General features: G+C 38.9%; 197 protein-coding genes and 1 pseudogene (1 of these 198 cut by a window edge). 110 read left to right on the top strand and 88 right to left on the bottom strand.

Features of this window, described 5'->3' with window-relative positions; genetic code table 11:
- On the top strand, positions 1 to 650 hold the 3' portion of the coding sequence (gene gntR / locus H5118_RS07250; protein WP_182748335.1) for a gluconate operon transcriptional repressor GntR. It extends 361 nt beyond the left edge of the window; 650 of the gene's 1,011 nt are visible here — the last part of the coding sequence; its start codon lies off the left edge, out of view; its stop codon occupies positions 648 to 650.
- Between the two features lie 109 nt (positions 651 to 759).
- On the opposite strand, the gene gntU is transcribed toward gntR, so the two are convergent.
- On the bottom strand, positions 760 to 2,103 hold the full coding sequence (gene gntU, locus H5118_RS07245; protein ID WP_004586388.1) for a gluconate transporter: 1,344 nt from the start codon (positions 2,101 to 2,103) through the stop codon (positions 760 to 762).
- A 150-nt stretch (positions 2,104 to 2,253) separates the two neighbouring features.
- Here gntU and H5118_RS07240 point away from each other — a divergent pair, with 150 nt between their 5' ends.
- A complete protein-coding gene (locus H5118_RS07240) occupies positions 2,254 to 2,802 on the top strand; it encodes a gluconokinase (RefSeq protein ID WP_182748333.1) in 549 nt (182 codons plus the stop codon).
- A gap of 40 nt (positions 2,803 to 2,842) precedes the next feature.
- Here H5118_RS07240 and H5118_RS07235 read toward each other — a convergent pair whose 3' ends face one another.
- From H5118_RS07235 to hisG, 10 genes are all read right to left on the bottom strand, one after another.
- The gene (locus tag H5118_RS07235; RefSeq protein ID WP_182748331.1) at positions 2,843 to 3,031 is read right to left on the bottom strand and encodes a DUF1289 domain-containing protein; all 189 of its coding nucleotides are present in this window, start codon (positions 3,029 to 3,031) and stop codon (positions 2,843 to 2,845) included.
- A 2-nt stretch (positions 3,032 to 3,033) separates the two neighbouring features.
- Positions 3,034 to 3,588 (bottom strand): hypothetical protein, encoded by a 555-nt coding sequence (locus H5118_RS07230; protein ID WP_182748329.1) that lies wholly within the window; start codon positions 3,586 to 3,588, stop codon positions 3,034 to 3,036.
- 108 nt (positions 3,589 to 3,696) lie between these two features.
- Complete coding sequence (gene hisIE, locus H5118_RS07225; RefSeq protein WP_007376299.1) at positions 3,697 to 4,311, bottom strand: bifunctional phosphoribosyl-AMP cyclohydrolase/phosphoribosyl-ATP diphosphatase HisIE; 615 nt, start codon at positions 4,309 to 4,311, stop codon at positions 3,697 to 3,699.
- Positions 4,302 to 5,081 carry an imidazole glycerol phosphate synthase subunit HisF gene (hisF, locus tag H5118_RS07220; protein WP_182748327.1) on the bottom strand — a complete coding sequence of 260 codons (780 nt, stop codon included), beginning with the start codon at positions 5,079 to 5,081 and terminating at the stop codon, positions 4,302 to 4,304. The genes hisIE and hisF overlap by 10 nt, the downstream gene beginning before the upstream one ends.
- Entirely contained in the window at positions 5,063 to 5,797 is a 735-nt protein-coding gene (locus tag H5118_RS07215; RefSeq protein ID WP_002960267.1) for a 1-(5-phosphoribosyl)-5-[(5-phosphoribosylamino)methylideneamino] imidazole-4-carboxamide isomerase, read from the bottom strand. The genes hisF and H5118_RS07215 overlap by 19 nt, the downstream gene beginning before the upstream one ends.
- 33 nt (positions 5,798 to 5,830) lie before the next feature.
- Positions 5,831 to 6,421, bottom strand: coding sequence for an imidazole glycerol phosphate synthase subunit HisH (gene hisH, locus H5118_RS07210; protein ID WP_002960265.1), 591 nt, complete (start codon positions 6,419 to 6,421; stop codon positions 5,831 to 5,833).
- Positions 6,418 to 7,479, bottom strand: coding sequence for a bifunctional histidinol-phosphatase/imidazoleglycerol-phosphate dehydratase HisB (hisB, locus tag H5118_RS07205; RefSeq protein WP_008138596.1), 1,062 nt, complete (start codon positions 7,477 to 7,479; stop codon positions 6,418 to 6,420). Before hisB ends, hisH begins: the two co-directional genes overlap by 4 nt.
- A complete protein-coding gene (hisC, locus tag H5118_RS07200; RefSeq protein ID WP_182720315.1) occupies positions 7,476 to 8,585 on the bottom strand; it encodes a histidinol-phosphate transaminase in 1,110 nt (369 codons plus the stop codon). The genes hisB and hisC overlap by 4 nt, the downstream gene beginning before the upstream one ends.
- Positions 8,575 to 9,876, bottom strand: a complete 1,302-nt coding sequence (hisD, locus tag H5118_RS07195; RefSeq protein WP_024597350.1) for a histidinol dehydrogenase — start codon at positions 9,874 to 9,876, stop codon at positions 8,575 to 8,577. Before hisD ends, hisC begins: the two co-directional genes overlap by 11 nt.
- Positions 9,877 to 9,881: 5 nt before the next feature.
- The gene (hisG, locus tag H5118_RS07190) at positions 9,882 to 10,781 is read right to left on the bottom strand and encodes an ATP phosphoribosyltransferase (RefSeq protein WP_002960257.1); all 900 of its coding nucleotides are present in this window, start codon (positions 10,779 to 10,781) and stop codon (positions 9,882 to 9,884) included.
- Positions 10,782 to 11,200: 419 nt separating this feature from the next.
- On the opposite strand from hisG, the gene H5118_RS07185 reads away from it, so the two are divergent.
- Positions 11,201 to 11,437, top strand: coding sequence for a hypothetical protein (locus H5118_RS07185; protein WP_002960256.1), 237 nt, complete (start codon positions 11,201 to 11,203; stop codon positions 11,435 to 11,437).
- Between the two features lie 114 nt (positions 11,438 to 11,551).
- On the opposite strand, the gene H5118_RS07180 is transcribed toward H5118_RS07185, so the two are convergent.
- Positions 11,552 to 13,405: a cytochrome c/FTR1 family iron permease gene (locus H5118_RS07180; RefSeq protein ID WP_182748352.1), complete on the bottom strand. Its 1,854-nt coding sequence runs from the start codon at positions 13,403 to 13,405 to the stop codon at positions 11,552 to 11,554.
- 283 nt (positions 13,406 to 13,688) lie between these two features.
- Complete coding sequence (locus tag H5118_RS07175) at positions 13,689 to 14,972, bottom strand: sodium:proton antiporter (RefSeq protein WP_024597348.1); 1,284 nt, start codon at positions 14,970 to 14,972, stop codon at positions 13,689 to 13,691.
- Positions 14,973 to 15,619: 647 nt separating this feature from the next.
- Between H5118_RS07175 and H5118_RS07170 the strand changes: the two genes are divergently transcribed.
- The 5 genes from H5118_RS07170 to H5118_RS07150 all read left to right on the top strand — a co-directional run bounded on the left by H5118_RS07170 (position 15,620) and on the right by H5118_RS07150 (position 22,890).
- Positions 15,620 to 17,806, top strand: a complete 2,187-nt coding sequence (locus H5118_RS07170; protein ID WP_182748325.1) for a M4 family metallopeptidase — start codon at positions 15,620 to 15,622, stop codon at positions 17,804 to 17,806.
- Between the two features lie 89 nt (positions 17,807 to 17,895).
- Complete coding sequence (locus H5118_RS07165) at positions 17,896 to 19,758, top strand: M28 family metallopeptidase (protein ID WP_182748323.1); 1,863 nt, start codon at positions 17,896 to 17,898, stop codon at positions 19,756 to 19,758.
- A 106-nt stretch (positions 19,759 to 19,864) separates the two neighbouring features.
- A complete protein-coding gene (locus tag H5118_RS07160) occupies positions 19,865 to 21,781 on the top strand; it encodes an ATP-dependent DNA helicase (RefSeq protein ID WP_182748322.1) in 1,917 nt (638 codons plus the stop codon).
- Between the two features lie 9 nt (positions 21,782 to 21,790).
- A complete protein-coding gene (gene tsaB, locus H5118_RS07155; RefSeq protein WP_182681955.1) occupies positions 21,791 to 22,492 on the top strand; it encodes a tRNA (adenosine(37)-N6)-threonylcarbamoyltransferase complex dimerization subunit type 1 TsaB in 702 nt (233 codons plus the stop codon).
- A gap of 68 nt (positions 22,493 to 22,560) precedes the next feature.
- Positions 22,561 to 22,890, top strand: a complete 330-nt coding sequence (locus H5118_RS07150; RefSeq protein WP_182748320.1) for a hypothetical protein — start codon at positions 22,561 to 22,563, stop codon at positions 22,888 to 22,890.
- 95 nt (positions 22,891 to 22,985) lie between these two features.
- On the opposite strand, the gene H5118_RS07145 is transcribed toward H5118_RS07150, so the two are convergent.
- Positions 22,986 to 24,275 (bottom strand): alkaline phosphatase, encoded by a 1,290-nt coding sequence (locus H5118_RS07145; RefSeq protein ID WP_182748318.1) that lies wholly within the window; start codon positions 24,273 to 24,275, stop codon positions 22,986 to 22,988.
- 414 nt (positions 24,276 to 24,689) lie between these two features.
- Here H5118_RS07145 and H5118_RS07140 point away from each other — a divergent pair, with 414 nt between their 5' ends.
- The 3 genes from H5118_RS07140 (at position 24,690) to rnd (ending at position 28,491) form a co-directional block, all read left to right on the top strand.
- On the top strand, positions 24,690 to 25,541 hold the full coding sequence (locus H5118_RS07140; RefSeq protein ID WP_024598149.1) for an alpha/beta hydrolase: 852 nt from the start codon (positions 24,690 to 24,692) through the stop codon (positions 25,539 to 25,541).
- A gap of 115 nt (positions 25,542 to 25,656) precedes the next feature.
- Positions 25,657 to 27,309, top strand: coding sequence for a long-chain-fatty-acid--CoA ligase FadD (fadD, locus tag H5118_RS07135; RefSeq protein WP_182748316.1), 1,653 nt, complete (start codon positions 25,657 to 25,659; stop codon positions 27,307 to 27,309).
- Positions 27,310 to 27,360: 51 nt separating this feature from the next.
- Entirely contained in the window at positions 27,361 to 28,491 is a 1,131-nt protein-coding gene (gene rnd, locus H5118_RS07130) for a ribonuclease D (protein ID WP_182748315.1), read from the top strand.
- A gap of 324 nt (positions 28,492 to 28,815) precedes the next feature.
- Here rnd and minE read toward each other — a convergent pair whose 3' ends face one another.
- Genes minE through minC form a run of 3 tightly spaced genes read right to left on the bottom strand, consistent with a single transcriptional unit; the run spans position 28,816 to position 30,600 of the window.
- A complete protein-coding gene (minE, locus tag H5118_RS07125) occupies positions 28,816 to 29,079 on the bottom strand; it encodes a cell division topological specificity factor MinE (protein WP_004334706.1) in 264 nt (87 codons plus the stop codon).
- Position 29,080: 1 nt separating this feature from the next.
- Positions 29,081 to 29,890: a septum site-determining protein MinD gene (gene minD / locus H5118_RS07120; RefSeq protein ID WP_004334708.1), complete on the bottom strand. Its 810-nt coding sequence runs from the start codon at positions 29,888 to 29,890 to the stop codon at positions 29,081 to 29,083.
- A gap of 5 nt (positions 29,891 to 29,895) precedes the next feature.
- On the bottom strand, positions 29,896 to 30,600 hold the full coding sequence (minC, locus tag H5118_RS07115) for a septum site-determining protein MinC (RefSeq protein WP_182748313.1): 705 nt from the start codon (positions 30,598 to 30,600) through the stop codon (positions 29,896 to 29,898).
- Between the two features lie 155 nt (positions 30,601 to 30,755).
- On the opposite strand from minC, the gene H5118_RS07110 reads away from it, so the two are divergent.
- Positions 30,756 to 31,043, top strand: coding sequence for a YcgL domain-containing protein (locus tag H5118_RS07110; protein ID WP_008134235.1), 288 nt, complete (start codon positions 30,756 to 30,758; stop codon positions 31,041 to 31,043).
- Positions 31,036 to 32,052 carry a lytic transglycosylase domain-containing protein gene (locus tag H5118_RS07105; RefSeq protein ID WP_004334714.1) on the top strand — a complete coding sequence of 339 codons (1,017 nt, stop codon included), beginning with the start codon at positions 31,036 to 31,038 and terminating at the stop codon, positions 32,050 to 32,052. The genes H5118_RS07110 and H5118_RS07105 overlap by 8 nt, the downstream gene beginning before the upstream one ends.
- Positions 32,053 to 32,092: 40 nt before the next feature.
- On the opposite strand, the gene H5118_RS07100 is transcribed toward H5118_RS07105, so the two are convergent.
- Entirely contained in the window at positions 32,093 to 32,638 is a 546-nt protein-coding gene (locus H5118_RS07100) for a GbsR/MarR family transcriptional regulator (protein ID WP_024596846.1), read from the bottom strand.
- 205 nt (positions 32,639 to 32,843) lie between these two features.
- Between H5118_RS07100 and adhP the strand changes: the two genes are divergently transcribed.
- Entirely contained in the window at positions 32,844 to 33,854 is a 1,011-nt protein-coding gene (adhP, locus tag H5118_RS07095; RefSeq protein ID WP_024596845.1) for an alcohol dehydrogenase AdhP, read from the top strand.
- Positions 33,855 to 33,992: 138 nt separating this feature from the next.
- Here adhP and H5118_RS07090 read toward each other — a convergent pair whose 3' ends face one another.
- On the bottom strand, positions 33,993 to 36,413 hold the full coding sequence (locus H5118_RS07090) for a TonB-dependent siderophore receptor (RefSeq protein WP_182748311.1): 2,421 nt from the start codon (positions 36,411 to 36,413) through the stop codon (positions 33,993 to 33,995).
- A gap of 219 nt (positions 36,414 to 36,632) precedes the next feature.
- Positions 36,633 to 37,910 (bottom strand): amidohydrolase family protein, encoded by a 1,278-nt coding sequence (locus tag H5118_RS07085; protein ID WP_182748310.1) that lies wholly within the window; start codon positions 37,908 to 37,910, stop codon positions 36,633 to 36,635.
- 154 nt (positions 37,911 to 38,064) lie between these two features.
- On the opposite strand from H5118_RS07085, the gene H5118_RS07080 reads away from it, so the two are divergent.
- The 19 genes from H5118_RS07080 (at position 38,065) to H5118_RS06990 (ending at position 64,650) form a co-directional block, all read left to right on the top strand.
- Complete coding sequence (locus H5118_RS07080) at positions 38,065 to 39,906, top strand: DUF885 family protein (protein WP_182748308.1); 1,842 nt, start codon at positions 38,065 to 38,067, stop codon at positions 39,904 to 39,906.
- 97 nt (positions 39,907 to 40,003) lie between these two features.
- The gene (locus tag H5118_RS07075) at positions 40,004 to 40,516 is read left to right on the top strand and encodes a YcgN family cysteine cluster protein (RefSeq protein WP_004334734.1); all 513 of its coding nucleotides are present in this window, start codon (positions 40,004 to 40,006) and stop codon (positions 40,514 to 40,516) included.
- Positions 40,516 to 41,028: an RNA methyltransferase gene (locus tag H5118_RS07070; RefSeq protein ID WP_182733030.1), complete on the top strand. Its 513-nt coding sequence runs from the start codon at positions 40,516 to 40,518 to the stop codon at positions 41,026 to 41,028. Before H5118_RS07075 ends, H5118_RS07070 begins: the two co-directional genes overlap by 1 nt.
- Positions 41,029 to 41,106: 78 nt before the next feature.
- Positions 41,107 to 41,997, top strand: coding sequence for an ABC transporter substrate-binding protein (locus tag H5118_RS07065; RefSeq protein ID WP_182748307.1), 891 nt, complete (start codon positions 41,107 to 41,109; stop codon positions 41,995 to 41,997).
- A gap of 88 nt (positions 41,998 to 42,085) precedes the next feature.
- Positions 42,086 to 43,342, top strand: coding sequence for a sugar MFS transporter (locus tag H5118_RS07060; RefSeq protein WP_024595015.1), 1,257 nt, complete (start codon positions 42,086 to 42,088; stop codon positions 43,340 to 43,342).
- A 255-nt stretch (positions 43,343 to 43,597) separates the two neighbouring features.
- Positions 43,598 to 45,487, top strand: coding sequence for a methyl-accepting chemotaxis protein (locus H5118_RS07055; RefSeq protein WP_182748306.1), 1,890 nt, complete (start codon positions 43,598 to 43,600; stop codon positions 45,485 to 45,487).
- Between the two features lie 5 nt (positions 45,488 to 45,492).
- Positions 45,493 to 46,575: a GGDEF domain-containing protein gene (locus H5118_RS07050; RefSeq protein ID WP_182748305.1), complete on the top strand. Its 1,083-nt coding sequence runs from the start codon at positions 45,493 to 45,495 to the stop codon at positions 46,573 to 46,575.
- A gap of 13 nt (positions 46,576 to 46,588) precedes the next feature.
- A complete protein-coding gene (locus H5118_RS07045) occupies positions 46,589 to 47,203 on the top strand; it encodes a DsbA family protein (protein WP_182748304.1) in 615 nt (204 codons plus the stop codon).
- A 251-nt stretch (positions 47,204 to 47,454) separates the two neighbouring features.
- Positions 47,455 to 48,207 (top strand): DUF3450 domain-containing protein, encoded by a 753-nt coding sequence (locus tag H5118_RS07040; protein ID WP_004334751.1) that lies wholly within the window; start codon positions 47,455 to 47,457, stop codon positions 48,205 to 48,207.
- A gap of 10 nt (positions 48,208 to 48,217) precedes the next feature.
- Entirely contained in the window at positions 48,218 to 49,585 is a 1,368-nt protein-coding gene (locus H5118_RS07035; protein WP_004334754.1) for a MotA/TolQ/ExbB proton channel family protein, read from the top strand.
- Positions 49,586 to 49,588: 3 nt separating this feature from the next.
- Positions 49,589 to 50,116, top strand: a complete 528-nt coding sequence (locus H5118_RS07030; RefSeq protein WP_010552929.1) for a MotA/TolQ/ExbB proton channel family protein — start codon at positions 49,589 to 49,591, stop codon at positions 50,114 to 50,116.
- A gap of 53 nt (positions 50,117 to 50,169) precedes the next feature.
- Positions 50,170 to 50,583, top strand: a complete 414-nt coding sequence (locus H5118_RS07025) for a biopolymer transporter ExbD (RefSeq protein WP_004334764.1) — start codon at positions 50,170 to 50,172, stop codon at positions 50,581 to 50,583.
- 12 nt (positions 50,584 to 50,595) lie between these two features.
- Positions 50,596 to 51,201: an energy transducer TonB gene (locus H5118_RS07020; RefSeq protein WP_024597386.1), complete on the top strand. Its 606-nt coding sequence runs from the start codon at positions 50,596 to 50,598 to the stop codon at positions 51,199 to 51,201.
- Positions 51,202 to 51,245: 44 nt separating this feature from the next.
- On the top strand, positions 51,246 to 52,574 hold the full coding sequence (locus H5118_RS07015; RefSeq protein WP_165723864.1) for a lipopolysaccharide assembly protein LapB: 1,329 nt from the start codon (positions 51,246 to 51,248) through the stop codon (positions 52,572 to 52,574).
- Positions 52,575 to 52,870: 296 nt separating this feature from the next.
- Complete coding sequence (locus tag H5118_RS07010; RefSeq protein ID WP_182748303.1) at positions 52,871 to 56,959, top strand: hypothetical protein; 4,089 nt, start codon at positions 52,871 to 52,873, stop codon at positions 56,957 to 56,959.
- Between the two features lie 64 nt (positions 56,960 to 57,023).
- Positions 57,024 to 59,720, top strand: coding sequence for a TonB-dependent receptor domain-containing protein (locus H5118_RS07005; protein WP_138490090.1), 2,697 nt, complete (start codon positions 57,024 to 57,026; stop codon positions 59,718 to 59,720).
- Positions 59,721 to 59,923: 203 nt separating this feature from the next.
- On the top strand, positions 59,924 to 61,063 hold the full coding sequence (gene asd, locus H5118_RS07000; RefSeq protein WP_004334779.1) for an aspartate-semialdehyde dehydrogenase: 1,140 nt from the start codon (positions 59,924 to 59,926) through the stop codon (positions 61,061 to 61,063).
- 337 nt (positions 61,064 to 61,400) lie between these two features.
- On the top strand, positions 61,401 to 63,290 hold the full coding sequence (locus H5118_RS06995; protein ID WP_220497232.1) for a bifunctional diguanylate cyclase/phosphodiesterase: 1,890 nt from the start codon (positions 61,401 to 61,403) through the stop codon (positions 63,288 to 63,290).
- Positions 63,291 to 63,519: 229 nt separating this feature from the next.
- Positions 63,520 to 64,650, top strand: coding sequence for a DUF748 domain-containing protein (locus H5118_RS06990; RefSeq protein WP_182748301.1), 1,131 nt, complete (start codon positions 63,520 to 63,522; stop codon positions 64,648 to 64,650).
- An 83-nt stretch (positions 64,651 to 64,733) separates the two neighbouring features.
- Here the strand turns inward: H5118_RS06990 and H5118_RS06985 are convergent, their stop codons facing one another.
- Positions 64,734 to 65,540, bottom strand: coding sequence for an ion transporter (locus H5118_RS06985; protein WP_182748300.1), 807 nt, complete (start codon positions 65,538 to 65,540; stop codon positions 64,734 to 64,736).
- A gap of 100 nt (positions 65,541 to 65,640) precedes the next feature.
- Between H5118_RS06985 and H5118_RS06980 the strand changes: the two genes are divergently transcribed.
- The 5 genes from H5118_RS06980 to H5118_RS06960 all read left to right on the top strand — a co-directional run bounded on the left by H5118_RS06980 (position 65,641) and on the right by H5118_RS06960 (position 67,829).
- On the top strand, positions 65,641 to 65,853 hold the full coding sequence (locus H5118_RS06980; protein WP_004334789.1) for a hypothetical protein: 213 nt from the start codon (positions 65,641 to 65,643) through the stop codon (positions 65,851 to 65,853).
- 15 nt (positions 65,854 to 65,868) lie between these two features.
- The gene (locus H5118_RS06975) at positions 65,869 to 66,150 is read left to right on the top strand and encodes a hypothetical protein (RefSeq protein WP_182748298.1); all 282 of its coding nucleotides are present in this window, start codon (positions 65,869 to 65,871) and stop codon (positions 66,148 to 66,150) included.
- A 68-nt stretch (positions 66,151 to 66,218) separates the two neighbouring features.
- Positions 66,219 to 66,410 (top strand): YwbE family protein, encoded by a 192-nt coding sequence (locus H5118_RS06970; protein WP_004334795.1) that lies wholly within the window; start codon positions 66,219 to 66,221, stop codon positions 66,408 to 66,410.
- On the top strand, positions 66,410 to 66,928 hold the full coding sequence (locus H5118_RS06965; RefSeq protein WP_024608120.1) for a DUF4240 domain-containing protein: 519 nt from the start codon (positions 66,410 to 66,412) through the stop codon (positions 66,926 to 66,928). The genes H5118_RS06970 and H5118_RS06965 overlap by 1 nt, the downstream gene beginning before the upstream one ends.
- Positions 66,929 to 67,367: 439 nt before the next feature.
- Positions 67,368 to 67,829 carry a hypothetical protein gene (locus H5118_RS06960; RefSeq protein ID WP_004334802.1) on the top strand — a complete coding sequence of 154 codons (462 nt, stop codon included), beginning with the start codon at positions 67,368 to 67,370 and terminating at the stop codon, positions 67,827 to 67,829.
- Between the two features lie 20 nt (positions 67,830 to 67,849).
- Here the strand turns inward: H5118_RS06960 and H5118_RS06955 are convergent, their stop codons facing one another.
- The 3 genes from H5118_RS06955 to H5118_RS06945 form a co-directional block, all read right to left on the bottom strand.
- Positions 67,850 to 69,109: a Y-family DNA polymerase gene (locus H5118_RS06955; RefSeq protein ID WP_024597582.1), complete on the bottom strand. Its 1,260-nt coding sequence runs from the start codon at positions 69,107 to 69,109 to the stop codon at positions 67,850 to 67,852.
- On the bottom strand, positions 69,097 to 69,510 hold the full coding sequence (locus tag H5118_RS06950; RefSeq protein WP_004334808.1) for a S24 family peptidase: 414 nt from the start codon (positions 69,508 to 69,510) through the stop codon (positions 69,097 to 69,099). The genes H5118_RS06955 and H5118_RS06950 overlap by 13 nt, the downstream gene beginning before the upstream one ends.
- An 81-nt stretch (positions 69,511 to 69,591) precedes the next feature.
- A complete protein-coding gene (locus tag H5118_RS06945; protein ID WP_004334811.1) occupies positions 69,592 to 70,011 on the bottom strand; it encodes a MarR family winged helix-turn-helix transcriptional regulator in 420 nt (139 codons plus the stop codon).
- A gap of 294 nt (positions 70,012 to 70,305) precedes the next feature.
- Between H5118_RS06945 and H5118_RS06940 the strand changes: the two genes are divergently transcribed.
- From H5118_RS06940 to H5118_RS06930, 3 genes are all read left to right on the top strand, one after another.
- Entirely contained in the window at positions 70,306 to 71,049 is a 744-nt protein-coding gene (locus H5118_RS06940) for a siderophore-interacting protein (protein WP_024597584.1), read from the top strand.
- Positions 71,050 to 71,190: 141 nt separating this feature from the next.
- Complete coding sequence (locus H5118_RS06935; RefSeq protein ID WP_024597585.1) at positions 71,191 to 72,180, top strand: LLM class flavin-dependent oxidoreductase; 990 nt, start codon at positions 71,191 to 71,193, stop codon at positions 72,178 to 72,180.
- 283 nt (positions 72,181 to 72,463) lie between these two features.
- Positions 72,464 to 73,477 carry a patatin family protein gene (locus H5118_RS06930; RefSeq protein WP_182692592.1) on the top strand — a complete coding sequence of 338 codons (1,014 nt, stop codon included), beginning with the start codon at positions 72,464 to 72,466 and terminating at the stop codon, positions 73,475 to 73,477.
- A gap of 200 nt (positions 73,478 to 73,677) precedes the next feature.
- Here H5118_RS06930 and H5118_RS06925 read toward each other — a convergent pair whose 3' ends face one another.
- On the bottom strand, positions 73,678 to 74,109 hold the full coding sequence (locus tag H5118_RS06925; RefSeq protein ID WP_182694871.1) for an Lrp/AsnC family transcriptional regulator: 432 nt from the start codon (positions 74,107 to 74,109) through the stop codon (positions 73,678 to 73,680).
- A 172-nt stretch (positions 74,110 to 74,281) separates the two neighbouring features.
- Here H5118_RS06925 and H5118_RS06920 point away from each other — a divergent pair, with 172 nt between their 5' ends.
- The 4 genes from H5118_RS06920 to H5118_RS06905 all read left to right on the top strand — a co-directional run bounded on the left by H5118_RS06920 (position 74,282) and on the right by H5118_RS06905 (position 78,961).
- Positions 74,282 to 75,355, top strand: a complete 1,074-nt coding sequence (locus tag H5118_RS06920) for an ornithine cyclodeaminase (RefSeq protein WP_182748296.1) — start codon at positions 74,282 to 74,284, stop codon at positions 75,353 to 75,355.
- Complete coding sequence (gene ctlX / locus H5118_RS06915; RefSeq protein WP_182748294.1) at positions 75,352 to 76,263, top strand: citrulline utilization hydrolase CtlX; 912 nt, start codon at positions 75,352 to 75,354, stop codon at positions 76,261 to 76,263. Before H5118_RS06920 ends, ctlX begins: the two co-directional genes overlap by 4 nt.
- 121 nt (positions 76,264 to 76,384) lie before the next feature.
- A complete protein-coding gene (locus H5118_RS06910) occupies positions 76,385 to 77,791 on the top strand; it encodes a sodium:alanine symporter family protein (RefSeq protein ID WP_076924661.1) in 1,407 nt (468 codons plus the stop codon).
- Between the two features lie 126 nt (positions 77,792 to 77,917).
- Positions 77,918 to 78,961 (top strand): patatin-like phospholipase family protein, encoded by a 1,044-nt coding sequence (locus tag H5118_RS06905; protein ID WP_182748292.1) that lies wholly within the window; start codon positions 77,918 to 77,920, stop codon positions 78,959 to 78,961.
- 147 nt (positions 78,962 to 79,108) lie between these two features.
- Here H5118_RS06905 and H5118_RS06900 read toward each other — a convergent pair whose 3' ends face one another.
- Together H5118_RS06900 and H5118_RS06895 are read right to left on the bottom strand one after the other, a co-directional pair.
- Complete coding sequence (locus H5118_RS06900; RefSeq protein WP_182694867.1) at positions 79,109 to 79,570, bottom strand: hypothetical protein; 462 nt, start codon at positions 79,568 to 79,570, stop codon at positions 79,109 to 79,111.
- Positions 79,571 to 79,980: 410 nt separating this feature from the next.
- Positions 79,981 to 80,544: a YSC84-related protein gene (locus H5118_RS06895; RefSeq protein ID WP_149614959.1), complete on the bottom strand. Its 564-nt coding sequence runs from the start codon at positions 80,542 to 80,544 to the stop codon at positions 79,981 to 79,983.
- 149 nt (positions 80,545 to 80,693) lie between these two features.
- On the opposite strand from H5118_RS06895, the gene H5118_RS06890 reads away from it, so the two are divergent.
- Positions 80,694 to 81,905: a tyrosine-type recombinase/integrase gene (locus H5118_RS06890; RefSeq protein WP_182748290.1), complete on the top strand. Its 1,212-nt coding sequence runs from the start codon at positions 80,694 to 80,696 to the stop codon at positions 81,903 to 81,905.
- A complete protein-coding gene (locus H5118_RS06885) occupies positions 81,905 to 83,104 on the top strand; it encodes a sodium:proton antiporter (RefSeq protein ID WP_182748288.1) in 1,200 nt (399 codons plus the stop codon). Before H5118_RS06890 ends, H5118_RS06885 begins: the two co-directional genes overlap by 1 nt.
- Positions 83,105 to 83,245: 141 nt before the next feature.
- On the opposite strand, the gene H5118_RS06880 is transcribed toward H5118_RS06885, so the two are convergent.
- Positions 83,246 to 86,293, bottom strand: coding sequence for an FAD-binding and (Fe-S)-binding domain-containing protein (locus tag H5118_RS06880; protein WP_182748286.1), 3,048 nt, complete (start codon positions 86,291 to 86,293; stop codon positions 83,246 to 83,248).
- A 145-nt stretch (positions 86,294 to 86,438) separates the two neighbouring features.
- Here H5118_RS06880 and H5118_RS06875 point away from each other — a divergent pair, with 145 nt between their 5' ends.
- Positions 86,439 to 86,648, top strand: coding sequence for a PGPGW domain-containing protein (locus H5118_RS06875; protein WP_182692823.1), 210 nt, complete (start codon positions 86,439 to 86,441; stop codon positions 86,646 to 86,648).
- 71 nt (positions 86,649 to 86,719) lie between these two features.
- Here the strand turns inward: H5118_RS06875 and ppsA are convergent, their stop codons facing one another.
- On the bottom strand, positions 86,720 to 89,095 hold the full coding sequence (gene ppsA, locus H5118_RS06870; RefSeq protein ID WP_182748284.1) for a phosphoenolpyruvate synthase: 2,376 nt from the start codon (positions 89,093 to 89,095) through the stop codon (positions 86,720 to 86,722).
- A 157-nt stretch (positions 89,096 to 89,252) separates the two neighbouring features.
- On the opposite strand from ppsA, the gene H5118_RS06865 reads away from it, so the two are divergent.
- Positions 89,253 to 90,062 carry a pyruvate, water dikinase regulatory protein gene (locus tag H5118_RS06865; protein WP_007583184.1) on the top strand — a complete coding sequence of 270 codons (810 nt, stop codon included), beginning with the start codon at positions 89,253 to 89,255 and terminating at the stop codon, positions 90,060 to 90,062.
- A gap of 63 nt (positions 90,063 to 90,125) precedes the next feature.
- Here H5118_RS06865 and H5118_RS06860 read toward each other — a convergent pair whose 3' ends face one another.
- Positions 90,126 to 91,475 (bottom strand): class II 3-deoxy-7-phosphoheptulonate synthase, encoded by a 1,350-nt coding sequence (locus H5118_RS06860; RefSeq protein ID WP_024596521.1) that lies wholly within the window; start codon positions 91,473 to 91,475, stop codon positions 90,126 to 90,128.
- Positions 91,476 to 92,429: 954 nt separating this feature from the next.
- On the opposite strand from H5118_RS06860, the gene H5118_RS06855 reads away from it, so the two are divergent.
- Positions 92,430 to 93,305, top strand: a complete 876-nt coding sequence (locus tag H5118_RS06855) for a DNA replication terminus site-binding protein (RefSeq protein WP_182748283.1) — start codon at positions 92,430 to 92,432, stop codon at positions 93,303 to 93,305.
- Between the two features lie 70 nt (positions 93,306 to 93,375).
- Here H5118_RS06855 and H5118_RS06850 read toward each other — a convergent pair whose 3' ends face one another.
- Positions 93,376 to 94,590, bottom strand: a complete 1,215-nt coding sequence (locus H5118_RS06850; protein WP_024596523.1) for a hypothetical protein — start codon at positions 94,588 to 94,590, stop codon at positions 93,376 to 93,378.
- Between the two features lie 773 nt (positions 94,591 to 95,363).
- Here H5118_RS06850 and H5118_RS06845 point away from each other — a divergent pair.
- The 6 genes from H5118_RS06845 to H5118_RS06820 all read left to right on the top strand — a co-directional run bounded on the left by H5118_RS06845 (position 95,364) and on the right by H5118_RS06820 (position 105,502).
- Entirely contained in the window at positions 95,364 to 96,602 is a 1,239-nt protein-coding gene (locus H5118_RS06845) for an AAA family ATPase (RefSeq protein WP_182692735.1), read from the top strand.
- Between the two features lie 15 nt (positions 96,603 to 96,617).
- Positions 96,618 to 97,580, top strand: a complete 963-nt coding sequence (locus H5118_RS06840; protein WP_182748281.1) for a transcriptional regulator — start codon at positions 96,618 to 96,620, stop codon at positions 97,578 to 97,580.
- Between the two features lie 406 nt (positions 97,581 to 97,986).
- Positions 97,987 to 101,133, top strand: a complete 3,147-nt coding sequence (locus H5118_RS06835; protein ID WP_182748279.1) for a DEAD/DEAH box helicase — start codon at positions 97,987 to 97,989, stop codon at positions 101,131 to 101,133.
- A gap of 876 nt (positions 101,134 to 102,009) precedes the next feature.
- Positions 102,010 to 103,476, top strand: a complete 1,467-nt coding sequence (rmuC, locus tag H5118_RS06830) for a DNA recombination protein RmuC (RefSeq protein ID WP_024596527.1) — start codon at positions 102,010 to 102,012, stop codon at positions 103,474 to 103,476.
- A 51-nt stretch (positions 103,477 to 103,527) separates the two neighbouring features.
- Positions 103,528 to 103,719, top strand: coding sequence for a DUF3185 family protein (locus H5118_RS06825; RefSeq protein ID WP_024596528.1), 192 nt, complete (start codon positions 103,528 to 103,530; stop codon positions 103,717 to 103,719).
- Between the two features lie 616 nt (positions 103,720 to 104,335).
- A complete protein-coding gene (locus H5118_RS06820; RefSeq protein ID WP_002959264.1) occupies positions 104,336 to 105,502 on the top strand; it encodes an aldo/keto reductase in 1,167 nt (388 codons plus the stop codon).
- 254 nt (positions 105,503 to 105,756) lie between these two features.
- On the opposite strand, the gene H5118_RS06815 is transcribed toward H5118_RS06820, so the two are convergent.
- Positions 105,757 to 106,488, bottom strand: a complete 732-nt coding sequence (locus H5118_RS06815; RefSeq protein ID WP_182748277.1) for an aspartate/glutamate racemase family protein — start codon at positions 106,486 to 106,488, stop codon at positions 105,757 to 105,759.
- A gap of 115 nt (positions 106,489 to 106,603) precedes the next feature.
- Here H5118_RS06815 and H5118_RS06810 point away from each other — a divergent pair, with 115 nt between their 5' ends.
- Positions 106,604 to 107,485 carry a LysR family transcriptional regulator gene (locus H5118_RS06810; protein WP_182748275.1) on the top strand — a complete coding sequence of 294 codons (882 nt, stop codon included), beginning with the start codon at positions 106,604 to 106,606 and terminating at the stop codon, positions 107,483 to 107,485.
- Between the two features lie 86 nt (positions 107,486 to 107,571).
- Here H5118_RS06810 and H5118_RS20595 read toward each other — a convergent pair whose 3' ends face one another.
- Positions 107,572 to 107,739, bottom strand: a complete 168-nt coding sequence (locus H5118_RS20595) for a LysR family transcriptional regulator (RefSeq protein WP_310736093.1) — start codon at positions 107,737 to 107,739, stop codon at positions 107,572 to 107,574.
- Positions 107,740 to 107,746: 7 nt separating this feature from the next.
- On the bottom strand, positions 107,747 to 108,652 hold the full coding sequence (locus H5118_RS06800; protein ID WP_182748274.1) for a LysR family transcriptional regulator: 906 nt from the start codon (positions 108,650 to 108,652) through the stop codon (positions 107,747 to 107,749).
- Positions 108,653 to 108,757: 105 nt separating this feature from the next.
- Here H5118_RS06800 and H5118_RS06795 point away from each other — a divergent pair, with 105 nt between their 5' ends.
- Entirely contained in the window at positions 108,758 to 109,534 is a 777-nt protein-coding gene (locus H5118_RS06795) for a class III extradiol ring-cleavage dioxygenase (RefSeq protein WP_182748272.1), read from the top strand.
- Positions 109,535 to 109,651: 117 nt separating this feature from the next.
- Here H5118_RS06795 and H5118_RS06790 read toward each other — a convergent pair whose 3' ends face one another.
- The 3 genes from H5118_RS06790 to H5118_RS06780 form a co-directional block, all read right to left on the bottom strand.
- Positions 109,652 to 110,278, bottom strand: a complete 627-nt coding sequence (locus H5118_RS06790; RefSeq protein WP_182721308.1) for a DJ-1/PfpI family protein — start codon at positions 110,276 to 110,278, stop codon at positions 109,652 to 109,654.
- A 51-nt stretch (positions 110,279 to 110,329) separates the two neighbouring features.
- Positions 110,330 to 110,806, bottom strand: a complete 477-nt coding sequence (locus tag H5118_RS06785) for a hypothetical protein (RefSeq protein ID WP_182721307.1) — start codon at positions 110,804 to 110,806, stop codon at positions 110,330 to 110,332.
- Between the two features lie 194 nt (positions 110,807 to 111,000).
- Positions 111,001 to 111,426 carry a hypothetical protein gene (locus H5118_RS06780; RefSeq protein WP_182748270.1) on the bottom strand — a complete coding sequence of 142 codons (426 nt, stop codon included), beginning with the start codon at positions 111,424 to 111,426 and terminating at the stop codon, positions 111,001 to 111,003.
- 490 nt (positions 111,427 to 111,916) lie between these two features.
- On the opposite strand from H5118_RS06780, the gene H5118_RS06775 reads away from it, so the two are divergent.
- A complete protein-coding gene (locus H5118_RS06775) occupies positions 111,917 to 112,594 on the top strand; it encodes a haloacid dehalogenase type II (RefSeq protein WP_024591580.1) in 678 nt (225 codons plus the stop codon).
- A gap of 61 nt (positions 112,595 to 112,655) precedes the next feature.
- Here H5118_RS06775 and H5118_RS06770 read toward each other — a convergent pair whose 3' ends face one another.
- Entirely contained in the window at positions 112,656 to 113,531 is an 876-nt protein-coding gene (locus H5118_RS06770; protein WP_182748268.1) for a LysR family transcriptional regulator, read from the bottom strand.
- A gap of 102 nt (positions 113,532 to 113,633) precedes the next feature.
- On the opposite strand from H5118_RS06770, the gene H5118_RS06765 reads away from it, so the two are divergent.
- Both H5118_RS06765 and H5118_RS06760 read left to right on the top strand, forming a co-directional pair.
- Positions 113,634 to 114,134 (top strand): lactoylglutathione lyase family protein, encoded by a 501-nt coding sequence (locus H5118_RS06765; protein WP_002959229.1) that lies wholly within the window; start codon positions 113,634 to 113,636, stop codon positions 114,132 to 114,134.
- Between the two features lie 198 nt (positions 114,135 to 114,332).
- Positions 114,333 to 114,776, top strand: a complete 444-nt coding sequence (locus tag H5118_RS06760) for a GNAT family N-acetyltransferase (protein ID WP_182748266.1) — start codon at positions 114,333 to 114,335, stop codon at positions 114,774 to 114,776.
- A 114-nt stretch (positions 114,777 to 114,890) separates the two neighbouring features.
- Here the strand turns inward: H5118_RS06760 and H5118_RS20905 are convergent.
- Positions 114,891 to 115,253: pseudogene (locus tag H5118_RS20905) on the bottom strand (DUF4265 domain-containing protein); the annotation flags it as partial.
- A 36-nt stretch (positions 115,254 to 115,289) separates the two neighbouring features.
- On the bottom strand, positions 115,290 to 115,706 hold the full coding sequence (locus H5118_RS06750; protein ID WP_182748264.1) for an SMI1/KNR4 family protein: 417 nt from the start codon (positions 115,704 to 115,706) through the stop codon (positions 115,290 to 115,292).
- Positions 115,707 to 116,016: 310 nt separating this feature from the next.
- Between H5118_RS06750 and H5118_RS06745 the strand changes: the two genes are divergently transcribed.
- Positions 116,017 to 116,640: a tyrosine-type recombinase/integrase gene (locus H5118_RS06745; RefSeq protein WP_010388419.1), complete on the top strand. Its 624-nt coding sequence runs from the start codon at positions 116,017 to 116,019 to the stop codon at positions 116,638 to 116,640.
- Positions 116,641 to 116,725: 85 nt separating this feature from the next.
- Here H5118_RS06745 and H5118_RS06740 read toward each other — a convergent pair whose 3' ends face one another.
- A complete protein-coding gene (locus H5118_RS06740; protein ID WP_182748262.1) occupies positions 116,726 to 117,208 on the bottom strand; it encodes a hypothetical protein in 483 nt (160 codons plus the stop codon).
- Positions 117,208 to 117,930 (bottom strand): hypothetical protein, encoded by a 723-nt coding sequence (locus H5118_RS06735; RefSeq protein ID WP_182748260.1) that lies wholly within the window; start codon positions 117,928 to 117,930, stop codon positions 117,208 to 117,210. Before H5118_RS06735 ends, H5118_RS06740 begins: the two co-directional genes overlap by 1 nt.
- A gap of 334 nt (positions 117,931 to 118,264) precedes the next feature.
- On the opposite strand from H5118_RS06735, the gene H5118_RS06730 reads away from it, so the two are divergent.
- Positions 118,265 to 119,197, top strand: a complete 933-nt coding sequence (locus tag H5118_RS06730; protein ID WP_182748259.1) for a ChaN family lipoprotein — start codon at positions 118,265 to 118,267, stop codon at positions 119,195 to 119,197.
- Between the two features lie 48 nt (positions 119,198 to 119,245).
- On the opposite strand, the gene azu is transcribed toward H5118_RS06730, so the two are convergent.
- From azu to H5118_RS06705, 5 genes are read right to left on the bottom strand one after another with little or no spacing between them, the layout of a single operon-like run.
- Positions 119,246 to 119,695, bottom strand: coding sequence for an azurin (gene azu / locus H5118_RS06725; RefSeq protein WP_182748258.1), 450 nt, complete (start codon positions 119,693 to 119,695; stop codon positions 119,246 to 119,248).
- Entirely contained in the window at positions 119,692 to 120,435 is a 744-nt protein-coding gene (locus H5118_RS06720; protein ID WP_182736542.1) for a HugZ family protein, read from the bottom strand. Before H5118_RS06720 ends, azu begins: the two co-directional genes overlap by 4 nt.
- Positions 120,432 to 121,220: a heme ABC transporter ATP-binding protein gene (locus tag H5118_RS06715; RefSeq protein WP_182711980.1), complete on the bottom strand. Its 789-nt coding sequence runs from the start codon at positions 121,218 to 121,220 to the stop codon at positions 120,432 to 120,434. Before H5118_RS06715 ends, H5118_RS06720 begins: the two co-directional genes overlap by 4 nt.
- A complete protein-coding gene (locus tag H5118_RS06710; RefSeq protein ID WP_182748257.1) occupies positions 121,217 to 122,269 on the bottom strand; it encodes an iron ABC transporter permease in 1,053 nt (350 codons plus the stop codon). Before H5118_RS06710 ends, H5118_RS06715 begins: the two co-directional genes overlap by 4 nt.
- On the bottom strand, positions 122,266 to 123,075 hold the full coding sequence (locus tag H5118_RS06705; protein ID WP_182748256.1) for a hemin ABC transporter substrate-binding protein: 810 nt from the start codon (positions 123,073 to 123,075) through the stop codon (positions 122,266 to 122,268). Before H5118_RS06705 ends, H5118_RS06710 begins: the two co-directional genes overlap by 4 nt.
- Positions 123,076 to 123,214: 139 nt before the next feature.
- Between H5118_RS06705 and H5118_RS06700 the strand changes: the two genes are divergently transcribed.
- Positions 123,215 to 125,296, top strand: coding sequence for a TonB-dependent hemoglobin/transferrin/lactoferrin family receptor (locus tag H5118_RS06700; protein ID WP_182748255.1), 2,082 nt, complete (start codon positions 123,215 to 123,217; stop codon positions 125,294 to 125,296).
- 261 nt (positions 125,297 to 125,557) lie between these two features.
- Here H5118_RS06700 and H5118_RS06695 read toward each other — a convergent pair whose 3' ends face one another.
- Entirely contained in the window at positions 125,558 to 126,229 is a 672-nt protein-coding gene (locus H5118_RS06695) for a hypothetical protein (RefSeq protein ID WP_182720234.1), read from the bottom strand.
- Positions 126,230 to 126,337: 108 nt separating this feature from the next.
- On the opposite strand from H5118_RS06695, the gene H5118_RS06690 reads away from it, so the two are divergent.
- Positions 126,338 to 127,213 carry a LysR family transcriptional regulator gene (locus H5118_RS06690; RefSeq protein WP_182715957.1) on the top strand — a complete coding sequence of 292 codons (876 nt, stop codon included), beginning with the start codon at positions 126,338 to 126,340 and terminating at the stop codon, positions 127,211 to 127,213.
- Between the two features lie 263 nt (positions 127,214 to 127,476).
- Here the strand turns inward: H5118_RS06690 and H5118_RS06680 are convergent, their stop codons facing one another.
- Entirely contained in the window at positions 127,477 to 131,499 is a 4,023-nt protein-coding gene (locus H5118_RS06680; protein WP_182748254.1) for a rhombosortase-dependent M36 family metallopeptidase, read from the bottom strand.
- 149 nt (positions 131,500 to 131,648) lie between these two features.
- On the opposite strand from H5118_RS06680, the gene H5118_RS06675 reads away from it, so the two are divergent.
- The gene (locus H5118_RS06675) at positions 131,649 to 132,173 is read left to right on the top strand and encodes a hypothetical protein (protein WP_154902851.1); all 525 of its coding nucleotides are present in this window, start codon (positions 131,649 to 131,651) and stop codon (positions 132,171 to 132,173) included.
- On the opposite strand, the gene H5118_RS06670 is transcribed toward H5118_RS06675, so the two are convergent.
- A complete protein-coding gene (locus H5118_RS06670; protein WP_182748348.1) occupies positions 132,170 to 133,687 on the bottom strand; it encodes a sensor domain-containing diguanylate cyclase in 1,518 nt (505 codons plus the stop codon). The genes H5118_RS06675 and H5118_RS06670 overlap by 4 nt on opposite strands.
- A 370-nt stretch (positions 133,688 to 134,057) precedes the next feature.
- On the opposite strand from H5118_RS06670, the gene H5118_RS06665 reads away from it, so the two are divergent.
- The 3 genes from H5118_RS06665 (at position 134,058) to H5118_RS06655 (ending at position 138,778) form a co-directional block, all read left to right on the top strand.
- Entirely contained in the window at positions 134,058 to 135,869 is a 1,812-nt protein-coding gene (locus H5118_RS06665; protein WP_182748253.1) for a glycoside hydrolase family 3 protein, read from the top strand.
- Between the two features lies 1 nt (position 135,870).
- The gene (locus H5118_RS06660) at positions 135,871 to 136,605 is read left to right on the top strand and encodes a 5-oxoprolinase subunit PxpA (protein ID WP_182748252.1); all 735 of its coding nucleotides are present in this window, start codon (positions 135,871 to 135,873) and stop codon (positions 136,603 to 136,605) included.
- Between the two features lie 154 nt (positions 136,606 to 136,759).
- Entirely contained in the window at positions 136,760 to 138,778 is a 2,019-nt protein-coding gene (locus H5118_RS06655; protein ID WP_182748251.1) for a S9 family peptidase, read from the top strand.
- A gap of 819 nt (positions 138,779 to 139,597) precedes the next feature.
- Here H5118_RS06655 and H5118_RS06650 read toward each other — a convergent pair.
- On the bottom strand, positions 139,598 to 141,199 hold the full coding sequence (locus tag H5118_RS06650) for an isocitrate lyase (protein WP_002959200.1): 1,602 nt from the start codon (positions 141,197 to 141,199) through the stop codon (positions 139,598 to 139,600).
- A 239-nt stretch (positions 141,200 to 141,438) separates the two neighbouring features.
- Here H5118_RS06650 and H5118_RS06645 point away from each other — a divergent pair, with 239 nt between their 5' ends.
- Positions 141,439 to 143,628, top strand: a complete 2,190-nt coding sequence (locus tag H5118_RS06645) for a malate synthase G (protein WP_182748249.1) — start codon at positions 141,439 to 141,441, stop codon at positions 143,626 to 143,628.
- Positions 143,629 to 143,827: 199 nt separating this feature from the next.
- Here the strand turns inward: H5118_RS06645 and H5118_RS06640 are convergent, their stop codons facing one another.
- The 4 genes from H5118_RS06640 to H5118_RS06625 form a co-directional block, all read right to left on the bottom strand.
- The gene (locus H5118_RS06640) at positions 143,828 to 144,553 is read right to left on the bottom strand and encodes a YebC/PmpR family DNA-binding transcriptional regulator (protein WP_002959197.1); all 726 of its coding nucleotides are present in this window, start codon (positions 144,551 to 144,553) and stop codon (positions 143,828 to 143,830) included.
- A gap of 145 nt (positions 144,554 to 144,698) precedes the next feature.
- Positions 144,699 to 145,316 carry an HAD family hydrolase gene (locus H5118_RS06635; protein ID WP_182720240.1) on the bottom strand — a complete coding sequence of 206 codons (618 nt, stop codon included), beginning with the start codon at positions 145,314 to 145,316 and terminating at the stop codon, positions 144,699 to 144,701.
- Positions 145,317 to 145,637: 321 nt separating this feature from the next.
- Positions 145,638 to 146,132: a DUF6702 family protein gene (locus tag H5118_RS06630; RefSeq protein ID WP_154902845.1), complete on the bottom strand. Its 495-nt coding sequence runs from the start codon at positions 146,130 to 146,132 to the stop codon at positions 145,638 to 145,640.
- Positions 146,132 to 148,579 (bottom strand): M1 family metallopeptidase, encoded by a 2,448-nt coding sequence (locus H5118_RS06625; RefSeq protein WP_182748247.1) that lies wholly within the window; start codon positions 148,577 to 148,579, stop codon positions 146,132 to 146,134. Before H5118_RS06625 ends, H5118_RS06630 begins: the two co-directional genes overlap by 1 nt.
- A 579-nt stretch (positions 148,580 to 149,158) precedes the next feature.
- Here H5118_RS06625 and H5118_RS06620 point away from each other — a divergent pair.
- The 5 genes from H5118_RS06620 (at position 149,159) to H5118_RS06600 (ending at position 155,688) form a co-directional block, all read left to right on the top strand.
- Entirely contained in the window at positions 149,159 to 149,395 is a 237-nt protein-coding gene (locus H5118_RS06620; protein ID WP_002959190.1) for a hypothetical protein, read from the top strand.
- Positions 149,396 to 149,473: 78 nt separating this feature from the next.
- The gene (locus H5118_RS06615) at positions 149,474 to 150,721 is read left to right on the top strand and encodes an exonuclease SbcCD subunit D C-terminal domain-containing protein (RefSeq protein WP_182748245.1); all 1,248 of its coding nucleotides are present in this window, start codon (positions 149,474 to 149,476) and stop codon (positions 150,719 to 150,721) included.
- Positions 150,718 to 154,368 (top strand): AAA family ATPase, encoded by a 3,651-nt coding sequence (locus H5118_RS06610; RefSeq protein WP_182748243.1) that lies wholly within the window; start codon positions 150,718 to 150,720, stop codon positions 154,366 to 154,368. Before H5118_RS06615 ends, H5118_RS06610 begins: the two co-directional genes overlap by 4 nt.
- A gap of 28 nt (positions 154,369 to 154,396) precedes the next feature.
- Positions 154,397 to 155,056, top strand: a complete 660-nt coding sequence (locus H5118_RS06605; RefSeq protein ID WP_033028640.1) for a class I SAM-dependent methyltransferase — start codon at positions 154,397 to 154,399, stop codon at positions 155,054 to 155,056.
- Positions 155,057 to 155,223: 167 nt separating this feature from the next.
- Complete coding sequence (locus H5118_RS06600) at positions 155,224 to 155,688, top strand: hypothetical protein (protein ID WP_182692390.1); 465 nt, start codon at positions 155,224 to 155,226, stop codon at positions 155,686 to 155,688.
- A gap of 96 nt (positions 155,689 to 155,784) precedes the next feature.
- On the opposite strand, the gene H5118_RS06595 is transcribed toward H5118_RS06600, so the two are convergent.
- Genes H5118_RS06595 through H5118_RS06585 form a run of 3 tightly spaced genes read right to left on the bottom strand, consistent with a single transcriptional unit; the run spans position 155,785 to position 157,211 of the window.
- On the bottom strand, positions 155,785 to 156,177 hold the full coding sequence (locus tag H5118_RS06595) for an ACT domain-containing protein (RefSeq protein WP_182748241.1): 393 nt from the start codon (positions 156,175 to 156,177) through the stop codon (positions 155,785 to 155,787).
- Positions 156,178 to 156,196: 19 nt separating this feature from the next.
- Complete coding sequence (locus H5118_RS06590) at positions 156,197 to 156,754, bottom strand: DUF6942 family protein (RefSeq protein WP_182748239.1); 558 nt, start codon at positions 156,752 to 156,754, stop codon at positions 156,197 to 156,199.
- A gap of 1 nt (position 156,755) precedes the next feature.
- Positions 156,756 to 157,211 carry a YaiI/YqxD family protein gene (locus tag H5118_RS06585; RefSeq protein ID WP_002959175.1) on the bottom strand — a complete coding sequence of 152 codons (456 nt, stop codon included), beginning with the start codon at positions 157,209 to 157,211 and terminating at the stop codon, positions 156,756 to 156,758.
- Positions 157,212 to 157,341: 130 nt separating this feature from the next.
- Here H5118_RS06585 and H5118_RS06580 point away from each other — a divergent pair, with 130 nt between their 5' ends.
- Positions 157,342 to 157,872, top strand: a complete 531-nt coding sequence (locus tag H5118_RS06580; protein ID WP_182696560.1) for a lipocalin family protein — start codon at positions 157,342 to 157,344, stop codon at positions 157,870 to 157,872.
- A 488-nt stretch (positions 157,873 to 158,360) separates the two neighbouring features.
- Here H5118_RS06580 and H5118_RS06575 read toward each other — a convergent pair whose 3' ends face one another.
- The 3 genes from H5118_RS06575 to H5118_RS06565 are packed head-to-tail and all read right to left on the bottom strand — an operon-like array spanning position 158,361 to position 160,632.
- Entirely contained in the window at positions 158,361 to 158,696 is a 336-nt protein-coding gene (locus H5118_RS06575; protein WP_182695294.1) for a DUF3325 domain-containing protein, read from the bottom strand.
- A complete protein-coding gene (locus tag H5118_RS06570) occupies positions 158,693 to 160,294 on the bottom strand; it encodes a PepSY domain-containing protein (protein WP_182748237.1) in 1,602 nt (533 codons plus the stop codon). The genes H5118_RS06575 and H5118_RS06570 overlap by 4 nt, the downstream gene beginning before the upstream one ends.
- Positions 160,291 to 160,632 (bottom strand): hypothetical protein, encoded by a 342-nt coding sequence (locus H5118_RS06565; protein WP_002959167.1) that lies wholly within the window; start codon positions 160,630 to 160,632, stop codon positions 160,291 to 160,293. Before H5118_RS06565 ends, H5118_RS06570 begins: the two co-directional genes overlap by 4 nt.
- Before the next feature lie 227 nt (positions 160,633 to 160,859).
- Here H5118_RS06565 and H5118_RS06560 point away from each other — a divergent pair, with 227 nt between their 5' ends.
- From H5118_RS06560 to H5118_RS06550, 3 genes are all read left to right on the top strand, one after another.
- On the top strand, positions 160,860 to 161,216 hold the full coding sequence (locus H5118_RS06560) for a VOC family protein (RefSeq protein WP_024595859.1): 357 nt from the start codon (positions 160,860 to 160,862) through the stop codon (positions 161,214 to 161,216).
- A gap of 150 nt (positions 161,217 to 161,366) precedes the next feature.
- Positions 161,367 to 161,948, top strand: a complete 582-nt coding sequence (locus H5118_RS06555; protein WP_138490136.1) for a uracil-DNA glycosylase family protein — start codon at positions 161,367 to 161,369, stop codon at positions 161,946 to 161,948.
- Positions 161,949 to 162,034: 86 nt separating this feature from the next.
- On the top strand, positions 162,035 to 162,913 hold the full coding sequence (locus H5118_RS06550) for a bile acid:sodium symporter family protein (RefSeq protein ID WP_182748235.1): 879 nt from the start codon (positions 162,035 to 162,037) through the stop codon (positions 162,911 to 162,913).
- Between the two features lie 318 nt (positions 162,914 to 163,231).
- On the opposite strand, the gene H5118_RS06545 is transcribed toward H5118_RS06550, so the two are convergent.
- Together H5118_RS06545 and dgt are read right to left on the bottom strand one after the other, a co-directional pair.
- Complete coding sequence (locus tag H5118_RS06545) at positions 163,232 to 164,899, bottom strand: cell surface protein (protein WP_182748233.1); 1,668 nt, start codon at positions 164,897 to 164,899, stop codon at positions 163,232 to 163,234.
- Between the two features lie 72 nt (positions 164,900 to 164,971).
- Positions 164,972 to 166,438 carry a dGTPase gene (gene dgt / locus H5118_RS06540; protein WP_182748231.1) on the bottom strand — a complete coding sequence of 489 codons (1,467 nt, stop codon included), beginning with the start codon at positions 166,436 to 166,438 and terminating at the stop codon, positions 164,972 to 164,974.
- A 162-nt stretch (positions 166,439 to 166,600) separates the two neighbouring features.
- On the opposite strand from dgt, the gene H5118_RS06535 reads away from it, so the two are divergent.
- Positions 166,601 to 167,821, top strand: coding sequence for an alkaline phosphatase family protein (locus H5118_RS06535; RefSeq protein ID WP_039488828.1), 1,221 nt, complete (start codon positions 166,601 to 166,603; stop codon positions 167,819 to 167,821).
- Between the two features lie 90 nt (positions 167,822 to 167,911).
- Here the strand turns inward: H5118_RS06535 and H5118_RS06530 are convergent, their stop codons facing one another.
- Positions 167,912 to 168,655, bottom strand: coding sequence for a zinc-dependent metalloprotease family protein (locus H5118_RS06530; protein ID WP_002959157.1), 744 nt, complete (start codon positions 168,653 to 168,655; stop codon positions 167,912 to 167,914).
- Positions 168,656 to 168,775: 120 nt separating this feature from the next.
- A complete protein-coding gene (locus H5118_RS06525; protein ID WP_182748229.1) occupies positions 168,776 to 169,480 on the bottom strand; it encodes a hypothetical protein in 705 nt (234 codons plus the stop codon).
- A gap of 378 nt (positions 169,481 to 169,858) precedes the next feature.
- Between H5118_RS06525 and H5118_RS06520 the strand changes: the two genes are divergently transcribed.
- Complete coding sequence (locus H5118_RS06520) at positions 169,859 to 171,016, top strand: benzoate/H(+) symporter BenE family transporter (RefSeq protein ID WP_024605207.1); 1,158 nt, start codon at positions 169,859 to 169,861, stop codon at positions 171,014 to 171,016.
- A gap of 113 nt (positions 171,017 to 171,129) precedes the next feature.
- Here H5118_RS06520 and H5118_RS06515 read toward each other — a convergent pair whose 3' ends face one another.
- The 5 genes from H5118_RS06515 to H5118_RS06495 all read right to left on the bottom strand — a co-directional run bounded on the left by H5118_RS06515 (position 171,130) and on the right by H5118_RS06495 (position 175,364).
- Positions 171,130 to 172,179, bottom strand: coding sequence for a DUF2955 domain-containing protein (locus H5118_RS06515; protein ID WP_024595851.1), 1,050 nt, complete (start codon positions 172,177 to 172,179; stop codon positions 171,130 to 171,132).
- Positions 172,180 to 172,189: 10 nt separating this feature from the next.
- The gene (locus H5118_RS06510) at positions 172,190 to 173,254 is read right to left on the bottom strand and encodes an HlyD family secretion protein (RefSeq protein WP_165723799.1); all 1,065 of its coding nucleotides are present in this window, start codon (positions 173,252 to 173,254) and stop codon (positions 172,190 to 172,192) included.
- Between the two features lie 8 nt (positions 173,255 to 173,262).
- Entirely contained in the window at positions 173,263 to 173,730 is a 468-nt protein-coding gene (locus tag H5118_RS06505) for a MarR family transcriptional regulator (RefSeq protein WP_002959150.1), read from the bottom strand.
- 133 nt (positions 173,731 to 173,863) lie between these two features.
- Positions 173,864 to 174,748: a spermidine synthase gene (locus H5118_RS06500; RefSeq protein ID WP_182725010.1), complete on the bottom strand. Its 885-nt coding sequence runs from the start codon at positions 174,746 to 174,748 to the stop codon at positions 173,864 to 173,866.
- The gene (locus H5118_RS06495; protein WP_182748227.1) at positions 174,741 to 175,364 is read right to left on the bottom strand and encodes a fused MFS/spermidine synthase; all 624 of its coding nucleotides are present in this window, start codon (positions 175,362 to 175,364) and stop codon (positions 174,741 to 174,743) included. The genes H5118_RS06500 and H5118_RS06495 overlap by 8 nt, the downstream gene beginning before the upstream one ends.
- Before the next feature lie 168 nt (positions 175,365 to 175,532).
- Between H5118_RS06495 and H5118_RS06490 the strand changes: the two genes are divergently transcribed.
- The 13 genes from H5118_RS06490 (at position 175,533) to H5118_RS06430 (ending at position 187,112) form a co-directional block, all read left to right on the top strand.
- Positions 175,533 to 177,614, top strand: coding sequence for a TonB-dependent siderophore receptor (locus tag H5118_RS06490; RefSeq protein ID WP_182748225.1), 2,082 nt, complete (start codon positions 175,533 to 175,535; stop codon positions 177,612 to 177,614).
- Between the two features lie 152 nt (positions 177,615 to 177,766).
- Positions 177,767 to 178,420 carry a thermostable hemolysin gene (locus H5118_RS06485; protein WP_182748223.1) on the top strand — a complete coding sequence of 218 codons (654 nt, stop codon included), beginning with the start codon at positions 177,767 to 177,769 and terminating at the stop codon, positions 178,418 to 178,420.
- A complete protein-coding gene (locus tag H5118_RS06480; protein WP_182748222.1) occupies positions 178,417 to 179,886 on the top strand; it encodes an AMP-binding protein in 1,470 nt (489 codons plus the stop codon). The genes H5118_RS06485 and H5118_RS06480 overlap by 4 nt, the downstream gene beginning before the upstream one ends.
- Positions 179,879 to 180,568: a TenA family transcriptional regulator gene (locus H5118_RS06475; protein ID WP_182720258.1), complete on the top strand. Its 690-nt coding sequence runs from the start codon at positions 179,879 to 179,881 to the stop codon at positions 180,566 to 180,568. The genes H5118_RS06480 and H5118_RS06475 overlap by 8 nt, the downstream gene beginning before the upstream one ends.
- Positions 180,565 to 181,335 carry an SDR family oxidoreductase gene (locus tag H5118_RS06470; RefSeq protein WP_182748220.1) on the top strand — a complete coding sequence of 257 codons (771 nt, stop codon included), beginning with the start codon at positions 180,565 to 180,567 and terminating at the stop codon, positions 181,333 to 181,335. Before H5118_RS06475 ends, H5118_RS06470 begins: the two co-directional genes overlap by 4 nt.
- A gap of 21 nt (positions 181,336 to 181,356) precedes the next feature.
- On the top strand, positions 181,357 to 182,004 hold the full coding sequence (locus H5118_RS06465) for a hypothetical protein (RefSeq protein ID WP_182720260.1): 648 nt from the start codon (positions 181,357 to 181,359) through the stop codon (positions 182,002 to 182,004).
- Positions 182,005 to 182,011: 7 nt separating this feature from the next.
- Positions 182,012 to 182,671 carry a response regulator transcription factor gene (locus tag H5118_RS06460; protein ID WP_024595841.1) on the top strand — a complete coding sequence of 220 codons (660 nt, stop codon included), beginning with the start codon at positions 182,012 to 182,014 and terminating at the stop codon, positions 182,669 to 182,671.
- Positions 182,672 to 182,697: 26 nt separating this feature from the next.
- On the top strand, positions 182,698 to 184,011 hold the full coding sequence (locus H5118_RS06455; protein WP_182748218.1) for an ATP-binding protein: 1,314 nt from the start codon (positions 182,698 to 182,700) through the stop codon (positions 184,009 to 184,011).
- Positions 184,004 to 184,357 carry a cupredoxin domain-containing protein gene (locus H5118_RS06450; RefSeq protein WP_138490154.1) on the top strand — a complete coding sequence of 118 codons (354 nt, stop codon included), beginning with the start codon at positions 184,004 to 184,006 and terminating at the stop codon, positions 184,355 to 184,357. Before H5118_RS06455 ends, H5118_RS06450 begins: the two co-directional genes overlap by 8 nt.
- The gene (locus H5118_RS06445) at positions 184,344 to 185,084 is read left to right on the top strand and encodes an iron transporter (protein ID WP_138490155.1); all 741 of its coding nucleotides are present in this window, start codon (positions 184,344 to 184,346) and stop codon (positions 185,082 to 185,084) included. The genes H5118_RS06450 and H5118_RS06445 overlap by 14 nt, the downstream gene beginning before the upstream one ends.
- Positions 185,081 to 185,797 carry a hypothetical protein gene (locus H5118_RS06440; RefSeq protein WP_002959122.1) on the top strand — a complete coding sequence of 239 codons (717 nt, stop codon included), beginning with the start codon at positions 185,081 to 185,083 and terminating at the stop codon, positions 185,795 to 185,797. The genes H5118_RS06445 and H5118_RS06440 overlap by 4 nt, the downstream gene beginning before the upstream one ends.
- Positions 185,798 to 186,037: 240 nt before the next feature.
- Complete coding sequence (locus tag H5118_RS06435) at positions 186,038 to 186,247, top strand: cold-shock protein (RefSeq protein WP_002959120.1); 210 nt, start codon at positions 186,038 to 186,040, stop codon at positions 186,245 to 186,247.
- A gap of 82 nt (positions 186,248 to 186,329) precedes the next feature.
- Positions 186,330 to 187,112, top strand: coding sequence for a transporter substrate-binding domain-containing protein (locus H5118_RS06430; protein ID WP_310735803.1), 783 nt, complete (start codon positions 186,330 to 186,332; stop codon positions 187,110 to 187,112).
- A 2-nt stretch (positions 187,113 to 187,114) separates the two neighbouring features.
- Here the strand turns inward: H5118_RS06430 and H5118_RS06425 are convergent, their stop codons facing one another.
- The 3 genes from H5118_RS06425 to udk form a co-directional block, all read right to left on the bottom strand.
- A complete protein-coding gene (locus H5118_RS06425; RefSeq protein WP_080945063.1) occupies positions 187,115 to 187,825 on the bottom strand; it encodes an ABC transporter substrate-binding protein in 711 nt (236 codons plus the stop codon).
- 294 nt (positions 187,826 to 188,119) lie between these two features.
- A complete protein-coding gene (locus H5118_RS06420; protein WP_039488805.1) occupies positions 188,120 to 189,346 on the bottom strand; it encodes a NupC/NupG family nucleoside CNT transporter in 1,227 nt (408 codons plus the stop codon).
- A 17-nt stretch (positions 189,347 to 189,363) separates the two neighbouring features.
- A complete protein-coding gene (gene udk / locus H5118_RS06415; protein ID WP_024596281.1) occupies positions 189,364 to 189,996 on the bottom strand; it encodes a uridine kinase in 633 nt (210 codons plus the stop codon).
- Between the two features lie 192 nt (positions 189,997 to 190,188).
- On the opposite strand from udk, the gene H5118_RS06410 reads away from it, so the two are divergent.
- Positions 190,189 to 191,421, top strand: coding sequence for a phosphopentomutase (locus tag H5118_RS06410; RefSeq protein ID WP_182748216.1), 1,233 nt, complete (start codon positions 190,189 to 190,191; stop codon positions 191,419 to 191,421).
- On the top strand, positions 191,421 to 192,125 hold the full coding sequence (deoD, locus tag H5118_RS06405; RefSeq protein WP_024596283.1) for a purine-nucleoside phosphorylase: 705 nt from the start codon (positions 191,421 to 191,423) through the stop codon (positions 192,123 to 192,125). Before H5118_RS06410 ends, deoD begins: the two co-directional genes overlap by 1 nt.
- Before the next feature lie 884 nt (positions 192,126 to 193,009).
- Here the strand turns inward: deoD and H5118_RS06400 are convergent.
- Positions 193,010 to 193,900: a TPR end-of-group domain-containing protein gene (locus H5118_RS06400; protein ID WP_002959108.1), complete on the bottom strand. Its 891-nt coding sequence runs from the start codon at positions 193,898 to 193,900 to the stop codon at positions 193,010 to 193,012.
- Positions 193,901 to 194,805: 905 nt separating this feature from the next.
- Between H5118_RS06400 and katG the strand changes: the two genes are divergently transcribed.
- Positions 194,806 to 196,986 (top strand): catalase/peroxidase HPI, encoded by a 2,181-nt coding sequence (gene katG, locus H5118_RS06395; RefSeq protein ID WP_182695280.1) that lies wholly within the window; start codon positions 194,806 to 194,808, stop codon positions 196,984 to 196,986.
- A 103-nt stretch (positions 196,987 to 197,089) separates the two neighbouring features.
- On the opposite strand, the gene H5118_RS06390 is transcribed toward katG, so the two are convergent.
- A complete protein-coding gene (locus H5118_RS06390) occupies positions 197,090 to 197,662 on the bottom strand; it encodes a short-chain dehydrogenase (RefSeq protein WP_182720266.1) in 573 nt (190 codons plus the stop codon).
- A 191-nt stretch (positions 197,663 to 197,853) separates the two neighbouring features.
- Between H5118_RS06390 and arfB the strand changes: the two genes are divergently transcribed.
- A complete protein-coding gene (arfB, locus tag H5118_RS06385) occupies positions 197,854 to 198,267 on the top strand; it encodes an alternative ribosome rescue aminoacyl-tRNA hydrolase ArfB (protein ID WP_002959105.1) in 414 nt (137 codons plus the stop codon).
- A gap of 129 nt (positions 198,268 to 198,396) precedes the next feature.
- Here arfB and eat read toward each other — a convergent pair whose 3' ends face one another.
- Genes eat through H5118_RS06370 form a run of 3 tightly spaced genes read right to left on the bottom strand, consistent with a single transcriptional unit; the run spans position 198,397 to position 202,150 of the window.
- Positions 198,397 to 199,800 carry an ethanolamine permease gene (gene eat, locus H5118_RS06380; protein ID WP_182695278.1) on the bottom strand — a complete coding sequence of 468 codons (1,404 nt, stop codon included), beginning with the start codon at positions 199,798 to 199,800 and terminating at the stop codon, positions 198,397 to 198,399.
- A 59-nt stretch (positions 199,801 to 199,859) separates the two neighbouring features.
- Positions 199,860 to 200,747, bottom strand: coding sequence for an ethanolamine ammonia-lyase subunit EutC (gene eutC, locus H5118_RS06375; protein ID WP_182748214.1), 888 nt, complete (start codon positions 200,745 to 200,747; stop codon positions 199,860 to 199,862).
- Positions 200,744 to 202,150: an ethanolamine ammonia-lyase subunit EutB gene (locus H5118_RS06370; protein WP_182695276.1), complete on the bottom strand. Its 1,407-nt coding sequence runs from the start codon at positions 202,148 to 202,150 to the stop codon at positions 200,744 to 200,746. The genes eutC and H5118_RS06370 overlap by 4 nt, the downstream gene beginning before the upstream one ends.
- A gap of 220 nt (positions 202,151 to 202,370) precedes the next feature.
- Between H5118_RS06370 and H5118_RS06365 the strand changes: the two genes are divergently transcribed.
- The gene (locus H5118_RS06365; protein ID WP_182748212.1) at positions 202,371 to 203,327 is read left to right on the top strand and encodes a helix-turn-helix domain-containing protein; all 957 of its coding nucleotides are present in this window, start codon (positions 202,371 to 202,373) and stop codon (positions 203,325 to 203,327) included.
- Positions 203,328 to 203,780: 453 nt separating this feature from the next.
- Here H5118_RS06365 and arfA read toward each other — a convergent pair whose 3' ends face one another.
- From arfA to H5118_RS06350, 3 genes are all read right to left on the bottom strand, one after another.
- A complete protein-coding gene (gene arfA, locus H5118_RS06360) occupies positions 203,781 to 203,981 on the bottom strand; it encodes a ribosome alternative rescue factor ArfA (RefSeq protein WP_182695274.1) in 201 nt (66 codons plus the stop codon).
- A 204-nt stretch (positions 203,982 to 204,185) separates the two neighbouring features.
- A complete protein-coding gene (locus H5118_RS06355; RefSeq protein ID WP_182748210.1) occupies positions 204,186 to 206,726 on the bottom strand; it encodes a TonB-dependent siderophore receptor in 2,541 nt (846 codons plus the stop codon).
- Positions 206,727 to 206,980: 254 nt separating this feature from the next.
- Complete coding sequence (locus tag H5118_RS06350) at positions 206,981 to 207,934, bottom strand: sensor histidine kinase (protein WP_182693303.1); 954 nt, start codon at positions 207,932 to 207,934, stop codon at positions 206,981 to 206,983.
- A gap of 223 nt (positions 207,935 to 208,157) precedes the next feature.
- Between H5118_RS06350 and H5118_RS06345 the strand changes: the two genes are divergently transcribed.
- Complete coding sequence (locus tag H5118_RS06345; RefSeq protein ID WP_182748208.1) at positions 208,158 to 209,486, top strand: HD domain-containing phosphohydrolase; 1,329 nt, start codon at positions 208,158 to 208,160, stop codon at positions 209,484 to 209,486.
- A 74-nt stretch (positions 209,487 to 209,560) separates the two neighbouring features.
- Positions 209,561 to 210,580 carry a ferrochelatase gene (gene hemH, locus H5118_RS06340; protein ID WP_024597461.1) on the top strand — a complete coding sequence of 340 codons (1,020 nt, stop codon included), beginning with the start codon at positions 209,561 to 209,563 and terminating at the stop codon, positions 210,578 to 210,580.
- Between the two features lie 556 nt (positions 210,581 to 211,136).
- Here the strand turns inward: hemH and H5118_RS06335 are convergent.
- The 6 genes from H5118_RS06335 to H5118_RS06310 all read right to left on the bottom strand — a co-directional run bounded on the left by H5118_RS06335 (position 211,137) and on the right by H5118_RS06310 (position 217,230).
- A complete protein-coding gene (locus H5118_RS06335; RefSeq protein WP_182720975.1) occupies positions 211,137 to 211,457 on the bottom strand; it encodes a hypothetical protein in 321 nt (106 codons plus the stop codon).
- Between the two features lie 9 nt (positions 211,458 to 211,466).
- The gene (locus tag H5118_RS06330) at positions 211,467 to 212,210 is read right to left on the bottom strand and encodes a nuclear transport factor 2 family protein (RefSeq protein WP_002962106.1); all 744 of its coding nucleotides are present in this window, start codon (positions 212,208 to 212,210) and stop codon (positions 211,467 to 211,469) included.
- A 250-nt stretch (positions 212,211 to 212,460) separates the two neighbouring features.
- A complete protein-coding gene (locus H5118_RS06325) occupies positions 212,461 to 213,204 on the bottom strand; it encodes a ferredoxin--NADP reductase (RefSeq protein WP_002962105.1) in 744 nt (247 codons plus the stop codon).
- A gap of 641 nt (positions 213,205 to 213,845) precedes the next feature.
- The gene (locus H5118_RS06320) at positions 213,846 to 215,444 is read right to left on the bottom strand and encodes an ABC-F family ATPase (protein WP_076914907.1); all 1,599 of its coding nucleotides are present in this window, start codon (positions 215,442 to 215,444) and stop codon (positions 213,846 to 213,848) included.
- 291 nt (positions 215,445 to 215,735) lie between these two features.
- On the bottom strand, positions 215,736 to 216,476 hold the full coding sequence (locus H5118_RS06315; RefSeq protein WP_182748206.1) for an ABC transporter substrate-binding protein: 741 nt from the start codon (positions 216,474 to 216,476) through the stop codon (positions 215,736 to 215,738).
- Between the two features lie 13 nt (positions 216,477 to 216,489).
- Positions 216,490 to 217,230, bottom strand: coding sequence for an ABC transporter substrate-binding protein (locus H5118_RS06310; RefSeq protein ID WP_154904178.1), 741 nt, complete (start codon positions 217,228 to 217,230; stop codon positions 216,490 to 216,492).
- 334 nt (positions 217,231 to 217,564) lie between these two features.
- Here H5118_RS06310 and H5118_RS06305 point away from each other — a divergent pair, with 334 nt between their 5' ends.
- From H5118_RS06305 to H5118_RS06290, 4 genes are all read left to right on the top strand, one after another.
- Positions 217,565 to 218,167 (top strand): bifunctional 2-polyprenyl-6-hydroxyphenol methylase/3-demethylubiquinol 3-O-methyltransferase UbiG, encoded by a 603-nt coding sequence (locus H5118_RS06305; RefSeq protein ID WP_182748204.1) that lies wholly within the window; start codon positions 217,565 to 217,567, stop codon positions 218,165 to 218,167.
- Entirely contained in the window at positions 218,168 to 221,122 is a 2,955-nt protein-coding gene (locus tag H5118_RS06300) for a DEAD/DEAH box helicase family protein (RefSeq protein ID WP_182748202.1), read from the top strand.
- Between the two features lie 423 nt (positions 221,123 to 221,545).
- Positions 221,546 to 222,025: a hypothetical protein gene (locus H5118_RS06295; protein WP_182736615.1), complete on the top strand. Its 480-nt coding sequence runs from the start codon at positions 221,546 to 221,548 to the stop codon at positions 222,023 to 222,025.
- Positions 222,026 to 222,290: 265 nt separating this feature from the next.
- Complete coding sequence (locus H5118_RS06290) at positions 222,291 to 222,593, top strand: hypothetical protein (RefSeq protein WP_182736617.1); 303 nt, start codon at positions 222,291 to 222,293, stop codon at positions 222,591 to 222,593.
- A 117-nt stretch (positions 222,594 to 222,710) separates the two neighbouring features.
- Here the strand turns inward: H5118_RS06290 and H5118_RS06285 are convergent, their stop codons facing one another.
- Positions 222,711 to 225,863, bottom strand: a complete 3,153-nt coding sequence (locus tag H5118_RS06285; RefSeq protein WP_182748200.1) for a DUF3427 domain-containing protein — start codon at positions 225,861 to 225,863, stop codon at positions 222,711 to 222,713.
- A 381-nt stretch (positions 225,864 to 226,244) separates the two neighbouring features.
- Here H5118_RS06285 and H5118_RS06280 point away from each other — a divergent pair, with 381 nt between their 5' ends.
- From H5118_RS06280 to H5118_RS06260, 5 genes are all read left to right on the top strand, one after another.
- Positions 226,245 to 227,033 (top strand): hypothetical protein, encoded by a 789-nt coding sequence (locus tag H5118_RS06280; protein WP_182748198.1) that lies wholly within the window; start codon positions 226,245 to 226,247, stop codon positions 227,031 to 227,033.
- A gap of 827 nt (positions 227,034 to 227,860) precedes the next feature.
- Positions 227,861 to 228,346 (top strand): hypothetical protein, encoded by a 486-nt coding sequence (locus tag H5118_RS06275; RefSeq protein ID WP_182748196.1) that lies wholly within the window; start codon positions 227,861 to 227,863, stop codon positions 228,344 to 228,346.
- A 2-nt stretch (positions 228,347 to 228,348) separates the two neighbouring features.
- A complete protein-coding gene (locus H5118_RS06270; protein WP_182748195.1) occupies positions 228,349 to 229,482 on the top strand; it encodes a DUF1570 domain-containing protein in 1,134 nt (377 codons plus the stop codon).
- Between the two features lie 273 nt (positions 229,483 to 229,755).
- Entirely contained in the window at positions 229,756 to 230,082 is a 327-nt protein-coding gene (locus H5118_RS06265) for a helix-turn-helix domain-containing protein (protein WP_029753647.1), read from the top strand.
- Complete coding sequence (locus tag H5118_RS06260) at positions 230,066 to 230,449, top strand: HipA N-terminal domain-containing protein (protein ID WP_259396065.1); 384 nt, start codon at positions 230,066 to 230,068, stop codon at positions 230,447 to 230,449. The genes H5118_RS06265 and H5118_RS06260 overlap by 17 nt, the downstream gene beginning before the upstream one ends.
- Positions 230,450 to 230,686 lie beyond the last annotated feature (237 nt).

The following is a 230,686-nucleotide window of genomic DNA, read 5'->3' as shown; positions in this document are numbered from 1 at the left end:
TTGATGGTTTAATTTTATCAGAAACCACACACACAGACAGAACGCTAAAAATGATTGAAACGTCAGGCGTACCTGTGATTGAAATAATGGATACTCATCACTCTCCAATGCAGCAAGCGATTGGTTTTGATAACGTTAAAGCCGCTTTTGATATGACGACGGCACTTTTAAATAAATGCTATCGCAATATTGTTTATATAGGTGCAAGGCTCGATGTACGAACACGCCTAAAATTTCAAGGTTATTCAGATGCTATGTTAGCTAAAGGTTTTACGCCTAAAAGTGTGATGACTGATCAAGCTTCATCTTATAGTTTAGGTGCTGAACTTTTACAAAAAGCGCGTACTGACTACCCAAATACTGACTGTTTGTTTTGTACTAATGATGATTTAGCAATTGGGGCTATTTTTGAATGCCAGCGAAACAACATTTTAGTGCCTAGCCAAATGGGGGTTGTGGGTTTTCATGGCCATGATATTGGCCAAGCAATGGTGCCTCAATTAGCAAGTGTGATCACCCCTCGTTATCAGATAGGTAATCTTGCGGGAAGAGAGTTGTTGAGCCGGATTAATTCAGATTTGGATGCTAGGATTAATTATAAGCAAGTAATTGATACTGGTTATATAGTTCATCTAGGTGAAAGTGTTTAAATACTCTAATTATATGAGCCTAATTACCTGTGCCTAATTACCTGAGCCTAAATAACAAAAGGCTCAGGTAATTTTTATATGTGTGATGATAACTCTACATACTGTAATTTTACAAAAACAGAGAAATAATCATAGCGACAAGTGCGCCAACAGTACCAATAATAGTTTCCATTACCGTCCACGTTTTAAGAGTTTGCATTTCGCTCAAACCGAGATAGCGACTTGCTAACCAAAATCCTGAGTCGTTTACATGGGAGAGCACAATAGAGCCCCCACCAATAGCGATAGTGACAGCGGCAAGCTGCGCTCCATCAAGGCCTAAAGGCTGAAGCATTGGAATAATTAAGCCACACGCTGTAAGCATAGCTACTGTCGCAGAGCCTTGAATAACCCGCACAGCGGCTGATAATACAAAAGCGAGTATTACAATCGGTAATCCTGAGCCAGCTAAGTAATTACCTAGTGCAGTACCTACTCCTGAATCAACTAATACTTGTTTAAATACCCCACCGGCACCAGTGACAAGAATAATAATTCCTGCAGGTTGTAAGGCACTACCACAAATTTCCATGATTCTAGCATTAGGGACACCGCGCCTTGCACCGAGCAAATAAAATGCCATTAAGCAGGCAACTAAAATTGCTGTAAATGGATGACCTATAAAGGCTAACCAATTATATAAATCAGAGTCTTTTTCAACAAAGCGGCTACCAATAGTATTTAAACTAATCATAATTAACGGCAGAGCAATTAAACCTAATGCTAATCCAAAACTAGGCGTCCCTTTACCAACTCTTTGGTTATCGTCGATTTGTTCGTGCTGTGGGAGTTCTACATGAATAGATTTAGAAATAATAGAGCCCCAAATTGGACCTCCTATAATCATTGCCGGTATGGCAGCAATAAGGCCAAATAAAATCATATAACCATAGTCAGCGCCTAATTGAGAGGCAACCAAAATCGGCCCTGGCGCAGGAATAAGAAACGCCTGACAAGACGCTATCCCAGCAAGTAGCCCAATACCAATTTTAACAACGCTGCCACCGCCTTTTCGTACCACAGCAAAAACAATACCGATTAAAAGTACAACGGCTACATCAAAAAAGAGGGGGAGGGCACAAATAAAGCCCGTAAAGGTAAGCGCCCAATTAGCGTTTTTTTCTCCAAAACGGTGTAAAAGTGTGTGGGCAATGCGATCCAGCGCGCCGGTTTCTTCCATTACTTTGCCAAACATGGCGCCTAAAGCGACCACCACCGCTACAAAGCCTAGTGTTCCGGCCATTCCTTTTTGAATTGTAGCGGCAATTATTTCTGGGCTCATTCCTGAGAATAATCCTGCAATCATAGAAACAAGGATCAAAGAGACGACAGCATGTAGTCGTACTTTCATTACTAAAAAAAGCAATAAAAATATGGAGCCTACCGCTGTTAGTATTAATGATAAATCTGACATTTTTCCCTACTTATATTCAGTGTGAATTATGATGTTTAGTGTGTGTTTAACTTCACTTTCGTATTTGTTACGCGTAACATGTTACCCGTAACTCAATATAATATATACATTGAAAATAATTAATTATTAAATTAAGGCGAGGGTAAATACATGAGTAACACAAATGTAGGTCGTATTTATATTGTAATGGGGGTTTCAAGCACAGGAAAGTCAAGTGTGGGTGATGCATTAGCAAAGCGCATTGGCGCTAAATTTATCGACGGAGACGACTTACATCCCAAGGCTAATATATTAAAGATGTCATCTGGGCAGCCTTTAAATGATGCTGATCGTGTGCCTTGGCTCGAAAGAATACGTGATGCTGCATTTAGCATTGAAAAGAAAAATGAAGTCGCGGTAATAGTCTGCTCAGCATTAAAAAAGATATACCGAGAACAAATATGTGATGGAAATACAGGCATTACCTTTTTACATCTTTTTGGTGATTTTGAGCTGGTTAAAAGCCGTATGCAGGACAGAAAAGGGCATTTTATGCCTGTTGATTTACTCAAAAGCCAATTTGAAGCGCTAGAAGTTCCAAAAGAAGATGAGCCCAATGTTATAAATATAGATATTAATAACTCATTTGAGCAAGTAGTCGAAAGCTGTATTAGCGCAACTAAAATGAATAGCCACAACAAGTTAAAAGTTTTTAGTTAATCAATTAACTGTTACTTTTAACATTTAGGGGCTTTATTTGTTATGAGTTAGCGTCTGCTCGTGGTGTTTCTAAAATCGCTTTTTTTTCATCTTCAGATAATATTATCCAATCAAAAATTTCTTCGTTGGTACGCCCACACCCGGTGCAGTAACCGCTGCGCCTTTCGCATATTCCTAGGCAATCAGTTTTAAATTTAGATGGTTTTTTGTTTTGATTGAATTGGCGCATTATTAAAGTCCTAACGGTGGAGCAATTTCAAAGCGAGTAGAAAACCCATTACCTTCTTGATTGGTAGCAAGTGTAATGACAGGGGTTTTAGTATCAAGTACAAAGGTGCTGTAAATTGAACTTGCTGTTTCTTTTTGGCTTTCCAACCAACCTGTTTTGGTTAAGCATTGGCGCAATTGCTTAGCCAGTTTTTGATGAGACTTTATTGTTTGCGTTTGTGTTTTAACAGGTGTTTGGCATTGGTAGCTTGCTTGCTCTGACTTATTTAAAGTAACTGTACAGTTTGCTCCAATTATATGAGTATTAGTACGCCATTGATTAGTAAACTGGTTATTTACTTTATCTGTTTTGATTGAATTAAAACCAGATTCATAACCATTTATTAGGTTATTTATGGTGCTGCATTCATCGGGTGTTACTGTGGTTTTTACAGACTGATTCGTTGTAGTAGTGGTTGTTGTAGTTGTAGTCTGATTAGTTTTGCTGGTACAGCCCGCTAAAATAAACGCGACGACTAAAATAAATGCGACAATAGAAGGAGTAATATAGTTTTTCATAGTTCACAGTAACCGATTAATTTAGCCATGCACTATATCACACGTGATTTACTGTAAAAATAAAAAGGCCCATATAAATATGAGCCTCTTTGTTAGTTACAACTAATGCTATTTATGGCGACCTTGCAAGCATTTAACTACATCTTCAAGGGCTAAGCCTTGGCGTTGTAGCAATACTGTAAGGTGATAAATTAAATCAGCAGATTCGTTTGTTAGCTCATCGTTATCGTGTTTCATAGCGGCAAGGGCAACTTCTACGCCTTCTTCACCTACTTTTTGACAACTACGGCTTAAGTCTTTTGCAAATAATGACGCTGTGTAGCTTTTTTCAGGGTCATCATTTTTACGCGCAACAATCACATCTTCTAACTGTGCTAAAAAGCTTAAACTTGGTTTTGCTTCATCACCAAAACAGCTTTGTGTGCCTAAGTGACACGTTGGGCCTTCTGGGTTGGCAAGTACTAAAATTGAATCGTAGTCACAATCGGTATGCACAGATACTACGTTTAAGTAGTTTTCTGATGACTCGCCTTTAGTCCATAAACGCGATTTTGAACGCGAGTAAAACGTTACCTTATTGGTATCAAGCGTAACAGCGAGTGCTTCGCTGTTCATAAAGCCTTGCATTAAAATAACACCAGAGCGGGCATCTTGAATAATCGCAGGGATCATGTCACTTTTAGCGAAATCGACCTGAGCTTGGTTTTGTTGTGTTACTTGCATAATCTTGCTGCCACTTGGTTATCTGTTAAAAATTGTTTTAGTTCGCCAATGTTAATCACATTTTTATGAAAAACGCTGGCAGCTAATGCACCATCTACTTTGCTTTGTTTAAATACATCAACAAAATCTTGCATACTACCCGCACCGCCAGAGGCGATTAAAGGAATGTCACATAGCTCGCGAATTTTACTTAGTTGCTCGTTGTCGTAACCGTTACGAACGCCATCTTGGTTCATACAGTTTAATACAATTTCGCCTGCGCCTAAGTCTTGTACGCGTTTAACCCATTCTTGTGTTTTATAACGTGTACGGCTTGATGCATTAGGATCGCCGGTTAATTGATACACTAAATACTCGCCGGTAATTTCATCAAAAAAGCTGTCAATGCCGACTACAACACATTGCTTACCAAACTCATCGTGTAATTCTTTAATAAGTTCAGGACGCGCAATAGCAGGGCTGTTAATGCTTATTTTGTCTGCGCCGCGCTCAAGTACCCGCGCTGCATCAGTCACTGATTTAATACCGCCCGCTACACAAAATGGAATATCGATATTACGTGCAATGCTCTCTACCCAGTTTACATCAAGTAGGCGTTTTTCAACGCTTGCACTGATTTCGTAAAAAACCAGTTCATCGGCGCCAGCTTCGCTGTAGGCTTTAGCCATTGTTAAAATATCGCCAACTATTTCATGGCCTTTAAACTTTACGCCTTTAACTACTTGGCCGTCTTTAACGTCTAAACACGGGATTATGCGTTTTGATAACATGCCAGTGCCTCCTCAACGCTAAATGCGCCATCAAGCAATGATTTACCTAAAATAACGCCGCCCACACCCAGCTCTTTAAGCTTTTTAATGTCATCTAGTGAGCTTACGCCACCTGAGGCTTGCACTTTAATTGTGCTGTTATGGCGAGTTAAATCTTCGTAAAGCTCAAACGATGGACCCGTCATGGTGCCATCTTTACTGATGTCCGTGCATAAAAAATCAATAACACCTAAGCTTACATAAAAATCTACCAGCTCAAGTAAACCAAATTCAGATTCACTTAACCAACCGTGCGTTGCTGGTGCCCAGCCCGTGGCTGTTTTATTTACATCAAGAGCAATTACAAAATGCTCTGCGCCAAATTGCTCAATCCAGGCTTTTACTTGTTCGCGTTTTTCTACTGCCATTGAACCAATAACAACTTGGTTTGCACCGGCTTTTAGCCAATCACTTACATCTTGCTCTGAGCGAATACCGCCGCCCACTTGGTACGGTACGTTAAGTGCTTTGGTTGCAGCTTGAATATGTTTCCACTGTTTTTTACTTGGATCGCGTGCACCTTCTAAATCCACAAGATGTAGTTTACCTGCGCCACTGTCGGCGTATTCTTTTAAACGCGCGCCAAGTTCGAAAGGGTAAAACTGTGCTGTGTCGTATTTACCTTGGTACAAGCGCACAATTTGATTTTGTAATACGTCTAATGCTGGAATAATCACAAATAATCTCTTTTTTGTTAGTCAATGGGCAGCTTACAACTGCCAATCAACAAAATTTTGTAATAAACGTGCGCCAACTTTTGCGCTGCGCTCTGGGTGAAATTGCATGCCTGCGTAGTTGTCTTTAGCAACAATGGCTGAAAAGGTTTGACCATATTCGCCGCTCACTAGTGTGGCGTCGTTTACGGTGTGCGCAAAGCTGTGAACAAAATACACTTGCTCATCAAGCGTTAGCCCTTTAGTTAATGCATGCTCTTTGTTAACGCTTAAGTTGTTCCAACCCATATGCGGCGACGTTAAATTGCCTACATCAAGCGCTTTTACTTGTCCTGGTATTTTACCTAGGCACTGTACGTTACCTTCTTCGGTACTTTCGCACAGTAACTGCATACCTAAACAAATACCCATAAGCGGGCGCTGGTATTCATTTATAGCTTGTTGCCAGCCGTTATCTACTAGGCGTTTCATAGCAACCGACGCGTGACCTACACCTGGTAGTATAGCGCGCTCAAAACCCGCTAATTGCTCTGGTGAAGTAATTACTGTTGGCGTTTGGCCTAAGCGTTCAAACGCAAAGCGTACTGAATTTATATTGGCACAACCGGTATTAATTATGGCAATCATAAACATCCCTTAGAGCTGGCTGTTTGTTGGGTCGTGTCTTGTGCTACGGCCATACGAAGAGCACGTGAAAACGCTTTAAATAAACCTTCTACTTGGTGATGACAGTTACCGTCGCTTACCGATAAAATAAGGCTAATAGCGGCGTTATCACTCAAGCTTTTGAAAAAGTGCTCAACCATTTGTACGTCTAAGTCGCCTGCTTTTTCGCGGCTAAAGTTAGCGTTTAATACAAATGATGCACGGCCCGATAAATCAATTTGTGCTTCAGCTTTACACTCGTCCATAGGAAGGGCAAAACCATAGCGTGCAATTTGCGATTTAGTGCCAAGCGCTTGTTTAAGTGCGACACCAAGAGCAATACCAATGTCTTCAACAAGGTGGTGCTCGTCTATGTGTAAATCGCCTTTAGCTTTAATGTTTAAACCAATGTTTGCGTGGGTGCGAATTTGATCAAGCATGTGATCAAAAAAGCCAAGTCCGGTGTCTATGCTGCCATTTTTAGTTTGATCTAAGTTTATGGCTACATCAATTTGGGTTTCTTTAGTGTTGCGTGTAACACGACCTTCGCGGTTTGCGGTAGTCAATTTTGTCACTATCGCACTCCAATCGCCGTCGTATAAAATACCTTCACAACATAAGTTTTGAGCAAGGCCAATATCGGTCTGGCGATCGCCAATAACAAAAGAGCGCGCTAAGTCTACTTTGCCAGAGCGCATAAGCTCGGTAAGTAAGCCCGTTTTAGGTTTACGGCAATCACAGTTTTGCTCATCAAAGTGTGGGCAAATTAATACTTCGTCAAAGCTAATGCCTTGGCTTTGCATTATGTCCATCATTTTGTCTTGTGCTATGTCAAAATCAGCAGTAGGAAAGCTATCTGTGCCTAAACCATCTTGGTTAGACACCATTACTAAACGGTAACCTGCGGCTTGTAATTGTAATAACGCAGGAATAACACCAGGTAAAAATGCTAGCTTTTCAAGGCTATCTACCTGTTTGTCGGTAATTGGCTCTTCAATAATAGTGCCGTCGCGGTCTATAAATAAATAGGGGTTACTCATGATACTTCGTTTCCTGCTAAAGATGCTGCGGTAGCCGGCGTTTGTAAGCCATCTAACCAAATTTTTACTTGTTCAAGTTCTTGTTCACTGCCAATTGAAATTCGTAGCCAGTCGTCTTCACCGTATAGTGTAAAAGCGCGCATAACCAAACCTTGCTCAAGTGCAATTTTAAAGTAGTTTTTATCGGCTAATTTTAAAGTAACAAAGTTACCTTCACCAGTGAGAATTTTTAATGCAGCAGGGGAGGCGTTTAGCCAATCTACCAACTTAGCTTTTAAGCTATTTAAAATAGTAACTTGGCGGCGCATTGATGTAATTGCATCGGGTGCAATTGCTTGCGCTGCAATACTTGCTACAACACCTGATACCGGATACGGCGCAATGACTTTACGAATTGGCGCTAGTACGCTCACTTGTGCAAGCGTAAAGCCCGTTCTGAGCCCTGCTAGCGCAAAGGCTTTAGAAAGCGTACGCAAAACCACTACATTACTAAACTCATTAATAAGTTTAGTCGCGCTTTGCTCTGGGCAAAACTCTATATAGGCTTCGTCAACAATAACTAATGCTTTACCTGCAAGTGCTGTTGCAATCGCTTTTACTTTATCAAGTGGCGTTAAGCTGCCAGTTGGATTATTTGGGTTACAAATAAATACCAGCTTTGAGCTGCCAACAGCTGCAACTATTTCATCAACACTGCCACTTAATAATAATTCTTGTGTAAGCGCGTTAATACTAACGTTGTGTGTATCGGCGGTAACTTTGTACATACCGTAAGTTGGTAAAAATAGCGCAATACTATCTTTAGCTGGCTCACAGTATGTGCGCACTAAAAGCTCAATGCCTTCATCTGCGCCGCGCGTCATTAATACATTTTCGCTTTCAAGATCTGTATAAGCTGCGTACCTGTCAATAACCAGTTGCGGTTGTGGGTCGGGGTAGCGATTTAAATCCTCAATACTCAGTTCAAGATTTTTAGCATACGGGCTTTCGTTAGCATTTAGCCACGTAGTACCGGTTAGCTTTTCACTTTTTGCAGAGCTGTATGCAGCAAGGGCTGCAATATTCTTAGGTAATAAGCTAGACGCTTGTGCGCTCTCATTGCTCATTTTTAATTGCCTCTAAACGAATTGAAACCGCATTAGCGTGGGCATCAAGGCCTTCTGCATCTGCAAGTGGTAAAATTGCTTTTGAAAGCTGCGTTAAACCACTTTTAGTAATTGTTTGCACTGTGTATGTACGGAAAAAATCAAGCAAGTTTAAACTCGAGTAAGTTGCACTGTAACCATATGTTGGTAACACGTGGTTAGTACCCGATGCGTAATCGCCTGCAGATTCTGGTGTGTAGTCACCTACAAATACTGAGCCTGCATTTTTAACTTTATCTAGGTAAGGTGTTGCATCGCCTAGTTGTAAAATTAAATGCTCTGGGCCGTATTGCGCCGATACATCAAATGCTTGCTCAACTGAATCAACCAAAATAAGTGAAGAATTAGCGAGCGCTTGCTCGGCTGTTTCTTTGCGGCTCAAATTAGCTAACTGGCGTGTAAGTGCCTGCTGAGTTTGTTCTATAATACTTTCGCTGTTACATAATAAAATAACCTGCGAGTCTGCGCCGTGCTCTGCTTGTGAGAGTAAATCGGCGGCTATAAATTCTGGGTTTGCACGTTCATCTGCAATAACTAATACTTCAGAAGGACCTGCTGGCATATCAATTGCCATACCTGGGATAGTTTGCGCAACGAGCTGTTTAGCCATTGTTACGAAGCTATTACCTGGGCCAAAAATTTTGTTTACTTTAGGAACCGATTCGGTGCCATAAGCCATTGCTGCAATTGCGCCTGCGCCACCACTTTCTATCAAAGTAGTAATGCCACATAACTTAGCTGCATATAAAATAGCAGGGTTAATTGCTTTATCACCTTGTACCGGCGTAGCTAGTACAACGGTTTTAGCGCCGCTTAACTGTGCTAATACACCTTGCATAATAACCGACGATGGCAGTGGAGCACTGCCACCGGGTACATAAATACCGACTGCTTCGATGGCTTGATATTTCAGTTCACATACAACGCCTGGTTGGGTTGATAATTTAATATCTTTTGGCAACTGCGCTTCGTGAAAACGTTTAACATTTGCATAAGCGGTGTCAATTGCGTATTTAAGCTCTGCACTTAGTGCTTGCTCAGATGCGTTAATTTCATCTAGCGGTACGCGCAAACGTGGGTTAGCTCTATTATCAAACTCTTTGGCCATGCTAAGTAAGGCCTCATCGCCTTGCTCTTTTACATTAGCTAAAATAGTTTTGCATATTGCTTCAACCTTTGCGCTTACAGAAACTGCAGGGCGCATTAGCGCCGCTGCTTGTACTTGTGAAGATTCCTCATTCCAACGAAGCATGGTACTTACTCCATCATTTTTTCAATTGGCATAACTAAAATAGAGTTAGCGCCTAGGGCTTTTAACTGCTCCATTGTTTCCCAAAATAATGTTTCGCTGCTTACCATGTGCAGTGCTACGTATTCTTCATTACCCGCAAGGGCAAGTAGAGTCGGTTGACCAGAACCAGGTAAAATTTCACAAATTTCATCAAGTTTGTTTTTTGGTGCGTGTAGCATGATGTATTTGCTTTCTTTAGCTTGTCTAACACCACGTAGGCGCGGCATAAGCTTATTGATTAGTGCTAGTTTGTCAGCGTCTTGCAGATCTTTATTTTGAATTAAACATGCGTTTGATTCTAAAATTGTATCACCTTGAATTAAGCCGTTAGCTTCAAGTGTTGCGCCAGTAGATACTAAATCACAAATTGCATCAGATAAACCTGCACGTGGTGCTACTTCAACAGAGCCAGTAAGCATTACTGTACTTGCGTTGATGCCTTCGCGCTTTAACCACTGAGTTAAAATTTCTGGGTAGGTAGTTGCAATACGTTTGCCTTCAAACCAGCTCTTATCGCGAGCGCCTAGCTCTTGTGGCCATGCAAGTGCAAGACGACAGTAACCAAAATCTAGTTTTGAAAGTTTGTTTACTTCGCTTGGAACACCTTGGCGTTCACGTTCTGCTTGAACTTCTACTAGTACGTTTTCGCCAACAATACCTAAATCACATACACCGTCCATTACTAAACCAGGAATATCGTCATCACGCACACGTAGTACGTCAATTGGCATATTAGTTGAGTGTGCAATTAAGCGTTGTTCACGAAGGTTAAGTTTAACACCTAACTGTTTTAACAGATCTTGACAATCTTTAGATAGGCGGCCGCCTTTTTGGATGGCGATACGTAGACGATTTGTGTTACTCATTATTCATTTTCCTTTAATTTAAAAACTAAAAACCCCGAGGGGAACCTCAGGGCGAAAATGAATCAATGTTTTTTGAATCGCCAGAGGTTCCTTTTAGGAATAACCTCTCAGCGAAAGACCTGACAGGTTATTCCGGTGAATGGTGGTGATGATGTACTGTTGTCAGGTTTAAGCGCATTTTTTATCCTATTTAACTGCTCGTTGTTATAGTAACGTTCAGTTGTTATCTGTTTAAATAAATTTCGCATTCATAAAAACATAAACAGCCATATTATGGCAAGTTTTTTTTAGCTTAATTAAAGCATATCTTATAACTGTCGATAATATTAAGAAGGGAAGTGCATTTTTTGCATATATTTGTTTGTTTATTAGCCAAACCAAGCGTTTAGATAATTTTACAATAAACTAAGGAAGTGTGTATGGATATCATGATTCCTTATTTAGGAAGAATAACCAGACTAGAAGTTGAGTCAAAAAGTGCTTTTCATATTGCGGGTGTGCAAAGTGGATCGGCCGCTGAAAAAGTTGAGCTAGAGAATAAAAAAAGGCGTGAGTTACAAAAAAAGAAAAAGCTCAATATGCTTGACGACCAAAATAGTAAAAAAAAGTCTAACGTAGATGATGACGAAAACCCCCATTTAGATACATGGGCTTGATAATACCAATTTTACTAAATACATAAGCAATTAACTAAAAAGGCCCTTGCGGGCCTTTTTACTATGTATTTTGCTTATGCCAATTAGCTTAAACTCTTAAGCAGATAGGCATTACTATTGGTTTTTGCTTTTAAATATATAAAAGCTAAATATAGCGAATACACATACCTGAGCTACAATACCTTGCCATGTCGACTTAATACCAAGCCATGCTATATCAAAGCTCATTGGTAGCGACGCAATACCTATTATATCGGCCTCTTGTAATGCAATAACGGCTTTGCCCATAAGCACAAACGAGAGTGCAAATAATAGGTAAGTGGTAATTGCAAAAAACTTAGCAACCGGTAATTTAATTGAGTACTTAATTAATACCCACGTAATAATAGCCAGTATTGCTACAGCTATCGCAAAACCCGATGCAATAGATGAATATTGAGCAGGCGAGCTTTGCGTTAATAAAGACTGATAAAACAATACGGTTTCGAATACTTCACGGTATACGGCAATAAAAGAAAGCCCCGCTAATCCCCAAAGTGTTCCCGACTCAAGGCGCTTATCTATATTGTCTTTTATATATTTTTGCCATTGTTGCGCACTTGTTTTACTGTGCATCCATACGCCAACATACAGTAAAATTACAGCGGCAAACAATGCACCAGCACCTTCCATAACTTCGCGACTTGCACCACTTATTTCTATTAATGTTTGCGCAGCAGCCCATGTTAAGCCACCGGCAATAAGTGCTGTTACCCAGCCAATATGTACGTATTTAAGCGCATCTTGACGTTTCGTTTTAATAAGCACAGTCATAAGGGCAATAATAACTAAGAGTGCCTCTAAGCCTTCTCGCAGTAATATTATTAAACTCGCTGAAAGTAGGGCGCCATCAGTTAGCTTGGTTTCGTTTAGCATGCTATCTGCTTTAGCGAGTTGCGTTAGTGCGGCATTTACTTTTTCGGCAACGACGACTGTATCTTTTTCGTTTTTGAATGTTTGGCGCAGGTTCATCAGTTGTACTTCGATGTTTTTACGCAGTGTTTCGTCGTAGGCATTTAAGTTGTTTTCAACAAGCTCAAAGCCATCTAAGTATGCGCTAATTGCTAAATCACTTGCTTGTGAGTAATTGCCTTTAGCATGCGCGGCTTGCGCTGCAAGTAACTGCGTGCGAGTAACTGTTATCGGATTTTTGTTAGCACTAAATAATTGCTCTGGATTACCACGAAGCCATTTAACGTAATGTGCTTGTGCTTCACTTTGACCTGCCGATAATTGTGCAGGGTTTAGGTTTACAATCTGCGAAGCGGTAATATTTTGTTCTACATTTTGTGGCTTTTGAACATCCTTAAATGCCAAGCTACCTACATAAAAAGCTAAAGACCATCGTTGTTGTTCATTAAATTGGGTAAAAGCAACCATAGGTGTGTCGTCAATGCCGTTACTTACAGCGTCAAATAACCCCATTAATGAGCGGTTTGTTGCGCGTTCTTCATCGGTAAAGTTGGTAGGTTCTGGCGATAAATTTTTTGCAAGCGGACCGTCGCCTTGACCACTAGGGCCGTGACACATTGAGCAGTTAGTAGCAAAAAGCGCTTTAGTTTGCTCAACCGGAAGCAGCGATGTAGGTAACGATAGTTGTGGCATAAATGTAAGCAGCGACTCACGAAGCGCTGAGCTTGCTGCACGTACATCGGCAACACTCGCTTTATTGGCAATCGCTGTATGCAGTGTTTTAGCTTGTGCCTTTACTGTATCAAACTCATTTGTTTGGCTTGAAAGCTGTCCAGCTTGCTCAATAATGACGTGCGAAAATTCAGTCATTTCTTGATATTCGTCGGGGTCTAGTATTTCACCATTTCCAACAGCTGCCACGTAATCTACACCTACATACTCTGCAAGCTGTGCAATTTGTTTTATTTTTGTTTGCTCATTAGGTGAGGCCGACACATTAAAGCTTGCCATAGCCATTATAAAAAGCACAAAAAAACAATGAAATTGTCGTTTGCCCAGAGATACCAAATTAAAAAACACGTGAGAATTATTTTTGGACATTGAAAAGCCCTACAGAGGAAAAGCCAAAATTATAATTGTTTTCATTTGCATTTCAAGCGGATTAATTTAAACAAAGAAGATAAATAAAAAGGATAACAATTTATAGAACTTTAAAGTGTTTTTGTAACACGTGAGTAACAGTAACCAAGTGATTTATATAATAACTTGGTTACTGAGTTGATTGCTCACAAAGCATTTATTACTTTGCTTGCTCAGCTGATTTAATACTGCTTTGAATAAGCGGTGAAATAGTTAAGCCTTGTACAATAATAGAAAATATAACCACAACGTAGGTAACAATCACGATTAGGTTATGTAGGTCAGAGCCACCTACAAAAACTTGCTCGCGTGGAATTGCTGCCGCCATTGCCAGTGCAAGACCACCGCGTAGCCCACCCCAGGTTAAAATTTTAACACTGTGTTTATCGTAACTTCTAAAGCGTTTAAAGATGACAAAGGGTGCGCCTACGCTAATAAAGCGTGCTAGTAATACTGCAGGTACCATTAGTAAGCCTAAGCCAATTTCACCAAGCGTGATTGGCATCGTCACTATTAGCATACCTATTATTAAAAACAGTAGGGCATTTAAAAAGCTATCGGTTGCATGCCAAAAATCTTTTACGTAACGAGTGTCTTCAGGCCCCGTGCGCTCAGTTGCTTTAGTACGAGTAATGTTACCCATTAATATGCCGCTTGTTACCATGGCAAGTGCGCCTGATATTTCCCAAATATTTGCAGCAGCAAAACCTGCGGTAGGAATAGTTAAGGTTATCAATAAGCGAATGTTTACATCGCGGCTGTTAATAATTAAAAAGTGGCCAACCAAAGCGATAACCAAACCAAACGCAATGCCGCCTAGGGCGTCTACAAAAAAGAGTTCTGCTATATCGCCAAATTGTGCATCGGTGCCATAAAAAGCAACCGAAAAAATGGTCGTAAATATTACTAAACCAATACCGTCGTTAAATAGCGACTCACCTTCTACTTGAACTGAGATTCCTTCTGGCGCTCGCATTTGTTTAATAATTGCAAGTACGGCAATAGGGTCGGTTGGGCTAATAAGCGCGCCAAATAATAAACAGTATATAAACGGTACATCAAAGCCAAATAAGGCAAATAGATAAAAACTTAAATAACCGACTATAAAAGTGGAAGCAATAGTAGAAAATAGCACTAGTGCGGTTATTTCCCAGCGCTGTTTTCGAAGCGCCATAAGGTTAATTTCCAATGCGCCAGCATAAAGTAAAAATCCGAGCATACCTTTGAGTAATAACTCGTTAAAGTTAATACTGGAAACAATTTGGGTCATGGCTAACGCATTTTGATCGCCTAATAATTTAACGGCAATAATCAATAATAAAGAAATAACAACTGAGCCTGTAGTAATGGCAATTGTAGTTTGCATTTTGAGGATATATTGGTTTGCAAAAGCAATAAAAATTGCAATGGCAGAGAGAAAACAAATGAGATACCAAGCATTCATTGGCTAACCTTACTATTTTTTAACGACAAACGAAAAAGGGGAGTATAAACGCGGCATATGTTACTCCTGTGCTTTATCTGTGTCACAGTCTTTATGGTTTGATTAGCTATATTTATTATGTCCTGTAGGACATTTAGTTAATTTATAATTTCTATTGTTACGTTTTGTAATGCACTTTTTAATACTAGGTTACTTGGTGCAGGTAGTTGACTAAACCAATATAAAACATTGCTCTAAATAGTCCTTTTCTATTGTTGAAAGCGCGCCTTCTAATACGTACTTAAATGTTTTTAACTGCGTTAATTACCACTCTCAGTTAATCAAAAAATAAAACTATATTTTTTGTTTTTACAAGCCATTTTTTAAACTTCTTCAATTTTTTCTAATCCTTTTTTAAATACTGGCTAATGTAATTTTAAGTAAATATATGTTTACAAAATGTAAAATAGAGGTTTTGATTACTTGTCACTAAATCAGTAACTCACTGTAATAGAATAGTTTAAATTTTAAACTAATACTTTACGTGTAAATTAAATGTTTAATTTTAAATCTTCAATTTGTAACATATGCTTGATCCTTAATCGGGTACAGATGGTTCCGGTTAATACAATTCCACTACAAACTAAATATTTTAACGGAGCGTAAACGTGAATTTATCAAAAATCACATTAGCAACTTTTGCTGCTTTAACTTTTGTTCAAGCAACAGATGCAGTAGCTGCGAATAAGAAATACCTAAATCAACAACAGGCTATAAATACTATGGTGCAATCAAACTCTGCATCAATATTATCTACAAGTCCTCAAGAATTGATTGGGTTGAGTGTAAGGAACGAATTAGTTGTATTAAAAGAGTTTACAAGCAATAACGGGGAGGTGACTCGCCGGTATCAACAAACCTACCAGGGGTTACCCGTGATAGGGGATACACTAAGCTTAACATTTAAAAACGGCATGCTAAAAAAAGCGCACGGCGCGGCAGTGTATGACATTGAAGGTGATATAAGCGATGTTAGTGCTAAATTATCAGCTAAACAGGCGATGCTCCAAAGCCAAAATGTGGGTATTGCAGCAAAAACAATTGGCTTAAAAAAACATAATGAAAAATCAAGATTGGCTATTTGGGTCGATCAGCAAAGGAAAGCGCACTTGGTTTATGAGGTGTCGTATGTCACCTATGGTAAATCGCCTTCTAGACCCTATCAGATTATTGATGCTAACTCTGGCGAAGTGCTACTTAGCTTTGACAATCTTCAGCATGCAGATGCTACAGGTCCAGGTGGAAATTTAAAAACAGGAAAATACATATATGGTACTGACTTTGATAGTTTAGATGTTACCCAGTCAGGCAATAACTGTACGATGAACAACACAAACGTGCGCACCATAAACCTCAACGGTGGTACTAGTGGTACGTCTGCATATTCTTTTACTTGTCCTGAAAATACATTTAAAGAAATAAATGGTGCTTATTCTCCTCTCAATGATGCGCATTATTTTGGAAATGTAATTTTTAATATGTATAACGATTGGATCGGTACGCCACCACTTACGTTTCAATTAAAAATGCGAGTTCACTACAGTAGTAACTATGAAAATGCATTTTGGGATGGCAGCGCCATGACCTTTGGTGATGGCCAAAATACGTTTTATCCGCTTGTTAGTCTAGACGTGTCTGCTCATGAGGTAAGCCATGGATTTACTGAACAAAACTCTGGCTTAGTGTACAGCGGAAAATCAGGCGGTTTAAATGAAGCCTTTTCTGATATGGCGGGTGAAGCGGCCGAATTTTATATGAAAGGCACTAATGATTGGCTTGTCGGCCAAGACATATTTAAAGGCAATGGTGCGCTTCGCTACATGAATAATCCAACGCAAGATGGTAATTCAATAGATAACCAATCAAGTTATTATTCTGGGATGGATGTGCACCATAGCTCTGGTGTATTTAATAAAGCTTTTTATAATTTGGCTACCACACCCGGTTGGGATACAAAAAAAGCATTTATTGTAATGACTAGAGCTAATCAGCTTTATTGGAGCGCAAGTACAAATTGGGATTTAGCCGGTAATGGCGTAATGGATGCAGCTTGTGATTTAAACTATGACCCAAGTGATGTACAAGCAGCGCTAAGTGCTGTGGGAGTAAACTCTAATTTAAGTTCAGGTAGCACGTGTAGCTCAACACCTCCTCCAACTAACGATGAAGCTTTAACTAATGGCGTAACTCGTACTGGTATAAGTGGCTCAGCTAAAGAGCAGTTGTTTTTTACGCTAGAGGTTCCTGCTGGAGCAAGTAATTTAGTGTTTAATACAAATGGTGGATCAGGCGATGCAGATTTATACGTACGATTTGGAAGCAAACCGACACTTAGCACTTATGATTGCAACAGTACAACTTCTACAAGTACTGAAAGCTGCTCTATAGGTAGTGCTCAAGCGGGTAAATACTACGTTATGGTAGAGGCATGGAATGCTATTTCAGGCGTTTCATTAACAGGTAGTTATGACGGGTCTACTGGCGGAGGTGTTTCGCCAATTAACCGTACAGAAAGCAATGTGAGTGTTGCTTCAGGTGGTTGGACACGCTTTACGCAAAATTTAGATGAAGGGTATTCTTCACTCGATATTTCAATGGCCGGTGGTTCTGGTGATGCTGATTTATATGTAAATTTTGGTTCAGAATCTAGTACTAGCTCTTATGAGTGCCGCCCATATAAAAATGGAAACGTTGAAACGTGTACGATAGAAAATCCTCAAGCAGGTACATGGTATATAGACTTACAAGGTTATAGCGCGGCAAGCGGTATAACATTAAGTATTTCAGCCAATTAAGTTAATTTCTAGGGAGCATTCGCTCCCTTTTTTATTTTTCAAAACTCCCTCGTCTCAAATGCATTACTCGACTTAAAAGGTATCAATTAATGAAACACGCGATAAAAATTATGCTATTTAGTGCTAGTACTTTATTACTTACCCAACCCTCATACGCACAAGATACTGAAAGTGTTTGGGTAACGATAGATCCCGTTGCAGCCAAACATTATAAACAGGTTCAAAACTCGCTTAAACCAAATGATGAATTATTGAGTATACAAGATACAACATTACAAACAGTGAATTTGTTAAAAATAAGGCCTGCAAATATTGCTCATTTAAGTGAGTTTATGCATGATAATTATCATCGCTGTGGAGGGTTTGTTGCTCATGATTCGTTAATCGAGGCTAATGAATACACTCAGCAGTTAGCTGCCGTTCAAAATCAAAATCTAAGTGCGTTAGCTGCTACATATAGCATTAACAATCCGCAAACAACTCAGCAATTAATAAATAGTATTAGTCCAAATAATTTGACGAACACAGTTAATTCGATGAGTAGCTTTTATAATCGCTATTACACGGCTCAGACTGGGGTAGATGCCTCACAATGGCTAAAAGATTACTGGCAACAGTTAGCAGCTACACGTAATGATATAAACGTTGATTACTTTACTCATAGCTGGGCGCAGTCGTCGGTCATTGTTACTATTGCAGGAGATGAAGAGGCTGATGAAATTGTCATTATTGGTGGGCATTTAGACTCAATTAATCAATCAAATCCAAGCAACGGTCGCTCACCAGGGGCTGATGATAATGCATCGGGGATTGCTGTATTATCTGAAGTGTTAAGATCGATTGTTGAAAATGATTATAAACCGCAAAAAACAATTCATATAATGGCTTTTGCTGCAGAGGAAGTTGGTTTAAGAGGTTCAAAAGATATTGCTTCATCTTATAAATCACAAGGAAAAAATGTGATCGGCATGGTGCAATTTGATATGACTGGAAACAATGGCAGTAGCGAAGATATTGTAATGATGACTGATTACACTACAAATGCTCAAAACCAATTTTTAGGTCAGTTAATTGATACCTACTTATCTAGCATTACCTATGGTTTTGACCAATGTGGGTATGGGTGTTCTGATCATGCATCATGGTATCAACAAGGCTTTGCAGCATCAATGCCATTTGAATCTAGGATGGCTGATATTAATCCGTTAATTCATACACAGAATGACGCTAATTTTGATGCTGACCACGCTAGTAAATTTGCAAAACTTGCTGTGAGTTATTTAGCTGAAATGGCAAAAAATGCTGGTGATATAGTGCCACCAGCTAATAATGAGTTACAAAATGGTGTTGCAGTTTCTGGCCTTGCAGGTGATGCGAAAGCGCAGCTTATCCATACGCTACAGGTACCTAATAATGCAAGTAACTTAAACTTTACTACCTCAGGGGGCAGTGGTGATGCAGACCTATATGTTAAATTTAATACAGCGCCTACATTAGAAAATTTTGATTGTAAAAGTACAACATCATCGAGCAATGAACGTTGTGATATTGCGAGTGCCCAAAACGGTATTTATTACGTTATGGTAGAAGCATGGAACGCTATTGCTAATGTTTCTCTTATTGCCAATTATAATGAAACAACAGCGATTGAACCTATTAATCGAACAGAAACTGATATTAGTGTTGCTACGGGAGATTGGGGGCGGTTTACACAAGACTTAGAAGCAGGGTATTCCTCTTTAAATATAACTATGGCTGGTGGCTCAGGCGATGCCGATTTATATGTGAATTTTGCCAGTCAATCAACTGAATCTGTATATCAATGTCGACCGTATAAAAATGGTAATGCTGAAACGTGTAGTATTACCAACCCACAAGCGGGCAAGTGGTATATTGACTTAAAGGGGTACAGCGCAGCTAGTGGAATAACCTTAACTATAAATGCGCAATAATAACTAATGGGAGCTCTGCTCCCTTATTTATATACTCAAACCGATTACTTAATTACTTGCCCTTGATGTTTAGCTTACGTAAAATCCCGCTATTATTTATTGTAAAGTGATTGGTATTATCAAACAGCTGTTTAGTGCAACCGGGCCTTTAGCGTTATCTTTAGATGGGTATACGCCTCGCCAACCACAAATTGATATGGCAGTAGCTGTTGCGGATGCATTAAAAAACAGTTCGCAATTAGTTGTTGAAGCAGGCACGGGTACGGGTAAAACATTTGCATATTTAGCCCCTGCACTTAAGTCAAAAGGGCGCACGATAATATCAACAGGTTCTAAAGCTCTACAAGAGCAGCTTTATCACCGCGATTTACCGCAACTAGTTAAAGCTTTAAGTGCTTCAAAAAAAACCGCCTTATTAAAAGGGCGCGCCAATTACCTATGCACCTACCGACTTAATCAACATGTTGCACATGTACCTACTGACGACTCCGACGTAATGCATCAACTAGCTATGGTAGCTAAGTTTGCAAGCGAAACACAATCGGGCGATTTGGCCGATTGTATAGGTATAGAAGATGATGCCAAAGTACTGCCTTATGTAAATTCAACAGCCGATAATTGTTTAGGTAAAGAGTGTCCAGATTTTCAAAGCTGTTATATACGCAAAGCACGTTTAACTGCGGCCGATGCCGATGTGGTTGTTATTAATCACCATTTGTTTTTTGCTGATATGGCTGTAAAAGAAAGTGGCTTTGCTGAACTTATGCCAAAAGCAGATGCTTACATATTTGATGAAGCCCATCAGTTAAGCGAAATTGCTAGTGATTACTTTGGTGAAAGTGTAAGCACTAAAAAGTTGGTAGATTTAATTAATGATTTACGTGCTATTTATAGAGCTGAAATTCCCGATATGCTGCAACTTGGTAAAAGCTTAAACAAGCTTGAGACAAGCGTTGCTGATTTACGATTACAATTTGGTGTTGATGGCAGTCGTGGCGATTGGCGAGAAAAACTAAGCGATAAACAAATTTGCGCGGCGCTCCATCGTGTGATCAGTGATTTAGATTTTGTTTACCAAGTACTTAAACTTTGCCTAGATAGAAGCGACAAAATTGAGCATCCATTTGAACGTGTACTTGCGTTTAAAGGGCAGTTAGAGCGGGTTTTTGATACAGCCCAAACCGGCTTTAGTTATTGGTATGAAACAACGCGCCGTTATTTAACAATTAATATAACGCCATTGAATGTATCAGCTAAGTTTGCTCAAATGATGCAAGACACGGGCGCAGGATTTGTATTCACTTCTGCCACACTTTCGGTTGATAACAAACTAGAGCATTTTAATGCAAGCCTAGGTTTAAAGCCAAAACAAAGCATGATGGTAGATAGCCCATTTGACTACCCTAATCAGGCGCTGCTGTGTTTACCTCGCTACTTACCCGAATCGCATGCTGATAATATGCCACATGCAATTGTAAAACTAACGCTTGAGCTTATAAAATCAGCACAAGGGCGTTGTTTTGTGTTATTTACTAGCTATCGAATGATGCACTTAGTGGCCGAAGGGCTAACTACACAAATAGACTACCCAGTTTATATGCAAGGGCAAATGTCTAAGCGTATAATTTTAGAGAAATTTACTCGCCATGGTAATGCGGTGTTACTCGGCACGGCTTCTTTTTGGGAAGGCGTTGATGTACGCGGCAGTACATTAAGTTGTGTTATTATAGACAAATTGCCATTTGCAGCCCCTGACGATCCATTGCTACAAGCTAAAATGCAAGATTGCCAAATGCAGGGAAAAGACCCTTTTTCTCACATACAATTACCGCAGGCTGTTATTGCGCTAAAGCAAGGTGTAGGGCGTTTAATTCGAGATAGTAAAGACAAAGGCGTACTTGTAATATGCGATAATCGCTTAGTGACACGCCAATATGGCCAAGTATTTTTAAAAAGCTTACCACCTATGCGCCGCACGCGAAGCTTAGAAGATGCCAATACATTTTTAAAACAAATTAATTAGAGTACTAAAATGATCAAAAGTAATATCCTTGCCCTTGATGCTTCAACTGAAGCACTTTCAATTGTTTTACATTACCAGGGCCAAACGTTTCATCATTTTGAAGAGTGTCCGCAGCAGCATAGCCAAAAAATACTTCCACTTGTGGATGAACTTTTAACTAAAGCAAACTGTAAATTAAAAGATTTAGACGTAATTGGTTTTGGCCAGGGGCCAGGTAGTTTCACCGGTGTACGTATTAGTGTTGCTATAGCGCAAGGTTTAGCGTATTCAACTAATTTGCCGCTTGTTGGTGTGTCTACACTGGCTACTATGGCTCAACAAACGTTTGAACAAAACGGCAGCCTGAGTGTTTATCCAAGTATAGATGCGCGTATGGGGGAGATATACTTTGCACATTACCAAGCGCAAAATAATCTAATGCTTTTAGTTAACCAAGAATGCGTTATAAAACCTGATTTACTAAACAATAAGTATATAACAACCACTGAGCCATCTGTAGCAGTGGGCACAGGTTTTAAAACCTATCCTGATGCGCTTAATGACTTTGAAAACGTGACAATTAATACTGATATTACATTGCCTGATGCACGTTATATGTTAGCGCATGTTGAAGCCGCGTTTTTAGCGGGTGACGTTGTAAAAGCGAGTGACGCTCAACCTAAATATGTGCGCGATACGGTAACGTGGAAAAAGCTACCAGGACGTGAGTAATCATATTATTTGCAAATTGGTTGTTTTTAAATCATAATTTTATGCAATATTAAGGTTGGAGACGCGTAATGACGCTGCCTATTGGTTCAGGTTTTTTTACCGGAGATATTCCGGGTAGGGTTAGCTCTACTAAAGTTGTTACTAATAAACCACAGAGTTTATTAGACCGACCGGCTGCTCAAAAAACGAATCCCGATTATGTAAAAAGCAGTGTCGAGGGTGTTGAACTGGCTAATCAGCTGTTTAAAAGTAGTGCTAAAAGTAATGAATACAGCCAAACAATTTACGACCAACCGACAGCTCAAGTAAGCAAAGCGATTTCTACTTATACTGAATTTGCTAATTTAGAACGCAGAGCAGAAGTACAAAATTTAATAGGCGTTGATATATACGCTTAAAGCTTAATTGAGCGTTTTAGATAAATACAGCTATAAAATTTAATAAAAAGCCCGAACATGTGTTCGGGCTTTTTGTGTTCAAAACGAGGTGAAATTTACTGCTCAATAAAGCCAATCAGCTTATCTGCAATATCAGTATTATTTTGTGAGCCGATAAATTGCTCACTGCCTTTGCCATAGGCAAATACTTGAACGTCTACAGCGGTGTGTCCGCCAGTTGTCCAGCCAGTAAAGCTTGCATCACTAATAATACTTTTAACAGCTAAATTAAGCGCTTTTTCGCCCATTTTTTTAGCTTGCTCAAGTTTGATTTGGTTTTCAGTTGTAAATTCAATATTGGTGTTAGCAGTCCATACTGGTTTTAAGTCTTTAGACTCCATAAGTTTGTCTGTTAACTTACTAGCCGTTGCCTTAACACCTTTAATTACGTCTGTTTCCCATTTAAATTGGCCGTGCGAACCAATAGTTAAGCCGCCCGTTGAGTGATCGGCTGTAACTACAAGTATAGTGTCTTTATTTTTATCAACGTACGCTTTTGCTTTTTCGATTGATTTAGCAAAGTCGTCCATTTCAGCCATCGCACACGCTATATCGTTAGAGTGACCACACCAATCAATTTGGCTGCCCTCAATCATCACAAAAAAGCCTTCTTCATTCTGGTTATCTAGTAAACCAAGCGCTTTAGATGTTAACTGAGTAAGGCGAGTTGGGTTAATATCAAGGGCAAATGGCAAGCCTTTGCTTGCATACAAACCTATGGCAGGTATTTGTGTAATTTGTCCCAGATTATTAATATCGTCACCGTATTGGTAACCTGCCGCTTTAAATTCTTCAACTAAATTACGGTCGTCACGAATAAAATATTTAGTACCGCCACCTAGCATTAAATCAACAGGTAATTTACCAGCAATCTTATTATCAATATAATCGTTGGCAATATCATCGTAGTTGTAACGAGATTCATTGTGAGCTGTAAAGCTAGCAGGTGTTGCATGGTTTATTTGTGAAGTTGCTACAAGCGCTGTTGTCATACCGCGCTCTTTTGCCATTTCAAGCATGGTTTTAACTGGCTTTTTATCTGTATCTACAGCAACTGCACCATTATAACTTTTATGGCCGCTACTAAGCGCTGTAGCACCTGCTGCGCTGTCTGTCACATAAGTATGGTCATCAGGGTAGGTACGAGCCATACCCTTTAAAATAGTGTCAAAAACCGTGCCTTCTACTTCTTTTGTTGCAGGGTCATCTTTAAAATAGCGATAAGCCGTGGTGTAAGCCGGACCCATGCCGTCACCAATCATATAAATTACATTTTTAGGTGCTGATTCTGCGTAAGCACCAGAAGCGGTGCATAAAAGTGCCAATAAGCTGATCTGTTTTTTCATGGTTGTACCTTATGAGTGTACCTTATTTAATAGCCGCTGATATTGTATACAGATAGGATGATAAATAAATGAATATCTGAGATATTTATAATTTATACTTTGATTTTATATACATAAAATTATAGTTAACGCTGTTAGTTCTATTTATTTAAATTATACTAGTTATAAGTTAAGTATATACAATGCCGCCACTTTTAAATTGTTCAAAATACATACAGAGTAAGCTTATTAAAAACGGTTAGTTTGTTGTTTTTAGTTTAAGTTATTAATAATGTTATGTTTAATTATTATGCTTTGCTTCTTTTTTCATCACGAAGATAATTAAATCGTGAATTTGGCACCATTTTCTAAGTTAGTGGTCTGACAACTTGTATGCTATAAATAATGATGCTCTAAATTAATAAAGGACTTACCGTGCAGCCATTTAATATTGAAACCAATAATTTAAATATCCATGGCTTAAAAGTAGGTTCAGGGAACGAAATAGTAATAGCATTGCATGGGTGGTTAGACAACTGCCATAGCTTTATGCCAATGTTAAACAACGTTAACCCAAAGCATACGTGGTACTGTATTGACTTTGTCGGGCACGGTTTATCATCTTGGCGAAGTGATGATGCACACTATTATTTTGTTGATTATATTGATGATGTGTACCAACTTATAAATGCCCTTGGTGTTAAAAAAGTACATTTAGTTGGGCATTCGATGGGAGCCATGGTTGCAGGACTTTTTGCTAGCTGCTTTAGCGATTATGTAGAGTCTGTTACCTTTATTGAGGGAATTGGTTGCGTTACAACCCCTAGTGAAGGTGTGTGTGAACAGTTACAAAGTGCAGTACTAAATAGAGCGCGTTTAAAAAATAAAAAGTCGAGAATTTATAAGTCGAAAGAACTTATTTATGAAGCTCGTGCTCAAACAACCGATTTGAATAGCGAGCTTATTAAGCTCTTAATGCAACGAAATATTAAACAGGTTTCAGATGGTTTTGCGCTAACAACAGATCCAAAGCTCAAAAATCACTCAGGTTTTAGGTTTGATGAAGCGCAATGTATTGGTGCAATAAAAGATTTAATTGCACCATGTCAATTAATTTTAGGTAACGAAGGTTATTCGTTTGTAAAACAAAATTTGGCAAAGTATATTAGTTATTACAATAGCTTGAAGGTCATTAATGTAGATGGTGGGCATCATTGCCACATGCAAAGCAGTGAACACTGTTTTGAGCATATTCAAGACTTTATGCTGCAAAATGGTGCATGTTAATTGTAAGTTTACGTAAAATGTGGGATTATTCCTCCATTAGAGTATTTGCTCAATTGTTAAAGCGCCTTACTTAGATTAAGGTTAATAAAAATATAATTATAAACAGGGGCTAAGAGTGGAAAAAATCTGGCTTAAGCGCTACCCAGAGGGTATGCCTGAAACAATCGATCCTGAGCATTACAACTCGTTACTCGAAGTGTTCGAAAAAAGTTTTACTGACTACACCGATTTACCTGCATTTACTAATATGGGTAAAACGCTGTCTTATAGCGAAATAGATACAGCAACAAAAAAAGTTGCTTCCTACATTCAAAATGATTTAGGTCTTAAAAAAGGCGACAAAGTTGCCGTAATGATGCCTAATTTACTACAAACACCAGTAACCATTTTAGGTATTTTACGTGCAGGTTGTGTGGTTGTAAATGTTAACCCACTTTACACTGTGCGTGAATTAGAGCATCAGCTAAAGGATTCTGACACTACCGCTATTTTCATTTTAGCAAACTTTGCTGACACACTTGAAAAGTCGCTTGCACACACTGATGTTAAACACATTGTAGTAACGCAAGTAGGCGACATGGTTGGTGGGTTTAAAAAGCTCATAGTTAACTTTGTTGTGAAGCACATTAAAAAAATGGTGCCAAAGTTCAACTTACCAAACACAATTAACTTTTCAGACGTTTTAGCTGCAGACGAAACTAAATATACACGTCCTGAAATGAGCTTGTCAGATCTTGCTTTTTTACAGTACACCGGTGGTACAACAGGTGTATCAAAAGGGGCAATGCTGAGCCATGGCAATATGGTTGGTAACCTTGAGCAAGTTTCAGGCTGTTTAGACAAAGTGTTAAATCGTGGTACAGAAGTTGTTGTTACCGCTTTACCGCTTTATCATATATTTGCTTTAACAGCTAACTGCCTGACGTTTATGAAGTACGGTGGTTTAAATATATTAATCACAAATCCACGAGATATGCCTGGGTTCGTTAAAGAGCTGGGTCAGCATAAATTCACTGCTATTACTGGTGTTAATACGTTATTTAATGGTTTATTAAACACACCAGGTTTTGCTGAGCTTGATTTCAGTCATTTAAAAATGTCACTTGGTGGCGGTATGGCCGTGCAACGTCCTGTTGCTGAAAAATGGCAAAAAGTGACTGGCTCAAAATTAATGGAAGGCTATGGCCTTACAGAATGTTCTCCATTAGTAACTATTAGTCCTTATGATTTAGAAGCATATAATGGCTCTATTGGTTTGCCTGCGCCTAATACTGAGATTAAGCTAATACTTGATAACGGTGAAGAAGCCGCTAAAGGTGAACCAGGTGAAATGTGTGTGAAAGGCCCGCAGGTTATGGTGGGCTATTACAAGCGACCAGATGCAACAGCTGAATGTTTAAAAGATGGCTGGTTTGCAACAGGTGATATTGCAACTTATGACGATGAAGGTTTCTTCTTTATTGTAGATCGCAAAAAAGACATGATCATTGTATCTGGCTTTAATGTTTTCCCTAATGAGATAGAAGAGGTAGTGGCTATGCACGAAGGTGTGCTTGAAGTTGCTGCTATTGGTATTCCTCACGATGTAAGTGGCGAACAAGTTAAAGTTTTTGTTGTTAAAAAAGACCCTTCTTTAACTGAAAAAGATATAATAAGTCACTGTCGTGATAATTTAACTAATTACAAGGTCCCAAAACTGGTAGAGTTTAGGGATGAGTTACCTAAAACTAACGTAGGTAAAATACTCCGAAGAGCCTTGAAAGATTAGCAACCTATAAAAAAGCCGACATATGTCGGCTTTTTTATTGTAGGAGATTAAGTGCAATACCAATTGATCGAAACCCAAAATCAACTGAACACTTTTGTTGAACAAATAAAAAATAAGCCTATTTTAGCTATTGATACTGAGTTTATGCGTCGTCGCACTTTGTATCCAGAAGTTGCACTTATCCAAGTTTTTGATGGTGAGCATTTAGCGCTTATCGATCCGTTAGCTGAGCTCTCATTATTCGATTTTTGGGAAATACTAAAAGATCCTAGTGTTTTAAAAGTACTGCATTCTCCTTCAGAAGATATTGAGGTTTTTCAAAAATACGCAGGCTTTGTTCCATCCCCACTTTTTGATACACAATTTGCGTTGCAGTTACTTGGGGAAGGTAACTGTATGGGCTTTGCCCTTATGGTAAAAGAGTTGCAAGGTATTGAAATAGATAAAAGTGAGTCACGCACTAACTGGCTGCAACGTCCGTTAACTAAAAAACAGTTAGATTATGCTGCTGCAGATACTTTTTACTTATTGCCGTGTTTCGAGCTGATTATAGAGCGTATTAATGCCGCTGGGTTCTTTGACATTGTAATAAACGAGAGTGAGCTGATAGCTAAAAAACGTGCGTTTCAAACACCAGACGAGCTTTTATATAAAAATATTAAAAATGCATGGCAACTCAAACCGCACGAACTTGCGGTTTTAAAAGAACTTGCTGTATGGCGCAGAAACAAAGCCATTAAGAAAAATTTAGCGCTAAATTTTGTGTTAAAAGAACATAACATGACTGAAATTGCCAAACGTGGTCCTTCAAGTTTAAATGCTCTACGTCAAATTCCAGGAGTTGAAGCTATTGAAGTTAATCGCTCTGGTGTAGATATAATCAAGTGTATTGAAGTTGCCAAAGCAGTACCAGATGCTGAGCATCCTGAAGTACTTAAGCGCTTAATTGATTTTCCTACTTATAAAAAAGTAGCCAAAGATATTAAACAAAAGATCACTAAAGTCGCTAAAGAGCACAACATACCAGAAGACGTTATGGCCTCTAAAAAGCAAATTAATCAATTGATTAGTTGGAATTGGAAGTTAACGTCAAAACAAAAAGAAAGCCATATTAAGCCTGATTTATTAAGCTCTTGGCGATATACCTACGTTAAAGACGCTCTAAAAGAGTGGGATACTTAAGACTAGATATTTTTTTTACTGTGTAATACTTATACCAAACCGCAATAATACTTAATCATTTTGCGGCGCTAAACGTGTCGTTACCTGTGTTAAAAAAATCTCATTTAGAACAACTAAATAGTGATTTTTTTGCCTAGCTATCAACACGTTTTTCCATCCTCAAAATAGATCACTTAATTAAGCGAATTGGTATTATCTATAATTTTTGTGTTACATAGTAGAAAAGTTTTAGTTGCATGCAAGGGATTAAAACGTAGATATTTAGAAAGTTATTAAAAAGTAAATGAAAATAAAGAGGGCGCTTATAAAGCGCCCTTTCTTCAATTACTTCTTTTCTTCATCAGGTAGTGTAACGTTTAGCTCAAGTACGGCTAAATCGTCTTCGTTTTGATCAAACTGAACCTGAACTGCATCGGTACTTACGTTCACGTATTTACGGATCACATCTAAAATATCTTGTTTTAATTGTGGTAAGTAATCCGGCGTTCCTCGCTGAGAACGCTCGTGCGCGACAATGATCTGCAATCGCTCTTTTGCTAGTGACGCACTGTTTTTCTTTTCTGAGCGGAAGTAGTCAAGTAAAGACACGTTAACCTCCAAAAATCCGTTTAAATAAGCCTTTTTTCTCAACGTCTAAGAAGCGAAAATCGACGGTTTCACCTAGTAAGCGGTTAATTGCATCAGAATAAGCTTGGCCTGCATCAGATTCTGTATCCAATATAACAGGTTGGCCTGAGTTTGAAGCACTTAATACCGCTTGCGATTCAGGAATAACCCCTAATAATGGGATTGACAGAATATCTTGCACATCTTCTACCGATAGCATTTCACCTTTTTCAACACGACCAGGGTTATAGCGTGTTAATAGTAAGTGTTCTTTAATATTTTCTAGGCCTTCTTCAGCACGTTTTGATTTGCTGTGTAAAATACCTAAAATACGATCTGAATCTCGAACTGACGACACCTCTGGGTTTGTTGTAACAATTGCTTCATCAGCAAAGTACATCGCCATCATAGCGCCAGCTTCAATACCTGCTGGTGAATCACATACTATGTAATCAAAGTCTTCTTTTAGTTCATTTAGTACGCGTTCAACACCTTCACGTGTTAAAGCATCTTTATCACGAGTTTGTGAAGCAGGTAGTAAAAATAATTTATCTACACGTTTATCTTTAATAAGCGCTTGGTTAAGGTTTGCCTCACCATTAATTACATTTACAAAGTCATAAACAACGCGGCGTTCACAACCCATAATTAAATCTAAGTTACGTAAACCAATATCAAAGTCGATAATAACTGTTTTATAGCCTTTTAACGCTAAGCCTGTGCCAATTGCAGCACTTGATGTTGTTTTACCAACACCGCCTTTACCTGAGGTAACGACAATTACTTTTGCCATGAGATTTATCCTTTAACCAAAGCTGAAATTTCTAATGATTCGTCTTTTTGTTGTATTTGCACTGCATTTCCCCAATGTTCACCTTGTAGCGAATCACTGATCCAGTAATTACCATCTATTGAAACCAGCTCGGCTTCAAGTTTTTGGCAAAAAATGTGTGCTTCTTTAAAACCTTTTGCGCCTGCAATAGCGCGACCGCGTAGCGTGCCATAAATATGCACATTCCCATCGGCAATGACTTCCGCACCATGACTAACTGCGCCAAGTACTATCAAATCTCTATCTTTTGCATAAACTTGTTGTCCAGAGCGAACTGTACCGCTGATAATTTGCGCTGGTAAATGCACCGTTTTTTCTACAATCGATGTATTGGGCTCTTGTTTAACAGGTTCGCTCTTAACGTCTTGTGAATAATTTAAAACAGATAAGCCAGCAGCCTTTGCTTGAGTATGTTGCTCATCTGAGCCATTACACACACCAACTGGATTAAAACTCATTCGCTCGATTAATGATTTTAAGTGAACAAAATCAAGTGAACTGTTTTTAATTTCAATTAAATTAACGACAATAGGCGCACCCTCAAAAAACTTAGGGGCCTGGGCTATTTTTACATACAGTTGTTCTGCTAAAAGGTTTATATCAGTACTATAAAGATGCAAAACTGATAACGTAAAAAGATTCCCTTTTAACTCAAAAATTTGGTCCGACATACACGCTCAATTGATTTGTCTGATTAGAAATTAATTTTAGATAAACGTAGGCTGAATAGGGCCTTTATTGAAATTTCTAATCTAATTTTTCTAACTTATTATTACTCTCATGTTATAGTGTGCGGCATTGTTAAGCAAGAATTTATAGGGCCATAATGCTCACTGCAGTATATAAAAGTAAGAAAAAAGCGGATACGTTCTTATTTGTTGAAAAAAGAGATGATTTTAGCAAAGTTCCGGAACCTTTGATGACTATGTTTGGTCAACCTGTTTATGTGATGATCATCAATTTAGCAAAACGTGAGCATTTAGGTGGGGCAGATTTAGAAACTGTAAAAGCAGCGTTATCAAATCCTGATAAAGGCTACTACTTACAAATTCCACCACCTGAGCAAAATTTGCTAAGCCAATTACGAAAAGACAATGGAGTTGATAGTGATTAAAAAACTTATCGTTATATTATGTGGTGTATGTTTAAGCTCACCTGTTATGGCAAAAACTCAGGCTGAATTTCAAGATTATTTAGCGAATTTAAAGCAAGAAGCTATCGCAAAAGGTTATGAAGCCAAACTTATTGACGATGCGTTTGCAACAGCAACGTATAAAGAAAAAGTGGTTTCGGCTGACAAAAACCAGCCAGAAGTAAAAGAAACCCTTGAAACGTATTTACCAAAACGTGTACCACAATGGAAAATTGACCGCGCACGTAAGCTTTACGCAGAAAACAAAGAGGTACTTGAAAAAGTAGCGAAAGAGTTTGGCGTACAAGCACGCTTTATAGTCGCGCTTTGGGGGCTTGAAAGTAACTTTGGTACAATTCAAGGCGGTCATAACGTTATTTCATCATTAGTGACACTTGCTTTTGATGGACGCCGAGAAGCACTTTATAAGCGCCAACTTTGGGCTGCACTGGATATTTTAAAGTCGGGCCACATAACGCTTGATAAATTTAAAGGCTCTTGGGCAGGCGCAATGGGGCAAACGCAATTTATGCCTACCTCTTTTAATGCTTACGCGGTTGATTACAATAACGATGGCCGTAAAGATATTTGGACTACAAAAGAAGATGCTTTTGCCTCAATTGCTAATTATCTAAAGCAAGAAGGCTGGAACGACTCTCTTACGTGGGGTCGCCAAGTTCAGTTACCTGAAAACTTTGATAGTAAATACGTTTTAGTGCGTGGTACCAAAACTCGCAAGCAGTGGTTAGAATATTGGAACGACTCAGAGCGCTCATTAGCTGATTGGCAAGCACTGGGTGTTCGTAAAGCTGATGGTTCTGATTTACCTAATGTAGACGTACGTGCTGCGCTGGTTATGCCTGATGATATAAATGGTCGTATGTACTTAGCGTACGATAACTACAAAGTGTTTATGCATTGGAATCGCTCGTATTACTTTGCTACTAGTGTAGGTTACTTGTCGGACAGAATTGGTTATCCAAAAATCTAATTTTTAAAATATACCTATAAATAAAGCCGCAATTGCGGCTTTATTCTTTTTTGAATATCTTTTCTTTTAGGTCAATAACTTTACCAATTCCAGAACCTAGCTTCATTAGCTTATTAAGTTGCTCTGGCGTTAAACGCTGTAGTTCTGATGACCATTTAGTGACGGTTTCAAGTAGGTTGTGAATCTCACCCATTTGTTTTTGTGCATAAAGCTCATCATCGTTACTGGCTTCGTCTAATAAGTTATCGCGTAGTAGTGTTAAGGTGGGCTCAATTTCACGTTTTTTACGTTCTTCAAATACGCGATTTGCCATATCCCAAATATCGCCAGCAGGGGCGTAGTACTCTTTACGATCGCCAGGAATATGCTGTACTTTAATTAACTGCCACGATTGCAGCTCTTTAATGCCCATACTTACATTACCGCGAGAAATACTAAGCGCATCTGCAATCTCATTAGCTGTCATTGGGTTTTTAGTAATAATCAGCAAACCACACATTTGTCCGATCGTACGATTGAATCCCCATCGGCTGCCCATCTCACCACAATGCATTACAAAGGCAAAATTCTTTTCGGATAAACTCATAGCTTAGTAACTTTCAGTAATTTCAGAAAGTAAATGCTAGCACGCTCATTATGGATAGCAAGTTCTTAGCAGGCTTATAAGTTAATTTAAATGACTAAAATATGATTTAGATTAATATTTATACATCTATATTAGGATATGTTGTACACAACAATACATAAATAAATCCTTATCTTTAATTTTCTTCACATACGATGGAATGACTATGAAAGCTGCAATTAATACTCAATACAAAGGTAAATTAGAAATAACAGACTTACCAATTCCTGAGGTGGGAATAAATGATGTTTTAGTAAAAATAGCGGCCTGTGGCGTTTGCCATACCGATTTACATGCCTGTCATGGGGATTGGCCAGTAAAACCAAAAATGCCATTAGTACCAGGGCACGAAGGTGTCGGTGTTATCGAAAAAGTCGGAAGCAACATTAAGCACTTAGAAGTTGGCGATAGAGTCGGTATTCCTTGGCTCTATAGTGCATGTGGGCACTGTGAGTTTTGCCTAGATGGTAAAGAAACACTGTGTTTATCGCAGCACAATACTGGCTATTCTATTGACGGTAGTTATGCAGAATATTGTTTAGCGCATGGCGACTACGTTGTAAAAATACCAGAAGAACTCGGTTTTTCTGAGGCTGCTCCATTATTTTGTGCAGGTGTTACAACCTATAAAGCATTAAAAGTATCCGGTGCTAAACCAGGGCAGTGGGTTGCTATTGTTGGTGTGGGCGGGCTTGGTCATTTAGCAGTACAGTACGCTAAAGCAATGGGTTTTAATGTAATAGCTGTTGATACAGGTAAAGAAAAACTCGCGCTTGCTAAAGAGCTAGGCGCAGATATCACCCTCGATTTTAAAGAGGTGGTTCCAAGCGAAGCTATTTTTGAACAAGTAGGTGGTGCGCATGGCGTTGTGTGTACTGCAGTGTCTAAAGCTGGGTTTGAACAAGCTTATAAAAGTGTACGCCGTGGTGGTAAGTGTGTATTAGTGGGGTTACCTCCAGAGGATATGCCACTTCCTATTTTTGATACTGTGCTTAATGGCATTTCAGTAGTTGGCTCTATTGTTGGTACACGTAAAGATTTGCAAGAATGCTTGGAATTTGCAGCGCAAGGTAAAGTAAAAGCGATTATTGAAGAAAAACGCTTAGAGGACATTAACGAAATTTTTGATGATATGCTCAAAGGTGAAATTAACGGTCGCATAGTGGTTACCATTTAATTTAGATTAAGCGTTTATAAATTACAAAAAAGCACGGCTTCTAAATTAGAAAACCGTGCTTTTTAAGTCTTTAACTAACCTGAGCGCTGAAAATAGCTACTTGAGATAGATTTATTATCCAGAGTTCAGGTTAGCTAGTTAAAGTGTGTAACTAAAACTTAGTTTTGCATTACGCTCTTCCCCTGGCATACCACCTAAAAACATCGCTTTTGAGTAATACTTTTTGTTGAACAAGTTATTTAAGTTTAACTGCATATGCCATTTATCAGTTGTATACGATACAGCTGTATCGTAAGTCGTATAACTTGGTACATAACCATCAGGAATCGAGAATGAACTTGAATTAGTACTTCTGTTATCTACAAACGTAATACCACCACTTATATTTACAGCTTCAGGTAAATTAAACATATCTGCGTAGTAGGTTACCCACGTACTTGCTATTACGTAAGGCACACCTTTTTGGCGTGTGTCGTAACTGCTGCTATTAGGATTACTTTTGTCACGTGCATCTTGATAAATACCGTTTACGTTTACTTTCCATTTATCGTTCAAGTAAGCATTTAAATCAAGCTCAAGACCTTTTGTTTGCTCTTTACCATCATAATAGCTTTCAGGTACATCTGAGCCTGATGTTAATGCGTCATAAAGCGGGTTTGCGTATTCTAAATTAGTACGAGAGCTTTCAAATATAACAACAGATGCGAGTAGTTGGTCATCAAATGCTTTAAATCTAAAGCCTAGGTCGTTACTTATAGACTCTGAATCTTCACGGTCAGCTTCGTTTCCTGCCACAGAGCCTAATACACTATACGCTGTACGCCCTTTTGAATGATTTACAAATACAGATAAATCTTCAGATGGCTGATACGTTGCACCAAGGTTATACGTTAAGCCAGAATCTGATGTACTCGCTTCAGGTGTTGGCTCTGCACGGCTAGAACTGTAGCGCTCATCAACACCAAAGTGCTCATAAGTTTGCTCAATTCGGTTATATGCCACACCAATACGCGTTGTAAGTTCTTCAGTTATGTAACCAACATGTTGAATGCCTAAGCCCCATGCTTGTACTTTTTTATTGTAGTCACTTGTTTTAAGCGGATCGTAATCTTCAAAGTTACCGGTTGGCCAATTTGGTTCTCTTATATCGTAAATATACGGCAAAGAACCTTGGTACGTTACATCACCATCATTGTTTGTGAGTACGTAATCTTGATCCCATATTGAGAATTGTTTAAAACGAATATCTCTATCTTCGTAGTTGGCGTTAACTAGTAATTCGTTATCTACGTCGCCTAACATAAAGTCATAACGTAAATCTAAGAAGTACTGCCATGATTTTTCATCTGCTTCTACTTGGCGGTATTCTTGGCGGCGTGCTGCATACGGGTAAAGTACACCGTCTTCAACTAATGGAGCACGAGGGTCGTTATTAATTATTCCATCGCGTGTTGAATAGACGTAGTTATATGCACCTGTTTGGCGCGCAAAACTTGATGTGTAGTTACGGTACTGTAGCTGCTGGTTTAAAAACAAATCGTCAGTAATGTAATAGTTATGCGTTAATTTAAAACGCAACTCTTCACCTTCGTTAGCATCAGCCATTGGTGAAATAATACCATTTGTGCCAAAGCTATAAGGTGTTAAGCCATCAGATGCAGATAATGAATTAGCAAGTTGGTCGCGTTGTGCATCACTTAACTGTACGCCGCTTCCTGTCGGATCGTTTACTAAATCGGCACCAGTTACTTCACCCGCGCTTAAGCCGTTTGCAGTTTCTGCACTGTAAATACGAATAGGATGACCAATAGAATCAACCGCTATTTCATCTTTTATATAGGCTGCAGAAAGCATGATGTTTTGTCTGTCATTAAGCACGTATTTAAGTGAGGTATAAATTTCGTCGCGATCTTCTTTTAAATCGCGAAAGCCGTCACTTGACGCTGTTTTAGCCATTACACGATAAGCTAAATCATCTGTTATAGCGTTAGTGCTATCAAACGATAATGAATAGCTATCCCACTGGCCAAGCTCAGCCGCAACTTTGTGTTTTTCTTCAAACTCGGGTTTTTTTTCAATTAGGTTAATTACGCCACCTGCACTACCAATGCCATATAAACCTGTTGCAGGGCCTTTTAAAACCTCAACAGATTCAACATTTGTAAGTGAACGAGTTGGGTTAAATGTATTACCCAGGCCTGCACCACCATACATACCATCGTAGGTGTAGTTTGCATCTAAACCACGAATTACTAAGTTATCACCAATACCGTAATTATTACCTGCTTGTGTTAAGCCACTTACGTTTCTAACTAAATCTTGTAAGCTATCTACACCTTGAGATTCAATCAGTTCTCGGTCAATAATTACTACCGGTGCAGGAGTTTCCATTAAAGACATGTCTGATTTAGTAGCAAGACCAGAGCTCATCACCACGCGGTTTTGCTTTTCGTATACGCTGATGCGTTCAATATCAGCATCAACTTGTGTATTTTGGGCAAATGCCACATTTGCATTTAAACAAGCAAGAGTAATAAGAGAGTACTTAAACGTTTTCATAGAGTGATAACTATTCGCGTTATTGAATTTGCGCGAATGATAATGGTTATTGTTTTTAAAGTGAATAGAAAGTTCATTTTATTTGATTAAATAAAACTGTTCGGATAATTAATAGACAAAAGCGAGTCTAATAGGGGGGACGGTGACCCTTTTATGGCATATTCAATATGGGTGAGAGTTTTATTAAGGCTGAGTAAACTCAGCCTTAATAGCGTGTATTTACAATTGGTTTTTATAAACAACCCCTGCTTTCATTACAAAAGGTACTGCCTCTAAGGTTTTAATATTTTTAAGAGGATTTGCTTTAACCGCAATTATATCAGCTGCAAATCCGGTTTTAATTTGTCCTAACTGAGTATCCATTTTTAATAACTTAGCGCTATTAATAGTTGATGCTTGAATGGCTTGTAGTTCTGTCATGCCAAATTCAACCATGCGGCTAAACTGTTTTGCATTATCTCCGTGCGGGTAAATTGCTGCATCGGTACCGAACACCATTTTAACACCCGCTTTTACAGCACGGCTAAAGCTATCACGTTGCCTTTTAGAAACTTGGCGCTCTTTATTTAGGTTTTCTTCGTCTACGCCGTTTTGCTCGCCATAAGTGAGCGTGTATTCGGTGTTATAAATATCCATAGAAAGCCAAGTTCCATGCTCTTTAGCAAGCGCTATCGCTTCGTCATCTAAAAAGCTGGCGTGCTCTACGCTATCAACACCCGCTTTAATGGCTGTTTTAATCCCGCTTGTACCGTGTGCGTGAGCTGCTACTGGTAAATCTCGCATATGGGCTTCATCAACAATGGCTTTCATTTCTTCAAAAGAATACTGCTGTGCACCTACTTTAGTCCCTTTTGAAAATACTCCACCTGTGGCGCAAAACTTAATAGCATTTGCCCCGTATTTAATATTTTCGCGTACTTTTATACGCGCAGCCCATGGACCGTCTGCGACGCCACTTGAAGTATATTTAAGCTCAGGAGGTAGGCGGTTGTTATCACAGTGCCCGCCAGTAATGCCGAGTGATGGGCCTGCAGCCCAAATACGAGGGCCAACTATGTCACCCGCATTTATGCCGTCACGCACGGCTATGACGCTGTAACCTTCTGCGCCAACATTACGTACTGTTGTAAATCCAGCTTCTAAGGTTTTTTTAGCAAAATGAGCCGCTTTAATCGCCATTCTAGGAACTGACTGGCCTAAACGTTCACTGCGCGGCACCGTAGGGTCACTCGTTAAATGCACATGCATATCCATTAAACCTGGCATAAGGGTTAAATCAGGGAGTTGAATGTGTTTATCATCTTTAGTCAGCGTTGGTTTTTTATTTTGTTCAATGTTTGTAATTACGCCATCATCAATAGTAATTAAGGGTGATTTAATGAGCTTGCCATCTTTAACATCAACCATGGCTTTAGCCGATAGGTATGTAACTGCATGGCTATTAAAAGCGGTTAAGCAGAGTAAGGCAATAGAGGTGCTGAGTAGTTGTTTTTTCATTTTATTTTTCTTTTAAATCATATTTGAATTAATAGAAATGTAACAAGTTCAGATAAAAGTGCAAATTTAATACGATGAATGCAATCTATCGTAATTTCTTTATTAAGAACGGTTTAATGCGCATAATTAAAAAACGATATTAAAAAGGATTATCATGAAATCAATTAAATTAGCATTAGTTGCCAGTGGCGTTATGTTTGCTTTAAGTGGCTGTATGAATACTGAGCTTAGTACACAGACTAATACCAGTACGCAGTTAAACACAGTTAACGCATCAGCAGGTATTGTTTCAGAGCTTTCAGCAGAGCAACAACTCGATGTACTTGTTGCACAGTATTACGATGAATCGCTCACATATAGCCCCATCAGTGCAACGTACAATGGTCGTAATGAGTTTAACGATCAATTCACGCCTGTGATTTCAAAAGAAAATAGAGCTAAAAAAGCCGCTTTTTATAAAAAATATCAACAGCGATTAAACTTTATAGATAAAGCACAGTTAACAGGGCAATCGCTTTTAAGTTTTGAAATATTAGAGCGTGACCTTGCCCTTAAATTAGAAGGCATGCAGTTTCCTGATTATTTACTACCAATAAATCAAATGGCGGGTGCGCATAACACCTTTGCAGGTTATGGTTCAGGTCAAAGTGCTCAGCCGTTTAATACCGTTGAAGATTACACCGCTTTTATCTCGCGTAGCGAAGGTTTTGTAAAGTGGCTTGCCAGTGTAGAGCGTTCAATGGCGCAAGGCATTAAACTAGGTATTACGTTACCAAAACCACTTGCTGAAAAATTACAGCCACAATTTGCAGCCCATGTAGTTAAAAATGCCGAAGATTCATTATTTTGGGGACCAATTAAAAAATTACCAGAATCGTTTAGCGCACAGCAAAAGCAAAAAATTACAGCGCAGTATCGTCAATTGATTATGCAGCACTTAGTACCGGCTTATAAAAGCATGAGCGACTTTTTAGCTAATCAGTATATTCCTAATAGTCGAGAAAGCGTAGGTTACAGTGACTTACCAAACGGTAAAGCGTGGTACGCATACCAAATTAAGAAAAACGCAACGCTTAGCTTATCTGCAGACGAAATTCATGACATTGGTTTAAGTGAAGTGTCGCGCATTTTAAGCGAAATGAAAAAAGTAAAAGAAACCGTAGGCTTTAAAGGTGAGTTATCAGAATTTTTTGATCATTTACGTGATTCAGATGAATTTTACTACGACACGCCTGAGGAGTTAATTGCGGCATATGAAAACGTTAAGAAAAAAATAGATGCGCGTTTACCTCTACTTTTTAACATAGCACCCAAAGCACCTTACGTTGTAAAAGCAGTTGAAGCCTACAGAGCGCAGTCGGCAGCAGGTGCATCCTATGCATCTCCGGCGCCTGATGGCTCTCGCCCTGGTATTTTTTATATCAATGCTTATAACTTAAAAGCGCAGCCTAAATTTTTACTCGAAACTTTATCGATTCACGAAGCAGCCCCGGGTCATCACTTTCAAATAGCACTTCAGCAAGAAATTGAAGGCTTACCTGATTTTCGTAAATTTGGTGGTTATACCGTGTTTGCAGAAGGTTGGGCGCTTTACGCAGAAAGCTTAGGTAAAGAGCTAGGCTTATTTACCGACCCTTATATGTGGTATGGACGTTTATCGGATGAGCAATTACGCGCAATGCGTTTAGTGCTTGATACTGGTTTTCATGCAAAAGGGTGGACGCGTCAACAAGGTATAGATTACATGCTTGCGAATTCATCTATGGCCAAGAGTGATGTAATTGCAGAGGTTGAGCGATATATTGCATGGCCAGGACAAGCGCTTTCTTACAAGTTAGGGCAATTTAAAATTCAAGAATTACGTGATTTTTCTAAAAAAGAACTCGGCAATAAATTTGATATTAAAGCGTTTCACACGCAAATATTAATTGATGGCGCATTACCAATGCCAATCCTTGAGGAAAAAATTAAGCGTTGGGTTAAATCTCAAAGCTAATTTGTAGCGCAAAGCCAGTACTTTGAAAGGGTATTGGCTTTGCGCCATTTACAGCAATACGGTAGAATGCGCGCTCTTTAGGGGGCACGAGTAAACTATGTTTGATCAACAATTAGCAAATACACAATTTTGGCTTAAAAAAAGCTTAAGCGACATGAGTCAAAACGAATGGGAAGCCATTTGTGATGGATGCGGAAAATGTTGTTTAAATACGTTTATTGATAGCGAAGATGAAGACGAATTTACCGCCACCGATCAGTTACGCGAAGGTGAGCAATTAATATTTACTAATATTGTATGTCAGTATCTTGATAACAACACCTGTGGTTGTAGCGAATATGAAAACCGCCAAACGCTTGTTCCTTCTTGTGTAAAACTCACAAAAGAAAACCTTAAAGACATCTTTTTTATGCCACAAAGCTGCAGTTACCGTCGTTTACATGAAGGTCGTGGTTTGGCTTCTTGGCATCCGTTATTAAATAATGGTGATAAAACAAAGATGCATGAGCTAGGTATTTCTGTAAAAGACAAAACAGTAAAAGATTGCGATGTAAAGCTCGACGACTTTGATTTGTACATTGCAGAATGGCCAACAAAGGACGTAGATTAATGAGTAAACAACAAGCCGTAATTGGTTTAATCAATCCTAAAAGCCCGACTAATGTTGGCGGTGTATTGCGAGCAGCTGGCTGTTATGACGCTAAACAAGTTTTTTTTACAGGCAATCGCTACTTAAACGCCAAAAAGTTCCATACAGATACAAAAAATGTAGTAGAGCGTATTCCTTTAACCGAAACAGATAATTTAGAAGCAATAAAGCCACAAGGCGCAACGGTTGTGGTTATTGAGCTTATTGAAGGTGCAACACCTTTACCTGGGTTTAAACATCCTGAAAATGCATTTTATGTATTTGGCCCCGAAGATGGCTCTGTATCAAAAGACGTCTTAAAGTGGTGCGATGAGGTTGTTTATATTCCAACTATTGGCTGCATGAACTTAGCGGCAACCTGTAATGTAGTTTTGTATGATCGCTTAGCTAAATTAGGCGGCGTTGAGAGTAGTGACGATACTATTATTAGCTCTCGTGATACAAACAATAAAATGAGGTGGCAAAAAAGCTGATTAGTTAAGGTTTATTTGTGCAAAAGTGTTAGTAGTAGCTAAACTTAAAAACACTATTAATCACAAATAGATACTAAAATGCGCTGGTTTTATTTTATATTATTGCTAACAACTAGTAATAGTTTTGCTGAAACATCGGTTGAGTATTTTCAAAATGGTACTCAACACACTTTAACTGGGCATTCCCATAAATCAGGGGTGCTCTATGAAGCTAAAAACTCCAAACAAACACTTCATCTAGCCACACTCGATTGGCCTCCCTATATTGGTAATAATGTATGTAATAAAGGCTGGGTTTATCAATTTTCAATTGCCTTGTTAAATAGTAAGGGCTACAGCGTATATATTGAATTTTTGCCTTGGGCAAGAGCGGTACGAAATGTAGAACTAGGCAGGGCTGACATACTACTGCCTGAATACTTTATAGAAGATACAGCCCCCTCCGATTATGTTGATGGTAAAACACGTCGAGAATTACTCGGCTTATCTAATTCGTTTAAAGGTGGCGAAATTGCTTTTTTAAAAAGGAAAGGCGATACAGACCATTTCACAGGAAACTTGAACTCGCTCAAAGGGCTTAAGATTGGTGTTGTTCGAGGGTATCAAAATACGCCAGAGTTTGATGCCATGATGGACAATGGTGAGTTTGAAGTTATCGCCTCTGTTGATGACTTACAGCTTGTTAAGCTACTGACTGCTAAACGTGTTGATTTGGTTATAGGCGATCCTCAAGCTTTGAAATCATCTGTGGCTTACTCCTCTTTAACTAAACCTGAAAAACAGTCTTTGCTTTCTTCCATTGAGCAAGAAAGCATTCCTTTGCAATATAACTCGTTATATTTTGCCATTAGTAAGCGTGCACATAATTGGCTTTTAGTATTAGAGGATATAAACGAAGGGCTTTATCAGTTTAATAACAGTGGCGAAATAGACCGAATTGTTAGAGCGACCAACACGCAATGTGAATAACGCCACTGGAACGTTCCATAAGTGCGCTGACTAATTTATATTTAAACATGTAAAATCGTTTTCAACTTGTTAATGGAGTGAAAACGACGTGAGTGAAATAAATACAAACCAATCATTCGCGGTCAACGAACAGCCAAATAAAAATTATCTGTTTCCACTGACTGCAATGACGACCCTATTTTTTTTATGGGGTTTTATTACTGTTTTAAACGATGTACTAATACCACGCTTAAAAGGCGTATTTGATTTGAGCTTTTTTGAAGCGATGCTAGTACAGTTTTGCTTTTTTGGGGCTTACTTTATTGTTTCTATTCCTGCGGGGCTTTTAGTTAAGCAATTTGGTTACAAAAAAGGAATTTTAACTGGTTTAATTGTGGCTTCAATGGGGTGTATGTTGTTTTACCCTGCTGTTGTAGTACATGAATATTGGCTATTTTTAGGCGCTTTATTTGTACTTGCTGCTGGTGTAACTGTACTTCAGGTTTCTGCTAACCCTTATGTTGCAGCTCTTGGCAGTGAAAAAACAGCTTCTTCTCGTCTAAATTTAGCACAAGCACTTAATGCGCTTGGTACTACCGTTGGGCCTTATGTTGGTGGTTTATTATTTTTCGGTACGGCAGGTAGTTTAGCCGCATCGGCAGCAACTGCTGAATCTGTAAAAGTGCCTTATTTAATGCTTGCTGGCGCTTTATTGCTTATCGCTATTGTATTTGCCTTTATAAAGCTTCCAGAAATTGAAGCCCACAAAGAGGAAAATAATACAGCAATTGAATCTCGTTCGTTAATGCAAGCACCGCACCTAACTATGGGTGTACTTGCTATATTTTGCTACGTAGGCGGGGAAGTTGCCATTGGCAGCTTTTTAGTTAACTACTTTGGTGAGGCGCACATAGCAGGGCTTGAAGAGCATACTGCGGCCGCACTTATTAGTTATTACTGGGGCGGGGCAATGGTAGGGCGTTTTATAGGCTCTGTATTATTACAAAAGATAGCACCTTCTAAAGCTATAGCGTTTAATGCATTTAGTATTATTGCGCTATTATTGATCACTATTTTTACTCAAGGTGACGTCGCTTTATACTCAGTATTGGTAATTGGTTTATTTAACTCAATTATGTTCCCGACTATATTTTCAGTTGCAATCGAGCGACTAGGATCATTGACGAGCAAAGGTTCTGGCTGGTTATGTTTAGCAATTGTTGGTGGTGCACTTGTACCATTACTGCAAGGGTTTATAGCTGATACAGTAAATATACAGCAAAGCTTTTTTGTTCCAATGTTATGTTATGTATTTATTGCATGGTATGGTTTAAATGTTGTTCGCTTAGCAAATAAGTGGAAATAACAGACTATACAAGAGTGACTGAATACGTATTCAGTCACTTATAAAGCTATATTTAATGGGAACGTTCCATAAAAAATAAATCTAGTCATTAATTATTTAATATTAGCCAGTTACCCACGAAAGCCTTTTGTTTTACAATCCTTTATTCTTATTTTTCATCAATAACCTAACTGTAAGTCTCTTTTACTAGGACATTTAGCTAAATTTTTGCTAAAACAGTAAGGCTAATAACGATAAATAATAAAAAGGGTGTATATGCTTAACTCGTTGAAATTTACTTCCAAAGTGACTATTGCAGCCTCCTTAATTTTGGTTTTGGTGCTAGGGTTATTTACTTTTAATAACTACATTGCGATGCGCAAGCAAACCGAGCAGCAGTTAAGCTTGGTATTGCAACAAAATTCCGAATCTGTTTCACAAAATATAGCGAGTTGGTTAAATGCAAAGTTGGCGATTGTTATATCAATTGCTAAAACCCATAAAGCTAATGATTCTAAAGCACTCACCCTTTCACAACTAAATACAGCAGAGCTTGCTGGAAGCTTTAAAAATACTTATATAGGTAAATCCAGCGGCACGTTTATATTAAACGATCAAACGGTTGTATTACCTGCAGATTTTGATGCGACTTCTCGTCCTTGGTATAAATTAGTCGAAAACAAATCAAATACCGCTTTTACAACTCCTTATATTGATGTAACCACTAACGAGCTTACAATTTCAGCGGTAGTACCCATACTCCAAAATGGTCAGTTTAGCGGCGTTGCAGGTGCCGATATTGATATGCAGACCGTGACAAAAATTATCAACGATATTGACTTTTTAGGACTCGGTTATGGTTTTTTACTCGATAATAAAGGCCAAGTGTTAAGCCATCCAAATGCTCAGTTAAACTTAAAAAATACATCAGACATATTTGGCACTAATACACCTTTACAAAGTGAGTTTACCCAGTACGAGATAAACGGAGAGTCTAAGCTTATTTCGTTTACAAAAATTAGTGGTATTGAAAACGTAGATTGGTACCTAGGTGTTGTTATAGACAAAGATAAAGCGTATGCCAGTGTCTCTAATTTTGGCCAAACCGCAGCTGTTTTTATGGTGATAGGAATTATCACTATTATAATTATGATGCAGCTTTTATTACGCTATTTAATGCAGCCAATGAATCGTTTAAACGATGCTATTAAAGATATAGCACAAGGTGAGGGCGATTTAACAAGGCGTTTAACCGTTGAAAACGACGATGAATTTGGCGATTTAAGCTATTCATTTAATATTTTCATCGAAAAAATTCAGCATTCAATAGAACAAGTAAAAGAGTCTACAAAGCAATTAGATACAGCTATTGAGAGCTTGGTATCACAAACACATTCTTCGCTGTCTATGTATGATGATCAAAGTAAACGAACCGATAGCGTTGCAGCAGCTATCAACCAGTTTTCTGCCACATCAATGGATATTTCAAGTAATGCAGAGAGTGCATCGCAGCTTGCTAAAAATGCAGATGAACACTCAACACAAAACCAAGAAGCATTAAGCCACAGTGTTGCAACTATCCACCAGCTCTCGGGTAATATGGAAAAAGCTCAGCAAACTATAAACAGTTTAAATACGCATACAGCCAGTATTGGCCAAGTGCTTGAAGTTATTAAAGGTGTAAGCGAGCAGACTAATTTATTGGCACTTAATGCCGCAATTGAGGCGGCTAGAGCAGGAGAGGCGGGACGCGGTTTTGCCGTTGTAGCAGATGAAGTTCGCCAATTAGCGCACCGCACTCAACAGTCAACGCAAGAGATTGAAGACACGGTTAGTCAGTTGCAAAAAGGCTCAAACCTTGCGGTAGAGCTTATGAAAACAAGCCTTGAAGGCAGTGAACAAAGCGTGCAACAAGCCGATGCTGTTGGCAATTTAATGAGCCATGTTATACAAGCGATTCAACAAATTAACGATGCAAATCACTCTGTGGCCACTGCAACAGATGAGCAAAACCAAGTTGTTAAGTTATTAGATACAGATATTCAAACAATTAATTCGCTTTGTATACAAGGCAAGGCCAACTTAAATGACACGCTTGACGAATGTACCAAACTAAAACAACAGTTTAGTGCTTTAGAAAATATGGTTCAAAAGTTTAAAGTATAAAATTAATGACTAAAAAAAATGTGAATAAACCAAATTGGCTCAGTCTGATAAATATCGACAGTGTTTATAGCTCAGACATGCAACGCAAAGCGTTTTCTTTATTTACCATGATTGGGATTTCAATTGTGGTGATCGCAGTATTAGTGTTTTTTAATTATAAGCTTTATTCGCCACTACTGACCGCTTCATTAATTATCGTTAACATTACAAATATATGCTGTTCTATCTACTTTATAAAAACGGGTAACCTGCAAGTTGTGGCATTAATAAGTATGAGCATTGTGTGCATGATGTTTATTGCACTTGTTTATACCGGCGGTAAAGATAATACCGCGCTATATTGGCTAATGTTTTATCCTGTCGTAACGTTTGCATCTTTAGGGGTTAGATTAGGTGCTTGGTTAGGCTGTACCTTACTGTTTTCTTGTATTGTTATTTTATACGGCCCTGACTTTGGTCAAGTTAGCTATGGCAACGTAGAAAAAACACGTTTTATAGCGTCCTTTTCTATGGTGTTTTTATTCTCATTTATTGGTGAGTATTTTAGGCTTAAAAGCCACATGGCTATTGCCGATATTACGCTAGAGCAAAAACAAGATGCTTATACTGACCCCCTTACTGGCATAGCAAATAGGCGTTTTATTACCTCTCATTTTTTAAAGCTTGCTCAAACACGCCTAGAGCAGTACTTACCTTTTTCAATATTGTTAATTGATTTAGATAATTTTAAATCTTTAAACGATACGCATGGCCACGATTTTGGTGATACGGTATTGATAGAATTTACCAAACTTCTTGAGTCTCAATTTTTGGCAACTGCGTTAAAGGCTCGTTATGGCGGTGAGGAATTTGTTGTTATTTTACCGCAGCTCACTGCCTCTACAGCCTCTGTAATTGCGAACAAATTTCGAGAAGCCGTGGCAGGGCATGTTATATTTACTGATGACAAGCAGCGTATTTCAATCACCTGTAGCATTGGTATTTCCCAAGTAAATAAAGTAACTGATTATGATGATTCTTTAAAGCAAGCTGATGAAGCTCTTTATAGTGCAAAGGCTTCAGGTCGCAATAGAGTCGTCTCGAACTAGTTGAAGGATTAATATGTCTCAAAGTAAATTAATATATGTCCATGACCCAATGTGTAGTTGGTGTTGGGGTTACTCACCAACCTGGCTTAAGCTAAAATCAGAGCTTGCTGGTAAAGTGGCAATAGAATATAAAGTAGGAGGTCTTGCTCCCGATAGCCAAGACCCAATGCCAAAAAATATGAAAGAGATGCTTGAGGGGACTTGGCATAAAATTTCAGCGCAGTTAGGTACGCAATTTAATTATGATTTTTGGCGCAACTGCCAGCCAAGGCGTTCAACGTATCCCGCATGCAGAGCTGCACTTATAGCGCGTAAAGCGGGTAAAGAAGCTCAAATGGTGGCTGCTATTCAACACGCTTATTACCTAAACGCACAAAACCCTTCTGATGAAAGTACATTAATTAGTTTGGCTGAAAAAATTGGCTTAAATAAAGATGAGTTTTCGGAGCAGCTAACATCAAGCGAGCTTAATGATGAATTTAAAGCTGAGTTATCCTTTGTTCGCACTTTACCAATTCAAGGTTTTCCCTCACTAGTGCTTATTAAAGATAATAAAGCTTACCCTATAGAAATCAATTATACCGATTGGCACTATTCTCTTAATCAAATTAATTCAATTTTGGATTAACCAGCTTTTTGCATCTTCTTAATAAGGGGTATTTGGCCAGTAAGTACCCTTATTCGCGTTAAAACCTCCTTGTAAGTCTTAATTGTTACCATTGTCATAAAAGCGACTTTTTTGCGCAACATCCTTGTCATGTTTCATCTATAAACTCCTGCTCATTGAATTATTAAGTCATAAACTATTTATATAACAAAGTTTATGACCTAAAAAAACAAACTAGCAAATCCGCTAACTAACGAGTAAAGGTGTATGCGATGAAAGGCGTTAAACCATTAATCTTAGCTGGTATTGTGGCCGCAAGTGCAGCAGTACACGCAAACGATTTAGATAAGGTTATTGATAAAAGCAGTGAAATTAATAAATCAGCTGCGCAATCACAAACAAAAATAGACAAGATTGCAGATTCAATGCAAGGACGTTTACAGCAATTTAAAACCCTCAATAAAGAGATTGATGGTTTAGCTGTATACAACGCCCAGCTAACTAAACAATTAAATAATCAAATAGAAGAGATGGAATCTTTAAACCTGTCAATGGATCAGGTTTCTATTATTGAACGTCAAATTACGCCGCTAATGCTTAGAATGATTGAAGGTCTTGAGCAGTTTGTATCTTTAGATATTCCATTTTTAGCTGATGAGCGCACTAAGCGCGTTACGTCTTTAAAAGAGATGATGAATCGTGCTGATATTAACTCAAGTGAAAAATTTCGCCGTGTACTTGAAGCGTATCAAGTAGAAGTAGACTACGGGCGCACTATTGAAGCTTATACCGCACTTTTAAATGTGGATGACAAAGAGCGTGAAGTTGACTTTTTACGCATTGGCCGTTTAGAGCTTATTTACTTAACACGCGATGGCAAAAAAGCAGGTAGTTGGAATGCAGATACAAAATCATTTGAAGCATTACCAGACTCTACAATAAGCCAAATTAATAAAGGTTTACGCATTGCGCGTAAACAACTTGCCCCAGATATGTTAACTCTGCCAGTACATGCAGCAGAATAAGAGGTTGAAAATGAAATTGTTTACTCAAATGACAAAAATAGCTCTTTTTGCTGCAAGCCTAAGCATTACTGGTGCAAGTATAGCGGCAGAGCCAATGAACTTAGATTCATTACTTAAAACGCTCGAAAATGGTAAATCAGCTCAAAGCGAGCAAAATAAACAACGTGAACAAGAGTTTGCTGCTCGCCAAAACGAGCAAGTACAAACACTTAAAAATACCCAAGCAAAGCGCAATCAAATGCTGGTGGAATCTGAACGTCTAGAAACGCAATTTGAAGAAAACGAAGTAAAACTTGCTAACTTAACAGACACGCTTTCTAAACGAATGGGTTCGCTTAAAGAGTTGTTTGGCGTGTTACAGCAAGTAGCAGGGGATTCTAGTAATAAATTTGCTACATCAATAGTATCTGCTCAGATTGCTGGGCGCAGTACGTTTATGGATGACCTTGCTCAAAAGATGGGTTCAACTTCAAAACTTGCGTCAATAGAAGATATTGAAAAAGTATGGTTTGAATTACAACGCGAAATGACCGAGCAAGGTAAAGTAAGTCGTTTTAACGCAAGTGTTATTGTTGAAGGCGGTACTAAAGCACAGCAAGAAGTTGTGCGAGTGGGGGCATTTAACCTTATATCAAACGGTAAGTATTTAGAGTTTAATTCCTCGACTAATTCTTTGAGTGAATTAACACGTCAACCTGTATCGCGCTTTACTGCAACAGCAGAAGAGCTACAAAGCACTAAAAGTGGCGTGGTGCAATTTGCACTTGACCCAACAGGCGGCTCTATTCTTGGTTTATTAGTACAAGCACCTGATACACAAGAACGTGTTCATCAAGGTGGCACAGTGGGTTATGTGATTTTAGGCGTAGGTGTTATTGCACTTCTTATATCACTTGAGCGTTTTTTCTCACTATTGATTATGGGCGGTAAAATTCGTCGCCAGCTTAAAGATACAGTTGCACGTGATGACAATCCGCTTGGACGCGTAATGAAAGTAAAAGATCAATTTCCAAGTGTTTCACACGACACACTGGAGCTTAAACTAAGTGAAGCTATTTTACGTGAAATGCCAAAAGTGACGCGTAATTTAACACTTATCAAAATCATCTCTGTTGTTGCGCCGCTACTAGGTTTATTAGGTACGGTAACCGGCATGATCAATACATTCCAAGCAATCACCTTATTTGGTACTGGGGATCCTAAGCTTATGGCGGGTGGTATTTCTCAAGCGCTAGTAACAACGGTATTGGGCTTAGTGGTCGCCATACCAACGGTATTTTTATACACCTTACTTAATACGCGCGCTAAAAATATCTTGTTAACTATTCAAGAGCAGAGCGCCGGTATTATTGCAGAGCGAAGCGAGAAAGGAGCATAAACCATGGTGCTATTGATTGATTCAATCAATGCTATCCGTGATTTTCTCGACACTGGTGGCCAAGTTCTCTTGGTCATCGGGGTGTTAATCTTCGCGATGTGGTTATTGATACTCGAGCGATTTATTTACTTTTTTAATGGTTTTAGAAGCTATAAACACGCTCTTAAAGCCAATTGGATTAACCGTGCAGAACGAGATAGCTGGAATGCAGAGCAAATACGCGAAGCTATGATATCGCGAGCTGGTATGCGCTTAAACACCAATCTTTCTTTGATTAATGTGATGGTTGCTTTGTGCCCGCTACTTGGTTTGTTAGGCACGGTGACGGGCATGATAGAAGTGTTTGATGTAATGGCAATTACTGGCACAGGTAGTGCGCGTTCAATGGCATCAGGGGTATCTAAAGCAACTATTCCGACAATGGCAGGCATGGTAGGTGCGTTATCTGGGGTATTTGCCTCAACGTACTTACAACGAAAAGCTAAGCGCGAAGTAGAACTACTACAAGACAGCATGGTTTTAGACCATTAAGCAAAATTTTGATAAGCGGCTTATATAAAGCCACTTATCCTAGGAGAATAAAAATGAGAGCCCCGTTAGGAAACCTATTTCAAGAAGACGAAGCTGAAGAAATAAACATGACCCCAATGTTAGACGTTGTATTTATCATGCTTATTTTCTTTATTGTAACTGCCTCTTTTGTTAAAGAAGCCGGTATTGATGTAAACCGCCCAGAAGCCGCAACAGCTGTTAAAAAAGAGCGTGCTAATATTTTAGTGGCTATTTCTGATACAGGCGAGATATGGATTAATAAACGTCAAATTGATGTACGCGCAGTACAAGCCAATATCGAGCGTTTAAAAGCAGAAAATCCACAAGGTAGCGTTGTGATTCAAGCAGATAAAAAAGCCACTACCGAAATGTTAATAAAGGTGATGGATGCCTCGCGCGCGGCGGGCGCATTTGATGTATCAATTGCCGCACAAGATGCGTCTTAAGGGCTAGTTATGTTGCGATATTTAGTTGCATTAGTGATAGCCGGTGTAGTGACCTTTATGTTGTTTTTAGGCATGCAGGCACTAATTACTGGCGGTGAAGGCGCTATGACGGATCCGGTAAAGGGTAACGTACTTGATTTTGTTCGCTTGAAAAAAGAAGAAACCGTACAAAAAAAAGAGCGTAAACCACAAAAGCCACCAACACCAAAAGAGCCGCCACCACCAATGGAATCACCGCAAATGCAAAATAGTGATGCTACAGCAAATGCTAACAACTTTGACTTTGGTGCCAATGTAGATGCGGATGTAAATTTAGCCGGCGGGTTAGCACTTGAAACAAGTGATGGTGAATACTTACCGATTGTAAAGGTGGCCCCAGTTTATCCGCGCCGTGCGTTATCACGTGGCATAGAAGGCTACGTGATTGTTGAATTTACAGTAACTAAACAAGGCACTGTACGCGACCCACAAGTAGTAAAAGCAGAGCCTGAGTCACTTTTTGATAGAGCTGCGATGGATGCAGCCCTTAAATTTAAATATAAACCGCGCGTAGTAAACGGTGAAGCCGTTGAAGTTGCGGGTGTTCAGAACAAAATATCTTTCCAAATTAGCGGTTAATTAGTAATTAACCACGAGTAAACGGACAGAAATGCGAGGCGATTATGAAATTACTACCTACAGCTAAACTTTTAAAGTTAACACTATTTTGTACCGCTGCGATCAGTACAAGTATTGTTACACCAAGTGCTCTAAGCCTAATTCCAGGGCTACATGTAGCTACGGCATATGCAGAGCAAGAACAAAAAACGAAACGTGTACCAGCACTACGTGAAAAGGTTTATAGCCAGCTTGCTCGTGCCCAAAAACTTGCAGACGATGGTGATGTTAAAGGTGGACTTGAAGCGCTTGATAGCATTCAAGAGCGAGCTGCAAGCATGAACTCGTACGAAGTGGCAATGATGCATAACTTTTACGGGTTTATTTATTACAACGAAAACGACTTACCAAAAGCGATTGCCTCGTTTGAAAAAGTGGTAGCTGAGGAAGCCATTCCTGAGTCACTTCGTTTAAGCACTACATTTAGCTTGGCTCAACTGGCTATGGCTAATAGTGATTACACTAAAGTTATCTCTTTTTTAGATGATTGGGACAGTATTAACACTCAGCCTAAAACAGAAGGCTACTACTTGTTAAGGGCTCAAACATACTATCAGTTAAAGGATTATAAAAAAGGGCTTGAGTATATCTCCCAAGTTATCTCCTTAAGTGATAGCGAAGGTAAAATTCCTAAGGAAAACTGGTTAGTACTTCAGCGTGCAATGTATTACTCGCTTAATCAAGCTGACAAAGTTGTTGAAGTACTTGAGCGCATGGTAAAGCTTTATAATAAGCCTGAGTATTGGGTGCAGTTATCGGGTATGTATGGTGAAACAGGTAGGGAAAAACAACAGTTGGCGGTAATTGAAGCCGCTTACCAGCAAGGATTTTTAACCTCTAAATCTGATTTACGCCAATTAGCGCAAGTGTATTTATACAATGGTTTAGCGTTTAAAGCTGCAAAAGTGATGAGCGATGCCATTGATAAAGATATTGCTGAAAAAACAGCAAAAAACTACGCTTTTGTTGCCGAGGCGATGATCCAAGCTAAAGAAGATGAAAAATCTATTACCTACTTTGCAAAAGCTGCTGATTTATCTGAGCACGGTAAATACGATCAACGTTTAGCCGAAGTATTTGTAAATACAGAGCAATATGAAGAAGCCGCCGATGCAGCGCGTAAAGCACTTGATAAAGGTGGTCTTGATTTTGAATCAAATGCATTTGTTGCACTGGGTATGGCGCAGTACAACATGCAAAATTTTGATGCATCAATTTTAGCGTTCGAGCAGGCAGAAAAACATAAAAAATCTCAGCGTTTAGCACAGCAGTGGATCAAATATGTAAAGCGCGAAAAAGTGCATGCAGAAACACTTAGAACAGCTTTACTGTAAATTTTAAAGCGCTTTACTAATTAACAAGTAACGCGTGTAAAACCAGTTCATAATCGCAACACTAAAACCGCCTCAGGGCGGTTTTTATCGTCTATAAAAGCATCCAATTGCTTGATTCTAAATAAGTTACTTTTGTCATCTTATGGTTATTAAACTGTAACTACTTTGTCATAAGTCTCCCGTATTGTAACCGCAGCTAAACTCAAGTGACCTTAAAGCATTATTTAAGTGTTTTATGGTGACTTGAGTTTATTTGAGCACCTAAAAAATAATTAAATACTTTAACGGAGTGAACAATGAAATTATCTGACTTATTCAAAGTAAGTTTGATTGCAACTGCAGTATCTTTAGCTGGTTGTGGTGGAGACTTAGTAGTATCTGAAGGCGACACAACTATTAATGAAGGTGATACAGTAACTAACGTTATTGAAGGCGGTGACGATACAAGTGGTGAAACGTCATCACGTGATGATTCACAAAATGCTACCACTGGCTTTCCTACTGATATTGATAATGCACTAACTCAAGGTTTAGCAACTGATGTTTCTAGTGAGTTTACATCTATTACAGATAAGCCCGTATATCGCTTAGCTGCAGATACCGTGTTCACTACTGATGTATCGTTAACAAACGACGCACACTGGATCTTAAATGGCCGTACTGCGGTTGGTAATGATCGCGCAGATAACGCCAAGCTTTATATTCAGCAAGGTACAACGATTATTGGCGAAACAGGAGATGACTTCCTAGTTGTTCGTCGCGGTTCACAAATTGAATCGGTAGGGACTGTAAGTCAGCCCATTACAATGACCTCAATTCAAGATGTTACAGCTCAAGAAACAACGATTGGTCAGTGGGGCGGTTTAGTATTATTAGGTAACGCGCCAGCAAATTCTTGCGGCGACCAAGAAGGTGAAGCAACAGCTGATGAACTTGCTAATTGTGGTGTATCGGCTGAAGGTGATGCTGGTCAGTTTGGTGGCGATATCAGTGATGATAATTCAGGTACTTTAAAGTATGTACTTGTTAAGCAAGCCGGTAAAACGTTAGGTAATGGTGATGAGTTAAATGGTATTACGTTTGCCGGTGTTGGTTCTGCAACTACGGTTGATTATATTCAAGTACATGAAAATCTTGATGATGGTATAGAGTTCTTTGGCGGCACAGTTAATGTGAGCAATGTTGTACTTACAAATATTGGTGACGATTCGCTAGATTGGTCTTTTGGTTGGACGGGTTCGGCTACAAACGTTTATATTCAGCAAGCGGCTAACGTAGGCGATAACGCTATCGAAGCTGATAACTCTGAGTTTGATTCAAGTGCAACACCATTAACTTTACCTACTATTTCAAACGTTACAATTGTGGGTGCTGAGGGCAATAACGGCATTCGTTTACGTGCGGGTACTGCTGGGGTTCTTAAAAATGTATTTGTAACGGGCCCAGCTACTTATGAAAACTGCTTACGTGTAGGCTCGGATTCAGTACCTCGTGCAGAGGATGGCACACTTACGATTACAAACTCTATAGTTGCTTGTCAAACTGCAGCGAATAACTTTGGCAGCGAAGTTATTAACGGTGGCGATGTACAATCTTGGTTTGAAGGCCAAGACGCTAACCAAACACTTACCCCAGCTGATTTAATGCTAGATGACAACGGTTATACACCTCTTGCTGGCTCGCCGCTTATTGCAAATACGCAAGTTGGTGCATTTGATGGCTCAACTAATTGGATGGAAGGTTGGACTGTTGGTATTAATGGTGGCTTCCCTACTGATATTGATAATGCGCTATCACAAGGTTTAGCCTCAGACGTATCTAGCGAATTTCCGGAAATTACAGATAAGCCAGTATATCGCTTAGCTGAAGATACAACGTTTACAGCGGATGTAACACTTACAAATGACGCACATTGGATTTTAAATGGCCGTACAGCAGTAGGTAATGACCGTGCAGACGCTACAACACTTTATGTTCAAGCCGGCACGACATTAATTGGTGAATCAGGTGATGACTTTTTAGTTGTTCGTCGTGGTTCGCAAATTAACGCAAATGGTAATGCAACTGCACCTATTACAATGACATCTATTGAAGATGTAACAGGCGCTGAAACAACAATTGGTCAATGGGGCGGTTTAGTACTTTTAGGTAATGCTCCTGCTAACTCGTGTGGCGATCAAACTGGCGAAACGACGGCTGAAGAACTTGCTAACTGTGGTGTATCTGCAGAAGGTGATGCAGGGCAATTTGGTGGCGATATTAGCGATGATAACTCAGGTGTTCTTCGTTATATTGTTGTTAAGCACGCAGGTAAAACTCTTGGTAACGGCGATGAGCTTAATGGTATTTCGTTCGCGGGTGTAGGCTCTGCAACAAAAGTAGAATATATCCAAGTTCATCAAAATCTTGATGATGGCGTTGAGTTTTTTGGTGGTACTGTAAATGTTCGTAACATAGTACTTACTGACATTGGTGATGATGCATTTGATTGGTCGTTTGGTTGGACAGGTCGTGCGCAAAATATTTATATTCAACAAAGTGCTGTTGGTGGTGATAACGCTATTGAAGCGGATAACTCAGAATTTGATTCAAATGCTACACCTTTAACAAAGCCACTAATTTCTAACGTAACAATTGTAGGTGCTGATGGTACTAACGGTGTTCGTTTACGTGCAGGGACAGCGGGCGTTCTACGTAATGTAGTAATTACAGGACCTGAAGGTTACTCAAACTGTTTACGTGTGGGTTCTGACTCTGTAGCAAATGCAGAATCTGGTGAGCTTTCTATTGAAAACTCAGTAGTGGCATGTAGTGAAGATAATAACTTTGGTAGTGAAGCAATTGGTGGTGGTAATGTTCAATCTTGGTTTGAAGGCCAAACAGGTAACCAAACGCTGACAGCTGCTGGTCTTAGTTTAGCAACCGATGGCTTTACACCTAAATCTAGCTCACCATTATTAGGTTCGGGTGTTGATTCGTCAGACCTTGATTCGTTCTTTACTAAAACAGATTATATTGGTGCGTTTGATGGCGATAATAACTGGATGGATGGTTGGACAGTCGCTATAACGCCAAGTTTTCCTGATGATATTCAAAATGCCTTAGAGCAGGGTTTTGCTACTGATGTATCAGCAAGCTTTCCTGAAATCACAGACAAGCCAGTTTATCAGTTAACTTCTGATGTTGTATTCACTTCAGACGTAACATTAACTAACGATGCACATTGGATTCTAAAAGGCCGTACAGCCGTAGGTAATGACCGCGCTGATGAAACGACTTTATATGTTCAATTTGGTACTACGCTTATTGGCGAGTCGGGTGATGACTTTTTAGTTGTTCGCCGTGGTTCTAAAATAGAGGCCGTGGGCAGTGCAACTCAGCCAATTACTATGACGTCTATTGAAGATGTTACTGGTGGCGAAACGACTATTGGTCAATGGGGCGGTTTAGTGCTTTTAGGTAATGCACCGGCTAACTCGTGTGGCGATCAAGAAGGCGAAGCTACCGCTGATGAGCTTGCGAACTGTGGTGTGTCTGCTGAAGGTGACGCTGGCCAATTTGGTGGTAATGACCCAGAAGATAACTCAGGTACTTTAAAATACGTGGCAGTTAAACAAGCAGGTAAAACGCTTGGTAACGGAGATGAGTTAAACGGCATTACGCTTGCTGGTGTTGGTAGTCAAACAGAGCTTGATTACATTCACGTTCATGAAAATCTGGACGATGGTGTTGAATTTTTCGGTGGTACTGCAAACATCAGTCACCTGGTTTTAACTAATATTGGTGATGACTCACTAGATTGGTCATTTGGTTGGACGGGTAAAGCGCAATACGTACTTATCAAGCAAGCTGACTCAACAGGTGATAATGCAATTGAGGCGGATAACTCTGAGTTTGATTCAAGTGCAACTCCACTCACAATGCCTACAATTTCTAATGTTACTATTATTGGTAATGTTGGGGTTAACGGTATACGTCTACGTGCAGGCACTGCGGGTATGCTTAAAAACGTGGTTGTGACAGGCGGGGCAGATTATTCAAATTGTTTACGTGTAGGTTCAGATTCAGCTCCTCGCGCAGAGGATGGTACATTAACTGTTACTCACTCAGTTGTTGCATGTGAAACAGCAAATAACTTTGGTACGCAAGCAATTGGTACTGGTAATGTTGAGTCTTGGTTCTTAGGCCAAACAGGTAACTCTGTGCAAGCAGCCACAGACCTTGGTTTAGCAGATAACGGATATATGCCTTCGGCTGAGTCATTACTGTTAGGTAATGGTTTTGATTCTTCAAGCCTAGATAGTTACTTTGATTCAGTAGATTACATTGGTGCAATGGATGCACAAACAGACTGGACAGCAGGTTGGGTTAAGGTAGGTCTTTAATCCAAACCACATTATAGCCGAGCGAAAGCTCGGCTAATGTCTTGTTTTGTTTCGGAGTATAAAAATGAAATCTTTTAAACCCTCTTCTCTTGTTCTTTGTAAACTAAATTGCGCAGTTATGGCTGCAATTATGGGGCTATCAGTAAACACAGCTATAGCAGCCGAAGCCGAAGAGCAAGAAATAGAAGAAGTTGTTGCTGTAGGGCAACGATTAAAAGGCAGTGCGGGTGCGGTACTGCAAGAGCGTCAAAATCAGGCATTTGTTGCTGATATTATGGGTGCTGATCAAATATCACGCACAGGTGATGGCGATGCAGCTTCAGCGCTTCGTCGTGTGACTGGTTTAACCTTAGTCGATGGTAAATATATTTATGTTCGTGGTTTGGGTGAGCGTTATTCAAGTACCCAACTTAATAGCATGTATGTTCCTAGCCCAGATCCCACTCGATCAGTTGTTCCACTGGATTTATTTCCATCGGATATTATTGAAAGTTTAAGTGTGCAGAAATCGTTTTCTCCTGATATGCCAGCGCACTTTGGTGGTGGTAATGTAAATATACGCACCAAATCTATTCCTTCTGATTTTTTGTTTAAAATACAGTTAGGTACTTCATATAACACCTCTAACAGTGACACCGGTTATTTTTACAGTGGTGGTGATGATGATTGGATGGGGCGCGATGATGGTACACGTGCTTTACCTTCATTAATTTCTACAGCGCTTAAAAGTGATGCAGGACTTGAAGGTGACAGCAGTACTACGCTTGAGCAGCGTCAAGCGCTCCTACAATCTCTAGATTGGCAAGTTGGACCTACTGAGAAAGACGTTGATCCAGGCATGAATTTTTCAGTAGCACTAGGTGATAGGTTTGAGTCTGAAGTAGGTACTTTTGGCGTTCTTGCAGCTGTTTCCTATGACAATGAATGGGAAGTAGTTAAAGAGCAAAGCGGTACAAATTTAGGTAGTTTGGGCTGCGAAGACAAATGTTTTGCACAAACTTATGATGGCATATCTACTGAACAAACCGTTCGTTGGAGTGGCACATTAAATTTAGGTTATGAATTTAATAATAACCATAAATTTGAACTAACGAATATAGCTCTTCATGATATGAGTGACAGAGTGCGTAATCGTGACTTTTTCGATGCTAACGAGTCAGAAGAAGGTGTTACTGAGTTACGCCGTGTTGACGTTATGTATGAAGAGCGTGAAATGTTCTCTACGCAGCTCAAAGGGACGCATAACTTTCCTGAATTAGAAAATTTATTTTTTGATTGGTATGCCGGTACAAGCCGCGCCAACAGAGATGCTCCTGGCGCATTGGATGTTGTTTTTCAAACTAACTTAAATGATGGTGTATTTGAATCAGAGCAGTTACAAGATGTTGCTGCAACAAACGTAACACGTGATTATCAAACTTTGCATGATGACGTAGATACATATGGTTGGAATATGGGCATCCCGTTTTATGGTGATGGCTATGAGTTAGAGCTTAAGGTGGGTGGCGATTTTTCTGAAAAAAAACGTGATGCAAGTAATATTCAGTTTGGTATTACGCACCGTGGTATAACAGATGAATATACATTTGGCTCAAACATAGACCAAATTTTTTCTGACGAAAATTTAGCTAATAGTGAGTTTTATACAAGTATTACAGGCTCTGGTATTTTTGATGATGGTACCGCAGATGGTGATAAGTACAGCGCTGCACATAAGTTAGACGCTTATTATTTTATGGCCGACTTTTTCTACGAAAACACATGGCGTATAACCGGTGGTATTCGTTGGGAAGACTTTTCTCAAATATCAGTGCCTTTTCAGGCTCATACTAATTTCTTTGATGGAACAATTGAAGAAGTGAGCGAAGTTGCAATAAAAGAAGATAACTTTTTTCCTTCTTTAGCAATTACTTATATTATGGATGAAGAAATGCAGTTTCGCTTAAACTTAAGTGAAACGACGATTCGCCCAGATATGCGTGATGTAAGCTCAACTTATTATGTTGACCCACTAACAGAGTTTTTAGTGCGAGGCTCGCCTACACTTCAAAGCTCTAAGCTAAAAAATGCTGACTTTAGGTTTGAGTGGTACATGCCTTCAGGAAACAATCTATCAGTTGCTTTGTTTTATAAAGATATTGAAAACCCAATTGAAATGGTTGAGTTAGCGGGTGTTGGTGGAGCTGCTCCGCAATTACTAACAGCAAATGCGCAGTCGGGTGAACTAACAGGTATTGAGGTAGACTTTTTAACTGACTTTAGTTTTATTCATAATGATTTATCTGCCATATTTTTATCAGGTAACGTTACTCTATCGGATTCAAGTGTTGAGCTTGGCATAAACGATGCTGATGGGGTTGATTCATTATTTGAACAACAACTAAAAGAGGCGTTGGAAGCTGACTCTGTTTCTAACATTGTTACTAATAATAAACGTCGTTTAGTTGGTCATTCTGAATGGGTAGCAAACTTACAAATGGGTTATGACTCTGCTGATGGTTTTCATTCTACCTCAGTTGTTTATAACGTGTTTGGGCCGCGCATAATCGTACCAGGTACGCGTGGTAACGAAGACGCAGAAGAAAAGTCATTTCATTCTCTTGATTTAGTTTATTCTTACTTCCCTAACTTTAATACTAAAGTTAATTTTAAAGTTAAAAATATACTTGGCCAAGAAAAAGAAATTGAACAAGAAAACTTAACACTTTGGCGTCAAGAAGAAGGCACTGAGTTTAGTTTAAGCTTTAGCTACGAGTTTTAATTTTCTACCCAAGGAAGGGGGATATAATAAAACCTAATTACCTATTAGCCCTGTATTTAATACAGGGCTTTTTTATGACTATGAAAAATATTTAAGTTCTACTTTATTCACTAGTTTTAGCGCGCTGGTGGTGTTATTTTGACGTTAATGAAAATTAAATCTCACGCAATGAATTTAATTTTTAATGTATTAAGGCATCTTTTATGAATCAAACAGTGGAACAAACAATGAAAAAAGTAGGATTAGTCGGTTGGCGTGGCATGGTTGGCTCTGTGTTATTAGAACGTATGCAGCAGCAAAGTGATTTTGCCCATATCGACACCACCTTTTTCACCACCTCACAAGCGGGTCAACTAGGCCCTGATATAGCAGGCGACGCAAAACCATTGCTAGATGCAAGTGACATTAGCGAACTTGCTAAAATGGATATTATTGTTACTTGCCAAGGCGGTGACTACACCAATGCGGTATATCCAAAATTACGCGAGTCGGGTTGGGATGGTTACTGGATTGATGCAGCTTCAGCACTGCGTATGAGTGAGGACAGCATAATAGTGCTAGATCCCGTAAACAAAGATGTTATTGAACAAGGCTTAGAGCAAGGCGTTAAAACGTTTGTTGGCGGTAACTGTACAGTATCGCTAATGCTACTTGCATTAGGCGGTTTATTTGAGCAAGACCTAATTGAATGGGTAAGCCCAATGACTTACCAAGCAGCCTCTGGTGCTGGTGCACGAAATATGAAAGAGCTTATTGCACAAATGGGCGCTATTCATGCAAGTGTTGCCGAGCAATTAGATAACCCAAGCTCTGCTATTTTAGAAATTGATAAAATAGTCAGTGAAACAATGGCTTCAAAAGACTTACCACAAGACCAATTTGGTGTGCCATTAGCGGGCAGTTTAATCCCGTGGATTGACGTACCTATGCCAAGCGGTCAGTCTAAAGAAGAGTGGAAAGCGCAAGTAGAAGCCAACAAAATTTTAGGCTCTTCTAAGCAACCAGTGCCAATTGATGGTTTATGTGTTCGTATTGGCGCTATGCGTTGTCATTCGCAAGCGATGACCATTAAATTACGTGAAGATATTAGCGTAGAAAAAATTGAAGAAATTTTAGCGTCTCATAATGAGTGGGTTAAGGTAATTCCAAACGAGCGTGAAATTAGTGCCACAGATTTAACACCGGTTAAAGTAACGGGCACTTTAAGCATTCCTGTTGGCCGTATTCGTAAATTAGCGATGGGACCAAAATACATTAGCGCATTTACAGTAGGCGATCAGCTTTTATGGGGCGCGGCAGAGCCACTTCGTCGTATGCTACGCATAATTGTTGATGGTGAGTAATACCAATTCGCAATAATACTTAATCAATTGAGGGGTTAAATCTGACGTTAACTACGTTAAATATTTCTGATATAGAACAACTAAATAACGAAATTTTTGCCTTGTTATCGACACGATTTTCTTCCCTCAAAATAGATCACTTAATTAAGCGAATTGGTATAATATATAATCAGTATTAACAAAAGGGGTTGGCAATTTGCCAGCCCTTTTTAGTTTAATGGCTTATAAAACCGCTTAAGAGGCTAAAACAATACTTTTTTATGAATGTTCACTTTTGTTTATTATTGAACTTAAGTAAACTGTTTACATTGTGCAACAGCCTATTCAAGTAACATTAATGACCTCTCACACAAATAACTTTGCCAATAAGCGATTAGCATTTGTTAGCTCCTATTTTAGTTCTGCAATTGCTATAAACACGGTTGTTTCTTGTTTTCTTATTTTTAGCAGTATTAACCACAGCGCCTCGCAAGAAAAACTTTATTGGCTTTTTACGTTATCATTTATTTCATTACTTCGAATAGCAAGCCATGTATTTGTTAACAACACCCATGCTTTTAAATATCATCTGTATTTTATAGGTTTATTATTAACGGCTTTAACATGGGCTGCTTTTCCTATTTTGTTTTATGAAAACATGCAAATGCAGGAAAAATTTGTATCATTGGTTGTTTTTAGCTCCCTTGCTGGTGGAGGCGTTAATGTTTTAGCTTCAGATATTCGTTCCTCCTTGTCGTATATAACCTGCTTATTGGTTCCTTTTAGTATTTTATTACTTTTACAGCCTATTGAAGATGAGAATGTACTAGGTGTTTTAGGGCTCGTTTTATGGTTTATTTTGTGTTTTATAACGGCTTCACGTAGTGCAAAAGATGTAAAATCATCAATTAATAACGAACTTAAGTTAGATCAATTTATTGAAAACTTAGAAAACGAAGTGCAACTTCGTACCGAACAAATAATTTCTTTAGAGCAAAAAGACAACCTAACTAAATTGTTTAACAGGGGGAGCTTTGTTTCTAATGTTGAACTTGATTTAGCCAATCAAAATGATGATATTAAAGCTGTTTTATTTTTAGATATGGATGACTTTAAAATCATCAACGATAAATACGGTCACGATTTTGGTGATTTTGTGCTGGCTCAAACAGGTAAACGATTAGTTGAAACACAAACCCAAGGCGACTTTATTGCTTGTCGATGGGGAGGTGATGAGTTTATTTTTTATTCTCGCACTAACACCGAAGACGAACTTTTTGACTGTGTTTTTAGATTAGTTAAAACCTTAACGAAAACAGTAAGCATGGACAGCTATCAAGTAAATCCCTCTTTTAAGGTTGGGCTGTATTTTACGCGCGAAAATTTTAATCTTGCAGAGGCGATTAAATACGCTGATGTAGCTATGTATGAAGGTAAGAAAAGCCGTAATGAAATATCGGTATTTGACGAGCGAATGCATGAATCGCTTAAAAGAGAAGAAGTACTTCGCAGCTCAATTAAAGAGTGCGTAGAAAAAGGTGACTTTCATCTGTGCTATCAACCTATTGTTGATATAAGCACAAATGAAATAACTACGTTTGAAGTACTACTTCGTTGGCAGTTTAATGATGAATTTATTCCCCCTTCAGAATTTATAGATATTGCAGAGCGATATGGAAAAATTAATATACTCGGCGAATTTGTACTAGAGCAAGCTATTGCGAGCTTAAGTAGGCTAAATGCCGTAAATAGTAATATTGGATTGTCGATTAATGTGTCGGTGTTGCAACTAGAAAACCATAACTTTTTAGATTTTTTAGTTGCGCTTTTAAATAGATACGCAGTTAAACCATACAATGTGCATTTAGAAATAACAGAAACAGTCATGATTAAAAATTTACCGTATTTGTCTAAAGTGATTACGGCCATAAAAAATACTGGAGTGCGTATTTCTATTGATGACTTTGGTACTGGGTTTTCTTCTATATCGGTTTTAAAAGAGCTATCAGTTGATTACATTAAAATAGACAAATCTTATATTGATAATATTTGTGAGTGCTCAAAAGATAAAAGTATTGTTTCTGCGGTAACTAACATGTCGCATATGATTGGTTGCCAAGTAATAGCGGAGGGCGTAGAAAACTCCGCTCAGTTAACGTTATTACAAAGCTTAGAAATTGATAAATACCAAGGTTTTATATTCAGTAAACCAGTTAGATTTGATCAAGCACTATCCTTGATATATTAAAGGTACTCGCTGTTTTTATTTAGTTAAGCATTGCTGCATAAACCCAATTTTTTGTAGCAATTTTAAATTGGTATAACCTTTGCTGTTAATACTTAAATTAGCCACTTTAACTTCACTTAGGCTATTAACGATGTATTTTAAATACGATTTACGTAGTGTTGTTACAATTTTGCGTAATTCTTACATGTTTAAAATGCTCATTTGAAAGTATTAGGTAAAGGAAATTACAATGAGCTCGGTTTCTAATGTATTTCATAGCAAATGGTTTAACTCATTAGCGGTTATTTTATTAGTCCTTATTATTGCCAGAATAGCCGCACCTTATGCGCTTCAGCAGTATGTAAATTATCAGCTAAAACATACGCAAGGTGTTACGGGGCATGTTGGTGATGTAGATTTGTTTTTATATCGCGGTGCCTACGCGATTGACGACGTTGAAATTTACGCTGTTGATGCAACTTCAGCTCCTAAGCCTTTACTGAGTATTCAAACTCTCGATTTTTCACTTGCGTGGTCAGCCCTTTTAAAAGGGAATTTAGTCACAAATATGGCTTTTACGCGTCCTGAGATAGTTATTTACGATAAAGACCCCAATGCTTCTGAGCAAAATCAACAAGTAAAAGATGAAACCACTTGGGTGGGGCTGGCGAATGACTTAGTACTGTTTTCTATTGATACCTTAATAATTGAGCAAGGCAAGTTAACCTTAGTTAACTCAACCAATAGCGGTGAAAAACCTACTTTTATATCAAATATTAATGCCAAAATTGAAAATATAACGAATGCGCAAAACCTATCAAAAACACTTGTGACTAGTCTAAACGTAGAGGGGGCGTTAATGGGGGAGGCCGCATTAAAACTTGATGGCAAACTAGACCCTTTTAGTAAACATGCTAATTTTGATTTTAACGCAGAGGTGCAGCGCTTCTCAGTTAAAAATCTCGACACTGTATTTAAAGTGTATACACCGTTTGATATTGAAGCGGGGGGGATTGATGGCGCAATGGAACTTGTGGCTAAAGATAATAACTTAGATGGTTATGTAAAAGCGGGTGTTCAAAACCTGAGTGTATTTTCTTGGCGAGAAGATATAGAAAAAGATGATGACGGCATCTTTACTGCTATATTTGAAGGCAGTGTAGATTTACTGGGCTCTATACTTGAAAACGATGAGTCTAAGCTTGTTGCTGCACGCATTCCTATAGAGGGGCAATTAGATAATACGGATGTTTCGACTTTCCAAGCCGTTATTTCGGTTTTAAAAAATGCTTTTTTTGATGCGTTTAAAATGAAAGTGGATAATGTTATTTCTTTTGAAGATCCAAAGAGTGATGAATCTTTAAGTAATAAAAGTAATTAATGTATTTAAATATCCCAAATTAAACGTTTAACTCAAAGTAACACCAACATCATTGATGTTGGTGTTACTTAGTTTAGATATTTCTATTCGTCTTTACTTAATAGCGCTTTAAGCTCTGCAATTTGAACTTGTAGCTCATTTACCTGACCTTGTGTTGCAGGTAGAGAATCGTTATCCGCAAGCTCTTCTCGGGCATTTCGGTGCTCCTCACTCATTACTTCTAAAATCGCACCTACCATCATGTTTAAAAATACAAATGCAGTTAAGAATATAAACGTAAGGTAATATATCCAGCTTAATTCGTACACCGCCATTGTTTCGTACATTATGTCGGTCCAATCTTCAAACGTTGCTATTCTAAACAAGGTAAGCATTGATATTGAGACGTCTTGCCAAAGTACGGGATTGATTTCAGCAAACATCATGCTACCCATTGCAGCGTATATATAAAAAATAACAAACATTAATAGGGCTATATAACCCATTTGTGGAATGGCTTTAAGCAATGAGTTAACCAATAAGCGCAGCTCTGGGATCATCGAAACCAATCGTAACACTCTAAATATGCGCAACAGCCTAGCTATTAACATTGTAGAGCCAGCAGCAGGGTATAAACTGCCCAATACTATGATAGTGTCAAATATATTCCATCCCTTAGAAAAGAAGTCTTTAATTCCTTTGCTTGCAACAAAGCGAATTATTAGTTCAATTAAAAAGAATGCAGTAATGCCAACATCCATCCAATTTAGAGCAAGCTCTACGGTAGGATGTAGTGAGTAAGTGTGTGCACCTACTGTAAGGGCAGAAACAATAATTACAGCTATAACAAATGATTGAAATATCTTGCTTTTGTCTATACGCTGAAACAACTTTTGTAACTGCGACATCATAGTAATAGATCCTTTGGATATTAAGATTTTATGGCGCTAATATACAATAGTATCGTAATAATTTAACGCTTTTTCGATATAGAAAGTGTAAGGAAATTTAATGTTTATCAATAAACTAAAAAGCAGCGCATTACTTATTATTGGATCATGTGTTTTGGCTGGTTGCAGCTCTGATGCACGTTTTCATGAATTACAATCGGCGCGCCTTGATGAGTGTAACTATAAAGCTGACAAAGAATATTACGAATGCCTAGATAAACAAGACTCTAATTACGAAGAGTTTAAAAAACAGCAACAAGCCCAGACTAAATAAGTAACCTTTATATTTATGACTAAAACTCAAAAACAGCGCGATAAGAAAATTCGCTTAGCGCTTACTAATGCATGCGAAGCAATAAAAGAAATGGTAATTGGTTTTGATTATCTAACGCATACAGTTGATTTAAATAACGAAGTAAACACGTTAAAAGTACAATGTTACTTTATTGATGAGGTAGCCCGTGAAGATGCAAAACCGCAACTTGATGAGTTAACGCAGATTATACTTAGCCAGCTAGCAGCTATTAAGTTGAACGCAAAACCAGCACACATCTCATTTTTAGCCAATTAACAGCGGTTTAGTTGGTATGACATCACATGGACGTTATAATTAGATAAATTATTTTTAGGGTTTAAATTATGGCTGTTCCTTCGCGTTCGCAAATCTCACCAGGTACCACAGTAAATATTGTATTAAAAGAAGATCAACGCAGCGGCACATTAACTGAGGGTGTGGTTGAGCGCCTTTTAACAAAATCACCAAATCACCCACACGGTATCAAAGTACGTTTAGAAGATGGTCAAGTTGGCCGAGTAAAAGAGATTTTATAATGGCAACATTAACAGAGCAGGCTTTTTGGGATTTAGTAACAACGCCTGATTTAGGGCTCGATCCGCAAAGTGTGAGCGATAACCTAAAAACTAAACTGACTGATTTAAGCGATCAGCACCTTATTGATTTTGATAAACACTTTGGCATACATATGCGCAAGTGTTTTACCTGGGATTTGTTTGGTGCCGCCTTTGTGATGGCTGGATGTAACGACGATTACGGTTTTAGCGAGTTTAGATGTTGGTTAATTTCGCGTGGTAAAACAGTTTTCGAAAACGCTTTAGAAAATGCTGATTCGTTAGCGCAGTGTACACCTGTTTATTACTTAAATGAGCAGCCTTACCCGTATATTGATGAGTATGATTTAATAGCCGGTTTATTATTTGAAGAACGCAGCGAAGACGAATTACCGTTTATTCCATCAGGCAGCGATGAACCCAAAGGCAAACGTTTTAAAGACAAACCTAAGTTTTTAAAGCAAAGCTACCCTTTATTATTTGCAAAGTACTGGCAATAAAATAAATAGTAATTTGTGCGCTATTTAAACAATTTAATGAGTTTAATTTCCCTACAAGTAAGCGCATTGATATAAATCGTTTTGTTGTTTAAGTACGTATTAACTAAAGTACTTAACAGCAAAATGGTTTGTAATGCAGTATCTAGGATGAATCTTTGTGGATTTAAATGTGTTCAATCTAAGGGATTTATTCGCGGCACGAGGTTTGTAACCTAATAAGCTCGGTAATTGCTCTTGCGTTATCTTACTGGCTTACACACATGTAAGAATTAGTAATAGTCGAGCAAAGCTCCCTTAGCTGCTCGCGTCTTGGTTCCTGAATACGACTTCTCTCCTTTTATAGTAAATCTCTGTTATAGTTGTTAAAAGTTATAAAAGCTAAGTGATTAGGCATTTTGCTATTATTTAACACGCTGACTCACGAGGATACACCCACGAAATGAAATATTTAACACTCGCTTTATTAACTGTCGCTTTTACAAGTGCAAATGCTTTTTCTGAGCCGAGTAATAAAACACGATTTATACCGCTTTTAAAGTCAAAATTGGGAGCCTACGAAGTTGTGTCGAGCAACTCAGGGTTATGCGTTAACAGCAATTTGAGTTTGACAGATGAAAGTGATTTAAGTGCTGGTTTTAAACTTGGTGAGCAAATTGTATTTGGATCGCTCCACAATGGTACCCGAACCATTAAAAAACCAAACTTTTGCTTTATAACCAGCACGCTTAAATATAAAAGTGATGGCCTTGAAAACGGCTTAAGAATGAGCCGTTGTGAAAGCCCAGCAAACGAAAAAACAATCAGTCAAAGTATCAAATTTTTAGCTGATAACACACTCAAATACACATTGAGCGAACCCAATGTAGAGTGCACATTTAAAAAAGCAGATGAGAGTAAATAAAGCATCTAGTAAGTAGCAAATCATTCGCAGTATATTTTAGGGATATCGCGCCAACGCGTAGTGTACTGCGGCGATAAAAAATCACGGTTCATGTGCCACCGGTCATTTAATTTACTACTTGCAAGGCTTAGCATTCCTTTTCCGTATCGATTGTTAATTGTGTCTAAGCATTGCATAAGTTTTGGATTATCAGGGCTTTTATTAAATAAGTCATTTTGCTGAAACTGTTCTGATATTAGCTCTACCGCGCCCACACCACACTTATAAAACCGTATACCGGGTTGGTAAATCTTATTAAATACCTCAGATACAGCATTAGCCATCACGCAGGTGTCGTTAGTGGGTGAGGGGAACTTATACACAAAAGACTTTTTATAATATTTATTTTCGTGCGCGCCACTGGCTGCAAAAATATAAAGCTGGTGAGTGAGCGAGTGTTGCGCTCTTAGTTTATTAGCCACTGTGGTTACATGGTTAATTAGCGCTGTTTTAAGTGCTGTTGGCTCACATATGCGCTCTCCAAAACTACGGGTTGAATAAATCTCCCGCTTATCTTGTCGTACATCATCCCAGTTTAAACATGTTATCCCGTTAAGCTCGCTTACTGTGCGTTCAACAACCACACTAAATGCACGGCGCATTGCTCTAGGGTTTTGCTGAGCAAGATCCCAGGCGGTGTGTATATTCATTATTTTAAGTTTTTTAGCTAGCCGCCGGCCTATCCCCCACACATCTTCGCAGCTCATTCTTTGTAAAATAGCTTGGCGAGTTTGTTCGCTATTTATTACTGCTACACCATTAAAACCACTGAGCTTTTTAGCGGCATGGTTAGCGGCTTTTGCTAAAGTAGGGGTCGGGCCAAAACCAACACCTACAGGTAGCTTTGTTTCGCGCCATACTGTGCGCCTTATTGTATGACCGTATTCATGCCAGTCTTTAATTAATGATGTGTAGCCATCAAAGTGCAAAAACGATTCATCAATACTGTATATGTGCTGTGTATCGCAAAAGCGAGCGATGATATTCATCATTTTGTCGCTTAAATCAGCATAAAGCTCGTAATTGCTAGAGCGAATAACAACGTTGTTTTGCTCAAGTAAATGCTTAACTTTAAAGTACGGGCCAAATTTAGGAATATTTAAGCGCCGAGCAATAGGGCAAATAGCGCATACACAGCCATCGTTATTGGTAAGTACAACCACGGGTTTTGATCGAATAGCAGGGTCGAATACTTTTTCGGCACTGGCATAAAATGACACAGCATCAACTAAGGCATACATTTTAGTAACTCTGGGCTTTGCCTGTGCATTCTTATTGATAGCGTTACTACGCCTTCGAGCTGAAACTCGTCTGCAGAGGTGAGTTGTACAGGCTTATGTAAAGAAGACGCTGAAAGCAGCCGCGCATTGGTTTTATCAAGCAGTTTGCATACAAAAAGACCATTTAAGTTAGCAACAATAACGTCACCATTTTCTGCAGGCTCTGCACGGTCGATAACTAATAAGTCCCCTTCAAAAATTCCGACTTCTTGCATAGAGTTACCCGATGCTAGGCCAATAAAGGTAGCATTTGGGTGCTTTATTAAAAGCTCATCAAGGGTTACACCTAGCTCGGTGTACTGCGCTGCGGGCGATTCAAAACCACACACGCCTGCTTCTATATAAATGGGAATTACAAACATAACACAACCTAAAACGCATATACTGTATAAGTGTACAGTATATGCGTTTTGTGTAAGTTATGCCAAGAAATGTATAACCGATCAATCCATATTTTTGATCATTTGCTGTGCGATATCTAAAAAGTCTTTGATTTGCTGAGGGTTTAAGTTTTTACACATTTGATTATTTATTTTCTGCTCTGAGGCTAATAACTTATCAAAAAGAACTTTACCTTGCTCTGTGAGCGACAAAATAAAGCAGCGCTTATCGTGCTCACTTGCCTGTTTATTTATTAAATTTAAGCCAATAAGATCTTTAATTAAACGTGCTATTTGCGCTTTGTCGCGCTGCGTTTTAGTAACAATATCGTTAGCCGTACAGTTATTTACGTTCGCAATAATATGTATGCAGCGTACGTGCATAGCATTAATACCAAGTTCGCCTGCGTTAATTGCTTCACGAATTGTGACGCGGTAATTTTGCATCAATTCAAACAGCGTATTTGATAAAGGTGTATTCATAAAACTCTCAATGTAGTTGACAAAGTCAATCAATTTGTTATAGTTGATTTTATCAACCAATGGGGCGTTGTGCAATGTCTGCTTTTATAGCAGACAATTATTATACCAATCTGCTTATATATGGGGTCTATTTAAGGTTAAGAAAATTACGCTAGAACTAGGCTAAAATTTTTGTATCTAGTTGTTCTAAATAAAAAATTTTAACAACGTTATTATGAAATTTAATTCGTTAAATTGATCAAAGATTTATGCAAGTTGGTATTAAAGTCCAAGTTTTGTAAAACGAGGTAATGCATGGGTAAACAAATTCGCAAAGCTAACATATTAAGTACGCAGCAAATCACACCACACCTACAACGCATTGTTGTAGGCTCTGATGATTTTAACGACTTAACCTCACAGCACATTGGTAACTATGTAAAAGTACTGATCCCAAAAAATGGTGAAGTAGATTTTAACTTAAAAACAGCGTGTATGCGATCTTACACAATAAGGCATGTAGATGCACAAACAGGCGCGTTAACACTTGATTTTGTTATAAATATGCACCAAGGTCCGGCAACTGACTGGGCTAAAATTGCAAAAGTAGGTGATGAGGTAGGTATTGCAGGCCCAGGCCCTAAAAAGCTAGATAATTATGGGCATTCGCATTATGTGTTGCTAGGGGATTTAACATCGGTAAATGCAATAAAGGGGTATGCGCAGCAATTACCTTTAACTTCAAAAATTGATGCTTTTGTACATGCGCCCACTGAGCAAGACATTATTGATTTAGAAACAAGCCGCGATATTAATTGGCTTGTTACCGACAACGCTGACGAAGTGCTACTAAGCGCGCTTCAAAATTTGCACATTACAGCAGAGCCTCCCATTGTATTTATGGCATTGGAAGCTGGGCTTGTGCGTAAAGCAAAGACATTGTTAACAGAGCAATTTAATATACCACGCGGTAATATTGTTTCCTCAGGGTATTGGAAAAAAGGCGTGGATTCAGAAGGCTATAAAAAGCTGCGCCAACGTGATGCACAGCTTGCTTGAATACCTTAGAGCAAAATAACATATACCTATTTTGCTCTAATACCACTGCGTAGCTTGAATTGACCTAATAGGAGACCCATTTAAGTGTTTTATGCTAATGATGTAATACATTGTTAGCATGCATTTTTAGGAGCTGCTATTTTGTTAAATTCCATTCCTTTTTCGTTATTAGAACTTGCCCCCATGATCAAAGGGGACAGCGTTACTAACACTCTTCATAAAAGTACTAAATACGCTCAACGTGCTGATGAGCTTGGCTTTAACCGTTTTTGGCTTGCTGAGCATCATAATATGCCAGGTATAATTTGTGCGGCCACTTCAATTTTGGTTGGTCACATTGCAGGTAATACCAAAAAGATACGCGTTGGGTCAGGCGGTATTATGCTGCCAAACCACTCCCCATTAGTTGTTGCTGAACAATTTGGTACATTAGAGAGCTTATATCCAGGGCGAATAGATTTAGGGCTAGGGCGTGCCCCAGGTAGCGATCCTGTAACGAGTCGTGCATTAAACAACGATATGAGCCGCGCAGAAAATTTCCCAGGTGAGGTAACTGAACTGCAAACATTGTTAGGTCCTTACAATGGTACGCACCTTATACGTGCTATACCGGGGGAGGACACAAACGTTCCGATTTGGTTATTAGGCTCGAGTTTATTTAGCGCGCAACTAGCGGCGCAAAAAGGGTTACCGTATGTATTTGCAGGGCATTTTGCACCGCGCTTTGTGCACGATGCAATAGCGTTGTATAAGCGCGAATTTAAAGCATCAAGCGTACTTGATAAGCCATACGTAATGCTTGCACTGCCTTTAGTGGCTGCAGATACCGACGATGAAGCGCAATATTTATCGACTACTTCTAAGCAACGTGTACTCGAACTTATACGCGGTAATGAGCTGTGGCTAAAACCGCCTGTTGAAAGCATGGACGGGTTGTGGAGCGAACAAGAACGCGCTCATGTAGAGAACTTTTTAAGTCTAAGCGTAGTAGGCGGACATGTAAGTATTAAACACAAGTTAGAGATGATAGCTAAACAGCTAGAAGTTGATGAGTTTATATTTACCAATGATGTATTCGATAGTGAAAAACGCCACCGTGCACTCGAAATTTTAATGGAAATAAAACACTAAAATATAGTTAGTTAAGCAAGCGTACACTCTGGGCTTGTTAATATACAGACATCATCAAAAGTTAAACTTTTTTAACTCATTTTATTAACTTTAAGTGATGTCTGTATTTGTTATTTAAATATTCAAAGTAAATTTGATTGCTATTTTCAGTAAATATTTTGCTTTATATACCGTTCTGTTTTTTCAATTGAACTGATTTAAACAATCAATTTTAAGATATCACTTTTGTTTTTTATAATGTAGCTATTAAACCAGACATCATAAAATTAAAGGCAGGTACACCGTGAACTCTCTAAACACCGCAACAGCTAATTCAGTTAACAAAACAGCGCAGCCAAAAGTTGCTCTGATTGCTGAAGGTGGCGGGCAGCGAGGGATATTCACAGCTGGCGTACTTGATGCTTGGTTAGAGCAAAGCTATGACCCTTTTGATTTATTCATTGGTACTTCAGCGGGTTCGCAAAACTTAACTAGCTACTTAGCGCGCCAAAAAGGCTACGCTAAACGCCTGATCAGAGGGCTTTCGCGTAATAAGCGTTTTTTTCAGCTTGGTCGCGGATTAGTGGGTAAGCATATAGTTGATTTAGATTGGTACTTTGACAAAACCACTGAAGTAAACAGAGCTATAGATTTCAAAACAGCGAAAACTAGTTTAGGTGAGCGTGAACTACTTATAACAGCCACAAATGCACGAGACAGAAAAGCTTATTACTTATCGCCTACAGGTGATAGTGGTCAATGGCGTGATTTGTTAAAGGCTTCTAGCGCACTTCCGTTTTTATACAAACAAGGTGTAAAGTTAACACCTTGGTTAAACGCAAAAGCAGCGAATGAAACACATATTGTTGAAGAGCAAGCACAGAGCGATTTTTATCTAGACGGCGGTTTAGCCGCTCCACTCCCCGTGCGTGAGGCTTACAACCGAGGTGCTCGTAAAATTGTTGTAATAAGAACGGTTGACGCTAATTTTCAAGCGCAATCTGCATGGGTACAAAAGCTAAGAACATTTGCTATAGCATCGGGCTATTGTCCAAAAACATTAGACTACTTAATACAGCACGAGAAGGCTTATTTAGATGAGCTTGAGTTTATTGCAAATCCACCAGATGATGTAGAAATAATCCAAATTTTTGCAAACGAAAAACTGCATAGCAAATTATTAGGTAGTTCTAATAACGATTTACGTTTTGATCATAAATTAGGCTTAGCTGCAGGTCGATCTTATTTAGCGCAGCAAAGCCAATTTGAGATCAGCAATACGCATAATTACTCACAAAGCGAGTATCGTTACAATTAAGCCAATCGGATACCCAAATCATGAATAATACTGCGACTTAAAGTTGCAGTATTATTCATTTAAATGCCTTTTATTTAAATGACACCCACCCTAATTTGTACATTTATTAACCCCTGGATTCTAATTGGAAGTGCCTTGTGAATACTTAAAACATTATAAATGGGTGTCATTTAAGTATTCTTTTAAATATTAAAAATAACTTAAGTTGATGAAAGTAATATGCTTGTTTCACTATTTAAAATACCGTCAATTTCGCGTACTTGCCTTAGCACTCCATCAAACTCACTTAAATTTCCAGCTTGTAGTTCTGCAACTAAATCCCATGCACCATTGGTGGTGTGTAATTTTATAAGCTCGGGTATTCCGCGCATTGTTTTAATTACTTGTGAGGTAGATTTACCAACGACTTCTATCATCATAATTGCGCGCACAGCTTCTGTTTCTATGTGTTCGTGAACGCGTACAGTAAACCCTAATATTGCGCCTGAGCTAACTAATCTGTCTAACCTATTTTGAACTGTCCCGCGTGATACATTTAAAGAACCGGCTAAAGCTGAAACCGAAGCGCGGCCGTCTTTTCGTAATTCAGCTATTAAAGCATTATCAAGAGAGTCATAAATATAAGGAGTCATAAATCAAACCTTTAAAAGAAGTTACTGACCAAAATACATAAATTGTACATAACTGCATAGCAAAATGATAAAAATTAGTACTATTTGTGTAATTAATTGCCATATTAAATAGCACATAGCCTCGCTAAACTTGTTTTAAATTAACTAATACATTTATTCAAGAGGTTTCAGCATGAGTCATTTTATAGCACAGCCAAAACAAGGCGTTCCATTTGTTAGCGTTCAGGCAATGGTTAAGCTTATAAATAGCTTAGGGGTCGAAAACGTTTTGCTAGATCTAACACATAAATTAGAAACCGACTTTGCCCGTTGGACTGAGTTTGATAAGTCACCTCGCTATGCAGCACACTCACCAGAGGGTGTAATAGAGCTAATGCCTGTGAGTGATGGCCAAATGTTCAGCTGTAAATATGTAAATGGTCACCCAAAAAACACCTTTAGAGAACTTCAAACAGTCGCTGCATTTGGTATTTTAGCCGATGTAGATAGTGGCTATCCGGTTATGATAAGCGAAATGTGTTTACTAACAGCACTACGTACAGCCGCAACTTCTGCAATGGTAGCTAAATATTTAGCACCTAAAAACTCAACAACCCTTACTTTAATTGGTAATGGGGCACAGTCTGAGTTTCAGGCACTGGCATTTAAAGCTGTATTGGGCATAACACATATTCGTTTATACGATATAGATGCAAACGCGTCTAAAAAAGCATTTACTAATTTAAGTGCTTACGGGTTAAACGTAACTATTTGTAATAGCGCACAGGAAGCTGTGCAAGGTGCGCACGTTATTACAACCTGCACTGCCGATAAAACCAATGCTACAATTTTAACAAACGACATGATCCCACAAGGTGTGCACATTAATGCCATAGGTGGCGATTGCCCAGGTAAAACAGAGTTAGATGCTAAATTACTCGAGCGCGCTAATGTATTTGTAGAGTACGAGCCACAAACTCGAATAGAGGGCGAAATACAACAAATGAGTGAAAGCTTTGTTGTAACTGAGTTTCATAAAGTCGTTAATAAGCAATCGCTTGGCCGTACTAGCCAAGACGAATTAACTATTTTTGATGGTGTAGGCTTTGCGAGCGAAGACTTTACAGCGCTTGTATTTATACGCGAGCAACTTATTAAAAGCGGTGAATTTACATTGCTCGATTTAATTACACAGCAAGCCGATCCGCGCAACTTGTTTTCGGTACTTAATACAGAGCAAACATCAGCACAAGAGCACGTAGCATGAGCCACGTAAACCAAGCCCCCAATGCTGTAGTGATGGTAAGGCCACATCACTTTACATCTAACCCACACACAATGCTCGATAACGCATTTCAAAGTGAATGCTTAGCACAAAATCAAAGTGAACAAGCATTTAAAGAAGTGACTAATGCCGTACAAATATTAAAAAATGAAGGGGTAACAGTTCACCTTTTTGAAGATGAGCAAACACACACTCCCGATTCAGTTTTTCCTAACAATTGGTTTTCAACTCATCAAAGTGGCCAATTAATAATCTATCCAATGTTTGTAGAAAACAGAAGGTTAGAATATCGAAAAGATATTATTGATTTTTTAACGGATCACTATAAAGTGTCTTCAGTGACTGATTATTCATTTTTATCGAAAGAAAATTCATTTCTTGAAGGCACTGGTTCACTGGTTATCGATCATCAAAATAAACTCGCTTACGCGGTAGAATCAAAAAGAACTACCAAGTCGGTGGTTAATACAATATGTGAGCAATTAAAACTATCACCCATAGTGTTTAACGCATATGACGAGCAAGGAACTGCGGTTTATCACACTAATGTTTTAATGTGTATTGCTACAAAATTTGTAATGATCAGTTTAAATATGGTGCCAATTGAACAACGTGCACAGTTAGCTAAACATTTTTTGAAAAGCCATCATCAAGTTATCGATTTAACGCTTGAGCAAATTAATAACTTTTGTGGCAATGCTATTGAACTACAAGGTAAAAATGGTCGTATTTTAGCCTTATCGCAAACTGCGTTTAATGCACTTACACCTGAGAAAATAACAGTTATACAAAAAACGGCTAAGCTTGTGCCATTACCTATACCTACTATTGAGTCGGCTGGTGGCTCAGTTAGGTGCATGATTGCAGGAGTTCATTTGCAAAATAAATAATGTATAGTTTTAAGGCAGCTTAGCTGCCTTATTTACATTAAATTTTTAGTCGATGTCGTAAGCAAATGCCGTTATACCCAAAAAAGGGTATTAATATAAAAAATATAAGAAGGAATTAGCAATGTTCGATACCGTCGTCAAAAGCGTAAACAACCTTTTGTGGGGAGAAGGTCAGGTACTTATTTATATACTCTTGTTTACAGGGATATGGTTTTCAGTACGACTAAAAGCAATTCAAATACTTAAATTTAAACATATGTTTAGCCTTTTAAAAGGCAGTAGCAAATGTAAAAAAGACGACATTTCATCATTCCAAGCATTGTGTACAGGGCTTTGCGCACGAGTAGGCACTGGTAATTTAGCCGGTGTGGCTGTGGCAATTTCACTTGGCGGCAGCGGTGCAATATTTTGGATGTGGGTAATAGCCATATTGGGTATGGCTACAGGCTTTGCCGAAAGTGTACTTGGGCAAGTATATAAAGTGCGCGATAGTGGCGGCGAGTTTAGAGGGGGCCCTGCGTATTATATTCAACAAGGTTTGGGTAGCCGGGCGTTTGCAATTGTGTTTGCTGCGTGTTTGTTTTTAGGTTACGGCTTTACGTTTAGCGCAATGCAAACTAACACAATTACAGACGCACTTAACTACGCGTTTGAAGTTCCTACATTTTATTCAGGCCTGGTCATTACCGTACTAGCCGGCTCAATTATACTCGGTGGCTTTAAAGCAATTGCCCGATTTGCAGAGCGTGTTGTGCCAATAATGGGCATTGTGTTTGTACTTGCTGCCGTAATTATTACTATTATAAATTTCACGCAAGTACCCGCCATGCTTAAAGATATATTTTTATCAGCGTTTGGTTTACAAGAAGCAGGCGCCGGTGCAATGGGCGCTGCCATTAAAAACGGTATTCAACGTGGTTTATATTCTAATGAGGCCGGTGCAGGTAGTGTGCCGCATGCTTCAGCAAGTGCCAGCCCAATACCTAATCACCCTGTAACGCAAGGTTACATACAAATGCTAGGCGTATTTTTCGATACAATAGTACTGTGTAGCTGTACCGCGGTGATCATTTTATTAGCCGATATAGACATAAGCGGTGAAATGGAAGGCATTCGTTTAACACAAAGCGCGATGACCGCTCATTTAGCACAAGGTGGTGTTTACTTTGTAGCAGCCGCTATAACCTTATTTGCTTTTACATCGGTAGTGGCAAACTACGCCTATGCAGAGAGCAACTTGCACTTATTTAAGCTCGACAACAAAGTAGGGCGCGGCATTTACACTTTGCTTTATTTATCAATGATGTTGTGGGGCGCATCGGCCACATTAAAAGAAGTCTGGGATTTAGCCGATATTGCCTTAGGGTTAATGACAGTGGTTAACGTTATCGCTATTATACTGTTAACGCCGACTATTTTGTCTGTTACGAGCGATTACCACGCACAAAGAGACAAAGGTTTAGAGCCCGAATTTAAAGTAAAAGATGTAAAAGTACAGGGTAAATGCGAAGACGGCATTTGGGACTAATTCAGCACACTTAACTACAAAAAGCGGTTTTATGGCAATATAAAGTCGCTTTTTAATTTGCATAAATATTCACTTTCAGTATTGTAAGAAAACTATAGCAACCAAAATAAAGGCACAATTTTTTAGATGATCGAGATTCACGCAGGGAAAACAGCGGCTAAAATTATTAACGAACAGGGCTTTAAACCTGAACTTTTTACCTCTTTTTTAGGTGCAAGTGGCGGTCCTAAATGGTTTACATTATTTGGCTTAGATAAATATATTTTTGGTGAATTTTTTAAAAGCCGTACCCAACCACTTAATTTAATTGGCTCATCTGCTGGCGCTTTTCGCTCTTCGTGTTTTGCACAAAACGATCCTGTTGCTGCGATTGAGCGCTTAGCAAAATCGTATTCGCAAACGCGATATTCAAGTAATAAACCTACACCAAGTGAAATCACAATAAAAGCGCGCGCATTACTTGAAGATGTTTTTGGCGATAACGGCGTAACCGAAATTATAAATAACCCAATATTTAAAGCGCACTTTATAGTAGCAAAATCGAATGGCTTTATTGCCAGCGAAAATAAACTTATACAACTTATGGGCTTGTCAAAAAGTTATATGTTAAACCGCGTTAACCGAAAATTATTAGGCTCACAGTATGAGCGCTTTATATTTGGCCCAGCAACAAGTGACTTATCAATTACCGACACCTACAATTTTAAAACGCAAAGCATAGCGCTTACTCAAAATAATTTAAAAGACGCGTTACTTGCATCGGGTTCAATACCACTTGTTATGCAAGGCATAAAAAATATTGAAGGCTCGCCGCAAGGAATATATCGCGATGGCGGAATAATTGATTACCACTTTGATTTAAAAATTAATAACCCAGGCTTAATTTTATATCCGCATTTTAATAGTGAGCCAAAAGCAGGGTGGTTCGATAAAAATTTAAAACGTAAAGTATCACCACTTAATTACGATAATGTGGTAATGATCACTCCATCAAAAGAATTTATAGCAAGCTTACCGTACGGAAAAATTCCAGACAGAAATGACTTTACCGATCTTGATGCAGACACGCGTATAAAATATTGGAATACCGTGTTTAGTGAGACCGAGAAGTTAGCTGATGATTTTGACAGAAAACTCAATAGAGAAAATGTTGAATTGAAAATAATTTGATGATCTAATCTATCAAGTAATGACGTTCTATGTCTGGTGGTTAATTGATAATTTAAATATTACGGTACTAATATTAAAGAAAAGGGCGAAAGCCCTTATTGCTAACGCTTAAGAATACTGTAAAGCAATATAGTTTGTCTTTTGTTACTAATGAATTTTAATATAAGGCTTCATTAACTTGGTTAGCTCTTTTAAAAAACAATTTAAATTAGAACTAGCTTCTCTATTGTATTCATAAATCATTTCTAGGACAGTTGGTTCATCAGTGCTTTGCATTGCTCTTTTAGTACCATTAAAAGATACTGCACATTCATGTACTTTATCTAGAAATTTATAAATTCCAGATTTTGATGGAAATAGTAATTCTGAAGCATGAAATGAAGCAATAAAGTGGCTAAAAGTAATGTCAGAAATATATCCATTAGTATACTCTTGATATAGCTTCTGTGAATCTATATAAACTTTATATCTGCTATTAAAAAGAGCTAAATTAAGATTACGTTTTTGTATTCGAGTTTGAATGGACGCAATTACAAACATAGCTATAGCTATAAAAGCTGAGACCAGGGATACAATGAGTGTTAAGTTATCTATCGTGTTGATAGGCATTTTCTTTATCCTTGTTTATTTATTTAGTCTATCATATCAGAAAGAAAACAAATAAAAAGACTTATAAATCAGTGCTTTAATTGACCGTGCAGTCACTTAAACTAAAGTTTTTATTAACTTCCTGTTCTTTAAGATATTTCACCAATTATATTTAAAAGCTGGCTTTGTAGGTTAGATAAATAAATGTTCTAAGTTTTATTTTGTGCTTTAAATATTTTATATATCTTTTCTGATATTCATTAAACAATGAAGAGAGGATGATAAGCATTGTATATTGGGTTTTATAAACGTTAGATTATTTTAGCCGATAGCTGATTACCCATAAATTACGTTATGTTAAATTACATGGGTTTTAATAAAGCGAGCGTGATTATACAAACCAGCTCGCTTTTAGGAGAGTAATTTGGAGGTTAATTAAGCTCTGAATCAACCCAAAACTTAGTGCCTTTTAATACAGCTTGTAGTGCAAGGCCATTTTCGGTTACAGAATATACAGTTACTTGATCTGCAATCGCTTCGGCAACCAATGCACCGCCTTTATCTTCATATTTAGCTGCTGCATCAGCGTTTCCGCCAAAAGCCCAACCATGTTCAATAAATCTATTTAGTGCAGCTTGATTATGAAAAACCATTACAACGTTAAAATCTTTAACCCCTAAACCAAGTCCTAAACCGGCTTCACCCATATTCATGTAAGTCGATTTACCTGTGAGGTTATTTTTAACTACGCCGTAACCGCCACCAAAACTGGCTAAAACTACATTTACGTTCGCGTTATCAAAAACAGCGTAACCAGCCGAATTAGCAATTTGTTTTTTAACATCAGGTTTTTCAGCGTATAATTTATCTAATGTATTTGTTTTCATACTTTGTACAAGTGCACGTTTTTCGCTTGGTGATGCACTACCTGTAGTAGCACACCCAGTTAACGCAACAGTTAATGCAAGTACGCTTAGTATAATTAGTTTTTTCATAATGTTTTCCTTAATAAGATATAGCAACCAACAACCATAGAATAATCACAGTATTAAAATAATTAGAGCTTTACTATGTCCAATACTAGACAGTATCGGACTTTAACGTTATTCTGTAAGCCTATTATTTAATTGAATATTAATACATTATGCTTGTTGCTTTGGTTGATACGTTAAAACAATTAAGATATCAAATTGCCCATCTAGATGACGGTACTCTAAATTCAGAATACCCAGAACTTGCATCCTTTATACAGGAAGTTGGCTTGACTGTAACTGAATCAAAAGCCGATCTGACATTCTTATATCAGTTTTTATATGTTTATGGCAGAAAATCAGAAGCGACTTATAGCCGTTTTCGAAATGAGCTTGAACGCTTTTATTTATGGTCGTGGTTAATAGCAGAAAAATCAGTATTCGATTTAAAACGTGAAGATATTGAAGCTTACATTGATTTTATGGTTGAACCTGATAAAGAATGGGCTGCAACTTCAGTGCAATGGCGTTATAAAGATGAGCAAGGAATTCGTCGATTAAACCAAAATTGGCGCCCTTTTATGCTAAAAGAATCAACTGCCAGCCAACAAACTTTATCGGCCATGTTTACTGCCTTAAATGTATTTTATAAGTTTGCCCTACTCGAAGAAAAAACATTCGCGAACTTTGTCCCTGTTGTTAAAAAAAATAGTCCGTACTTAGTTGTTCAATCACAAATTCAAATTCCTGATACATTAAGTGATATTCAATGGGAATACGTTTTTGGTGTAACTCGTGATTTATGCGAACATAACCCTGATTTAGAGCGAAACTTATTTACGCTTGCCTGCTTAAAAGGTCTTTATTTACGAATTTCAGAATTATCTGAGCGCCCACAATGGTCGCCGGTAATGTCTCATTTTTGGCAAGATAATGATGGATTTTGGTTTTTACGTATAATGGGTAAAGGTAATAAATTACGAGATGTAACCTTAAGTTATGATTTTGTTGAATATTTAAAACGATACAGATTATATCGAGGTCTACCTGCCCTTCCTCGGGTTGATGAATCTGAGCCGTTAGTTCATAAAATTCGCGGTCAAGGTGGTATGACCGTAAGGCAAATTAGGCGTTTAGTTCAACAAAGTTTTGATTATGCTCAGCAATCATTACTTGATGATGGTTTTAAAGATGACGCTGAACAACTTGGCGCTGCAACTGCGCATTGGCTTCGCCATACTGGTGCTACACATGATGCGCAAACCAGACCGCTTAAACATTTATCAGAAGATTTAGGCCATTCTAAAATTGCGACTACCGATCAAATTTATATTCAAACAAATATTAAAGAGCGAGCAAAATCAGGACTTAAAAGGAAAATTTAATGGAGTATTTAGTAATAGCATTTATAGGCGGACTATTTTTAATTTATTCTTTAACACTTCGCCAGTTAGAAAAAACAGAAGTAACAGGCCCAATGTTTTTTGTTGTTGGGGGAATATGTTTAGCTTTAGTGCTACCCAACGAAGGGGATAAAATAAAAGAAGGTGTTGATCTTTTATTACCATTTATAGAGCTTACGCTAAGTATATTTTTATTTTCTGATGCAGCTAAATCAAAGCTAAGTGTTTTAAGACATAGTTTTCAGTATCCTAGTTTACTGTTGTTTGTTGCCCTACCCTTAACTTTGTTACTTGGTATTGCTGTTGCTTTATTTTTCTTTGCTGAGCTTTCAGTTATTCAAGCGGCGTTGCTCGCAATTATTTTAACGCCTACCGATGCAGCTTTAAGTAAAGGGTTACTAGCAAGTACACAAGTGCCTGAAAAAATACGCGAAGGAATAAATACTGAAAGTGGTTTGAACGATGGATTATGCGTACCTATATTTTTAATATTTATATTACTCGCTAAAAACCCTGACTCAGCTATTACTGCAACACAAACATTAAGTGTGTTTGGCCGAGAGCTTGGCTTGGCTTTATTAATAGCCATTACAAGCATTGTTGTTTTTATACCGAGTTTAAACTTTGCAATGAAACGTCATTACTTTGCACAAAATACCAGTCCATTTTTATTACTCGGTTTTGCCATGGCTGTGTTTTCTGTCACTCAGTATTTTCATGGCAGTGGATTTATTGCGGTGTTTATTGCAGGTTTATTATTTGATAAATTTTCGACTGAAGAAGTTAGAACAGAATTAATTGAAGACTCAGAACACATTGCAGATTTTACATCGCTAATGATTTGGTGCTTGTTCGGGTTTGTTTGTGCTTACTTAGTTATTCCGAAATTAAATACTGAAATTATAATTTACGCTTTGTTAAGTACAACATTGATTAGAATAATTCCTGTTATGTTGTCACTGCAGTTTACGGCATTGAATATTAAAGAGCGTTTTACATTTGCGTGGTTTGGACCAAGAGGATTAGCATCAATTGTTTTTACATTGATGGTGATTGATACGCAAATAGAAAACAAATATCAAATAGCGACAATAGCAATGACGACTATTTTGTTTAGTGTATTTATTCATGGTATAAGTACAAAGCCAATTGCAGACAGTTTCGCTAAAAAATCTAAATAGCTTTTATAAAAATTAGTGAATTTTTTGCCGAGGTATCAAGGCGTTTTTCCAGCCTCAAAAACGATCATTTAATTAAGCGAATGGGTATTAATAAAAAAAGGCGTAACTTATTTTTAAGTTACGCCTTTTTTTTAACTTTTATTAGCTAAGTACCTGTGCGAGTAATTCAATTGGGTGTTTTGGTTTAAACTTTTCAAAACGTTTAACTTGGCTACGACAAGAAAATCCCGTAGATAAAAGTTGCTCAGATTTATTTTTATCTACAATTGGTTTCCAGCTCATTTCGTAAAGCGCACGTGAGTTATCTTGATTTTGTGCTTCGTGGCCATAAGTTCCCGCCATTCCACAACAACCTGTATTTGTTGTTTTTAATGTTAAACCAATATCACTGAAAATTGTTTGCCAAACATTTGCCGCTTTTGGCAGTGCAGTTGTTTCAGTACAGTGACTCAGTAATGTAAATTCGGTATCTGTATTTTGCTTTGCGCTTAGTGATTTAAACGATTGTGTTTCTAACCACTCATGGGCAAGTTGCACATTAAATTCACCACGGTTATTTTCTAAAATTGTATTATATTCATCGCGGTAACACATAACGAGTGACGCATCTAAACCGACTAGGGGTGCATTAATATCATTTAATTTATTTAAAAACTCAGCTGCATTTTTAGCTGTAACTTTAAATTCATGCAAAAAACCTTTTACGTGTTGCGGTTTACCATTTGGTTTAAAAGGTAATAGCATTGGTTTTTTGCCAAGTTGGGTTATTAAAGTAATAAAACTTTCTACTAGTTCGGCTTCGTAAAAGCTCGTAAATGGGTCTTGTACTATTAATACATATTCACTTTGTTGCTCTGCATTTAATTTATTTAATAAATCAAAATCAAATTTTTGTGTTTTAGTAATACGCTTTGAAAGTGCAGGAATACTTAACTGTGGTGTATCAACATAGCCAACTGTTTTTTTAATAACATTGCTTACTAATGATGTTTTAACAATTGGGTTTATAACTTTTGCAAACTTTGCCATTAATGGCGCGCTGCTTTCTATGTTACCAACAAGGTAATCTTTTAGCGGACGCGCATAATAACTATGATAATAATTTAAAAAGCGCGAACGAAAAGTAGGAACATCTACTTTAATAGGGCAAGCAGTTGTACATGCTTTACATGCTAAACATTCATCCATTGACGCTTTTACTTCGTGAGAAAAGTCGTAAATACCTTTTCGTTTTTCGCGGCTGTGAACAAAACGTTCCCACCAGGTGATTACTTCACCTTTGTTAAGCTGCTTTTCTACTTCGAGTAAATCTACATTTTTTGACTCTTGTAAACGAAGCCATTCGCGCATTAAACTTGCGCGTCCTTTTGGTGAATTACGACGATCGCCAGTTACTTTATACGATGGACACATAGGTGAATTTTCATCGTAATTAAAGCATATGCCATTACCATTACAGGTCATTGCATTGTTAAAACTGGTTTTAACTTCTATTGATATTTGCTTATCGAAGTGCGATCTCTTTTGTCCATCAACACTAACTAGTGAGTCTTCACTATCGATAGGAGTGCATATTTTACCGGGGTTGATGCGGTTGTTAGGATCAAAAGCTGTTTTTATTTTACGAAGTTGCGTATATAAATGCTCACCAAAAAATTCAGGACTATATTCACTTCGGTAACCTTTACCGTGTTCGCCCCACATTAAACCACCGTACTTAGCGGTTAGTTTTACTACCTGATCTGAAATAGTTCTAAGTAGTTTCTCTTGTTCTGGGTCGCACATATCAAGTGCTGGGCGTACGTGTAAAACCCCAGCATCAACATGGCCAAACATACCATACTGTAAATTATGGCTGTCGAGTAATGCTCTAAATTCGACAATATAATCTGCTAAGTTTTCAGGGGGTACTGCAGTGTCTTCTGCAAAGGCGAGTGGTTTTTGACTGCCTTTTACATTACCTAATAAACCCACAGACTTTTTACGCATTGCGTAAATTTTAAGTATATCGCTTTTATCACTGGTTAACTGATAACCAATAACGCCATTAGTTTGATTTGCTACGCATTCGTCTAGAAGTTTACAAAGCGTGTCTACTTTGTCTTTTATATCATCGTTTGATACTGCATTAAACTCGACCATGTTAAGGCCTTGCATATCTTTATTTGGTACGTCGGTTATTAAGTCCGATACTAAATTCCAAATAATGTCTTCACGTGCTAAGTTTAAAACTTTGCTATCTACGGTTTCTACCGATGTTGCGCGTGCATCAACTAAAAACGGTGAATGACGAAGTGCTGAGTCAAAACTATCGTATTTGATATTTATAAGGGTTTTAAATTCGGCAATAGGCGTTAGGTTTAATTTAGCTTCAGTTACTATACCTAATGAGCCTTCTGAACCCGTTATTAAGCGGCTCATATCAAAAGTTAGTAAGTCATCACTTAGCACATGCTCTAGGTCGTAGCCGGTTAAAAACCTATTTAACCGTGGAAACTTAGCTAAAATAGCTGCGCGTTCATTAACTGAAATATCTAAAACTGTTTTATATAAACTACCAATTAGAGAGTCTTGCTCGGCTATAATTTTTGCTTTGTCGATGTCTATTGGTGAGGTACACATAGGTGTACCATCGACTAAATAAGTTGTAAGCCCTAAAACATGATCGCTTGTTTTTCCGTAAACTAGCGAACCTTGCCCAGAGGCGTCAGTACTTATCATGCCACCAATAGTTGCCCTGTTACTGGTAGATAAATCGGGCGAGAAGAAAAAACCATAAGGTTTTAAAAAGTCATTAAGTTGATCTTTTATTACGCCGGTTTGAACGCGTACCCAGCCTTCTTCTACATTTATTTCGAGGATTTCGCGCATATAGCGAGACAAATCTACAACAATACCTGGTGTTAACGATTGACCGTTAGTACCTGTTCCGCCACCACGAGGGCCAAAAGTTAAAGATAAAAATGGGTCGCGAGATGCAGTTTGCAGTGCGAGTTGAATATCTTTTTCATTTTTTGGAAAAATAACACCTTGGGGTATTTCCTGATACACACTGTTATCGGTTGAAGCAGTAATACGCGTTGCATAACTTGCATCGGTATCTCCACTAAAACCTTGGCTTGCAATGGTATTTAGGTAATTTGCGACAAGTTCTGTCGCGGCATCTTGCTGTGTAATTGTTGCTATCATGACGGCGATATTTTAGGGCATTTGACTAATTATATCATGGTGATGGCGAATAGAAATTGAAGATTTTACAGTTTGTAACACTCTTTTAGTCGATTTTAATGCAGCTTAAATTATACTCAAGTTAACGAGTAATGAGGTGTGTTATATGAAAAAATTACTATTACAGATCAGTGGCGTGCTATTTATTTTACTAGGGTTATTTTTTGCGGTTGTACCAGGACCATCACTTATATTTTTTATGGCGGGTTTATTGTGTTTTTCGTTTTATTACCCTAAAGCGCGACATTACTTATCACTTTGCCAAAAGGCGTTAACTAAATCATGTGCTTATTTAGATAAAAAAATAGCCCGTTAATTTAACTTTTAATTGGGTATAAAAAAATGCCAGCAATACATTGCTGGCATTTTTTATAGCTTACCTATTTATTACTTTGCTAATTTTTTAGCTAGGTATAACCATGTTTCTATTACTGTGTCTGGATTGAGTGAAACAGAGTCAATGCCCTGCTCTACTAACCATGCTGCAAAGTCTTCGTGATCTGAAGGACCTTGACCACAAATACCTACGTACTTGCCTTTTTCTTTAGCTGTTTTAATTGCCATAGAAAGTAGTTTTTTAATTGCTGGGTTACGCTCATCAAATAAATGTGCGATTAAACCTGAATCACGATCAAGACCAAGCGTTAACTGTGTTAAATCGTTAGAGCCGATAGAAAAACCATCAAACATTTCTAAAAATTCATCAGCAAGTAATGCATTTGAAGGCAGCTCACACATCATGATTACTTTAAGACCATTTTCACCACGTTTAAGGCCATGCTCTTCTAGTAATTCAATTACGCGTTTACCTTCTTCAAGGGTACGTACGAATGGGATCATGATTTCAATGTTTGCCATATCCATGTCGTTTCTTACGCGTTTTATAGCTTCACATTCTAATGCAAAACAATCGCGGAAGTCTTCAGAGATATAACGTGCGGCGCCACGAAAACCAATCATTGGGTTTTCTTCTTCTGGCTCGTATTGCTGGCCACCAACTAGGTTTGCGTATTCGTTTGATTTAAAATCAGACATACGCACAATTACACGCTCCGGTGCAAAAGCACAACCAAGCGTTGAAATACCTTCAACCAGTTTTGTTATGTAAAACTCTACCGGTGATTCGTAACCGGCAATCATGTCAGTAATTTCTGCTTTTAATGCATCGGTTTGCGCATCAAAATTTAATAACGCTTTAGGGTGAACGCCAATCATACGGTTGATAATAAATTCAACTCGCGCAAGGCCAACACCTGCATGCGGTAAGCGTGCAAAGTCAAAGGCGCGATCGGGGTTACCCACGTTCATCATTACCTTCATTGGTAGTTCTGGCATTTTATCAACGCGTGACGTTAGTATTTCAAAATCTAAAATACCTTCGTAAATAAAGCCGGTATCGCCTTCGGCGCACGATACTGTTACTTCTTGTCCCGCTTTAATTAAATCAGTTGCATTACCACAACCAACAACTGCTGGAATACCAAGTTCGCGTGCAATTATTGCCGCGTGACACGTACGGCCACCACGATTTGTAACAATCGCTGCTGCACGTTTCATGATTGGTTCCCAATCAGGGTCGGTCATATCTGTTACTAAAATGTCGCCTACTTGTACCTGGTCCATTTCTTTAATTGAATCAAGAACACGTACAACACCGCTACCAATTTTGTGACCAATTGCACGGCCTTCAACAAGTACATTACTTGTGCCATTTAATTGAAAACGTTCCATTACGTTTGAGTCTTCGTTTGAGCGGACAGTTTCTGGACGTGCTTGAACTATATATAGTTTGCCGTCGTTTCCGTCTTTTGCCCATTCGATGTCCATAGGACGACCGTAATGTTTTTCAATGATTACAGCTTGTTTGGCAAGATCTTGCACTTCTTCATCTGTAATCGAAAATTTATTAGAAAGCTCAGGGTCAACATCAACGATGTCTACTTGCTTACCATGTGCTTTGTCTTCTGAGTAAATCATTTGTATGACTTTAGAACCAATATTACGACGTACTACTGAAGGTTTGTTTTTAAGGAGTGTTGGTTTATGAACATAAAATTCATCAGGGTTAACGGCGCCCTGTACAACCATTTCACCTAAGCCATAGCTTGATGTAATAAATACAACGTCTTCAAAACCAGACTCTGTATCAATACTAAACATTACGCCAGATGCTGATTTATCTGAACGTACCATGCGCTGTATACCTGCTGATAACGCTACACCACGGTGATCGTAACCTTGGTGAACACGATATGAGATTGCACGGTCATTAAATAATGAAGCAAATACGTGTTTAATAGCGACCATGACTGAATCGATACCGACAACGTTAAGGAAAGTTTCTTGTTGGCCTGCGAATGATGCATCTGGCATATCTTCAGCGGTAGCTGATGAACGTACCGCAAATGAAACATCTGCTGCAGTATCGCCATGGAGTTGGCTATATGCGTCGCGAATGGCTTGATCTAGGTTTGGTTGGAATGGTGTGTCGATTATCCATTGGCGGATATCGGCACCGACTTTAGCGAGTGTATTTACATCATCAACATCAAGTGTATCTAGGATGTCATGAATTTTGGCGGTGAGTCCTGATTGATCTAGAAACTCATTAAAAGCATCTGCGGTAGTTGCGAAACCACCCGGTACTTGTACACCTGCGTTCGCGAGGTTTGAAATCATTTCGCCAAGTGACGCGTTTTTACCGCCAACTCGAGGAACATCTTGCATACCAAGCTCTTGATACCAGAGAACGTATTCTTGCACGGATCTTTCTCCAAAAAAAACAAATTGTAGGTCTAACTGTGAGAGTTAAGAAAGAAAACCTTTTATAAAGGCCGTCATCATTCTACACTGGCAACAGTCCTCACGTAAACCGTGGGAAACCCATTTTAGGGATTTAAACGAAATAAAAAGGTTAATTATGAGAACTGCTTTTTATATATCAGATGGAACAGCAATTACTTCAGAGGTATTTGGGCATGCGACTTTGTCGTTGTTTCCTATCGATTTTAATCATAAAACAATTCCATTTGTAGAAACTGAAGAAAAAGCACACGAAATTAAAGCTTTAATTAATGCAACCGCTGCAAAAACAGGTGAAAAGCCTTTCGTGTTTTTTACTTTTGTGAATCACAATTTAAGTGAAATTATAAAATCGGCTGATGCAGTTACATATGATTTTTTAACTACGTATAGCGAAAAAATAGAAAAAGAACTCAACGTAGCTCCTGTTCCAAAAATGCATCGTACGCATTCTATCCACGAAAAAAGTTATGATTTTAGAATTGATGCGGTTAACTATGCTCTTATGAATGATGATGGCGGAAATATTAAAAACTTTTCCGAGGCAGACATCATTTTAATTGGCGTTAGCAGAAGTGGTAAAACCCCTACAAGCTTATACTTAGCACTGCAGTACGGCATTAAAGCGGCAAACTACCCTATTACAGAAGAAGATTTAGATAATGAAGGTTTGCCGAAATGTTTAGTCCCTTATAAACACAAGTTATTTGGACTCACGATTGACCCTGAGAGGCTTGCGGCTATAAGGCATCGACGTATGGCTAACTCTAAGTATGCTTCAATTAAACAGTGCCGTATTGAGGTGCGCGAAGTGGAAATGTTGTATAAGCGTCACAAAATAGCTTACTTTAATTCTACGCATCATTCTGTTGAAGAGATTTCTGCAAAAATACTGATAGAAACAGACTTGGAGCGACGTAAGTACTGACTTACTCATCAAATTTGAAATAAAAAAACCGCAACTAAGCGGTTTTTTTTGTATCAATAAATATTATTTACGTGCGTCTTTTAGTAAATCAGCTACTAAAAAGCCTAACTCTAATACTTGGTCGGCGTTAAGGCGTGGATCACACTGTGTTTTGTAACGCTGTGCTAAGTCATCGTCAGATAAACCGTAAGCACCGCCTGTACATTCTGTTACGTGCTGACCTGTCATTTCTAGGTGAACACCACCTGCGTATGAACCTTCAGCTTTGTGTACAGCGAAGAATTGACTGATCTCGCGCATGATATTATCGAAGTTACGCGTTTTGTAACCTGAAGTCGCTTTTTCAGTATTACCGTGCATTGGATCAGAACTCCAAATTACTTTACGGCCTTCTTGTTGAACTCTTCGTACTAGTGCTGGGAGTTTTTCTGGCAGTACGTCTGCACCCATACGTGTAATTAGCGTTAAACGACCAGGAATGTTATCTGGGTTTAATGCGTCAATTAAACGAATTAGGTCGTCTGGGTCCATACCTGGGCCAACTTTAACACCAATTGGGTTTTTAATGCCTTTAAAGAACTCAATATGTGCGTGGTCTAGTTGGCGTGTACGTTCACCAATCCAAACAAAGTGAGCAGAACAATCGTACCAATCACCCGATAAATGGTCGCGACGTGTTAGTGCCTCTTCGTAACCAAGTAGTAAAGCTTCGTGAGAAGTGTATAAATCGGTTTCTTTTAAGCTTGGCGCAATTGTAGAGTTAATTCCGCACACTTCCATAAACTCTAGTGCGTCTTGAATTTTATCTGCAAGTTGTTGGTATTTTTCTTTAAGTGGATTTGCAGCAACAAAGCCCATGTTCCAGCGGTTAACCTGATGAAGATCGGCTAGGCCACCTTGTGCAAATGCACGTAATAAGTTCAACGTAGCGGCACTGTGATGGTATGCAGTCATTAAACGTTGTGGGTCTGGAATGCGCGCTTCTTCTGTAAACTCAATATTATTAATGATGTCGCCACGGTAAGATGGTAAAGACACGCCATTAATTGTTTCTAAGTCTGCTGAACGAGGTTTAGCGTATTGACCAGCCATACGCGCTATTTTAACTACAGGGCATTTACCCCCGTAAGTTAATACAACAGCCATTTGTAAAATTGTTTTGAATGTATCGCGAATATTAGCGGCATTAAAATCGCTAAACGACTCGGCACAGTCACCACCTTGAAGTAAAAATGCACGACCTTCGCACACGTCTTCAAGTTGTTTGAATAGGCTTCTTGTTTCTTCTGCAAAAACTAGAGGCGGAGCCGTTTTTAATTGGCCTTCTACTGATTTAAGTATTTCTTGATCTGGGTACTGTGGCTGCTGCAGTATTGGCAGCTCTCTCCAGCTATTTGGGTTCCACGATGACATAATTTTTCCTCATTCCTACATTACCTGATAAGAAGAAATTAACGTATGCAGACCCCTATGTTCAAGGACTAAATTCACTATTTTCCAATTATTTAGTTATGAGTTAAGTATAAAAGTAATTTTACTTAACTCAGGTGATTATATAACAATCACTTTAGTTTTATTTTAAATAAACTAAAGTGATTAAAAACATACAATTAGAGTTAATTAGTTTCAATTTTAACACATTGAGAATAAATAAAGCACAAGGCTATATTATATGTATTTTACCTAAGAACACATCATACTAAAATTGCATCGAATGTAATCTTAACTTTACGCGCTAAATTAATTATTAACTAACATGGACTATGTGCAGGCCTAAATATATGATATGGGATTTTGTGTTGCTCATTTATATGTACTTTAAGCCTAGTAGAACGGCGCTGTTGATTATTCTGATGCCAGAATATACTTACAACTGACACAAGGTTAATCTGCTGATTCACCACTCACCTTCCCACCCTGCCGCCAACGTTATTTAGCAAGTTGTGATAACTAAAAACTTAACTGCCAGTGATGCCTTAAATGGCTCTCATGCAAAAATCATGTATGACATTCTAAGCTTTTGGATGATAAACCCATAGTTAAAACACGTTATAATATTAATCACTAATTAGAGAAACAACCAAAACTAACACTATTATTTAGAATACAACCGCACCAAGTTCATTTTACATTTCTCATTTATTACACTACATGGGCAATTAAGCTCTAAGCGGACTAACTCTTTAATCAATAAAACAGTACTAAATTACAGGAATAAGTAGAACCATTTACTCCAGAAAGAACACATCATACATTATTTATTTTTAATGCTATCTGAACACCGACTAATATTTTATTAAATATTTACTCAAAGCAAAGTGCATGCAATAATATGAAGTTGGTAAGATGTGTTCTTTGAGGTGTGCCGTGGTTACTAAAGTGCAAATTAGGAGTCAGTTTGATTTAATGAACGAATTAACTTTAAGGTTAATTGAGGAATTAAACGAATGTGAGTTTTCCAGAGCAGAGTACTATCAGTTACCTGATGTAAGTAATTTAGATGAAAATAAGGTTCCTGAGTCCATACATGTCTCTAAAATAACTGGAGCGCCGGCTCAAAAGGCAATTTTAAACTCCTTTTCTGACATTTATAAAAAATCGGGCTTAAGCAGTCGCGTGTTAAAAAGGCACCCTGGTTTATTTGTTATTAAAAATGCAGATAAACAAGCTTTAAATAATCGTATAGCACAGGTTAACAAAGCTAAAGCTAGTTTCAAAGAGTGTATATTGGCAATTGATAATAACGATGCCCGATTTGAGGCTGTTCATAATGCAATACCAAATTTAATAACACTTGCTGCTTATCGCAAGATTCACAGTGAGAGTGAATCACCATTTTCTGTTAGGTTTACTTGGATGCACAAGCACGCAACTAAAACATTGACTAAAAAAATGGCCCTCGAAATGCTCGACAAATCGGCCAGTTATCGAAATCCAAGAATGATAGATCAGCAAAAATGGCAATCACTTGTAGCTCAAGAACAATTACGGGTTGCTAGTTTAGGTGAAAAGGAAAAATTAAGAATTCGTCGCCCTACTCGCGTAAGCCCTCAAGTTAATGTGAGATACACAGCACAAAACCGCTATCATGTGAGCGCCGCATTACCATTTATTCTGATTAATCCAGAAGCAGACGTTAAACTAGGTATCTTACCTGATTATAAAAAACCCGAAGCTCATCCTCGAAAACGTGAGTATGATTTTTTAGTTGATAGGCTATATTTAGAACAAGTTGACCGATAGCTATTATGTTAAAAAGGCCACAATATGTGGCCTTTTTAGTAAATATGTACGGTATTTAAAATAGCGTTTATTATTTTTCTACTATCTCTTCTATTTTATCTTCATCAATTAACACTGCATTTTCAACAATACGTTTACCGCCTTGAATCTCAATGCGTTTGTTGTGTTTGTTCAATGTAAGTATTTCATCGCAAAACTGATCAGAGGGGTGCATTTCGTATGTGTAATCAATAATGTTACCAGTTTTGTCATCTTTGACGTTTGTAATGCTGTATTCTGATATAGCACCTTTTTCAATCAAATCTTTCATTGTGGTGGTCATATCACGACGAAGCGCTTTTAATTTATTTTCCGTAATATCATCAGTTGAATAAATAGATCCGTATTTTTCCATAATAGAAAGTAATCTAAAATGATACGTTTTACCTGGAGCTGCATAACGCCAAAGGTGATACAAACGAAGCATCATCCAACGCGACAATCCCCGTTTTAATTCTTGTGCACTATTAAAGTAATACCCTTTGTATTCAAGGTTATCAATCATGTTATGAACAAACGCATTTAAGCAGGCCACACACTTTACATTGCCACCTTGACCTTTTTTACCACTAAAGTGAAGTGACGATAAAAAGTTCATATTTGACTCGTAAAACGAATCATCTATATCGGAGTTTTTAGTATCGGTTGCTGAATATTTAAATGAAAGTTTAGAACCTTGCAATGCTTCAAGTGACTCTTTAATTGCAGGATATGGCATTGACTGCCCTACCGCTTTGAGCTCTTGCGCTAATTCGTTCATAGAAAAAACAACCGCGTATTGAATACCGGACTTAAAATTAATTTTAACTATTTTACCTTTTGAAGCTAAACGAATAAGTGCTCGTTCTACTTTTTCTTCTCTGTCCGATGGCCAAACAAGATACTCGATATCTTCACCATCTTTACGAGTACTGACAACAGCAGGGGTAATTTTTATCTCACCATCGTATAAAATACCATCTACTTTCTCTGATATTTTACGCGTAATGATTGTTTTTTTAGGCGCTTCTTCAAGTGGCAATTTTTTATAGCCAGAGCGAACAAAACGGCCCCACAAATCATAATGATTAAACGTGTTTGAATATGCACGTAAACCATGAGCTGCATTTTCAATAGAAATTCGCACGTCTTTGTTGTCTGTAAATAGTGCTAAACTTTCGTTATCAATTGCACTTTCCACCCCGTGGATTTGGCCCCTGAGTGTATCGGGCAAATTATCTACCGAGATGTTGACCTTTCGGCTCATTGTTCTTATTTCCATTTTTATTGCGACATCTAATAACAACACATTAAACAACAAAAGTTAAATGTTTAAGTTAGTATAAAAGTGATCTGACTTTAAATAAAACGTTTAGATCACTATTATACTAAGTAATGTACATAACTTGCGATTTCAGATCATATTTTTACTAACTAGGTCATCTCAAATCGGTTTTTTACTAACTCAGCTGTTATTTTGTCCATCACAATGGCTTTATTTTAAAATTTAGCACGACAAATTCATACGAAAATTAATATCCCTGTGGATAAAGGCTTATCGAGTTAGCATAGATCTGATCTGTACCAAGTACAGATCAGATCTATACTAATTAAACGTACCTATTGACGCTAAGGTTAGTGCATAACTTTATAATTTACTTAGTAAAAAATTGATCTCAAGGGCTTTTTTTGTTCATAACCTTATGCGCAACCTGTGTATAACTTGATTTAAAAAATAAGGCTTAGTAAAAAGGTGATCTGCAGGTAGATAAAGATCTGATCTTAACCAAGTATAGCGCTGATCTGCTTTTTTTTATATTGTTTATATTAATCATAATGTTATGTGTTAATTTAAGGTCCTTAACCTTTACTACCTTATATATTTAACCACCTTTAAACTTCTTTATTTATACTAAGCAATATTAAAAGTGTAAAAGTATTTTTAAATGTCTTCTTTTTAAAATGCATGTCGTCTTAAATAGTTGTTTACAGCAATTTGAATGGACATTATACTAACTGCCTAACTTTGAGGAAGAAAGTATGTCTATCAATAATAACGCGCTAAGTACCTACCGGCTTTTAAAAGCAACTGCAGAAGTAGCTGAAAAATCTTTAGAAGGTCGTATTCAGCACTATCGTGCTCATCTTAAATCAGAAGAAAAAGAATTAAGAACTTATACGCAAAAAGCAGCTGCCGATTTATTAGGTTGTAATAATCGTACTTTAAAAAGACGTCATGACAACGGTGACTTTGATGATTTAAACATAAAACGCGGCGCCAATGGTCATTATGCTTACACATTAGTAAACATTTTTGCTATGGCTGATATTATGGATATTAAACCAGATCATCGTACTGGTGATGACAAACTGCAAGTTATTGTCATTAATTCTCTCAAAGGTGGCTGTGGCAAAACAACTAGCATGGTTAATATTGCAGCAGCGCTGGCAACTACAAATATTAAGCGCTATCGCATTGGTATAATTGATTTAGATCCTCAAGGTTCTTCTTCAAGCTTTTTTCCTTCAAGCGAGCATGACCCAATTACTGTTGGTGATTTAATGCGTGATTGTATAGATTTAGATGAGGGCGAAACATGGCCTGAATTTGTTTCAAACTCATTTTTATCAACGCACATCCCAAATATTCGTGTACTACCATCAGGTATGGACGATTTTTATTTTGAGCACGAAACTGCAACATTACTCAAAGACACCTCAAATTATGAGCAAACTCGTCATTACCATAAGTTACTTGAAAAAGTAATTAACCCTGTTAAAGACGAGTTTGATATTATATTAATAGATACAGCTCCAACTCTTAACTTTATGTTTTATAATGCATTAATGGCTTCTACTGCGATGCTTATCCCTGTTCATCCAGAAGCTGTAGACTTTGATGCTAATAATAAATATTTAAAACGACTAGGCGAGATTTACCATACCGTTGCGGCACTTGGCCATGAGGGATGGGACTTTATGCAGTTTTTAGTGACCAACTATGTAAAAGGTAATCACTCACAGCGCGATATTGTTAAAGATGTTCGTAGTGCATTCGGTCGCCAAGTTATGAGTTACCCAATCAACCACAGCTCGGCGATTACTGCTAGCTCTTCGTCTTTCAATACTATTTTTGATCAAAAAGCGTCAGACAGCTTAGCAAGCCGTGAATCACTAATGCGCGCTCAAGAAAATATTAAAGATGTGGTCGATGAGCTAGAAATGCTTATTCGTTCAAATTGGCAGTCAACTCAATCAACACTCAATACCCCTAAGTAAGGATGTTAAATAAAAATGGCTAAAAAACGTAAAAATGACACCCGCTTAGATCCTTTTGCAACAGCTGTAGGAAGTAGTAGCCTTGACGCATTACTTGAACAAGCAAATGCTGGTGATGTAATTCGCATGCCAGCACCGAGCGATCCTGAGCGCCAAATTACTCTTATTTGCAAAGTGATCGCACACGCTGATATTGAATCTACTACAGGTGTGTACGGTAAAAACCGCCGTGTACAAGCACTTCTTAACGAAAAGTCAGTATCGGATATTTTACCTGCCATTGCAGAGGATGGCCGTAATCAGCACCCTGCGTTACTTTGGGATCAGGGTGATAAAAGCTTAGTCTTAGCGGGTTCTCGCCGTCGTATGGCCTGTATTTTAGGTAACGCCGATTATTTAGTACTTAGTTCAAGTGACTTTACTGAGCAAGACGCTAAAATTTTAGCTGTATCTTCAGATCAATATATCGCTCCAAGTTTATGGGAGCTTGGACAAGCTTACCAGCAAACTAAAAATGAGCTTATTGAACAAGGTAAAAAAGGATCTTACAGAGAGATTGCTGCAATTGAAGGTGTATCACACACTGCCATTGCAGATGCTGTTAAAGCGTATGAACAAATACCTGCTGAAGTTATTGCACTCTACCCTACTGCGAATCACGTGGGTCGCGAAGTGGCTAAAAAGCTCATGAGCGCAAAGGAGAGAGACCAAGAGGCGTTTAATCAACTTGTTAGTGACCTAGCTAGTGATGAAGAGCTAAACGCCATTACAAGTGACGACAAGCGTGCAATGGCAATCACTAAATGCCTAACTGCTGAGCCTCAAGCTGCTGTTAAGCGTGAAGCTGTACTTGAAAATAAGTTTGTATCGGTACAACGCAATTTAAAAAGTGGTGATGTGTCTATCAAAATCGACAATAAAGTGATGACAGACAAACGCTTAGAACAATTAACTAAGCTATTAAGTGTCTTTAATTAGTTAGTTAAATAATGATCTGTCAGACATATATACTTAGTTAAATACTGATCTGACAGATTGTTTTGTTAGTAAAAATCTGATCTTTACTAGCCTAATCCTACCTTAAATAATCATATTTCCTCTTCAAGATCACTTTTTTACTAACTAATCGCCCCCTTTTAGCTATTTGCTCTTGGTTTATTATTATTGTTAGTAAAATTGTGATCTATAACGTGTGGTTTAATCTTTATATTTGTATGTAGTGCCTAATATTTTGCGAAATTTTATACTCATTTTTACCTATAAACCGATTTTTTACTAAGCTATCAGCTCCAACCAGTTTATATCTTGTTAATAGTGCTTTAGCTCAGAGCACATAAGGCATATACTGGCAGAATTATTTTTAAAATTTAATGCTTAGAGTGACATGTCTGCTAACTTATCAAAAAATGATTTAATGGCTATTTTTGAAGAAATTAAAAATGAGCAGGCTACCCAGTTTCCTCTTTCTGAACGCTTTATTAAAAAACTTTTCCGCGAAAATGTCTTAGATAAAGGCAAAGAGTACTACAAGAAAGGTCAAATCACCTGGCTAGAGCATACCCCTAATTTTTCTGTTGTAGACTCTACCGTGCAAGTGGATAACGGATCATCATTTAACCAACGTATTGAGATCAGTAAAGTACCAACTGGTTATTCTGTTGATACACACTGTACGTGTAATGCAAAAACCAAATGCCGACATTTAGCTGCTATTTTGTTTAAGCTTAAAATAGAGCACTCTGGTGAATACGGTGAAGATTACTTCATTAATGATTGGTTTAGTGAATTAAGCGCTCTTAAAAGTGGTGATCAACATACACCCTCGCAAGTATTATTATTTGTATTAGATATTGAAAATAACAAAGTATTTTTAACACCTAAAATAGCTAATTTTGAGACTAAAAAAAATTACACGTTAGGCCGAAACCTCACTGAGCAACAGTTAAATAGTTTCGTAACGCCAAATGATTTACTCGAAAGTGATTTTAGATTATTTAGTTGGATACGTTCACAAAATGCAGTAGGAAGTATTGAGCTAAAAGGCCAATGGGGCTTTAGTGCCCTACAACAATTGATAGCTACTGAACGCTTGTTTTTTCAGCGCTCTCGCGTGCCAATTAAAGCGCAATCTGGCCAAGCATTGAGTTTTAGTTGGGAGCAAGATAAAGATCTATCACAATTAGTTATTAAGCTTGAGCAAACCCAAAACTGGGCTTTATTAAAAACAACACCACCTACTTACCTCGATTTAGATCATTTAAAAGCGGGTCGTCTTCGTACCCCATTGAGTGCAGACGAAATAGCGCATTTACAAACTATGCCTGCTTTGCATGACGCTAATTTTGACAGAATATATAAACAGCTTGCCGATAACTTTGGCGCAGGTGTTATACCGCACCCTACTAACTTGCAGCCAACGTTACCTAAGCTATCTAGTAACGCTGTTTTAAAAGTTACAATGGGCGAGCAAGGTTTATCGCTTTCGCTATTATTTAAGTATAAAAATAAAAACTATTTAGCTGGTTCTGCCCCAGCAAGTACTATAAATAGCGCATTTGAAAACACCGTAACTAACGAGCTAATCAATCTAGGGTTTGAATTTTGTAAAGGGGGTTTACAAAGTGAGCTTGTATTTACAAAGCAATCTCCTATCCATTTGCATTGGCTAATATACGAAGTATTCCCTGGCTTTAAGCAGCGTGGTTGGCAAGTCAGTGTAAGTAAAGTAACAAGCCCTAATCCACAATGTGAAGTGAGTTTACATGTACACCGTGCAGCAGGGCATCAAATGCACTGCAAAGTATTGTTGTGTGACGCAAAAGCAGCGCTGTTGTTTACTAATGCTGATTCGCTTTATCAGTCATTGAATCGCCAAAGTGAACTGTTTTATTACTACCCGCTTGGTCGTCAATTTGGGGTTATTAATAAGTCTGCCATTAACTTATTAAACGAATTTAAAGAACGTTTTGAATTTGTAAAAACACGTGACGAATTTAATATTCCGCTTTCGTATTTACCTGAACTAGTAAAGCACACAGCTATTAACGTAGAGCTTCACGACGATTCACTTGAGCTATATTTACAAGAGTTAAATAATACCGATAAGGCAATGCCTAAGGTTTCATTACATGGCTTAAATGACTCTGTAACACTTCGTGAGTACCAACAGCAAGGCGTTGATTGGCTTAGCTTTTTAAAACGTCATCAATTAGGTGGTATTTTAGCTGACGACATGGGGTTGGGTAAAACACTCCAAGTTATTGCATTTTTAGCGAGTACATTTAACCGCCCTCAAGCAGGCCCTACACTTATAGTGTGCCCAACTAGCTTGGTGAGTAATTGGAAAAACGAAATTACTAAGTTTGCTAAAAGTTTAAAAGTTACCACTATTTTTGGATCAAACCGTAACGATCCTTTACAACACTTAGCACAAGCGCAATGCATTCTTACTACATACCCGCTTTTAAAGCGTGATATTGCATATTATTCGCCATTATATTTTGAAAATATAATCCTCGATGAAGCACAATACATTAAAAACGATACCGCACAGGTTTCACGATTAGTTAAACGCTTAAATGCCGACTTTAAACTTTGTTTAAGTGGTACTCCAATCGAGAATAATTTACTTGAGCTTAAATCGTTACTCGATTTTGCTATGTCATCGTTACTTGGGTCTCAAGCCCACTTTAAGCAGCACTTTCAAACACCTATTGAGCGTGAAGCTGATATGCAGAGGGCTGAGCAGTTAAAAGCGTTAATTATGCCCTTTATAATGCGCCGCACTAAAGCACAAGTAGCGCAAGAGTTACCTGAAAAAACAGAGCTTACAAAAGAGTTTGAGTTTGAGCCTAAGCAAAAAGAAATGTACCAAGGCATTACACGTTCATTAGAAGAGAAGCTAATAGACTTATTTGCCGAACAAGGCGCACAAAAAAGTAAGCTTGCATTTTTAGAGGCGCTTTTAAAGTTAAGGCAAATTTGTTGCCACCCTAAATTAATAGATCCAGATACTCAAGCAGGCTCCGCTAAGCTTGAATGGTTAACAACACACTTACCGCTTATGCTAAGTCTGGGTCGTAAGATTATTATATTTAGTCAGTTTACATCGGCACTCGATTTAATAGCCCAACGCCTTGAAGAAATAAACATTAACTTTAGTATGCTTACAGGGCAAACGCGTCAACGAGATAAAGTAATCGACGAGTTTACCAGTGGTAAAACATCCGTGTTTTTAATTAGCTTAAAAGCCGGTGGAACAGGCCTTAACTTAACACAAGCAGATACCGTTATTCATTTTGATCCATGGTGGAATCCCGCAGTAGAAAAGCAAGCGACTGATAGAGCCTACCGTATTGGTCAAACTAATCCTGTATTTGTTTATAAGCTCATAATGAGTAACTCAATAGAGCAAAAAGTATTTAAAATGCAGCAAGACAAGCAAGCCCTTGTTGATGCATTATTTACTGATAAATCAATGAGCTTTACAAAGTTTGATGAGCAGCAAATGTTGTCATTAATTAAAAACTAAAAAAGATCTAAAAAGTTTTGATCTTTTTATGAACTTAATTAAAAAGTGGACGTCTATTATTATGCTTGTTGATTAATTGCAGTTAACACAAGCATCATGTTGATTTCCCATTTAGTTACTAATTTTAGTAATGATTGAGCCAGCCCATTTTGAGTTGGCTTTTTTTATGTCTAAAATTTAGCGTGCAGCACTTATTTTAAAAGTTTTTATTTTTTTATGAACTTAATTCAAAAAGACGCGTCTACTATTATGCTTGTTGATTAATTGCAGTTAATACAAGTTTTCATGTTGATTCCCTATTTAGTTACTAATTTTAGTAATGATTGAGCCAGCCCATTTTGAGTTGGCTTTTTTTATGTCTAAAACTTAGCGTTGAGCACTTATTTTAAAAGTTTTTTATTTTTTTGAACTTAATTAAAAAAGACGCGTCTACTATTATGCTTGTTGATTAATTGCAGTTAATACAAGTTTTCATGTTGATTCCCCCTATTTAGTTACTAATTTTAGTAATGATTGAGCCAGTTCATTTTGAACTGGCTTTTTTTATGCCCATAATTTGATTTGTTTAAATCAACCCGAATAAAAATAATTGATCTTCCGCAAATTAATTTGACTTAATTATTTTGTTATCCGGTCTACTCTAATGCCTGTTGTTATATAGCCTCACCTAATAATATTAGTTATTTTGGTGATTATGTATTTAAGTTGCAGCTTGCTCGGGCACATGTTGATTATCCCTTTGATTACTTAACTTAGTAATATTTGACCAGCTTATTTTAAGCTGGCTTTTTTATGTCTGTAATTTCTTAACTCCCCTACTTCTGTTGTTGGTTATTGGTTATGATGGCATGTCTCTAAATTTTATAAGTTTATTTTATGCTCACTCAAGTACTCACTAATATTGATTGGCTAAGCGCTGGTGCTGGTGTTGCTTTAGGCGCCCTATTTTACGGCGCTGTATCAACACGGCTTCGCAAAAAGCTACATCTACAAATAAGCGAACAGCAGCAACAGCTTTCCCTGTTACAAAACCAATTTGATAATAAAGAGCTGCAATACAGCGCCTTGCTAGAAGATCATGAACTGCTAGAACATACTCACCAAGAGCAGCGCGATGAAGCGCAGCATTTTAAAACGCGTTTTAGCGAACAAGAAAAACAAAGCATTCAATACAATCATTTTTGGCGTAAAGCCGAAGGCGAGCTGGCAGCGCTTCGTGAACAATACAATCAGCGCGATGTTGAATATAATAATATGCGCACTACCCTTGAGCAAAAACAGCAAAACTTTAGCGAGCAACTCGCGCAAATTGAGCAAAGTAAAAATACGCTCAAAAAAGAGTTTGAAAACCTAGCCAATAAAATTCTAGAAGAAAAATCACAAAGCTTTAAAACCTTAAATCAAGAAAGCATTGAGCAATTATTAAAACCAGTTCAAGGCGAGCTAAAAGGCTTTAGAGAAAAAATGGAATCAATGCACGTTGAAGACATAAAACAACGGACTGCACTTAAAACCGAGCTACTGCATTTGCAAGCTAAAAGCCAAGCTATAACAGATCAAGCCGACAAGCTCAGTAACGCCCTACAAGGGCAAAAGAAAACCCAAGGTAATTGGGGCGAGCTTATGCTCGAAAACGTATTAGATAGTGCTGGCTTACGTGCAGGCGTTGATTATAAGCGCGAAGTGTCGTTTAACACTGAAGATGGCCGCTTGCGCCCTGATGTAGTTGTGTACTTACCACAGGGTCGCCACTTAGTTATTGATGCTAAAACTTCATTAAATGCCTATACACGCTACGTGAACGCTGAAAATGATCTAGATGCTAATCAAGCAATTAAAGAGCATGTAAACGCCGTTACAGCGCGTATTAATGAACTTGCGAGTAAATCGTACGACCGCTTACCAGGTATTAACTCGCCAGAAGTAGTTGTTATGTTTGTACCAATAGAATCAGCTTTTGTAGAAGCACTCAAATATCAAAGCGATATTTACCAACAAGCAATCGAAAAAAATATACTGGTAGCCACACCCACTACCCTGCTTACTAGCCTTAATATTGTTAAACAGCTTTGGCGTTTTGAAGAGCAAACCAAATATTCAAAAGAGCTGGCAAGTCGAGCGGAGCGTTTTTATAACAAGCTCAATGGTTTTTTATTGAGTATGGAAGGCGTAGGTAAGCAGCTTGATAAAGCGAAAGAAAGTTATGATAAAGCATTTTCGCAGCTATACCGTGGTAAAGGTAATTTAATTAAACAAGCATCAGAGTTTAAAGAGCTAGGTGTGTCGGTACAAAAAGAGCTACCTAGTGAGAGCGTAGAACGTGCCCAATTAGAGTTAGATTAACCCTGATTTATTTTTTATTTAGTTTATGTAAGTTAAACCTTAAGGGTATTTATGAATAATAAGATTGTAGGAATTGTTTTAATCGTTATAGGTATCGCTTTAATTATGTGGGGATACGACGTGTATGATGCGGCGGCTTCGCAGCTTAGCCGTGCATTTAGTGGCGACACACCAATAGAAGCATGGGCGGGTATTATTGGCGGTGCCATCTGTGTGTTAATTGGTATTAAAAAGCTCAAGTAACCTGAACTTGAATAATTGATCTATTTAAGCAGCTATTTTCAGCGCTAACTACGTTGAATTTAGTTGCAATTTGCTGCACTGCACAGTGTTACTTGGCAAGATAAAACTCTTACAGGGCTTGCCAGCAATGGCATTGTGAAAGAGTAAAATACGCCGTGTATTGCAAGGCAAACCTTCAAAAATAAACGTTTTTGTAATATTTACCCCAATTATTTCAACTACGCTCGGTTAAATTAGCCAATTATTGCCGCAATCGCTTTGCTAGTGAAATTATTTGTGCATCTTTAATTTATTGCGGTTTTGTCTACTAATTTGTACACATCTAATAAATGTAACCATTTTATGTTGTATAAATGAGTATTAAAGCGTGCACCAATTTGGAAGTATGCTTTTTTATCAAGCTATTAAAGTGCACTGTTTTGTGCATTTAAAAGGACTATACGAGTAAAGAAAATAATCAGTTTTAAATGTTAATTCAAACGTCTGTTCAGTGTTTGTTAATTTAATTATCTTATTGATAGTATTGGTTTTTATTGTCTTCTTCTTGCTTGAATTTGGTTGTTATTTATACTAGCTTATAGCGTAGATATTTAACCTACTCAAGGAGAATAGTCACATGGTATCTCGCAGAAATTTTATTAAAGCAGGGGCTGCTTTAAGTTTAGGCTCTATTTTTAGTGCTTCAGCTTTGGCTGAGCAACTAAAGGTAAAAATGTCTAACGGCAGTGTTATGCAAACTAAAGGATCAATAGATAAAAGCGCTGCTCTACCCACAAACGATGTTACTAACGCTAAGCATTATCGGCCGGAATCAAGAATGGGCTTGGGTGGCCTTGCCGCCGGGAATGGCTTTAATACTATATCAAGCGATACAGAAATTTTAACAATGCTAAATGCAGCATGGGATTCTGGTATTCGTCATTTTGATACGTCACCTTTTTACGGTTTGAGTTTAAGCGAAAGGCGCTTCGGTGATTTACTTCGAAACAAAAAGCGTGAAGATTATGTTTTATCCTCAAAAGTAGGCCGCCTTCTTACCCCTTCAGCAGAGCCTTTAGAAAATAGTTGGCATTGGGCTGATCACTCACCGTTTCATTATAAGTATGATTATTCAGCCTCAGGCACGCGCCGTTCAATAGAAGATACTTTGCATCGTATTGGTGTCGCCTCACTCGATATTGTTTATATTCACGATTTATCACCACAAAACAGCGATATGGGAGATGACTGGCTTAAGTATTTTGATCAAGCGGCTAAAGGTGCTATTCCTGAGCTGACTAAAATGCGTGATGAAGGAATAATTAAAGGCTGGGGTTTTGGAGTAAATACACCTCATGCTGTTTATAAAGCGCTTGATATGTCAGACCCTGATATTTGCTTACTAGCGCTGCAGTATTCAATTTTAGATCACAAGCAGGCACTTGATAAAACCTTTCCTATGCTTGATAAACGAGGTATTTCAGCGGTCATTGGTGCGCCGCTTAATGGTGGTTTTTTAGCCGGTCGTAATCGCTTTAATTACTCGCCTAAAATTCCAGGGCCTATGCAGCAAAAGTTTAATGCAATAAGCGACATTGCATCTAAACATGGGATTGATATTAAAACAGCTGCACTGCAGTTTGCAGAGGCGCCTTCAACGGTATCCTCAATTATTCCTGGGGCACGCACGGAGGAGCAAATTAAAGCTAATGTAGCCTCAATGAAAGTTACCATACCAAGCGAATTTTGGAGTGAGTTGAAATCTAAACAGCTTATTGCCCAAAACGCCCCCATACCTGCATAACAAAATAGGTGTGCCATTTATACCAATCCGCAATAATACTTAATCATTTTTCGGGGCTAAACGTGTCGCTACCTGTGTTTAAAAAATTTTCATTTACGACTGCATGGATGCAGAAGGTAGAGCAATCCAGGAGCAATTGCCGAGAACAACTAAATAGCGAATTTTTGCCTAGCTATCAACACGTTTTTCCATCCTCAAAATAGATCACTTAATTAAGCGAATTGGTATTACTTGGCACACCTATGCTTAATTTTTTAAGCAACGCTTGAGAATAAGTGAGTTGATTGTTGAGTGCTTATATAAGCCCAATTAACGCACTCTTGCGCTAAAATCGCGATGGTATCTAAGCATGTATCGGGTGAATTTAATACTTGTTCATTTAAAACTAGCGGTATTTCGGTGCAACCAAATAGTACTGTATCGGCACCGTGGGCTAGCATTAGCTCATAACTTTGTTTTAAAAGATTATGTCCTGAGGTTAAATCTCCTGACTTAACCGCCGTTATACCTTGCATTATAAATGTTTGCTGTTGCTCGTTAGGCTCAATAAATTCAATATTGTGCTTACTAAATGCCGTCTGATATATCCGCATATTGAGCGTGGCTGTGGTCGCTAATATCCCTACCTTACGTTTGCCCGTTGCCTTTGCGCGCTTAATAACGCTTTGTACAATACTAATGGTATGCACATCAGCATTTTGCGTTAGTGCGTTGTACCAATAATGCGCGGTATTACACGGTATAACAATGCAACTTACACCTAAGCTAGTAAGTTGGTTAAAACCCTTTTTAAGCTCAAAAAATGGATTTTCATCTTCTATACCCATTAAAAAATTTGTTCTGTCAGGAATTTGCGGGATATTCCTTATAAACATAGGTATGTGCTCTTGATCATTCTTAGCAGGTGATAACGCAATTACTTGATTCATAAATGAGGCGGTAGCCAAAGGCCCCATTCCTCCCAATACTCCTAGTGTTCTAAGCATTGTTATATTCCGATAAGTTGTTACTGTATGGGTTAAATTTATCGTGTTTTTTTTGTTTTGAATAATGCTATTATTTTACTGCCCATGCTTAAATTGCATATCTTGAGTGAGTATTATGAATATAGAGAGTAAATGGTTAGAAGATTTTTTGGCCTTATCTAATACAAAAAGCTTTTCGCAGGCCGCAAGGCTTAGGCATATAACGCAACCTGCTTTTAGTCGACGAATTAAAGCATTAGAAGAAGCCGTAGGTGCAGAGCTAATAGATAGAGAGAACTTACCAATTACACTTACCTCAAGCGGTAAAATATTTCATATAACAGCGCGTAATCTAATAAACCAAATGAATAACTCAGTGAGTATGTTAGAAGAACTCTCCTCTGAAGAAATTCACTCAGTAAAGGTTGCTGCAGCGCACTCATTAGCTACGTTTTTAGCGCTAAAGCTGTCGAACTTTCATAGTAAAAGTGATCGCAAAGTAGTCCTCAATATAGAAGCCATTGATGTTGATAAAGCCACAGCTACGCTCGAACAGGGCGCATGTGACCTACTTATTGCTTTTGATAACGAACGATTAAAGTTACCTCCGTTTAGTCATCAAAAAATAGGCAGTGCAGAGTTATTGCCAGTGAGTGCCTGCAATGCAAACGGTAAGGCAATATACAATTTAGAAAGTGATGGGTTTGTACCTCACTTAGCTTACAGTTTAGATTCTTATATGGGTAGGCAGTTAGAGCCGATAATATCGGGCTCTAAACTTAAAAAAGTATTTGTATCGTCGATGACAGAGCTTTTAAAAATACAGGCTTTAGAGGGTAATGGCATTGCTTGGTTACCAAACTATGTCATTACTAAAGAGCTAAAAGAGAAAAGTTTAGTTGTGGTTGGCCAAAAGCATCATTGCGTACCTATTACATATTATGCGTATCGGTACCATGCAGCGCTTCACCCTGGCGGCGAGAGCGTCTGGAATAAATTAAAAGAGCTAAATGTATAACGCAAAAAATTACTGTAAACCCCCATTACAGTAAAATGGGCATTATTAATTTAACGCGCTCACAGTAATATGAATCTGTATTTTAATTATATTCCTATTTTATTATGGATTTTTACTTCTATAATAATTGGGTGTTTTGTCCCTTTTTTAATTTGCTTAGATAGTGACGAATTATCCATATCATGCAGTGCTGCGGCTTTGGCAAATGAGCCTTGTTGCACTACATCTACAAATAACGTTAATTGATTACTTATCGATATATCACTGTCCTAAATCCCAGTAAGGTGTATCGCCATAATAGCCACTTGCAAAATCAACAAACGCACGTACTTTACTGGGTAAAAACTGTCTGTTTGCATACACCATGTAAAGCCCCATTGGCTCGGGTTCGTAGTCATTTAAAATGCGCACTACTTTACCTTGAGCCAGTGCTTCCCCTGCTATAAATGTTGGCTGCATAGCAATACCACCACCCGCAATGGCTGTATTTAGTAGCAAATCACCATTGTTAGCCACAAAGTTACTTTCAAGCTTTAGCTCGCTTTTTAACTCATTAACCCCAAATAATCGCTTTGTGGGTTCGCTGTGGGAATAGCGTAAATAATTATGTGACTGTAAATCTAGCAGTGTTTGTGGCGTGCCATGGCGTTCTAAATAGTCGGGTGATGCAAACACCGCTAGGTGTATAGGTGCAATTTTTTTAGCTATCAACGTTGAGTTTTTTAATACACCAATGCGCAGAGCAATATCAATACCCTGCTCTACTATATCTACATATTGGTCGGTGAGCCGTAAATCTAACTTTAAATTTGGATACTGATTTTGAAAATCAACCAACAAACCTGCTAAATGCTTAGTACCAAACGACATAGGTGCACTAATACTAAGCACACCCGAGACATTCTCGCTTAAGTTATTTAGTGAGTTTTCCATGTCTTCAATATCAATAATCACTTGCTGACAACGCTGATAATATTGATTTCCAGCCTCTGTAACACTTACTTTTCGCGTTGTACGGTGTAATAAACGCGTGCGTAGATTATCTTCCAGCGCAGAAATATATTTGCTGACTAACTGCGGGGAAATATCGAGCTTATCGGCCGCTTTTGAAAATGATCCTTCTTGCACAACGGCTAAAAAGGTCTTCATGGTGGTGAGCTTATCCATATTTAACAATACTTTGTTGATAATGTATAAATAAGTATCATATTTATCGTCAAATTAGAAACTTATATAGTGTTTATAACACGTCTATTTGTTTAAGGTTTTAGTATGACTCAACTTGCTTTATTTATATCTCACGGCTCGCCAATGATGGCTGTACAGCAATCGGCTACGTCAGATTTTTTTGCATCATTAGGTCAAACGCTTAGTAAACCACGAGCTATTGTGGTGTTTTCTGCCCACTTTGATGAAGCGCACGATATAGTTATTACATCGGGAGATGCGCCGCATACTATTCACGACTTTTATAACTTCCCCAAGCCCCTGTATGAAATTCAATACCCAGCACTAGGAGACCCTAAGCTTGCTAATACTATTAGTGAGTACTTTTACAAAGCGGGTATTAAAACGGTGCAAAATGCAGATCAAGGGTGGGATCATGGTGTGTGGATCCCGCTGCGCTTAATGTACCCAGCAGCTAATATTCCCATTGTTCAGGTGTCTATTAACACGCGTTTGGGCGCTCAGGCTATGTATAAATACGGGCAGTTACTTGCACCACTGCGCTACGATAACGTATTAATTATTGGCTCCGGCGGGATTAGTCACAATCTACGTGAAATATTTAAAAACCCTGCTACACCTAATCGTGTTCAAATGGTTAATGAGTTTACTCATTGGGTTGAGCAAAAATTAATAGCGCAAAACACCCAAGCGTTACTTAACTATTTAAATGAAGCACCCAATGCTTTATTTAATCACCCTACCCAGGAGCACTTTTTACCTCTTTTTGCAGCGCTTGGAAGTAGTGACGGTAAAGCCAAAAAAATCCATGAAGATATAGAAATGGATATTTTAGCGCTTGATGCATACAAGTTTTATTAATTTTCATCAGTACGATGCAAGTACTTAGTGGTTTATTTAATCAAAGTGTAATGGGGGTTTACGAAGAAGTGTTGGGCTAAGCGTTGAAATGCCCAACATTAATTTATAAAATAGGCCTTAACGCAGCTTTTTAATGTAACTAGATGTGGCGCTATTTTTATGTGCTTCACCATAAATAGTAGCTGACGGGTAGTATTCTGCGTCTAATTGTATGGTGGAGGCAACATTATCACCAAAATAATCGGCAATAAAAGCAAGGCACATATCCATACCTGCTGAAACACCCGCACAAGACCAAATATTGCCATCTTTTACATAGCGTTCTTCAACTACGGTTATAGTGTTATCTTTTTTAAGGTGATCTAAAAAAGCCCAGTGGGTGGTTACTTTTTTATGCTTAAATAGCCCCGCTTTTTGCATTAAATACATACCAGTGCAAATAGATAAAACACTGTGGCAGTTTTCAGCTGTTTTTTTAAGATAATTAATAACGTCAAGGTCTTCCATTGCTATACGTGCACCACTACCGCCAGGTACAAATAATACATCGGGCTGCACTGGGTCAGTAAAATGATAATCGGCACTAAAACGCATGCCGTGCTCACCTGAGGGAGTCATAGAATTTAGCGATATTAATTTGGGTTTTTCACATAATCCCTTTTCTGCCAGCAGGCCTATTAGTTCCCAAGAACCAACTAAATCCAGCTCTTCAACTTTGTCGTAAATTAAAAAATATATTTTCATACTATGTTACTTAGTTCTTTAATTTTTATAGCATTATTACTTAAATAAATTTTATTTTTTTGGGCACATTTCTCTTCCTGTTGGATCTGTGTTTAAAACGCTTTCATAAAGTCCACTTAATTCTTTAACTGGCCTACCTTCAGCATCGGTTATAAATAAGCCCCAACTTACATATTCGTTATCTTCAACCGTTTCTGGGTCATCCATGAGGTAAGTAATGTTAAATATCATTTCTGCCCCAATGCATCGAGCGAACTCTGTAATAGCATTTTTACTAACACCTGCATCAATCATTTCTTTGATGGAATGCATCATCCCACTGTATGGGCCATTATCAGTTGGATCATAATTTTTTAAGATATGCTGAATCCAATCGTCGTTGTCTGGAACGACATTACTCCAAGCACCCTTTAAAAATAAAAACCTAGCCAGCTGAGGGATATCTTCCTCTATTTCGCTCTCAGCCCACTGTTCAGGGTTAGAAGCACCAAACTTCCTAAAGGTTTCGGTTAACTCTTGTTTGTTCATTATGGGTACTCTGAATGGTTGTTAGATGTGGTTTTAAACAATCTACTTTTACTTAAGTTGTGATTCCACATAAGTTTAAAATTTCTGTCGTTGTAGATACAAATGCTCAACTAATTTTTACCACGGCTTTAGGAGCTTTGTATCTAGTCTCTGATTTATTTGGCTATACAATAGGGGAGCTAGGTAAGTAGTACCTATCTTCGATAGTCGCCATCTGAGTATTTGTAGAGTAATTTACTTTTATAACCAGTTCCTGTGAGAAGGCCTTTTAGAAAGTTATCCAAATATATATTGTCAGATTCTGTACATGATTCTGGGTTTGTCTTTGAAAAAAATAGAGTCCACGCACAATCTTGCTGCCCAGCGAACCTATAAATCCCTCTGAGATCTTTATTAGGCAATATATCAAAATACCACCTAGGAGACTCTTTTATAAATTGCCCATACGTATACTCGAGTTGCGGATCGCTCGATGGATCATCAATATTTTTTATCCCACCTTTATCCTTCCATTTGTATAATGTTCTGTAGCCCTTTTCAGCCAAATAAGCATTAATGTTTTTAACTAAATTTTTTTCATCACTACGGTCGCATATTAAACCATACTCAACAGCATCCATTTGAGATTCCTTGTGTTTTAAATGTTGGCATTTGTATTTATAGAAAAGCTAGTTGCTTCAACTTATTGAAGGTCAGCATTTTCGTAACTATCTTATAGTTATAATTTTGGAGTACCAAGCGTTTGTTAAACTTTAAACCCCCTAATTCGTGCTTATTAATTTTTCTAATAACTCTGATGATTGTATTGTGACTTTTATTTCCACCACTAAATTCACAACAACTGCGAATTTTAGATTCGAAAAAGTACTAGTTTTTAGCTCTTTGATTAAGTTAGACCAACCTTCACTCGTTTTCCCCTTTCCCAAAATTAATTATGGGCTGCTATTAAAGTAATCACCGACAAAGATAAAACTCTTTCTATTATTATGATTTTAAAGATCTAACTTTTAAAACAGATAAGTTTTATTAATTTGAGCGTTCGTTCAAATTAAGTTAAGCTGTAAGCAAGTACTCTAAAACCAACTTAATTTATTTTATTGCGGAGCAAACATGGCAACTACACTTGCATTTGACGTATACGGGACGCTAATAAACACTCACGGCGTACTGTCCTTACTCGACGACATGATTGGCGATAACGCCCAAGCATTTTCAAATACATGGCGCGAAAAGCAATTAGAGTATTCATTTAGACGTGGATTAATGCAAAATTATATTCCTTTCTCGCTATGTACAAAACACGCACTCGATTACGCCTGCTTAGCGCACAAAACCGAGCTAAGTGAAGATCAAAAGGGGCAACTGCTAGAGCTTTATAAAACGCTTCCTGCGTTCGATGATGTAAAAGCAGGCCTTGAGCAATTAAAAGCGAAGGATTACCGTTTGTTTGCATTTTCAAACGGCGCTGCCGACGCAGTTCATACCTTATTAGAAACCGCTGGCATTAGTGAGCTTTTTGAAGGGGTAGTAAGTGCCGACGACGTTAAAACCTTTAAACCAAACCCAGGGGTTTATAGCCACTTTTTACGCGAAACTAATTCAACAGGCGCAAACACGTGGCTTGTATCAAGTAATCCGTTTGATGTAACCGGTGCTATATCGCACGGTATGCGCGCGGCGTGGATTCAACGATCTAAAGACTCAATCTTCGATCCGTGGGAAATACAGCCAAATACAATTGCAACCGACTTACTTGATTTAAAAGCAAAATTAGAAAGCGTTAATTAATTTTCTATTCCCCCTTTTGCTTATGGTATTAAGTGCCGTGGGTGTAAAGGGGGGTTACGTTTTAACTATTTACTCCCGCCTTTATTAGCTCAATTACTGTATTCATACGCTTTGCCATTGGCCTATTTCGGTGATGGCATACATAAATATTTTCGCTGATAGGATTAGCTAAATGGTGCGTTTTAATAAGCGCAGGTTTATTAAATGCGCTAACGGCATGCGCAGGTAAAACCGTAAAACCCAGTCCTAAACTTACTGGTTCGAGTATTAAACTTATTTGGTTAGAAAACCCCGTGCGCTTAAATTGATCAACATGCTCAAACTCGCTGTAGTTTTCGCTAAGTAATAGCTGGGCGTGGTGTTTTGCATCGGGGTGGCCAATAAAGCCAAGCTCACATAAAACCTCCCATGTTGGGTTTTTAATATGTGCGGGGGTTACTAATAATAAAGCTTCTTGACCAATTTTGTGGCTGGTAACTTCGCTAAGCGTGGGGGCTTGGGTTAAAAAGCCTATGTCGGCACTGTGGTTTGCTACAGCTTGCTCTACACTGGTATTAGGTGCAAAGCGATAATCAATATTAAGCTCGGTATGCTCAGCCTGTAATGCTAATAACTGGTTGTAAAATTGTAGCCCACAACTACCAGGCGATTGTATTTTTACCAAGCCGCTGTAAGGCGAATCATCTTTTAATTGTTGTTCTAAAAATTGCCATTCTTTTAATAACAAACTGCCTTGCTGATACAAATTTTGCCCATGTACGGTAAGGGTAAATTGTTTGCCGTGACGCTCTAATAGCGCGCAGTTTACTTGTTGCTCAAGCTTTTTAATATGCTGGCTTACGCCAGATTGGGTCATAAAAAGGCGTTCGGCGGTTTGGGTAAAGTGATTTACCTCAACCAACGTACAAAACGTGTTTAACCATGCAGGGTTTATCATTACAAAACATACTCAAAATGATGATTAATGATAATTTTACTTAATATTGTTCAATTCGTAAACTAACTCCATCAACTAGCCACAAGATAAAGAGGAAGCATTATGAGTCATACATATCCACGTAGTTTTTCGCACATTGGTATTTCGGTTCCCGACGTTGAAAAAGCAGTCGAGTTTTACACTAAGGTTATGGGTTGGTACACAATAATGGAACCGACTTTAATTACCGAAGACAAAAGCCCAATTGGCGAAATGTGTACAGAAGTATTTGGCGAAAAGTGGGAAAAATTCAAAATAGCGCACCTATCTACAGGGGATCGTATTGGTGTCGAAATTTTCGAATTTAAAAACCAAGAAAACCCAAAAGACAATTTTGAATACTGGAAAACAGGTATCTTTCATTTTTGTGTTCAAGACCCTGATGTAGAAGGTTTAGCCGAGCGTATTGTAGAAGCTGGCGGTAAAAAACGTATGGAAGCCCCTCGTTATTACTACCCGGGTGAAAAGCCGTACCGCATGATCTACATGGAAGACCCGTTTGGTAACATCCTTGAGATTTACAGCCACAGCTACGAGCTTATATATAGCGCAGGCGCTTACTAAACGTACCTAGTTTAAAGCACTTAGCTAAAATCAAAGGCCGCAGTATTTATTACTGCGGCCTTTTTGTTTTAGATAGGCGTGTAGATCATTATTTAAGCTAATTTAAGGGGGTATAAAAATCAATCTCTTCATTTGTTTGATTATAGGTACATACACTGATAGCTTACTAATTACACAAAGTTGTACTGAAGGAAAAATATGAAGCTGTCATTGGAAGATATCACCGCCGATAACTACGAAGCCATATGCGATTTAGAGGTTGCTAAAACACAAGAAGAATACCTAGCGTGTAATATGTGGTCGTTAGTTGAGGCGCACTACAATAGCGGGTGTACCTGTAAAGCTATTTACCTAAATGGTGTACCAGTAGGCTTTTTTATGTGGGTACAAGAAACCCCTACAAAGGTTTCTATTTGGCGCTTTATGGTGGATCAAACTCATCAAAATAAAGGCATTGGGCGCAAAGCCCTCAATATGGCTATTGAAGAGATTAAAACAACTTCTAAGCTTGAACAAATCGAGATTTGTTACAACCCGCTAAACCCTGTTGCTAAAGATTTTTATTCAAGTTTTGGGTTTGAAGAAGTTGGCCTCGATGAGGATGACGACGATATGTTAGCGGTTATTAAAATTAGTAGTTAACTCATCATAAGTAGGTCGCTGATTTTAAAGAATAATAGTTGTAAAATTAAATCTGACAGCCGTGTATGTGCCATTTGCGGACTGTCGTAACCTTAGACTCTTGTTAGGTGAAAATTAATCACCATGTCTCCAGACTGGGAATGCGTATGCTAGACCTTGCTCTTCATGCATATCTAGAAGAGGGTCCAATGCAATAGTATCTATTTCTGGAGGGACGTCGATAGTCATCAATGAAAATTGATTAAGAGTCTCTATTTTACAACCAAGCCTCTTTAGCATATCGACAAAAAAACTGATATCTACATCATCGTTATTCATTACCCAAATGACTGAGTGCCCTGATTCTTCAATAACATCAAATTCAAATATATGGTCGTTAACTTTATCGGGTGTAGCAGAAAAAATATCCCCGAATGCTAAGTTTGGAATAAAGAAAGGCGAATTAACTAATTTGTAATTTCCATTTATCCGCTCACACCAGACACCTTCGCCAAGTCCGCGTGCTTTGACTTGTTAGTCTTCATTCCACTCCCTTACTTTACCTATGAAAGTTGGAATGTTTATATTTAATGACTCTAATTCACCAGTTTCATGATCGAAAAAGTGCACAACTTCAAAATTTTCCTCTGGCTTAGCTATGAATAGATTTCCAGAACCATCTTGTGCGAAGTTAAGATATTTTTCAGTTCCAGGCCAGGGCCTTTGATACCGTTCTTCATTTAGCGGCTCCCAATTAGCAATGCATATGTAAAGCAAGTCATTGCCTTCATCATCATCTTCTTCGTCGACGATGATATTTTCTAGCTCAAATACTTCGCCTGACGAATACAATTCTTTTAGGCATGAAGGAACGGGGTTCCCCAGATATGACTCAATATAATCAAAGTCAAAGTTCTTAATCTTCTCATCCAGATTTTTGGATAGTGTCATATTTTCCCCTTGAGACTAACAGCTTATTGAACACCATTTTGGTGGTTTATAACACACCAAAACGGCGTATATTACATACCCCGATAATTTCACCAATAATTGCCTTTGTAAACAAGTAATTAAAATAGCGAGATATTAAGCATGTTATTTTTCCCCAAAGCGGCGTTTAATAATGTTATCGGGAAAAATTAGGAACCTACTCATCAAAACAAGAATAACTTTAACTTTTTCAGTGTCCGGTTATCGCTCATACCCGAATTCTTTTGTAGCGGGCTAAGCTTAAAACTCCATAAACACCGGAGTACAACTAATGCACCAGTTAACAATATATCAGCCTAAAGAGCCTTGGAATAAAAATAAGCTTGTAGGACAAAAGTTACCTCTGAAATTACAGCAAATATGGGCTATCCGAATACGACTAGAACTTTTTCATAAAATAAGAGATCTAGCACTATTTAACCTAGCCATAGATAGCAAACTAAGAGGGTGTGATTTAGTTTCACTAAAAGTTAACGACATCGCACATGGTAAAACAATTCAATCAAGGGCAATAGTCGTTCAAAAAAAGACTGGTATGCCCGTCCAATTTGAAATTACTGGGAATACAAGGAAATCAATTGTGGCGCTCATAGAGCAATTTACTCTCAACTCTTATGATTACTTGTTTAAGTCACGAATTCATTCCTCAGAACACCTTTCAACCCGTCAATATGGACGTATAGTTGATTCTTGGGTCACTTCAATTGGGTTAGATAAGACTCAATATGGCACTCATTCTATGAGACGTACTAAACCATCACTAATTTACAAAAAAACTAAAAATTTAAGAGCCTGTCAGCTTCTACTTGGCCATAGAAAACTAGAAAGCACTGTCAGGTACTTGGGAATAGAAGTTGATGATGCGTTAGAAGTATCAGAACAGATCGATGCTTAAGTTTGAACCAATGCCAGACCTGAAGTAAGCGTCTGGCATTGGTTTCTAAAAAAATGTTAATCCACGCTACTTTGTTCTAAGAAAATCATAATGAAGCTGTATCAATATTGATTTGATAAGGCTTACTGACAAATTCAGCCATTTTTATACACTCCTTAACTGCAAACCCTCGTCCTTTGTAGTTTGCGAAAGCAATATGAGTATTATCAGTTAACACTGCATATAATCTATAGTCATGTGTGTAGCCTTTTCTAGGTATAGCTTTAAAACCTTTAATATCTGATAATTTATAAACACGTTTAAAAATAGTATATAAACTACTCGACTTTAATTCCAAGGTTTGTTTTGCGAGATCAAAACGACATACATAGCCACCAAACGAACCACTCCACCCTAGCCAGCATATAAACCCAGATACCCATATCGGTAATGATTTTGCTTCATCAGAATTAAACACATTAATTAGCCCGATAAATAAAAAGAAACTACACAACAAAACTAGCAATAATCTAGTTAACCTCGGTTGTCGATAAATAGCTAGCTCACTAGATAGTTCTTTAAAATACATTACAGCACTCCGTATTTAACTAAGCCGGCAATGGCTGTAAAAACAAAAAATGGCAGGGATAGTTTTATTAGCGATTTGCGATTCCATATTTCAATGAAAACAAGATCTTCACTATTAAAATCTTCATCTTCCAGGTGAGAGTTTGAATTAGCTTTTTTAGTATCATGAGTAACTTGAGGTGAGTTATATAATTCACTTTGAGCAAACCTTATCGGTGTTTTATTAGGCCAATCCGATATGGTTTCAACTGCAGTAGTATTATATTTCGTATATAAAAACGAAATGAACATCTTAGCATCTGTATACTGTTTAAATTCATATAACTGATCAACAAACTTAATTTGATAAGGGCCTTGCGCGCCTATACTACTTAATTCAAATGATAGTGTATCAAACGGTACAACAATTTTACTTCTTTGAAAGTAACCCCATAATGCGGTTTTTAAATTAAGCTGTTTTTCTGTCCCGTTAAACTCTAAGCGGCTCTTTCGACCAAAAAGCAATATTGATATACTTAAAAAGAAGCTTGCAGAAATAGCGAAGAAAATACTTTCCCCTCCTTCGCTTGTTACTGTCATCACAATGCTAGTAATTCCAGGAATAAGCATAATAAACGCAAAAATTTTGCTTGTCATTTCGCGTCTTGAGGGCATTGTTGTATTACCACTTTGATCTGTTTTGAGAACTTTTTTTACAAGCTTGGATAGATTGTTATATTCCATTACTTCAACCTTAAAAATTAATTATTACCTTATTTACATTAACAAAAAGTAGCTAAGTAAACCTTATCTCACGATACTTATATCGCTCCTTATACAGAAGCAAAATTACTATTTACAATACAACAGTTAATTCAAGTCAGGAAATCTTAAATGCATTTGATATAAAAAGATGACCGTCTGCTTCTCGCTCATAACTGCCTATCAATTGCACTCTACAATGTCTTATTTGATCTTCTTTGCTTATTTATTTTTTACTGTTTTTGGCTGGCTTAATAGGTATTACAATTATATGATATTGATAATTATTTGCATTAAAAGGTTTTGAAAGGTGTGTATGAAAAAGTCTATGTTAACTCTGGCGTTAGTTACGGGTTTGAGTGGTTGTAGCACAACAACTGTGCCGCCTGATAAAAGCTCATCGCTTTATTACGCTGCGCTTTATAATGCACAAGCAAAGCCTGTTAGCTCTGTATTATTAGAGCCCAAGCTATTAAATGCCGATGTGGTTTTAGTAGGTGAATGGCATACGCACCCGGGTGTGCATTTATTTCAGGCTGAGTTATTTGAGCAATTAAGCAAAAGTAATAAACGCACTGCCCTGTCGCTTGAACAATTTAGCCGCGCCGATCAGCTTACTTTAAACCAGTATGTTAAAGGTGAAATTGGTGAGCAATACTTAATTGATAACACCCAAGCGTGGCCTAACTACAAAAGTGATTACCGTGCGCTGGTAGAGCTGGCTAAAGCGAACAATAGCGATGTAATAGCTGCAAATGCTCCTAAAAATATTGTTACGTGTATTGGCAGGCAAGGCATAAGTTACCTAAATGAACTTGATGAAACACAGCAGAGCTATATTGCAGCCGCTATTGATACCTCCCCCAGTGATTATAGACAACGTTTTATGACCTCAATGCATCACGGCTCGCCAAGTCAAAATGAAAACTATTATGCTGCGCAAGTTACCTGGGATGAAACCATGGGGGAGTCTATCGTTAACTATTTAAATAATCATAAAGATGCGCAAGTAATGCATATAGCGGGCGATTTTCATGTAAAAAATGGCGAAGGTATAGCGCGCGTTATTAAGCGTTTAGCGCCAGAGCTAAATGTTGTTTGGATATCGCCGGTAACAAGTGTGCAAGCTAATCAAACAGGGTATCAGTTGCAGGTTAATCCTTTGCCACCCCGTTATGTACAAAAAGAACATCAACAAGCGGCTTTTAAAGCTTTAGCCAAACGAGGGGAGCAAACGCATTGCCAATAATAAAATAGGGTGTATTACACAGTGTTAGTGCAATACACCCTTTGATATTTATTTAAGCGTAAATGTGCCTTTCATCATGGCGTAATGCCCAGGAAAAGAGCAAAAATACGTGTAGTTAGTCCCTGCTGTTAAGGCGCTAGTATTAAAAGTAACTTGCGCTGATTTGCCACCGCCAATAATGTCGGTAGCGGCAAGTACGCGAGTATCGTTAGGCTTTAAGTAGTGGTTACTAAGCCCTGCTGCGTTGCCATCGGTTATTATAGCTTGCATGTTTTTCTCGCTAGCAAGCCCCCAGTTATGGCCCATAACATTGGCGGGTAATTTACCTACATGGCTAAGCTTTACAGTTACTTTTTTACAGCTTTTAGGAGCGCTTAGCGTTTTAGTTGAAAACTGCATCATGTCGTTTGCATCAAGGCTAAGTGTGCATTCGTCTGCATGTGCTGCATTGACACTAAGTAGTAGTGCAGTACTTAGTAAAGCAATTAATTTTTTCATACTGTTTCCTCTGTATTAGCTAAGTTGTTGCGTGCTTGATTGGTTAACGTAACCAGCGCTTTACGTACCTCTAACGGGCTGTTGCACTGGGTTTTAAAATTAATAAAGTAATTACGCTTTTGGCTTTGTATATAAAAACCAGTGGGTAATAGGCCGCTCATTATAGGGGTGTTATCGGCTACGCCGTAGTGCTGCATTAATATGAGCGACATAGCATCTTGGTGATCTTCATTCATATGGTTAATCATGCTTTGCTGTTGGCTTTCATCCCAGTTTTTTGCCTCGCCCTGCCACTCGATTTGTTCAAGCCAAAATATTTTGCCAAAGCCGCCAATGTAACGCACTCGCACTACGTCTAATTGCCATAATTGAAAGTCGTGCGCGTTGCGATAGCTAGCGGCTTCGGGGTATAGGGAAATATAGTTATCAAGTAAAGTGTGTGCTTGCTCACTTGGCACAATAGAGCCATCGCCTACAAGCGTTACGCGGCCGTGCTCGTTTTGATCGCCACTGTCGGTGGCATCAAACACAGTTAGGCTCATACGTGAGTCGTGCTTTAGATTTTTAGTGTGCTGGGCTATATCGCTAATAAAAAAGTAAACGCGGCCTTGTTCGTCGCACATATAGGGGGTTACTGAGCCAAACGGGTAACCGCGTAAATTATTAGAAATGGTCGACATGACACCAGCATTGGTTTTGTAAACCAATGTGCGTGCATCGTTTAACGCTTGCTCTCTCATAAAAACTCCTGACGTTGAGAAAAAACCATGGGTGCATCGTTATAAGGATGAGGGTTTACGTGCAGTTTCATGGCGTACATTTGTTGTAAGTTTTGTTCAGTTAATACGGTGTTTATAGGCCCACTTTGCAGCACTTTTTTGTTGTGCAGTAAAATAGCATCGGTTGCATAAAGGCTGGCTAAATTTAGGTCGTGTATTGCAATAATGGCGCTGTTACCCTGCCCTACAAACGCTTTAACGCAGCTGAGCAAAGCATGTTGATGGCGCATATCAAGTGCTGATGTAGGCTCGTCGAGCAGCATTAGTTTTGGCTCGGCCGATTGTGTAAAGGCGTTTAGTTGCGCCAAAGTGCGCGCCATATGCACACGTTGTTGCTCTCCGCCCGAAAGCGCACTTACGCGGCGAGTTAAATAATGGCTTAAATCCATAATAGCGGCGTATTTATTTACTTTTTCGCTTTGCATTTTTAATGACTCTACATACGGGTAGCGGCCCATTGCAATAAGCTCAAATACAGTAAAATCAAACCCTACGTGGTTTGCTTGCATCATCACTGCGCGCTGTGTGGCTAGGCGTTTTTTAGCATGAGCGGCCAGCGGCTTAGCATTAAAAAGTACACTGCCTGTAAAGGAATGCATACCTGCTAAGGTATGCAGCAAGGTAGATTTACCTGCGCCATTTTCACCAAGTAGTGCTACAAGTTGCCCTTGTTTAGCGCTGCCATTAATAGCGTTTAAAACGCTGTGATTATCAAAGCCAACGCTTAGATTGTTAAACGTGATCATGACCAACCTCGCTTATTTTTCACTATTAAATAAATAAACAATGGCGCACCCAATAATGCAGTAATAATTCCAATGGGTAGCTCTGATGGCATGATCACAATGCGTGCTAGCCAGTCAGAAAGTAGCAATACCACTACGCCAATTAGCATACAAAGCGGCAGCATATTACGTAAATGCGGCCCCACCATTAATCGGGCAATATGCGGGACTACTAAACCAACAAACCCTATTAAGCCGGTAAGTGCCACAACCGCCCCTACTCCTAGTGCAACAAGTATAATTACATATAGTTTGAGCTTGTTGGTGTCTACCCCTAGGTACTGAGCTTGTGACTCGCCAATAAGGAGTAAGTTCATGGGCTCTTTTAACCGCCACAGGCCAATTAGGCTGATAAACAGTAACGGCGCAGCTTGAATAATCGTGCTCCAGCTTGCTCCGCCTAATGAGCCCATGGTCCAGTAATTTATTAATCGTAGCGCGCTATCGTCGGCAAAAAAGCTCAGTAGCCCAATAACCGCAAATGCTAACGCGTTAATAGCCACCCCCACTAATATAAGTGTGGTGATATTAATTTGCCCTTGCTGCTTGGCAATAAAATATACCAGCGAGGTAACACCAAGCGCCCCTAAAAACGACGCATAAGGTAAATACAACTGCGCGTTAAAATTAAACTGCGCGCTAAGTGCTATAAACGCCACAGCAACCATAGCCGCACCCGCACTAATGCCAATAATAGATGGATCGGCCAATGGGTTGCGGCACAGCGCTTGCGTTGACGCGCCTGTTTGGGCAAGCACCAACCCTACAAGCACTGCAAGCACAAAGCGTGGCAAACGTATTTGCATTACGACATTTATTTGCAGCGCATCAAACTGATTAAAGCGCTCGGGTGCAAGCCAAGCAATGGCTAAACGCCAATCCCACCCTGCTGGCCCATACCCTATGCTAAGTAGCGCCAAAGCAAAAATACACACAGAGGCTAATAGCATCCATTTATGGGTTTGGCTAAGTGTTACAGGGTTAAAACGGCTCAATGTTAGGGTGTTCATAAGTGGGCTTTGTACTCGTTAAGCTCATTAATTCCTGTGGCAATACGTGGCGACATGCCAAGCGAAAGTAGGCTATCCATTACAAGTAAGTTACAGGTTTGCGCCGCTTTTAATAAGTGTAGTGTAGGTTGCTCACAAAAAGCCTGCTTACCGCCAAGGCTGTGTACAACATGGGCTGGGGCTACTAAAAAGTCGGGCTGATTTATAGCAAGTACTTCGGTGTTAATTGCTTTAAAGCCTGAATGCGTAGCGCCTATATTGGTAATGCCTGCATAGCTAAATAATAAATTAGGGACGGTTTCTTGCCCGGCTGCAATAAGCCCGCGCTCATTAGCTGAGAGTAAAAATAGCGCGCTGTGTGTTTGCGCTTTTGCTTTTTCAGGTAACGATTTTGTAATGTGTGTAATAAGTGTTTGTGCTTTTTGCTTGGCGTTTAAGTCGGTACCAAGGCGTTTTATAAGCTCAAGTAGCTCGTTAACTGAGGTCGGCTTTTTATAATGAATTAGCTTAACCCCTGTTGCCTCAATTTGCTTAAGTGCTTGGCTTCGCCCTGCGCCTTCAAGCGCTAACAAGGTGGTTGGACGCATTGAAAGTACGCCTTCTGCAGCTAAATCGCGATAATAGCCCACTTGCGGTAATTGCGTGGCTTGGTGCGGGTACATGCTCGATTGATCAACAGCTACAAGGGTATTTTGTTTGCCTAGCGCATAAATTATTTCAGTAAGGGTGCCGCCAGCGCTAATAACGCGCTCTTGTGCAAGTGCAGATTGGGCCATTAAAGCAAACAATATAAATAGGTATTTCATTACACACTCCGGTTTTATTTTTTGGCTATTATAACCAGTTAAATCTAAATGAAAATGATTATCATAATTAATTGATCTTAATTTGACTTAGTTGTAACATCTCCGCCATAAATAATAACTATTATCATTTGGAGTTAAAATGAATCCCTCTGCGTTTAGATTTACTGCTATAGCAACCTTACTACTTGGCTCGGGCACTGCCATTGCCGAAAACATAATTGACGATCATATTGTTGTAAGTGGCTCGCGCTTTGAGCAAAAGCTTAAAGATGTAACAGGCTCAGTCACTGTTATTACCGAGCAAGACATAGAGCGTCAGCTAGCTGTAGATTTACAAACCATGTTTAAGTACGACCCAAGCATTGCAACGACAGGCAGTGGCGCAGGCGCGCAAACACTTACAGTACGTGGTGTTGGTGGTAACCGGGTTGTATTTATAAAAGATGGCCGACGCACCAACGATGGTTATGCAGGTGGAGGGGGCTATTTAGTTGGCCGTAATTATTTTGACGTAGCAGGTGTAAAACAAGTAGAAGTAGCCAAAGGTGCTGCATCGTCATTATATGGCTCTGATGCACTTGGTGGCATTGTGGTTATAACCACTAAAGATCCTAGTGATTATTTAAAAAATAACAGCAGCTTTGTAAAAATGGCGCTTGGGTATCAAGGTCAAAGTAATCAAGTAGCCGCCGATATTACTGCGGCAAAAGACTTAGGCGACTTTGCAGTAAGCGCCGTGTATAGCCACCGCGACAGCGAAGAAGTACAAAACTATGACGAAAATTTACCCGGTTATGATGCTAAGTTGGATGCTTTATTAGTTAAATTTGAGCAACAGCTTGATGAAAAACGCACACTAAAATACACCCTTGATTACTTTAATCAAACAACTGAGCAAGTAATAACCCCCGCTGTTCAAGAAACCGAAGAAGATGACACGAGTTGGTCACTGGCGCTCGATTACTATTCAGAAGTAGCAACCGCTGCGTTTGATAAATGGTACGGGCAAGTGTCTTATAGTAGTTACGAGCAACAAAGCGATCAAATTAGTGGCGCAAGCACCTACACCGATTATAACGACTATCGTTTTGAGCAAAATATTTTAGGTTTAAAAGCGGTATTTAATAAAGGGTTTAACGCAGAGGGTGCCGATCATGAAGTGGTATACGGGATTGATATAGACTTATACGACACCACCCGCCCACGTTTTAAAACCCGTATTTTAGCCGATGGCACTGTTGATTTTACAGACCAAAAACAAAAAGCATTCCCGGGGGCTGATACCTCTTTAATTGGCGCTTATGTACAAGACAGTATCTCGTTTAATAATAGCGCGTGGTCGGTTATTGCGGGTGTGCGATATGATTACTACACCCTAGAGGCTAAAAATGATGAGCTATACGCCGATGCGCAGCTTGGTGATATTACCGAATCTGCCTTTTCGCCTAAGCTAGGTGTTATATACCAAGTGGATGATAACTTGTCGTTGTACGGACAATACGTACGAGGCTTTAAAATACCACCACACGACCAAGCCTATCAAAGCCACGGCGTTGAGCCGTTTTATCAAATATTACCAAACGCCGATTTAGACCCTGAAAGCAGTGATTCGTTTGAGCTTGGGCTAAGATACGCCAGCAGCGATATTAGTGTAAATTTAAGTGCTTTTTATGCAGCATACGATGACTTTATAGAAACCGCCGTAGTGGGTGTTGAGCCAACGTACATTCCTGGCGTAAACAAAACGCTGTATCAGTACCAAAATATTAGCGAAACACAAATAAGCGGTGTGGAAGCCGGAATTGCCATGTATGTAGCTGAAAATATACTACTAGAGGCAAACGTGGCTTACGTTGATGGTGAAAATAAAGAAACCGATCAGCCACTTTTCAGCATTAGCCCGTTAAATGGCTCAGTATTGTTAAGTACAGAACAGGGTAATATTAACTGGACCGCCGCGTTGCGTTTGGCTAAATCGCAATCGGATGTAGTACTTGATACAAACGGTAATAAAACTACGCAAGGACATGGCTACGGCGTTGTTGATTTATACGCAAACTACGAATGGCAAGCGTGGCAGCTAAATGTAGGTGTACTTAACTTGCTCGATAAAGAATATGTACCTTTTGAGTTGATTGCAGGTCAATCACAAGGTGCTGATTTTAGCCAATACACCCAACCTGGGCGTAACTTTTCAGCCAAAATAAGCTATGAGTTTTAATTAGCTCCTAGAAAATTAAATAGCAACAAACGCTGCATGAAGCTGCAGCGTTTGTTGAGTTTATTTTTATGATGACACCCAACCTAATTTTTTATTTATTGATTCCTAGATTCTAATTGGAAGTGCACCACCTAATTCATTATGGCTAAAGTACAAAATTAACGGTGGGTGTCATCTCAAAATTTAATCTTAAAATTTACTAAAAACAAAGTAACACTTTATAAGCCAGCGATTTAAAGCAAAAATCACTGGTTTTATAAATTAATTAACTGCAAAGTCTTTTGTTTCTAAATAGCTTGGTACGGTTTTAAAACATGCCTCTAGTTTGCTTTTAAGCGCAGTGCTTATCGAAGCATCACACTTCAATTTCCCGTTATATTTACTCATAGTAAGCGGTACTAAGCTTAACGAGTCATAGCTTGGCTTGCTTTGTATTTTATGAATTACTAAACCTTGCTGCTCTGTTAGCTTTATTAATGTAAACACATTTTTTTGTGCTTGATTAGTCGTTATTTTTTCAACATATAGCGGGTTTTTAAAGGTTAGCTTTGTAGTAAAAAGTGCGTTGCCACCGCGTTCAAAATGGCCGTTAAATACAGTTACATTTAAGGTGGGTGTCTTTTTATTTATTAATAAATTTAGGTCAAATTTGGTTGGTAAAATAGTGATCTGTTCTTGCTCGTCTGCTGCTTTATTTAAAATATTTTTGATTGTTTTTAAGTGGGTGTCATCCGTAGTTACTTCATACACTATTTGGTAGTTGTGTGGAGGGGCGTATAAAGGCATGTGGCTGGCAAGTACTTTATCGCCGGCTAAAATAAGCGCCATACCATGGAAGCCATTATAGCTGTGGGTTATGTGTGAATTGTGTTGAGGTGTATTTGCGTGCGCTGCACTCGATAATAAAATAAAAAATAGCAGTATGTGTTTCATGTTAGTGCTCAAAAAATATATATAGCGCCACTATAAGCTGATTTTTATATACAAATAATCGATAATAAGTGATTAGTTGTTTCCTTTTAGTTAATACGGTTTGGCGCTATGCATTTAGATGACATTGAAAAAGTAATTCATATGGCGGGTTCGCAAAATCTGCATACAACCGCTAAGCACTTTAATATTACCCCAGGTGCGCTGTCTAAAACGCTAAAAAAGGTTGAGGCAAATTTAGCCACGGAGCTGTTTAACCGTGTAGGTAAAACCTTAGTACTCAATGATAAAGGCAAAGAGTTTGTTAAGCACAGTAGCGATTTAGTTCATAATTACCAGCAGCTTACTAGCCGTTTTAAAAGCGATAATCATAAATTTAATGCGGTTATTGCAGGCCCTGCCATTTTACTCAAAAGTGGCGTTAAAAAGCTGCTTACACCCCTTAGTAACCTGCCTTGCTCGGTGCGTATTAATAATGTATTTGAAGGTGAAGCCATAAGCCAAGTTGCATCAGGTTCGGCGCATATTGCGCTAGTTACTCGCGAGGCATTAAACAACAGCTCACATACTAATTTAGTGGCGGTTGACGTATTTAATACTGAGTTTAGTGTAGCTGCGTCTCCTTCACATCAGCTAGTACAAAAAGGCTTTTTAACACTCAATAAAAACCAATTACTACAGTTGTCTTTTGCATGCCCGTTGTTTTCACCACTGTGCGGCCTTGAACAAGGTATTGGCTCCGACGGTTGGCAAGATGAAATAGCCCCGCGCAATATTGTATTTAGATGTAGCGATTACAGTGCATTAATAGAGGTGATACAAAGTGGCTTGGCGTTGGCATATTTACCAAATTTCGTGATTGATGATTTAGGGCTTAAAAAATTAACTGTAAAGGGGGTTAACAGTCGCTACAGCGAAGACATAGTAATGATTTACAAACCATCAAAAGCTGATGGCTGGCTTAATAAACTCATGCACTCTTTGTAGAGAATTTATCAATTTAAGTTCAATGTAAAGTATTACTTAGCTAAGCAGTGGTTAGCTAATATCAGCAACAATGCACTGATTACGGCCATGTTCTTTTGCATGGTAAAGTGCTTTGTCAGCACATTTGTAAACTTGGTCTATGTCGTTACTGTGCTCAGGACTAAAAAAATCAAACTAAGTGCATAAAAAAAGCCAGATGCAAACGCTACTGGCCTTTCATTAAAACCGTCATGTATTTAGAGATGACGGGATGTTATTTAAACTTATTTACTTACGTTTTTACGGCGTCTATTAAACCATACTAATGGAGTAAGTAATAAAGCTATAAAGCCAAAACTACCACCACCGCTAGATTTTGATTCTGTTACAGGCACAGTTGCTACCGCTTCATTTTTTACCATTACAGTACTTTGTTGAGTCACAGTTGTTACACCATCACTTACGGCAACTTCAAAAACAAGCTCTTCATCTGCAGTAATAGCTGCAGGTGTGAAGCTCAAAGTTGCTGTATCGGTACCTGTGAGCGTAGCAGCACTACCGCTAACCTGAGTCCAAGCATAAGTTAGTGTTTGGCCATTGCGATCTGTAGCTGTTGCTGTAATTGTTCCTGTAGCAGATTCAGTAATTTCCGCTGATGCACTTTCGACTAAAACAAGTGGGGCTGCGTTATCACATGCTAGTGAATCACCCGCTACAAGCTCAGAAAATACAGGAGATAAAACGTTAGACATAGTTAGGTTATCAATCCACCAACCTAAATCACTTACTGCGCCATCTGATGAAATCCTAAAGCGTACTTTTACTAAGTTGCCGTTTAGAGCATCACCAAAGTTGATAGTTTCATAATTACCATACGCGCCACTATCTTGTACGTTATTACCAGTAAAAGTTTCACGTTCTTGAAGTTCTTGCGAATCGTTTTCGATTAGAACAGCGTCGTAGCCAACATCAAATGTGCCGCCAATTTCAGTAGCATCAACCCAGTCACCGCCATTAACACTAACTTCTACAACACCACCATCCCAGTTTTGCTCAATACTATAGAAATGCCAAAACGAGATTTCAAAGTCGCCTGAGTAACCAACTTCGAATGGCTTACTCTCTATTGCTACATCTGATTGGAAGCCATTATTTACAAGGCGCATTGCCTGTGTGCCTAGCTCAAACCCACCTTGTTCAAAGAAGGCAATATTACCACTATTATCCATAACCTGAGTGCCAACAGCTAAGTCACCGCCAAACATTACGTTTTCTTTTAAATCTAATAGTGATGAACTTGCTACTTCCATATCATCTGAAACTACAGCTCCAACAGGCATTTCTGACTTAAAGCCCATATTTACTTCAAACGTAAGTGTTTGATCAAGTGCTTCAACGATATCATCGTCCGTTTCAATTTCAGGGAATGTGACTTCAATTTCTAGTGTTTCAGCTGTACCCGCTTCGTTCAAAGTAACTTTAATATCGTTACTAGTTATTGCTTCGTACGGTTGAACTTCACCAAAAGTAAGTAAACCATCATTTTCAAATGTTACATCATGATCGCTTATAACAGTCAGTTGTGCTGTTGTACCACTAAGTACTTCACTACCACGGTTAGTAATTGTTACGCTAACCGTACTCGTTTCGCCTTTATCTAAAATATTGTCGTTAGTACAAAAACCAAGCTCTGTACCATTGTACATGTTGTTTAAGTCAGCACTTGCAAATGCATAGCTAGAAAGCTGTGTTTTATTTGATTCAACCACACCAGTAAGGTCATTACTGAAACGATCTGGCGATACTGCGCCAAGACCCATACCACGTTTAGCAAATGCACCTACCATTAATTTGTAATCAGCAGGGTCTACTGCATAGGCAGCAGCTAAAATAGCATCACGTGCTTCAGTGTAGGTTGGTGCAATAGGTGTTAATTTGTAACCTGCAACTAAGTAATCTGCCATTCGAGTTTGTGCTTCATTAAAGCCATGCTCGTTAATAAGCGCTACATAGTTTTCCCATAATACAGTTGCCCAAATTTCGCCGGCAGCATGAGGAGAAGCCACGCTTGTTGGTGATATACCAATATCAGCACCAGCATTTTCAGTAATATGGCGGAACGACAATGCATTTACATCTGTATCAGTTGAATAAGGAAGACGACGAATACCGAAGTAGAAGTCTTCTACAAATGTGCCGCTACCATATGCTTTTTGGAACTTATCGTTACCTGTAATATTTATATCGCTTTCTTTAGCGATAAACATTAATGAGTGGAAATCGCCCCAGCCTTCGCCCATTGCGCGGCCTTGGAAGTTAATAAGGCCTGATGAATTACCGACTAAGCGGTTACTAATGTAGTGACCCCATTCATGAGCAATAATACCATTATCAAACGTACCATCTTTTAATGTTGCTTTGGTAAACATGTCTACAGTAACAACTTCACCAGCATCAATTAGGTCATACATTGCATGACCATCAGCGTAATTTAAACCCATATTTGGAATGGTTACAGTATCGTCTTCACCGCCCATTGGTGCCGGTTCTGCCGTATCTGGGTCATTATTAACAACGATAGTTGCTATTGCACCTGCATCTTGTGCATTTTTTACTTTAATCGTAAAAGCACATGAGCCACGATCTACAATTGCAATTTTCCCTGCTAGTTCAGCAGCATTTATAGCAGGCTCACAACCATCATTAATACTTGTTGAATCTACTGTATTTCCATCATCTAAACGAACAACTTCTGCAGCCACATCACTGAATTGGTATTTACCAAAGCCAGATTCTTTTGTTGAAGCTAAAAGGCCTAAAGAGTCATGTGAAGTTACTGTAATACCAAAATCTACACCAACAGTGGCATCTTTACTGTTGTACAAGTACATTTGCATACGTGGGCTAGCACCATCAGCTGGTGTAGACATATTTGCATTATTACGACCTGAGTTATCTTGAGCCTGTGCTTCAATCGGGTCACCTTCTACGCCGCCACGACCAAAGTTAGATACCTGCGCTACATTTGATGTTTCATCAAAACCATGATCATAGAAAAAATCATGTAAAAAGTTATTCATATAAAACAAGTTAACAATAGCTGCTTTACGGTTTGCGTAGCTATTTGCAACTTCATCTACTTGGTAAGGGTAGTCAAATGTGAAGTCTGCAGTTGTTTCAGCGGTAAAGTCACCTTCACTAAAGTCTTGAGGTGCAATCACATCGGCGTAAGCAAATACGTTATTACCTGATGTTGTCGTTGCATCATCAGCTAACCATGGGTCCATTGTGCTTAGTTTGCTGTAGTAGGATAGAGATACCATTGGCGCGTCTAAAATCTCAGTCTCGTCTACTTGTCCTGGGCCATCTGCAGGAATTACGTCACCGTGCGGGCTTTCCATTGGGTAGCCATCTTGGTTAGCGTAAACACGGTAATTAAAGTCAGCTGCATGAGATTTCAAATCTTTCGCAAAATATACTTTGCTGTTATTCGAATCTACTACGTAACTAAAGTAGTCACTTTCTAAAGAGCCAACTTCTGCTACTTCTACTTCAATGTAATAAGCAGATTTCAGCTCGCCTGCAACTTCAAAAAACACTTCTTTTGCACGTGGCGTACCTAAAACAATCTTAGAGTCATCTAATGATTTAGCCTCATATTTTGCATAGCCACCTTCATTACCAATTTTACGAAGTGAGACATCAATATTAGCTAATTCACTAAATGCTTTTTTTATACTTTGCTCAGAGTTTACAAAACCCGTTAATGCAGCAAGTTTATTTTTAGATGACGACGTATCAGCAAAATACCCCGAGCTTGCTACTAGGTTGTACTCTTTATCCATTAACAAGTTGTATTCGCGGTTAAAAACTTCAACACCGTTTACTTGTTGCTTGTATTTTGCACTAATAGAGCCACGTTTTTGCTCTGATAAATCAACCATAACAGCAGAAGATGCTGTTGCTTTACGATTACTAATACCTGTTAAAGTTTCAATATAAAAGTCAGCAGCATATTGGTTACGGTTATCAGCAGCGATTAAAGCCATGTCAGGCTTACGCTGACCTATTGCTTGCCATAAAAACGTTGCTTTACCCATTTGTGCATCGTAAATTGATTTTTGACCCGAGACAGTGGCGCGTTCGGCTAAGGTTTTCTGCTGAACAGCAGCTAAAGAAGTACCCTGAGTAACTGCATTTGTTGCACTTACATCATAAAATCGAGTTTGTTCAGCGGCCGTTAGCTCACCTGCTGCTAATGTAGATGCTACAACCATGGCAATAGTTGTTAATTTAAATTGAGACATGTATCCACCTGTTTGTATTTATTATGTTTAAACACTTAATGTTTTTAAATTGATTATTTTATGTAAACGCCTGGTTAAGTTGTTAATATACAGACTTGAATAAGGCTGAATAGCTTTAAATTTAAAGAAAAGTAAACAAAGGTAAACGAATGCAAAAAATAATTTTTACAAGTGCAGTGCCAATAATCGCAGCTTTATTACTATCTGCATGTAATAACAGTGAAAAAACAGAGGTTAACAACTCTCAGGCACAACCTAAAACAGCAGAAATCATTATAAAAGAACCATCTAAGAACCAGAAAAGTGACACTATTTTCCCTAAAAAAGAAAGTAGTCAAGGTGTTATTAAAAATGCATCTAAAAGCATAAATTCATCGGGTGATAAACTTATCTTTAACTCTGAGCAGTTATTTAAAGGCGACGTTATTTATAATCAGAACTTAAAACAAAAAGGTGTAGTAACAGGTACTCTTACCATTACATTAAATACCGATTCTGTGCCTGATGAGTTAAAAAATAATTATGAATTAATCAAGTCAACAGCTCACAATTACACATTACTTGTTGAAAAAGGTGTTGATATTGCAGGATTGTCTAGTGCTTTAAACAGCTATAAATCAGTGACCAATGTAGAAATTGCAATTAACTATTCACCTATCGAAACACACTTTTAATCAGCAACAATGCACTGATTACGGCCATGTTCTTTTGCATGGTAAAGTGCTTTGTCAGCACATTTGTAAACTTGGTCTATGTCGTTACTGTGCTCAGGCCAAGTTGCAATCCCAATTGAAATTGTTATAAAGCCGATAGTTTCCATATTTGTAGACTCAACAGTTTTACGTAGTCGCTCTGCTATTTTGAGCGCACTTTGGCTGTTTTCATTAGGCAAGACAAGTACAAATTCTTCACCACCTATACGTGCTACGATATCGTCTTTTCGAGATAATTTTTTGATAATATCAGTAAGCGATTTAAGAGCTTCATCTCCTTTATCATGGCCAAAGGTATCGTTAACTCGCTTAAAGAAATCGATGTCTATCTCTAAAATAGCAAATGGAGTTTGCTTAAACATCAACTGGTTTAATAAACCGTTTAAACTCCTACGGTTATGAGTATCAGTTAGGGGATCTGTTTGCGCATCATGACGAAGCTGACCTATCTGCATTTGCAAAGTATTAACTCCATTGAGCATTGCAATTTTTAGTCTTTGGCTTTCAAAGTACCAAGATTTAACACTTTTTAGCTCTTCAATACTTGTTGGATCGTCAAGTGTATTTGCTTTGTCTGCTAGTTGTTTTAAAGGTCTAGAAATTAAGTGAGCAAAAAAACCGATTAAAAGAAACGTAATAACAGCCATCGGTAATGTACGTTTTATTACTTCAGTTATGAGTAAATCAAGTGACGAAAGCGTTGCTCTTACAGGGCGCTGAGCGACAATTACCCATTTTGCTTTAGGCACGGAGGAAAAGCCTGCTAGCATTTCTATCTCTTGGCTATTTTTAACAATAGAAGTACCGCTTTGGCCTGTAATCATATTATTAGTGATGGAATTATTTGTGACGACTGTCCCTATTAGTGCCTGATCTGGGTGATAGAGAATTCGCCTACTGGCGTCGACCACATAAATATTTGTTCCACCCTCATAATAATGCTGCTCTAATAAGCTATTTAAAATATTACGCTCCTTTAGATAAAGAGAGCCACCAATATAACCAAGGTAATCTCCACTTTGATCAAACAAAGGATGAGAAATAAAAACAATAAAGTTCCCAGCAGCCGACATATAAGGCGCGCTGATTAATGGTCTTTTTTCTTGTAGCGCTTGTACAGCGCCAGGTGAGTGGATTGATTCACCAATAAGTTGCGGAAATTTAGGAGAGGTTGCGACAACAACACTATGCTTATTAATTACAACCGAGTTAAAGCTATTCGTTTGTAAGTGTAAGCGGGTCGCTTCTTGGTTTAATAAATCTTCATCATCAACTCTTTGCTCTATTTTTTTAGCTGAATAGGCCAGTTGTTGCATTGCGGATTCTAAAAAATTATCTGTTGCTGATGCCAGTTTATTGGCATAAGCATAGTTACTTTTTAGCGTGTAAGCTGTTAACTGCTCTTTTTGTACTTGGTAGGTAGAATAAAAGCTACTTACTAAAGTACTAATAGAAGCCGTAATCGCTAAAAGCAAAATAAGAAATCGAAGATTTAAGGCCGTTAATAATTTTTTTCGCAAACGTATGCCATCCTAAGTACAGGTATTCAGTACCCGAACCTATAATTGTATATAAAGCCCGCAATTATACCCTCTGGAAAATTTATTATCTAATATTAACAAAGCCACAAAAAATATAACTAAATATAACTTTTCGCTAATAGCAAAATTATAAATTTTCTTTAACTTTTACAATATGTTATTGGTTCCTCTGCAAAAAATCCTTCTTTTGCAGTTACCTCAAAAAGTAGTTAAGCTGCTTACACTTATCTACTTTTTAGCTTTGGAGTGTGTTTTGCTAAATAAGTGTATTGTATCGTCTATCGTTTTTTTATCTGGGTGCTTAATGCCATTACAATCCTCGCTTGCTAAACCCGTGCTTTCTCTTGAACAAAAACTTGGGCAAAAGCTAATACTCGACTTTCGTTACTTCTGCCAGCAAGGAGTAAGTAATAAATGCCGAACTCCAATGACCGAGTTACCTAATGAGCTCGCTACCGCTATTGCAAAATACGATATTGGTGGGGTAATTTTATTTTCTGAAAACACTCAATCGATAGAGCAAACAATTACGCTTAATAGCCAATTGCAAACAGCTGCAAGTAAATCCAGTAGTAAGCTGCCGCTATTTATATCAATAGATCAAGAAGGCGGACGTGTAGCGCGTTTACCACGCGATGTTGCCACCTCATTTACCGGTAATATGTCGATTGGCGCAACCTACAAAAAACACGGTACAAGCTTTGCGACAAAAACAGCAACAGTTATAGCTAAAGAACTAAACTCGCTGGGTATAAATGTAAACTACGCGCCCACGGTTGATGTAAACATGAACCCCGATAACCCTGTTATTAACGTTCGTTCGTTTGGTGAAAACCCAGCATTAGTGAGTAAATTGGGCGCCGCACAGGTTGCAGGATTTGAAAGCAATGGCGTGATTACCTCGTTAAAGCACTTTCCGGGTCACGGCGATACAAACGTAGATAGCCATACAGGCTTGCCTAAAGTAAACCATGCAAAAGAAGTTATTTACGAGCAAGACCTAGCACCGTTTAAACACATTATCGCCAAGCAAAACCCAGGCATGATAATGACGGCGCATATTCAATACCCAGCGCTTGATAGCACAACGTTTATAAGTGTTAATGGCAAAACGATGGTAAAACCAGCAACAATGTCGCGCGCAATCATTACTGATATTTTACGTGGCGAGCTTAATTACCAAGGAGTTGTAGTAACTGATGCGCTTGATATGGCTGGTATTAGTAACTTCTTCACACCAACTCAAGCTGTAATAAATACATTTGCAGCTGGAGCTGACATTGCCCTAATGCCTATTGAAATTAGAACACCAGATGATTTAAATAAACTCGATGATCTTATTAAAGAGCTTGTTGCAGCGGTTAAATCAAACCAACTTGATGAGCAAGAAATAGCACAATCGGCACAGCGTATAATTACGCTAAAAAATAAATTTAGATTAAGCACTAATTTTGACCCTATTACCGCTCTCATAAATGCAAAGCAAACAATTGGCAGTGCAGCACATCGTGAAATAGAAGCGCAGCTTGCTGTAGAGGCAATAACGCAGGTTAAAAATAATAACAGTACTTTGCCGCTTAATTTAAAAGCAGGAAGTAATGTTCATATTATTATGCCAGACACGCGTAAATGTATGGCAATGCAGCAAGCGATTGAAGCTATCAGCCAGCAAAAATTCACTTATAGCTGTAGTAGCTTACAAGGGTTCGACCCTGCACTCGTAAAAGCACAAATACACGCTGCTGATGTAGTTATAGCCGGCAATGCAACACCTAATCAAAGTGCGGTAGAAATTGGCGGTATGGATGATTTAAAAGACGACCCTAATTTTGCACTTAATAATGCAGAGCAACCAAAAGCACTTGAGTCATTATTAAATATGGCAAAAGAGAAAAACAAAAGCACTGTTTTTATAAGCCTAAGAGCCCCTTACGACATTGCTAAATTTGGCAATTATGCAAATGCTGTACTTGCATCCTACGCATATAATATTGATGTAGATAAAAACGATATTGTATCTGGCCCTGCTTTTACCGCACTTGCAAAAGTGTTATTAGGAGAAGCACCGGCTAACGGCGTATTACCTGTCACAATAAAACCGCAAAAGGCGCACTAATATGAAACTCAATTGTGATTTAGGCGAAAGCTTTGGCGCGTGGAAAATGGGGCTAGACGATGACGTTATGCCACATATTGATATGGCTAACATTGCGTGTGGGTTTCATGCAGGTGACGCCGATGTAATGGCATACACTCTTGTACTTGCCAAGCAACATAACGTACAAATTGGTGCTCACCCAAGCTACCCAGACAAGCAGGGCTTTGGTAGGCGCTCAATGGTACTTAGCGAAAAAGAGCTTACAAATTGCCTGCACTATCAAATAGCCGCTATTGAGGGGATGGCAAAAGTACAAGGTTTAACACTTAGCTATGTAAAACCCCACGGCGCACTTTATAACGACATGATGGCAAATGATCAAATATTACAAACCGTTATAAATGTAATTGCCAGCTACCCAACAGATTTAAAGCTAATGATTTTAGCGACTAAAAATGCCAATAAGCACATTCAAATAGCTAAAAGTTTAGGAGTTGAGTTAATACTAGAGGCCTTTGCAGATAGGCAGTACACCGACGATGGGCATTTAGTGTCGAGAACACTTGAGGGCAGCGTTCACAACAAAGCCGCATTACTAGAGCAAGTAACTCAGCTTTTATCCGATGGCAGCGTGACAACACGAACTGGAAAAAAACTAACGCTCAACGCCCATAGCTTATGCGTACATGGCGACAACGCTGATGGCATAGCGCTTATAAAAGACATAAAAGCCCTGTGTAACTCAGCTAACTAAACACTTTTACACAACCACAAATAGAAGCTGTAAACCCCCTTTACAGCTTTAACTCATAGATTTAAATAAGAGCTTCATCGCATCCTACTGTTAATTTAATAATCCCTAACATATAACTACTTAGCAAATTAAAAAAAGTAACAACAGGGATAAAATGAAAAAGCTTTTAACACTTAGCCTCGTTTTAGGCTGTAGCAATTTAGCCTACGCTGAAACAAATACACTACAACTGCAAGACGTGTTTAATTTAGAATATGCTAATCAAATAGATATAACCGAAGACGGTAAAACTGTTTATTTTGTGCGTAACCGCATGGATATAAAAACAGATCGCAAAGTGGGTAATATTTGGTCTGTTGATTACAAAACCAAACAAATGCAGCCGCTAACCTCTGGCGTGCACATGGATTACTCGCCAGTACTCTCTCCTGATGTTCAACGCCTTGCGTTTATATCAACCCGTGATGGCAGCAGCCAAATATATATTAAATGGCTTAAAACAGGTGCTATGGCAAAAATTAGTAACTTAACGAGTAGTCCACGTTCGATTACATGGAGCCCTGATTCTAACCAATTAATATTTAGCATGTTTGTCCCAAGCGCTAATTCAGCGCCAGTGAGCTTACCGGGTAAACCAAAAGGCGCAACCTGGGCAGAGCCCGCCAAATTTATTGATGATGTTTATTACCGTTCAGATGGTGGCGGTTACACACAAAAAGGTTTTAGCCAATTATTTTCCATAGATGCTAACGGTGGTAATGCTAAACAACTCACTCATGATGAGTTTGATAACGCGGGCGATGTAAGCTTTAGTAACGATGGTAAGTCGCTTTATTTTTCTGCAAACAGGCACACAAACAACCAACTAAAACCCACAAACAGTGAAATTTATAAACTCGATTTAGCTTCGCAAAATATAACAGAAATTACCGATAGAAATGGTCCTGACGAGCAGCCTAAAATCTCTCCCGATGGTCGTTACTTAGCGTACACAGGTTACGATGATAAACGCACTAACTACGAAAACGCTCAGCTTTATATTCGTGATTTAAAAACAGGTAACACAACTAGCTTAACGCCAAATTTTGATCGTAGTGTAGGTCAAATAAAATGGAGTGCCAATTCAAAAGGTGTGTACTTTAGTTACGCCGATAAAGGTCAAACCGCCCTCGCATATCAACCACGCAGTGGCAAGCGTAAAATAATAACAACCCAAATTGGCAGTGTTGCCTTTGGACGCCCTTATTCTGGTGGCGACTTTGATGTAAGCGAAGATGGCGAGGTAGCCTTTACCCTTGCAGATACTCAGCGCCCTGCTGATATAGCAATAATTAAACGCGGTAAAGTGCAGCGTTTAACTACTCTTAATGCAGATGCATTGGGTGACAAAGCTTTGGCTAAAGTGGAAGAAATTTGGATTAAATCAAGTCACGATGAGCTACCAATCCAAGGTTGGGTTGCTTACCCACCTGAATTTGATAGCAGTAAAAAATATCCGCTAATACTAGAAATACACGGCGGTCCTGTCGCTAATTATGGCCCGCACTTTAGCGCTGAAATTCAACTGTTTGCAGCCAAAGGTAATGTCGTTTTATACATGAACCCACGTGGTAGTGATTCCTATGGTAAAGAGTTTGCACAAACTATTCATCATAATTACCCAAGTAACGATTTTGATGACTTAATGACAGGCGTTGATGCGCTAATAGCGAAAGGCTTTATTGACGAGTCTAAATTGTTTGTGACCGGTGGTTCTGGCGGCGGCGTGCTAACAGCTTGGATTGTGGGTCATACCGATCGTTTTGCTGCGGCTGTAGTTGCCAAACCGGTTATTAATTGGATCAGCTTTGTACTAACTGCCGATTTTTACCCGTTTTTTGCTGATTACTGGTTTCCAGGGAAACCATGGGATCACATTGAGCATTACATGAAACGCTCGCCTATTAGCTATGTTGGAAACGTTAAAACTCCTACTATGTTGCTCACTGGGGAATCTGACTACCGTACACCAATTTCAGAAACTGAACAGTTTTATCAGGCATTAAAGTTACAAGGTGTTGATACTGCAATGGTGCGAATTCCTGATGCATCGCATGGTATTACAGCTCGCCCATCAAACTTAATGACCAAAGTTGCTTATATTCAATGGTGGTTTGATAAACACACTAAATAACCTAAAATTTGTATAACATTTATAGCTCAAATAAAAGCCACTTTAAATAAGTGGCTTTTGTATTTATCGCCGTAGTATTCAAACTGTAAACCCCCTTTACACTTCTGTGACAGTTAAATATCGGACTTAGCTAAAACTTCAGTTAGTAAAATTTCGGTTTATAGCATTTTTTGTAACTTGAGTTGGTAAAAAATCGGTTTGAGTCACTGTTTATAGCCTCTCAGTTAGTAAAATTTTGTTTTATCGCACGGAGAAGTTAGTAAAAAATCGGTTTATAAATTCGCTAAGTTTGTCTATTAAAGCAAAAATCAGTCACTTACCAGACTTTTAAAGTTGTTGTAAACGCTTTTTACAGCAAAATCACCCCAAATATGCCGTTTTATGAAAGGTTAGTTAAACTCTGATCTGTAAATTCACTCAGGTAGTTAAATAGTGATCCAACATGATTTGGCAAGGGCGTGTTGAACTTTGGTGGGTTAATTTGCAGCAGTATGTTTGGTTTTTAGGCAAGGCGGAGCTTATGTAGTGTGGTTGTTCCCCATGAATAGGCGATAACGTAGCATAAATACCAAACATGCGCTGCCCTTTGGGTTCTTTCTAGGGACGATAAACTCTTTGTTGCTCGGTTTTTACTTAGCCCACTAGGTTACAAACCTCGCGCCGCGATTTAATCGCCCCTAGTTTGAACAAATTTCAATCCACAAAGATCAACACGCCCTAGTTAAAGTCTGATCTGTAATTATGCTTCAATGTTTAAACTTTGTTTAAAACAATAAAAAAGGGCCTATTGGCCCTTGAGTAACACTATCTAGTTAGGAATTAAAACTGGTTCATGGTGTTATCTTCACCACCGGCTTTTAGCGCGTTATCACCAGAGAAGTATTCTTTGTGCGTATCGCCCATGTTAGACCCTGCTAGGTCTTGGTGTTTTACAGAAGCTTGCTCGCGGCGAATTTCTTGGCGTTGTACATCACGCACGTAAGCCAGCATACCCATATCGCCAAAGTAACCTTCTGATAAAATATCAGTGCTTAGCGCAGCTGTATGGTACGTAGGCAGAGTAATTAAGTGATGGAAAATACCTGCTTCACGTGCGCCATCGCGCTGGAAGTTTTGCACTAGTAAATCGGCTGCTTGTGCAAGCTCTGTTGCATCCATCTCTGGTGCCATAAGGCCTTTATTATCGCCAAGGCTTGGGTAAGCACTAAGGTCACGGCCTGCTTCTTCCCACTCTTGATATACTTGCTCACGAAACTTAAGCGTCCAGTTAAACGAAGGCGAGTTGTTGTATACCAGTTTTGCATTTGGCACGTGTTCTTTTACACGATTCACCAGTTCTGCAATTTGTTTAACATGTGGTTTTTCTGTTTCAATCCACAGTAAATCAGCGCCCGACTGCAAGCTAGTAATACAGTCTAATACTACGCGGTCTTTTTCAGTGCCTTCGCGGAACTGGTATAAACCGTTATCTAGGCGAGTTGGTTTACATAACTGGCCATTAATTTTCATTGCTGTGTCGCCTTCATTCAAGTCATCGACACCGTTAATTGGTGTCGTTTCTAAAAATGCATTGTATTGGCTTGCTAAGTCACCTGGTGTTTGCGACACAGGTACTTTTTGAGTAAGGCTTGCACCTAATGAATCTGTACGTGCCACAATAATACCGTTATCAATACCAAGTTCTAAAAAGGCGTAACGTACTGCGTTAATCTTTGCTAAAAAGTCTTCGTGTGGAACGGTCACTTTACCCGCTTGGTGACCACATTGTTTGGCGTCAGATACTTGATTTTCTATTTGAATGGCACATGCACCGGCTTCAATCATTTTTTTAGCCAGTAAGTAAGTTGCTTCTTCGTTACCAAAACCGGCATCAATATCAGCAATAATTGGCACAACATGGGTTTCAAAGTTGTCTATTTTATCAATAACAGCTTGAACATCGCCGCCGTTCGCTTTTGCTTCATCTAGGTCGTTAAACAAGTGATCTAGTTCACGTGCATCAGCTTGCTTTAAAAACGTGTAAATTTCTTCAATTAGCGCAGGTACCGATGTTTTTTCATGCATGCTTTGATCTGGCAGCGGACCAAATGCAGAGCGAAGCGCTGCAACCATCCAGCCACTTAAGTATACATAGCTGCGTTTAGTTGTTTTTTGATGGCGCTTAATAGCCATCATCATTTGTTGGGCAGTAAAGCCATGCCAACAGCCTAAAGATTGCGTGTACTGGCTTGTGTCGGCGTCATATGCAGCCATATCTTCACGCATTACGTCTGCTGTGTATTGCGCAATTTCAATCCCTGTACGAAAACGGTTTTGTAAACGCATACGGCTTGCGTATTCAGGGTTAATAGCTTTCCATGCGCTGCCTTGTGTTTGGCAAAGAGTAGAGAGTGTGTCTGTTTCGCGTTGATATGTTGTCATAATAAAATCCTTCGAACGAGTGTGTAAATTATTTTAATGTTGTGAGAGTGGCTAGGAGTGTGTTCCGTAGCGCTTAATTCAACATTAGGCTCCTTTTCTAGATTTAGTAAATTTATAGTTGTTATTGTGGCTATACATTTTGTGAATAGCTAAAAAGCACTCAACATTGCCTTTTTGAGTTATTGTTGCCTTACGCACAAGCACACAACAACATCGCGACCGTTTAAAGGAAGGCAACTATGTCCCACACTCTCACACATTCAGGACTCAGCGTAGATACACAACTCGCTGATTTCGTTAAAAATCAATTGCTACCAGGCACTCACTTAAGTGAGTCACAATTTTGGCAAAGTTTTGCACATATCGTTCAAACACTTACCCCTATTAATAAGGCACTGCTTGAAAAGCGAGAGCTGCTTCAACAGCAAATAGACGACTACCATCTTGCTAATAAAACCTGGGATAGCGCTAAATACCAAGCCTTTTTGCAAGATATTGGCTATTTAGTTAAAGAGCCTGCCAACTTTGAAATTGAAACCCAAAATGTAGAGCCCGAAGTGGCCCTTACAGCAGGCCCTCAGTTGGTTGTGCCTGTAAGTAATGCACGCTTTGCACTTAATGCCGCTAACGCTCGCTGGGGCTCGTTATACGACGCTTTATACGGTACTGATGTGTTAAGCGAAGATGATGGGGCTGAAAAAGGTAATACCTACAACCCTGTTCGTGGTTTTAAGGTAATGGCCTACGCTCGCCAGTTTTTAGATAAAGCATTGCCGCTGACCAATGGCTCGCATATAGAAAGCACGAATTACTCAGTAGTAGATGGCGCACTTTTAATTACCTTGCGTGACAGCTCTCAAACCACATTAGCTAACCCATCTCAGCTTATTGGCTATCAAGGAGAAGCACAAAACCCAACTGTAGTGTTATTAAAAAACAATGACTTACACATAGAGCTACATATCGATCACCACCACATTATTGGCCAAGCTGATAAGGCTGGTTTAAAAGATGTAGTGCTAGAGGCCGCTCTTACCACCATTATGGATTGTGAAGATTCAGTAGCTGCGGTAGATGCAGAAGATAAAGTACAAGTTTATAAAAATTGGCTTGGGTTGATGCAAGGTAACTTAGTTGAATCGTTTAAAAAAGGCGATAAAACTGTTGAGCGTACCCTGCAAAGTGATAAAACATACACCGCACTTGATGGCGGCACCGTTACTTTAAAAGGCCGTAGCATGATGTTTGTAAGAAACGTTGGCCATTTAATGACGAACCCTGCTATTACTGATGTGTTTAATCAACCGGTGTTTGAAGGCATTATGGATGCGATGTTTTCAGCCACTGCTGCCCTGCACGACCTAAATAAAAAAACAGGTATCAAAAATTCAAGCGCGCAAAGTATTAATATAGTAAAACCCAAAATGCATGGCCCAGAAGAGGTGGCATTTACTAACACTTTATTTAGCTTAGTAGAGGAAGCGCTAAGCTTACCTAAAAACACGCTTAAAATGGGGATTATGGATGAAGAACGACGTACTTCTGTAAATCTTAAAGCGTGTATTTATGCAGCTAAAGAGCGTGTTGTATTTATTAATACCGGGTTTTTAGATAGAACAGGCGATGAAATTCATACCTCTATGCAAGCGGGCGTTGTGCTTCCAAAAGCACAGATTAAGCAGCAACCATGGATACAAGCTTATGAGGATCGCAACGTCGATATTGGCCTTGCTTGTGGCTTAAGTCATAAAGCACAAATAGGTAAAGGCATGTGGCCAATGCCAGATAAAATGGCATTAATGATGGAGCAAAAACAAGCTCACCCTAAATCAGGCGCTAATACTGCATGGGTGCCCTCCCCTACAGCCGCTACCCTGCATGCAATGCATTATCACGATATAAACGTATTTAATGAGCAGCAAAGTATAGCTAAACGTACTATTGCGAGTCTTAATGACCTGCTTACACCGCCGCTAATGGCAGACCCTAAAACGCTTTCAAAAGAAGATATTCAAAGTGAGCTAGAAAATAACGCACAAGGTATTTTAGGTTACGTTGTACGCTGGATTGATCAAGGCGTAGGTTGCTCAAAAGTACCTGACATTAACCATATTGGGCTAATGGAAGACAGAGCCACACTGCGTATTTCAAGCCAGCATATGGCTAATTGGTTGCTAAATGGCGTGTGCTCACAAGCGCAAATAAAATCAACAATGGCTAAAATGGCAAAAGTGGTTGATGGCCAAAACGAGCATGACACTGCGTATACACCCATGGCAACAAGCGAAGAAACCCTTAATAACAGCATTGCGTTTCAAGCCGCTACTGCGCTGGTTTTAGAGGGCGTAACGCAACCTAGTGGTTACACTGAACCACTACTACATAGCTACCGTATAAAATATAAAGCACAAAAGTCGAATACGCTTTAACTGCTTAATCAAAGTTAAAATTAAGTACTAAACCAGCTTAAAAGCTGGTTTTTTATCGCCTAAAATTAGAATAACAGCACTTTTAAGGCATTTTAAATGTATATAGATAATACACATGAATATCTAACATTTATTCAAACGTAAAAAAGCGTGTTTTGCATACACAAAACACGCTTTTAAAGCTTTTAACCGTTTACGTTTAATTTTTTACAATGGCATTGTGATAAATATTTTGTACATCGTCACAATCTTCAAGCATATTTATAAACTTATCAAAGTTAGCAATAACTTCTTCGTCTTCAATTTCAATATTAACTTGAGGAATAAACGTAATTTCATCTACTTCAAAGTTAATGCCTTCAAATGCGTCTTCAAGGGCAGTTTTAGCTTTAAAGTATTCTGTTGGCGGTGCAAATACCGATATTTTACCGTCCTCGGCTTCAACATCGCTTACATCAACATCAGCCATCATTAATGCTTCTAATACGACTTCATCGTCATCGCCTGCAAAGCCAAGTACCGCATAATGATCAAACATATGCGCTACACAGCCAGGAGTACCAATTTTTGAGTCTGTTTTAGTAAATGGTAAACGTACATCTTTGATAGTACGGTTCGGATTGTCAGTTAAACAGTCAACAATAACCATGCAGTTACCAGGGCCATAGCCTTCATAACGGGCAACAGAGTAATCTTCTCCTGCGCCACCGGCTGCTTTTTCAATTGCTTTTTCAATAACGTGTGCGGGAACTTGGTCTTTTTTAGCTTTTTCGATTAGACGGCGAAGTGTTTGGTTTACTTCGGGATCGGGATCACCACTTTTTGCTGCAACGTAAATCTCTTTGCCGTACTTTGAGTTTACTTTTGTTTTTGCATTGGCTGTTTTGATCATAGAACTTTGACGAACTACAAATGCTCTGCCCATTTTGTGCCCCTAATGAATACGTTACGTTTTGCGGTATTTTACCAATTCAAAACGTATTGGGCTAGCTCCGCAATGGGCAAAACTTGATTAATAAAAACTTTTATAACTACATACTCATTTCAGAATAAATCAAATGGCATGCTATTTAACATAACTCTATTTTTTCAGAATAACTCTCAACTAATGTCACTAAGTCAGCAAAGTCATGTAAAACGTAATCTGCCTGATCGGCATAAGCAGGCGTTGACTCTGGAGCGTATAAACACGCGCGCATATTTGCATTGTGCGCAGCTTGAATGTCGTAAAGGTAATCGCCTACATAAAGTAAATTTCTGGCGTTAATGTTCCAAAGTGTAGCAATGGCATTTAAAGCGCTGGGATCTGGCTTTGCTGGGGCATCGCTTCGCGTTAAAACTGTGCTGATAGGGAGTGGATTATTTTGTAATTTCATTGCCGCTGCTTTATCAAAATTGCGAGTAACAATCGCCATCGGAATATTTTTAGACTTTAAAGCATGAATAGCTTCACTCACACCAGGTAATATACTGGCATGTTGTGCATCTATTAATTCGTGTTGGTGAACTATATTCATTGCCTCTTCACGCATATACGGTGAGGGCAACTGAGCAATGTAATCAAGTAAGTCTTGCTCGCAAGGGCAACCTATTTGGGCCTTTATTAATGCAAAATCTAATTCTGATGAAACCAATGTTCCATCTAAATCAAAAATCACTCCAAAAATAGCCTCAACCTGAGTAGTCATATCATTCCCTGAATTTAGTTATTACTAAATAAAATTTAAACATAAAATTCTCTACTGCTTATGCCCAAGCCAGTTATAGCTAAAGGGATAAATGAAACTAACTATATTTAAATTATTTATTTGCACTGCTATCAATCTATTGATAATACAGTAAATATAATTGGTAGTTGTAGCATGCGCAAAAAATGGTAAATATACAAATTGAACTACCAATTTTTACGTAAATTTACATATACCAGATCAAAAATGAACGCAGTTTAAACGTATGAAGAAAACGCGCACATTAACTGCAGTGCGCGTTGGTTGGGGAAGTTTTAACTGTTAATTTTGCTCAAAGCGGGCTTCGAGCCAAGTATCATCTTGTGCAAAGTTTAAAGTTTTAATCTTACCTTTGCCCTCAACGTTTACCATATTTACCTGAGATGGCCATAAATCACGAAGCGCGCCATTGCTCATTTTAATTCCTTCAATGTTTTCAGGAATTGGTGCTTCTTGGTAAACCCAAAAAAACTTACCATCAACTTGTGCTCCCACAAAGTTAAGTGGTAAAGGTTCACCACTTAATGTTTGTAGAGCAACATGCGATTCAACATATTTAGCAAAACGTTGCTGATCGGCTTTATTGCTAATAATATCGATTTTGCCTTCAAATAATGTTCCTACGGCATGTTCGGTATCATGTAAATAAAAGCGGTGCATTAACTCAACATTATGCGTTCGTTTATTAAAAAGCACGGTTGTAATTGACGATTTTAGTTGATGCGCCATACTCGGCGCAGCAACTAAAAGGCAAACAATAATAAGCAAAAAGCGCATTATTGCGGCTCCTCACCGTTATCTTTTTCGTCTTTCTTCTCATCAGTTTTAAGCTCAGTTTTAATATCTTGCATGATATCGCGACTTACTTTAGCTTTACTCTTTTCCTTTTTAAACACTTCAATACGTGAAGGAATAATACGACGAGGGTAGTTATTATTTTCAATATCTACATCCGCAGTTTCCCAATTAGGATCTACAGTAACTGATACAAGCGGTTTGTTTTTATCGGTAACAATTAGCTTTTGAACATTTTTATAATTACGACGCCAAATTTCTGCAGGAATATAACGCTCTTCAGTCGTGCCATCTTCATATGTTAGCTCAAGTAATATAGGCATTACCAAACCACCAAGGTTTGAAAATTCCATAACGTAGTAGTTTTTATCTTCTTCTAAAGCACGTTCAAGCGTTTTACGCTCCCACGGCTCTAAGCCTTTTAAAAACTTATTGTACGAGTTACGTTCTTTATTGGTTACAGTAAAGCGGTCGTTTTCGTCATAAAAATCGGTAACATCAGGGTTTTGCTCAACCCATGTTTTTTTACCTTCGGCGCGGTTACGCTCAACAAATAATGACGTAGGCTTGTCTGCTTCAATATCACGTAAACGGCTGTAATCAATATCAGGGTTTTTAGTGTCTAAACGTAGTTGATACACTTTATCTAAAGAGATATCAACATGGTCTGTGGTGTAAAACCAGCCACGCCAAAACCAATCTAAATCAACACCAGAGGCTTCTTCCATTGTACGGAAAAAATCAGCTGGAGTAGGGCGCTTGTATTTCCAGCGCTGAGCATACTCTTTAAATGCAAAGTCGAATAAGTCACGGCCTAAAATTACTTCACGTAAAATATTAAGGGCTGCGGCAGGTTTAGTATAAGCATTAGGGCCTAAACGTAATACGCTGTCTGACTGAGTCATAATTGGTACTTGGACTTCTGACTTCATGTAGCTCACTATATCGCGAGGCTCAACACCCCAAGGAATAGTAGGATCCCATTCACGACCAGCAACACCATCTAAAAAGCTGTTTAAGCCTTCATCCATCCACGTCCATTGGCGCTCATCTGAGTTCACAATCATCGGAAAGTAAATATGTCCAACTTCATGAATAACTACGCCAAGTAAAAAGCGCTTTTCAGCTTGAGAATAAGTACGAGTACCGTCATCTTGTAACTTAGTACGTGGGCCGTTAAAGGTGATCATTGGGTATTCCATACCACCAACGGGGCCATTAACCGACTGTGCAGTTGGGTACGGGTAATCAAAAGAATACTTAGAGTACACTTCCATTGTGTGCACTACCGCTTCAGTTGAGTACTTTTTCCATAAGTCACCACCTTCTTTAGGGAAAAACGACATTGCCATAACTAAAGGCTGAACGTCACCACCTTGTTGATAACCTTTTGCATCCCACATAAACTTACGAGACGACGCCCAAGCAAAGTCACGAACATTCTGCGCTTTAAAGTGCCACGTTTTAGTTTTGTCGGTGCCTTCTTTTTCGTTTTCTAGCGCTTCTTCTGCGTTAACAATAAACACAGGGCGCTTAGATGTTTCAGCTTGCTTTAAACGTTTGCGCTGAGTACTTGTAAGTACTTTACTCGCGTTATCAAGCTTACCTGTTGCCGATACAATGTGATCCGCAGGAACGGTAATCTCAACATCGTAATCACCAAACTCAAGCGTAAACTCACCAGAGCCTAAAAATGGCTTGTTTGTCCATGCTTCGTAATCGGTATAAGCCGCTAAGCGAGGGAACCACTGAGCAATTAAGAATATGTCGTTGCCATCTTCTTCAAAGTGCTCGTAACCAGAACGTGCACCTACAGCATCTTCTTCAACAATGTTGAATGCAAAGTTCATGCTAAATTCTACTTCTTTACCTGGTTTTAATGGCTCGTTTAAATCAATGCGCATTAAAGTATCAACTACAGTTACGCGTAGCTCTTTACCATCGTCATCCTTTACGCCACTGATTGTATAACCCAGTTCGTTGTCGCTCATAAATTGCTGACGGCGTAAGTCACCTAAACTTAATTTAGCAGGCTTTTGAGCTGGTAGGCTTTCTAAAGTGCTTTTAAACGTTTTAGTTGTTTCGGCAATAGAATCACTTTTAAAAATATTTTGATCTAACTGTAACCATAAATATTTAAGTGTATGCGGAGAGTTATTTTTATATTCAATGCTTTGGCTACCGGTAATACGGCGCTTTTTTTCATCTAGCTTTACATCAATATCGTAGTTTACACGTTGCTGCCAGTATCTTTCACCTGGTTCGCCAGCGGCACTACGATAAACGTTGGGTGTAGGAAGCGCTTCGTCTAATTGACGAAATTTATCAACAAAAGAACCTTTTGTTTGCTCAACCGAAGACGCCATAACCGCACTAGATATTGCCAAAGGCAATACAAAAGCACTTAGCGTAAGACCTATTTTTTTCATTGTTAGTCCTAATATAATTTTGTGAGCATACTTTGACAAATATACCAGTTAGCTTCAATAAATTAGCGACCAAGTACCGTATTTTTAGGGTGATGTTCACTTAGTTTATTAGATTGAAAAGTACAATTATTTTGTAACAAAATACGAATAAATAAAAACTGTAAAGGGGCTTTACAAGAGTGGGTTTTAATAATGGTTTTGAGCTGTTAAATACAAGTTTTAGAGCTTGGTAAAAGCACATTAATTTTACCTACGTTGCTAAAAAAGTATTGCTTTAACATTATCAGGTAAACCAATAATCCTATGTATAAGTGTCTCAAATTTCCAACAAGTAAAATGAGCTAAAAGCCCACTCTACTGAACAAAAATACAGTGAAAACAGCTGAATTATTGGCTCAAATATTGCCGAACTTCCTTAATGTTCGTTATTTTTACGATAAATGATAAATAGTGCAATTTTAGGTTGATCTTTAGTGCAGTTTATATTTAAAATCGCCAACCTTTTTATTTGAGGCAAATAAATTCGTCACATTTATCCTCAAATTAATATCGATTACTAGCAAGAAATGCGGTGGGCTTATGGATTTTTACATCCTAAAAAAACAACAAGAACTAATTGCGATTCCAGCAAGTGAGAATAACTGTAAGCAGTATCTCGATTCGGGTTATTTTTATATCGATAAAGTAGCAGCGTGCAACGAAACTAATGCATTAAAGGCGCTACACGCAAAACAAACTAAAACGTTAAAAATTCCATTATTAATGGCACTTTTAGCATTGCCGGTTGTTTTTTCAGCTTGGTACAGTTTAACCTAAGGTAATACACGGCTTAGGCTTGCATCTTTAACTGCCTTGGGTATATTGGCGCTCTTACGGTTTAATTAAGAGCGCGACATGAAAGTCCTCCACACCTCAGATTGGCACCTTGGCCAACAATTCTACGAACACGACCGCCGTGTTGAGCATCAAGCCTTTTTTACATGGTTATTAGCCACTCTTGTTGAACAACAAATAGACTTACTTTTAGTTGCTGGCGATATTTATCATACCGCGACGCCAAGCGCTAGCGCCGAAAATCAGCTTTACCAATTTATTAAAGACGCCAAAAAGGCATCCCCACAATTACACGTAGTAATTATTGCGGGTAACCACGACTCTGCAAATCGTATTTTGGCAGCTCAGCCATTACTAGCGCAATTTGATACGCACGTAGTAGGGCGCTTTGATGTCGCAACACCCGATGAAACTGTTATTACCATAAATACCAATGGTAAACGCGCTGTAATCGTCGCTATGCCATTTTTACGTGCAAGCGATGTAAGTTTACTTAGCCAAACCGAAAGCGGACCTAGTTATGCTCAAGGCGTTGCAAAAGCTTATGAACTTGCATTAGAGCAAGCTACTAATATAAACGAGCAAAACTCACCATTAATAGTTATGGGGCATTTACACGCAAAAGGCGGGGATATCTCAAGTGATTCTGAGCGTAACTTAGTAATAGGTGGTGAGGAGTCTATTTCAGCCAATGTATTTGGTAAACAAGCCAACTATGTTGCCCTTGGGCACTTACACAAAGCGCAACAAGTCGCTAAAAGCGATATTATTCGCTACAGCGGCACACCTATACCTATGTCGTTTTCAGAACGTAACTACACGCACCAAGTAAATGTTGTTGAGTTTATTATTGATGAAAAACAACATATTAGTACAACTGTAAACCCCCTTTACATTCCGCGCTCTGCCAATGTAATTGTTTTACCAAAAGGGGAGTGTGTGCCATTAAGCGAACTATGCGAGCAAATTAAAGCGCTCGACACTGCACAAAATACAATAGCGCCTTATTTACGTGTAAAGCTTAAATCAAGCGATACCGACACCACCTTCAGAGAACAAATAGAACAAGCACTTGAAGGCAAGCATATTAAATTTTGTGGTATTGAACGTGTACGTGAGCAATCGACTCAAAATGACGACAACACCGTATTTGAAGATTTAAGCGAAGTTGAAATGCTCAACCCGCTTAACTTATTAGAACAAGCATTTGCAAACGATAAAGATATGGCAGGGCAAAGCGTACCCGATGAGCTAAAAGCACTTTTAAGTGATGTGATAAACGAGCTTACGGAGCAAGAACAACTATGAAAATAACCGCAGTTCGTATTCATAATTTAGCCTCAATAGTTGATGCTGAAATAGACTTTACTCAAGCCCCATTAAAAGATGCAGGCTTATTTGCAATAACAGGCGATACCGGCGCTGGTAAAAGTACCTTTTTAGATGCGATTTGTTTAGCCCTTTATACAAAAACAGCGAGGCTACGCGGCGATAAAGGTAACTTAATTGAGTTTAATGGCGACAGCATTAAGCTTAATGATGCGCGAAACCTACTACGCAGAGGTACATGGGAAGGCCACGCCGAGGTTGACTTTTTAGGGCAAGATAAACAGCTTTACCGTGCGCGTTATACAATTGCACGGACCCATAAAAAAGTAACTGGCAAACTTAAAGTAGCAGAGCACACATTAGTAACCCTGCCAGACGAAACCCTTATAGCTGACAAAAGCCACACAATAAAAGAAGTTGAGAGCAAAATAGGGCTTAACTTTGAGCAGTTCTCCCGTGCCGTACTTTTAGCGCAACATGAGTTTGCTGCATTTTTAAAAGCCACTGGCGATGAGCGAGCGCAACTTTTGGAGTGCTTAACAGGCACCGATAAATTTAGCCGTATTGGCGTGCGTATTTTTGAGCGCCATAAAGAGCAAGTGGCAAAGCTTGAAGCGCTTAAAGCAGGCCTTGAAAGCTATACCTTATTAACACCAGAAGAACTCGAGTTACAACAAACCAAGTTAACCGATTTAAAAGCGCAAACCGAACACACTAAAAAAGAGCTGACCAAAACCGAAAAAGCACTTAACTGGTATCAGCAAGCTACAGTGCTTGAGAAAAATTTACTGCAGGCACAGCAAACCCAGCAACAAGCAAGCTCAGCGCTTGAAAGTATCGTTGTTCAAAGCGAGCAAGCAAAACAAGCTAAACAAACGCTTGAAATAAAAGATAACCGCAGCCGTTTTAATTTGTTAACCGATCAAAATACGGCGTTAGATCAGCAAATAGCATCGCTTAAAAGTGTTGATCATTTAGCGGTAATTAACGAGCGTAACACCGCGCTTGCTAAGTATACCGAGCTACTTAATAACGCCAATGAGCAAAAACAAAATGCAGCGCCCGTTATAGCAAGAGCGAGAGAGCTCGACAGCAGCATTGCTTTGCAAACTCAAGCTGTAAAAGGCACAGAGTCGCAAATAACCAAAGAGCAAACTCAACTTGATGAGCTCAATCAGCAGCTTAGACAAAGCAATAACGAGCTAGAACTCGCTAATACCGACTCAACTAAAAGCCAGCAATGGCTTAATGAGCATGCACAGCTGAACGTTTTAGCAAAAGACTGGAGCTACTATCAGCAAAGCTTTAATACTTACTTAAATGCACAGCAGCAATTAACTGCAAACCTTGCACAAAGCCAAACTCTTAATACCGAGCTTGCAGGTCAGAGCGAGCGATTAAATACACAAAATAATAAAGTGCAGCAGTGCGAGGCGTTACTTACGAGCGAGCAGTCAGCTTTGCAGGTTTTAAATACTCAGCTTAATGAATTTAATGCAGAGCACTGCGACGCGCAGCTAAAAAGTATTGATTACTTAAAAGAGCAGCGAGAGCGCTATAAGCAATTTAACGCAGAGCTAAAACAAAGCACTCAACGCCAGCAAGTGCTCAATCAGCAGCTAAATGAAAGCCAGCAAGCCCATGCTTTACTTAATCAGCATTTAATAACCAGCGAGCAAGCACTTAAAGGCAGCGAGTACGCACTTAACCAAGCGCGCTTAAGAGCCAGCGAAAACGTAGAGCATTTACGCACTGAGCTTCGCCCTAATGAGCCTTGTTTAGTGTGCGGCGCAACGGAGCATCCGTATGCGGTAAATCAAAATCAGCAATTAAATAACTTAATTACTGATTTTGAAAATGCTTTTAATACCGCTAAAAAGCAATTTGACCATGCACAAAGCGAGCTGCATAAACATCAAACTCAACATGCTGTATTAACTGCTGAACACGGACAACTTGAGCAAATAATACAAACAGCAAAAGCCAAACAGCTCGACATTAAAAATACCATGCAAGGTGCACGTAGTGAGCTTAACGACTTAACGCCTGATCAGCTTGAAGTAACTTATAAGCAATTAACGCAGCAAAAAGCGCAATACTTTGAGCAACAAAAACGTCAACGTACATTGCAAACCAAAGTAAACGAGCTACAAGCAGCACTTAAAGCAGAGCAGCAAGTACAGCAGCAACTGAGTAATAAACACCTTGAGCTTACACACCAGCAAAACCAGTTAACGAGTAAGCATAGCGAGCTTAGTGCACAAATTAACGAGCTCGGTACAACGCTCAATAGCCAATTTGAAAACAGTGATTTTTGGCTGCAACTACAAGCCAATACGCTTGAGCTTACCCAGTTTCACGAGCAAGTTACGCAGTATCAGCAAACTCAAATGCAACTTGAGCAAAGCCAAAAGCGCCAAGACACAGCTAGTGAGCAAATAAAGCAGCTTACCCCGCTTGTTAGTAAAAGCGAGCAATCGTTAAAAGCACTTAATGAAGAGTTTGTAAAAGCTAAAGAGCTATTAGACGCTGTACAAAGTGAGCGCTCAGCTTTATTTAATAATGAGCAAATAAGCGCAGACGACTACCAAGCAAAACTCACAAGTGCGCAAGAGCAAATGCAATCGCAGGTTCAAGCGAGTCATAAAGCCTATGACGACGCTATAAAACAACGAGATGAGCACGCTATAACGCTTAAAAATGTGGAGCAACGCTTACTTGAAAACAGCCAAGAACTAGCAACACTTGAGGCACGTTATAACCAGTGGTTTACTGACTTTAAAGCGCAATACAGCGATGTAACGCACGAACAGGTCAAAATTTTACTAACGCTCAGTAGCGATACTATTAAAGCACATTTAAATCAACACGAGCAGTTAACTCAAGCGTTAACAGATGCAAATGCCGCATTAAAACAGCAGCAACTTACGCTTGGAAAACACAACAGTAGCGATAAGCCAACACAAAGTGCAGAGGCTTTAAGTACGCAATTAAGCAGCTTAAATGAGCAACAAACGCAGCTGCAAAATTCATTACTAGCAACTAATACCGCTATTGAGCAACACAACCAAAACGCAAAGGCGCTTGAAGGCAAACAAGCTGAGTTAACTACGCTTAAAACACAGGTAGAGCAGTGGCACTTGCTTAATAAAGTATTGGGCGATGCAACGGGTAAAACCATGCGTAACTTAGCACAAACACAAACGTTAAAAATATTACTGCACTATGCCAACAGCCATTTAAAAACACTCAACAAACGCTACGAATTAACCGCCATATCGCAAACGCTCGACATTGCAATTATCGACCGCGACATGGCCGACGAGCAACGCTCTGTTAATACGCTCTCGGGCGGTGAGTCATTTTTAGTATCGCTAGCGCTTGCACTTGGTTTAGCATCGCTTTCGTCTAACAAAGTACAAATCAATTCTTTGTTTATTGACGAAGGGTTTGGTACGTTAGATAGCGAAACCCTAAGCATTGCAATGGACGCTTTGGATTCTTTGCAAGCACAAGGCAGAAAAGTAGGCGTTATATCGCACGTAACACAAATGAGCGAGCGTGTAGCCACTCAAGTGCATGTAGCCAAAAAGCCAGGTGGATATTCCACAGTTGAAGTTTTATAAGCAACATTACTGAAAACAAGGAGATACAATGCCAACGTTTACAGGCGAGCAAGCAACACAATACGATAGCCGCATAACCCGTTTAGTGCCTGGTTATGAATTATTACATCAGCTCACTAATGCGCAACTACAAGCAACGCTGGGCGACAATGCACATATTTTGGTAGTAGGGGCAGGCACAGGCAAAGAAGTACTTGCACTGGCTGGACTAAACCCTACGTGGCAATTTACTGCGCAAGATACATCAGCCGATATGCTTGCTATCGCACAGCAGCAATTTGATGAGCAAGGCATAACAAGCCGCGTAGATGTACATAATGGCCCCGTTGATAAGTTATCGGTTAAAGCCGATGCCGTTTTATGTTTACTAGTAATGCATTTTTTAGAAGATAACGGCGATAAAAAAGAGTTATTAAAAGCGATTAAAGGAAGCCTTAAAAAAGACGCCAACCTTTATATTGCAGATTTAATGCGCCCCGAAACTTCTTTTGAGCGCGAAGCCCAGCTTACAACTTGCGCGCAATTGGGTTTAACCGAAACAGGTAAAACACAAACAGGGCACGACTTAGAAAATGAGTTTTACCCGCTTGATAGAATGCGCTTTAGCGAACTACTAAACGAGTGCAAATTTGGCATTCCGAAGCTGTATTTTAAAGCACTAGGCTTTAGCGGATATGTAATAAAATAGTTTTAAATTTAAGTAATATAGCCACATAAACACCGAGTAAGCTTACTCGGTGTTTTATTTTATACATACATTTACAACTTCTCACAGCTGCATACAAAGCACATACATATTTTTTATGTTTTAAGATTTACTATTTCTATATCAACATAAGCAAATAGAGAATCAACATGAAAAAATCGTTAATTGCTGTTTTACTCCTCTCGGGTTGCGCATCACAAGGTGTTGACCGTAACGATCAAAATCAAATAATTAAACGCTATTACGCCTCGGTAGAATCTATGCAACGTGTCACACTCTCATCAGAAGTGGGTACAGGCATAGCCGCAGGAGCTGGTTTTGGGTTTGTAGATAGCTTAGATGGCAATACAGAAGAAATGATAGGTGGGGCAATAATCGGCGGGTTAGTTGGAGGGTTATTTACCGCATTGTTTGAAGGCGGCAACGATGCATATCAGTATAATCTATACGCTGCCAGCGAAGGTGAATTTACCGTAATTCAAAAACAAAAACTCGATCAAAACACTCAATGCGTAGTAGTAAATGCCGGTAAAAAAATTAAGCTTGAGCCAGTAGATAAACAATACTGCGAAAATAGTCCAAATGTGTACAAAAAAGCTGATGTTGCTCTATAGCAATATCAGCTTTTGTATTGTTGTAGGTCGGTTAAGCGAAGCGCCACCCGACGATCTAATATCCACATCACTCAAATCGTTGTTGTGCCAGCAATCCTAACCAATCTCACAAAGCGCTTTCATCGCGGCTTGTGCTTTGTCTGTTTGTACAAAAATATGGTCGTGATAAAACGCAGCTACCACATTAGCGCTAATGCCATGCTCAGTTAGCTTTGCAGATACCGCAGCTGTTAGCCCAACGGCCTCTAAGCTTGAATGTACGTTAAGGGTAATTAAATTATATTTACCCTCGTAAGTAATACCTGCTTTGTCAGCAGTTTCAGCTTTTAAAATAAGGGTTAGCCCTTCTTCTTCAACATAAGAAGCAAGTGGCTCTAAATGAGCATAATCGGCAAGTGAGCCTGCTAAGCAACAAAAAATATACTCGCCTTGCTTAAGCGCTGGCTGCATTGATTTTAATAATTCGTTTAACTCTAAAATTCCGGCCATGGTCGTTCCTTACAATGTGTTATTTTTTTAGCTGCGCGACTAGCTCGCTTAACCTCGCAATTTTTATATTACTTAATTGCCTGTAATCAAAATATGGGCACACAATAATGTTGTTACTGGTGTCTATTGCAAACTCGTCGTCGAGCCAATCAAATTGTGCATGCAACTTACCTTGTTGTAATAAGTTTTTAGCGTGCGTACGCCCAGCAATTATGTGTAGCTGATTTTGATTGCTAGTAGCTTTATCTGCGCAAGTAATAGTAGTGTCAGGCGCGCTAAATAGCAGGGCGGTTTTACTATTTTTTTGCAGTAAATACTCATCGCGATATTGTTGCCAAGTAAGGGCTTGTTTAGCAAATGAATAATGCTCACTTGGCAGGGAAAATAGCACTTTGGCGTAAACGTTAAACACTTTGCGCCAACCATTACCACAGTACTGGTTTATGGTATTTATTTGCTCATTTATAACCGGTTCTAGGCATTCAAGTGTTTCAAAAAACGGCATGGGCGGCGCTTTTGCTACGTATACCGCCACGCTAAATTGCGTATCACCTAAGCCAACTAATTGGGTATTCAAGTTAGTTAGCCTTGTTTTGCGCTAAAATACGGTCGAGGTTATTTGCAAAGTTTTGGCGATCGGTTTGGCTAAGTGGCGGCGGCCCACCACTCATTTCTACGCCGCTTGAGCGCATGGTATCCATAAAGTCGCGCACGTTAAGTATTGAGCGGATATTCTCGGTGGTATAAAGCTCGCCACGTGGGTTGAGTGCTTGCCCGCCGTTATCAATTACTTCACTTGCTAGCGGAATATCGCCTGTAATAACTAAATCGCCTTTTTCAACACGTTTTACTATTTCGTCGTCGGCTACATCAAATCCCGACGATACTTGAACGCGGCTTATGTATTTTGACGGCGGAATACGCATTGCGTGATTCGCTACTAAAATAGTCTCGATTTTCATACGCTCTGCAGCTCTAAAAAGTATTTCTTTTATAACAACAGGACACGCGTCTGCATCTACCCAAATTTTCATGCTATGGTCATTTTTATTGCTTTAGAATTAATACGATCCTATAGCAAATTTTTTTAATCGGCTAGCAAACTTTATATCCATCTATATTTAGATAATACGTACGATTTATGTAATTAAAAAAGGAGCTTACATGAAGGCTATTAAATACGGTTTACTTATTACAGGTTTATTTTTTCTTAGTGCCTGCACCAGCCCTCCTGAGGGAATAACACCCGTTAAAAACTTTGATATACAAAAATATAAAGGCAAATGGTTTGAAATAGCGCGTCTTAATCACTCATTCGAAGAAGGGATGGAGCAAGTTACCGCGACTTATTCAATTAACGACGACGGCACAGTAAAGGTCCTTAACAAAGGGTATTTAACGGATGATAAAAAATGGGATGACGCCGAAGGCTTAGCCAAGTTTGTTAAGGGCACCGACACAGGGCATTTTAAAGTCTCGTTTTTTGGTCCATTTTATGGCGCTTACGTGATTTTTGAACTTGACCAACCCGATTATCAATATGCATTTATAACCAGTTACAACAAAGATTACTTGTGGTTTTTGTCGCGTACACCAACGGTTAGCAAAGAGCTTAAAGAACACTTTTTAACTAAAGCTAAAGAGTTGGGCTTTGCTACCGATGAAATAATTTGGGTAAACCAAGAGACTATGTAAAGGGGGTTTACAGTTAGTTATATACGTTTTTAAAGTAGTAATAAAAGAGTCACCTAACCGTAAAGTAACTTAAATATATTATGGTTATATTGTGTGTACTTGCCGTGAGACAGCAAGTATTGGAAACACTGAATATCCCCTATTGTTGGCAAGCTATATAGCTTGCCATTTTTTTTGCCTAGGGCGTGTTGATCTTTGTGGATTGAAATCTGTTCAATCTAGGGGCGATTAAATCGCGGCGCGAGGTTTGTAACCTAGTTGGCTAAGTAAAAACCGAGCAACAAAGAGTTAATCGTCCCTAGAAAGAACCCAAAGGGCAGCGCATGTTTGGTATTTATGCTGCGTTATCGCCTATTTATGGGGAATAACCACACTACATAGGCTCTGCCTTGCCTAAATACCAAACAGTCTGCTGCAAATTCACCCACCAAAGATCAACACGCCCTAATCTATGAGAAAATAACGGATCACGTTTTTACTAACTAAGGCTAGTTTAATGCTAAAAACAACCCACTTAGTACAACTAACACGCTATTTAAAACACTAAACCACTTCACGTAGCCTACTAAAAAATTATAAAAAACCATTATAATTAAGACACTTAGGCTCATAAATCCGCAAAATAGTAATGCACCATATCCATCTTGAGTAACTATACAAAGCACCAAGCTTAGTAAAATACTGATCCAAGCAGCTAATAGCAGCTTTTTACGTTGGGATTCTGTAGGGCGTTTTTTAAATACATCTTTAAAATGATTATACTTAGCCAGCGCAAAACAGTTAAAACTGAGCAGGCATAGGCTAAACCCAAGTAAATCAATCATGGTTTTTGCCTTTTAAGGTTATTAGATTGACTAGGGCTGATTATTTTTGAGTTGTTTTTAGCAGTACGTAATTTTTCGGTTTGTATAAAAAACAATATACTAAATAACAAAAACAGTGCATCAAAAGTAAATAAAGCCCACTGTTTGTGCATCAAATAGCTAACTAGATTACCGTTAGTTGTAAGGGCATTAATAACCGGTACGCTTAAACATGCAACAGCATTTATAGCTGCCATAACTCGCCATTGCAGTGTGTCGCGCTTTATAAGTGCTAAAAGAGCAACCGCTAGCCATGTTAAAAAGAACGCGAGTATTTCTTTATCGGCGCGCTCTGCGGTAGTTGAGCTAAGTAGTCTGTTAGCAATAAAAAATGCACACGTTGCCAGTGGAAGTCCCATAATAGTGGCTAGGTTTAACCCTTCAACTAATTTTAAACCAAACGAAGGTTTAACGTTATTTTTAGTTCGCTCGCGAATTCGCTTAGCCCACATAATACAGCCAGAGCCAATCATTACACAGCCTGCAATACCGCCTAATACGTATAACCAGCGCAACAACCACGTAGCTAAACGCCCTGTATGCATAGAATTAAGCGATTCGTAAAGCGCTTTGCTGCTAGTTAGCTCGTCATCAGTTTTAGCGACCATTTGCCCTGTAGCACCACTAAATATTAAGCGTGGTGCTTGGTCACGTAGTGTTTTACCTGCGCTTACCAATACGGTAATTGTTGAAGCTGCCATATTTGGTTGGTTAACTTGTACGCGAGTAATATCTGCATGAGGCCACTTAGTATAAACCTGATCTAAAATGCGTTGTATTGGCACCATTGGCAATTCGCCTTGGGCTTTATCGGTCATGGTATTGCGAGGTGTTACATCGTTAAAAAAGCCACGCATGCCGTCATCATAAGACGTTTGCGCAGGGTAGGGAAACAACATAAATATAAGTGTAATTATACCCGTGTAAGTAATCATTAAATGAAAAGGAAGGGCAAGCACAGAGCTTAAGTTATGGGCATCTAACCATGTACGGCTACCTTTGTTACGCCTAAAGCTAAACATATCTTTAAAAATACGCTTATGAATAACCACCCCCGATATAATGGCAATCAGCATAAAAAAGCTAGCAAAGCACACAATCCAGCGTGCGGTTATTGCATCCATGTAATGTAAATCATAGTGCAGCCGATAAAAAAAGTTACCGCCTTTAGTATCTACAAAGGGCTCAAGCTCTTGCATGGTATTAGGGTTTAGCTGTGTGTTTTCAAACCGGCTGCGGCGCTGGCCTGGCTCTTTTGGTTTTGCATAACCATAAATTAAATAAGGAATACGCGGCTCGGGTAATGTAATACGCCAGCTTGATGAGTGAGCTCCATGGCTAGCTAAGTAATCAAATCCGGTAATTATTTGTTGTTTTTGCGCTTCTATACGCTGTGTTTGGGCTTGCACATTATGAATGGCTGGTTGATTCCACAACGTTATTTCGTCTCTAAAAAAGCTAAGAGTCCCTGCAAAAAATATTAAATATAATAACCAACAAACGAGTAACCCTACCCAAGTGTGCAACCAAGTCATCGATCTGAAAAAGCTGTCTTTCATACCCAACCCTTCAGTAATGCAAGCAATCCTATGAACGCTCCTGTACTTAGTAAAATACTGATCCATACTGTTTTTAATGATTTAACGCTAAAAGCATAAATAAATACAACGGCATAAATTAAAATGCTGATTGAAACACTAAACAGCACAGCGTCTTGTTTAGCTATTGGCAATACAAAACTTAATAACGCAGTGCTTGCAGAGGTAAAAGCATAGCCACCAATTATGGCAATAAAAAAACGTAAAAATACCAAAACTCGATAACTGCTTACGCTTTTTACTATAAGCGCAATCACGTTAACCTTATCGAATGGCGCACTGTGCAAAGGTGCCTGCATAGTTAATTAATCCCTTTATTTAAAGCTGAGGATAAAACAAAGGCGCTATTATATATGTTACAAATACAAAAGATAGTTATTCTCATTTGTGATATTTAATTTTTAAGTAAGTTATGCTTACTTAATTACTTAGTAAAATACTGATCTGATATTGTTTAATGATATTGCACAGGCTCTATGTAAAGCTTAAGGTTAATAAACTGAGTAAAAATAAAGAGTGAATAACGATGAGCGATCACGAAAAACTAAATTACGTTGAGTTTCCTGCATGCGACTTACCCGCAACTAAGGCCTTTTTTAGTCGTGTATTTAATTGGCAGTTTACTGACTACGGCCCAGAATACACGGCGTTTAGTGGCCAAGGGCTCGATGGTGGCTTTTTTAATGCGCCGCTTAAATCGCTAACTCAAAACGGTGCTGCGCTATTGGTTTTTTATAGTAACGACATTCACGCCACGTATAGAAAAGTACAACTCCATGGTGGCACAATATTAAAACCTATTTTTGAATTTCCGGGTGGTTGCCGGTTTCATTTTGCAGAGCCAAGCGGCAATGAATTTGCTGTATGGGCCGAGCAACGCTAGGTTTTACAAGGCTTGTAGCGCGAATGAGCTTAAAGATCACGATTTTACTAACTAACGCTCGTTTTAATTAAAATAAACCGATTTTTTACCAACTCATTTATCCTAAATGGCCATTTAGGATAAATATTAAGCATTTAAGGCCAAATAAACATGAATAGTCACCAATTAATAGAGCAAGTTAGTAAATGCGTGATCTGTGAACCTCATTTACCTTTAGGGGCTCGTCCTGTTATACAATTTAATCCAAACGCACGTATTTTAATTGCAGGGCAAGCACCTGGAATCAAAGTTCACGAAACAGGTGTGCCGTTTAACGATGCAAGCGGAAACCGCCTGCGAGAATGGCTTGGGCTAACACGTGATGAATTTTACGACGCTAATAATATAGCCATTTTACCTATGGGCTTTTGCTACCCGGGTAGGGGGAAGTCGGGTGATTTACCACCGAGAAAAGAATGTGCGCCTGCATGGCGCGAGCAATTATTGGCTGCACTACCAAATATTGAGCTGACAATAGTGCTTGGTAAATACGCGCAGGCGTATCATTTACCAGAGACTAAAAAAATGCCACTTACGGAGTTAGTAAAATCGTGGCGTGAGTATTGGCCAAATTATTTAGTGCTTCCACATCCGAGTCCGCGTAATAATATATGGCTTAAAAAGAACCCATGGTTTGAACAAGATGTACTTCCAGAACTAGATAAGCACGTGGCTGCTATTTTAAATAAGTAATACTTCTAGTTATTGTAAAGGGGCGTTACAGTTAACTTAAAAATTAACACTCTAATTAAAAACAATAACAAACGAGGCTGTCTAATTTGAATGTATCTATATTAACTGAAGTAATACTTCCACTCGCCCTTGCACTTATTATGTTTGGTATGGGTCTTGGGCTCACAACAACCGATTTTACTCGTTTATTTAAAAGCCCGCTTGGCATTGTCATGGGTTTAATAGGCCAACTTGTAGCAATGCCTTTATTAGCATTAGGGCTGTGTTATTTACTAAACCTACCAACGCCTATCGCTATTGGTTTAATGATATTAGCTGCTTGCCCCGGCGGTACTATGTCAAATGTAGTAAGCCAGCTTGCTAAAGCTAATTTAGCGCTTTCGGTAAGTTTAACAGCTGCCTCTACCGCAATTAGTATAATAACCACACCGTTTATTATTGGCTTTGCTATGAGTCAGTTTGCCCCAGCAGACGATGCTACTTTTTCTATTTTAACTACTTCATTAGGGCTATTTTTTATTACCTTAGTGCCAGTTGCTATAGGCATTTGGTTGCGTCACTTTAAAAGTGATTTTGCCATTAAAGCAGAGCCGTTTTTTAGACGCTTCTCGTTGTTTTTTATGCTTATGATGATTGCCGCACTAGTAATAAAAGAGCGCGATTTATTAGTTAGCTCATTTAACAACGTATTTTGGGCGTGCATAGCGCTTAATATTGGTTCAATGGTTGTTGGTTGGTTAATTGCTAAGTGTTCAAAATTAAATTTAACTGATTCGCTGACGCTTTCAATTGAGGTTGGAATTCAAAATGCATCGTTAGCTATTTTAATCGCTATTAGCTTTTTAAATAAACCAGAATACGCAGTTACCGGTGGCGTGTATGGCCTTGCCATGTTTATAGGACCACTGCTATTAATTGGCGGGTTAAAGCTTAAAAATAAACGTACCGCTAGGGCTGTTAACTAGGACTTTTAATTAGGGCATGTTGACCAAGTTACTTTAATTTATGGCTGCGGATAACGTAGCCTTAAACTCAAGTCTAAAAATACCACCAGTTAAATGTATGCTCTGCACTCATCGCGCCAACAAGTTGTAAGCTTATAAAACACTCTCAAGCTTGAATATTGCGCCAGGCGCTGAACTTGCTCGCGCAAGGAGCGAAGCTCCTAATTACTAAAGCGCATTTTAGGATGGGATAAGAGTGTAAGTAATACGGTAAAAAAGCAGTTAATTATTTAGTTACTAAAACAGCGCCTCAAATATGAGGCGCTACTTTAAAACTTACTATTTGGTTTGCATGTTTTTAGCGCGTTCTTCTGCATCTATTAATGCTTGCGATTTAGGCGCGCGTTTTTTCTCTTCTATTTTGGGTTTTTCAGTTGAGTCAGGATCCCAGCTTGAGTCTAACGATAAGTTAGCAAATGGATTGTTACTGTCTGCTTTTTTAGGCTCACTTTGTGGCTCATCAACTGGCGGTGTTGTTTGTGCTTGCTCAGGTGTTGAGCTTTGTTTTTTAGGCATCGGCTTTTCACCAGGTAATGGTGCATCTGGGTTAAATGTACGTACCTCTGGTTCTTTAAAGTCTTGCTCTGTTGTATATGTAGTCGATTGAGCGTCAGCAATTTTCTCTGGTGCGTGTAAATCTACAACCGGCTCACTCGCTGTTACTGGCTCAGGAGTACTAATAACCGGCTCTACAGTGTTATGTTCGGCTTCTATTGGCGCAGGCTCCGTTATATGAGCAGTATGGTGCTTACGTTGTTTTTTTACAGGCTTTGCATCTGGATCAAAGTCGCGTACTTCGGGCTCATTAAAGCTGCTGGCATTTTTAATACGCTCTAAGGTTGTTTTGGCGGCGGCTTCAAACTCGGCTGTATTAGGCTCTGGTTTTTGTTTTACTTCGTTAAATGTAGCGGTACTTGTTTGCCCTAAAGTATCAATTGAGTTAAGCGGTGTAGGCTCAATTTCGCTTGTTTGCACTTGTGTAGCTACGTTGTTTTGCTCATCTGAAATTTGCGGTGGTGTATGTTCAATATCAGCATTTTGTGAAGTGTTCGTAGGCTCTAAAGGCTCTTCATTTGCCTCTACGCTGCTCTCAACTGGTTTATTATTTTGAGTTACTTCGTTGATAACAACAGGCTCAATCTCTGGCTCTTTTGTTGTTTGTACTGGCTTTGTTGCTTTAATTTCAGGTTTAGCTGGCGTAGCAATTTTTTCTGATTTAACTTCAGGTGGAGCCGCTATACTCGGTTCTGCCATCACTTTACTTTGTTTTGCACGGCGCAGGCGCACGACTATCATAGCGCCAATAAGTACCACTATAACAAGTATTAAAGTGGGTAAAAGTAACGAGCTTGGGCTTTGTGCTATAGGTTGCGGCGCAATTACAGGCGCTGGTTTAGTTAACACCGGTGCTGGTTTTACAAGTACAGGATTTTCAGGCGTAGGTTGAACGTTTTGCTCTGGCGTCGCAGGTTTTACTTGCTCTATCACAGCTTCGTTTTTTTGCTCTGTAACTACTTGCTCGGGTACTGCTTTTGTTGGCTCTGCATCAATTACTATTTCGTTACTGTTGGTATTTAGCTGATCGTTTATTTGTTGTTTTTGATCATTAGTTAAATTAAGGGTTTGCTCGTTGATGCTTTCTTTAACAGCTTCTTCAGTAGGTTTAATTACAGGGGCAGGTTCAACAATTTTAGGTTGTGGCTGAGTAATAATAGTCGGCTCAGGCTCTATTATTTGTGGCTTAGGTTGTGCTTGAATTTCTTTTGGCTTATTACAGTTATTTTTGTAATCACGCGCAGCTTTACGGTATTTTTGACTCGCTTTATTATTACTATTTTGCTGCATTTCTTGTTTAATTAAAATGCACATAGCTTCGTTGTATGCAGCACTTTGCGCACTATAAAATAAGGCAAAGCAAAGGGTAAATCTAATTAGTTTTGATATCATGAAGTTATGCGCGCTTAAATATTAATAGTTTGATTTTAAGCGCAAAATTAAAAATTATCCAGAGTAATACGACTAATCAATAACCATAAGGCTGCGATATTCATCGTAAGCAAATTGGTCGGTCATACCGCTTATATAATCTTGAATTAATCTACAGCGATAATAAAATTCGTACGCCGCAAAGTGATCGGGCTCTTCTTGCATCGCATCTATTGCGTGTTGGTAACTGTTTAAGTGCTTTTTAGAGAGCTTTTTAACAAGTCGCGACTCTATTAATAAACGTGAATCGCCATTTAGTGCACGCTTAAAGTCATCCTTGTTTAGTAGCAGTAATGGTTTATAGCAATCGAGCAAACCATTAATTATGCGATACCCTTGTAGCTCTAATTTTTCGACTTCTTTGTTTGAAAATACATGCTCAAGTGCCACTTGCTTTAGCATTTTGGTTACAGCGTGTAGATGACTTCTATCTTCTAAAAGTGCTTGGTTAAAATCGCCATGATAAATAGGTTCTATGTTCTCAATAAAGCGTTTTGCAGCATGTCCAACTAGCGGATGTAAAAGTGCTACGCGCAGGTATATAAAAAATTCGCTGTTAAAGTTATACGGTTGTGCTTTGGCGCGCTCATGTGCGTAGTCAACTGCTTTATCTACAAAAGTTTGGTGCTCTGTGTCGTCTATTGTTAGGTTTATGAGTGCTTTTTTATAATGACTTTTAAGCTGTGTACATAAGAATTCGGTGCTTATGATCCCTTTTTCAACAGCATCCTCTATATCGGCTAGGCAATACGAAATGTCGTCGGCGGCTTCCATTATATAACTTGCTGGATGGCGGCAATATTGCTCAATAGTGAGCTCTTTTTGTAGCGCTTCAACAAAGTTTTTTTCGCTGTAGTAGTAACCCACTTTCTTCATTAAGTAGTTTTTATTTTGCGGTATATCTTTTGTATCAAGCCCTGCAGGGCGAGTGTATTTTAAAATACCAGCACTTTGGCTGTAAGTTAAATTAAGCGTTTGCAACGAATGAATTATACGTATGCCTTGAGCGTTGCCTTCAAAGTTACAAATATCAAGCGCAAGGTGTTTAAAAACAACACCTATACCGGTATTGGGCTCTTTGCAGCGCTCGGGTGTTACGCTTGCTAGGTTGTTATTAAACCAGTGGTTTATTGCAGCTTCGCCAAAATGTCCAAACGGTGGGTTGCCTATATCGTGCATTAGGCAGGCCATTTCTACTAAGCTTTCTAGGGGGCGTTCTAGGTCGGTTAAGCCGTAATTTTTTTGTTGTTGGTAGCTTAAATTTGCAAAAATACGTTGCACTATAAAACGACCAACCTGTTGTACCTCAAGCGAGTGAGTTAAGCGCGAACGAACAGCTGCGTTGCGCTCAAGGGGAAACACTTGTGTTTTTTGCTGCAGCCTGCGAATAGCGGCACTGTTAATAATACGGCCACGGTCGCTTTCTAGCGCCATTTGTAAGTTAGAGGTTGTGCGATACATTCGTGCTGGCGTTATTTTTTTACTAAAATCTATGGTCATCTTTATACTTATCCTTTTTACAATTGATGACTGGCATAGTTTTTAGCACATAGTCATTTGTCTTTAATATACAGGGTTTAATCTATCAGTTTGTATCATAAAGTAACAACTTGCTTTAAAATAATTTTTTGAGTAATTGTTGTGCATTTATAGGTGTTTATAATGAAACAGTGGATTTTAAAGGCAGTATCAATTTGCCTAATGTTAGGAATGAACAGCGCATTTGCTGCAAAAGAGCAAACTGTGGTGCTTGTATCAATTGATGGCCTGCGTTGGGATTATATTGAAAAACACGGTGCGCCAAATTTAAAAGCAATGGCCGAGCGCGGTGTTCGCGCACAAAAACTAATACCTGTTTATCCGACAAAAACATTTCCTAACCATATTTCTATTATTACGGGCTTACTGCCAGTAAATCATGGCATTGTTGATAATAGCTTTTGTGATAAAGCGCGTAAAAACGACTGTTACAGCATGGGCAAAGCATTGGGCGATAGCACTTGGGTGAAGGGGATTCCGCTTTGGAATTTAGCAAAAATGCAGGGGCTTAAATCGGCTACTTATTTTTGGCCTGAGTCAGATGCATTATTTAACGGCATGACACCAGATTACTTTTATCACTATTCTAAATACAGCGATTACCAAAGCCGTGTTGATCAAATTATTCAATGGTTAAGTTTGCCAAAAGCACAGCGCCCACGTTTTATTGCGAGTTACTTTTCGCTAGTTGATAGCATGGGCCATGAGTTTGGACCAGACGCACCACAAACGCGAGATGCAGTTAAACAGCTTGATGAATTAATGGGGCAATTACAAACTCGCTTAAGTAAATTAGAGCAAGAGGTAAACTTAGTTATTGTCTCGGATCATGGTATGGCGAGTATAGATCCAGATAAAAGTATTGATGTAACCACACTGCCTCAAGATGAAAACTTTTTAGTTAAAAACACCGGTCCACGTTTACTCATATACACTCAACCCGATGCAATAAATGCGGATATAGCCGGCTATAAAGCTCGTTTACAAAAAGCAGCAAACGGTCGTTATACAGTATTAACTGACGAGCAGTTAGCAGCGTACCATTACAATAAAGGCACTCGCGTAGGCGATATTGTGGTGCAAACTACAGCACCAGCGGTATTTACCAATGGTAAAAAACCAACCTATTTAGGGACTCACGGTTATGCATATACCGAGGATATGGCAGCATCATTTATTGCTGTAGGCCCTGCATTTAAACAAGGTATAAGCCTTAAAGAAGTGAGTAACCTTGATATCTACCCAGTACTTGCAAAAGTGATGGGGCTTAAATTGTTAAACAAAGTAGATGGCAATGGTAAAACATTAATGCCAGCAATTAAGCAAAAAGTGGTTGTGCATTAGCTTAATCTATAAGAGCGCGTAAGCGCTCTGCAGGGAAGAACATGTTAAAACTTTAAAGTGGGCTATTTAGCCCACTTTTTAATGCGCTACTTATTTAAAGTTAGCAATACTTGTTTTTGTAGCAGTAACCGTGCGAATTGCATACGCTTGGTTTGTAATACCAAAAGCAATACCATTTACGCTCCAGTTAGGGTTAGAGAAGTAATCGTACTGAGTTGCGCTACCGTAAACGTGCGGGTAAGCCATAATACTTGCAAACTCATTTTGTACGCCATGACCCATGCCATCTACATATACACCGCCAGATGTGTCACCTTGTTTGCGTGAATGCGCTAAACCTTGGTTATGACCAAGTTCGTGTACAAATGTAGTTGCACCACAATCAATTGCAGTGATTGAGTACATACGGCTGCTCATTGAGCTATATAGATTGCCATTAGTGCCTTGGCCAACCCACGCTAAACCACATGAAATAAGCCCATTGCCAGCACTTTGGCCAGTACCTAATACGGCAATCATGTCGGCTTTCCAATCGCTGCGTAAACCATCTACGTAGCTGCTATTTGTAACCGAATCTAACCAATCCTCAGACGGCGTTACTGCGTAGTCACCTAAGTTTTGTTTGCCAGCTAAGCGTAGTGTTATATCAACGCCATTTTGGCTATATACCTGATTACTAAAAGCAATTAGTTGATTTATTTTAGTGTCAATATTACTAGTTGCAGCAGCTGATTGGTCGGTATATAAAATACCGATATCGATTGTTTCTGCTTGTGCAACACTTGCTGCACATAATGCCGCAGCCAGTGCGGTTGTTGTGATTACTTTTTTCATTATTGTATTTCCTTACTCTTGTTGTGGTTGGAACTGTTTTTAACTTGGTTGAGATCATAAAAAGCAGACACACTAAAGCTGCCTTATAGTGCGGCTTTAATTGCTTTTTATACTTTTTGGTTAGCCATCAATTTTTGGTGCAAATATATCGATGTTTTTATCTGATTTGGGCTTTGGTGCGGTTACTTCATGCTCTATGTGGCTTTTATATAAATCGCGTTTTGCTGCAATCCATCCGTACTTACCTTTACTTTCGAATACATAGTTGCCAGAAGGTGCAGTAAATTGGCCATATACGGCATCTTTACCTACTGTTAAAACGGTATTATGCATGCGACCGTCAACACCCACTATTTTACCAAATATGCTCTTATCGCCATTTTCAGACTCAACCACATTAGTCACTTCTGCGGTGAATGTTTCGGCTGTTTGCGGAATAGCTAAATCAAAGTTTTCGCCAGTCTCTAACGCCTGTAAAGAATTTAAATCAAACTCAATATAGGCCTCGTTATGTAAGTCGGTAGGTAAAACTTTTGCGTTTATAAGCACTTGCTTTGCTTTGTCTGATAGGCGATTTACGGCATCAAATTCTTCAAACGGTAAGCTGTTGTCAGGGGCTACAATGGGTTTAACGGTAATTGGATCTTTACTCATATCAATAGGTGCAGGGGGATGCGTATTGCGCGTTTTTTGTAAATCAATAGGAACAAAATCAATAGCAACAGGCGCGATAGGTTCGCCCGTTTCATCTGCATTAAAAAATAGCCCATAAACTGCAAATGCCGATAATGGTATAGCAATTAGTAAGACGACAGATCTCTTCATTTGTTTCTCTTTTAGTGTTTTTGGTTAACTATTTGTTACGTTTTATATTATTAAATGGATTAGATCAAGATAATAAATGTAACCGAAAAGAATTATTTCTTAATTTTATAATTCCTTATAAAATATAAGGATATTTATTTTTGGTGTGTTTTTTGCTCTTTTTAGTATTGGTTTTTAGTAGTGTTTACGCGGGCTTTGGCGCAGTTACAGGTACTTGTTTGTTTAGTTAAATACAATGGCTAAAAGTGACTTTTTGACGTTAATTACAATGAAAAATAAAAAGTGAATTTATTTCACCTTTTGTAAACCAATCGCTAATTGCAATGTAATTATTGGGCACGTATGTTGTGTGCTGCATAAATGCATTACGAGGAATTTATGAAGGTGTCTGATCAGTTGCTTAACCGAATTACAGCAGGACTTGTGGCGGTAATTATTGGTTTTTCGAGTTCTATTGCATTAATTTATCAGGTAGTGATAACCCTTGGTGGTACGCCCGATTTAGTAGCTAGTTGGATTTTAATGCTCGGTTTAGTGATGGGCACAACGTCAATTGGTTTATCGTACTATTACAAAGTACCTGTTTTAATTGCGTGGTCTACCACGGGAGCTGCATTACTTATTTCAAGTGCCCAAGGGTATAACTTAAATGAGGCTATTGGCGCGTTTATGCTCAGTGCATTGCTCGTGTTTTTGTCGGGGGTTACGGGCTGGTTTGAAAAAATAATGAACCGTATTCCAAGTGAGCTTGCATGCGCCATGTTGGCAGGCGTGCTTGTTACCTTTGGTATCGATGTGTTTAATTTTATGAACGACATGCCTTTAGTAATTGGCTTAATGGTCGTTATGTACTTTATTGGTAAACGCTTTTTTGCCCGCTTTGCTATGTTAAGCGTGCTTATTATAGGTGTATTACTCGCTTGGCAAATGGGCCATATTGATACCAGCGCACTGCACTGGAAAATGAGCGAATTTGCTTATATTGAACCCGCTTTCCACTTGCAAGCATGTATTAGTATAGGTTTACCACTTTATATAGTTACCATGACTTCGCAAAATTTACCGGGTATTGCGGTTTTAAAAGCACATAAATATAAAGCGCCTATATCTGCATCTCTTAATGTTACTGGCTTTGTAAATATGCTTAGCGCTCCTTTTGGAGCCTACTCTATTAATTTAGCCGCGATTACCGCAGCTATTTGTATGAGTGATGAAGCGGATAAAAATCATGATAAACGTTATTGGGCGAGTATAGCGGCTGGCGTATTTTATATTTTAATGGCGTTGTGCGCAGCTACATTAGTTGGCTTGGTAGCAAGTTTACCGCAGGCACTTATTTTAGCTTTGGCGGGCATTGCGCTATTTGGCACCATTGCTAATAGTTTGCAGCAAGCCCTTAGTCGTACTGAATATACTGAGGCCGCAATAGTCACTTTTTTAGTAACTGCATCTAACTTAACATTACTTTCAGTGGGGTCTGCTTTTTGGGGGATTATAGCGGGTGTGCTAACGCTTATTATCACCAGGAAAGACTAAAAACTGTGAATATGTAAAGCGAAATTATTGCTCATATAGATGATTAAAATAGTTTAACCAAGCTTATTAAAAAGGCTGCAATTGCAGCCTTTAGTTTTACAAACAGGGTTTATCTAATCATAAGTATGATGGCGAGTTACGCTAAACCGATTAAGTATATGGTGCATAACATACACAACACATAAGCTTAAGATTATAGCCACAGATACCGAACTAAACCGGTACATTGCACTATAAACAAGATCTTGGCCTGGCCCGAGTGAATTTCCAAACAAAATACCAAATGTAGTCAATACACCAAAACCAATGCCAGGTATGCCTCCGCCTAAAATATGAAAGCGCGCAAAAACAAACGAAAGTATCCACAAAATAGCCATCGGAAAAAGTAAAAAATCAGAGTGACTATACAAAAATAGTTGCGATAGTAACGCTGCATTACAGCCTATAAGCGTTCCAATTGCTCGCTGCCAACCGGCCATACCTGCGGCTTTCCAGCACAACGAAAATAAAATAAGCACAGAAGCTGCCTGCGCAGATATTGAGTCTTGTAAATCAAGAACCTGAAAAACAACAAAAGAGAGCGTAGCCACGGTTGAGCATAACAATACCTCATGGCGAATACTTTCTTTTGCTTTAGCTGGCATTACTCGCCCGGGCCTTGCGGTTACATCAGGAAATAGGCCATGCATTAATGCTCCAATAATAACGGTTAAAAATATAGCCAAACCATTAGTTAAAATTAATGGATAAATACTGCTTCCTTGATCAACATAGCTGGAAAAATGCAGCTGAATAGAAAGACTGATCACGCCTAAAGCGCCAAATAAAAAGGCACTACCGCTACTCATTTTATGAAATAAAAAGCAGAAAACACCAAACACTAACAATGTCATAACGACTGGTAAGTGAGAAAATAATCCCTGCATTATCAGCACTATAAGTGCGCTAAATGCAGCAGATGCTATAAATTGATTTATAAGCCCACGACTTAACGTAGGTACCATGCCCAATATCAACATAGGATAAACGGTAAAAAATATACCATTGGGCCAGTTCATTAATTCACTAATAGTAAAGCCAAGGGTACACCCACCTGCAATGCGCAGTGCTTGGCGAAGGCCATTGGAGTCTAATTGTGGGCCTTGGCTAACAATTTGAGTCATAAAGCCTCCATTAATAAATGTAGTGTAACCAGCTAATAAACCTGATTTGTGCAGAGCCAAACCATTGCCCAATTGTTGATTCAGGTAATAATTGTACTGTTGCACGTGAGCCACTAGGCATGTTTGCTATTAAGTCTTGATGATTAATGAGCTTTAAGTGAATGCGTTGACGCTGTGCATCACGCACCCAACGATTACTGGTTTCTGTTGTACTTAGTAAACCATTAGCACTAAGTTGACCACTGCTAACGCCTGCTTCAAATGTTTCAAGTATTGCGTCGTAAACTTCACCTGGACGGCTATCAAATACTACGCGCGCTTGGGTGCCTTGCTTCATATTTGTGAGTGACTTTTCTCTAAAGTCGGCAACTAAATCTGCCTTTTTAGCAACAATAGCTAATAACGGGCTGCCTGCAACTGCGTATGCGCCGTTTAATAATTGTAAGTTAGCAACTACGCCGTCACTTAATGCGCGCACTTTTGTGTAGGATAAATTTAGCTCAGCTTGCGCTAACTGGTTAGCAGCGTGGCGCATGGCTAAGTTTTTGTTCCCTGAGTCACCTCTAGCTAAAACCGCTTCAGCTAACTGCGCTTCAAGGGCTGCAACATTTGCTTTACTCGCTTCAAAATTAGCACGAATGCTTTCAAGTTCTTGCTCCGATATAGACTTTTGCTTATAAAGCTTTTCGCCTCTGCTTTTTAATAGTTTTTGCTCATGCTGTTTAGCGTTTGCAGCACTTATTTGTGCCTCAAGCGCTTTAACATTGGTATCAAGGCGTTTATTTTGTAATTTGGCATCATCAAGGGCGAGTTGAGCTTGTTCTTTAGCTAAATTATATGGGCCTTCATCGATACTAAATAATATATCGCCTGCTTTAACTGATTGGTTATTACTAACTTGCACACTAGTGACTCGGCCACTAATTTGCGGTGATATTTGCACAACAGGGTGATAAACACGTGCTTGTGGTGTCACAGGCAAAACCATATCGGCCACTAAATAGTAAATAAATACTAAGATAAATCCTATGAGAGAAAACCTTACATAGCGTGCAAACTTTTGATCCGGTGTCATTTTTAGCCTTACTTATTAACTTGAATACATTTAAGGGCGTTTTGCTCCATTTTGATCAAACCAAATGCAATCGCATCTAGTTGCTCAACAGATAAACCGCTGTATAACTGATTTTTTATATCGGAAATAGTCTCTTGCAATGAATGTAAAATGGCATCACTTTGCTCAGTAAAATAGAGTCTTTTACTGCGCTTATCATGTTTGTCTACACGGCGAACGATTAACGATTGCTCCTCTAATTGCTTAAGTGTACGAGTCAGTGAGGGCATTTCTATCCCTAAGCTATTAGCAAGTTCAAGTTGTGTTAGTCCCTCACCACGCATACTAATATGCATTAGTGCAGTCCAGCGCGATTGAGTAAGCCCTAAAGGCTCAACCGCAATGGTTACCGCTTCGCGGCATAAGCGATGAACTCGGCCCATATTACCGATAACAGTTAAATCGAGCGTTTCGTGAAAAGGTTTGTGTGTAGGCATAGCCATCCCAACATAGTTAGCAAGCTAACTATTTTATCATTACTTAGCTTGCTAAGTAAATATGTGTAAGTGCGGGAAATGGTAAAATATCTGCTAAACCTCACTTGTAGAAATGGTGAGGTTTAGCAGGAGTTTAAAAGTTAAGTAAATTAGCTGGGGAGTATTGATCGGTAAGTACTTTTGTATCTGCGGGCCAATCTTGGTCGTTTTTAGTAAATTGCATAAATTGGCTAATTGCTTTTATGTCTATACCGTATTTTACTAATTTAGGGGCGAGAGCATTTACACGTGTGTCAATTTTCGCTTCGCTCGGCATTGATTTAAGTCCCGCTAAAATAATACGATTACTACGATTTTCGCGACTTACATTTATAAAGTCGCCAAATACAGCGTGGTAAGTTGCCGACTCATGTTCATAAAGTTTACTACTTGAAAACGTATTTGCAGCTATAACGCCGCCTTCGGCTAATACGCTTTGTACTTCTTCAAAAAACTCTTTAGTAAGCAAATGCTCCGGAATATAGTCGCCGTTAAATGCATCCAAAATAATCCAATCGTACTTTTGTTTTTTAATTGCGGCACGTTTTATAAAGATACGGCCATCTTGCACGCTTGATGTCACTAAATCGTTTTCTATAAAGTTAAAGTAATCGCGTGCAACTTTAGTTACTGCGGGATCTATTTCAACATTATGAATTTTTGCAGTGGGGTATAGCTCATGAATAACGTTAGAAAGCGTACCGCCTCCTAATCCTATAATAAGTACATTTTTAGGATTATCGGCTACTAAAAGGCTCGCAAAAGTAAGTTTAGTGTAATTAAAAACAAGTTTGTCGGGATTGTTTTTATACATACAGCTTTGGCTTGTTTGGCTACTTTTAGTATTAAATTTAAGGCAACGTAAGTCGCTCGTTTCTTCAACAATAATATTGCGATAAAGCGAGCGCTCTTCGTGGATAACTTTACTGCACGCAAAACCCGAAAATGCAATTAACGGCAGTAGTAGATATTTAAGCATGAGCAAGCTCCTTATTACTAGCCAAGGTATTAATTAAAATCGCGACTAAACCCAGTGACCCAAGCGTTAGAGCAAAGGCGCTAATAATAGTATTTACGTCAAACGCGAGTACAAAGTAAAACGAGGTAATTATAGTACCCAGTGCACTGCCAAGCGTACTTACAAAGTATAAACGCCCAGCGACTTGGCCGCTTTTATCTCTATCGGTTACTAGTAAGCGCACAGAGTAGGGCGAGATCATGCCTAAAATAACGGTAGGTATAAAAAATAAAGCAGTTGACGCTAAGAGTGAGCCGTAGCGGCTATCTTCAATATGGGTAAATATAAATTCCATTATTGGCTGCGAAAATAATGTAATAGGCACCACCATAATGCTGGCTATTAAAAATATTAAACCATATTTGGTAAGTGATGCATTTTTAGTGCTGAGTTTACCGCCAAGTAAATACCCAAAAGATAAACTAAGCATAAATACTGTAATTATACTGCCCCAAATATGTACGCTACTACCAAAAAAAGGGGCGAGAATTCTCCCTCCTAAAAGTTCAATCCCCATAATGCAAAAACCGCTGCAAAAAGCTAAAAAGTAAATTAACGCGTTTGTTTTTATGCTCATGTAATTATCGTTATGTAACTTAAGTAGAACACTATACTAACGTGATGACACGGCAGTCGCTAGTGCATTAATTAATCGCTCAGTGATTTTTTAAAAAGAAGTTTTGTTATAAAGTAACACATGCTACAATTTTGTTATACTATAACACTTGCTTAGTTAATCAATCACATGAAGTACTCTTTAATTTATTTAGCCTGCCTAGGAATTAGTGCGCCCAGTATTGCCCAAGATCAAAAAGAAGAAATCGAAAAAATATCTGTCACTTATAAACAAGCTTATCGCGGTGATATTCCTCAAAAGCAAATGCCACAATCTATAGTTAGTATTAATAGTGCTGAGCTTAATAAAAAAGGAATTACTCAACTACAAGATGCGCTTGATTTTTCAGCTAGTATTTCACGTAAAAACAATAGCGGTGCATTGTGGGATAGCTTTTCTATTCGTGGCCTTTCGGGTAACGAAAACATGCCATCGGGCTATTTAGTTAATGGCTTTAGCGGTGGGCGTGGTTTTAGCGGCCCGCGTGATGTATCTAACATTGATTACATTGAAGTACTAAAAGGCCCAGGTTCAGCACTTTATGGGCGATCAGAGCCAGGCGGGACTGTAAATATTGTAACTAAAAAGCCACAGTTTGATTCACAAGGTGAGCTAAAACTAAGCTTAGGCAGCGACAGTTTTAATCGCGTTGAAGGCGATTATACCAGCGGCATTAACGATACCACCGCGTTTAGAATAAATGGCGCATGGCAAGATAGTGACAGCTACCGCGATGAGGTATACACCAATAAAAAGGTGATTACGCCGTCTATATATCATCAAATAAACGCATCGACCAGTGTAACTTATGAGTTTGAATACGTAGATTTAGCTCAGCTATTCGACCGTGGTATTGTTGTACTCGATAACGATTTTGACACCCTACCAAGCTCGCGCTATTTAGGTAACCCAAACGATGGAGATACGCAGGTTTACTCTCGAGGCCACCAAATTACGTTAAATCACGATATTAACGAGGAATGGTCACTCGTTGTAGGTGCAAATTATCGAGACTCTAGCTTAACGGGTTTTTCGTCAGATGCAGAACTTGCACCGTCACGCCAATCGTTATTTGACGATGGCCGCACACTTACCCGCCAGCAGCGCTATCGCGACTACGAAGTAGAAGATTTAAGTGTAAAGTTTGAAGTTAGTGGAAGTTTAGATACAGCCGGCATTTCGCATCATTTATTAATAGGTATTGATGCATATAAATACGATTTGCACACGGCGCTTTCTCGTTATCGTGGCGGTAATGGCACTTATACTATTGATATTTTTGAGCCTGATTATTCTGGTGAACGTCCTGCTGTTTCGCTACTTTATGAAAATGATGAAGAGCAAAACGCTTACGGTATTTACATTCAAGATCAAATGGATATCACTGATAAGTTTAAACTTTTACTTGGCCTTAGATTTGATAGCGTAGACCAAGATATTTTAGAAACCAACAGCGGTGTATTTTCAACCAGTTCTGAGAGCCAAATAAGCCCACGCGTTGGCGTAGTGTACGAACTAAATAATACAATAACCTTTTACAGCAGTTACTCTGAAGGCTTTTTACCACTGAGCGGTACTGATGCAAACGGCGACCCGTTTGGCTTTGAGTACAGCGACTCGTTTGAAGTTGGTGCTAAGTTTGAATACTTAGGTGTAAACGGTACTGTGGCACTTTTTGATGCTTCTAAAAGTAATATGTTAGTGGCAGATCCAGTAAACGTTGGTTTTTCGGCTCCCATTGGTAAAGCTGATAGCAAAGGGTTTGAGCTTGATTTAAATACCTATATTACCGATGCAACAGCATTTAACTTATCGTACGCCTATATAGATGCCACCACAGCAAACGACATTATTAATGCCGATTGGGGCGTGCCAATAGAAAAAGGCAGCCCACTGGTAAATGTACCAAAAAACAATCTAAACCTTACACTTAGCCATCAAACAGCATTAATGGGTAAAGAGCTTGAATTTGGTGCAAGTTACCAATATACCAGCAGCCGCCTAGGTGATGCCGCAGATTTGAGCTTTAGACTACCAAGTTACCAATTGGTCGGCCTGTTTGGTCAATTAAATTTAACAGATAAAACAGAGCTAAATATGAGCATTAATAACATTTTTAATGAAGACTATGCTCAAAGTAGTTACAACGCTTTGTGGGTTTATCCGGGGGCGCCTACGCAATTTAAAATGTCGATAGCTTATAATTTTTAATAGCTTAGCTTATTAAGCCTTTAAACAGTTTTCATCCTGAAGCGCCTTAATTTAATAATTAAGGCGCTTTTTTATTTAAATTAAGGTTTCTTAAGTTTTCTTTAAGTTTCGCTCGCTAAGTTACAAACATACACTTTATATGAGCGATGTTTATGCAATTAGCACACCTACCTTCATCACCCGTTTATATTCAAAATAACTCACGCTTTGTTAGTGCTCGCGTTAATGATGAGCATAGAAGTGCGTTAGAAAACACAGTTAAAGAAGGGTTTTTAGTCGTTTACAACGCCACGCTTACCTCTTTTATGCCATTACTTTGCCAATACACGACAAACGAAGGGCAATGCACATTGGGTTTAAGGCAAGCAACAGCCCCTCTATTTATAGAGCAATACTTAGCACAGCCCATTGAGCATTTTTTACCTGAGAACACACAGCGTAATAAAGTATTTGAGCTTGGCAATCTATGCTCTACACATCGCAAAGCAACGCTTGGGCATTTTATTGTTGTTAATGAAGCCCTGCAAAGTGTAGGAGCAAAAAATTTAGTATTTTGCGCCACTAAAAAAGTGCGTGCACTGCTGCGCTTATTAGGCGTTAACTGCACTGAAATTGCTGTGGCAAACAGTTTTGTTGTTGAGCATCCGCTAAGTTGGGGAAGTTACTACGCTAATCAGCCTACCGTATGCGTTGTGAGTTTAGAGCAAGCTCACCAACAAGTATTAAATACCCCAATGCTTTATAGTTTGATGCAGCAAAACCACTCAAATATCAATTCTTTGGTAAATGCATTGGTGAACGTATGAATTACTATAATACACATTCAGTACCGCCATTAATTATTGCCCATAATAAAGAGCAAACACTTGAAATTAACGGTGATGAGTTTAACCAGCAAATACAAAAAGTAGTAAAAATACTATATAGCTTTAACGGCAAATGTATTGCTTATAAGCTCGATAATACGCCAGCTTGGCTTGTTATTGATGCCGCTGCTGCAGTTTCTAATAAAGTGGCTGTGCCAATTGCTCACTTTTTTAGTGAACAACAAACTCAATATGTACTAGCTCAATGTGGCGCTAATGTATTTATGAGCGACACGGCAAACCCTTTACTTGGGGAGCCGGCTGCATCAATTACTTTATTTGAGTGTTACACATTATATATTTACGAAATCGTTGTAGCTAAACCCGTCAGTTATTTCCCAGAAACTCAAAAAGTAACATTTACATCAGGATCAACCGGGCAACCAAAGGGCGTGTGTTTATCTGCAAAGAGTCAAATGCAGGTAGCGCAATCTCTGTGCGATAAAATTAACATTAAAAAGCCTGTTCATTTGTGTTTATTACCACTTGCTGTATTGCTTGAAAATATAGCCGGTGTGTATGCCCCTTTAAAAAGTGGCGGTACAGTGCATTTAATGCCGTTAAATGAATTAGGCTTTGTTGGTACTGCATTAAAACAGCCCGCACAGCTTATTGCTGCGATTGATAAAGTTAAGCCAAATACGCTTATTTTAGTGCCTGAACTATTAGCATGCTTAGTTACTTTTGCAGAAGATGGTTGGCAACCGCCTAGTGCGTTACAGTTTATTGCCGTAGGTGGTGCGCGTGTCAGCGAAATGCTAATAGTTAAAGCGCGTAGCTTAAACTTACCGGTTTACCAAGGTTATGGACTTTCTGAGGCGGCATCTGTCGTTAGTTTAAATACACCCACAAACGATAACATCCACAGTGCCGGCTCTGTGTTACCTCATATTCAAACCAAAATTGAAAATGGTCAGCTTTTTATAAAAGGCGATTTGTTTTTAGGTTACTTAAATCATCAACCTCACGACAAAAACCAGTGGTATGCAACTGGCGACTTGGTCGAACAGCATCAAAATACCTTATTTATTAAAGGCCGATTAAAAAATCTAATTATTACCAGCATGGGGCGCAATATCAGTGCCGAGTGGCCTGAATCACTATTACTCAGTCAAAGCGGTATTTTACAAGCGGTTGTGTTTGGTGAGGGGCGACCTTTTCTCAGTGCCATTATTTACGCCGATACAAAGCTAAGTAACCCAGTGTTAGCGCAGTACATTAGCGAGATTAATAAACAACTACCCGACTATGCTCGAATTCAAAAGTGGCATCGTTTAGCTGCCCCATTAAGTGTGCAACAAGGATTATTAACAACAAATAATCGCCCAAAACGAGATGCCATAAGTAAGCAGTACCATGCTGTGTTTGAGCAATTTTACCGACTTGGAGAAGTAATTAATGAGTGATTTTTTCAACACCCTTAAAGAGCAAACTAAACAAGAGCAAAACTATCTGCTTGCAGCGCCGATTATCCAGCGTGTTTTTAAAGGCGAAGCATCACTTGAAGAATACGCCTCGTTTTTAGCACAAGCGTATCACCATGTTAAGCACACTGTGCCATTAATGATGTCGGTTGGTGCACGATTAACCGACGAACAAGAATGGCTGCGCGAAGCCGTCGCAGAATATATTGAAGAAGAGATTGGTCATCAAGAGTGGGTACTTAATGACATTGCAGCCTGTGGTTTTGACAAAGAAACAGTACGGTGTAGTCAGCCGCAATTTGCTACCGAAATGATGGTGTCGTATGCGTACGACTCCATTGCACGTAAAAATCCGTTGAGCTTTTTTGGCATGGTGCATGTGCTTGAAGGCACTTCTATAGCGCTTGCGGATGGCGCGGCTTCAAACATTGCAAATGCTGTGGGTTTACCTAAAAAAGCATTTAGTTATTTAACCTCTCACGGCGCGCTTGATATAGAGCATGTAAAGTTTTTTGAAAACCTAATGAACCAAATAACAGACGAGGCGGATCAGCAAGCCATACTTCATGGTGCAAAGCGCTTTTATCGTTTATACGGCGATATATTTCGTGGACTCGATGACGAACCATTTTTTAAAGCAAGTGCACAAGGCAAATTGGCATGAGTAGTTCTTTGTGTGTGCTCACTGGTGCAACAGGCGGAATAGGGCAAGCGATTGCTAAAGCCCTATATGCAAAAGGGTGGAAGTTACTACTTGTAGGGCGAAATACCCAAGCTCTTGAAAAACTGAGCCGTGCATGCCCAGACAGTGAAATATTTACGGGCGATTTAACCGACGATACAGCACGTATTAACCTAGCAATAAAAGCCAAGCAACTCGGCGGCGTTAAATTACTTATTAATAACGCAGGTATAAATACGATGCAAAGCATTGAGCACACAAGTAATGAGCAAATAGATAATATGCTCATTACTAATCTGTCGGTGCCTATTAAATTATGCCAGCTATTTTTAGGACAGTTAGCGTATACCAAAGGCACCATTGTTAACGTGGGATCATCGTTTGGCAGTATTGGCTACCCGTTTCAAACGCTTTATTGCGCCAGTAAATTTGGTTTACGTGGCTTTACAGAAGCGCTCTCGCGTGAGCTTAACGGCTCAGGCATTAAAGTGACCTATTTAGCACCAAGAGCAACAGATACATCTATTAATAGCAGTAAAGCGAGGGCAATGAATAAAGAGCTCGGTAATAAAATGGACTCGCCAGAATTAGTTGCTCAAGAGTTATTAGCACTTATAAGTTCAAACCAAACAAGGCGCTTTATTGGTTTTCCTGAAAAATTATTTGCACGCATAAATGGCGTATTCCCAAGCGTTATTGATAACGCTATTGCAAAGCAACTTCCTAAAATTAAACGTTTTTTAAGTTAACAAACACACAAGGGCAAAATTATGTATAAATTTACACTCGCATTTTATTTAATACTAACCTCTGTATTTGCAACTGCAGTAAACGCAGATGAAGCGCAAGACTTAACCGATATTCAACAAAAGTGGGCAATTGCTAATTACGAACTTGAAGGCGATGCGCAAATAGACGCGTTTACGCAACTAAGTGAGCAAAGCGCATTATTTGTTAAAAACTATCCAAGCTCAGCGCAAACACATATTTGGAATGGCATTGTGTTAGCCAGCTTTGCTGGCGCAAAAGGGGGCTTGGGCGCACTTGGTTTAGCAAAAGAAGCAAAAGCGTCACTCGAAAATGCACTCTCGATTGATGGCACTGCATTAAATGGATCAGCTTACGCAAGCCTTGCAACGCTTTATAGCAAAGTACCTGGTTGGCCAATTGGTTTTGGTGATGACGACAAAGCTGAAAAATTATTTAAACAAGCGCTCGCTTTTAATCTCGAAGGCATTGATACTAATTACTTATACGGTGAATACTTGTATGACGAAGGCGATTATAAACAAGCTAAAGTGCGACTAGTTGTAGCACAAGCTGCTGGGATTCGTGATACTCGGGCAAAAGCAGATAAATATCGTCAACAAGCAATAAGTCAGCTATTGGCAAAAGTAGATAAAAAATTAAAAAGATAAACAGATAATGCATTTATTACTCGTTGAGGACGATCATTTAGTGGCGCAAGGGCTTATTCGCTCTTTGCGCCAAGAGGGCTACAGCGTAGAGCACAGTGGCACAGTAAAGCACGCCTTAGAGTGCCTTTCTAGTGGTGAGATTGAGCTTGTTATTCTCGATTTAGGATTGCCTGATGGCGACGGCTCGCAAGTTTTAAAGCATATTAAAGCGCAAAAAAAAGTTATTCCTGTGGTTATTTTAACTGCTCGCGGCAGTATTGACGACAAAGTCCAAGGGCTCGATATGGGGGCAGATGATTACCTTGCAAAGCCGTTTGACCCTGCTGAGTTATTTGCTCGATTACGTGTAGCAAGCCGGCGCATTAACCAAACTCAGTCAAGCTTATTGCGCTGTGGTGATGTAGTAATGGATACCTCTGCTCATACAGTTAAACTAAGTGGGCAGTCACTTACGCTACCGCGAAGAGAATACATGCTTTTAAAAGCGCTGATGGAAAATCAGGGAAGGGTACAATCAAAACAACAACTCGAAAACAAACTTTACCAATGGGGTGAAGAAGTTGGCTCTAATGCCATAGAGGTGCATATTCATCATCTTCGTAAAAAATTCCCTAGTGATTTTATTAAAACCTTACGTGGCATTGGCTACGTGGTTGGTAAGCGTTAGAGTGTATTTGTTTTTCGAGGTTGAAAATGTCTATTCGTAAACGTCTGACCTTAATTTTACTTTCAATGATGGTGCTAACTTGCTTTTTAGCATTAGTAAAAGGCTATCAAAAAAGTATGCACCACGGCGAAAGTTTGCTTGATGATGAACTTAAAATAGTAGCTGGCGTTTTAATTGAGCAACCATTGGCACTAAGCACAGATGCAGTACAAGTAAGTAATAATAGCGCTCAGTTGTTGTATCAAATTTGGCAAAATAATAATTTACTTAGTGGCTCATCGAGTTTAACGAATAACCAAATTAGTTTTAGCGAGGGCTTTCAAACGGCCAATGTAGCAGGGCAGCGTATGCGGGTATTTGTGATGAGTAAAAACACCCGTAAAATCATCGTTGCTGAACCTATGGCAAAGCGTTTTGAATTAGCTGAAGCCGTTATTTTATCTGCAATGTTACCTATGCTATGGGCAGTCCCTTTGCTTGCTATTTTTATTAGCTTTTTTGTTAAATACGCATTAGCCCCTCTTACTCGATTATCTAAGCAGTTGGCGTCTCGCCAAGCTAACGACTTTACGCCAATTAACTGGCAAGTAACTGACGAAGAAATTAAACCTGTTATTAATCGTTTAAACGACTTATTTAAACGCGTAGAAACAGCCTACTTACGGGAGCGCTTTTTTGCCTCAGATGCAGCTCACGAATTACGTACTCCACTTAGTAGTTTAAAAATTAATGTACATAATTTGGCTAATAAACAAAGTAATCTGCAAGACCATCAAGAATTACAAGCTATGTCGCAGGGCATTAATCGTTTAAGTAATATTGTTGAACAAATGCTAATTTTAGGGCGCACTCAGCCTGAACAATGGCAGAGGCAGTTTAGCGAACAATCATTACTAACGATTACTCAGCAAGTCGTATCGGAGCAATACGACAAAATAGATGAAAAAAACCAAACCATTAGTCTTGAAGGCGATGACTTTATTATTAATGGTGATGAGTTTACATTAACCACACTCATCGCTAATTTACTTAGCAACGCCATAAAGTACACACCCAAAAATGGTCAAATTATAATTAAATTAGTATCAAGTAATAACGGCTTTAGTTGGCAAATTGATGATTCTGGTGCGGGTATGACTGAAGAGCAAAAAGAGCGAATATTCAATCGTTTTTATCGCGTAGGTGGCGATCAGCATCCATCAGGCGAGCAAGGTGCCGGTTTAGGTATGGCGATTGTTCAACACATAATTGCTATTTATGGCGCAACTATTCATTTAGCGAATAGCTCTTTAGGCGGACTAACCGTTAAGGTTACTTTTACAGGAGTGAAAAGTGACTAAACGTTTATTTAATCGGTGCCTTTGTTGTTTGCTATTTTTGTCGTTCAATGCGGCGAGTAAAGAGTACCTTATTATTTTAAAAGATCATTTGTTTTATCCCTCGCAAATTACCATTCCCGCGAATAAAAAAGTAAAACTATTGATAGAAAACCAAGATAGCACACCAGAAGAGTTTGATAGCTTTGATCTAAACAGAGAAAAAGTACTCTACCCAAACCGTAAAAGCATTATTTATATAGGGCCGCTTAGTAAAGGGTATTACGAATTTTTTGGTGAGTTTTCGCCTAATACAGCAAGGGGCGTTGTAATAGTTGGTGATGAGGAGGCGCAGCATGCTAATAACTAGTTTAGTCATGAGTCTTAATCAATTGCTACCTGTGGCTATTTTATTAGTGCTACTACAAGTGGTTAAAAAACAAAGCGCTTTAAAAATAGGATCTGCTTTACTAATTGGCGCGCTCATGTCGTTTATGTACATGCAAAGTGCATCATGGGTGAGCCAGTGGTTTGAACATCAAGGGCTAGAGTACTCACAAATAGGGCTATGTATTACTATATTTATAGCCGTATTAGTATTTGCAATAAAACAAAAATCAGCGGCTTTTTATATTGCTGTTATAAGCACAATAACATTGTATTTAAGCCACTATATTATTTACCTCACCAGTTTTTGGCAAAGTAATGATGCAGGGCAAAGCTTATTTATTGGCACTTTATTAGGTGTTGGAATTTGTTTAAGTTTTAGCGTATTGCTGTACTTTTTAATGAATGCAATTAAGCACCGCTTTGGTATGTATCCGCTTTTTACTTTGCTTGCTTTTAACAGCGCGGCTAAGTTATTAGTTGCACTGGATTTGGCAAGCCAAATAGACTTAATTACCAACACCGCAACCGTGTGGGATTTACGCGATGTATTAAGCGAAAACTCTGAGCTCGGGCGCGTACTGCGCGCCCTGGTTGGTTACGAGGCTACCCCGGATCTTATGAGTGTACTTATATATAGTACAAGTAGCGTGATATTTTTATCACTTTGTTATGTTATTTCGGCTTCAATTTCTAAGGAACGTGTATGAAAGCACTCAACCTATATTTAGCGCTTAGCTTTACCGTTTTTTGTTTGTTGGTACTTTCAACCCCAGCAAAGGCCGATGGAATTGTTGTTGATAAGGTATATCACCCCTATGTTTTACCTTTTGAGCGAGAGTTTGAATGGCGGTTAGTGTCGCACCAAACAGATAGTGGCAACATACTAGCGCAGCGTTTGGGTGGTGGCGGTGCTATTAACGATACAATGGCACTAGAAGGCTATTTAGTTGGTGAGCGAGATGACAACGGCGACTTTGGTTTAGAAGCTTATGAGCTTGAACTACGATGGCAATTAATTGAGCAAGGTAAATTATGGGCTGATTGGGGGGCATTATTTGAGCTTGAAAAAAAACATAATGAAGATGTGTATGAAGCAACTTCGGGTTTTGTGATCGAAAAAGAGTTTGGCAAAACAAGCTTAACTATGAATGCCTTTTTAGTGTACGAGTGGGGGCAGGATATTCAAAATGAATGGGAAAGCGAGTTTAGAGCGCAATATCGCTATCGCTATCGTTCTGCTTTTCAGCCATCTATTGAGGTGTACGTAGGAGAAGACTTTGTTGGCATAGGGCCTGGGTTTATAGGTTTGCAGCGTTTTGATGGACAAAAGCAGTTAAAATGGGAAGCGGGTTTTATCACTGAGATAAGCCAATCAGAAAAAAATCATAGTTTTAGGCTCGCATTAGAATTTGAATTTTAATAACCAAGGAAAGCGGTTTTGGTTGTTTATCACTCTGATTATAGATAGGTACTTGACATATTTTAAAAAATCTATATAGTGGGCTGCAGCTAGAAAGAAAGCATGTAAGCTATAAATCTCCATTTCGATGTTGTATAAGTAATACTTGTAGTACCGTCCTGAAGTTTTTAAAGTACCATCTCATTTTTTGCTACACCCGCTCTTATGAGCATATTTTTTATTTTATATCAGGATATTACAATGTCTAACATCGTATCAGGTACAGTTAAGTGGTTCAACGAGTCTAAAGGTTTTGGTTTCATCGAGCAAGAAAATGGCCCAGACGTTTTCGCACATTTCTCAGCAATCAAAAGCGAAGGTTTCAAAACTTTAGCTGAAGGCCAACGTGTAGAGTTCACTCTTTCACAAGGTCAAAAAGGTCCACAAGCTGATAACATCACAGCTGTATAATTTTACTTTTTAAGTAAAATGAAAAAAAGCGCTTAAGGCGCTTTTTTTGTGTCTGAAATTTGACTCAACCTAAGCTGCACCTATTATTAATGTAAGTTCATCAGTAGGTATCGTTATCATTAAATCCTTCCTTATACTTGTTTTTATATTTATCAGTCATTACGCACAGGCTGAAGGTTTCAAGCTCACGGTCTACACTGAGCACTTTTCGCCATACAATTTTGAAAACAAAGCGGGTCAACTTGTTGGCATAAATCTCGATATTGTAAAAGATGTATGCATTGCGTCAGACATTACCTGTGAATTTAAAATACTTCCTTGGAAACGTGCTTACAGCCTAGCCCAAAAAGATAAGCATTCAGGTATTATCTCTATCGCTAAAACATCTCAAAGAACGCCTATTTTTAATTGGGTAGGGCCTTTGGCATCCAGTGAAACATTTTTTTATAAACTTAAAAAAAATACTCAGTTAAAAATGAATAGCTTAAATGAAGCAAAGCAGTTTTCACTTGCTATCGTAAGAGGGGATATTTACGAATCCATAATTAAAAAAGTAGGGTTTGAAGCAGGTAAAAACCTTTTGTCCATAGGTGATGAAAAGCAATATATGCACTTGTTTTTAAATAGTAAAATAGATTTGATTTTAGGCTCTGAATACACCATTGGTTATCAACTTTCGCCTTTTGGGTATAGTGAAGACGATGTCGTTAGGCTGCAGGAATTACCATTACCTGAGATAGCAGGTAACTACATCGCGTTTAATAAATCAGTACCCAATTACATTGTAGAGCGTTTTAATAGGGAGTTTGAAAAGCTTAAAAAGAAGGATAACTTTTCGGCTTATAAAAAACGTTATAAGCGCTAATGTTAGTACCAGTAAGGCAGCCCTTTCTTTTGCTTTATTTTTAAAAATGCAGCTTGCAGTGATTCTATTAAATGCATATCTGTTTTTTTATTCGCAGCTAAATAAGCATCAATTGTTAGCTCATCTATTTTATAAATAAACTTTAAGTGTGCTGGTTTGAGCTTTAGATAATCACTCATCTGCTGCATATATAAAGGATCGTCTACAATTAAATCTACTTTTTTAGCGAGTAGTAAAGAGTATGACTTTTGAATATCAGAGGTTAAAACAACTTCAAACCCCAGTTTTGCGAGGGTTTGTGTTGAAAAATCATTGCGCTGCATAGCAATTTTGTACACTTTGGCTTGTTCAGTAGTGTTTATAATAAGATCATCTCGCTCTGATAGGCCAATAAAGCCTAGTTCAAAACGTCCGACAGGTCCTATCCAATAAAATTTGTCTTCTCGCTCTACAGTGCGTGCAAGGCTGTATATAAAGGTATTTTTAAGCTCATCTGCAATTTTATAAGCACGTGCCCAAGGGTACATTTGAATGTTAGGTGTTAGATCAGCCTCAGCAAATATATCTCTAATAAATTGAGTACCTTCACCTGCTACCTCACCATCAATCAACACCTGGTTTGGCGGTGCTAACTCTGTAACAACAAGGATGGGTTCTTTTGCTTGAACATACACAGAGCAAATTAAAAAAAGAGAATAAAGAATATATTTCACAATAGCGGATCGTTAGTCGGTTAGCTTAAGTAATATAAGTGTGGCTGAAAATACGAAAAACACAAAAAATATTTATGTGACTTTGTTACTAAGATATTGGTTTATTTGAGTTATATATAACCATAAATAAGGTTAAATAGCTTAAAGGTGGGGGAGTGTATAAATGTGGAAGGCCTAAAACGATAAAAGGGCCTTGCGGCCCTTGGTGAAGTATCGTTCAAGTCAGATAGAGCTTTAACCCCTTAAAGCGCTATCCTCTTGTTTTGCAACACCGGTGTTCATCTCAATAAGTTTCTAAGCTAGCGAGAGGAAAAACCCAGCAATTGCTGCGCTCATAAGGTTAGCCATAGATCCTGCTAACACTGCTCTGAGCCCTAAGCGTGCGATATCCTTCCGCCGACTAGGCGCCATACCGCCTAACCCACCTAGTAAAATGGCTATCGATGATAAGTTAGCAAAGCCACATAGAGCAAAAGTAACAATTGCTTGTGTGTGCGCGCTTAACGTATCGCGATAATTTATAAAGTCTAAGTAAGCAACAAACTCGTTCACTACTATCTTTTGACCAATAAAGCTGCCGGCTATAATTGCTTCATCCCATGGCACACCTAGTAACCATGCAACAGGAGCAAATACATAACCTAATATTTCTTGAAGCGTTAATGTTGGGTAATCAAACCACCCACCAATACCACCTAATAAACCGTTTAGTAGTGCAATTAGCGCTACAAAAGCAAGTAACATTGCACCTACATTAAGTGCTAAATGCATACCGTTTGCTGCACCTGATGCAGCTGCATCAATTACATTTACAGGCTTATCTTCGTCATCTAAATCTAAATCAGCTAAGTTATCTTTAGGCGTTTCAGTTTCTGGCACAATCATCTTGGCCATTAAAAAACCACCTGGAGCAGCCATAAAGCTCGCTGCTATTAAATACTTAAGATCTACGCCAATAATAACGTAACCGGCCATTACAGAGCCTGCCACAGTGGCTAAGCCACCTACCATCACTGCAAACAATTCCGATTTAGTCATTGTTGCTATAAATGGCTTAACTATTAGCGGTGCTTCAGTTTGGCCAACAAAAATATTTGCTGTCGCTGAAAGCGATTCTGTGCGAGAGGTTTTCAATAATTTTTGTAAACCGCCGCCTAAAATCCTAATTATCCAATCCATGATGCCAAGGTGATACAACACAGCAACAAGTGCTGAGAAAAACACGATAACGGGCAAAACTTGAATCGCAAAAATAAAACCTAATGTGTCTTGTGAGGCAAGTGGGCCAAACAAAAACCCAATACCGTCGTTTGCATAACCAATAACCGACGATACGGCTGCTGACATGCTCGTTAACACATTTTTTCCTGCTTCAAAAAACAGGACAAAACCGCCAATAACTACTTGCATCGCAAATGCTATACCAACGGTTCTTAAATTAATTGCCTTGCGATTAGTTGATGCCGCAAAGGCAATGCTTAGTAGCACACACATGCCCACTAAGCTCATAAATGTTGTCATACAAATGTTTCCCGTTGTTATTCTTGTAGTAAATATTTTATCTTACTTTTTATTATATCAATCGCAACGCGGTTCATACCGCCTCGAGTCACAACTAAATCTGCATTATGCTTAGAAGGCTCAATAAATTGATAAAACATCGGTCTAACAGTTGCTTGATACTGCTCAACAACAGATTGTAATGTTCTGCCTCGTTGCTCCATATCACGTTGCATACGACGCATTAAGCAAATATCTAAAGGCGTATCTATAAACACCTTAATATCAAATTCTTTATTAAGCGCTTTGTCACTCAATAATAAAATACCTTCAACAATGAGTATTTTAGCAGCAGGCACTCGGCGAGTTTTCTCGCTACGTGTATGCTGTGCATAATCATACGTTGGTACTTCAACTGAATTTCCACTACGAAGCTGTGTTAAATGCTCAAGCATTAACGCATGTTCAAATGCATCAGGATGGTCGTAATTCGTTTGCGTACGATGCGCCATCGGTAAATGCGACTGATCCTTGTAGTAAGCATCTTCTTCAATAATGGCGATAGCGCCTGGTTCAAGCTCATTAACCAATTCATTGTATATAGTTTGGCTAAAAAGAGATTTGCCCGACGCAGACGCGCCTGCAATAGCTATAATAGTAGTTCGTGTCACTAAAGTTCTCACCCACACAGAAGGATATATTGTTGGTAGATCACAATAGCAAAAAAGACACGATTAATCTCTTTTGCTTCGCTTAAGAATGCAAATTTATAATGTTTAGGTTTTATGAAACAGGACTTTTGTCCTGTACGGAAAAATCGATCAGCGGATAAAGTAACCACCTAGAATCAAAGTGAGGTCAAAATGGCAAGAGCAATTATCTTAATGGCAGATAGCCTAGGAATCGGTGCAGCACCAGATGCAGATAAATTCGGCGATCTTGGGGCTAATACATTCGCTCACTTACTAAAAGCATATTACGACGAAACAGGCGCTGCATTATCGCTTCCTAACCTATCAAAACTTGGGTTAGTGGATGCATGTGAAGCTGCCGGTGGAGAAACGTGTTTAATTTCAGACCGCCAAGCTTCTCAAGGAGCATGGGGTTACGCTAAAGAATTATCTAGCGGAAAAGACACGCCATCAGGTCATTGGGAAATGGCAGGAGTACCTGTGTTATTTGATTGGGGATATTTCCCAAAAACACAGCCAAGTTTCCCACAAGAATTTATAGACGAGTTTATAGCTCGTACTGGTATTCCTGGCATTTTAGGCAACTGCCATGCATCGGGAACAACCATTTTAGAACAGCTAGGTGAAGAGCACGTAAAAACAGGTAAACCAATCTGTTACACCTCAGCTGATAGCGTGTTTCAAATAGCCGCGCATGAAGAGTCATTCGGCCTAGAGAAGCTTTATCAAGTTTGCGAAATCGCACGGGCGCTACTTGATGAAATGAATATAGGACGAGTGATTGCGCGGCCATTTTTGGGTTCAAATAGCCAAGACTTTGCTCGAACGGGTAATCGTCGCGACTATTCAGTGCTTCCGCCAGCACCAACATTGCTAGATGTGTTAGCAAAAGACGGCGGCGAAGTAATTAGTATTGGTAAAATTTCAGATATTTACGCGCATCAGGGCATAACCCAAAAGCATAAAGCACCTGGGCTTATGAACTTGCTAGAAAAAACCAGCGAAGTAATGAAAAGCGCACCAGATCATAGCTTAATCTTTACTAACCTAGTTGATTTTGATGAAAAATTTGGTCATCGCCGTAACCCAGTAGGTTATGCAAAAGCATTAAAAGAATTTGATGACTATTTACCAACTATACTAAAACAGTTAAACGCAGATGATATATTAATGATCACTGCAGATCACGGTTGTGACCCAACCTTTCCAGGTTCTGAGCACACTCGCGAATACGTACCGGTTATTGCATATAAACCAGGTATGAGTAACACACCTCTAGGTGAACGCAACAGCTTTGCAGATATCGGTCAAACACTGGCACAGTGGTTTAACTTATCTGCGCTTGATTACGGCGACAGTTTTTTAAATGAGCTAACAACGCCAAATAAAAAGGAAAACAATTAATGAGTACTCCGCATATCAGTGCAAACGTTGGTGATTTCGCCGAAACAGTATTAATGCCAGGCGATCCGCTACGTGCGCAATATATTGCTGAAAACTTTTTAGATGATGCAGTACAAGTTACAGGTGTTCGTAACATGTACGGTTTCACTGGTACTTACAAAGGTAAGCCAGTAAGCATCATGGGTTCAGGCATGGGCATTCCATCAATGTCTATTTATGCACGTGAGCTAATTGTAAGCTTTGGCGTTAAAAATATTATACGTATTGGTACGTGTGGTGGTATTGGCACAGATATCAAAATCCGTGACGTAATTTTTGCACAAGGTGCAAGCACAGATTCAAACGTAAACCGAGCACGTGTTCGTGGCTACGATTTTGCTGCTATTGCTAACTTTGACCTACTTTTAAACGGTGTAAACGCCGCTAAAGAGCTAGGAATAGAGGCAAAAGTAGGTAACGTATTTACAACCGACACTTTCTACCAAGCAGACGACTCGTTCTATAAAGACTTAGACAAGTTAGGCATGCTAGCAGTAGATATGGAAACAGCCGGTTTATATGGCGTTGCAGCTGAATACGGCGCAAATGCAATGGCATTATTTACAGTAAGTGACCACGTAATCACCGGTGAAGCAACACCTGCTGATGAGCGTCAAAGCACGTTTAACGAAATGGTTAAAATTGCATTAGAGTCAATAGCTTAAATAATACATAACAGTTCCTTGGTAACGTATTCACTAAGTTTTGGAGACACGCCCAAAGTGAAGTGAGACTAACCTCCAAAGCCGCATTTTATGCGGCTTTTTTTATGCCTGAAGAAAATGGGTAGCAGCTTCTAATTACTTATACCAATTCGCTTAATTAAGTGATCTATTTTGAGGATGGAAAACGTGTTGATAGCTAGGCAAAAAATTCGCTATTTAGTTGTTCTAAATGAGAATTTTTTAACGCAGGTAGCGACACGTTTAGCCCCTAAAAATGATTAAGTATTATTGCGGGTTGGTATTAATTCAACCATCCTAAAAACTACGTTTTTAAACGCCTGCAAGCAGCGCGTCTACAGGTAAATTAAACTGCTGAGTGTAAGTTTTCCACGTAGGCGCAGAGCTTGCTCGCGCGAGAAGCACTTAAGCTAACTACTCTAAAAGCGCAGCATCTCTAAACCTATTTGTGTATAACAGCCCTAAAAAACAATATGCACGCAGAGAAGAAAAGGAGGAGCAAATGAGAAGAGCAAAACCAATGCTGACTCGGCATTATAAAAGTACAAGCGTTGCTTTAAAAGCTTGTAACCTGCGCGAATAGCTGTGTTTATACCAAGTTTAGAGTATGACTTGTTGCTCATGTTAGAAGCACAGTTTCTGATTGTTTTTATTATTTTAACTTCTAAGCTCTTCTCTAAAAGCGCAGCGTCTCTAAACCTCTTTGTGAATTAATCACTTTTGATCTTAGCTCTACGCTAGAGCTGAGTTTGTAGAGCGCAGTTAAGCTTCTAATTACACAACAAACTTTACCTTTAAAAACAAAAAAGGGCCAAGGCCCTTTTTTATGGTGTTGCGCCTAATCATACAGGCCAAATTCTGAGTGCTTAAACAACTTCACCAGCCACTATCGTATTAAAGCTGTCGTTGTCATGCAGGCTTGCAAATGCGCTCTCATGTAATAATTCATTACGTAAGTTTGGAGAGTATTCAAGTGCCATTTTAATATCGGCTAAGGCATCAGCATGCTTATGTGTTAGTGCATAAGCACAGGCTCGTTGCCAATAGGCATAACCATAGTCACTATCTATATCAATAGCTTGATTACACAGCTCAATGGCTTGTGCTGTTTCATTAATTTCTAGTAGTGCATCGGCTTTATAAGCAATGGCTTCAACATCTTCAGGTTTGCGATTGAGTATTTCATCAAAAATTTCAATTTTGTTCGCAAAATCACTTTCTAGGTTTGCGCGCATCCACAACGAATGAACTTCGTTAGTCACCGATATACGCTCTTGGTTGCTGAGTATTTCTTCTGAGCGAACGCGTAGTTTTTCTTCAAGAATTTTTAATCGGTCTTCATACTCGTCTGTAATTACACTCACACGCGTATTTACAATATCTTCTACTTTGTTTTTAACATCGCGCAACGAGTTCCAACCCACTAAAACTAAAATCGACGCCGTAGCGGTAATTATAAAAAACACATTATTAATGGTATCTGTAGTGTACGTTAATGCGCGATCGGCAGTATCAAGCTGCGCATGAGTAACCTGCTTAGTTACATCTTCACGAAGCTTTTGCTGATCTTGCCTAACTGCTTTTAGCTCATCTAATATGTAACGTTCCATTAGCGGCTTATACATAGGCTCTTTGAGTTGTTGAAGAGCTTGTTGCTCTTGTTGTGCTGTAGGTGAAGCTGGTTGCTTTTCAGCAGAGTTCACTATGCCCGAAAACAAAGTTAAACAAACAAAAAGTACAGATAGGTAATAACGCATTGGTACGCCTAATTAAATTAATTACTGTAATAACTTTAACATGCAGGGCTTAATGGCACTAGGGCGTGTTGTTCTTTGTGGATTAAAATTGACCTAATTTAGATAGGAGCAATAGTTGTAAAATTTTTTTAGCCTAGTGAGCTTAGCAATAATAGGGTAAAGCGTGAGCATATTACCCATGCTCAGGTAATTTGAGTAAAAATAGGCAAAAAAAAACCAGCTCAAGGTGAGCTGGCAAAAACTGCTTAAAACAACAATATGTCGTAGGGATTCACAGGAGAACAACTTCATACTAACTGAATATTTATGAACAAATACTTAATTAAATTCAACTAGTTAAAAATATAAGAATACTCAAAGTATTCGGTTTATAAAGTAAAGGTGCATTGGGCTTAAGTAATGCACCTTTATCATTATAACTATCTAACTACAATTTCATGGTGAAGGGGGGTATTCCAATGTGCGCTTTAGTAAACTAAAGCCACTTTCAAACCCTTCACATACCATTACGCCGAAATTTTTCAATTCGATCACAGGTCTAGTAAAAAGATTAAGGTTAATTCACCGATATTTAAATTTTTATTTTGCGTAATGCTTTATATGAGCGCCATCTGACTTTTTTACTATTATTTTAAACGCGACTTTAAGCCTATTGTTAAATACATCATTAACGTAAGGGCAATCAAAAATATAAATTGGAGCAATCGTTTTAAATAGTATGTTGAGGCTGGCGTAGCATAATTTATACGCCTATATTAAGGATACGTAAGCACTTAGGTAGGCACGCTGAGTAAAAAGTAAGCCTATTAAATAAAAATAACCGTTACTTTTTAAAAAGTTATAAACACATAAGCAATAATACTGATTGTTTAAGTATTTTACTTTTCTATTTTAAGGATTTCACAATGAGCAAGCCAACAGCGGGTAAATGCCCTGTTATGCACGGTAGTAATTCAGTTGTTTCTAAAGTAAACACCGATTGGTGGCCAAACACACTCAACTTAGACATTCTTCATCAACACGATACTAAATCAAATCCATACGGCACTAATTTTAACTACGCAGAAGAATTTAAATCTCTAGATTTAGACGAAGTAAAAGCCGACTTAAAAACCTTTATGACCGACAGCCAAGATTGGTGGCCTGCCGATTGGGGCCATTACGGTGGTTTAATGATTCGTATGGCATGGCACTCAGCGGGTACGTACCGTTTATCTGATGGTCGTGGTGGCGCAAGTACCGGTAATCAACGTTTCTCGCCTTTAAATTCATGGCCAGATAACGCAAGCTTAGATAAAGCACGCAGACTTTTATGGCCACTTAAGAAAAAATACGGTAACAAACTCTCATGGGCCGATTTATTTATTCTTGCTGGTAATATGGCATACGAATCAATGGGTCTTAAAATTTATGGTTTTGCGGGCGGCCGTGAAGACATTTGGCATCCAGAAAAAGATATTTACTGGGGTGCAGAAAAAGAATGGTTAGCACCAAGTGATGAACGCTACGACAATGTAGAAAAACCAGACACCATGGAAAACCCATTAGCCGCAGTACAAATGGGCCTAATTTACGTTAACCCTGAAGGTGTTAATGGTATACCAGATCCACAAAAAACGGCAGATCACGTACGTGAAACATTTGCTCGCATGGCGATGGATGATGAAGAAACCGCAGCGCTAACAGTGGGCGGCCATACAGTAGGTAAAACTCACGGTAATGGTAAAGCAGAGCACTTAGGTCCAGAGCCAGAAGCAGCAGACGTACACGAGCAAGGTTTAGGTTGGAACAGCACCAAAGAAGGCGGCTTTGGTCGTCATACTGTAACTTCAGGCCTTGAAGGCGCATGGACCACACACCCAACTACATGGGATAACGGATACTGCCACTTACTTTTAAATTACGAATGGGAATTAACAAAAAGCCCAGCTGGCGCTCATCAGTGGGAACCTGTAAATATTAAAGAAGAAGACAAACCAGTAGACGTAGAAGATCCATCAATTCGTTTAAACCCAATGATGACCGATGCCGATATGGCCATGAAAGTGGACCCTGCGTACCGTAAAATTATTGAGCGTTTTTATAACGACTTTGAATACTTCTCTGATGTATTTGCACGCGCATGGTTTAAGCTAACTCACCGCGATTTAGGTCCTAAAGCATGTTACTTAGGTAAAGATGTACCAAGCGAAGACCTAATTTGGCAAGATCCTATTCCAGCAGTTGATTACACATTATCAGACGATGAAATCACAAGCTTAAAAGCACAGCTACTTGATTGCGGTGTAAGTGCAAGTGATTTAATAAATACAGCGTGGGATAGTGCACGTACGTATCGTGGTTCTGATCGTCGCGGTGGCGCAAATGGCGCACGTATTCGTTTAGCACCACAAAAAGATTGGCAAGGTAATGAGCCAGAGCGCTTAGCAAGTGTGCTTAGTGCCCTTGAAAAAGTACAGGCGGGTTTATCTAAGCCAGTAAGCATGGCTGATTTAATCGTTTTAGGTGGTACAGCGGCTGTAGAGCAAGCTGCAAAACAAGCCGGTGTTAATGTAACAGTACCATTTGCACCAGGACGAGGGGACGCAACAGACGAAATGACTGATGCAGAATCGTTCGATCCGCTTGAGCCTGTTCATGATGGATTTAGAAACTACCTTAAAAATGACTTTAGCGTATCCTCAGAAGAGCTATTGTTAGAGCGCAGCCAATTAATGGGCTTAACAGCACCAGAAATGACTGCACTTATGGGCGGCATGCGTGTACTAGGCACAAACTACGCAGGCACTAAACATGGCGTATTTACCGATAATGTAGGCACGCTATCTACCGACTTTTTTGTAAACCTAACCGACATGGCTAACAACTGGAAGCCACTAGAGCCAGGTATATATAATATTGTTGAGCGCAAAACAGGCACCATTAAATGGACTGCCACACGCGTAGATTTAGTGTTTGGTTCAAACTCTATTTTACGTGCCCTAAGTGAGTTTTATGCACAAGACGATAATAAAGAACGTTTTGTACATGACTTTGTAAATGCATGGGTAAAAGTAATGAACGCAGACAGGTTCGATCTTAAATAATCTGTACGCTAAATAAAAACGGGGGAGTATTGAATACTCCCCCGTTTTTTATGCGTTTTAATTTCACGGCTAGATAAGCCCGCTTTTTTTAAAGCAATAAAACTTATAAAAGTGCAAAAAGCTTTTGTAGTTGTGGCATATATTCGCTCACAAGTTCAAGGTTGTTTTCGCTTACTAAAGATACTGTAGACTCCTCAGCTGCGCTTGACGATTTACCAAACGAACCCATTAATGAGCTAGCGCCTTTATCTTTAGCACTTTTCATACTTTGAAAACCGCCCATTACTTTATTAGCAGTTTCTTGGTTATCAGCCGAAAGGCCCGACTTAAGATTTTCGATATAAGCCATTGATACTTCAGAACCTACAGTTACTAGCTGCTCTGGCGTAAAACCGTAACGGTTTGTAACACTCGCAAAGCTTTTGTATAGGTCTTGTTCTTTAATCATGCTTAATGCACTGTTAGCTAAAGAGCTTTGTTCGTCAACACTTTGATCTGCAGAACCACCTAGCATACTTGCTAAATCTAAGTCTTTTAACGACTCTTGGCTGCTTGCCCAGCTAGTCACAGCTGGCAGTGCTTTCATATAGCTTTGAAGTTGACCTTCGTTAATATCCTCTGCAAGGCTTGAGAAACTCATCGCTAATAAGCTAAGTGATACAAGTATTTTTTTCATTGAGCATTTCCTAGTATTAAAGTAGTGCCAATTAGAAACTAATAAGCAACACTTGCCAACACAAAATAAAATATTGGCTGATTTATAGTACAATTTATGAGAATTTATTTAAGTTCTAAGAATTTAGTTGATTCACCACAAGCTAATGTACTGATGATATAATGTATTTTTGATAAATAGAGCTGAACACAATGTTAACAATTTCAAATACTGTCACTATCGATGAATGGGAACTAGAGCTCACAGCTATTCGTTCGCAAGGTGCCGGTGGTCAAAATGTTAATAAAGTAGCAAGTGCAATTCATTTACGTTTTGACATTAACCGCTCTAAATTACCTGACTTCTACAAAGAACGCTTACTTGCATTAAATGATACAAGAATTACCAAAGACGGCGTCTTAATAATTAAAGCGCAAAGCCACCGTACCCAAGAGCTAAACAGAGAAGATGCCCTTAAGCGTTTAAAGGATTTAATCCTTAGTGCTACGGTAGTTAATAAAGCGCGTCGAGCCACCAAGCCCAGCCGTAATTCACAGCGAAAGCGCATGGACAAAAAAACCAAGCATGGGCAAAACAAAGCGCTACGCGGCAGCATAAAGTTTTAGCTTTAAATGATATTAATAAAGTAGATTAGGGGCTTGATATTTACATGCATGCACTATTTTTACATCCTACAGCGTGCATAAAAATATAAGTGAGGGGTCTCCTCACTTATATTTAATAGCTATTAATGTTTACTTAGCCATCTCTAAATCAGATTCTGCATCTGCCAACATTGCAAACTCTTCATCAGCGCTTTTAGCAACTAAGTGTTTTGAGCTGTAGCCAAAGTAATATACGGCGCCCACAATAAACAGCATTATAGTGTATAAAAATGCACGAGGGTCGAACGCATACACACCGGTTAATGCTATAAGCGAAAGCACTAAAGCGATACTTGAAGTTACTACGCCCCCTGGGGTTTTATACGGGCGAGGTAAATCAGGTTGTTTAACGCGTAGCAAAATATGGCTCAGCGCCATTAATGCATACGATACAGTTGCACCTACTACAGCCATTGCAAGTATTAAATCACCCTCGCCACTGAGTGATACTAAAAAACCAAATATGGCAGGTACAATCAACGCACGTGCTGGCACTTTGCGATTAGTTGTAATCGACAACGAACGCGATAAATATCCGGCTCTAGATAAAGCAAACACTAAGCGACTATAACCATAAATAATAGAGAAAAACGAAGCAACTAAACCCGCAAGCCCTAATATATTTACTACAGTTGCTAAGGCCTCACTACCCGATGCATTTAATGCATCAACCAAAGGCACTGCACTTGCGCCCATTGCAGCAGCACCGCCAGCGCCAGGCACTAAAACAACAACTAAAAAAGCAGTAAATAACAAAAAGATCATTGCACCAATAATGCCTTTTGGCACATCTTTAGCGGGATCTTTTGCCTCTTCTGCAGCAAGCGGTACACCTTCAACCGCTAAAAATAACCACATGGCAAACGGTAATGCAGCCCAAACCCCGTACCAACCTAAAGGTAAAAACTCACTGGCTCCCACTGCATCGGTTACGGGGACGTCAAATAAGCGTGATGCATCAAAATTTGTAATTAAAACAAAAGCCGTTGCAATAATAGCTAATACTGCTAAACCACTTATTACCATCATTACTTTAAGTGCTTCTCCTACGCCTGCTAAATGAATTCCCACAAATAGTAAGTAAAATAATGCATATACCCATGGTCCATTAAATCCGGTAAGGGCTTCAACTGCAGAGCCTATAAAAATAACAATAGCAGCGGGTGCTAAGGCGTATTCAATTAATACCGCAAGCCCGGTTAAATAGCCTCCCGCAGGCCCCATAGCTTGGCGCGCAAAACTATAACCACCGCCTGCTGCAGGTATTGCAGCTGACATTTCAGCAAGCGACAATACCAGCGCTAAATACATAACTGCCATTAACACTGCAGCAATGGCAAAGCCACCCCAACCCGCTTCGGCAATACCAAAGTTCCAACCTGCAAAGTCACCCGATATTACATACGACACACCCAAACCTGCGAGTAATAACCACCCCGCAGTACCTCGTTTTAACTGTCTTTTAGCAAGGTACTCTGTATTATTAGTAGACATAACCCTTCTCCGTTGATGTTTAGTTTTTATTGTTTTATTTCATGTGTTTTTAATTAAAATTACTCAGCAATTAAAAAGTTAGTGGTTGAAACCTGATGCTCAATTACATCGTCTTGTGTACGGTCTTTTAAATTAACCCCAGTTAGTTTTAGTTTTTTAGCTTCACGTAATAAGTACAGCGCACGCCTAGCCGCTTCTGTATAAGGTAGGCCTGCTGGGCGAATATTCGATATGCAATTACGACATGCATCGTTAAGTCCTGTTTTAGGCTCCCATGTTAAATACAAGCCAAGGCTATCTGGCGAACTAAGTCCTGGGCGCTCTCCTATTAACACCATAACCACCTGCGCATTTAGCAACTCACCTATATCGTCGCCAATTGCTACTCGACCTTGTTCAACCAAAGTAATGGGGGCAATTTTAAATTGCTTGTCTGTTGTAAGGTGCGCTAATAGCTCTGTTATAAATGGGCATGCATTTTTTTGTACCGCTAACGAGGAGAGTCCATCAACCACTACAATCGCTAAATCGTATTTAGCCTGTGTAGTGTGCTTTTGTTCATTCATATAGCTGAGAAGTATTTGCCTACCATTTTCATCAAGCTTGCGGCCTAAATCAGGTCGCTGAAGGTAAGTAACCCTGTCAACAGCTTGGCTGTGTAAATGCAGGGGAGGGGCAACATCTTTTAATACGCTAATACTGCCTAGTTGCTCAGTCATTTCGTTAATATCAAGCGGAAAACTCACTGCATCGCGCGCTTGTGCATGAGATAGCTGAAAAGCCAGCATTTCTGAGGTTGGCAAACTTATACCCGCACGCCCAAGCCCAATACGGGCGTCGGTAAAACGGCGTAAATCACTCCAAGGATTGTGCACTACATTACCGTTATTTTTATGCTTGTTTACTGAGTCATCTAAAGGAGTGCTCTGTTTTAAACGTGATTTCATGAGCCACCTCCAGTAATTGCACCCAGAGGTTTAGCAAAAGCGGGAGGCAAGGTATCTGAAAGTGTAATATCGGAAGTGCTTTGCATTATTTTCATTTTGCTTAGCCATGCTTCAAACTCAGGGGCAGGTCTAGAGCCAAGTACACGGCGAACATATAATGCATCATGAAACGACGTAGTTTGGTAATTAAGCATTATATCGTCAGAGCCAGGTATTCCCATTACAAACGAGCAACCAGCAACACCTAATAGCGTAAGCAAGTTATCCATATCGTTTTGATCAGCCTCTGCATGATTGGTGTAACACACATCGCATCCCATCGGTATGCCTAGTAACTTAGCGCAAAAGTGATCCTCAAGTCCTGCTCGGGTAATTTCTTTACCATCAAACAAATATTCAGGGCCAATAAACCCTACCACGGTATTTACCAGTAACGGGTTAAACTTACGAGCAACGGCATAAGCGCGAGCTTCACACGTTTGCTGATCAAGCTCATGATGCGCATTTGCTGAAAGCGAACTGCCTTGCCCAGTTTCAAAATACATTACATTATTGCCAACAGTGCCACGCTTTAAACTCAAAGCCGCATCTTGCGCTTCAGCTAAGGTATTTAAATTAAAACCAAAACTTGAATTAGTAGCCTCTGTGCCACCAATCGACTGAAATACTAAATCAACCGGTGCGCCAGCTTCTATACATTCAATGGTGTTAGTAACATGGGTGAGCACGCAGCTTTGGGTTGGTATGGCGTACTTTTGAATAACATCATCCATTAACGTCATTAACTTAATGGCTTGGGCAACGTTATCGGTTGCTGGGTTTATACCTATTACTGCATCGCCATTACCGTATAGCAAACCATCAAGCATGCATGCAGCAATACCATTAATATCGTCAGTTGGGTGGTTTGGTTGTAAACGTGTAGATAAATGCCCGGGGAGGCCAATAGTATTTCTAAAAGCACTCGTAACATGGCACTTTTTAGCAATTAATATGAGATCTTGATTGCGCATTATTTTGCTAACAGCAGCAGCCATTTCCGGCGTAATACCTTGCCTTATACTTGCAAGTACAGCAGGTGTTGCAAAGTCACTTAAAAGCCAATTACGAAAATCGCCTACGGTTAAATGTGCAATAGCCATAAAGGCATTTGCATCGTGCTCGTCAATAATTAAGCGTGTAATTTCGTCATCTTCGTAGGGAATAAGTACCTCATTTAAAAATGTTTTAAGAGGTATATCCGCCAATGTCATTTGTGCCACAGCACGTTCTTGTGCTGATTGTGCAATTACGCCCGCTAAGCGATCACCCGAACGCTGCGGTGTAGCTTTAGCCATTAACTGGGCTAAGTTCTTGAATTTATAAGTATGTGTACCTAAAGTGTAACTGTACGCTTGCCCCATGATTTACTCCACATAACTAATATGATCAACCTTGGTATAGGTTTTGCTGCATCTTTAGCTATAAATCAATATTGAATAGTTACAAGACAGCTTATTTTGTACCAAGTAACTATCGAATTTTGGCAAAAGATTATTTATTAAACCAATTCAATTGGTTACACACGCAAAGCGGTGTTAACTTAAGCATAATGAAAGTGTAACGAAAAAGAGCATCCCCGATATGGCGCAGCAAAGTAGCTTTAACGCACCACTAAAGAGCAAGGTGCAAACACACGATATAGACGAGCAAGCGCATAGCCTTACTCAATGGCAGCAAAAATACGATCAAATGAGCGACGGCAGCTTTTATGGTTGTATTGAAGAAACGGATTACGCCAATATTCATGTGTTTAAAGAATACACTGAGCGAGCGCTTCGTCAGCAATGTAACATAGCCCCTAATTCGGTTTGGCTCGGCATTCCTTGTCAGTCACAGCAAAGTAAAATTAATGGTTTAAGTGTGGCAAGTAATCAATTTATGTGCCGTACCAGTGATAACGACTTTGAGTTGATAACCCCTGAGCAATTTAATATTTATGGTTTGGTAATTGATTGGAACTCAATTGAATATATGGCGCAGCTCCAAGGCGTAACATTGAAAAACATGGCATCTGCACAATCAGCTCGTTTATCGGTGAGCAACTCATCTTTGCAAACGGCAAGACAAATAATTAATAGCATGGTTGTAGGCAAGGGCTTTGGACTTAGAACCGAATCACAACAAGATATGCTAAACATGTTGGCACTACACTTATTACAAGCAGACAATACGCAGCAAAATATTGCGCCAAGTTATAAACACCGCAAAGCCGTAGTAGATAAAGTAAAAGATTACGTGGCCACAAATCCACAAAACCCAATAACAATAACCGAGCTGTGCGAGCTTTCCTTTGTAAGTAGGCGCACACTTCAGTATAGCTTTGAGAGTATTTTAGGAATTAACCCTTTGCGGTTTTTACGCTTAACACGCTTAAATAACGTAAGGCGAGAGCTAAAAAAACCAAACCAAGATAAGCCCATTTCAGTAATAGCAGCCAATTGGGGATTTTGGCACGCGGGACAATTTGCTAAAGATTACACGCAACTATTTGGTGAAAACCCATCACAAACAGTTAAAAATAATAGTTTTAAAGGTTAAAAACTACACTTCTAACGTGAGCACGTTTCTTCTACAGACCATACTTTAACTTGAGTTAAACACCTGTGGACGCGCAGCTTGCTGGCGTTTAAAAGCACCGCTTTTACATTTAGTCGGATGCATTAGTAAACAAGTAATTAAATCACCACCGAGAAGTGAAGGAGAAAACAAGGAGTAGTGACTAACCATTACTCGTGTTTTCTTTGTGTAGCGCACAGCGCCTCGGTGGTGAAATATCATATAACTTAAAAAAATGGACTTTGTCTGCTCATTTACTCCTCTTTTTCTTCTCTTTGTGCATTCATATTTTAAGGGCTGTTATTCACAAAGAGGTTTAGAGGCGCTGCGCTTTTAGAGGGTAGCTTGGAAGTTAAAATAATAAAGAACTAAAAGTAAAAGCGAGGTATAAAACCTCGCTTATTATATTCAAAAGCCCTATTTGATCGGTGCTAATTAAGCCGCGATTAAATAGGACTCTTGTCCTGAATGTTTGTTGCTACGTTTAAACGAGCCTTTGCCTTTTTTAGCTTTAACCACTTGTGGTTTAAATAATTTAGAGGTGACCATTGCCGCTAGTGCATTGTGGTTTATAACGCCTCGCCCTGTGTCTACCGCGCTGGTGTTTGCGGTTTTTGTTTTAGATTTTTTAGTCATATATTTCCTATCAACTAATGGTTATTTTAAGTTAAATAATAAAGAGGCTTTTATATTGGCCTATTTAAGAGATGGCGATTGTAGGCTTAATTTTCAACCGCGCAAGTATTTTTAACATCCATTTGGTAGTTTTTTAATGATAAAAAAGCATAAAAAAGCGCAGTTAATAACTGCGCTTAATATTACTTTAGTTTGCTTGATAAATTAAAAACTAAAGCTTACTTTTGCGTAGTACGTTCTGCCGTCAAAGCCGTATGGCAATGCGCGTACTGGGTATTTAAATGCGCCGTTGGTGATAAAATTAAGTACTTCGTCATCACCTAATTCATCTGGTGTTTCGTCAAATACGTTATCGGCACCTACCGAAAGCGCAAACATGTCATTAATTTGGTAACTAACATTTAAATCAACTAACACAGCAGACTCAACCGTACTTGTTGGTTTAAATGACCCCGTAGGCGAAAGCTCACCTGGTAATGAAATATGGTCGTTACCAAAGTATTTTACGTCTGTTTCACCAAAGTAGTTAAAGCGAATGGTTGATGTGTAGGCATCGCGTTCGTAGTCAAACGTAAGCGTTGCACGTTCGCTCGGTTGTCCGTCGGTAAAAAAGCTACGTTGTAAATCATCAAAAGCAACCGCTTCAGGAATACCGTCTTCTGCATTTACGCTGTCAATTTTAGTATCGTTTAGGTTACCTGCAAAGGTTACTCCTAAATTACCGCCTTCAACTTCAGTGCGGTACGATGCAATAATATCAACACCTTGTGTAGTAGAATCAACCGAGTTTGAGAAGTAGTTAGCTTGCACTGCTCCCGTTGCTTGTAGCGCTGCAACCGCTTCTGAGCTAAACGATACATCGTCAACCGAAAGTAAGCTGCCAAGTGTAATACGGTCTTCAATTTCTACACGGTAAAAATCAACCGTTAACGAAAGCTCGCTTGTTACATCGTAAACAAAACCAGCACTGTAGTTTGTTGATGTTTCAAGCTCTAAGCTATCTACGCCTAACGCACTTGGGAAAGCGGTCCCTGTGTTTGCCGTGAACGACTGCGTTAATGTGCCGTCTGAGCCTAAGTTAGTTGTAAAGGCTGTATAACCACTTTGTTGAAGTGATGGCGCTCTAAAACCAGTAGACAGTGCACCACGTACTGCAAAGTCATCTGAAAATTCATAACGTGTTGCTAATTTACCAATTAAATCATCCCCAGCATCTGAGAAATCTTCATAGCGTAGTGCACCACTTACGTTCCATGCGTCGGTGATCATAGTTTCTACGTCTACATAAACTGCGTAGCTGTTACGGTCGCTATCGTTAGCCGCTTCAGGGCGAAGGCCGTTATAAGCTTGAAAACCACACTGTGCAAATTGATCCGGATCGTTTACTGATGGGTACGAAGTATCCATATTTGCTAACCCACACGCGTATGATGCTTCATCGCCAGGCACTATTTCGTAGTTTTCTTTACGGTATTCGGCGCCTACTGTTACATATAAAGGCTCACTACGGCCAATATCTACAATACCGTTTACATCAAGGTTAACCGTTGTTTGATCGAATCTAAAACCACCTGAGTAACCGCCAGTAGGGCCTGAGTTTGCTGCAATGTCGGCATCGCTTGCATCTGGGTTATTAAATAAATACTCAGCCGCGTAAGAAGCATTTAATGTATTGCGTGATGTAAAATCGTATTGGTTTTCACCATAAACAGCCGATACATCGTAAGTCCAGTCTGTGTTTATATCGCCTTTAAACCCAAGTGCTACTGAAATATCTTGTGCTTCGTTATATATGCGCGGTAAAAAACCATCGCTGTATACTTGTGTTACGTTTTTAGAGGCTTCGTTAAAGTTACGGTAAAAACCATTACCCAGCGCCGTGCGCTCAGAGTAGCCACCAAACGAGTAAAGCTCGCCGTCGCCCATTGGTAATGCCATGTTGTAAAATAACGACGTAAATTCACTTTCTGAGTTACCTTGGCCCCAGCGTACATCTTCACTTAGCGTACCTGGTTCAACATTAAGCGACCCCCCCGTATCGCGCTCTGCACGGTTAGTGCCGTCGGCATCACGGTACTCAAGCGATAGGTTAATAAAGCCGCCTTCGTTACCTAATTCAAAACCACGGTTTAAACCTGCTGAAATAGTGTCGCCGTCACCTTCACTTGTGCCGCCGTATTGTACAAAACCCGTTGTAATACCGGTTGAGTTATTAAGAGATAAGTTAATAACACCTGCAATAGCATCAGAGCCATACTGCGCTGCAGCGCCGTCGCGTAATACTTCAACGCCTTTAAGTGCTGTTAGCGGAATGGCATTCATATCAGTACCCGCAGCGCCTGCGCCTACTGTACCGTTAAGGCCAAAAATTGATTGGTTATGACGACGTTTACCATTTACTAATACAAGGGTTTGATCTGGTTGTAAGCCACGAAGTGTTGCAGGTCTAAATAAATCAGAACCGTCTGAAACTTGTGTACGCGAAAAGTTAAATGAAGGCGCTGTCGCTTGAAGGCTTTGGCCTAATTCGGTAAAACCACCTTTAGTTAAATCATCCGCGTCAATTAAATCAATAGGAGAAGAAGACTCTGTAGAGGTACGGTTAGATACACGCGATCCTAATACAGATATTTGCTCTATGTTTTTAGCAGCTTGCACTGGTGCTTCTTCAGCGTTAACAATGCTTGGTGCGCTAAACGCGAAAGCAACGGCTACAGCAAGTGTGTTTAAACGGTATGTTGACATAGTGACGACCCTGTTTTTTGTATTCTTAATAATATGTGTGTGGTTATGATGTTCACAACCTGTTGCAAACATCCTAGCAACATATGCAAACAAAAAGAAATGAAAAAAACTAAATATTTGGTCTAAGTATGCAAATAAACTTCAAGATAAGAAAAAACCACATCAAATCGGTTAAAATACATGCTAAGAAGGGATTAAACATCAAAAAACAGAATGTTTAACACTTTATTTACAATGTGGTTTTGTTCGTTATTTTACACTTTTAAAGGTAATAGGCAGCGAATGGTCGTACCTGTGCCTAATGTACTGTTAACTTCTACTTTTCCACCGTGATCGCTCACCATAGCGTATACAAGTGTCATACCCATACCGGTGCCTTTTCCGACTTCTTTTGTTGTGTAAAAAGGGTCAAACATATGTGCTATTGTGTCTTCATTCATGCCACAACCGTTATCTTTTATTTCAATACAAATATTTGTGTGTAGTTCAAAAATATTGACTTCAATAATGCAGCCTTTTTCTAAATCTAACTCGCAAGCTTGCCAAGCATTCATTAAAAGATTTACAAAAATCTGATTAATTGACGATAAATTGCACCAAATGAGTGGTAGGGGTTCAAACCGCGTTTTTATTTCGCATAATTTAAGTTTGCTACTCAATAACCTTAAAGCATTATTAGCACCCGTTGTTACATCGGCTAATTGTTTATCTTGAGAAGAGGTGGGGTGGGCAAAGTTTAATAAGTCATGCACTATTTGTTTTATACGTTTAAGTCCTTCAACGCTGTCGTTAATTTGTCCCTGCAAATTGTTATAAATCCACGCGTACGGATACTGTAAATTGAGTATGTCGATTTCGTGTTTAAAACGGCTCTCTTTAATTTCGTTATTTAAATATTGTTCGTTAAGTTTTAGCAGCGCTACAAGTAAAGGGCTTGCGTTTTGTAGGCTCTCTACGTTACTCATTGCATAGGCAAGTGGGGTATTTATTTCGTGGGCAACGCCTGCGCTCAGTGTACCTAAAGTCGCCATTTTTTCGGTTTGCACAAACAGCATTTGTTGGTGTTCTAAGTCGGCTACTTTTTTTTGTAGTTCATTATTTATGGCAACTAAAACGCTACTTTTATCTTTGAGTAATTGCTCTGCAGCTAAGCGCAGCTTTTGTTCGTTTAAAAAAGCACGTTCAAAATTACCATCTGATCCATCCATTCCCTTCATCCATATAGATAACTTTATACATAACGTTTAGTCGTCTGTATGCAAATTTGCAACTTTAGTGTGGCCAAGGCCTAATTTTATGCATGAGTAATTATCCACTTATTGCTAATAACCCCATTATGTAAATACCACTTAATATAAAAGGTAGGCACAAACACACCATAGAGTATTTTTTAAGCTATTATTTAACCAGAAGTAATTTAAAGGCGACTCAATGACTCAAGTAACACCAAGCACACCAATAAATCAGGTTGATGTACTTTGCATTGATGATGATGAAATAGTACTACGCACGTTAACAAGACTACTTGAAGTAAATGGCCTGTCGGTTATTGTTTGCGATAACCCGCAAAGTGCACTAACGCTTTTTAAAAATCATGAGTTTGGTTTAATTATTAGCGATATGCGTATGCCGGTAATGAACGGTGCCGAGTTTTTAGAAAAAGCACGTGCGCTGGCACCCGACACCCAACGCATTTTATTAACCGGTTACGCCGACATACAAACCACCTTAGCGGCTGTTAATCAGGGCCAAATAAATGGTTATATTCAAAAGCCTTGGCAAAACGATTTATTACTTCGTAGCATTAGAGATAGCATAGAAAAATTTGCACTAAAAAAACAAAATCAAAAATTAGAGGCACAAGTTAAAGCGCAAAACCAAGAGTTGCTAGAGCTTAATAATTCGCTTGAACAACGGGTAGAAAAACGCACCTTACAAATCAAACAGGTTTTAAAAAAGCTTGAAGACGCCAACGAGCGCGAAAAACAAGAGCATAAATCGACCGTAGAGCTGCTATATAATTTTGTTAACGCAAACCCTTACCTAGATGGCAACAAAGCACAAAATATTGCTAACACCTGTACACAAATAGCACTTTATTTAAACTTGTCGCAAAAAAGCATTGATCTTGCCCCTATGGCTGGTTACTTGGCGCAAATAGGCTTGCTTGCTATGGATCCTGATCTTTATAAAAAACCAGTAAACCGCTTAAACGAGCAACAACGCAAAACCTTTTATACTCACCCAAGTACTGCACAATTAATGTTAATGCCAGCAATACATTTACATGACTTGTCGGATGCTATTTATTATCAGTTTGAGCGCTTTAACGGAAACGGAATGCCCAAAGGCCTTGCCGGAAACGACATACCAATAGGCGCTATGGTGCTAGGTTTAGCGCGCGACTATTGGGACGCGTTTGAGCAAAGCAATGCAAGTGATGAAAAGCAGCGCCACGATGACGCACTCGAAAGTGTAAAACTTTATAGTGGATCGTTTTATCATCCTAAAATTGTACGTGCACTTGAAGCAAGCCATGCAAAACTACATGAACAAAAAAGTTCAGCAGGATCAGTGCTAATTTGTAACGCCCATGAACTCAAAGAGCAAATGGTACTGGGCCATGCTCTACACAGCCATACGGGCATAATGTTGCTGCCTAAGGGTCATGTATTTGGCAGTAAATCGATAGAAAAACTCCAACAGCTAGAATCGAAAAAACCAACCCCGTTCAGAATAATGGTGAAAACTGCTAAATGATTGATCTAAACCGCAGTTTTTTTCGTTACAATGTGCATAAAATAGATTATTGAATTTGCTTGAAGGAGCACTCTGTGTCGCGATTTTCTGCGGTTACTGACAACCCCCATGATGGGCGTTTTAACCAAAAAACGGGAATACTGCTAACTAACTTAGGCAGCCCTGATGCACCAACAGCGGCTGCGCTTCGTACATATCTACGCGAATTTTTATCAGATCCACGCATTGTAGAAATACCACGCTTAGTATGGATGATAATTTTACATGGCATTATTTTGCGTGTGCGCCCTAAACGTTCGGCTAAATTATACGAGAGTATATGGACCGAAAACGGCTCACCACTTACCCACATTACTCGCCAGCAAAGTGTAAAGTTAAATACTTTATTAAAAGAGCAAGGTTATACCAATACTGAAGTAGTAATGGCAATGCGTTATGGCAACCCTTCAATAGAGGCAGGCCTTGAAGAGCTTCGTGATAAAGGCTTAACGCGTATAATTATTTTACCAATGTACCCGCAATATTCTAGCCCAACTACGGGTTCTACGTTTGATGCTGTATCGAGCGTACTGCGTAAATGGCGCTGGGTGCCAGAGCTTCATTTTATTAATGGCTATCATAAAAACACCCGTTATATTGAGTCGCTTGCTAATAGTATTAGTGAGGATTTAGAAGCGAATGGTATGCCACAAAAAATTGTTTTTTCGTATCACGGTATGCCTAAATTGTTTTTAGATCGCGGCGATCCGTACCATTGCCTATGTTTACAAACCACGCGTTTAGTTGTCGAAAAACTAGGCCTTGATAAAGACAAAGTAATTAGTACTTTTCAAAGTCGATTTGGTAAAGCAGAGTGGTTAAAGCCTTATACCGACGCAACCCTTGCAGCCTTACCTGATGAAGGTATTACCGATGTAGCTATTATAAGTCCTGCTTTTAGCGCCGACTGCCTAGAAACACTTGAAGAGCTAGAAGGTGAAAACCGTGAAATATTCGAAAACGCAGGCGGCGAAAAATACCGTTACATAGCGGCACTAAACGACAGAGACGACCATATAGAAGCTGTGTTTGATGTTATAAAACCTATGTTGTAACCCAAGCTTACTAAAGCTAAATATATTACGCATTAAGCGGTGTTAAAATTAACACCGCTTTTTTGTTTTTAAGGCTTTTAAAATATTTAGTTAATTAATTCACAAAGAGGTTAAGAGGCGCTGCGCTTTTAGAGTGAGTGATAAAACATAACAATACTGTTTTTGTTTCGGGGTTTTTGGCTTCCCCTTTTACTTCTCATTGTGCAAATAAAAGCTTTTAAAGGGCGAATTATTCACAAAGAGGTTAAGAGGCGCTGTGCTTTTAGAGTAGTTATAAAACATAAAAATACTGGTTTTGGCTTTTCTCATTTACTCCTCTTTTACTTCTCATTGTGCAAATAAAGGCTTTTAAAGAGCTAATTATTCACAAAGAGGTTAAGAGGCGCTGCGCTTTTAGAGTAGTGATAAAACATAAAAATGCTGGACTGGTTTTTCTCAGTTATTACGGATTACCTTATCTTTGTGAAAGAAATTACTTATATTATTTAATAATAATTAAAATAAATAAAAATGTACGTTTGAGGGGAGGCAATACCTAAGCAACAGCAATTAAACGCTATCGCTTAAAGTATAAATCAATCGCTTTTGTGAGGAGCTCGTCGAGTTGTTCTTCAAATTCTTCAATATTAATTTCAAAGTGCTTTAAGTAAGCCCGAGCCTGAGCAAGTGATAAATTACGGCTGTTAACGCTGTATTGTCGCTCGTCTATGGTTTTATCGTAACGTGGTAAAAATACAAATTGGCCATAAAAGGGGGATTTAATATGCTTGTTTGCAAAACGACAAAAATCTTCAACATGCTCAGCACCCTTAGGTCCAAGGCAACCTGGCTCAATGCGATACATTAAGCGAATTTTTTTGTCGTCATTTATTTGCATTTAAAGCCTTTATCTAAAAAACAGTACGCGTACTATTTTCCCATCTTTAATTTGATAACTCGAAATAAGTTCTGAGCGTTTATCAACTACGTTTTCGTCAGTTGAACAAGTTTCTGAAAGTTCGTGATCAATCACTATATCACCGTGCACTATGCGCTTAATTGGTGATGAGTGAATACACTTTAACTTTTTAAACATTAGCCCATAACGTTCTATTAGTTTTTCTTTACCTTTAAATAATAGCTCATTAGGGAAAATATAAAACTCAACATCTTCGGCATATACACGAAGAAACTCTTCAATGTTACGTGCGTTATATGCTTTAACTAGCTGCTCTACCACAGCAAGTGATTCGCGCGATTGTTTAGCTTTAGTTTGCTGCTTAACTGTAAGTGCTTCTTTTGCTTGCGTTACTGCTTTTTCAGCTTCGGCTACAGCCACTGCTTTTTCTATTTTATTTTTAGGCTTTTCAGCAGGTTTAATTTGCTCGTTACCTAATACTTTTGAATCGTCTGGTTTAGTCGCATCAATTGTTGGCTTTTTAAGCTCTGGCGCTTTGTATTCAAGCGTATTTACTTTGTCGTCAGTGTTGGTTTGAGTTACTGATTGCTCATTTTCAACTTTTGGCTTTTCAACGCTTGTTTGAGCTTCAACTTGCGGCTCTTTTTGCTCAGGCTCGCTTTGCTCTGCGGCATAAGTAATTAGCGCAACGGTAGTGACTAATGAGGCTAAAATAATAGATAACGGTTTCATAACTTTCCTAAAATGAACACTAAATACGTGTAATACCAATTACATTAAATAGGCGATCTATTATAGCGTTAAAAAATAGCGCAATAACAACGCGAAAATTGTGACATATAGTTGTTCTATATGAATAACCTTTAACGCAGTTAGTGAGTTATTTAATGCAATAGAATGATCATATTTTTGATAAAATTAGTATAAGGGTGCAACATAGCAAATTTTAACGTTATCGGGTAGTTAATACCACCACTGAAGCCTACCAGTACTGCTCTACCGTAATATTGCCGGGGTTTTTACGGCGGTTACGCGTAAAGTTTTTATCGAGAAGTAGCGCGGTTGTGTCTTTTACCATTTGTGGATTTCCGCAAATCATAAATTGTGCATTACTAGGCTCAGGGTTTAATTTTACATATTCAAACAAACGGTTGCTCTCAATTGCGTTAGTAATTCGCCCACTTAAGCCTTGTAATGGCTCCTCTCTACTTACAACCGGAATATAGTTAAGTTGTGCTGGGTACACTCTTAATAGCTCGTTAATAAGTGCCTGATAGCTTAAATCGTTATTAAAACGTACGCCATGCACTAAATTTATAGTTTTGTATTTTTTCCATACATCGGGCTGTTGTAAAATTGATAAAAAAGGCCCTATGGCAGTGCCAGTCCCCAACATCCAAAGCTGATCACTTTGTGGTATTTCATCAAGGGTAAAAAAGCCGGTTGCGTGTTGTTCTATTAATACGGTGTCGCCAGGTTGTAAGGTAGCTAAACGAGGAGAGAGCAAACCGTCAATTACGTTAATAAGATAAAATTCGAGATCGGGGTTTTCAGGGGCATTCACATATGAATAAGCCCGAGCAATACGTTTGTCGCCATCCATTATTGAAAGCTTTGTAAATTGGCCAGCTTTAAACGGCTCTACGTTTGCATTAACGGTTAAGCTAAAGAGTGTTTCGCTCCACCACGTGACATTTTTTACTGTTGCTTCAACCCAATTAGACATAGTTACCTCTTGGTTTAGCTATTAAAGTTTTAAATAATTCACTCCATCAACATTAGCATTAAGTGACAAAGACTTACAGGAGAATATGACTAGATTTAAAGCAGTGATGTGTGCAGTAATTACCAATAAAATAATGTGAATAATTAGCTCTGCGATAAGAGTCATTAATTGCATAAGAGAAAGCGATGCTGCAGTAACTAAGAAAAATAAAGTCAAAAAAACAGTGTTTTTTATTTTATCACTTACTTTAAAAGCGCTGCGTCTTATATCACCATTAGTGAACTATTTACTTGAAAAACTATTGCACTAGGAGAAGGCAAAGAGGAGTAAATGAGAAGAGCTAAGCCAGAAAACGAGTATTTTATCACCTACTTTAAAAGCGCTGCGTCTTATATCACCTTTAGTGAACTATTTACTTGAAAAACTATTGCACTAGGAGAAGCCAAAGAGGAGTCAATGAGAAGAGCTAAGCCAGAAAACGAGTGTTTTATCACTGACTCTAAAAGCGTAGCGCCTCTTAACCTCTTAGTGAATTATTTATTTAAGCCTTTATTAATTAATTTTATAGTTAAACTCAAATTCCACACATAAAAAAACGGCGCTAAATTTAGCACCGTTTTTATAAGCAATAAAAAAAGAGTTTACGCTTTTTTCTCTTCACAACTTGCTAGGTATTCGTCAAACGTACCTTGGAAGTCGATTACTTTTTTATCTTTAATATCAATGATACGTGTAGCTAATGACGAAACAAACTCACGGTCATGGCTTACAAAAATAAGCGTACCTTGGAAATCTTTTAACGCATTATTAAGCGCTTCAATGGCTTCCATATCCATGTGGTTAGTTGGTTCGTCCATAACAAGCACGTTAACGTCTTGCATCATTAACTTACCAAATAACAGGCGGTTTTTTTCACCACCAGAACAGTTACGCGCTTTTTTGTTTGAATCGTCAGCTGTAAACAACAAACGGCCTAACATGCCACGAACCATTAAATCGTTGTGCTTAGCTGTACGCCATTGCGACATCCAATCAAACAACGTTAAATCGTTATCAAAATCTTTAGTGCTGTCTTGCGGGCAATAACCAAAGCTCGCATTTTCAGACCATTTAATTTCGCCTTCATTACTTTTAAGCTCGTCTACTAAACAGCGTAAAAATGTAGTTTTACCCACACCATTTTCGCCAATTACAGCAAGCTTAGCGCCAGCTTCAAGTAAAAAGTCGCCGCCGCTAAATAACGTTTCGCCATCAAAACCATGGCCAAGCTTATTAACTTCAAGCGCCTGACGATACATTTTTTTACCTTCGTCAAACGAAAGCGATGGGCTCATACGGCTTGAAGATTTAACTTCATCAAGCTTAATTTTATCCATTTTTTTAGCGCGCGAACTTGCTTGCTTAGCTTTTGAAGCGTTAGCACCAAAACGGTTAACAAAGTCTTGTAGCTCGTCAATTTCAGCGCTCTTTTTAGCATTTTCAGCTAAAAGTTGCTCGCGTTGTAAGCCCGCAGCTTCTAAAAATTTCTCATAGTTACCAGGGTAAATACGCAGCTCACCGTAATCAATATCGGCCATGTGCGTACATACCGAGTTTAAAAAGTGACGGTCATGCGAAATAATAATCATCGTACATTTACGTTTGTTAAGCTCGTTAGCAAGCCACGTAATTGTATGAATATCCAAGTTATTGGTAGGCTCATCAAGTAGCAAAATGTCAGGGTTTGCAAATAACGCCTGTGCTAAAAGCACACGTAGTTTCCAACCTGGGGCAACGTTTGCCATTAAACCGTAATGAAATTCTTTATCGATACCCGCTTCAAGCAAAATCTCTTCAGCGCGGCTTTCTGCCGTGTAACCGTCCATTTCAGCAAATACACTTTCAAGATCGGCAACTTTCATACCGTCTTCTTCGCTCATTTCTGGTAACGAGTAAATACGTTCGCGCTCTTGCTTTACTTTCCAAAGCTCCACGTCGCCCATAATTACCGCGTCTACAACGCTGTATTGCTCAAAAGCAAACTGGTCTTGGCTTAGGTTACCTACTTTTAACCCTGGAGTAATAGATACATTACCCGCACTTGGAACAAGCGCACCGCTTAAAATTTTCATGAAAGTCGACTTGCCGCAGCCGTTAGCGCCAATTAAACCGTAACGGTTACCGTTACCAAATTTAGCTGAAATGTTTTCAAACAACGGCTCTGCGCCAAACTGCATCGTAATATTTGCGGTGGAGATCAAAAAAGGTAATCCTAGATTAGTACTGACAGGAGTACGCTGCAGCAAAACGCCACAAACAAGAACCAGACAATAGGGTAAATTAGCTGGCGAATTATACAGATCAGCCACAACGAATGAAAGATAAAAGGCAGCTAATTTATAACCAAGTAAAAATAACGGCAATTCTCGGTTTTAGGTCACTATTTTTAACGTATGTAGTGTTGAATGTACTTACAGCCACAATGTAAATAATTACTAATGCCAAGCAATATTAAAGAGGGGGCGCCAAATAGCTAAGTTATTAGCTATGTTTTAATGCATAGGTTGGTAAATTGACTTTATCGCCGCCTCGTTTTTGGTAATTAACTGATTAACAGTCGTCACGTCATCAAGTGTTAGCGACTCCTTGCTTAGCATAAAATGCACATTGTTAACGTTAATCGGTGTAATAGTTTTTACCTGCGAAATTGAGGAGTGTTTTTTTACAAAGTACTGCGCAACCACGGAGTCTTCAATAACATAGTCGATTCGTTTTTTATCTAACATGCTAAATCGATTATTTGCTTGAGCAGTAAGCACGACCTGTTTTGAATATTTGGTTTTGAGTTGTTCAAGCTCATCACCAAAAAAGCTTCCTCGGTTAATACCTGCTGTAAAATCTTGACTAAAAAGATCAGCTAAGCTGGTTACATCAGGCGAGTCTTTATGTTTATAAAGATGCATAACTTCTTCGCGGTAGGGCAAACTAAAGTGCGCATATTGTGCGCGTTTTTTTGTGTAACTTGCCGCGTAGGTTATATCTACTCGGCCATTTTTAAGCTCAGCTTGAACACGCGAAAAACTCGGAAAATAAGTCCATTTAATACAAAATTTTGAATCTTTAAAAATAGCGTTTACAGCATCCACTTCTGCGCCTAAAAATGTATCACCTTGCTTAACAAGGTAAGGCGGCCAATTAGTTTCGTTAGTGCCCATTACCAATGTTTTTGAACACGCAAGGGCATTAAAGTGAGTAAATAGCAGTGTAGTAAATGTTAAAAATAAAGTTTTCATTACACTCCTTAAATTAGTGTTCAAACAACGCTTTAAGTGCTGTTTTATTTTTGTTTATATATTCATTAATTACCGCAAGCTCAGTAACCGACACCGTTTGTTTGCTAAACATTAAATAAATATCGTCTTTATTTACATGCTCAATATTGGTTACTAATTTGATATTTGAGCCTTTTTTGCCAAAATAAGCCCCCACTAACTCGTCTTCAATAGCAAAATCAATACGTTGTTTATTAAGCATTTCAAAGCGTTTACTGGTTGCACTGGTGTATTCAATCTGCTTTTTATATTTAGTTTTATATTGCTCAAACTCCTCACCGTAATAGCTTCCAAAGTTAGCGCCAACAATAAAGCCTTGTTTAAAAATGTCTTCGAGGTTTTTAACACTATGCTGATTATTTTTGTTTTCGTATAAGCGCATAACCTCAGTTCGGTAGTTATCACTAAAGTGCACATATTTAGCGCGCTCGTCTGTATAACTTGCAGCCCACTCCAAATCAATACGGCCGTATTTAAGCTCAATAAAAGCCCGCTTAGAATTTGGCAGTAACTTAACTTCAAAACAAAAAGGGGAGTCAGCAAATATAATGTTAAGCGCATCAACCTCCAAGCCTTGCAGCTTACCGTTAATGCCCATTACATAAGGCGGCCAAAAAGCATCGTGCGATGCTACGCTAAAGGTTCTTTCACAAGCAAATACATTAAATGGAGCCGTAAACAGCAAACATAAAAATACGGTAATTAATTTATTCATTGCGCCTCATAGTTATTATTTTTGCTTATTATTACAACAGTATAAACCAGCTTTTGTATTTTAGCGGCGCGGGCTTGTGTAAAGATGTAAAAACCATCCGTAATTATGAGAATGCCCAGTATGCAGGTGTTTATAGAAAGGTGGTTGTATTTTATATTTTATACAGCGTGTGTCACTCAGCATCAGTGCTTAATAACAATGGCGTATTAATTTAAAAATTTCTACTTATTAAGCCTATATTTAATGCGCCTGTTCCTGTAGATTAAACAAATAATGAATGCAGTATTAACAGAGCCTTAGCTGTTAAACGATTAGCCAAGGAGCGGTGAGTCTCGTGTCAAACACCACACTTACTTATTACAACCAAAATGCCAAAGCTTTTAGCGACTCCACACTTAACGTTGATATGTCGGCGCTTTATGCTGAGTTTTTACCGCACGTTGCACAATATGGGCGTATTTTAGATGCCGGTTGTGGCAGTGCGCGCGATGCCACTTTTTTTAAAGCGCAGGGTTTTACTGTAAGTGCGTTTGATGCAAGCCCAGAGCTGGCAGAGTTGGCAAGCAGTTACTTACAACAACCTGTAGCGGTTAAAACATTCCAAGAGCTAAATTGTGTAAATCAATACGACGGTATTTGGTGCTGCGCTAGTTTATTACACGTTCCAAAAGCTGAGTTACCGCAGGTGTTTTTAAACCTACAAAATGCGCTTAAACCGAATGGCGTTTTGTATGTATCGTTTAAATATGGCGATACAGAGCGTGTGCATAACGGTCGTGAATTTACCGATTTAAACGAGCAATTATTAAGTGATTTAATCAATCAGCACACGCAATTGAGCATAATGAAGCATTGGCAAAGTGTTGATCAGCGCCCAGGGCGCGAAAGCGAAGTATGGTTAAATGCCTTGTTAACGCATAGCAAAGCGAAATTATAAGTGAATAGTTTTAGCGAACATCAGCACCTACAAAGTAATAACCAACAGCTTATTACGGGTGATAATGACCCGTTATTACCTAACCTTGTGCATGCCATAAACAATGCCACTGAGATTGAAATTACAGTTTCATTTATTCAGCCAAGTGGCTTAGCACTGTTGTTCGACCCACTAAGCGAAGCGTTACAAAGCGGCGCAACACTCAAACTACTTACCTCAGACTACCTTGATATTACTCACCCTAATGCGTTGAGAGAACTTATGGCATTAGTAGATCGTGGAGCCGATGTGCGTATTTACCAAACGCACAGTAATCAAAGTTTTCATATGAAGTCGTATATTTTTATAAAAACAAACGACCAAAAAGAGATTACTGATGGCTGTGCCTTTATTGGCTCAAGTAATATTAGTGCCAGCGCATTGACCAAAGGGCACGAGTGGAATTTTAGACATGATTATACACAGCCAAAAACAAGCCAAGCAGCAAAGCAGTTTTTAAGTATTCGCACAGCTTTTGAAAATATTTTTAATCACGAATTTGTTACCCATTTAAGCCATGAATGGATTAATAGCTACATTGCTAGGCGTAAACTACAGCAGTTTGTAGCGGTAAACCATACCGATACAGCTGAGCAAGTTATTGAAAAAAATGAAGCTAAAACACCAAGGCCAGCTCAAGTTGAAGCGCTAAATGCCCTAGCGCAAACCCGTACTGAGGGTTTCAAACGTGGCTTAGTGGTATTGGCAACAGGCATGGGTAAAACATGGTTAAGTGCATTTGATGTAAAACAATTCAAAGCAAAACGTGTTTTATTTGTAGCGCATCGAGAAGAAATACTTTTGCAAGCACAGCGAACATTTTCTGAATTACTTACTCTATCTACTGGGTTTTATAACGGTAAACAGCGAGAAAAAAACGCTGAGTGTTTATTTGCCTCTATTCAAACCATTGGCCGAAGTAACCATTTAAAGCAGTTTGCACCAACAGCATTTGATTACATTATTGTTGACGAATTTCATCATGCAAGTGCGCGCGTATATCGCCAGCTTTTAAACTACTTTGAACCCAAGTTTTTACTGGGTTTAACAGCTACACCAGAGCGTACCGACCAAGCTGATATTTTAGGGTTATGCGACAACAACCTAGTATTTGAGCGTAACTTAACGCAGGGGATAGACCAAAAAACGTTAGTGCCATTTCATTACTACGGTATTTGGGATGAAAACGTAAACTACCAAGCTATTCCGTGGCGTAATGGCCGATTTGATCCAACAGCACTTGAAAACAAATTTGCAACCCAAAAACGGGCAGACCACGCACTTTTACAGTGGCAGCAATACAAACAGCAGCGCACATTAGGTTTTTGTATATCTACTAAACATGCTGATTATATGGCGGCTGCATTTAATAACGCGGGTGTAAAAGCGCTATCTGTACATAGCCAGTCAAAAGTACGCCGTAATGATGCACTAAAACAATTAGAACAGCGTCAAGTTGAAGTATTATTTACCGTTGATTTGTTTAACGAGGGGACTGATTTACCAAGCATTGATACCATATTAATGCTGCGCCCAAGCGACTCTAAAATACTCTTTTTACAGCAATTAGGGCGGGGTTTACGAACTCTTGAAGGTAAAACACATTTAGTGGTGCTCGATTTTATTGGTAACCACCACAGCTTTTTAAATAAACCTTATGCGCTACTTCATGAAACCACGCCAACTGGTGTAGTTAAAAAGCTTAAAAAACCAAACCTTGCTGATGGCTGCTTTATAAATATTGACTTAAAAGTTACCAACTTTTGGCAGCAGCTAGCCAATATACAGCGCACCACAGCGTTAGAAGATATAACACAACTTGCCGAGCAACTAGGGCATTTACCTACATTAAGCGAGTTTTACTACCACTACGGCGATATAAAAAAGGTAAACAGCAACTACACTAGTTGGTTTGATCTAATTGCTAAAACACAAAATATTGATGACGAAGCACAGCAAAGTGCCAAGCAATTAGCACCGTTTTACGACTTTTTACATAAAGGCATACAAACAACCAGTATGACCAAATGCTTTAAAGCTATTTTGCTTGAAGCGTATGTTGCTTTGAATGGCTTTGCTAACCCCCCAACAGTTGCAGAACTTGCTGTAATGAGTGCAAAGGTACTCGCGCGCCATCCGAATTTAAAGCAACACGATTTACCTATTAAAGAACAGCAAGCAGCTGCAGATTCGCAAACATGGCAAAGCTACTGGCGTAAAAATCCAATTAAAGCCTACACCAATAAAAATAAAGACGGCACACAATGGTTTACCTTACAAAACAACACCGTAAAAGCCACGTTTGACGTACCTGCAGAAAAATGCGAATTACTAAACAGCGCCGTGTTAGAGCTGGTTGAATACACCTTAGCCAAATACAACCAGCGGCTAAAAGTAAAAACGCCAACCACGAAACAAAATACAGAGCAAGAAGCTGACAATGTAACTCAGTTAGTGTTTAAAGATCTTGCCGATACAGCAAACGCGCAAGATAACGCATTAAAACTGCCGTACTTCCCTAATATTAAAATTGCCTGCGGGCATTTTAAAACAGGGGATGAAAGCGATATGGAATTAATGGACGCACCTTTTGGTGCAGGCAAGCTTGATCCAAACGTACATTTTTTAGCCCGTGCATCGGGTAACTCTATGAACGGCGGTAAAGCCCCAATTTATGATGGCGACTTACTACTACTTGAGCTTATAACCTCTGATAAAGCCGGATCGCTACGCGGCCAAATTGTCGCGATAGAGCGAGATGATATAGGCGGAGATGGCCAGTATTTACTGCGAAAAATTAATAAATTACCCAATGGGCAATATGAGCTAATTGCTCAAAACCCCGATTACGAGGTAATGATTGCAGATGAAAGCATGCGAACATTCGCCCGCTTTAAACAAGTGGTTACGCTTTAACTTGTAGGAGCTGAGCTTGCTCGCGCGAAAAGCGAAGCTTTTAATATTGGTGAATTTGCGGAGTTCACGAATGCTGTTTTGGTATTTGGGTTTCGAGATTGATACCTCTATTCGAGGTTTTATCGCGTTGGCGATGGCAACCAAAGGGCGGCTGCCGCCGACCGCCCTTTGGAATCCCACGGCGCACCCGAAGATCACACTTTATCTTCAACTTACGTTAATGATGTGAACGTAACCAGCGTAGATAGGCCATCCATGGCCAAGCTACGCTTTGTACAGCATCCATGCTGTAAATTACTCATCATTAACTCAGTTTCAGGTGTGATCACGGGGAATTGGAGTATGTTGGTAGATTGGTGTTTATGAATACTGGCAGGCATTTTATTTATGCTTTTAGTTATATGAGACATATACAGGAAAATTATGTACGAAAATCTTTTTACTAATTGGATGCGCTGGGTTGATCGTGAACAAAGTGAGGGTATCCAATATCCGGGTATTTATATCTGTGCAATTACAGGTGAAGATTTATCTAGTAAAGATTTTTCATGGGTTACAAACATAGTATATGTAGGAATGACGAACTCTGTAAAAGGCTTAAAAGGAAGGCTAAAACAGTTTGATGACACAATAAAAGGCAAAAGTGGCCATGGTGGCGCGGATCGCATGCGATACAAATATCAAAATTATAATGAGTTAGTAAACAAGTTATATGTAGCTGTAGCACCATTTACATGTAATGTTAAATCAAACAGCCCTGAAGACTTACGAACTATGGGTCAAGTAGCAAAGTTCGAATATGATTGCTTTGCACGCTTTACAGAATCATTTGGTTATCTTCCTGAGTTTAATGATTACGCCAAATCGCCTAAATATAGTTTAACAATAGGGCGTAAAGGGTAGGTTGTGGAAGAATACACGAATTCTAATAGCTTTAAATATTAGGGAGATATTTAACCTTATGGCGGCAAATAACGACAAGGAGCGGATAGGGTCAAATCTTGACTTCACACATTAAGAGTCTTCAATATCTGCTCATGGCACGGTTCAGAATTTCGGCAAAGACTGAAAAGCGAACTATGGTAGTTCGAAACCTTTCAAGATATGCTACCTTTTAGAGTATCACTAATAAAGTGTTATATGTTTTGACATGGAAAAGGAGAATTTAATGGCTAGACATCGTGTTGGAAATTCATATTTATCAGATGAAGAGCTCTCTGAGCATCAATCAGAAAATTGGAAAGTATGGATATTTGTCATAGCTGCATTGTGTACTGGGTTTGTTGTAGCAAATATTACAGATGGAAAAATTGACCTAAAATTAATGAGATTTTCCATAATTATTGGCTCGGCTGTTTTAGTAGGTGTTATAGCTGCAAAATTAAGTGAAATTATTCGCTGGGCAGTGTATTTATCTATCGTGCTTGGAATAACATTTTTTGCAGGCTCACTTATTTGGTCGTCGCTGTGATACATATAGCAACCACTGAAGTCGGACTCCCGGAAAAGCGTGTCTGCCGCTTATTGAAGGGTTACTAAAGTCTGCTATCGGCACATAGCAGTTAAGGACGATCAAGCTTAAAATCCATCACCCAACCGCTAATTTTCCAGCTTCATTCCACATTTCACTTGGCATGGGGCTGGTTAATTCCCATGTTATATTCATAGGCTGGCTACCGTTGTGGCTTTGGTATTTTACCTCGCCGTAGTTTACAAACCCCATAGTTCGGCCGTTTTCATCTTTGCCTTGTTCGCGCACAAATAACAGGATGGTTTTGCCTGTTTGTTGGTGCTGAATATAACTAAGGCCGCGGCCGTGTTCTGGGCGGGCGCTGTTTTGCGTTTGCCAATGAAACAGAGTAGGGCTGATTGCGTAGTCGTGATACAGCGTGGTGGGCGAGTAGGTTTTTTCACACTTGTTGAGTGTTACAAATAACAGCTCGAGGTTTTGATTTTTAAATTCTAAAACACCTTCGCGGGCGGTGGATTTTTTATCAAACGAGTGCGCCCTAAATGCGGCCAGTATTTGCTGGCGCGTGTAGCGGCTGTGTAATTTTATTGCATGATTAGGTAAGCACGCTAAATCGCTTTCTTGCTGGTGAATGCGGTTTATTAATAGCGTAATTACTTGTGCAAGTTCTTGTTGTAGCGCTTTGTGTTTAAGCGCTTGTAAGCTTTGTTCAAGCGTTTTAAAACCTAAACTTGTGCCTGTGGTATCCCAAAAGTTGTAATGCGCCATAAGCGCGTACTGGTGGTTTTGCGCTGTTGGCGTAAAGCTAAAGTCGTTGTTACATAAATCACGTAAAAAGCATAAATAGCTAAGCGAGTTGCAGCCGAGTAACTGGGTGTTGATTGCGCGGTAACATGCGGCGTAAATGTCGGCTTGTTCTGCGGGTATTTCATCGCCTTTCAGCCAGTACCAGCCGCCGAGTCTACCGGCTTTAGGTTTGTAAATATCTTCAAGCGTGACTTGCGGGTTTATGCGTAAAAAATTACTTAGCGTTAGCGCGTCATTAGTGTGTTGCGAATAGCTATTTATAAGCTGCTGTAAACGGCGTTTAGAGTTTATAGCTTGCTGAATATTTTTTAATATTGTTTGTTGTGTGCGTTTTTGTAGCTCAATACGACAACCCAATGGTAAATGCGGGAAGTTGTTTTCAATCTCGGTTTTTATTGGCTGATTACTTTTACCAATGAGTGCGCGGAATTTACTGGCAAAGTCGTATTCTGGGCGAGCATTACCTACAAAATCGAGCACGGTACAGCATTGCTTTTGGCTGTTGTCGGGTAAACGCAAACCACGGCCTAGTTGCTGTAAAAACAGCGTTAAGCTCTCGGTTGGGCGTAAAAATAGTAAGGTATCGACCTCTGGAATATCGACACCTTCGTTAAAAATATCAACCACGCAAAGTATTTGTATTTCGCCTTGGCGAAGTGCTTGCTGTTTGGTCGCGCGCTCATTAGTGTTTTTACTGGTGAGTACATCGGCGTTTATGCCTGCTAAGTTAAATTTAGAGGCCATGAATTCAGCGTGTTTTTGGCTTACACAAAACGCGAGTGCTTTAATAGCGTGAACATTGGTTACGATATCAGCAAGGCTCGATATAATTTTGTTAGCGCGGCTGTTCTCACCTGTATAAAGGTTACTTAGTTCGCTTATATCGTAACGGCCGCCTCGCCATGTTATTTGGCTTAGGTCGGTGTCGTCATCCAAACCAAAGTATTGAAATGGGCATAAATGGCGTTGGTTTATAGCCTCAGGCAAGCGAATTTCAGCGGCTATTACTCCGCAAAAATCATCGAGTATATTTGCACCATCTTGTCGCTCTGGTGTAGCGGTTAAGCCAAGTAATATTGCGGGCGTAAAGTGGTTTAATATTGCGCGATAACTGGTAGCGCTTACGTGGTGTACTTCGTCTATTACTATGTAGTCGTAGTAATTGCTGGTTAAATTGAGCGATTCAATTTGGCTGTTTAATGTTTGGATTGACGCAAATAATTGGTTATAGCGTTGTGGTTTGTAGTTACCTACCCACAGCTCGCCAAAGTCGTTATTTTTAAGCACGCCACGGTAAGCGCTTTGCGCTTGTTTTAGTATTTCTTCACGGTGGGCTACAAACAAAAAGTGTGCGTTTGGGTTCTTATCGTAAACGGTTTTAAAGTCGAACGCCGATATTATTGTTTTGCCTGTGCCGGTTGCAGCAACCACTAAGTTTTTAAAACGATTATGTACGCTGCGCTCAGCACTTAGCTTTTCTAAAATAGCGAGCTGATGCGTTTTTGGTGTTATATCAAAATAAAACTGGCTGCTTGATTGCCCAACACCGCGTTGCTCGTTAAGTGAATTAATGAGCCTTTCCTTACACTCAACAGCGCCTGTAAATAGCTCGAAGTCTTTTGATTCCCAGTAGGTTTCAAACGTGCTTTTGGTCTTAGCTATGATGTGCGGGATTTCTTGTGCAGTAATTTTTAAGTTCCACTCAAGGCCGCTGGTAAGCGCCGAATGCGATAAGTTAGACGAGCCAATATAGCCTGTATGAAAACCCGTATTGCGCATAAATAAATATGACTTTGCGTGTAGGCGTTCTTGCTGATTGTTATAACTTAGCTTTACTTCGGTATTTGGTAGGTTTGCTAAAAACTCAACGGCTTTAGCATCCGTTGCGCCCATGTACGACGTAGTAATAACTTTGAGTTTATTACCGCTTTTAGTAAACGCTTCAAGCTCATTTTTAAAAATGCGCAGCCCCGTCCATTTTATAAATGAGACAAGCCAGTAAATAGTGTCGGACGATTTAATCTCGCGCTTTAGCTCGGTTTCGAGCGATATACCTGCATTAGCACCGCTAAATAACTCACTTTGCGTAAGGCCTGTGAGTGGGAATATATCGCTTGAGTAATCTTTAAGATTGGCCGCAATAGGGTTTTGGGTATTAAACAGTGCGGTAAGTATTCGGCCTTGGCTGTCGATAAGGTTTTCGTTAATTAGCTCGTCATCACGAATATGATCTTTAAGCCAAAGTACAAGGCTATTAGCTAGGCTAATTTGTTCTTGTAGGCGCTCGTTCGAGTTAGGAATGGCATCGATTGCATGCGTTACAAGTTTACTTAAAAAGCGTGAAAGCCATGTTGCGGCTTCGGCCGTTTCAAGCTGGCGTTCGCCCACATAAAATTGATCACGATTTAAGTTTTGCTTAATTACTTGCGTAATTAACTGCTCGTAAATACCAATTTGCTGCATTAAAACCACTCCCTGTTTGCGAGTAGTTAGTTTACTAAAAAGTGCATTGTAAACAAGTATTAACTCATTATTGAATTGAAGGCTGTTGCTTAGGCCGCTCCCCCGTGATCACACCCGAAATTTAATTAATGATGAGTAATAAGAGCGCATGGATGCGCGTTAAGCGATGCTTACACAAGGACGTGTTTCATCGCGTTTACGTTCATATCATTATTTAAATTGAGAAAATAATCTGATCCTCGGGGCGCCGAGAGATTCCAAAGAGAAGTCGGCGGTTACTTCTCTTTGGTTGCCATCGCCAACGCGATATTTAAGACGTGTATTATTTTAGAAACGTAGATATGATTAAAATATAGAAAAATTAATTTAAGGGATTAAAGAATGGATTTGTCAGAAGCAGTAACGGAGATGCTAAACGACTTTAAAAAAAATACAGGGGTATTACTCCCCATCACAAAATTCTTATTAAGCAATTTATTTTTACTTAGTGTATTAGTTGTTGTCCCATTAAAAATAGCATTTTGGATATTTCAACTTGGTTACCTCTCAACATTCGGAATAACATACGAAACAATTCAAAGAAACGCAATTCAAGCACAACAATTGTGGGTTGATATGTTTACTGTTCTATCCCCTGTTTTGCTTTGGTTGATGGGTCTGGCCCTTTCATTATGTATTTTTGCTATTGTTTATCCTTTTATGATTAATTATTTTGCACTTAATAAGCTATTAAAACGCCAAAAAATAAATAATGCACCCTCGGAGAAGTCACCCCTGTCACTTAAAAGAAGATTTTGGAGAGCTTACTTTAATAGGGTTGAGCAAAGAGGCCGGTTATCATTTGGCATAGCTAAAACCTCTTATGCTTTTACAGTTATATTTTTATTAATTTTAGCTCTATTCACTTATGGGTCTATTTATCTTTATAATCATGCCTCTGATACCGCTAAAGAGAAAATTAGTGCATTTAAAGAAAAGGGAATCTGCATCGATGGAAGTGGGCAGTTAGGCTGTTATTCACTGAAAACTAAAACAAAAGTATATAAAGGGTTTTTAGTTGCGACATCTAATGAATCAATTTACTTGTTAAGCTCTACTATGGAGTTGCATGTTGTGCCTAAGGGGAATGTTTTTGTACTAAGTCGTAGTAGAGTGCAAATGAATAATTAAAAAGCAGAGATATATGATCTTCGCTTCAATATCATTAATTGAAATTGAGGACGCAGTGTGTTCCAAGGGACGGTTCGCGGTATCCGCTCCTTGGTTGCCATCGCCAACGCGATATAAGTAAATTATTTTAAAAGCTTCGCTTTTCGCGCGGGCAAGCTGAGCGCCTACAGCCAATTTTAAGGCCGCTGCTAAGACAACTTCCCCCTTCAACTTCACCTGCAAACACATAATTAATGAGTAATTACCTCGCATGGCGGAATTTTGTTCCCGACAAATTCCAAGTACCTAAATCCCTTTAGGCAATGCGAGGAAAGCGATGCTTGCACATGGATGTGCGTTCATCGCGTTTACGTTCATATTAATTTAGTGTTTAAAGATAAGTGAAATTGAGGGGCGCCGAGAGATTCCAAAGAGAAGTCGGCGGTTACTTCTCTTTGGTTGCCATCGCCAACGCGATATTTGTATATTAAATTACAAACTAAAAGCGCGAGGTAAACTCCCGCCTACGGCTTTTCGCGCGAGCAAGCTGAGCGCCTACAGGTGTTTTGTTGAGCTTTGTTTGTTGATTGAGGTAATGAGCTAGTTACTAATGAGTTAGTTACTGAAGACCAAAGCGCGAAGTAAATTCGCACCTACGGTTTTGTTGAGAGTGGTGTTTGTATTGATGTAGGTGAGGTTTTATACCTCGCGGGTGCTTTGTAAAAACTAAGACACAAGGTGAACTCCCACCCACAGCTTTAATTTTTACTTTTTGGATTAGTAATGTTGATGTGTTTTTTCACATTTATAGGTACACTCTTTTAATGTTTTAATTCAGGGAATGAATAATGATTAAATGGATTTTACTGGTATTTATTTGCGTATTTACAACTTTTCCTCAAGCTGGTGAGGCTTACACGCAAGCCCAATGCGATAGCATTAAAAAGCAGCGCGAAGCTATTCGCTCTCAATTTAGAAGTGGCTACAGTAATAAAGAAGGTGAGCGTTTAACTGCACGCGATAAAGCGCTATTTACTTTACTTGCTAATCACTGCAGTAAGCCTAAAAAGAGTGGTAGTGCTTATCAGGCTACTTCTTCTACCGCAACTCGTACGCCTAATAGCAATTGGTTACTCAATCAAAAAGTGTCAAACATGTCTTTGCACAGCGATAGCTATAAAGATGCCGCTAAGCTTGATGCTTGGTCGAAGTTTTATAAGTTGCCTAAACGTTGCCGCAAAAAAGGGATGGAGTCGGCCGACTTTGTATGGTGTAGCGAGTATCGGGGTCAGCAAAAAGAGTTGTTTGAAGCACAGTGGCAAGGGCGCCAATAAAGATGTTTAAAACAAAATTGCGCGTGGTGTTTGTATTTTTTGTGCTGCTAATTGCATCGGCGCTCATTGCTAATCATTTTACTGGGCGGGTATTTAATTATCACGATCCTATAGGCGAGGTTAAACGAATTTATAATAGTTTATCGTCGCAGGTAACTACTGAACCGTTAGCAACTAAACAGCTCAAAAATGTAAGCACGACAACTTTACAAAATGTATCAGTATCTGCCGATAATCATTTATCGCAAGCTAACAATACGCGCTGCGTGGATGTGTCGTTGGGTAAGGTTCAATATAAACGAAGTGGCGATATATTTACGTGGACAGACAGTGACGGTGTGCCGCATTTTAGTGATAAAAAACCGGACTTTGCAGTAGCAACTTACGATACTGGTTTTATTGAACCGTTAGATTACTTTGACCTCACTTTAAATACGCCTAATTTACCTTCGTCATTTAACCAAGAGTTACGCATAAAACTTAATACTGTATTTAAAGTATATGGACAGATTATTGGCGTACATGCACTTAAAAAGGTAAAGCTTAATTTAACGGTATTGCCTACGCGCCGCGCTTATGAGGTCGCAATTAAGCAACGCGGTGGTGACCCTACAAACACTGCGGGTATGTATTTTCACGCGAGTAATTCTGCTTTTATTCATTATGATAATGCACACAGTGCAATGCGAACTGCGGTACATGAGGCAGTGCACGCCATTAATAAAGCGGTCTTAGGCTACACCCCTAGATGGTTTAATGAGGGGTTTGCTGAATATTTTGCGCTTACTAAAAATAATATGCAAACGGCTATTGTTGAGCCGAATAGTTCATGGACGAAAAATAACAATATTACTAAAAGTGTATTTTTAATTGATTCGTTAGTGGGTTTAGATGACTCGTGGAAAGGAGGTGATACCAGTAAGCTGTACGCAAGCAGTTGGGCTGCAATTTACTTTTTAATGGATACTCAAGCAGGGCGATCGTTACTTAAGAATATAATGCTTGCTGAGCAAGAGTTTCTCTGTAATAAGCTATCTGAAAAGCAATTAAAAACGATGATGTATAAGCAATTTCCTAATCTTAATCGTGAATATTCCCAGCGGTTAAAAAAGCCTTTAAAAGCGCATATATTTTAAATGAGGTAAAAGTTTAAAAGCTTCGCTTTTCGCGCGAGCAAGCTGAGCGCCTACAGGTGTTTAGCTTGGCTATTAAGCTCAAAATGTCATTAACTTCCCATAAGTAAATTATGTTTTACTTATGGGGTTGTGGTTTTATTTTACTCTCTATAAATAAAGTAAAGTTTACTTATAGGAGGTAAATATACGTTCAAACTTAAAAGTAAGTTATATTTGACTTTTGGGTGGGTTACCCTAAAATAAATTGTATAAGTAAACTATAGTTGACCTTTAATGAGTGAATTACCAGCAAAAAAAACACTTGGAAGAGTTGTTAAGCGCACTGAAATGCCTGATCTATCAAAGCCGTTTTCGTCGGTGCGACTCGCTAAAGCGATTACTTCAAAGCGAACAGGCATGAAGCTTACATTGGTTGATGTATCGCAAGCACTTAATATTTCAAAGCCTACGCTGATAAAAATAGAAAAAGGTGATGTGAATGTGCAGTTTTTTAATGTACTCAAAGTGATGGAATACTTGGGGTTGTCGTTTAGCCTTGTCAGTGATGACGAGTCGCACCACAATAACAAGGATGAGGTGAGCGATGAGCAGTGGTATTAAAAAAAATAGCTTAGATGTATTTATTGGGCATACGCAGAAGATAGGTGCGATAGCCCTTGATATAGGCTCTGAAAATGAAATTGCATTTACCTATGAGCCTGAGTGGATTAATAAGGGGTTTGCTATTTCACCACACTTACCGCTCAATGGTGATTTTGACTCACGTGATGTGCGTAATTATTTACAAAACTTATTACCCGAGGGCAAAGGTCTTGATGAGATTATAAGTAGTACTACTATCTCTAAAAATAATACGTTTGGTTTGATTAAAGTAATTGGCGAGGAAACGTCAGGCGCTTTGTCGTTTAGAGCAAGTAACAGTACTTTAAAGCAAACATCTTTTCGTGAAGTAACTAGGGTCTGTTGATCTTTGCGGATTAAAATTTGTCCAAACTAGGAGCTATTTAATCGCGAAGCGAGATTTGCAACCTAGTGGGCTAAGTAAAAACCGAGCAACAAAGAGTAAATAGCTCCTAGGAAGAACCCTTCGGGCTGAGGGATCCCCACTTTATCCAGCGGCCTCTTTTTCGTAATTCAAAATAAAGTTTTTTAAACTTTTTTCTATATAGCTTTGTGTAATACGTCTCTTACATAGCTTTATGAC

Origin of the sequence: Pseudoalteromonas sp. SR41-1, from assembly GCF_014164015.1 — a bacterium.
Classification (GTDB): domain Bacteria; phylum Pseudomonadota; class Gammaproteobacteria; order Enterobacterales; family Alteromonadaceae; genus Pseudoalteromonas; species Pseudoalteromonas distincta.
The sequence above is the reverse complement of the archived record's forward strand: the minus strand, read 5'-3'. Positions and strand labels throughout refer to the sequence as shown.

Excerpts from the sequence above, each read along its gene's own strand:
- H5118_RS06705 (WP_182748256.1), bottom strand. The coding sequence starts at position 123,075 with ATGAAATACCTATTTATATTGTTTGCTTTAATGGCCCAATCTGCACTT.
- H5118_RS06440 (WP_002959122.1), top strand. The coding sequence starts at position 185,081 with ATGAAAGCACTCAACCTATATTTAGCGCTTAGCTTTACCGTTTTTTGT.
- H5118_RS07165 (WP_182748323.1), top strand. The coding sequence starts at position 17,896 with ATGAAACACGCGATAAAAATTATGCTATTTAGTGCTAGTACTTTATTA.
- H5118_RS07110 (WP_008134235.1), top strand. The coding sequence starts at position 30,756 with ATGCTCACTGCAGTATATAAAAGTAAGAAAAAAGCGGATACGTTCTTA.
- hisH (WP_002960265.1), bottom strand. The coding sequence starts at position 6,421 with ATGATTGCCATAATTAATACCGGTTGTGCCAATATAAATTCAGTACGC.
- H5118_RS06665 (WP_182748253.1), top strand. The coding sequence starts at position 134,058 with ATGCCATTACAATCCTCGCTTGCTAAACCCGTGCTTTCTCTTGAACAA.
- H5118_RS06630 (WP_154902845.1), bottom strand. The coding sequence starts at position 146,132 with ATGCGCTTTTTGCTTATTATTGTTTGCCTTTTAGTTGCTGCGCCGAGT.
- H5118_RS07100 (WP_024596846.1), bottom strand. The coding sequence starts at position 32,638 with ATGAGTTTATCCGAAAAGAATTTTGCCTTTGTAATGCATTGTGGTGAG.
- H5118_RS06285 (WP_182748200.1), bottom strand. The coding sequence starts at position 225,863 with ATGCAGCAAATTGGTATTTACGAGCAGTTAATTACGCAAGTAATTAAG.
- H5118_RS06745 (WP_010388419.1), top strand. The coding sequence starts at position 116,017 with ATGCACCAGTTAACAATATATCAGCCTAAAGAGCCTTGGAATAAAAAT.
- H5118_RS06735 (WP_182748260.1), bottom strand. The coding sequence starts at position 117,930 with ATGGAATATAACAATCTATCCAAGCTTGTAAAAAAAGTTCTCAAAACA.
- H5118_RS06925 (WP_182694871.1), bottom strand. The coding sequence starts at position 74,109 with ATGACTCCTTATATTTATGACTCTCTTGATAATGCTTTAATAGCTGAA.
- H5118_RS06530 (WP_002959157.1), bottom strand. The coding sequence starts at position 168,655 with ATGAAAAAAGTAATCACAACAACCGCACTGGCTGCGGCATTATGTGCA.
- H5118_RS06695 (WP_182720234.1), bottom strand. The coding sequence starts at position 126,229 with ATGAAACACATACTGCTATTTTTTATTTTATTATCGAGTGCAGCGCAC.
- H5118_RS06795 (WP_182748272.1), top strand. The coding sequence starts at position 108,758 with ATGACTCAACTTGCTTTATTTATATCTCACGGCTCGCCAATGATGGCT.
- H5118_RS07035 (WP_004334754.1), top strand. The coding sequence starts at position 48,218 with ATGAAATTGTTTACTCAAATGACAAAAATAGCTCTTTTTGCTGCAAGC.
- H5118_RS06875 (WP_182692823.1), top strand. The coding sequence starts at position 86,439 with ATGAAAAAATTACTATTACAGATCAGTGGCGTGCTATTTATTTTACTA.
- H5118_RS06905 (WP_182748292.1), top strand. The coding sequence starts at position 77,918 with ATGATCGAGATTCACGCAGGGAAAACAGCGGCTAAAATTATTAACGAA.
- H5118_RS06525 (WP_182748229.1), bottom strand. The coding sequence starts at position 169,480 with ATGAAGAGATCTGTCGTCTTACTAATTGCTATACCATTATCGGCATTT.
- H5118_RS06910 (WP_076924661.1), top strand. The coding sequence starts at position 76,385 with ATGTTCGATACCGTCGTCAAAAGCGTAAACAACCTTTTGTGGGGAGAA.
- H5118_RS07030 (WP_010552929.1), top strand. The coding sequence starts at position 49,589 with ATGGTGCTATTGATTGATTCAATCAATGCTATCCGTGATTTTCTCGAC.
- H5118_RS07055 (WP_182748306.1), top strand. The coding sequence starts at position 43,598 with ATGCTTAACTCGTTGAAATTTACTTCCAAAGTGACTATTGCAGCCTCC.
- H5118_RS06965 (WP_024608120.1), top strand. The coding sequence starts at position 66,410 with ATGGCAACATTAACAGAGCAGGCTTTTTGGGATTTAGTAACAACGCCT.
- asd (WP_004334779.1), top strand. The coding sequence starts at position 59,924 with ATGAATCAAACAGTGGAACAAACAATGAAAAAAGTAGGATTAGTCGGT.
- adhP (WP_024596845.1), top strand. The coding sequence starts at position 32,844 with ATGAAAGCTGCAATTAATACTCAATACAAAGGTAAATTAGAAATAACA.
- H5118_RS06765 (WP_002959229.1), top strand. The coding sequence starts at position 113,634 with ATGAGTCATACATATCCACGTAGTTTTTCGCACATTGGTATTTCGGTT.
- H5118_RS06715 (WP_182711980.1), bottom strand. The coding sequence starts at position 121,220 with ATGATCACGTTTAACAATCTAAGCGTTGGCTTTGATAATCACAGCGTT.
- H5118_RS06920 (WP_182748296.1), top strand. The coding sequence starts at position 74,282 with ATGAGTCATTTTATAGCACAGCCAAAACAAGGCGTTCCATTTGTTAGC.
- H5118_RS06955 (WP_024597582.1), bottom strand. The coding sequence starts at position 69,109 with ATGTATGCCTTAGTTGATGCTGTGTCATTTTATGCCAGTGCCGAAAAA.
- H5118_RS06885 (WP_182748288.1), top strand. The coding sequence starts at position 81,905 with ATGGAGTATTTAGTAATAGCATTTATAGGCGGACTATTTTTAATTTAT.
- H5118_RS06730 (WP_182748259.1), top strand. The coding sequence starts at position 118,265 with ATGAAAAAGTCTATGTTAACTCTGGCGTTAGTTACGGGTTTGAGTGGT.
- H5118_RS06890 (WP_182748290.1), top strand. The coding sequence starts at position 80,694 with ATGCTTGTTGCTTTGGTTGATACGTTAAAACAATTAAGATATCAAATT.
- H5118_RS06600 (WP_182692390.1), top strand. The coding sequence starts at position 155,224 with ATGAAAAAATCGTTAATTGCTGTTTTACTCCTCTCGGGTTGCGCATCA.
- H5118_RS06620 (WP_002959190.1), top strand. The coding sequence starts at position 149,159 with ATGGATTTTTACATCCTAAAAAAACAACAAGAACTAATTGCGATTCCA.
- ctlX (WP_182748294.1), top strand. The coding sequence starts at position 75,352 with ATGAGCCACGTAAACCAAGCCCCCAATGCTGTAGTGATGGTAAGGCCA.
- H5118_RS06820 (WP_002959264.1), top strand. The coding sequence starts at position 104,336 with ATGGTATCTCGCAGAAATTTTATTAAAGCAGGGGCTGCTTTAAGTTTA.
- H5118_RS06495 (WP_182748227.1), bottom strand. The coding sequence starts at position 175,364 with ATGAGCATAAAAACAAACGCGTTAATTTACTTTTTAGCTTTTTGCAGC.
- rmuC (WP_024596527.1), top strand. The coding sequence starts at position 102,010 with ATGCTCACTCAAGTACTCACTAATATTGATTGGCTAAGCGCTGGTGCT.
- H5118_RS06295 (WP_182736615.1), top strand. The coding sequence starts at position 221,546 with ATGTACGAAAATCTTTTTACTAATTGGATGCGCTGGGTTGATCGTGAA.
- H5118_RS06465 (WP_182720260.1), top strand. The coding sequence starts at position 181,357 with ATGTATAAATTTACACTCGCATTTTATTTAATACTAACCTCTGTATTT.
- H5118_RS06355 (WP_182748210.1), bottom strand. The coding sequence starts at position 206,726 with ATGTCAACATACCGTTTAAACACACTTGCTGTAGCCGTTGCTTTCGCG.
- hisC (WP_182720315.1), bottom strand. The coding sequence starts at position 8,585 with ATGAGCAATGAGAGCGCACAAGCGTCTAGCTTATTACCTAAGAATATT.
- H5118_RS07070 (WP_182733030.1), top strand. The coding sequence starts at position 40,516 with ATGAGTAAACAACAAGCCGTAATTGGTTTAATCAATCCTAAAAGCCCG.
- H5118_RS06485 (WP_182748223.1), top strand. The coding sequence starts at position 177,767 with ATGCAATTAGCACACCTACCTTCATCACCCGTTTATATTCAAAATAAC.
- H5118_RS06605 (WP_033028640.1), top strand. The coding sequence starts at position 154,397 with ATGCCAACGTTTACAGGCGAGCAAGCAACACAATACGATAGCCGCATA.
- H5118_RS06435 (WP_002959120.1), top strand. The coding sequence starts at position 186,038 with ATGTCTAACATCGTATCAGGTACAGTTAAGTGGTTCAACGAGTCTAAA.
- H5118_RS06650 (WP_002959200.1), bottom strand. The coding sequence starts at position 141,199 with ATGACAACATATCAACGCGAAACAGACACACTCTCTACTCTTTGCCAA.
- H5118_RS06510 (WP_165723799.1), bottom strand. The coding sequence starts at position 173,254 with ATGACACCGGATCAAAAGTTTGCACGCTATGTAAGGTTTTCTCTCATA.
- gntU (WP_004586388.1), bottom strand. The coding sequence starts at position 2,103 with ATGTCAGATTTATCATTAATACTAACAGCGGTAGGCTCCATATTTTTA.
- H5118_RS06260 (WP_259396065.1), top strand. The coding sequence starts at position 230,066 with ATGAGCAGTGGTATTAAAAAAAATAGCTTAGATGTATTTATTGGGCAT.
- dgt (WP_182748231.1), bottom strand. The coding sequence starts at position 166,438 with ATGACCATAGATTTTAGTAAAAAAATAACGCCAGCACGAATGTATCGC.
- H5118_RS06520 (WP_024605207.1), top strand. The coding sequence starts at position 169,859 with ATGAAGGTGTCTGATCAGTTGCTTAACCGAATTACAGCAGGACTTGTG.
- H5118_RS07010 (WP_182748303.1), top strand. The coding sequence starts at position 52,871 with ATGAAATTATCTGACTTATTCAAAGTAAGTTTGATTGCAACTGCAGTA.
- azu (WP_182748258.1), bottom strand. The coding sequence starts at position 119,695 with ATGAAAAAATTAATTGCTTTACTAAGTACTGCACTACTACTTAGTGTC.
- H5118_RS06845 (WP_182692735.1), top strand. The coding sequence starts at position 95,364 with ATGTCTATCAATAATAACGCGCTAAGTACCTACCGGCTTTTAAAAGCA.
- eat (WP_182695278.1), bottom strand. The coding sequence starts at position 199,800 with ATGTCTACTAATAATACAGAGTACCTTGCTAAAAGACAGTTAAAACGA.
- H5118_RS06700 (WP_182748255.1), top strand. The coding sequence starts at position 123,215 with ATGAATCCCTCTGCGTTTAGATTTACTGCTATAGCAACCTTACTACTT.
- H5118_RS06275 (WP_182748196.1), top strand. The coding sequence starts at position 227,861 with ATGATTAAATGGATTTTACTGGTATTTATTTGCGTATTTACAACTTTT.
- hisD (WP_024597350.1), bottom strand. The coding sequence starts at position 9,876 with ATGCTTCGTTGGAATGAGGAATCTTCACAAGTACAAGCAGCGGCGCTA.
- H5118_RS06970 (WP_004334795.1), top strand. The coding sequence starts at position 66,219 with ATGGCTGTTCCTTCGCGTTCGCAAATCTCACCAGGTACCACAGTAAAT.
- H5118_RS07230 (WP_182748329.1), bottom strand. The coding sequence starts at position 3,588 with ATGAAAAACTATATTACTCCTTCTATTGTCGCATTTATTTTAGTCGTC.
- H5118_RS06720 (WP_182736542.1), bottom strand. The coding sequence starts at position 120,435 with ATGAGAGAGCAAGCGTTAAACGATGCACGCACATTGGTTTACAAAACC.
- hisF (WP_182748327.1), bottom strand. The coding sequence starts at position 5,081 with ATGTTATCAAAACGCATAATCCCGTGTTTAGACGTTAAAGACGGCCAA.
- H5118_RS06500 (WP_182725010.1), bottom strand. The coding sequence starts at position 174,748 with ATGCTTAAATATCTACTACTGCCGTTAATTGCATTTTCGGGTTTTGCG.
- H5118_RS06365 (WP_182748212.1), top strand. The coding sequence starts at position 202,371 with ATGGCGCAGCAAAGTAGCTTTAACGCACCACTAAAGAGCAAGGTGCAA.
- hisIE (WP_007376299.1), bottom strand. The coding sequence starts at position 4,311 with ATGCAAGTAACACAACAAAACCAAGCTCAGGTCGATTTCGCTAAAAGT.
- H5118_RS06350 (WP_182693303.1), bottom strand. The coding sequence starts at position 207,934 with ATGGATGGATCAGATGGTAATTTTGAACGTGCTTTTTTAAACGAACAA.
- minC (WP_182748313.1), bottom strand. The coding sequence starts at position 30,600 with ATGTCGGACCAAATTTTTGAGTTAAAAGGGAATCTTTTTACGTTATCA.
- H5118_RS06635 (WP_182720240.1), bottom strand. The coding sequence starts at position 145,316 with ATGACTACTCAGGTTGAGGCTATTTTTGGAGTGATTTTTGATTTAGAT.
- H5118_RS06860 (WP_024596521.1), bottom strand. The coding sequence starts at position 91,475 with ATGTCATCGTGGAACCCAAATAGCTGGAGAGAGCTGCCAATACTGCAG.
- H5118_RS06645 (WP_182748249.1), top strand. The coding sequence starts at position 141,439 with ATGTCCCACACTCTCACACATTCAGGACTCAGCGTAGATACACAACTC.
- H5118_RS06370 (WP_182695276.1), bottom strand. The coding sequence starts at position 202,150 with ATGGGGCAAGCGTACAGTTACACTTTAGGTACACATACTTATAAATTC.
- H5118_RS06400 (WP_002959108.1), bottom strand. The coding sequence starts at position 193,900 with ATGCGTTATTACCTATCTGTACTTTTTGTTTGTTTAACTTTGTTTTCG.
- H5118_RS06680 (WP_182748254.1), bottom strand. The coding sequence starts at position 131,499 with ATGTCTCAATTTAAATTAACAACTATTGCCATGGTTGTAGCATCTACA.
- H5118_RS06780 (WP_182748270.1), bottom strand. The coding sequence starts at position 111,426 with ATGGATGCTGTTGAGTATGGTTTAATATGCGACCGTAGTGATGAAAAA.
- H5118_RS06770 (WP_182748268.1), bottom strand. The coding sequence starts at position 113,531 with ATGATAAACCCTGCATGGTTAAACACGTTTTGTACGTTGGTTGAGGTA.
- H5118_RS07090 (WP_182748311.1), bottom strand. The coding sequence starts at position 36,413 with ATGAAAACGTTTAAGTACTCTCTTATTACTCTTGCTTGTTTAAATGCA.
- H5118_RS06315 (WP_182748206.1), bottom strand. The coding sequence starts at position 216,476 with ATGAAAACTTTATTTTTAACATTTACTACACTGCTATTTACTCACTTT.
- H5118_RS07180 (WP_182748352.1), bottom strand. The coding sequence starts at position 13,405 with ATGGCTATGGCAAGCTTTAATGTGTCGGCCTCACCTAATGAGCAAACA.
- H5118_RS06610 (WP_182748243.1), top strand. The coding sequence starts at position 150,718 with ATGAAAATAACCGCAGTTCGTATTCATAATTTAGCCTCAATAGTTGAT.
- H5118_RS06945 (WP_004334811.1), bottom strand. The coding sequence starts at position 70,011 with ATGAATACACCTTTATCAAATACGCTGTTTGAATTGATGCAAAATTAC.
- H5118_RS06640 (WP_002959197.1), bottom strand. The coding sequence starts at position 144,553 with ATGGGCAGAGCATTTGTAGTTCGTCAAAGTTCTATGATCAAAACAGCC.
- hisG (WP_002960257.1), bottom strand. The coding sequence starts at position 10,781 with ATGAGTAACACAAATCGTCTACGTATCGCCATCCAAAAAGGCGGCCGC.
- H5118_RS06750 (WP_182748264.1), bottom strand. The coding sequence starts at position 115,706 with ATGACACTATCCAAAAATCTGGATGAGAAGATTAAGAACTTTGACTTT.
- H5118_RS06740 (WP_182748262.1), bottom strand. The coding sequence starts at position 117,208 with ATGTATTTTAAAGAACTATCTAGTGAGCTAGCTATTTATCGACAACCG.
- tsaB (WP_182681955.1), top strand. The coding sequence starts at position 21,791 with ATGATCAAAAGTAATATCCTTGCCCTTGATGCTTCAACTGAAGCACTT.
- H5118_RS06505 (WP_002959150.1), bottom strand. The coding sequence starts at position 173,730 with ATGCCTACACACAAACCTTTTCACGAAACGCTCGATTTAACTGTTATC.
- eutC (WP_182748214.1), bottom strand. The coding sequence starts at position 200,747 with ATGAAATCACGTTTAAAACAGAGCACTCCTTTAGATGACTCAGTAAAC.
- H5118_RS06990 (WP_182748301.1), top strand. The coding sequence starts at position 63,520 with ATGAGCTCGGTTTCTAATGTATTTCATAGCAAATGGTTTAACTCATTA.
- hisB (WP_008138596.1), bottom strand. The coding sequence starts at position 7,479 with ATGAGTAACCCCTATTTATTTATAGACCGCGACGGCACTATTATTGAA.
- H5118_RS06345 (WP_182748208.1), top strand. The coding sequence starts at position 208,158 with ATGACTCAAGTAACACCAAGCACACCAATAAATCAGGTTGATGTACTT.
- H5118_RS06840 (WP_182748281.1), top strand. The coding sequence starts at position 96,618 with ATGGCTAAAAAACGTAAAAATGACACCCGCTTAGATCCTTTTGCAACA.
- H5118_RS06555 (WP_138490136.1), top strand. The coding sequence starts at position 161,367 with ATGAATAGTCACCAATTAATAGAGCAAGTTAGTAAATGCGTGATCTGT.
- H5118_RS06570 (WP_182748237.1), bottom strand. The coding sequence starts at position 160,294 with ATGAAAGACAGCTTTTTCAGATCGATGACTTGGTTGCACACTTGGGTA.
- H5118_RS06940 (WP_024597584.1), top strand. The coding sequence starts at position 70,306 with ATGGGTAAACAAATTCGCAAAGCTAACATATTAAGTACGCAGCAAATC.
- H5118_RS06280 (WP_182748198.1), top strand. The coding sequence starts at position 226,245 with ATGGATTTGTCAGAAGCAGTAACGGAGATGCTAAACGACTTTAAAAAA.
- H5118_RS06985 (WP_182748300.1), bottom strand. The coding sequence starts at position 65,540 with ATGATGTCGCAGTTACAAAAGTTGTTTCAGCGTATAGACAAAAGCAAG.
- H5118_RS06490 (WP_182748225.1), top strand. The coding sequence starts at position 175,533 with ATGAAGTACTCTTTAATTTATTTAGCCTGCCTAGGAATTAGTGCGCCC.
- arfA (WP_182695274.1), bottom strand. The coding sequence starts at position 203,981 with ATGACTAAAAAATCTAAAACAAAAACCGCAAACACCAGCGCGGTAGAC.
- H5118_RS06580 (WP_182696560.1), top strand. The coding sequence starts at position 157,342 with ATGAAGGCTATTAAATACGGTTTACTTATTACAGGTTTATTTTTTCTT.
- H5118_RS07150 (WP_182748320.1), top strand. The coding sequence starts at position 22,561 with ATGACGCTGCCTATTGGTTCAGGTTTTTTTACCGGAGATATTCCGGGT.
- H5118_RS06960 (WP_004334802.1), top strand. The coding sequence starts at position 67,368 with ATGAAATATTTAACACTCGCTTTATTAACTGTCGCTTTTACAAGTGCA.
- H5118_RS06655 (WP_182748251.1), top strand. The coding sequence starts at position 136,760 with ATGAAAAAGCTTTTAACACTTAGCCTCGTTTTAGGCTGTAGCAATTTA.
- H5118_RS07085 (WP_182748310.1), bottom strand. The coding sequence starts at position 37,910 with ATGAAAAAACAACTACTCAGCACCTCTATTGCCTTACTCTGCTTAACC.
- deoD (WP_024596283.1), top strand. The coding sequence starts at position 191,421 with ATGAGTACTCCGCATATCAGTGCAAACGTTGGTGATTTCGCCGAAACA.
- H5118_RS06410 (WP_182748216.1), top strand. The coding sequence starts at position 190,189 with ATGGCAAGAGCAATTATCTTAATGGCAGATAGCCTAGGAATCGGTGCA.
- minD (WP_004334708.1), bottom strand. The coding sequence starts at position 29,890 with ATGGCAAAAGTAATTGTCGTTACCTCAGGTAAAGGCGGTGTTGGTAAA.
- H5118_RS06325 (WP_002962105.1), bottom strand. The coding sequence starts at position 213,204 with ATGTCTAATTGGGTTGAAGCAACAGTAAAAAATGTCACGTGGTGGAGC.
- H5118_RS07025 (WP_004334764.1), top strand. The coding sequence starts at position 50,170 with ATGAGAGCCCCGTTAGGAAACCTATTTCAAGAAGACGAAGCTGAAGAA.
- H5118_RS07235 (WP_182748331.1), bottom strand. The coding sequence starts at position 3,031 with ATGCGCCAATTCAATCAAAACAAAAAACCATCTAAATTTAAAACTGAT.
- H5118_RS07045 (WP_182748304.1), top strand. The coding sequence starts at position 46,589 with ATGTCTCAAAGTAAATTAATATATGTCCATGACCCAATGTGTAGTTGG.
- H5118_RS06900 (WP_182694867.1), bottom strand. The coding sequence starts at position 79,570 with ATGCCTATCAACACGATAGATAACTTAACACTCATTGTATCCCTGGTC.
- H5118_RS07075 (WP_004334734.1), top strand. The coding sequence starts at position 40,004 with ATGTTTGATCAACAATTAGCAAATACACAATTTTGGCTTAAAAAAAGC.
- H5118_RS06895 (WP_149614959.1), bottom strand. The coding sequence starts at position 80,544 with ATGAAAAAACTAATTATACTAAGCGTACTTGCATTAACTGTTGCGTTA.
- H5118_RS06785 (WP_182721307.1), bottom strand. The coding sequence starts at position 110,806 with ATGAACAAACAAGAGTTAACCGAAACCTTTAGGAAGTTTGGTGCTTCT.
- H5118_RS06290 (WP_182736617.1), top strand. The coding sequence starts at position 222,291 with ATGGCTAGACATCGTGTTGGAAATTCATATTTATCAGATGAAGAGCTC.
- H5118_RS06975 (WP_182748298.1), top strand. The coding sequence starts at position 65,869 with ATGACTAAAACTCAAAAACAGCGCGATAAGAAAATTCGCTTAGCGCTT.
- H5118_RS06865 (WP_007583184.1), top strand. The coding sequence starts at position 89,253 with ATGAGAACTGCTTTTTATATATCAGATGGAACAGCAATTACTTCAGAG.
- H5118_RS07005 (WP_138490090.1), top strand. The coding sequence starts at position 57,024 with ATGAAATCTTTTAAACCCTCTTCTCTTGTTCTTTGTAAACTAAATTGC.
- H5118_RS06310 (WP_154904178.1), bottom strand. The coding sequence starts at position 217,230 with ATGAATAAATTAATTACCGTATTTTTATGTTTGCTGTTTACGGCTCCA.
- H5118_RS06265 (WP_029753647.1), top strand. The coding sequence starts at position 229,756 with ATGAGTGAATTACCAGCAAAAAAAACACTTGGAAGAGTTGTTAAGCGC.
- H5118_RS06615 (WP_182748245.1), top strand. The coding sequence starts at position 149,474 with ATGAAAGTCCTCCACACCTCAGATTGGCACCTTGGCCAACAATTCTAC.
- H5118_RS07145 (WP_182748318.1), bottom strand. The coding sequence starts at position 24,275 with ATGAAAAAACAGATCAGCTTATTGGCACTTTTATGCACCGCTTCTGGT.
- H5118_RS07050 (WP_182748305.1), top strand. The coding sequence starts at position 45,493 with ATGACTAAAAAAAATGTGAATAAACCAAATTGGCTCAGTCTGATAAAT.
- H5118_RS06760 (WP_182748266.1), top strand. The coding sequence starts at position 114,333 with ATGAAGCTGTCATTGGAAGATATCACCGCCGATAACTACGAAGCCATA.
- H5118_RS06690 (WP_182715957.1), top strand. The coding sequence starts at position 126,338 with ATGCATTTAGATGACATTGAAAAAGTAATTCATATGGCGGGTTCGCAA.
- H5118_RS06850 (WP_024596523.1), bottom strand. The coding sequence starts at position 94,590 with ATGAGCCGAAAGGTCAACATCTCGGTAGATAATTTGCCCGATACACTC.
- H5118_RS06420 (WP_039488805.1), bottom strand. The coding sequence starts at position 189,346 with ATGACAACATTTATGAGCTTAGTGGGCATGTGTGTGCTACTAAGCATT.
- H5118_RS06825 (WP_024596528.1), top strand. The coding sequence starts at position 103,528 with ATGAATAATAAGATTGTAGGAATTGTTTTAATCGTTATAGGTATCGCT.
- H5118_RS06810 (WP_182748275.1), top strand. The coding sequence starts at position 106,604 with ATGAATATAGAGAGTAAATGGTTAGAAGATTTTTTGGCCTTATCTAAT.
- H5118_RS06445 (WP_138490155.1), top strand. The coding sequence starts at position 184,344 with ATGCTAATAACTAGTTTAGTCATGAGTCTTAATCAATTGCTACCTGTG.
- H5118_RS06330 (WP_002962106.1), bottom strand. The coding sequence starts at position 212,210 with ATGAAACCGTTATCTATTATTTTAGCCTCATTAGTCACTACCGTTGCG.
- H5118_RS06950 (WP_004334808.1), bottom strand. The coding sequence starts at position 69,510 with ATGTTTGTAATTCCCATTTATATAGAAGCAGGCGTGTGTGGTTTTGAA.
- H5118_RS06335 (WP_182720975.1), bottom strand. The coding sequence starts at position 211,457 with ATGCAAATAAATGACGACAAAAAAATTCGCTTAATGTATCGCATTGAG.
- H5118_RS06995 (WP_220497232.1), top strand. The coding sequence starts at position 61,401 with ATGACCTCTCACACAAATAACTTTGCCAATAAGCGATTAGCATTTGTT.
- H5118_RS06585 (WP_002959175.1), bottom strand. The coding sequence starts at position 157,211 with ATGAAAATTTGGGTAGATGCAGACGCGTGTCCTGTTGTTATAAAAGAA.
- katG (WP_182695280.1), top strand. The coding sequence starts at position 194,806 with ATGAGCAAGCCAACAGCGGGTAAATGCCCTGTTATGCACGGTAGTAAT.
- H5118_RS06880 (WP_182748286.1), bottom strand. The coding sequence starts at position 86,293 with ATGATAGCAACAATTACACAGCAAGATGCCGCGACAGAACTTGTCGCA.
- H5118_RS06480 (WP_182748222.1), top strand. The coding sequence starts at position 178,417 with ATGAATTACTATAATACACATTCAGTACCGCCATTAATTATTGCCCAT.
- H5118_RS06535 (WP_039488828.1), top strand. The coding sequence starts at position 166,601 with ATGAAACAGTGGATTTTAAAGGCAGTATCAATTTGCCTAATGTTAGGA.
- H5118_RS06835 (WP_182748279.1), top strand. The coding sequence starts at position 97,987 with ATGTCTGCTAACTTATCAAAAAATGATTTAATGGCTATTTTTGAAGAA.
- H5118_RS07080 (WP_182748308.1), top strand. The coding sequence starts at position 38,065 with ATGAAATCAATTAAATTAGCATTAGTTGCCAGTGGCGTTATGTTTGCT.
- H5118_RS07040 (WP_004334751.1), top strand. The coding sequence starts at position 47,455 with ATGAAAGGCGTTAAACCATTAATCTTAGCTGGTATTGTGGCCGCAAGT.
- H5118_RS07185 (WP_002960256.1), top strand. The coding sequence starts at position 11,201 with ATGGATATCATGATTCCTTATTTAGGAAGAATAACCAGACTAGAAGTT.
- H5118_RS06390 (WP_182720266.1), bottom strand. The coding sequence starts at position 197,662 with ATGAAAAAAATACTTGTATCACTTAGCTTATTAGCGATGAGTTTCTCA.
- H5118_RS07240 (WP_182748333.1), top strand. The coding sequence starts at position 2,254 with ATGAGTAACACAAATGTAGGTCGTATTTATATTGTAATGGGGGTTTCA.
- H5118_RS06565 (WP_002959167.1), bottom strand. The coding sequence starts at position 160,632 with ATGCAGGCACCTTTGCACAGTGCGCCATTCGATAAGGTTAACGTGATT.
- H5118_RS06815 (WP_182748277.1), bottom strand. The coding sequence starts at position 106,488 with ATGCTTAGAACACTAGGAGTATTGGGAGGAATGGGGCCTTTGGCTACC.
- H5118_RS06270 (WP_182748195.1), top strand. The coding sequence starts at position 228,349 with ATGTTTAAAACAAAATTGCGCGTGGTGTTTGTATTTTTTGTGCTGCTA.
- H5118_RS06710 (WP_182748257.1), bottom strand. The coding sequence starts at position 122,269 with ATGAACACCCTAACATTGAGCCGTTTTAACCCTGTAACACTTAGCCAA.
- H5118_RS06560 (WP_024595859.1), top strand. The coding sequence starts at position 160,860 with ATGAGCGATCACGAAAAACTAAATTACGTTGAGTTTCCTGCATGCGAC.
- H5118_RS06455 (WP_182748218.1), top strand. The coding sequence starts at position 182,698 with ATGTCTATTCGTAAACGTCTGACCTTAATTTTACTTTCAATGATGGTG.
- H5118_RS06775 (WP_024591580.1), top strand. The coding sequence starts at position 111,917 with ATGGCAACTACACTTGCATTTGACGTATACGGGACGCTAATAAACACT.
- H5118_RS06625 (WP_182748247.1), bottom strand. The coding sequence starts at position 148,579 with ATGAAAAAAATAGGTCTTACGCTAAGTGCTTTTGTATTGCCTTTGGCA.
- H5118_RS06790 (WP_182721308.1), bottom strand. The coding sequence starts at position 110,278 with ATGAAAATATATTTTTTAATTTACGACAAAGTTGAAGAGCTGGATTTA.
- H5118_RS06800 (WP_182748274.1), bottom strand. The coding sequence starts at position 108,652 with ATGGATAAGCTCACCACCATGAAGACCTTTTTAGCCGTTGTGCAAGAA.
- H5118_RS07015 (WP_165723864.1), top strand. The coding sequence starts at position 51,246 with ATGAAATTACTACCTACAGCTAAACTTTTAAAGTTAACACTATTTTGT.
- H5118_RS06470 (WP_182748220.1), top strand. The coding sequence starts at position 180,565 with ATGAGTAGTTCTTTGTGTGTGCTCACTGGTGCAACAGGCGGAATAGGG.
- H5118_RS06595 (WP_182748241.1), bottom strand. The coding sequence starts at position 156,177 with ATGGCCGGAATTTTAGAGTTAAACGAATTATTAAAATCAATGCAGCCA.
- H5118_RS06460 (WP_024595841.1), top strand. The coding sequence starts at position 182,012 with ATGCATTTATTACTCGTTGAGGACGATCATTTAGTGGCGCAAGGGCTT.
- H5118_RS06515 (WP_024595851.1), bottom strand. The coding sequence starts at position 172,179 with ATGACTCAAATTGTTAGCCAAGGCCCACAATTAGACTCCAATGGCCTT.
- H5118_RS07065 (WP_182748307.1), top strand. The coding sequence starts at position 41,107 with ATGCGCTGGTTTTATTTTATATTATTGCTAACAACTAGTAATAGTTTT.
- H5118_RS06980 (WP_004334789.1), top strand. The coding sequence starts at position 65,641 with ATGTTTATCAATAAACTAAAAAGCAGCGCATTACTTATTATTGGATCA.
- H5118_RS06660 (WP_182748252.1), top strand. The coding sequence starts at position 135,871 with ATGAAACTCAATTGTGATTTAGGCGAAAGCTTTGGCGCGTGGAAAATG.
- H5118_RS06675 (WP_154902851.1), top strand. The coding sequence starts at position 131,649 with ATGCAAAAAATAATTTTTACAAGTGCAGTGCCAATAATCGCAGCTTTA.
- H5118_RS06475 (WP_182720258.1), top strand. The coding sequence starts at position 179,879 with ATGAGTGATTTTTTCAACACCCTTAAAGAGCAAACTAAACAAGAGCAA.
- H5118_RS06575 (WP_182695294.1), bottom strand. The coding sequence starts at position 158,696 with ATGATTGATTTACTTGGGTTTAGCCTATGCCTGCTCAGTTTTAACTGT.
- H5118_RS06545 (WP_182748233.1), bottom strand. The coding sequence starts at position 164,899 with ATGATATCAAAACTAATTAGATTTACCCTTTGCTTTGCCTTATTTTAT.
- H5118_RS07175 (WP_024597348.1), bottom strand. The coding sequence starts at position 14,972 with ATGAATGCTTGGTATCTCATTTGTTTTCTCTCTGCCATTGCAATTTTT.
- arfB (WP_002959105.1), top strand. The coding sequence starts at position 197,854 with ATGTTAACAATTTCAAATACTGTCACTATCGATGAATGGGAACTAGAG.